The 217,138-nt window shown below is 63.4% G+C and carries 226 protein-coding genes and 9 pseudogenes (1 of these 235 running past the window's edge); 143 read left to right on the plus strand and 92 right to left on the minus strand.

What is annotated here, in order from left to right; all coding sequences use genetic code 11:
* The first annotated feature begins 144 nt into the window (after window positions 1-144).
* Window positions 145-744 (plus strand): YdeI/OmpD-associated family protein, encoded by a 600-nt coding sequence (locus ACSQ3Z_RS26475; RefSeq protein WP_436174246.1) that lies wholly within the window; start codon window positions 145-147, stop codon window positions 742-744.
* Between the two features lie 45 nt (window positions 745-789).
* On the opposite strand, the pseudogene ACSQ3Z_RS26480 reads toward ACSQ3Z_RS26475, so the two are convergent.
* Window positions 790-1,119: pseudogene (locus ACSQ3Z_RS26480) on the minus strand (alkaline phosphatase family protein); the annotation flags it as partial.
* Between ACSQ3Z_RS26480 and ACSQ3Z_RS26485 the strand changes: the two are divergent.
* Window positions 1,120-1,365, plus strand: a pseudogene (locus ACSQ3Z_RS26485) (c-type cytochrome); the annotation flags it as partial.
* Between the two features lie 7 nt (window positions 1,366-1,372).
* On the opposite strand, the gene ACSQ3Z_RS26490 reads toward ACSQ3Z_RS26485, so the two are convergent.
* The gene (locus ACSQ3Z_RS26490) at window positions 1,373-2,065 is read right to left on the minus strand and encodes a winged helix-turn-helix transcriptional regulator (RefSeq protein WP_436174247.1); all 693 of its coding nucleotides are present in this window, start codon (window positions 2,063-2,065) and stop codon (window positions 1,373-1,375) included.
* 178 nt (window positions 2,066-2,243) lie between these two features.
* Between ACSQ3Z_RS26490 and ACSQ3Z_RS26495 the strand changes: the two genes are divergently transcribed.
* The gene (locus tag ACSQ3Z_RS26495; RefSeq protein ID WP_436174248.1) at window positions 2,244-2,570 is read left to right on the plus strand and encodes a DUF1330 domain-containing protein; all 327 of its coding nucleotides are present in this window, start codon (window positions 2,244-2,246) and stop codon (window positions 2,568-2,570) included.
* 142 nt (window positions 2,571-2,712) lie between these two features.
* A complete protein-coding gene (locus tag ACSQ3Z_RS26500) occupies window positions 2,713-3,213 on the plus strand; it encodes a hypothetical protein (protein WP_436175150.1) in 501 nt (166 codons plus the stop codon).
* Between the two features lie 63 nt (window positions 3,214-3,276).
* On the opposite strand, the gene ACSQ3Z_RS26505 is transcribed toward ACSQ3Z_RS26500, so the two are convergent.
* A complete protein-coding gene (locus ACSQ3Z_RS26505; RefSeq protein WP_436174249.1) occupies window positions 3,277-3,750 on the minus strand; it encodes an Lrp/AsnC family transcriptional regulator in 474 nt (157 codons plus the stop codon).
* 100 nt (window positions 3,751-3,850) lie between these two features.
* Here ACSQ3Z_RS26505 and ACSQ3Z_RS26510 point away from each other — a divergent pair, with 100 nt between their 5' ends.
* Both ACSQ3Z_RS26510 and ACSQ3Z_RS26515 read left to right on the plus strand, forming a co-directional pair.
* Window positions 3,851-5,047: a diaminopropionate ammonia-lyase gene (locus tag ACSQ3Z_RS26510; protein WP_436174250.1), complete on the plus strand. Its 1,197-nt coding sequence runs from the start codon at window positions 3,851-3,853 to the stop codon at window positions 5,045-5,047.
* A gap of 10 nt (window positions 5,048-5,057) precedes the next feature.
* Window positions 5,058-6,212 carry a M20 aminoacylase family protein gene (locus ACSQ3Z_RS26515; protein WP_436174251.1) on the plus strand — a complete coding sequence of 385 codons (1,155 nt, stop codon included), beginning with the start codon at window positions 5,058-5,060 and terminating at the stop codon, window positions 6,210-6,212.
* Window positions 6,213-6,247: 35 nt separating this feature from the next.
* Here ACSQ3Z_RS26515 and ACSQ3Z_RS26520 read toward each other — a convergent pair whose 3' ends face one another.
* On the minus strand, window positions 6,248-6,925 hold the full coding sequence (locus tag ACSQ3Z_RS26520; RefSeq protein WP_436174252.1) for a GntR family transcriptional regulator: 678 nt from the start codon (window positions 6,923-6,925) through the stop codon (window positions 6,248-6,250).
* A 283-nt stretch (window positions 6,926-7,208) separates the two neighbouring features.
* Here ACSQ3Z_RS26520 and ACSQ3Z_RS26525 point away from each other — a divergent pair, with 283 nt between their 5' ends.
* The 12 genes and pseudogenes from ACSQ3Z_RS26525 to ACSQ3Z_RS26580 all read left to right on the plus strand — a co-directional run bounded on the left by ACSQ3Z_RS26525 (window position 7,209) and on the right by ACSQ3Z_RS26580 (window position 20,315).
* Window positions 7,209-8,903, plus strand: coding sequence for an IlvD/Edd family dehydratase (locus ACSQ3Z_RS26525; protein ID WP_436174253.1), 1,695 nt, complete (start codon window positions 7,209-7,211; stop codon window positions 8,901-8,903).
* Window positions 8,900-9,826 (plus strand): amidohydrolase family protein, encoded by a 927-nt coding sequence (locus tag ACSQ3Z_RS26530; protein ID WP_436174254.1) that lies wholly within the window; start codon window positions 8,900-8,902, stop codon window positions 9,824-9,826. Before ACSQ3Z_RS26525 ends, ACSQ3Z_RS26530 begins: the two co-directional genes overlap by 4 nt.
* On the plus strand, window positions 9,823-10,746 hold the full coding sequence (locus ACSQ3Z_RS26535) for a dihydrodipicolinate synthase family protein (protein WP_436174255.1): 924 nt from the start codon (window positions 9,823-9,825) through the stop codon (window positions 10,744-10,746). The genes ACSQ3Z_RS26530 and ACSQ3Z_RS26535 overlap by 4 nt, the downstream gene beginning before the upstream one ends.
* 116 nt (window positions 10,747-10,862) lie before the next feature.
* Window positions 10,863-11,828: a substrate-binding domain-containing protein gene (locus ACSQ3Z_RS26540; protein ID WP_436174256.1), complete on the plus strand. Its 966-nt coding sequence runs from the start codon at window positions 10,863-10,865 to the stop codon at window positions 11,826-11,828.
* A 92-nt stretch (window positions 11,829-11,920) separates the two neighbouring features.
* Window positions 11,921-13,837 (plus strand): sugar ABC transporter ATP-binding protein, encoded by a 1,917-nt coding sequence (locus ACSQ3Z_RS26545; RefSeq protein WP_436174257.1) that lies wholly within the window; start codon window positions 11,921-11,923, stop codon window positions 13,835-13,837.
* 32 nt (window positions 13,838-13,869) lie between these two features.
* On the plus strand, window positions 13,870-14,862 hold the full coding sequence (locus ACSQ3Z_RS26550; RefSeq protein WP_436174258.1) for an ABC transporter permease: 993 nt from the start codon (window positions 13,870-13,872) through the stop codon (window positions 14,860-14,862).
* Window positions 14,863-14,905: 43 nt separating this feature from the next.
* Window positions 14,906-15,898 carry a Gfo/Idh/MocA family protein gene (locus tag ACSQ3Z_RS26555; protein WP_436174259.1) on the plus strand — a complete coding sequence of 331 codons (993 nt, stop codon included), beginning with the start codon at window positions 14,906-14,908 and terminating at the stop codon, window positions 15,896-15,898.
* 68 nt (window positions 15,899-15,966) lie between these two features.
* Window positions 15,967-18,063: an EAL domain-containing protein gene (locus tag ACSQ3Z_RS26560; protein WP_436174260.1), complete on the plus strand. Its 2,097-nt coding sequence runs from the start codon at window positions 15,967-15,969 to the stop codon at window positions 18,061-18,063.
* A 188-nt stretch (window positions 18,064-18,251) separates the two neighbouring features.
* Window positions 18,252-19,121: pseudogene (locus ACSQ3Z_RS26565) on the plus strand (MBL fold metallo-hydrolase); the annotation flags it as partial.
* A gap of 2 nt (window positions 19,122-19,123) precedes the next feature.
* A complete protein-coding gene (gene bigR / locus ACSQ3Z_RS26570) occupies window positions 19,124-19,456 on the plus strand; it encodes a sulfite-sensing transcriptional repressor BigR (protein ID WP_436174261.1) in 333 nt (110 codons plus the stop codon).
* Window positions 19,453-19,860, plus strand: a complete 408-nt coding sequence (locus tag ACSQ3Z_RS26575) for a YeeE/YedE family protein (protein ID WP_436174262.1) — start codon at window positions 19,453-19,455, stop codon at window positions 19,858-19,860. The genes bigR and ACSQ3Z_RS26575 overlap by 4 nt, the downstream gene beginning before the upstream one ends.
* A complete protein-coding gene (locus tag ACSQ3Z_RS26580) occupies window positions 19,857-20,315 on the plus strand; it encodes a DUF6691 family protein (protein ID WP_436174263.1) in 459 nt (152 codons plus the stop codon). Before ACSQ3Z_RS26575 ends, ACSQ3Z_RS26580 begins: the two co-directional genes overlap by 4 nt.
* On the opposite strand, the gene ACSQ3Z_RS26585 is transcribed toward ACSQ3Z_RS26580, so the two are convergent.
* From ACSQ3Z_RS26585 to ACSQ3Z_RS26600, 4 genes are all read right to left on the minus strand, one after another.
* Window positions 20,287-20,688 (minus strand): DUF5071 domain-containing protein, encoded by a 402-nt coding sequence (locus ACSQ3Z_RS26585; RefSeq protein WP_436174264.1) that lies wholly within the window; start codon window positions 20,686-20,688, stop codon window positions 20,287-20,289. The genes ACSQ3Z_RS26580 and ACSQ3Z_RS26585 overlap by 29 nt on opposite strands.
* A gap of 40 nt (window positions 20,689-20,728) precedes the next feature.
* Entirely contained in the window at window positions 20,729-21,148 is a 420-nt protein-coding gene (locus tag ACSQ3Z_RS26590; RefSeq protein ID WP_436174265.1) for a helix-turn-helix domain-containing protein, read from the minus strand.
* Window positions 21,148-21,450 (minus strand): type II toxin-antitoxin system HigB family toxin, encoded by a 303-nt coding sequence (locus tag ACSQ3Z_RS26595; RefSeq protein WP_436174266.1) that lies wholly within the window; start codon window positions 21,448-21,450, stop codon window positions 21,148-21,150. The genes ACSQ3Z_RS26590 and ACSQ3Z_RS26595 overlap by 1 nt, the downstream gene beginning before the upstream one ends.
* Before the next feature lie 120 nt (window positions 21,451-21,570).
* Window positions 21,571-21,759, minus strand: coding sequence for a hypothetical protein (locus tag ACSQ3Z_RS26600; RefSeq protein ID WP_436174267.1), 189 nt, complete (start codon window positions 21,757-21,759; stop codon window positions 21,571-21,573).
* Window positions 21,760-22,038: 279 nt separating this feature from the next.
* Here ACSQ3Z_RS26600 and ACSQ3Z_RS26605 point away from each other — a divergent pair, with 279 nt between their 5' ends.
* On the plus strand, window positions 22,039-22,398 hold the full coding sequence (locus ACSQ3Z_RS26605; protein ID WP_436174268.1) for an SPW repeat protein: 360 nt from the start codon (window positions 22,039-22,041) through the stop codon (window positions 22,396-22,398).
* A gap of 277 nt (window positions 22,399-22,675) precedes the next feature.
* Here the strand turns inward: ACSQ3Z_RS26605 and ACSQ3Z_RS26610 are convergent, their stop codons facing one another.
* Window positions 22,676-23,461: a DUF2971 domain-containing protein gene (locus ACSQ3Z_RS26610; protein WP_436174269.1), complete on the minus strand. Its 786-nt coding sequence runs from the start codon at window positions 23,459-23,461 to the stop codon at window positions 22,676-22,678.
* 73 nt (window positions 23,462-23,534) lie between these two features.
* Window positions 23,535-24,005, minus strand: a complete 471-nt coding sequence (locus ACSQ3Z_RS26615) for an Lrp/AsnC family transcriptional regulator (RefSeq protein WP_436174270.1) — start codon at window positions 24,003-24,005, stop codon at window positions 23,535-23,537.
* Window positions 24,006-24,161: 156 nt separating this feature from the next.
* On the opposite strand from ACSQ3Z_RS26615, the gene ACSQ3Z_RS26620 reads away from it, so the two are divergent.
* Complete coding sequence (locus ACSQ3Z_RS26620; RefSeq protein ID WP_436174271.1) at window positions 24,162-24,914, plus strand: tryptophan 2,3-dioxygenase family protein; 753 nt, start codon at window positions 24,162-24,164, stop codon at window positions 24,912-24,914.
* Between the two features lie 109 nt (window positions 24,915-25,023).
* Window positions 25,024-25,437 (plus strand): DoxX family protein, encoded by a 414-nt coding sequence (locus ACSQ3Z_RS26625; protein WP_436174272.1) that lies wholly within the window; start codon window positions 25,024-25,026, stop codon window positions 25,435-25,437.
* A gap of 5 nt (window positions 25,438-25,442) precedes the next feature.
* Here the strand turns inward: ACSQ3Z_RS26625 and ACSQ3Z_RS26630 are convergent, their stop codons facing one another.
* Window positions 25,443-25,748, minus strand: coding sequence for a hypothetical protein (locus tag ACSQ3Z_RS26630; RefSeq protein ID WP_192180039.1), 306 nt, complete (start codon window positions 25,746-25,748; stop codon window positions 25,443-25,445).
* A gap of 96 nt (window positions 25,749-25,844) precedes the next feature.
* Entirely contained in the window at window positions 25,845-26,114 is a 270-nt protein-coding gene (locus tag ACSQ3Z_RS26635) for a hypothetical protein (RefSeq protein ID WP_436174273.1), read from the minus strand.
* A 505-nt stretch (window positions 26,115-26,619) separates the two neighbouring features.
* Here ACSQ3Z_RS26635 and ACSQ3Z_RS26640 point away from each other — a divergent pair.
* The 7 genes and pseudogenes from ACSQ3Z_RS26640 (at window position 26,620) to ACSQ3Z_RS26670 (ending at window position 31,584) form a co-directional block, all read left to right on the plus strand.
* Window positions 26,620-27,075, plus strand: coding sequence for a hypothetical protein (locus tag ACSQ3Z_RS26640; RefSeq protein ID WP_436174274.1), 456 nt, complete (start codon window positions 26,620-26,622; stop codon window positions 27,073-27,075).
* Window positions 27,068-27,484: a hypothetical protein gene (locus ACSQ3Z_RS26645; protein ID WP_436174275.1), complete on the plus strand. Its 417-nt coding sequence runs from the start codon at window positions 27,068-27,070 to the stop codon at window positions 27,482-27,484. The genes ACSQ3Z_RS26640 and ACSQ3Z_RS26645 overlap by 8 nt, the downstream gene beginning before the upstream one ends.
* A gap of 4 nt (window positions 27,485-27,488) precedes the next feature.
* A pseudogene (locus ACSQ3Z_RS26650) lies at window positions 27,489-28,082 on the plus strand (terminase large subunit domain-containing protein); the annotation flags it as partial.
* Between the two features lie 605 nt (window positions 28,083-28,687).
* Window positions 28,688-29,863 carry an ABC transporter substrate-binding protein gene (locus tag ACSQ3Z_RS26655; protein WP_436175151.1) on the plus strand — a complete coding sequence of 392 codons (1,176 nt, stop codon included), beginning with the start codon at window positions 28,688-28,690 and terminating at the stop codon, window positions 29,861-29,863.
* Window positions 29,864-29,891: 28 nt separating this feature from the next.
* Window positions 29,892-30,170, plus strand: coding sequence for a terminase large subunit domain-containing protein (locus ACSQ3Z_RS26660; protein ID WP_436175152.1), 279 nt, complete (start codon window positions 29,892-29,894; stop codon window positions 30,168-30,170).
* Between the two features lie 267 nt (window positions 30,171-30,437).
* Entirely contained in the window at window positions 30,438-31,196 is a 759-nt protein-coding gene (locus tag ACSQ3Z_RS26665; protein WP_436174276.1) for a terminase large subunit domain-containing protein, read from the plus strand.
* 178 nt (window positions 31,197-31,374) lie between these two features.
* Window positions 31,375-31,584 carry a hypothetical protein gene (locus tag ACSQ3Z_RS26670; RefSeq protein WP_436174277.1) on the plus strand — a complete coding sequence of 70 codons (210 nt, stop codon included), beginning with the start codon at window positions 31,375-31,377 and terminating at the stop codon, window positions 31,582-31,584.
* Between the two features lie 138 nt (window positions 31,585-31,722).
* Here the strand turns inward: ACSQ3Z_RS26670 and ACSQ3Z_RS26675 are convergent, their stop codons facing one another.
* Window positions 31,723-32,118 carry a nuclear transport factor 2 family protein gene (locus ACSQ3Z_RS26675; RefSeq protein ID WP_436174278.1) on the minus strand — a complete coding sequence of 132 codons (396 nt, stop codon included), beginning with the start codon at window positions 32,116-32,118 and terminating at the stop codon, window positions 31,723-31,725.
* A gap of 20 nt (window positions 32,119-32,138) precedes the next feature.
* Window positions 32,139-32,951: a class I SAM-dependent methyltransferase gene (locus tag ACSQ3Z_RS26680; protein WP_436174279.1), complete on the minus strand. Its 813-nt coding sequence runs from the start codon at window positions 32,949-32,951 to the stop codon at window positions 32,139-32,141.
* A 236-nt stretch (window positions 32,952-33,187) separates the two neighbouring features.
* Here ACSQ3Z_RS26680 and ACSQ3Z_RS26685 point away from each other — a divergent pair, with 236 nt between their 5' ends.
* Together ACSQ3Z_RS26685 and ACSQ3Z_RS26690 are read left to right on the plus strand one after the other, a co-directional pair.
* On the plus strand, window positions 33,188-33,766 hold the full coding sequence (locus ACSQ3Z_RS26685) for a hypothetical protein (RefSeq protein WP_436174280.1): 579 nt from the start codon (window positions 33,188-33,190) through the stop codon (window positions 33,764-33,766).
* Window positions 33,735-33,860 carry a hypothetical protein gene (locus ACSQ3Z_RS26690; RefSeq protein WP_436174281.1) on the plus strand — a complete coding sequence of 42 codons (126 nt, stop codon included), beginning with the start codon at window positions 33,735-33,737 and terminating at the stop codon, window positions 33,858-33,860. Before ACSQ3Z_RS26685 ends, ACSQ3Z_RS26690 begins: the two co-directional genes overlap by 32 nt.
* Window positions 33,861-33,962: 102 nt before the next feature.
* On the opposite strand, the gene ACSQ3Z_RS26695 is transcribed toward ACSQ3Z_RS26690, so the two are convergent.
* Together ACSQ3Z_RS26695 and ACSQ3Z_RS26700 are read right to left on the minus strand one after the other, a co-directional pair.
* On the minus strand, window positions 33,963-34,103 hold the full coding sequence (locus ACSQ3Z_RS26695; protein ID WP_436174282.1) for a hypothetical protein: 141 nt from the start codon (window positions 34,101-34,103) through the stop codon (window positions 33,963-33,965).
* Window positions 34,104-34,214: 111 nt separating this feature from the next.
* Complete coding sequence (locus ACSQ3Z_RS26700; protein WP_436175153.1) at window positions 34,215-34,832, minus strand: methyltransferase domain-containing protein; 618 nt, start codon at window positions 34,830-34,832, stop codon at window positions 34,215-34,217.
* 116 nt (window positions 34,833-34,948) lie between these two features.
* Between ACSQ3Z_RS26700 and ACSQ3Z_RS26705 the strand changes: the two genes are divergently transcribed.
* Together ACSQ3Z_RS26705 and ACSQ3Z_RS26710 are read left to right on the plus strand one after the other, a co-directional pair.
* A complete protein-coding gene (locus ACSQ3Z_RS26705; RefSeq protein WP_436174283.1) occupies window positions 34,949-36,742 on the plus strand; it encodes a portal protein in 1,794 nt (597 codons plus the stop codon).
* Window positions 36,739-37,059, plus strand: coding sequence for a hypothetical protein (locus ACSQ3Z_RS26710; RefSeq protein WP_436174284.1), 321 nt, complete (start codon window positions 36,739-36,741; stop codon window positions 37,057-37,059). Before ACSQ3Z_RS26705 ends, ACSQ3Z_RS26710 begins: the two co-directional genes overlap by 4 nt.
* A gap of 56 nt (window positions 37,060-37,115) precedes the next feature.
* Here the strand turns inward: ACSQ3Z_RS26710 and ACSQ3Z_RS26715 are convergent, their stop codons facing one another.
* From ACSQ3Z_RS26715 to ACSQ3Z_RS26725, 3 genes and pseudogenes are all read right to left on the minus strand, one after another.
* On the minus strand, window positions 37,116-37,433 hold the full coding sequence (locus ACSQ3Z_RS26715) for a glycine zipper 2TM domain-containing protein (RefSeq protein ID WP_436174285.1): 318 nt from the start codon (window positions 37,431-37,433) through the stop codon (window positions 37,116-37,118).
* Between the two features lie 202 nt (window positions 37,434-37,635).
* Entirely contained in the window at window positions 37,636-38,037 is a 402-nt protein-coding gene (locus ACSQ3Z_RS26720) for a type II toxin-antitoxin system HicB family antitoxin (protein ID WP_436174286.1), read from the minus strand.
* Window positions 38,038-38,095: 58 nt separating this feature from the next.
* Window positions 38,096-38,276, minus strand: a pseudogene (locus ACSQ3Z_RS26725) (type II toxin-antitoxin system HicA family toxin).
* A 207-nt stretch (window positions 38,277-38,483) separates the two neighbouring features.
* On the opposite strand from ACSQ3Z_RS26725, the gene ACSQ3Z_RS26730 reads away from it, so the two are divergent.
* The 6 genes from ACSQ3Z_RS26730 (at window position 38,484) to ACSQ3Z_RS26755 (ending at window position 44,898) form a co-directional block, all read left to right on the plus strand.
* On the plus strand, window positions 38,484-39,389 hold the full coding sequence (locus ACSQ3Z_RS26730; RefSeq protein ID WP_436174287.1) for a hypothetical protein: 906 nt from the start codon (window positions 38,484-38,486) through the stop codon (window positions 39,387-39,389).
* A gap of 181 nt (window positions 39,390-39,570) precedes the next feature.
* Entirely contained in the window at window positions 39,571-40,560 is a 990-nt protein-coding gene (locus ACSQ3Z_RS26735) for a Coat protein (RefSeq protein ID WP_436174288.1), read from the plus strand.
* A gap of 130 nt (window positions 40,561-40,690) precedes the next feature.
* A complete protein-coding gene (locus ACSQ3Z_RS26740; protein WP_436174289.1) occupies window positions 40,691-40,987 on the plus strand; it encodes a hypothetical protein in 297 nt (98 codons plus the stop codon).
* 377 nt (window positions 40,988-41,364) lie between these two features.
* Complete coding sequence (locus ACSQ3Z_RS26745) at window positions 41,365-41,547, plus strand: hypothetical protein (protein ID WP_436175197.1); 183 nt, start codon at window positions 41,365-41,367, stop codon at window positions 41,545-41,547.
* Between the two features lie 283 nt (window positions 41,548-41,830).
* Window positions 41,831-42,430: a hypothetical protein gene (locus ACSQ3Z_RS26750; RefSeq protein ID WP_436174290.1), complete on the plus strand. Its 600-nt coding sequence runs from the start codon at window positions 41,831-41,833 to the stop codon at window positions 42,428-42,430.
* Complete coding sequence (locus ACSQ3Z_RS26755) at window positions 42,430-44,898, plus strand: hypothetical protein (RefSeq protein WP_436174291.1); 2,469 nt, start codon at window positions 42,430-42,432, stop codon at window positions 44,896-44,898. The genes ACSQ3Z_RS26750 and ACSQ3Z_RS26755 overlap by 1 nt, the downstream gene beginning before the upstream one ends.
* Before the next feature lie 228 nt (window positions 44,899-45,126).
* Here the strand turns inward: ACSQ3Z_RS26755 and ACSQ3Z_RS26760 are convergent, their stop codons facing one another.
* Window positions 45,127-45,588 (minus strand): hypothetical protein, encoded by a 462-nt coding sequence (locus ACSQ3Z_RS26760; protein WP_436175154.1) that lies wholly within the window; start codon window positions 45,586-45,588, stop codon window positions 45,127-45,129.
* 360 nt (window positions 45,589-45,948) lie between these two features.
* On the opposite strand from ACSQ3Z_RS26760, the gene ACSQ3Z_RS26765 reads away from it, so the two are divergent.
* From ACSQ3Z_RS26765 to msrA, 18 genes and pseudogenes are all read left to right on the plus strand, one after another.
* Window positions 45,949-46,709 (plus strand): IS5 family transposase gene (locus tag ACSQ3Z_RS26765; protein ID WP_436174292.1). Its coding sequence is split into 2 segments (ribosomal slippage): window positions 45,949-46,276 and window positions 46,276-46,709, totalling 762 coding nucleotides; the frame shifts between segments, so codons are not numbered across the junction.
* Window positions 46,710-46,830: 121 nt separating this feature from the next.
* Window positions 46,831-47,289 (plus strand): annotated as a pseudogene (locus ACSQ3Z_RS26770) (transposase); the annotation flags it as partial.
* Window positions 47,290-48,347: 1,058 nt separating this feature from the next.
* Window positions 48,348-49,007 (plus strand): hypothetical protein, encoded by a 660-nt coding sequence (locus ACSQ3Z_RS26775; RefSeq protein WP_436174293.1) that lies wholly within the window; start codon window positions 48,348-48,350, stop codon window positions 49,005-49,007.
* A 2-nt stretch (window positions 49,008-49,009) separates the two neighbouring features.
* Complete coding sequence (locus ACSQ3Z_RS26780) at window positions 49,010-49,543, plus strand: hypothetical protein (RefSeq protein ID WP_436174294.1); 534 nt, start codon at window positions 49,010-49,012, stop codon at window positions 49,541-49,543.
* Window position 49,544: 1 nt separating this feature from the next.
* Window positions 49,545-51,902: a hypothetical protein gene (locus ACSQ3Z_RS26785; protein ID WP_436174295.1), complete on the plus strand. Its 2,358-nt coding sequence runs from the start codon at window positions 49,545-49,547 to the stop codon at window positions 51,900-51,902.
* A gap of 235 nt (window positions 51,903-52,137) precedes the next feature.
* The gene (locus ACSQ3Z_RS26790; RefSeq protein WP_436174296.1) at window positions 52,138-52,518 is read left to right on the plus strand and encodes a hypothetical protein; all 381 of its coding nucleotides are present in this window, start codon (window positions 52,138-52,140) and stop codon (window positions 52,516-52,518) included.
* Between the two features lie 257 nt (window positions 52,519-52,775).
* Entirely contained in the window at window positions 52,776-53,234 is a 459-nt protein-coding gene (locus ACSQ3Z_RS26795; RefSeq protein WP_436174297.1) for a hypothetical protein, read from the plus strand.
* Between the two features lie 275 nt (window positions 53,235-53,509).
* A complete protein-coding gene (locus ACSQ3Z_RS26800) occupies window positions 53,510-56,068 on the plus strand; it encodes a hypothetical protein (RefSeq protein ID WP_436174298.1) in 2,559 nt (852 codons plus the stop codon).
* Between the two features lie 38 nt (window positions 56,069-56,106).
* On the plus strand, window positions 56,107-56,286 hold the full coding sequence (locus tag ACSQ3Z_RS26805; protein WP_436174299.1) for a hypothetical protein: 180 nt from the start codon (window positions 56,107-56,109) through the stop codon (window positions 56,284-56,286).
* Window positions 56,287-56,337: 51 nt separating this feature from the next.
* Entirely contained in the window at window positions 56,338-57,852 is a 1,515-nt protein-coding gene (locus tag ACSQ3Z_RS26810; RefSeq protein WP_436174300.1) for a hypothetical protein, read from the plus strand.
* Between the two features lie 396 nt (window positions 57,853-58,248).
* The gene (locus ACSQ3Z_RS26815) at window positions 58,249-59,247 is read left to right on the plus strand and encodes a glycosyltransferase family 10 domain-containing protein (protein ID WP_436174301.1); all 999 of its coding nucleotides are present in this window, start codon (window positions 58,249-58,251) and stop codon (window positions 59,245-59,247) included.
* Between the two features lie 104 nt (window positions 59,248-59,351).
* On the plus strand, window positions 59,352-60,290 hold the full coding sequence (locus ACSQ3Z_RS26820; RefSeq protein WP_436174302.1) for a Bug family tripartite tricarboxylate transporter substrate binding protein: 939 nt from the start codon (window positions 59,352-59,354) through the stop codon (window positions 60,288-60,290).
* Window positions 60,291-60,902: 612 nt separating this feature from the next.
* A complete protein-coding gene (locus ACSQ3Z_RS26825) occupies window positions 60,903-61,601 on the plus strand; it encodes a glycoside hydrolase family 108 protein (RefSeq protein ID WP_436174303.1) in 699 nt (232 codons plus the stop codon).
* Window positions 61,598-61,801: a hypothetical protein gene (locus tag ACSQ3Z_RS26830; protein WP_436174304.1), complete on the plus strand. Its 204-nt coding sequence runs from the start codon at window positions 61,598-61,600 to the stop codon at window positions 61,799-61,801. Before ACSQ3Z_RS26825 ends, ACSQ3Z_RS26830 begins: the two co-directional genes overlap by 4 nt.
* A gap of 107 nt (window positions 61,802-61,908) precedes the next feature.
* Entirely contained in the window at window positions 61,909-62,148 is a 240-nt protein-coding gene (locus ACSQ3Z_RS26835) for an ABC transporter permease (protein ID WP_436174305.1), read from the plus strand.
* Window positions 62,133-62,336 carry a hypothetical protein gene (locus tag ACSQ3Z_RS26840; RefSeq protein ID WP_436174306.1) on the plus strand — a complete coding sequence of 68 codons (204 nt, stop codon included), beginning with the start codon at window positions 62,133-62,135 and terminating at the stop codon, window positions 62,334-62,336. Before ACSQ3Z_RS26835 ends, ACSQ3Z_RS26840 begins: the two co-directional genes overlap by 16 nt.
* On the plus strand, window positions 62,336-62,662 hold the full coding sequence (locus ACSQ3Z_RS26845; protein WP_436174307.1) for a hypothetical protein: 327 nt from the start codon (window positions 62,336-62,338) through the stop codon (window positions 62,660-62,662). The genes ACSQ3Z_RS26840 and ACSQ3Z_RS26845 overlap by 1 nt, the downstream gene beginning before the upstream one ends.
* 88 nt (window positions 62,663-62,750) lie before the next feature.
* Window positions 62,751-63,269, plus strand: a complete 519-nt coding sequence (msrA, locus tag ACSQ3Z_RS26850) for a peptide-methionine (S)-S-oxide reductase MsrA (RefSeq protein WP_436174308.1) — start codon at window positions 62,751-62,753, stop codon at window positions 63,267-63,269.
* A gap of 401 nt (window positions 63,270-63,670) precedes the next feature.
* On the opposite strand, the gene ACSQ3Z_RS26855 is transcribed toward msrA, so the two are convergent.
* Window positions 63,671-63,865: a hypothetical protein gene (locus ACSQ3Z_RS26855; RefSeq protein WP_436174309.1), complete on the minus strand. Its 195-nt coding sequence runs from the start codon at window positions 63,863-63,865 to the stop codon at window positions 63,671-63,673.
* 167 nt (window positions 63,866-64,032) lie between these two features.
* Between ACSQ3Z_RS26855 and ACSQ3Z_RS26860 the strand changes: the two genes are divergently transcribed.
* Complete coding sequence (locus tag ACSQ3Z_RS26860; protein WP_436174310.1) at window positions 64,033-64,302, plus strand: hypothetical protein; 270 nt, start codon at window positions 64,033-64,035, stop codon at window positions 64,300-64,302.
* Between the two features lie 11 nt (window positions 64,303-64,313).
* Here ACSQ3Z_RS26860 and ACSQ3Z_RS26865 read toward each other — a convergent pair whose 3' ends face one another.
* The 5 genes from ACSQ3Z_RS26865 to ACSQ3Z_RS26885 form a co-directional block, all read right to left on the minus strand.
* Window positions 64,314-64,856: a hypothetical protein gene (locus ACSQ3Z_RS26865; RefSeq protein WP_436174311.1), complete on the minus strand. Its 543-nt coding sequence runs from the start codon at window positions 64,854-64,856 to the stop codon at window positions 64,314-64,316.
* 306 nt (window positions 64,857-65,162) lie between these two features.
* A complete protein-coding gene (locus ACSQ3Z_RS26870; RefSeq protein ID WP_436174312.1) occupies window positions 65,163-65,633 on the minus strand; it encodes a GFA family protein in 471 nt (156 codons plus the stop codon).
* Between the two features lie 123 nt (window positions 65,634-65,756).
* Window positions 65,757-66,047, minus strand: coding sequence for a hypothetical protein (locus ACSQ3Z_RS26875; RefSeq protein ID WP_436175155.1), 291 nt, complete (start codon window positions 66,045-66,047; stop codon window positions 65,757-65,759).
* A 41-nt stretch (window positions 66,048-66,088) separates the two neighbouring features.
* Window positions 66,089-66,256, minus strand: a complete 168-nt coding sequence (locus tag ACSQ3Z_RS26880) for a Thivi_2564 family membrane protein (protein ID WP_436174313.1) — start codon at window positions 66,254-66,256, stop codon at window positions 66,089-66,091.
* Window positions 66,257-66,463: 207 nt separating this feature from the next.
* On the minus strand, window positions 66,464-66,784 hold the full coding sequence (locus tag ACSQ3Z_RS26885) for a hypothetical protein (protein ID WP_436174314.1): 321 nt from the start codon (window positions 66,782-66,784) through the stop codon (window positions 66,464-66,466).
* Window positions 66,785-67,094: 310 nt separating this feature from the next.
* On the opposite strand from ACSQ3Z_RS26885, the gene ACSQ3Z_RS26890 reads away from it, so the two are divergent.
* Window positions 67,095-68,321: an anion transporter gene (locus ACSQ3Z_RS26890; RefSeq protein ID WP_436174315.1), complete on the plus strand. Its 1,227-nt coding sequence runs from the start codon at window positions 67,095-67,097 to the stop codon at window positions 68,319-68,321.
* On the opposite strand, the gene ACSQ3Z_RS26895 is transcribed toward ACSQ3Z_RS26890, so the two are convergent.
* Entirely contained in the window at window positions 68,318-68,908 is a 591-nt protein-coding gene (locus ACSQ3Z_RS26895) for a TetR/AcrR family transcriptional regulator (protein WP_436174316.1), read from the minus strand. The genes ACSQ3Z_RS26890 and ACSQ3Z_RS26895 overlap by 4 nt on opposite strands.
* A 165-nt stretch (window positions 68,909-69,073) precedes the next feature.
* Here ACSQ3Z_RS26895 and ACSQ3Z_RS26900 point away from each other — a divergent pair, with 165 nt between their 5' ends.
* The 4 genes from ACSQ3Z_RS26900 to ACSQ3Z_RS26915 all read left to right on the plus strand — a co-directional run bounded on the left by ACSQ3Z_RS26900 (window position 69,074) and on the right by ACSQ3Z_RS26915 (window position 73,577).
* Entirely contained in the window at window positions 69,074-69,988 is a 915-nt protein-coding gene (locus ACSQ3Z_RS26900; protein ID WP_436174317.1) for a crotonase/enoyl-CoA hydratase family protein, read from the plus strand.
* A 144-nt stretch (window positions 69,989-70,132) separates the two neighbouring features.
* The gene (gene glyA, locus ACSQ3Z_RS26905) at window positions 70,133-71,455 is read left to right on the plus strand and encodes a serine hydroxymethyltransferase (protein WP_436174318.1); all 1,323 of its coding nucleotides are present in this window, start codon (window positions 70,133-70,135) and stop codon (window positions 71,453-71,455) included.
* Window positions 71,456-71,502: 47 nt separating this feature from the next.
* Window positions 71,503-72,624, plus strand: coding sequence for a branched-chain amino acid ABC transporter substrate-binding protein (locus ACSQ3Z_RS26910; RefSeq protein ID WP_436174319.1), 1,122 nt, complete (start codon window positions 71,503-71,505; stop codon window positions 72,622-72,624).
* Window positions 72,625-72,677: 53 nt separating this feature from the next.
* On the plus strand, window positions 72,678-73,577 hold the full coding sequence (locus ACSQ3Z_RS26915) for a LysR substrate-binding domain-containing protein (RefSeq protein ID WP_436174320.1): 900 nt from the start codon (window positions 72,678-72,680) through the stop codon (window positions 73,575-73,577).
* Between the two features lie 54 nt (window positions 73,578-73,631).
* On the opposite strand, the gene ACSQ3Z_RS26920 is transcribed toward ACSQ3Z_RS26915, so the two are convergent.
* The 5 genes from ACSQ3Z_RS26920 to ACSQ3Z_RS26940 all read right to left on the minus strand — a co-directional run bounded on the left by ACSQ3Z_RS26920 (window position 73,632) and on the right by ACSQ3Z_RS26940 (window position 77,843).
* Window positions 73,632-73,952: a cupredoxin domain-containing protein gene (locus ACSQ3Z_RS26920; protein WP_436174321.1), complete on the minus strand. Its 321-nt coding sequence runs from the start codon at window positions 73,950-73,952 to the stop codon at window positions 73,632-73,634.
* Complete coding sequence (locus tag ACSQ3Z_RS26925; protein ID WP_436174322.1) at window positions 73,949-74,473, minus strand: DUF4142 domain-containing protein; 525 nt, start codon at window positions 74,471-74,473, stop codon at window positions 73,949-73,951. Before ACSQ3Z_RS26925 ends, ACSQ3Z_RS26920 begins: the two co-directional genes overlap by 4 nt.
* A gap of 132 nt (window positions 74,474-74,605) precedes the next feature.
* Window positions 74,606-75,280 carry an RNA polymerase sigma factor gene (locus ACSQ3Z_RS26930; protein WP_436174323.1) on the minus strand — a complete coding sequence of 225 codons (675 nt, stop codon included), beginning with the start codon at window positions 75,278-75,280 and terminating at the stop codon, window positions 74,606-74,608.
* Window positions 75,281-75,379: 99 nt separating this feature from the next.
* Window positions 75,380-76,462 carry an HPP family protein gene (locus ACSQ3Z_RS26935; RefSeq protein ID WP_436174324.1) on the minus strand — a complete coding sequence of 361 codons (1,083 nt, stop codon included), beginning with the start codon at window positions 76,460-76,462 and terminating at the stop codon, window positions 75,380-75,382.
* 211 nt (window positions 76,463-76,673) lie between these two features.
* On the minus strand, window positions 76,674-77,843 hold the full coding sequence (locus ACSQ3Z_RS26940; RefSeq protein WP_436174325.1) for a cystathionine beta-lyase: 1,170 nt from the start codon (window positions 77,841-77,843) through the stop codon (window positions 76,674-76,676).
* 357 nt (window positions 77,844-78,200) lie between these two features.
* Here ACSQ3Z_RS26940 and ACSQ3Z_RS26945 point away from each other — a divergent pair, with 357 nt between their 5' ends.
* The 7 genes from ACSQ3Z_RS26945 to ACSQ3Z_RS26975 all read left to right on the plus strand — a co-directional run bounded on the left by ACSQ3Z_RS26945 (window position 78,201) and on the right by ACSQ3Z_RS26975 (window position 85,141).
* Window positions 78,201-78,836: a DUF1326 domain-containing protein gene (locus ACSQ3Z_RS26945; RefSeq protein WP_436174326.1), complete on the plus strand. Its 636-nt coding sequence runs from the start codon at window positions 78,201-78,203 to the stop codon at window positions 78,834-78,836.
* 9 nt (window positions 78,837-78,845) lie between these two features.
* Window positions 78,846-79,703, plus strand: a complete 858-nt coding sequence (locus ACSQ3Z_RS26950) for a DUF2182 domain-containing protein (protein ID WP_436174327.1) — start codon at window positions 78,846-78,848, stop codon at window positions 79,701-79,703.
* Window positions 79,704-80,092: 389 nt separating this feature from the next.
* Window positions 80,093-81,121 carry an amino acid ABC transporter substrate-binding protein gene (locus ACSQ3Z_RS26955; RefSeq protein WP_436174328.1) on the plus strand — a complete coding sequence of 343 codons (1,029 nt, stop codon included), beginning with the start codon at window positions 80,093-80,095 and terminating at the stop codon, window positions 81,119-81,121.
* Between the two features lie 64 nt (window positions 81,122-81,185).
* A complete protein-coding gene (locus tag ACSQ3Z_RS26960; protein WP_436174329.1) occupies window positions 81,186-82,373 on the plus strand; it encodes an amino acid ABC transporter permease in 1,188 nt (395 codons plus the stop codon).
* 4 nt (window positions 82,374-82,377) lie between these two features.
* Window positions 82,378-83,535, plus strand: a complete 1,158-nt coding sequence (locus ACSQ3Z_RS26965; RefSeq protein WP_436174330.1) for an amino acid ABC transporter permease — start codon at window positions 82,378-82,380, stop codon at window positions 83,533-83,535.
* 75 nt (window positions 83,536-83,610) lie between these two features.
* Complete coding sequence (locus ACSQ3Z_RS26970) at window positions 83,611-84,360, plus strand: amino acid ABC transporter ATP-binding protein (RefSeq protein WP_436175156.1); 750 nt, start codon at window positions 83,611-83,613, stop codon at window positions 84,358-84,360.
* A gap of 112 nt (window positions 84,361-84,472) precedes the next feature.
* Entirely contained in the window at window positions 84,473-85,141 is a 669-nt protein-coding gene (locus ACSQ3Z_RS26975; protein ID WP_436174331.1) for a TIGR02117 family protein, read from the plus strand.
* A gap of 36 nt (window positions 85,142-85,177) precedes the next feature.
* Here ACSQ3Z_RS26975 and ACSQ3Z_RS26980 read toward each other — a convergent pair whose 3' ends face one another.
* Window positions 85,178-86,407, minus strand: a complete 1,230-nt coding sequence (locus ACSQ3Z_RS26980) for an FAD-dependent monooxygenase (protein WP_436174332.1) — start codon at window positions 86,405-86,407, stop codon at window positions 85,178-85,180.
* 13 nt (window positions 86,408-86,420) lie between these two features.
* The gene (locus ACSQ3Z_RS26985) at window positions 86,421-86,666 is read right to left on the minus strand and encodes a zinc-finger domain-containing protein (protein ID WP_436174333.1); all 246 of its coding nucleotides are present in this window, start codon (window positions 86,664-86,666) and stop codon (window positions 86,421-86,423) included.
* 201 nt (window positions 86,667-86,867) lie between these two features.
* Between ACSQ3Z_RS26985 and ACSQ3Z_RS26990 the strand changes: the two genes are divergently transcribed.
* Both ACSQ3Z_RS26990 and ppx read left to right on the plus strand, forming a co-directional pair.
* Window positions 86,868-89,069: an RNA degradosome polyphosphate kinase gene (locus ACSQ3Z_RS26990; protein ID WP_436174334.1), complete on the plus strand. Its 2,202-nt coding sequence runs from the start codon at window positions 86,868-86,870 to the stop codon at window positions 89,067-89,069.
* Window positions 89,066-90,598: an exopolyphosphatase gene (gene ppx, locus ACSQ3Z_RS26995; protein WP_436174335.1), complete on the plus strand. Its 1,533-nt coding sequence runs from the start codon at window positions 89,066-89,068 to the stop codon at window positions 90,596-90,598. The genes ACSQ3Z_RS26990 and ppx overlap by 4 nt, the downstream gene beginning before the upstream one ends.
* Before the next feature lie 24 nt (window positions 90,599-90,622).
* Here the strand turns inward: ppx and ACSQ3Z_RS27000 are convergent, their stop codons facing one another.
* From ACSQ3Z_RS27000 to fumC, 3 genes are all read right to left on the minus strand, one after another.
* Window positions 90,623-91,045 carry a DoxX family protein gene (locus tag ACSQ3Z_RS27000; protein ID WP_436174336.1) on the minus strand — a complete coding sequence of 141 codons (423 nt, stop codon included), beginning with the start codon at window positions 91,043-91,045 and terminating at the stop codon, window positions 90,623-90,625.
* Window positions 91,046-91,189: 144 nt separating this feature from the next.
* Window positions 91,190-91,612, minus strand: a complete 423-nt coding sequence (locus tag ACSQ3Z_RS27005) for a DoxX family protein (protein WP_436174337.1) — start codon at window positions 91,610-91,612, stop codon at window positions 91,190-91,192.
* Between the two features lie 118 nt (window positions 91,613-91,730).
* Window positions 91,731-93,128, minus strand: coding sequence for a class II fumarate hydratase (gene fumC, locus ACSQ3Z_RS27010; RefSeq protein WP_436174338.1), 1,398 nt, complete (start codon window positions 93,126-93,128; stop codon window positions 91,731-91,733).
* Window positions 93,129-93,326: 198 nt separating this feature from the next.
* Between fumC and ACSQ3Z_RS27015 the strand changes: the two genes are divergently transcribed.
* Complete coding sequence (locus ACSQ3Z_RS27015; RefSeq protein WP_436174339.1) at window positions 93,327-93,719, plus strand: hypothetical protein; 393 nt, start codon at window positions 93,327-93,329, stop codon at window positions 93,717-93,719.
* An 80-nt stretch (window positions 93,720-93,799) separates the two neighbouring features.
* On the opposite strand, the gene ACSQ3Z_RS27020 is transcribed toward ACSQ3Z_RS27015, so the two are convergent.
* The 3 genes from ACSQ3Z_RS27020 to betI all read right to left on the minus strand — a co-directional run bounded on the left by ACSQ3Z_RS27020 (window position 93,800) and on the right by betI (window position 95,590).
* On the minus strand, window positions 93,800-93,997 hold the full coding sequence (locus ACSQ3Z_RS27020) for a hypothetical protein (protein WP_436174340.1): 198 nt from the start codon (window positions 93,995-93,997) through the stop codon (window positions 93,800-93,802).
* A gap of 81 nt (window positions 93,998-94,078) precedes the next feature.
* Window positions 94,079-94,852, minus strand: a complete 774-nt coding sequence (locus ACSQ3Z_RS27025) for an SDR family NAD(P)-dependent oxidoreductase (RefSeq protein WP_436174341.1) — start codon at window positions 94,850-94,852, stop codon at window positions 94,079-94,081.
* 87 nt (window positions 94,853-94,939) lie between these two features.
* Window positions 94,940-95,590 (minus strand): choline-binding transcriptional repressor BetI, encoded by a 651-nt coding sequence (betI, locus tag ACSQ3Z_RS27030; protein ID WP_436174342.1) that lies wholly within the window; start codon window positions 95,588-95,590, stop codon window positions 94,940-94,942.
* 71 nt (window positions 95,591-95,661) lie between these two features.
* Here betI and choX point away from each other — a divergent pair, with 71 nt between their 5' ends.
* Together choX and ACSQ3Z_RS27040 are read left to right on the plus strand one after the other, a co-directional pair.
* Window positions 95,662-96,600, plus strand: coding sequence for a choline ABC transporter substrate-binding protein (gene choX, locus ACSQ3Z_RS27035; protein WP_436174343.1), 939 nt, complete (start codon window positions 95,662-95,664; stop codon window positions 96,598-96,600).
* A 5-nt stretch (window positions 96,601-96,605) separates the two neighbouring features.
* Window positions 96,606-97,439 (plus strand): alpha/beta fold hydrolase, encoded by an 834-nt coding sequence (locus ACSQ3Z_RS27040; protein ID WP_436175157.1) that lies wholly within the window; start codon window positions 96,606-96,608, stop codon window positions 97,437-97,439.
* A gap of 7 nt (window positions 97,440-97,446) precedes the next feature.
* On the opposite strand, the gene ACSQ3Z_RS27045 is transcribed toward ACSQ3Z_RS27040, so the two are convergent.
* Window positions 97,447-98,226: an NIPSNAP family protein gene (locus tag ACSQ3Z_RS27045; RefSeq protein ID WP_436174344.1), complete on the minus strand. Its 780-nt coding sequence runs from the start codon at window positions 98,224-98,226 to the stop codon at window positions 97,447-97,449.
* A gap of 149 nt (window positions 98,227-98,375) precedes the next feature.
* On the opposite strand from ACSQ3Z_RS27045, the gene ACSQ3Z_RS27050 reads away from it, so the two are divergent.
* Entirely contained in the window at window positions 98,376-99,002 is a 627-nt protein-coding gene (locus ACSQ3Z_RS27050; RefSeq protein ID WP_436174345.1) for a TetR/AcrR family transcriptional regulator, read from the plus strand.
* Between the two features lie 24 nt (window positions 99,003-99,026).
* Here the strand turns inward: ACSQ3Z_RS27050 and ACSQ3Z_RS27055 are convergent, their stop codons facing one another.
* Window positions 99,027-99,620, minus strand: coding sequence for a hypothetical protein (locus ACSQ3Z_RS27055; protein ID WP_436174346.1), 594 nt, complete (start codon window positions 99,618-99,620; stop codon window positions 99,027-99,029).
* 136 nt (window positions 99,621-99,756) lie between these two features.
* Between ACSQ3Z_RS27055 and ACSQ3Z_RS27060 the strand changes: the two genes are divergently transcribed.
* The 4 genes from ACSQ3Z_RS27060 (at window position 99,757) to ACSQ3Z_RS27075 (ending at window position 102,886) form a co-directional block, all read left to right on the plus strand.
* Window positions 99,757-100,890: a metallophosphoesterase gene (locus ACSQ3Z_RS27060; RefSeq protein WP_436174347.1), complete on the plus strand. Its 1,134-nt coding sequence runs from the start codon at window positions 99,757-99,759 to the stop codon at window positions 100,888-100,890.
* Window positions 100,891-101,006: 116 nt separating this feature from the next.
* Entirely contained in the window at window positions 101,007-101,681 is a 675-nt protein-coding gene (locus ACSQ3Z_RS27065) for a glutathione S-transferase family protein (RefSeq protein WP_436174348.1), read from the plus strand.
* A gap of 105 nt (window positions 101,682-101,786) precedes the next feature.
* The gene (locus ACSQ3Z_RS27070) at window positions 101,787-102,107 is read left to right on the plus strand and encodes an ArsR/SmtB family transcription factor (RefSeq protein WP_006203028.1); all 321 of its coding nucleotides are present in this window, start codon (window positions 101,787-101,789) and stop codon (window positions 102,105-102,107) included.
* The gene (locus ACSQ3Z_RS27075; RefSeq protein WP_436174349.1) at window positions 102,104-102,886 is read left to right on the plus strand and encodes an SRPBCC domain-containing protein; all 783 of its coding nucleotides are present in this window, start codon (window positions 102,104-102,106) and stop codon (window positions 102,884-102,886) included. Before ACSQ3Z_RS27070 ends, ACSQ3Z_RS27075 begins: the two co-directional genes overlap by 4 nt.
* Before the next feature lie 99 nt (window positions 102,887-102,985).
* Here the strand turns inward: ACSQ3Z_RS27075 and ACSQ3Z_RS27080 are convergent, their stop codons facing one another.
* Complete coding sequence (locus ACSQ3Z_RS27080) at window positions 102,986-103,291, minus strand: hypothetical protein (protein ID WP_436174350.1); 306 nt, start codon at window positions 103,289-103,291, stop codon at window positions 102,986-102,988.
* Window positions 103,292-103,305: 14 nt separating this feature from the next.
* On the opposite strand from ACSQ3Z_RS27080, the gene ACSQ3Z_RS27085 reads away from it, so the two are divergent.
* The 5 genes from ACSQ3Z_RS27085 to ACSQ3Z_RS27105 all read left to right on the plus strand — a co-directional run bounded on the left by ACSQ3Z_RS27085 (window position 103,306) and on the right by ACSQ3Z_RS27105 (window position 104,874).
* Window positions 103,306-103,515: a cold-shock protein gene (locus ACSQ3Z_RS27085; protein WP_006203031.1), complete on the plus strand. Its 210-nt coding sequence runs from the start codon at window positions 103,306-103,308 to the stop codon at window positions 103,513-103,515.
* A 176-nt stretch (window positions 103,516-103,691) separates the two neighbouring features.
* Window positions 103,692-103,919: a hypothetical protein gene (locus ACSQ3Z_RS27090; protein WP_120016079.1), complete on the plus strand. Its 228-nt coding sequence runs from the start codon at window positions 103,692-103,694 to the stop codon at window positions 103,917-103,919.
* Complete coding sequence (locus ACSQ3Z_RS27095; RefSeq protein WP_436174351.1) at window positions 103,919-104,326, plus strand: hypothetical protein; 408 nt, start codon at window positions 103,919-103,921, stop codon at window positions 104,324-104,326. Before ACSQ3Z_RS27090 ends, ACSQ3Z_RS27095 begins: the two co-directional genes overlap by 1 nt.
* 1 nt (window position 104,327) lies before the next feature.
* Window positions 104,328-104,486: a hypothetical protein gene (locus ACSQ3Z_RS27100; RefSeq protein ID WP_436174352.1), complete on the plus strand. Its 159-nt coding sequence runs from the start codon at window positions 104,328-104,330 to the stop codon at window positions 104,484-104,486.
* Window positions 104,487-104,490: 4 nt separating this feature from the next.
* Window positions 104,491-104,874 (plus strand): YkgJ family cysteine cluster protein, encoded by a 384-nt coding sequence (locus ACSQ3Z_RS27105; protein WP_436174353.1) that lies wholly within the window; start codon window positions 104,491-104,493, stop codon window positions 104,872-104,874.
* Window positions 104,875-105,060: 186 nt separating this feature from the next.
* Here the strand turns inward: ACSQ3Z_RS27105 and ACSQ3Z_RS27110 are convergent, their stop codons facing one another.
* The gene (locus ACSQ3Z_RS27110) at window positions 105,061-105,279 is read right to left on the minus strand and encodes a hypothetical protein (RefSeq protein ID WP_436174354.1); all 219 of its coding nucleotides are present in this window, start codon (window positions 105,277-105,279) and stop codon (window positions 105,061-105,063) included.
* Between the two features lie 142 nt (window positions 105,280-105,421).
* On the opposite strand from ACSQ3Z_RS27110, the gene ACSQ3Z_RS27115 reads away from it, so the two are divergent.
* The 4 genes from ACSQ3Z_RS27115 to ACSQ3Z_RS27130 all read left to right on the plus strand — a co-directional run bounded on the left by ACSQ3Z_RS27115 (window position 105,422) and on the right by ACSQ3Z_RS27130 (window position 108,546).
* Window positions 105,422-106,987, plus strand: a complete 1,566-nt coding sequence (locus ACSQ3Z_RS27115; RefSeq protein WP_436174355.1) for a winged helix-turn-helix domain-containing tetratricopeptide repeat protein — start codon at window positions 105,422-105,424, stop codon at window positions 106,985-106,987.
* 108 nt (window positions 106,988-107,095) lie between these two features.
* Window positions 107,096-107,362 carry a rhodanese-like domain-containing protein gene (locus ACSQ3Z_RS27120; RefSeq protein ID WP_436174356.1) on the plus strand — a complete coding sequence of 89 codons (267 nt, stop codon included), beginning with the start codon at window positions 107,096-107,098 and terminating at the stop codon, window positions 107,360-107,362.
* A gap of 148 nt (window positions 107,363-107,510) precedes the next feature.
* Window positions 107,511-107,699, plus strand: coding sequence for a DUF1059 domain-containing protein (locus tag ACSQ3Z_RS27125; protein ID WP_436174357.1), 189 nt, complete (start codon window positions 107,511-107,513; stop codon window positions 107,697-107,699).
* A gap of 235 nt (window positions 107,700-107,934) precedes the next feature.
* Entirely contained in the window at window positions 107,935-108,546 is a 612-nt protein-coding gene (locus ACSQ3Z_RS27130; protein WP_436174358.1) for a LysE family translocator, read from the plus strand.
* 12 nt (window positions 108,547-108,558) lie between these two features.
* On the opposite strand, the gene ACSQ3Z_RS27135 is transcribed toward ACSQ3Z_RS27130, so the two are convergent.
* Both ACSQ3Z_RS27135 and ACSQ3Z_RS27140 read right to left on the minus strand, forming a co-directional pair.
* Window positions 108,559-108,945, minus strand: coding sequence for a nuclear transport factor 2 family protein (locus tag ACSQ3Z_RS27135; protein WP_436174359.1), 387 nt, complete (start codon window positions 108,943-108,945; stop codon window positions 108,559-108,561).
* 2 nt (window positions 108,946-108,947) lie between these two features.
* Entirely contained in the window at window positions 108,948-109,403 is a 456-nt protein-coding gene (locus ACSQ3Z_RS27140; RefSeq protein ID WP_436174360.1) for an OsmC family peroxiredoxin, read from the minus strand.
* 147 nt (window positions 109,404-109,550) lie between these two features.
* Between ACSQ3Z_RS27140 and ACSQ3Z_RS27145 the strand changes: the two genes are divergently transcribed.
* On the plus strand, window positions 109,551-110,159 hold the full coding sequence (locus ACSQ3Z_RS27145; RefSeq protein ID WP_436174361.1) for a TetR/AcrR family transcriptional regulator: 609 nt from the start codon (window positions 109,551-109,553) through the stop codon (window positions 110,157-110,159).
* A 307-nt stretch (window positions 110,160-110,466) separates the two neighbouring features.
* Here ACSQ3Z_RS27145 and groL (ACSQ3Z_RS27150) read toward each other — a convergent pair whose 3' ends face one another.
* From groL (ACSQ3Z_RS27150) to ACSQ3Z_RS27160, 3 genes are all read right to left on the minus strand, one after another.
* Window positions 110,467-112,122 (minus strand): chaperonin GroEL, encoded by a 1,656-nt coding sequence (gene groL / locus ACSQ3Z_RS27150; protein WP_436174362.1) that lies wholly within the window; start codon window positions 112,120-112,122, stop codon window positions 110,467-110,469.
* A gap of 62 nt (window positions 112,123-112,184) precedes the next feature.
* Complete coding sequence (gene groES, locus ACSQ3Z_RS27155) at window positions 112,185-112,481, minus strand: co-chaperone GroES (RefSeq protein ID WP_006203049.1); 297 nt, start codon at window positions 112,479-112,481, stop codon at window positions 112,185-112,187.
* 310 nt (window positions 112,482-112,791) lie between these two features.
* A complete protein-coding gene (locus ACSQ3Z_RS27160) occupies window positions 112,792-113,559 on the minus strand; it encodes an SDR family NAD(P)-dependent oxidoreductase (protein WP_436174363.1) in 768 nt (255 codons plus the stop codon).
* A gap of 105 nt (window positions 113,560-113,664) precedes the next feature.
* On the opposite strand from ACSQ3Z_RS27160, the gene ACSQ3Z_RS27165 reads away from it, so the two are divergent.
* Window positions 113,665-114,561, plus strand: a complete 897-nt coding sequence (locus ACSQ3Z_RS27165; RefSeq protein WP_436174364.1) for a LysR family transcriptional regulator — start codon at window positions 113,665-113,667, stop codon at window positions 114,559-114,561.
* 6 nt (window positions 114,562-114,567) lie between these two features.
* Here ACSQ3Z_RS27165 and ACSQ3Z_RS27170 read toward each other — a convergent pair whose 3' ends face one another.
* A complete protein-coding gene (locus ACSQ3Z_RS27170) occupies window positions 114,568-115,194 on the minus strand; it encodes a TetR family transcriptional regulator (protein ID WP_436174365.1) in 627 nt (208 codons plus the stop codon).
* A 129-nt stretch (window positions 115,195-115,323) separates the two neighbouring features.
* On the opposite strand from ACSQ3Z_RS27170, the gene ACSQ3Z_RS27175 reads away from it, so the two are divergent.
* The 3 genes from ACSQ3Z_RS27175 to ACSQ3Z_RS27185 all read left to right on the plus strand — a co-directional run bounded on the left by ACSQ3Z_RS27175 (window position 115,324) and on the right by ACSQ3Z_RS27185 (window position 118,988).
* On the plus strand, window positions 115,324-116,508 hold the full coding sequence (locus ACSQ3Z_RS27175; protein ID WP_436174366.1) for an MFS transporter: 1,185 nt from the start codon (window positions 115,324-115,326) through the stop codon (window positions 116,506-116,508).
* A 69-nt stretch (window positions 116,509-116,577) separates the two neighbouring features.
* Window positions 116,578-117,858, plus strand: coding sequence for a D-arabinono-1,4-lactone oxidase (locus ACSQ3Z_RS27180; RefSeq protein ID WP_436174367.1), 1,281 nt, complete (start codon window positions 116,578-116,580; stop codon window positions 117,856-117,858).
* Window positions 117,855-118,988: an alanine racemase gene (locus ACSQ3Z_RS27185; protein WP_436174368.1), complete on the plus strand. Its 1,134-nt coding sequence runs from the start codon at window positions 117,855-117,857 to the stop codon at window positions 118,986-118,988. The genes ACSQ3Z_RS27180 and ACSQ3Z_RS27185 overlap by 4 nt, the downstream gene beginning before the upstream one ends.
* Window positions 118,989-118,992: 4 nt before the next feature.
* Here the strand turns inward: ACSQ3Z_RS27185 and ACSQ3Z_RS27190 are convergent, their stop codons facing one another.
* Complete coding sequence (locus tag ACSQ3Z_RS27190; RefSeq protein ID WP_436174369.1) at window positions 118,993-119,787, minus strand: class I SAM-dependent methyltransferase; 795 nt, start codon at window positions 119,785-119,787, stop codon at window positions 118,993-118,995.
* Between the two features lie 74 nt (window positions 119,788-119,861).
* Between ACSQ3Z_RS27190 and ACSQ3Z_RS27195 the strand changes: the two genes are divergently transcribed.
* Both ACSQ3Z_RS27195 and ACSQ3Z_RS27200 read left to right on the plus strand, forming a co-directional pair.
* A complete protein-coding gene (locus ACSQ3Z_RS27195; RefSeq protein ID WP_436174370.1) occupies window positions 119,862-120,716 on the plus strand; it encodes a hypothetical protein in 855 nt (284 codons plus the stop codon).
* Window positions 120,717-120,781: 65 nt separating this feature from the next.
* A complete protein-coding gene (locus tag ACSQ3Z_RS27200; protein WP_436174371.1) occupies window positions 120,782-121,720 on the plus strand; it encodes a bifunctional helix-turn-helix transcriptional regulator/GNAT family N-acetyltransferase in 939 nt (312 codons plus the stop codon).
* A 90-nt stretch (window positions 121,721-121,810) separates the two neighbouring features.
* On the opposite strand, the gene ACSQ3Z_RS27205 is transcribed toward ACSQ3Z_RS27200, so the two are convergent.
* The 6 genes from ACSQ3Z_RS27205 to ACSQ3Z_RS27230 all read right to left on the minus strand — a co-directional run bounded on the left by ACSQ3Z_RS27205 (window position 121,811) and on the right by ACSQ3Z_RS27230 (window position 128,247).
* Window positions 121,811-122,644 carry an AraC family transcriptional regulator gene (locus ACSQ3Z_RS27205; protein ID WP_436174372.1) on the minus strand — a complete coding sequence of 278 codons (834 nt, stop codon included), beginning with the start codon at window positions 122,642-122,644 and terminating at the stop codon, window positions 121,811-121,813.
* Window positions 122,645-122,757: 113 nt separating this feature from the next.
* Window positions 122,758-123,777 carry a LacI family DNA-binding transcriptional regulator gene (locus ACSQ3Z_RS27210; protein WP_436174373.1) on the minus strand — a complete coding sequence of 340 codons (1,020 nt, stop codon included), beginning with the start codon at window positions 123,775-123,777 and terminating at the stop codon, window positions 122,758-122,760.
* Between the two features lie 69 nt (window positions 123,778-123,846).
* Complete coding sequence (locus ACSQ3Z_RS27215) at window positions 123,847-124,956, minus strand: ABC transporter ATP-binding protein (RefSeq protein ID WP_436174374.1); 1,110 nt, start codon at window positions 124,954-124,956, stop codon at window positions 123,847-123,849.
* Window positions 124,957-124,986: 30 nt separating this feature from the next.
* A complete protein-coding gene (locus tag ACSQ3Z_RS27220) occupies window positions 124,987-125,859 on the minus strand; it encodes a carbohydrate ABC transporter permease (RefSeq protein WP_436174375.1) in 873 nt (290 codons plus the stop codon).
* Window positions 125,852-126,778 carry a carbohydrate ABC transporter permease gene (locus tag ACSQ3Z_RS27225; protein ID WP_436174376.1) on the minus strand — a complete coding sequence of 309 codons (927 nt, stop codon included), beginning with the start codon at window positions 126,776-126,778 and terminating at the stop codon, window positions 125,852-125,854. The genes ACSQ3Z_RS27220 and ACSQ3Z_RS27225 overlap by 8 nt, the downstream gene beginning before the upstream one ends.
* A gap of 167 nt (window positions 126,779-126,945) precedes the next feature.
* A complete protein-coding gene (locus ACSQ3Z_RS27230) occupies window positions 126,946-128,247 on the minus strand; it encodes an ABC transporter substrate-binding protein (RefSeq protein ID WP_436174377.1) in 1,302 nt (433 codons plus the stop codon).
* Window positions 128,248-128,706: 459 nt separating this feature from the next.
* On the opposite strand from ACSQ3Z_RS27230, the gene ACSQ3Z_RS27235 reads away from it, so the two are divergent.
* Window positions 128,707-130,059 (plus strand): mechanosensitive ion channel family protein, encoded by a 1,353-nt coding sequence (locus ACSQ3Z_RS27235; RefSeq protein WP_436174378.1) that lies wholly within the window; start codon window positions 128,707-128,709, stop codon window positions 130,057-130,059.
* Between the two features lie 254 nt (window positions 130,060-130,313).
* Here ACSQ3Z_RS27235 and ACSQ3Z_RS27240 read toward each other — a convergent pair whose 3' ends face one another.
* From ACSQ3Z_RS27240 to ACSQ3Z_RS27260, 5 genes are all read right to left on the minus strand, one after another.
* On the minus strand, window positions 130,314-130,508 hold the full coding sequence (locus tag ACSQ3Z_RS27240; protein ID WP_436174379.1) for a hypothetical protein: 195 nt from the start codon (window positions 130,506-130,508) through the stop codon (window positions 130,314-130,316).
* Window positions 130,509-130,658: 150 nt separating this feature from the next.
* A complete protein-coding gene (locus tag ACSQ3Z_RS27245) occupies window positions 130,659-130,844 on the minus strand; it encodes a hypothetical protein (protein ID WP_436174380.1) in 186 nt (61 codons plus the stop codon).
* Between the two features lie 38 nt (window positions 130,845-130,882).
* Window positions 130,883-131,098, minus strand: a complete 216-nt coding sequence (locus ACSQ3Z_RS27250; RefSeq protein ID WP_436174381.1) for a hypothetical protein — start codon at window positions 131,096-131,098, stop codon at window positions 130,883-130,885.
* Between the two features lie 23 nt (window positions 131,099-131,121).
* Window positions 131,122-132,756: a chaperonin GroEL gene (gene groL, locus ACSQ3Z_RS27255; protein WP_436174382.1), complete on the minus strand. Its 1,635-nt coding sequence runs from the start codon at window positions 132,754-132,756 to the stop codon at window positions 131,122-131,124.
* A gap of 56 nt (window positions 132,757-132,812) precedes the next feature.
* Complete coding sequence (locus tag ACSQ3Z_RS27260; protein WP_436174383.1) at window positions 132,813-133,169, minus strand: co-chaperone GroES; 357 nt, start codon at window positions 133,167-133,169, stop codon at window positions 132,813-132,815.
* 493 nt (window positions 133,170-133,662) lie between these two features.
* On the opposite strand from ACSQ3Z_RS27260, the gene ACSQ3Z_RS27265 reads away from it, so the two are divergent.
* From ACSQ3Z_RS27265 to ACSQ3Z_RS27285, 5 genes are all read left to right on the plus strand, one after another.
* Window positions 133,663-133,923, plus strand: coding sequence for a hypothetical protein (locus tag ACSQ3Z_RS27265; RefSeq protein ID WP_436175158.1), 261 nt, complete (start codon window positions 133,663-133,665; stop codon window positions 133,921-133,923).
* Window positions 133,920-134,288 carry a hypothetical protein gene (locus ACSQ3Z_RS27270; protein WP_436174384.1) on the plus strand — a complete coding sequence of 123 codons (369 nt, stop codon included), beginning with the start codon at window positions 133,920-133,922 and terminating at the stop codon, window positions 134,286-134,288. Before ACSQ3Z_RS27265 ends, ACSQ3Z_RS27270 begins: the two co-directional genes overlap by 4 nt.
* A 90-nt stretch (window positions 134,289-134,378) precedes the next feature.
* Window positions 134,379-134,621 (plus strand): hypothetical protein, encoded by a 243-nt coding sequence (locus tag ACSQ3Z_RS27275; RefSeq protein WP_436175159.1) that lies wholly within the window; start codon window positions 134,379-134,381, stop codon window positions 134,619-134,621.
* Window positions 134,618-134,926 (plus strand): hypothetical protein, encoded by a 309-nt coding sequence (locus ACSQ3Z_RS27280; protein WP_436174385.1) that lies wholly within the window; start codon window positions 134,618-134,620, stop codon window positions 134,924-134,926. Before ACSQ3Z_RS27275 ends, ACSQ3Z_RS27280 begins: the two co-directional genes overlap by 4 nt.
* A complete protein-coding gene (locus ACSQ3Z_RS27285) occupies window positions 134,923-135,198 on the plus strand; it encodes a DUF1488 domain-containing protein (RefSeq protein ID WP_436174386.1) in 276 nt (91 codons plus the stop codon). The genes ACSQ3Z_RS27280 and ACSQ3Z_RS27285 overlap by 4 nt, the downstream gene beginning before the upstream one ends.
* A gap of 112 nt (window positions 135,199-135,310) precedes the next feature.
* On the opposite strand, the gene ACSQ3Z_RS27290 is transcribed toward ACSQ3Z_RS27285, so the two are convergent.
* On the minus strand, window positions 135,311-139,642 hold the full coding sequence (locus ACSQ3Z_RS27290) for a hypothetical protein (RefSeq protein WP_436174387.1): 4,332 nt from the start codon (window positions 139,640-139,642) through the stop codon (window positions 135,311-135,313).
* 246 nt (window positions 139,643-139,888) lie between these two features.
* Between ACSQ3Z_RS27290 and ACSQ3Z_RS27295 the strand changes: the two genes are divergently transcribed.
* The 7 genes and pseudogenes from ACSQ3Z_RS27295 to ACSQ3Z_RS27325 all read left to right on the plus strand — a co-directional run bounded on the left by ACSQ3Z_RS27295 (window position 139,889) and on the right by ACSQ3Z_RS27325 (window position 146,860).
* Window positions 139,889-141,412 (plus strand): winged helix-turn-helix domain-containing tetratricopeptide repeat protein, encoded by a 1,524-nt coding sequence (locus tag ACSQ3Z_RS27295; protein ID WP_436174388.1) that lies wholly within the window; start codon window positions 139,889-139,891, stop codon window positions 141,410-141,412.
* Between the two features lie 62 nt (window positions 141,413-141,474).
* A pseudogene (locus tag ACSQ3Z_RS27300) lies at window positions 141,475-141,699 on the plus strand (iron chelate uptake ABC transporter family permease subunit); the annotation flags it as partial.
* Between the two features lie 101 nt (window positions 141,700-141,800).
* Window positions 141,801-142,280 carry a MarR family winged helix-turn-helix transcriptional regulator gene (locus ACSQ3Z_RS27305; RefSeq protein ID WP_436175160.1) on the plus strand — a complete coding sequence of 160 codons (480 nt, stop codon included), beginning with the start codon at window positions 141,801-141,803 and terminating at the stop codon, window positions 142,278-142,280.
* Complete coding sequence (locus ACSQ3Z_RS27310) at window positions 142,277-143,455, plus strand: HlyD family secretion protein (protein WP_436174389.1); 1,179 nt, start codon at window positions 142,277-142,279, stop codon at window positions 143,453-143,455. Before ACSQ3Z_RS27305 ends, ACSQ3Z_RS27310 begins: the two co-directional genes overlap by 4 nt.
* Window positions 143,456-143,806: 351 nt before the next feature.
* The gene (locus ACSQ3Z_RS27315) at window positions 143,807-145,342 is read left to right on the plus strand and encodes a DHA2 family efflux MFS transporter permease subunit (RefSeq protein ID WP_436174390.1); all 1,536 of its coding nucleotides are present in this window, start codon (window positions 143,807-143,809) and stop codon (window positions 145,340-145,342) included.
* Window positions 145,343-145,524: 182 nt separating this feature from the next.
* Window positions 145,525-146,820 carry a PAS-domain containing protein gene (locus ACSQ3Z_RS27320; protein ID WP_436174391.1) on the plus strand — a complete coding sequence of 432 codons (1,296 nt, stop codon included), beginning with the start codon at window positions 145,525-145,527 and terminating at the stop codon, window positions 146,818-146,820.
* A complete protein-coding gene (locus tag ACSQ3Z_RS27325) occupies window positions 146,789-146,860 on the plus strand; it encodes a hypothetical protein (protein WP_436175161.1) in 72 nt (23 codons plus the stop codon). The genes ACSQ3Z_RS27320 and ACSQ3Z_RS27325 overlap by 32 nt, the downstream gene beginning before the upstream one ends.
* 84 nt (window positions 146,861-146,944) lie before the next feature.
* Here the strand turns inward: ACSQ3Z_RS27325 and ACSQ3Z_RS27330 are convergent, their stop codons facing one another.
* Both ACSQ3Z_RS27330 and ACSQ3Z_RS27335 read right to left on the minus strand, forming a co-directional pair.
* On the minus strand, window positions 146,945-147,463 hold the full coding sequence (locus ACSQ3Z_RS27330) for a CAP domain-containing protein (RefSeq protein WP_436174392.1): 519 nt from the start codon (window positions 147,461-147,463) through the stop codon (window positions 146,945-146,947).
* 73 nt (window positions 147,464-147,536) lie between these two features.
* Window positions 147,537-147,899 carry a winged helix-turn-helix transcriptional regulator gene (locus ACSQ3Z_RS27335; RefSeq protein ID WP_436174393.1) on the minus strand — a complete coding sequence of 121 codons (363 nt, stop codon included), beginning with the start codon at window positions 147,897-147,899 and terminating at the stop codon, window positions 147,537-147,539.
* Window positions 147,900-148,014: 115 nt separating this feature from the next.
* On the opposite strand from ACSQ3Z_RS27335, the gene ACSQ3Z_RS27340 reads away from it, so the two are divergent.
* Window positions 148,015-148,719: a glutathione S-transferase family protein gene (locus tag ACSQ3Z_RS27340; protein WP_436174394.1), complete on the plus strand. Its 705-nt coding sequence runs from the start codon at window positions 148,015-148,017 to the stop codon at window positions 148,717-148,719.
* Between the two features lie 113 nt (window positions 148,720-148,832).
* On the opposite strand, the gene ACSQ3Z_RS27345 is transcribed toward ACSQ3Z_RS27340, so the two are convergent.
* A complete protein-coding gene (locus ACSQ3Z_RS27345) occupies window positions 148,833-150,056 on the minus strand; it encodes a TadE/TadG family type IV pilus assembly protein (protein WP_436174395.1) in 1,224 nt (407 codons plus the stop codon).
* A gap of 286 nt (window positions 150,057-150,342) precedes the next feature.
* Here ACSQ3Z_RS27345 and ACSQ3Z_RS27350 point away from each other — a divergent pair, with 286 nt between their 5' ends.
* Window positions 150,343-151,167: a DUF2189 domain-containing protein gene (locus ACSQ3Z_RS27350; RefSeq protein ID WP_436174396.1), complete on the plus strand. Its 825-nt coding sequence runs from the start codon at window positions 150,343-150,345 to the stop codon at window positions 151,165-151,167.
* A 157-nt stretch (window positions 151,168-151,324) separates the two neighbouring features.
* Here the strand turns inward: ACSQ3Z_RS27350 and ACSQ3Z_RS27355 are convergent, their stop codons facing one another.
* From ACSQ3Z_RS27355 to ACSQ3Z_RS27365, 3 genes are all read right to left on the minus strand, one after another.
* Window positions 151,325-151,957 carry a LysE family translocator gene (locus tag ACSQ3Z_RS27355; protein ID WP_436174397.1) on the minus strand — a complete coding sequence of 211 codons (633 nt, stop codon included), beginning with the start codon at window positions 151,955-151,957 and terminating at the stop codon, window positions 151,325-151,327.
* A gap of 118 nt (window positions 151,958-152,075) precedes the next feature.
* Window positions 152,076-154,037 carry a pilus assembly protein TadG-related protein gene (locus tag ACSQ3Z_RS27360; RefSeq protein ID WP_436174398.1) on the minus strand — a complete coding sequence of 654 codons (1,962 nt, stop codon included), beginning with the start codon at window positions 154,035-154,037 and terminating at the stop codon, window positions 152,076-152,078.
* 48 nt (window positions 154,038-154,085) lie between these two features.
* Window positions 154,086-156,008: a pilus assembly protein TadG-related protein gene (locus ACSQ3Z_RS27365; RefSeq protein ID WP_436174399.1), complete on the minus strand. Its 1,923-nt coding sequence runs from the start codon at window positions 156,006-156,008 to the stop codon at window positions 154,086-154,088.
* A gap of 293 nt (window positions 156,009-156,301) precedes the next feature.
* Between ACSQ3Z_RS27365 and ACSQ3Z_RS27370 the strand changes: the two genes are divergently transcribed.
* A complete protein-coding gene (locus tag ACSQ3Z_RS27370) occupies window positions 156,302-157,162 on the plus strand; it encodes a TIGR01459 family HAD-type hydrolase (protein WP_436174400.1) in 861 nt (286 codons plus the stop codon).
* Between the two features lie 35 nt (window positions 157,163-157,197).
* On the plus strand, window positions 157,198-158,181 hold the full coding sequence (locus ACSQ3Z_RS27375; RefSeq protein WP_436174401.1) for a bifunctional riboflavin kinase/FAD synthetase: 984 nt from the start codon (window positions 157,198-157,200) through the stop codon (window positions 158,179-158,181).
* A 1-nt stretch (window position 158,182) separates the two neighbouring features.
* On the opposite strand, the pseudogene ACSQ3Z_RS27380 reads toward ACSQ3Z_RS27375, so the two are convergent.
* A pseudogene (locus tag ACSQ3Z_RS27380) lies at window positions 158,183-158,269 on the minus strand (HdeD family acid-resistance protein); the annotation flags it as partial.
* A gap of 268 nt (window positions 158,270-158,537) precedes the next feature.
* Between ACSQ3Z_RS27380 and ACSQ3Z_RS27385 the strand changes: the two are divergent.
* The gene (locus ACSQ3Z_RS27385) at window positions 158,538-158,972 is read left to right on the plus strand and encodes an FKBP-type peptidyl-prolyl cis-trans isomerase (RefSeq protein ID WP_436174402.1); all 435 of its coding nucleotides are present in this window, start codon (window positions 158,538-158,540) and stop codon (window positions 158,970-158,972) included.
* A gap of 46 nt (window positions 158,973-159,018) precedes the next feature.
* Here ACSQ3Z_RS27385 and ACSQ3Z_RS27390 read toward each other — a convergent pair whose 3' ends face one another.
* The 3 genes from ACSQ3Z_RS27390 to ACSQ3Z_RS27400 are packed head-to-tail and all read right to left on the minus strand — an operon-like array spanning window position 159,019 to window position 161,816.
* A complete protein-coding gene (locus ACSQ3Z_RS27390) occupies window positions 159,019-159,573 on the minus strand; it encodes a flavodoxin (protein WP_436175162.1) in 555 nt (184 codons plus the stop codon).
* A 53-nt stretch (window positions 159,574-159,626) separates the two neighbouring features.
* Window positions 159,627-160,616 (minus strand): aldo/keto reductase, encoded by a 990-nt coding sequence (locus ACSQ3Z_RS27395; RefSeq protein ID WP_436174403.1) that lies wholly within the window; start codon window positions 160,614-160,616, stop codon window positions 159,627-159,629.
* A gap of 36 nt (window positions 160,617-160,652) precedes the next feature.
* Window positions 160,653-161,816 carry an aldo/keto reductase gene (locus ACSQ3Z_RS27400; protein ID WP_436174404.1) on the minus strand — a complete coding sequence of 388 codons (1,164 nt, stop codon included), beginning with the start codon at window positions 161,814-161,816 and terminating at the stop codon, window positions 160,653-160,655.
* A 108-nt stretch (window positions 161,817-161,924) separates the two neighbouring features.
* On the opposite strand from ACSQ3Z_RS27400, the gene ACSQ3Z_RS27405 reads away from it, so the two are divergent.
* Window positions 161,925-162,815, plus strand: a complete 891-nt coding sequence (locus tag ACSQ3Z_RS27405) for a LysR family transcriptional regulator (protein ID WP_436174405.1) — start codon at window positions 161,925-161,927, stop codon at window positions 162,813-162,815.
* A gap of 260 nt (window positions 162,816-163,075) precedes the next feature.
* Window positions 163,076-163,873, plus strand: a pseudogene (locus tag ACSQ3Z_RS27410) (MipA/OmpV family protein).
* Between the two features lie 31 nt (window positions 163,874-163,904).
* Here the strand turns inward: ACSQ3Z_RS27410 and ACSQ3Z_RS27415 are convergent.
* A complete protein-coding gene (locus ACSQ3Z_RS27415) occupies window positions 163,905-164,063 on the minus strand; it encodes a hypothetical protein (RefSeq protein ID WP_436174406.1) in 159 nt (52 codons plus the stop codon).
* A 58-nt stretch (window positions 164,064-164,121) separates the two neighbouring features.
* Between ACSQ3Z_RS27415 and ileS the strand changes: the two genes are divergently transcribed.
* Together ileS and ACSQ3Z_RS27425 are read left to right on the plus strand one after the other, a co-directional pair.
* The gene (gene ileS / locus ACSQ3Z_RS27420) at window positions 164,122-167,097 is read left to right on the plus strand and encodes an isoleucine--tRNA ligase (protein WP_436175163.1); all 2,976 of its coding nucleotides are present in this window, start codon (window positions 164,122-164,124) and stop codon (window positions 167,095-167,097) included.
* A gap of 190 nt (window positions 167,098-167,287) precedes the next feature.
* A complete protein-coding gene (locus tag ACSQ3Z_RS27425; RefSeq protein ID WP_436174407.1) occupies window positions 167,288-167,965 on the plus strand; it encodes a hypothetical protein in 678 nt (225 codons plus the stop codon).
* Between the two features lie 31 nt (window positions 167,966-167,996).
* Here ACSQ3Z_RS27425 and ACSQ3Z_RS27430 read toward each other — a convergent pair whose 3' ends face one another.
* Window positions 167,997-168,449 carry a nucleoside deaminase gene (locus tag ACSQ3Z_RS27430; RefSeq protein WP_436174408.1) on the minus strand — a complete coding sequence of 151 codons (453 nt, stop codon included), beginning with the start codon at window positions 168,447-168,449 and terminating at the stop codon, window positions 167,997-167,999.
* Window positions 168,450-168,630: 181 nt separating this feature from the next.
* Between ACSQ3Z_RS27430 and ACSQ3Z_RS27435 the strand changes: the two genes are divergently transcribed.
* The 5 genes from ACSQ3Z_RS27435 to ACSQ3Z_RS27455 all read left to right on the plus strand — a co-directional run bounded on the left by ACSQ3Z_RS27435 (window position 168,631) and on the right by ACSQ3Z_RS27455 (window position 175,079).
* On the plus strand, window positions 168,631-170,763 hold the full coding sequence (locus tag ACSQ3Z_RS27435; protein WP_436174409.1) for a pseudouridine synthase: 2,133 nt from the start codon (window positions 168,631-168,633) through the stop codon (window positions 170,761-170,763).
* A gap of 13 nt (window positions 170,764-170,776) precedes the next feature.
* A complete protein-coding gene (gene rsmD / locus ACSQ3Z_RS27440) occupies window positions 170,777-171,331 on the plus strand; it encodes a 16S rRNA (guanine(966)-N(2))-methyltransferase RsmD (protein ID WP_436174410.1) in 555 nt (184 codons plus the stop codon).
* Between the two features lie 127 nt (window positions 171,332-171,458).
* Entirely contained in the window at window positions 171,459-172,814 is a 1,356-nt protein-coding gene (locus tag ACSQ3Z_RS27445) for a M16 family metallopeptidase (RefSeq protein ID WP_436174411.1), read from the plus strand.
* 4 nt (window positions 172,815-172,818) lie between these two features.
* Window positions 172,819-174,210 carry a M16 family metallopeptidase gene (locus ACSQ3Z_RS27450; RefSeq protein WP_436174412.1) on the plus strand — a complete coding sequence of 464 codons (1,392 nt, stop codon included), beginning with the start codon at window positions 172,819-172,821 and terminating at the stop codon, window positions 174,208-174,210.
* Window positions 174,207-175,079: a patatin-like phospholipase family protein gene (locus ACSQ3Z_RS27455; protein WP_436174413.1), complete on the plus strand. Its 873-nt coding sequence runs from the start codon at window positions 174,207-174,209 to the stop codon at window positions 175,077-175,079. The genes ACSQ3Z_RS27450 and ACSQ3Z_RS27455 overlap by 4 nt, the downstream gene beginning before the upstream one ends.
* Window positions 175,080-175,194: 115 nt before the next feature.
* Here ACSQ3Z_RS27455 and ACSQ3Z_RS27460 read toward each other — a convergent pair whose 3' ends face one another.
* Window positions 175,195-175,710, minus strand: a complete 516-nt coding sequence (locus ACSQ3Z_RS27460; protein ID WP_436174414.1) for a hypothetical protein — start codon at window positions 175,708-175,710, stop codon at window positions 175,195-175,197.
* A gap of 41 nt (window positions 175,711-175,751) precedes the next feature.
* Between ACSQ3Z_RS27460 and ACSQ3Z_RS27465 the strand changes: the two genes are divergently transcribed.
* The gene (locus ACSQ3Z_RS27465) at window positions 175,752-176,486 is read left to right on the plus strand and encodes a hypothetical protein (RefSeq protein WP_436174415.1); all 735 of its coding nucleotides are present in this window, start codon (window positions 175,752-175,754) and stop codon (window positions 176,484-176,486) included.
* Here ACSQ3Z_RS27465 and ACSQ3Z_RS27470 read toward each other — a convergent pair.
* Window positions 176,483-177,196 (minus strand): response regulator, encoded by a 714-nt coding sequence (locus ACSQ3Z_RS27470; RefSeq protein ID WP_436174416.1) that lies wholly within the window; start codon window positions 177,194-177,196, stop codon window positions 176,483-176,485. The two genes, ACSQ3Z_RS27465 and ACSQ3Z_RS27470, sit on opposite strands and share 4 nt — an antisense overlap.
* Complete coding sequence (locus ACSQ3Z_RS27475; RefSeq protein WP_436174417.1) at window positions 177,193-179,361, minus strand: hybrid sensor histidine kinase/response regulator; 2,169 nt, start codon at window positions 179,359-179,361, stop codon at window positions 177,193-177,195. Before ACSQ3Z_RS27475 ends, ACSQ3Z_RS27470 begins: the two co-directional genes overlap by 4 nt.
* Before the next feature lie 297 nt (window positions 179,362-179,658).
* Here ACSQ3Z_RS27475 and ACSQ3Z_RS27480 point away from each other — a divergent pair, with 297 nt between their 5' ends.
* Window positions 179,659-180,360: a response regulator gene (locus ACSQ3Z_RS27480; RefSeq protein WP_436174418.1), complete on the plus strand. Its 702-nt coding sequence runs from the start codon at window positions 179,659-179,661 to the stop codon at window positions 180,358-180,360.
* A 99-nt stretch (window positions 180,361-180,459) separates the two neighbouring features.
* On the opposite strand, the gene ACSQ3Z_RS27485 is transcribed toward ACSQ3Z_RS27480, so the two are convergent.
* The gene (locus tag ACSQ3Z_RS27485) at window positions 180,460-181,755 is read right to left on the minus strand and encodes an outer membrane protein (RefSeq protein ID WP_436174419.1); all 1,296 of its coding nucleotides are present in this window, start codon (window positions 181,753-181,755) and stop codon (window positions 180,460-180,462) included.
* A 615-nt stretch (window positions 181,756-182,370) separates the two neighbouring features.
* On the opposite strand from ACSQ3Z_RS27485, the gene ACSQ3Z_RS27490 reads away from it, so the two are divergent.
* Both ACSQ3Z_RS27490 and ACSQ3Z_RS27495 read left to right on the plus strand, forming a co-directional pair.
* Window positions 182,371-183,192, plus strand: a complete 822-nt coding sequence (locus ACSQ3Z_RS27490; RefSeq protein ID WP_436174420.1) for a carbohydrate ABC transporter permease — start codon at window positions 182,371-182,373, stop codon at window positions 183,190-183,192.
* A 28-nt stretch (window positions 183,193-183,220) separates the two neighbouring features.
* Entirely contained in the window at window positions 183,221-185,215 is a 1,995-nt protein-coding gene (locus ACSQ3Z_RS27495) for a glycoside hydrolase family 127 protein (RefSeq protein ID WP_436174421.1), read from the plus strand.
* 9 nt (window positions 185,216-185,224) lie between these two features.
* On the opposite strand, the gene ACSQ3Z_RS27500 is transcribed toward ACSQ3Z_RS27495, so the two are convergent.
* The 4 genes from ACSQ3Z_RS27500 to ACSQ3Z_RS27515 all read right to left on the minus strand — a co-directional run bounded on the left by ACSQ3Z_RS27500 (window position 185,225) and on the right by ACSQ3Z_RS27515 (window position 189,442).
* Entirely contained in the window at window positions 185,225-186,025 is an 801-nt protein-coding gene (locus tag ACSQ3Z_RS27500; protein WP_436174422.1) for an endonuclease/exonuclease/phosphatase family protein, read from the minus strand.
* 37 nt (window positions 186,026-186,062) lie between these two features.
* Window positions 186,063-187,523 carry a phospholipase D-like domain-containing protein gene (locus ACSQ3Z_RS27505; RefSeq protein WP_436174423.1) on the minus strand — a complete coding sequence of 487 codons (1,461 nt, stop codon included), beginning with the start codon at window positions 187,521-187,523 and terminating at the stop codon, window positions 186,063-186,065.
* A gap of 80 nt (window positions 187,524-187,603) precedes the next feature.
* On the minus strand, window positions 187,604-188,395 hold the full coding sequence (locus tag ACSQ3Z_RS27510; RefSeq protein WP_436175164.1) for a DUF1194 domain-containing protein: 792 nt from the start codon (window positions 188,393-188,395) through the stop codon (window positions 187,604-187,606).
* A 54-nt stretch (window positions 188,396-188,449) separates the two neighbouring features.
* Window positions 188,450-189,442 (minus strand): DMT family transporter, encoded by a 993-nt coding sequence (locus ACSQ3Z_RS27515; protein ID WP_436174424.1) that lies wholly within the window; start codon window positions 189,440-189,442, stop codon window positions 188,450-188,452.
* A 164-nt stretch (window positions 189,443-189,606) separates the two neighbouring features.
* Between ACSQ3Z_RS27515 and ACSQ3Z_RS27520 the strand changes: the two genes are divergently transcribed.
* Window positions 189,607-191,577 (plus strand): BTAD domain-containing putative transcriptional regulator, encoded by a 1,971-nt coding sequence (locus ACSQ3Z_RS27520; RefSeq protein WP_436174425.1) that lies wholly within the window; start codon window positions 189,607-189,609, stop codon window positions 191,575-191,577.
* A 110-nt stretch (window positions 191,578-191,687) separates the two neighbouring features.
* Here ACSQ3Z_RS27520 and efp read toward each other — a convergent pair whose 3' ends face one another.
* Window positions 191,688-192,257 (minus strand): elongation factor P, encoded by a 570-nt coding sequence (efp, locus tag ACSQ3Z_RS27525; RefSeq protein ID WP_436174426.1) that lies wholly within the window; start codon window positions 192,255-192,257, stop codon window positions 191,688-191,690.
* A gap of 158 nt (window positions 192,258-192,415) precedes the next feature.
* Here efp and epmA point away from each other — a divergent pair, with 158 nt between their 5' ends.
* The 8 genes from epmA to lpxK all read left to right on the plus strand — a co-directional run bounded on the left by epmA (window position 192,416) and on the right by lpxK (window position 199,828).
* The gene (epmA, locus tag ACSQ3Z_RS27530; RefSeq protein WP_436174427.1) at window positions 192,416-193,456 is read left to right on the plus strand and encodes an EF-P lysine aminoacylase EpmA; all 1,041 of its coding nucleotides are present in this window, start codon (window positions 192,416-192,418) and stop codon (window positions 193,454-193,456) included.
* A gap of 142 nt (window positions 193,457-193,598) precedes the next feature.
* Window positions 193,599-194,030 carry a YybH family protein gene (locus tag ACSQ3Z_RS27535; RefSeq protein WP_436174428.1) on the plus strand — a complete coding sequence of 144 codons (432 nt, stop codon included), beginning with the start codon at window positions 193,599-193,601 and terminating at the stop codon, window positions 194,028-194,030.
* A 202-nt stretch (window positions 194,031-194,232) separates the two neighbouring features.
* Window positions 194,233-195,576, plus strand: coding sequence for a TldD/PmbA family protein (locus ACSQ3Z_RS27540; RefSeq protein WP_436174429.1), 1,344 nt, complete (start codon window positions 194,233-194,235; stop codon window positions 195,574-195,576).
* Complete coding sequence (locus ACSQ3Z_RS27545; protein ID WP_436174430.1) at window positions 195,563-196,369, plus strand: 3'(2'),5'-bisphosphate nucleotidase CysQ; 807 nt, start codon at window positions 195,563-195,565, stop codon at window positions 196,367-196,369. Before ACSQ3Z_RS27540 ends, ACSQ3Z_RS27545 begins: the two co-directional genes overlap by 14 nt.
* Window positions 196,370-196,442: 73 nt before the next feature.
* The gene (locus ACSQ3Z_RS27550; protein ID WP_436174431.1) at window positions 196,443-196,688 is read left to right on the plus strand and encodes a DUF4170 domain-containing protein; all 246 of its coding nucleotides are present in this window, start codon (window positions 196,443-196,445) and stop codon (window positions 196,686-196,688) included.
* A gap of 5 nt (window positions 196,689-196,693) precedes the next feature.
* Window positions 196,694-197,485, plus strand: a complete 792-nt coding sequence (locus ACSQ3Z_RS27555; protein WP_436174432.1) for a lysophospholipid acyltransferase family protein — start codon at window positions 196,694-196,696, stop codon at window positions 197,483-197,485.
* Window positions 197,482-198,798 (plus strand): lipid IV(A) 3-deoxy-D-manno-octulosonic acid transferase, encoded by a 1,317-nt coding sequence (gene waaA, locus ACSQ3Z_RS27560; protein WP_436174433.1) that lies wholly within the window; start codon window positions 197,482-197,484, stop codon window positions 198,796-198,798. The genes ACSQ3Z_RS27555 and waaA overlap by 4 nt, the downstream gene beginning before the upstream one ends.
* Before the next feature lies 1 nt (window position 198,799).
* On the plus strand, window positions 198,800-199,828 hold the full coding sequence (gene lpxK, locus ACSQ3Z_RS27565) for a tetraacyldisaccharide 4'-kinase (protein WP_436174434.1): 1,029 nt from the start codon (window positions 198,800-198,802) through the stop codon (window positions 199,826-199,828).
* A gap of 15 nt (window positions 199,829-199,843) precedes the next feature.
* Here lpxK and ACSQ3Z_RS27570 read toward each other — a convergent pair whose 3' ends face one another.
* Window positions 199,844-200,077 carry a DUF2093 domain-containing protein gene (locus tag ACSQ3Z_RS27570; protein WP_436174435.1) on the minus strand — a complete coding sequence of 78 codons (234 nt, stop codon included), beginning with the start codon at window positions 200,075-200,077 and terminating at the stop codon, window positions 199,844-199,846.
* 406 nt (window positions 200,078-200,483) lie between these two features.
* Entirely contained in the window at window positions 200,484-201,410 is a 927-nt protein-coding gene (locus ACSQ3Z_RS27575) for a LysR substrate-binding domain-containing protein (protein ID WP_436174436.1), read from the minus strand.
* 90 nt (window positions 201,411-201,500) lie between these two features.
* On the opposite strand from ACSQ3Z_RS27575, the gene ACSQ3Z_RS27580 reads away from it, so the two are divergent.
* The gene (locus ACSQ3Z_RS27580; RefSeq protein WP_436174437.1) at window positions 201,501-202,394 is read left to right on the plus strand and encodes a DMT family transporter; all 894 of its coding nucleotides are present in this window, start codon (window positions 201,501-201,503) and stop codon (window positions 202,392-202,394) included.
* A gap of 89 nt (window positions 202,395-202,483) precedes the next feature.
* On the opposite strand, the gene ACSQ3Z_RS27585 is transcribed toward ACSQ3Z_RS27580, so the two are convergent.
* The 3 genes from ACSQ3Z_RS27585 to ACSQ3Z_RS27595 form a co-directional block, all read right to left on the minus strand.
* Window positions 202,484-202,942 (minus strand): AAA family ATPase, encoded by a 459-nt coding sequence (locus ACSQ3Z_RS27585; RefSeq protein ID WP_436174438.1) that lies wholly within the window; start codon window positions 202,940-202,942, stop codon window positions 202,484-202,486.
* A gap of 106 nt (window positions 202,943-203,048) precedes the next feature.
* Window positions 203,049-204,911 (minus strand): DNA mismatch repair endonuclease MutL, encoded by a 1,863-nt coding sequence (gene mutL, locus ACSQ3Z_RS27590; RefSeq protein ID WP_436174439.1) that lies wholly within the window; start codon window positions 204,909-204,911, stop codon window positions 203,049-203,051.
* 73 nt (window positions 204,912-204,984) lie between these two features.
* Window positions 204,985-205,887 (minus strand): LysR substrate-binding domain-containing protein, encoded by a 903-nt coding sequence (locus ACSQ3Z_RS27595; RefSeq protein WP_436174440.1) that lies wholly within the window; start codon window positions 205,885-205,887, stop codon window positions 204,985-204,987.
* A 92-nt stretch (window positions 205,888-205,979) separates the two neighbouring features.
* Between ACSQ3Z_RS27595 and ACSQ3Z_RS27600 the strand changes: the two genes are divergently transcribed.
* From ACSQ3Z_RS27600 to ACSQ3Z_RS27615, 4 genes are all read left to right on the plus strand, one after another.
* Complete coding sequence (locus ACSQ3Z_RS27600) at window positions 205,980-207,530, plus strand: trimethylamine methyltransferase family protein (protein ID WP_436174441.1); 1,551 nt, start codon at window positions 205,980-205,982, stop codon at window positions 207,528-207,530.
* 163 nt (window positions 207,531-207,693) lie between these two features.
* On the plus strand, window positions 207,694-208,173 hold the full coding sequence (locus ACSQ3Z_RS27605) for a DUF3828 domain-containing protein (protein WP_436174442.1): 480 nt from the start codon (window positions 207,694-207,696) through the stop codon (window positions 208,171-208,173).
* 34 nt (window positions 208,174-208,207) lie between these two features.
* Window positions 208,208-208,753 (plus strand): hypothetical protein, encoded by a 546-nt coding sequence (locus ACSQ3Z_RS27610; RefSeq protein WP_436174443.1) that lies wholly within the window; start codon window positions 208,208-208,210, stop codon window positions 208,751-208,753.
* 148 nt (window positions 208,754-208,901) lie between these two features.
* Window positions 208,902-209,777: an alpha/beta hydrolase gene (locus tag ACSQ3Z_RS27615; protein WP_436174444.1), complete on the plus strand. Its 876-nt coding sequence runs from the start codon at window positions 208,902-208,904 to the stop codon at window positions 209,775-209,777.
* Window positions 209,778-209,792: 15 nt separating this feature from the next.
* Here ACSQ3Z_RS27615 and queF read toward each other — a convergent pair whose 3' ends face one another.
* Entirely contained in the window at window positions 209,793-210,254 is a 462-nt protein-coding gene (gene queF / locus ACSQ3Z_RS27620) for a preQ(1) synthase (RefSeq protein WP_436174445.1), read from the minus strand.
* 60 nt (window positions 210,255-210,314) lie between these two features.
* Between queF and ACSQ3Z_RS27625 the strand changes: the two genes are divergently transcribed.
* Window positions 210,315-212,360, plus strand: coding sequence for an FAD-dependent oxidoreductase (locus ACSQ3Z_RS27625; RefSeq protein WP_436174446.1), 2,046 nt, complete (start codon window positions 210,315-210,317; stop codon window positions 212,358-212,360).
* 130 nt (window positions 212,361-212,490) lie between these two features.
* Here the strand turns inward: ACSQ3Z_RS27625 and ACSQ3Z_RS27630 are convergent, their stop codons facing one another.
* Window positions 212,491-212,898 carry a hypothetical protein gene (locus ACSQ3Z_RS27630; RefSeq protein WP_436174447.1) on the minus strand — a complete coding sequence of 136 codons (408 nt, stop codon included), beginning with the start codon at window positions 212,896-212,898 and terminating at the stop codon, window positions 212,491-212,493.
* A 114-nt stretch (window positions 212,899-213,012) separates the two neighbouring features.
* Between ACSQ3Z_RS27630 and ACSQ3Z_RS27635 the strand changes: the two genes are divergently transcribed.
* On the plus strand, window positions 213,013-213,450 hold the full coding sequence (locus ACSQ3Z_RS27635; protein ID WP_436174448.1) for a MarR family winged helix-turn-helix transcriptional regulator: 438 nt from the start codon (window positions 213,013-213,015) through the stop codon (window positions 213,448-213,450).
* A 137-nt stretch (window positions 213,451-213,587) separates the two neighbouring features.
* On the opposite strand, the gene ACSQ3Z_RS27640 is transcribed toward ACSQ3Z_RS27635, so the two are convergent.
* Complete coding sequence (locus ACSQ3Z_RS27640) at window positions 213,588-215,657, minus strand: putative bifunctional diguanylate cyclase/phosphodiesterase (RefSeq protein WP_436174449.1); 2,070 nt, start codon at window positions 215,655-215,657, stop codon at window positions 213,588-213,590.
* A 300-nt stretch (window positions 215,658-215,957) separates the two neighbouring features.
* Here ACSQ3Z_RS27640 and ACSQ3Z_RS27645 point away from each other — a divergent pair, with 300 nt between their 5' ends.
* Window positions 215,958-217,138, plus strand: partial view of a glycine C-acetyltransferase gene (locus tag ACSQ3Z_RS27645; RefSeq protein WP_436174450.1) — the 5' portion only. The gene runs 7 nt beyond the window's last position; the window shows 1,181 of its 1,188 coding nt (coding positions 1-1,181); its start codon is at window positions 215,958-215,960; the stop codon falls past the right edge of the window.

Consider the following 217,138-nt stretch of genomic DNA (forward strand, 5'->3'; position numbering starts at 1 on the left):
TGAGAACTTTCGGGCCGGAACCTGCCACGGGCGTTGGCAGAGGCGCAAGCCACCTTCGCAGGGTTTGCTATGAGGTCCTGCTGCTGCTTTATTCGAGGATGAGGAGGAACGCCATTTGACACTCGCAACAGGAAAATCCGCCTGATGGCGCCGGTCAAGGTCGATCCCGCCAAGGTACACGAATTCCCGGATCCGGAGAGCTTTTATGCCTGGCTTGGCAAGCATCACACCACCGAGACGGAAATCTGGATCAAGGTCCACAAGGTGGGTTCCGGCCTGCCGTCGATCACGCCCAAGCAGGCCATTGACGTCGTGCTGTGCTTTGGCTGGATCGACGCGGTGCGCAAGAGCCTCGACGACAGGAGTTACCTGCAGCGCTACACGCCGCGCGGCAAGAAGAGCATCTGGAGCCAGATCAATGTCGACAACGTCGCCCGCCTGATCGCGGAGGGCCGGATGACTGAGCATGGGCTGCGGGAGGTCGAGGCAGCCAAGGCCGACGGCCGCTGGGACCGCGCCTATGGAAGCGGCAAGGACATGAAAATCCCCGACGATCTGCAGGCCGCGATCGATGCCGAGCCCAAGGCTAAAGAAATGCTGGCCAAGCTCAGCGCCCAGAACCGCTTCGCGCTGGCCTTCCGCACCCACAACATGAAGACCGAAGCCGGCCGCAGGAAGAAGATCGAGACCTTCGTCGAGATGCTGAAGCGCGGCGAGACGATCTATCCGCAGGGGAAGAAATAATCGCGGGCGGCCTCGACCGAGCCCGCCCGCAACAGGAATGAGGCTCTACCGGCTGAGATCGAGCGCCGCCGTCAGGTCGCCCATCGGTGGCTGGTCGTTGTTGCGCAGCGCCTTGTCGCGGGCGACGATGCCCGGAAGCACCGGCAATTCGTAGCGCGCCGTGATGAAGCGCAGGATCGACGTCGTGTCATATTGCGTGTGGTCGACGGTGCCGATCTTCGCATAGGGCGAGATGATCATCGCCGGGATGCGGTTGCCCGGTCCCCAGCGGTCGGCCTTGGGCGGCGCGACGTGATCCCAGAAGCCGCCATTCTCGTCATAGGTGACGACAACCAGCATATGGCTTCATTGCGGGCTCTTCTCCAGATGCGAGACGTCGCCTTCTACGCCACGCGCGATACCGATCCCGGCCGCTGGTACCCCAAAAATGCCGACGGCACGATCCGGCAAAATGACGACCTGCCCAAAGCCTATTGGGCCAACCTCAACCAGGACCCGCCCTTCGGCAAAAAACCCGGCGGCAAGCCGGCGCTGACCGATCCCCAGATCGACGACATCGTCGCCTTCCTGCAGACGCTGACCGATGCCGACCAGCAGGCCGGCGCGACACCGGTCCAGTGAGCCGGCTCTACGCCGCGCGCTTGGGTTCGACCGCGAACGGGCTGAGCCCGAGCCAGGTCTGCATCTTCCTGCCGATGGCCTGGTCACCGGTCAAAACGACCTTTGCGCCGGCCTTCTCGACCGTCGTCAGCCCCATCCAGATCGCCGTCATCGTGTGCAGGTCGGTCGAGACGTAGAGATCGACCTCGAAGCCCGGATCGTACCAGCACAGATCGACCTCGCCATGCTTTTCGACGATCAGCCACCACGAGCGTTTCGAGGCCGGCAGATCCTGATACAGAAATTGTATCACCGTGCGTCCCTCGGGCAGCGGCGAGGGGTTCAGATTGCGGCGCATGTCCCACATCAGCAGCGACGGATCGAGGTTCTTCAGCGACAGCCGGGACTCGACCCATTTCTGCCCCCAGAACCCCATGGCCTCGACGACAGGACGCAAATCGCGACCGGCCTCGGTCAGCCGGTAGTCGAATATTCCTTTCTCGCCCAGGACCTCCTTGCGCTCGACGATCCCCGCCAGCTCGAGCTCCTTCAGCCGTTGCGACAGAAGGGTTGGCGACATTTTGGGAACGCCGCGGCGCAAATCGTTGAAGCGGGTCGAACCCGCCACCAGTTCGCGCATCAGCACCATCGTCCAGCGCGTGCACAACACCTCGGCTGCCATCGATAGCGGGCAGAACTGCTTGTATCCGTGCTGGGTCATGAATGGTGCCTCTCCCTCGAACCTGAGGCGAACATTAGCCCTTCGTGATTGAAGCGGCGAGTACAGAAACTGTACCGGCCCAGTACAGATCGCGGACTGGTTGGCGCGGGCCGTGCAATGCGACCCCATTGGCCGGTTGCACGGGATAGCCCTGTGCGCCGCAACCAGGAGACTATCCATGACCGCTTACGTTATCGCAGACATCAAGGTGAAGGACCCGAAATGGATGCCGGCCTATGCCGCATCGGTGCACGACCTCGTCCACAAGCATGGCGGCAGATATCTGGCGCGCAGCGGCAATGTGAAGACGCTTGAGGGCAAGCCGCTCGACACGACGCTGATTGCGCTGATGGCGTTCCCGTCTGAAGCGGCGGCGCGCGCCTTCGCCAACGATCCGGCCTACGCGCCTTTCGTCTCGGCCCGTCAGGGCGGCAGCGACAGCCGTTTCCAGCTGATCGACAACACCGACCTGGCCGGAACGATTTCGTATCTGCCGAAGGGATGATCGGCATTCGTCGCATCAAGTCCAAGCAACAACAATCACGGCGCTTGCCTGTCGCGCCGCCGTATTTTCGGCGGCCGGCCCGCTGTGCTTTTTCAGAAAGAATGGAAAGAACATGACACCAAACTTTTGCAACAGGCTTCTCATGGCAGGGGCCGTGCTCGTCGCTTGCGCCACGTTCGCACAGGCGCATCAGGAGGTCGCGGCGCCTGAATCCGGCACCAATCCGCTGGCCGACAAGGTACGGGCGGCCAACAACCGGTTTCTCGACGTCAAGGCCGCGACGGCTGAAGGCTATGCGCCCATTCCTTGCGCCAGCGGCATCACCGGCGGCGCCATGGGCGTCCACTACGTCAACGGCGGGTATCTGAAGGACGACAAGATCGACATCGCGCGTCCCGAAGCCGTGATGTACGAGCCGATGGCCGACGGCACGCTGAAACTGGTCGCGGTCGAGTACATCACCTCGAAGGGCCCGGCAGCGCTCGACGGCCAGCTGTTCAACTTCAACAGCGCCCCCAACCGCTACGGCCTTGGCGAGTTCTACGAGCTGCATGTCTGGGCCTGGAAAGGCAATCCGACCGGCACCTTCGCCGACATGAACCCGAAAGTGTCGTGCGAACACACGATGGCGCCAAGCCAATAGCTGACAGAGCTGGCGGTGAGGCTCGAACCGCCAATCTCCTCCCTCGTGGGGGAGATTGGCAACTCACCCCACCGGCACTTCCAGCCCGACCTTCACCCGGTCCATGGCGACGAAGGTGCGGAAGCGTTTGACGTTGTTGTTCTCGAAGAACAACCGCCTGGTCAGCGCCTCGTAGTCGGCCATCGTGGCGACCGTGACGACGAGGATGAAGTCGGCATCTCCCGTCACATAGTAGCATTGCTGCACCTCGGGCACGGCGATGAAGCTGCGCTTGGCGGCGTCGATCAATTCGGCCCGCTCGCTTTCCACCTCCACCTCGACGAACAGCGTGATCGGGTGGCCGAGCTTGGCCGGATCGACCAGCGCGACATTGGCGCGGATGATGCCGCTCTGCTCCATGCGCCGGATGCGCCGCTGCACGGCCGGCGCCGACAGGTTGACCGCTTCACCGATAACGCGCTGCGGCGTCGTGTTGTCCTTTTGCAGGATGGCGAGGATGGCGCGGTCGAAGGCGTCGAGGTTTTGCGAAACGGGCATCGCGACATCCAGACGAAACAAACTTGCAATCAGATGGTCGAAACAGAGCGCAATTCTCATCCGCCTTGCAATAGATTTCAGCCATTCAAGGGAAAAGACCATGGTGCTGCTCAACCGTCACCCCGAACACCGTCATCCCCTGGTCCAGGCCGATGCGGTATCGCTTGGCGTGGCCGGGGCCACTGAGGCCGAGCGGTTCCTCGGCTTGCGCGAGAACCATGCCGAAACGCCGCTGCATGCCCTGCCGGCGCTGGCGAGCGAGCTCGACGTCGGCTCGCTGCACGTCAAGGATGAAGGTTTGCGGCTCGGGCTCGGCAGTTTCAAGGCGCTGGGCGGCTCCTATGCCGTCATCCGGCTGGTGCTGGAGGAGGCTGCAAAACGGCTCGGCCGGAGCGTCGATGTCACGGAACTGGATGAAGCCGGGGTGCGCGCCATTGCCGCCGGCATGACCTTCGTCTGCGCCACGGACGGCAATCACGGCCGCTCGGTGGCGCAGGGCGCCGGCCTGGTCGGCGCCCGCTCGGTGGTCTTCGTCCATTCCGGCGTCAGTGACGAGCGCGTGGCGGCGATCGCCCGCTTTGGCGCCGAGATGGTGCAGGTCGACGGCGGCTATGACCATTCGGTGCGGGAAGCCGCCCGCGTCGCCGCCGAGCGTGGCTGGACGGTTGTCTCCGACACGTCCTGGCCCGGCTATGAGCGCATCCCCGGCCTGGTCATGCAAGGCTACACGGTGATCGTGCGCGAGGCGCTGCGGCACCTGCCCAAGCCACCCACCCATGTCTTCCTGCAGGCCGGCGTCGGCGGTTTCGCTGCGGCCATAGCAGGCCATCTCGCCATCGTGCTCGGCGAGGACAGGCCGACGGTGACGGTGGTCGAGCCCGCGCGGGCTTCCTGCATCTACGCCACCGCCGAAGCCGGGCGTCCGGTGAAGATCCCGCATGAGGAGCCGACGGTGATGGCGATGCTCGAATGCTACGAGGCCTCGCCGGTCGCCTGGCGCGTGCTGTCCAGGGTCGGCGATGCCTTCATGACGGTCGAGGAGGAAGACGCGGTAGCGGTGATGAACCGGCTGGCGCGGCCCGCGGGCGACGATCCGGCCATCGTCTCGGGCGAAAGCGGCGGCGCAGGGCTCGCCGGCCTGATCCGCGCCGCGGCGTTGTCGGACACGCGAGCAGCCCTCGGCCTCGATGCAGGCTCCCGCGTGCTCGTCATCAACACCGAGGGCGCCACCGATCCCGGCCGCTATGCCGAGCTGGTCGGCATGGCGCCAGAGGATGTCCTGCTGCAAACTGCATAGGGAGACGACGATGGCCGAGCTCGATCAGGAAAGCCTTCACCATGACATGACCGCATGGCGGCATGAATTGCACGCCCATCCCGAATTCGGCTTCGAGGAGAAGCGCACCTCCGCCTTCGTCGCGCAAAAGCTGCGCGAATTCGGCCTCGAGGTTGCCGAGGGCATCGGCGGCACCGGCGTCGTCGGCACGCTGACCAAAGGCAGCGGCAACCGCACGATCGCGCTGCGTGCCGACATGGATGCCTTGCGCATCGCCGAACAGGGCAGGATGACCTACCGCTCGCAGGCGCCTGGCACCATGCACGCCTGCGGTCATGACGGGCACACCTCGATGCTGCTCGGTGCTGCCAAACTGCTGGCCGGCGAAGGCGGCTTCGACGGCACGGTGCGCTTCATCTTCCAGCCGGCCGAGGAATGGGGCAGGGGTGCGCTCGCCATGCTGAACGACGGCCTGCTCGAGCGCTTCCCTTTCGAGGAGATCTTTGGCCTGCACAACATGCCGGGCCTCCCCGTCGGCCATTTCGAGACCCGCGCCGGACCGATCATGTCGGCCGAGGACAATTTCGAGATCGTGCTGAAAGGCGTCGGCGGCCATGCGGCGCGGCCGCATTCCGGCAGCGAGACGCTGGTCGCCGCCTGCGCTTTGGTCACAGCCCTGCAGACCATCGTCTCGCGCCGGCTGAGCCCGGCCGACATCGGCGTCGTCTCTGTCACCGAGCTGATCACCGACGGCACCCGCAACGCACTGCCGGGCCTCGCCCGCATCCTCGGCGACGCCAGGAGTTTCCGGCCGGAGGTCAGCGCGGCGATCGAGAAGCAGATGCGCAGGATCGCCGAAGGCACAGCGCTGGCGCACAATGTCTCGGCCGAGGTGACCTACACGCGCGAATTCGTGCCGCTGGTCAACGATGCGGCACTGGTCGACGAGGCCTTCGTGGCGGCCAGGAGCGTGATGGAAAACGACGCGGTCGGGGTGGCGGCGGAGCCGATGACCGGCTCGGAAGATTTCGCCCGTTTCCTCGAGCACGTGCCGGGCTGCTTCGTCTTCCTCGGCAACGGCAATTCCGCCCCGCTGCACAATCCGGCCTACGACTTCAACGACGAGGGCCTGCTGCACGGCGCCCGTTTTCATGCGGCGGTTGCGCGGCGGCGACTGCCGGGGTGATCTCCCCCCAGCGAGCGGAGGATTGGCAAAGCGTCTTATCTAGTCTCGACCCCGTCGCCGACCTTCTCGATCTCCTGCAGGTAGAAGATCTTGCTCGGCTGCAGATGGTCGACGCAGAGCTGGGCCAGCACCCAATTGTCCTTGCGCTTCATCGCCTCGATCATGAACCAGTGGTGCTGGCGCGAGACTTCGAGCTTATCGCGGTCGGCAAGCGAATTCGCCCGCACCGGCAGGCTGAGCCGCATGTAATGGTCGATTGACGACACCAGATAGTCGTTGCCGCAGGCCGAGAACATGGTCAGGTGGAAGCGGTCATTGGCTTCGTGGATGCCGCGCAGATAGTGGGCATCGACATGGGCGCTGTAGACGCGGTGGATTTCCATCAGTTCGGCGATCAATGCGTCGCTCGCCGGCAGCGGGATCATCAGCGCCGCCTGTCGCTGCAACAGCTCGCGCACTTCGTAGATCTGCCGCACCTCGTCCGGTGAAAGCCGCCGCACCATCGCGCCCTTGTTGCGCTCGCGGGTGACGACGCCGAGCTTTTCCAGCTGGTAGAGCGCCTGGCGGATGGTGTGGCGCGAGACCGGGAAGCGGGCGAGCAGGACGTCCTCGACCAGCCGCGTGCCCGGCGCCAGCTTTCCGAAGATGATGTCTTCCTCCAGCGCCTTGACGACGTCAGCTTCCTTGCCGCCATAGTCTGCCATGTTGAGCATCGTGTCGTCCTCGCGCCGTCTTGTGGGCCACTCTAGCCGCAGACCGAGCCTTCCCGCAACTGGAGTAAATGCCTCACATAATCGATAATATGGTGTGCATAAGCAAGGATGTTGCCTGATTTTGCGCACCCTGTAGAAATCGGAAGCAAGGATTATTGACAATCTTAACCGCGTGCCTATGGTGCGACGTCAGCGGTGGCCCTCGCTCCGGCGACGCGGTCCCGATGTCAGCGCAAATTGAGTCCACAGGTGTCGATTGGTCTATCGCGGCCTCAGAAAGGGAGTGACCAGCTACGGCGACGCGACCTTTTCGCTGTTTTTGCGCAAGGCCTTCATCAAGGCCGCCGGCTACTCCGACGATGCGCTGGACCGGCCGATCGTTGGCGTCGTCAACACGACCAGCGACTACAACCCCTGCCACGGCAACGCGCCGCAGCTGATCGAGGCGGTCAAGCGCGGCGTCATGCTGTCAGGCGCGCTGCCGATGGTGTTCCCGACCATCTCGATCCACGAATCCTTCGCCCACCCGACCAGCATGGTGCTGCGCAATCTGATGGCAATGGACACCGAGGAGATGATCCGGGCGCAGCCGATGGATGCGGTCGTCGTCGTCGGCGGCTGCGACAAGACGTTGCCGGCGCAGATCATGGGCGCGATCAGCGCCGACCTGCCGACGGTCGTGGTTCCGGTCGGGCCGATGGTGGTCGGCCACCACAAGGGCGAGACGCTCGGCGCCTGCACCGACTGCCGCCGGCTCTGGTCGGGGCATCGCGCCGGCGAGATCGACGCTGCCGAGATCGAGCTGGTCAACGGCCGGCTGGCCCCGTCCGTCGGCACCTGCATGGTGATGGGCACCGCCAGCACCATGGCCATCATCGCCGAGACGATTGGCCTCACCGTGCCCTTTGCCGCTTCCATTCCGGCGCCGCTGGCCGAACGGGTTCGTTCGGCCGAAGCGTCGGGGCGCGTCGCCGCCGCGCTTGCCGTCAGCGGCAGGCCGTTTCCCAGCGAACTCGTCACCCCGGCAGCGCTGCACAACGCCATGGTTGTCATGCAGGCGATCGGCGGCTCGACCAACGGCATCATCCACCTTGCCGCGATCGCCGGCCGGGCAGGGCACGCGATCGATCTCGCCGAGTTCGACCGGATCGGCCGCGAGGTGCCGGTGCTGGTCGACCTGAAGCCGTCGGGCGAGCACTACATGGAGCATTTCCACGAGGCGGGCGGCGTGCCGCGGCTGCTCGCCGAACTCACCGGCTTCCTCGATCTCAACGTTCCCGTCATCGGCGGCGGCACGCTGGCCGACAGGGTGATGAAGCGCGAGCACATGCACGACCAGCATGTCATCCGGCCGCTCGGCCGGCCGTTGAAAGCGCAAGGCGCCATGGCCGTGCTGTCGGGCAATCTCTGCCCGCGCGGCGCCGTCATCAAGCATTCGGCGGCGTCGCCGGCGCTGATGCAGCACACCGGCCGCGCCGTGGTCTTCGAATCGGTCGCCGACCTTGCCGAGCGCATCGACGATCCCGATCTCGACGTCGGGGCCGACGATGTGCTGGTGCTGCGCAATGCCGGTCCGAAGGGCGCGCCCGGCATGCCGGAGGCCGGCTACATTCCGATCCCGAAGAAGCTCGCCGCCGAAGGCGTCAAGGACATGGTCCGCCTGTCGGACGCGCGCATGAGCGGCACCGCCTTCGGCACCGTCATCCTGCATGTATCGCCGGAAGCCGCCGCCGGCGGTCCGCTCGCTCTGGTGCGCAACGGCGACCGGATCAAGCTGGATGTCGCCGGGCGGCGGATCGACGTTCTCGTCGACGACGCGGAACTGGTCAGGCGCGCCGCCGCGGCACGGCCCACCGTCGAGCGGCCCGAACGCGGCTATGCCCAGCTCTACCACGACCATGTGCTGCAGGCCGACCAGGGCTGCGACTTCGATTTCCTCGTCGCCAGGCCGGCGCACCGCGAGGAGGCCGGCGAATGAACGCAGCACGCCCCTCGATCACCGCGGAACCACGGCTCTGCCTGCCGCCCAATGCGCCGGTGCGGCGCAATGCCAACCGCCTGCCGCCCGGAACCTGCGACACGCACGCCCATGTCTTCGGGCCGGTCGCGCGCTTCCCGCTCGACCCTGGCCGCGGCTACACGCCGTCGCCGGTCACCATCATCGACTATCGCCGGGTCATGGACGCCTATGGCATCGAGCGCGCGGTGCTGGTGCATCCGAGTGTCTACGGCTTCGACAACAGCGTGCTGTTCGAAGCGCTGGAGACGATGCCCGACAGGCTGCGCGGCGTGGCGGTGATTTCGCCCAGGGCACCGCAGACCCTGTTCGCCTGGGCGCATCGGCTCGGCGTGCGCGGCCTGCGCATCAACCCGCGCAATCCGGCTGGCCTGACGATGAAGGATTTTCCAGACGTCGCCGAGCGCATCAAGCCGTTTGGCTGGCACATCCAGCTGCAGGTCGATATCGAGGATTTTTCCGATCTGGGCCACGTCGCCGCCGCTGCGGACGTGCCGGTTATCATCGACCATTTCGGCTTCCCCGACCTGGCGCGCGGCCCCGGTGGCCGCGCCTTCGCCGAACTGGTCGAACTGGCGGCCGCCGGCAAATGCATCGTCAAGATGTCGGCGCCCTATCGCGTCGCCCCGGATCGCTACGCCGCGCTCAAGCCTTTCGTCGGGCGCCTCGTCGACCGCGCACCGGCCTCGCTGATCTGGGCGCTCGACTGGCCGCACACCGAATGCTTCGAGGCGGTGCCCGACGACGACGCCATTCTCGACCTCGTCTGGGATTGGCTGCCTTCGGAGGAATTGCGCCGGCAGGTGCTCGTCGACAACCCGAGCCGGCTGTTCTTTGCCGATGGCGAGCCCGATTCAAGCAAAGCTTCCGGATCCAAAGCATGAAGACCCTGAAAGGCGTCATCGCCGCCCCGCCCACGCCGCTCAACGCCGATCTTTCGATCGACACCGACCACCTGATCGGCCATTGCCGCTGGCTGCTCGGCGATGGCGGCTGCGACGGCATCAATTTGCTCGGCACCACCGGCGAGGCGACATCGTTCTCGGTCGAGCAGCGCATCGCCGCCATGCGCGCGGTGGCGCAATCCGGTATTCCGCTGCAGCGCATGATGGTCGGCACCGGCGCCTCGGCGCTGGCCGACGCGGTGGCGCTGACCAAGGCCGCGCGGGAGCTGGGTTTCGCGGGAGCACTGCTTCTGCCGCCCTTCTATTACAAGGGCATCGATGCCGAGAGCCTGGCCAACCATGTCGGCGAGGTGATCGCCAAGGCCGGACCGTTCGGCCTGAAGATCTACCTCTACCACATCCCGCAAAACACCGGCGTGCCCTTCGTTGCCGAAGCCATTGCCCGGCTGCGCGAGCGCTATCCCGACATCGTCGTCGGCCTCAAGGATTCCTCGGGCGACATCGCCTTTTCGCGCTCTTTGGCCGTGCAGTTTCCCGGCTTCGACGTCTTTCCGAGTTCCGAGGGCAGCCTGACCGAGTGGAAGAGTTCGCGCTTCGCCGGCTGCATCTCGGCCACCACCAACGTCACCGGCGCGCTGTCGCAGATCGCCTGGTCGGATCCCGACAGCGAGAAGGGCCGCCAGGCGGCGGCCTCGGCGATGGCCATTCGCGGCATGCTCGGCGGCTTCCCGCTGATGGCGAGCGTCAAGGCGGCACTCGCCGCAATGACCGGTGTTGGCGGCTGGGAGCGGCTGATGCCGCCGCTGCGCCGCCTGTCGCCGGCCGAGCGAGCCGAGCTGTTTGCGCGGCTCGGCAAGACCGATTTTGCCGCACAGCACGCGCCGGCCACGGCTGGCTGAGACACCGAGTTTACGGAGCAGGAAGGGGAGGTCCGTCGGAGGAATTCGAAAAGCCAGCGCGCCGACCGGACCTCGGGCGCGCATCGCAGGAAAAACATCAACGGAGGAGAACGGAAATGAAAAGACGTACATTCATCGCACTCGCCGCGGCAGCGGCGGCAGCAACGACCATCAGTGTTTCGCCCGTCTTCGCGCAATCGAAGGAGATCGTCTATCTGGCCCCGGCGCTCGACGTGCCGTTCTGGCGCACCGTTGCCAAGGGCGTCGAGGCCGGCGCCAAGGAAGGCGGCTACACCTTCCAGGCGCTGGAGGCGCAGAACAACGCCCAGAAGCAGCTCACCAACGCACAGGACGCGATCACCCGCGGCGTCGCCGGCATCGTCATTTCGCCGACCGATTCCTCGACCGCACCGAGCGTCTTGAAGCTCGCCGCCGCAGCCAAGATCCCGGTCGTCATCTGCGACATCGGCACCACCGAAGGCGACTATGTCTCCTTCATCGCCTCCGACAACACGGCCGGCGCCAAGGGGGTCGGCGAGGCGGTCGCCGCGGCGGCGAAGGCCAAGGGCATGAAGGAAGCGCCCTATGGCATGATCACCATTTCGCTGGCCCGCATCAACGGCCAGAAGCGCACCGACGGCTTCCGCTCGGCGATGGAGGCGGGCGGCTACGGCAAGGAGATCGCGCTGCAGCAGATGCAGGCCTACACGGCCGACGAATCCTTCAAGTTCGCGCAGGACATGCTGACCGGCAATCCGAACCTGAAGGCGATGTTCATCGAGGCCGACACGCCGGCCATGGGTGCGCTGCGCGCCATCAAGGCCAGCAACCGCTCCGGCGACATCATCGTCGGCGCCTTTGACGGCATTCCCGAATTCGTCGATCTCCTGAAGAGCGGCGAACTGACAGCGGCCGGCATGCAGCAGCCCTGGCTGATGGGCGAGACGGCGGCCAAGTCGCTGACCGAGCACCTTGCCGGCAAGACGCCGCCGAAGGAGGTTCTGGTGCCGGTGATGATCGCCACCAGCACCAACATCGAAGAGCTGCTTCCCGAAGCCAAGAAGAACGTCTTCGGCGAGTAGCGTCGGCATGCTTCAATCGCCGCGCCGGACCGTTCGGCGCGGCTTCTTCCAGCATGATCCCCAAAAGTGGGAACCGGTTTTCGGAAAAGATCATGCTGAAACAAACAGACGAAGGCATGATGCAGGCGGCAGCAGCGAAAGAAACCCTGTTCACGGCAAGCGGCGTCGAGAAATCGTTCGGCCGCACCCGTGCGCTCGCCGGTGCCTCGATCACGTTGAGGCGCGGCGAGATCCACGCTCTGCTCGGCGCCAACGGCGCCGGCAAGTCGACGCTGTCGCGCGTCATCTGCGGCCAGATCCGGCCGGATGCCGGCGACATCGCCTTCAGGGGTAAGCCGTTCTCGATCCGCCGCGCCCGCGACGCCATCGATGCCGGCATCTCGCTGGTGATGCAGGAAACCAGTCTCGCCCCCGATTTGTCGGTGGTCGAGAACATTTTTCTCCCCGAGCTCGGCCGGCCCGGCCTGCCCAGGTTCGGCGAGATGCGACGGAAAGCCGAGGACATACTCTCCCGCCTCGGCCAGCGCGCGCAGTTGCCGCTCGACGGCGACGTGCGCGCGCTTTCCGCCGCGCAGCGCCAGTTGGTCGAGATCGCCAAGGCGCTGGCGCTGGAGTCCGACCTCATCATCTTCGACGAACCGACAGCATCGCTCAGCCCCGGCGAGGTCGAGCGGCTGTTCGACATCATGGTCAAGCTGCGCGACGAGGGCAGGGCGCTGGCTTTCGTCTCGCACCGCCTGGAGGAAGTGTTCGCCGTCACCGACAAGGTCACCGTGCTGAGGGAAGGCCGCACCGTCGCCGCCGACGTCGCCACCGCCAAGCTGACCCAGACCGAGCTGATCCGCCACATGGTCGGCAGGGAGCTCAGCCAGATCTACATGGAGCGGGCGCCGAGCGCGCATGCCGAAAAGCCGGTCGTGCTGGAAGTCGAGAACCTGAAAAGCGCACCGCTGGTCCGCGACGTCTCCCTCAGCCTGCGCCGCGGCGAGATCGTCGGTCTCGGTGGCCTGGTCGGTGCCGGACGCTCGGAGACGCTGGAAACAATCTTCGGGTTGAGGCGCCGCGACGCCGGCAGCGTGCGCCTCAACGGCAAGCCGTTTGCGCCGCGCAAGCCCGCGCAATCGATCCGCGCCGGCATCGGCTTCGTGCCGGAGGACCGCCGCCGCCAGAGCATCGTGCCGGACCTCAGCGTCAGGGAAAACCTTCTGCTCGCCCATCTCGGCGCCCATCGCGGCTTTGGTCTCGCCTATCGCCGGCGTGACGAGAAGGTGAGCGAATTGCTCGCTATGCTCGGCCTGCCGGCAGACCGGTTGCTCGACGCCAGCATGCTGAACTTTTCCGGCGGTATGCAGCAGAAGATCATCATCGCCCGCTGGCTGATGCTCGATCCCGAGGTGATCCTGCTCGACGAGCCGACCAAGGGCGTCGACATCGGCACGCGCTCCTCGATCTACGCCATGCTGCGCGCCATCGCCGACCGCGGTGTCGCGGTGCTGATCGTCTCGTCCGACTTCGACGAATTGCTCGGCATCTGCGAACGCGTCGTCGTCATCAGCGACGGCATGTCGATCGCCGACATGCCGAGTGCTGTGCTCGACGAGGAGAAGCTGACGCTGCTGGCCGCGCCGCGCACCTCGATGGAACGCAATGTCCGCTTCCTGCGCGATCTCGCCGCCACCTATCGCGGCGCCGCCTTCTGGGGGCTGATCGAGGACGACAAGCTGTTCTGCCTGAAGGTTGCCGTCGCCGACGAGCGTGCCGCACCCGGCTTCGGCGACGGGGCGGCGGTGGACTTTTCGCAGACGCGGATTCCGGCAGCACTCGCCGCCGCGAAATCGCAATTCGTCGCCGAGGCCGACGGCAGGCTGAACACCCTGATCGTCGATGTCGCGGGCTCGCGCGGCCACGCCATGGGCGCGGCCGGTCTCGTCCTGCCCCGTGACATCGATCCGCCCGACGCCGGCCGATTGGCGGCCGTCATCCAGGCTCATTACGCTGCTCATGACTGACGTCCCCCATGACTGATAAGGAACGCCCCGCAATGGCCGCGAATGAAACGATCGGCACCGCCTATGGGTCGCCGCCGCCACGGCAGGCGCTGAAATGGCTGACGGCACGGCTGGAAGTCAGGATGCTGCTGCTTGCCGTCCTGATCGCCGTGACGCTGTCGTTCGCCTCGCCCTATTTCCTCACCACCATCAATGTGCTGAACCTGCTCGACCAGTCGGTGGTCGTCGGCATCGTCGCCATCGGCATGACCTTCGTCATCCTCACCGGCGGCATCGACCTGTCCGTCGGTGCGGTGGCCGGGCTCACCGGCATCATCTTCGGCCTCGTCGTTCCCGAACTCGGCCTGCCGGTCGGCGCGCTGGTGGCGATCGTCTGCGGCGGCCTGATCGGTCTCGTCTCGGGCGTGCTGATCAGCTATTTCGGGCTCGCCGCCTTCGTCGTCACGCTCGGCATGATGTCGATCGGCCGCAGCCTCTGCTACATCTTCTCCGGCGGCATCTCGGTCTCCAACATCCCGGAGACGCTCAGCGACTTCGTCTACACCAAGGTCGCCTTCATCCCGATGAATGTCTTTGTGCTGCTCGTGCTCTACCTGCTGGCCTATCTCTATCTCGGCTACACCAAGGGCGGCCGCACCATCTATGCGATCGGCTCCAATGCCGAAGCCGCCAGAACCGCCGGCCTCAACGTCGTCGGCTACGCCATCCTGCCCTATGTCGTGTCAGGCGCGCTTTCGGCGGTGTCGGCGCTGCTGCTTGCCGGCAAGATCCTGTCGGTCGATCCGCTCGCCGGCAATCTGCTCGAGCTCGATGCGATTGCCGCCGTCGTCATCGGCGGCGCCAGCCTGTTTGGCGGCCGCGGCTCGATCATCGGCACGCTGATCGGCGTCTTCATCATGGTGATGATCCGCAACGGCCTCAATTTGATGGGCGTCTCGCCGTTCTGGCAGGGCTCGGCGATCGGCGCCATCATCATCGCCGCCGTGCTGGTGGAAAGGCTGGTGAGCCGCCGGGGCGCCCGATGACGTCGGTGCCCTCCAGCGCCGCCCGCATCCGCCAGGAGCCGGCATGACCCAGCGCATTGGCATGATCGGCGCCGGCTGGGTGACGCGCCACCACCTCGATGCATATCGCGCCCTGGCCGGCAGGGCCGCCGTGGTCGCCATCGCCGACCCGTCCGCCGAGGCGCGCAACATCCGCGCAGCCGAATATGGCATTGCCGGCATCCATGCCGACGCCGCCGACATGTTGGCGGCCGAAAAACTCGATGCCGTCGACATCGCCTCGCCGCGCGAATTCCATGCCGCGCATGTTCGGCTGGCGGCGCGAGCGGGGCTGGCGATCCTCTGCCAAAAACCGCTGGCGCCGAGCTTTGCCGAAGCGGAAGCACTGGTGGCCGAGGTCGGCGGCCGCGTCCCGTTCATGGTGCACGAGAACTGGCGCTTCCGGCCGCATTACCGACAGATCAGGCGCTGGCTGGACGAAGCCGGCATCGGCCGTCCGGTGCAGGCACTGATGAGCGTGCTGAGCAGTGGCCTGGTGCCGGATCCCGAGGGTCAGCTTCCGGCGCTGAAGCGCCAGCCGATGCTTGTTTCGCTCGACCAGATGCTGGTCAAGGAGATCCTGATACACCACATCGACACGCTGCGCTTCCTGTTCGGCGAGCTCAGCCTGCGCTCCGCCGCCGTCGGCCGGCTGAGCGATGCGGTGATCGGTGACGACCACGCGCTGCTGTCGATGGTCGCCAGCGATGGAACATCAGTGATCCTGCAAGGCAATCTCCACGCCCGCGGCTATCCCGGCGAGGTGTTCGACCGGCTGGAGATCTTCTGCGAGCGCGGCCGCATCCTGCTCGAGCGCGACCGGCTGACGCTCGACGGCGAACGGTCTGAAGCGGTGACGATCGATCTGGCGGCGAACTACGCCGCATCCTATCGCGACACGATCGCGTGCTTTATCGACGGTCTGGCGGCGGGCCGCATCCTCGAAAACAGCCCCGCCGACAATCTCGGCACGCTGCGCCTCGTCGACGAAGCCTATCGCTGGCGGCGCCCGAGCTGACCTCGTAGTAACGGATTCTTCTCTGCTTTTGTGCACATTGTCCGCGACAGGGTGGACAAAAACCGGGCATGGCAGACGACAAGACACGCAATGAGGAGTTCTGGGCGCTGGCGCTCGAGCGCGCCCATCTCGGCGTCTGGGACTGGGATCTCAAGAGTGGCGCCTGCTATTATTCGCCGATCTGGTCGAAGATGCTCGGCTATGACGAGGGCGAGCTTGCCGACGCGGCCGACCTCTGGCTGCAGTTGACGCATCCCGACGATCGCGAGCGGGCGAAGGCCAGCGGCGACCGCCACATTGCCGGCCTGACCCCCTCTATCGAGACCGAATTGCGCCTCAAGCACAAGGATGGCCACTGGGTCTGGGTGCTGGATCGCGGCGGCATTGTCGAGCGCGATGCGGGCGACCGGCCCGTCAGGCTGATGGGCGTGCAGACCGACATCACCAGGCAGAAAGAGGCGGAAGCCGCCCTCGAGCAGGTCAATGTCCGCTTCCGGTTGGCGCTCGCCGCCAGCGGCACCGGCATCTGGCACCATGATATCGGCACCCACAAGAGCTATTGGGATGCCCGCACCCGCGAGATTTTTGGCCTCATCGCCGATACCGATGAGGTGACGGCCGATCTCTGGCACACCTACCTGCATCCGGACGACAAGGATGCCACCGAGCACGCGCATCAGGTGCCTGTCGGCTCGGATACCGTCATTGCTTCGCAATACCGTATCGTCAAGCGCGACGGCGAAATCCGCCATGTGGAATCCCTGGTGCGCTTCATCGCCACCGGCTCGGCGGGCCAGATCCTCGGCACCGTGCGCGACATCACCGAGGAGAAGAAGCGCGCGCAGGAACTGGCCTATGCCGCCAACCACGATGCGCTGACCGGGCTCTCGAACCGCGCCGCCTTCGACAGGCTGCTGGCCGACCATATCGGCACGGTGCGCCGGCTGCCGCTGGCGGTGTTTTATGTCGATCTCGACTACTTCAAGGCGCTCAACGATTACGCCGGCCATGCCGCCGGCGACCTCGCGTTGAAAAGCGTTGCCGCCGGCATCGTCGGCAGCCTGCCGCCATCCGCGCATGCCGCGCGCCTGGGCGGCGACGAGTTCGCGCTGCTGGTGCCGAATTGCGCAACGAAGCAGGCCGAGCGGCTGGCCGGCGCCATTCTCGCCGCCGTCCGCGACGCCGATCTCGGCACGATGACTTCGCGCAAGCTGGCGGCCAGCGTCGGCATTGCCTTTGTCGCCGACCACAACACCAGCGTGGCCGACGCGCTGGCCTGCGCCGACGACGCCTGCTACGCGGCCAAGGCCGCCGGGCGCAACCGCTTCGCGGTGTTTTCGCCGGAGACGGCGTCGGGCTCCGGCGGCCTCAACGCGGCACGGCTCGCCGCCGACCTGGTCGACGCCATGGAGGACGGCAGGCTGAAGCTGTTCGGCCAGCAGATCCATCTGCTCGGCAAACCCTGGCAGGAGAGCCGCCATGTCGAGGTGCTGGCACGGCTGATCGGGCGCAACGGTCGGATGATCCCGCCGGGCGAATTCATCCCGGTGGCCGAGCGCTTCGGCCTCGCTTCCCGGCTCGACCGCTGGATCATCAGGACGGCGCTCTCGCTGCACGGTCCGGCAATGCGCTCGGGCGCGATTTCGCTCGGCTTCAACCTGTCGGCGCAGACGCTGAGCGACCCGCAGCTGTGGGACTTCGTCGACGCCGCCATCGAGCAGACCGGCGCGCCGCATTCGGGCATCGGCTTTGAGATCACCGAGACCGCCGCCGTCACCAATTTCGACGCCGCCGAACAGTTCGTGCGCAAGGCACGCGAGCGCCGATGCCGCGTCAGCCTCGACGATTTCGGCGCCGGCATGAGCTCGTTCGAATATCTGAGGCGCTTTCCCGTCGACGCCATCAAGATCGACGGCTCCTTCATCGAGAACATCGCCCAGAGCAGTTTTGACCGCGAGATCGTCTCGGCGATATCAGGCATTGCCAGAAGCCTCGGCTGCTCCGTGGTGGCCGAGAAGATCGAACAGCAAGCCGCGCTTGAAATCCTCGAGGGCATGGGCGTCGCCTACGGCCAGGGCTTCTTGCTGCACCGGCCGGAGCCGCTGGAGGCGATTGTTTCTCGAGCGACGGCCCCGGTGGCTTTGCCGAAGAGGCGGCGAGCGTAACCTCTTTTTGTCTGCTTTTTCGAACGTCCCATAGCGCTGGCACCGCAACGCGGGGGAGTTGGCGGCGCCTGTTGACTCCTCATCATTATACATTATATGTAATTGTATATTGAAAAAGAGGACACGCGGTCATGCAGCCAGTCAGGATCACCAATGAGCTCTCGGTCATGGGACAGCCGCCCGTCGCGCGGCCCGTTGTCTGGGGCCTGTTCGATCCGCGCAGCTCGAGCATCCAGTATGTCGTGTCCGACCCGGCGACCAGGCGCTGCGCCATCGTCGATCCGGTGCTCGATTTCGACGAAAAATCCGGCGCGACGGACACCAGCAATGCCGATGCCATCCTTGCCTATGTCGCGGACAATGGGCTGACAGTCGAATGGATCCTCGACACCCATCCCCACGCCGATCATTTCTCGGCGGCCTCCTATCTGAAGGGCAGGACGGGCGCGCCGACCGCGATTGGCGCCCACGTCGTCGATGTCCAGCGTCTCTGGAAAAATATCTACAACTGGCCCACGCTGCCGGCCGACGGTTCGCAATGGGACCGGCTGTTTGCCGACGGCGATCGCTTCAAGGTCGGCTCGATCGACGCGCATGTGCTGTTCTCGCCGGGCCACACGCTGGCCTCCATAACCTATGTGATCGGTGACGCGGCCTTCGTGCACGATACGCTGTTCATGCCGGACAGCGGCACGGCGCGGGCGGATTTTCCCGGTGGCAGCGCGAAGGTTCTGTGGGCATCGATCCAGCGGATTCTTTCGCTGCCGGATGGGACGCGCCTGTTCACCGGCCACGACTACCAGCCGGGCGGCCGCGAGCCGCGCTGGGAAAGCACGGTGGCCGAGCAGAAGCACTCGAACCCGCATATCGCCGGGATCGACGAGGCGGACTTCGTCGCGCTTCGCCAGGCCCGCGACGGCACGCTGCCGATGCCCAAGCTCATCCTGCACGCGCTGCAGGTGAACTTGCGCGGCGGGTGCCTGCCGGAACCGGAAGACAATGGCCGGCGCTATCTGAAACTCCCGCTCGATGCGCTTGCCGGCGCGGACTGGGGCTGATCATGACGATGCCAGCCAAAGCCGCGATGACTCGCGCCGACATGGAAGACAGGGCAGGGGAGGTCGCCGGCCTGCTGCGGACCCTGTCCCATCCCGCCCGGCTGATGATCGTCTGCACGCTGGTCGAAGGCGAATACTCCGTCGGCCAGCTCGAGGAAGAACTCGGCATCCACCAGCCGTCGCTGTCGCAGCAGCTCACCGTGCTGCGCGACGCCGGCATCGTCGAGACGCGGCGCGAGGCCAAGCAGGTCTTCTATCACCTGACGGAAGCCAGGGCCGCGCGCCTCGTCGAGGCTCTTTACACGATCTTCTGCGCCGAGGCGGTCACGCCATGACGCATTACTGGGCTTCGCTTCTCGGCGGCATGCTGATCGGCCTTTCGGCCGGCCTGCTGCTGCTCCTCAACGGCCGCGTCGCCGGCATCAGCGGCATTGTCGGCCGGCTGCTGCTGGCGCGCGCTTCGACGAACGCGGCCTTCGTCATCGGCCTGCTTATCGGCCCGTTGCTGTTTCTGGCCGGCTTCGGCCACTGGCCGTTGGTGACCATCACCGCCTCGCTGCCGATGATCGCCGCCGCCGGCCTGCTGGTCGGGTTCGGCTCGCGCATGGGCTCCGGCTGCACCAGCGGCCATGGCGTTGCCGGTCTCGCCCGCCTATCGCCGCGCTCCTTCGTTGCCGTGCTGACCTTCCTGTCGGCCGGAGTCGCGACCGTTACCCTGATGAGGATCGCCGGACTGTGAATCTCCAGACATTGCGTTTTCTTGCCGCGCTGGTTTCGGGCGGGGTCTTCGGTTTCGGCCTGTCGCTCTCCGGCATGCTCGATCCCGCCCGCGTAAGGGGCTTCCTCGATGTCGCGGGCGACTGGGACCCGAGCCTCGCCTTCGTGCTCGCCGGCGCCGTCGCGGTGGCGATGCTGGGCACGTTGCTGTCGCGGCGCATGAAGCGGCCGGTTTTCGACCGGGCATTCCATCTGCCGCCGGATACCGGCATCGACCGGCGGCTGGTCCTCGGCTCGGCCCTGTTCGGCATCGGCTGGGGCATCGCCGGTTTCTGCCCCGGCCCCGCACTGGCGAGCCTGACGCTCGGCCTCGCGCCGGTCTTCCTGTTCGTCACCGCCATGGTCGTCGGCATGACTGTCTACGACCGCCTCGTCGCCGACCGCAAGATCAGGCGGGCTCGCCGAAATTTCCATTGAGTATCTCGCGTGCAGCGTTACGAACGCCCTCTTTGGACGAGCCATTGGCCGCGAGGTGCTCAAGCTCATCCGTCAGGCAGTCGGCGAGGGCAGGAGAGTAGGCAACGACGCTGACGAGTATCCAGTATATCCAGATGTCGTCGCTACCACGCAGGATCTCGCGCAGATACGGCGCGAGCGGTGGACCGATGCCGGCCAGAAGCGGCTGCAACGCTTGCGCTACCGGCCAATTGATGTCCTGAAGCCATTCGAGGAGCTGCGGCAGGATCGGCTCGATTGCTGGATAGCCGAGCGCCGTCAGTGCGGCGGCCTTGTCGGTATCGAGCTTGTCGACAGGCACCAGATCCGCCAAGTTTTGTTCAGATGAGTTCACCGGGCAATCCTACCGTCGGCATCGGAGCAAACAGGTCGACTTAACGCCCTCTTGCTGCCGCGCGGGCCTTTTTCGCCTCTCCCTCACCTGCAAGGTGGTAAGGCTGGATCAGCACCTCCGCGGGGATGCGCCAGTTCTTGTGAATCCGGTGCGCCATGTCCATCGTCAGCAAGCGCTTCCTGTTCAAGATTTCCGAGGCCCGGGAAGCCGATCCGATGATCTCGGCAAGGGCCAGTTGCTTGAGCCCCGCCATTTCCATGTGGGCGCGAATGGCCGTAACCGGGTCGAGTGTCTCGATCGGGTAGTGTCTGGCCTCATAGGCCTCGATGAGATCGGCCAGCACATCGAAGCGATCGCCATCGGGAGAGCCGACCTCGGGCTCGTTCTCGAAGTATCTGGTGATCTCCGCGATCGCCCAATCATAGTCGTCTTCGGTTTTAAGAGGGCGAATGTTTTCCATCACACTGTCTCCGCATCGATCCTGTCGTACTCGGCGTGGGTGCCGACGAATTTGATCAGCACCCGCTTGTAGGTATAGCTGACATGCACGATGACCCGATACTTGTTGCCGGCGATGTCGAAGATCGCGCGGTTGTCGCTCACGAAATCCACATTCGCACCGAATTGGGCCTTGATGTCAGCGGGGGTCTTCCACTCGGCCTTGTCGACCACCTGATACCAGGCAGTCAGCGCCCCCTTCGACTGGGCATGTCTGGTCCAGAAGGTGACAAGGGTCTTTCTGCTGACGATGCACGCCTGCATATGGCAAATTCCCAATACGGGAACAAGGCATAAATTCCCAAAGCGGGAAACGGTTGCGGCTTTGGCAGGACGCTGTGGGCTTCTGCGACCCGTCCAGCGCGAGCAACACGCGCGCGGAAACTACTTCTTGCGCCGGCCGCCGGCCGCCTTCGCCATGCTCACAGACCCTTGCGCCTCGCGCATCATCCTCAGCGCTTCGTCCCTGGTCAGCCCGCATTTGCGCGCAAAATAGCTCGCCTCCTCATAGGCTTCCGCCTGGGAGACCGCCGATATGCCGGAAGCTGCCGGCTTGGATTTCTTCTTGGCCATCGCATCGCCAACGCTGAATCATTTTAGTCAGCTAATATAGTATCATTGTTTGCCAATGCAAAAGGCGGAGATTGTGATGGCTGATGGCGGGCAGCGCCATCCGGCGGGCCTTGCCGGTGGTCAGCGCCGGGCGGTTCCGGCGCCGCCCGGACCTCCGCCGGACACCGGCGCCGGCAGCCCATCCTTGAAGGCCCATTGAAGCGTAATTATATCAATGACTAAGCGTGCGGTGCACGCGAAACGTAGTGCTTTTGTCAAGCTTCATTCATGGAGGTTGTCATGGCAATGAAACTGATGGAAGGAAGAAAGGGCCAGGATTGGATCAATCTGGTCCTTGCGATCTGCCTGTTCATCTCACCCTGGATCATCGGCTTTGCCGCTGAAACCACGCCTGCGTGGAACGCCTGGGTTGCCGGCTTCGTGCTCGGCGCCCTGGCCCTCGCGACGCTTTCGGCGTTTGCCGAATGGGAAGAGTGGGCGAACCTCGTTATCGGGCTTTGGCTGATCGTTTCGCCCTGGCTGCTTGGCTTCATGGCCAGCACCAACACGATGGCGACGCATGTCGTCCTCGGCGTGCTGGTGGTTGCCGCGTCGGCCTGGGCGGTCTGGGACTTCCGCCACCCGCACGCGCATGCGTGAGCGGTGACGGCAGGCTAGGCGGGGCCCGGCGCGGGAGCGGCGGGCTCATTGGACTATCGGGGCACAGGGGGCGACCGGTGCGGCTTCACGAATTGCTGCAACCGGAAAGCTTTTCGTGCATTCTTGGGAATGGCCCCGATGCTGCGTTCCGATATCCCGGCAAAATGCTGCTCCTACTGCGGCGGGCGAGACCACGATTACGAGGACTGCCCGAAGCGCAAGGCCGACATCGAGAAGCAGGTGCCGACGCCACGGGAACCGCAGCCGGCCGATGCGCCTAGGTTCTAAATGGCACCGACGAAACTTTCACGGGGATGTCGACCTTATATTTTAGGAGCAGTTGTCTTATGCTTTGAGCCGTCAACTCTGGATCCGGCCCAGGTCCGACTGTAATGGATTCAAAACCCATCTCATCAGCTTTCTCCGGCCCGATTTTTAGATAGGGAACGAGCACTCCACGCGATGTTCTAAAAAAGACCTCATCGTCTTTCATCGGTCTAGTGACAGCTCTCCATTCTCTCTCGTCGCGAAAACCATAGTGTTTGCAGAGCGGTATACGTCGAGTGATTTCAGAAAGAGCCGCCCTGGTTAGTCTGTCGTCGTCAAAATTATTCTTGTACGTCAGAGACAATCCTTCCGTTAGGAATTTGATTTTTTCTTTTTCAACGTAAAGTACAGCACTAAGTTTGACACTATGATCAGAAAGCATTGACTTGAGTTTGGTTGTCCTGAACTGGATTGAAACATTCTGATTGGCTTGCCCGTATCCCCGCCAGAGACTTAGCTCATCCGAGCGTTGGCAAAAGCAAACCGCGTAGATATCAGGAATGCCAGACTTATCGATTTCCGCTACTGCGTTCTTGAGCGCAGTAGTCCAGCGGCTGTTGGCCCTTCCACGATTTCCTTTTAAGATTTTTCTAAGATATTCGAGGTCATGTCGAAGTTCTTCCCTGTCATTTAGAAATGAGACATTAGAGGCCCAGAATTGGCCTTTTTCAATGATCCCAAGAAGTCCAGAGAGATCGGTATAATGGCTCAATTTATTCGGATTGCTTGTAACCATTTCTACCCCCTACACTAATCCTATCAGGTTTAGTCGACACTGCAACGTTACATACCTGAAGGCCGGCCGGCCACTACCCCCTCAGCGCATGCCCCACCGCATCGGCGAACGAGATATCGCCCTTGATCTCGCGCATCGCCATCGAGGTGATCGTTCGGCGCACGCCGGGCAGGCGGCTGAGCTCTTCGCGCAGCATCCTGTCCAGCGCCATCATGTCGACGGTGACGATCTGCAGCAGATAGTCGGCCTCGCCCGTCGTGGCGTGGCAGCGGCGGATCAGCGGATGTCTTTTCACCGCCGCCTCGAAGGCGTCCGACACTTCGAAGTCGATCGACACCTGGATGAAGGCCTCGATGCCGAAGCCGATGCGCGCCGGGTCGATCTGCGTGGTGTAGCCGCGGATGATGCCGGCGTCCTCCAGCGACTTGACCCGCTTCCAGCATGGCGTCTTGCTCAAGCCCACCTCGTCGGCGAGCACGGCAAAGGAGATTCGCGCATCGCGCTCCAGCGCCGCGACGATCCTTCGGTCGAGAGCATCCAGCACAGATCGTTCTCCTGATTTCCAAAACAGGCGATTATCGTACTCCATTTCCTCTTATTCGGATAACACAAAGGAACAATGTTCGAGCCGAAAGCGTCTATCATGGCGACCTGAACCGAATGGATGCCCCGAGCCAGAGGCCGGGCAGGGGAGAACACCATGCACAAGCCCGATTATCACGCCCGTATCGAAGCGCCGGAGATGCGCGACTACGGCGTCTACCTCAAATGCGACAAGCTTCTGCAATGCCAGAAGCCGCTGGCCGAGATGGTCAACGCCGACGAATTGCAGTTCCAGATCGTGCACCAGGTCGAGGAGCTGTGGATGAAGCTCATCGCCTACACGCTGGTCGACGTCCTCGATTATCTGGAGAAACAGGAAACCCACCGCATCGTCACGCTGATGGGCAGGGTGCACCGTCTCATGCGCATGATGACGGCGCAGCTCGACCTGCTCGAGACCATGTCGCCCAAGGAGTACCAGCAGATCCGCCTGCAGCTCGGCAATGGCAGCGGCCAGGAATCGCCGGGTTTCAAGCTGCTTTTGCGCATGCCGCCGGATCTGTGGCGGGCCTTCAAGGCTTCATACCTCGATGGCCGCGGACTGACGGTCGAGGACGTCTACGATGCCCATTATGACCACGGCGACTCTTACGTCGTCGCCGAGGCGCTGATCGAGTTCGACGAGCTGTTCCAGAAATTCCGCGCCAACCATCTCTACCTCATCCACCGTTCGATCGGGCTCGGCTCGAAATCGCTGAAAGGTCGGCCGGTCGAAATGCTGGAAGGCGGCGCCCGCCACCGCTTCTTCCCCGAGCTCTGGGACATACGCTGCGACATGACCGACCGTTGGGGCCATGCCTATGGCACGGTGAGGGAGTCGATCAGCCACCCGGAGGCGAAGGCGGGGTAGGGGCAGCGTCCTTGCCACTCCCCCATCAAAACTATTTCACCCGTGATGTCGGCACCGCCGCCCTTCGCCCGTCCTAAGGACGCGAACCGCAGCAAACCCGGAGGACATCATGGAAACCGTTCAAGCGCCGTGGCAGACCGCTGCCATCCTCATTGGCCGGCTGATCTTCGCCGGCACCTTCCTGATGGCCGTGGCCTTCAAGTTCATGGATATGGGCGCGACCGCCGGCTACATCGCCAGCGTCGGCTTCCCGTTGCCGCTGTTCCTCGCCTGGTGCGCGGCGATCCTCGAAACGCTTCTGGTCATCGCCTTCCTCACCGGCGCCTTCTTCACGCCGGCCGCTCTCATTGCCGCGGCCTATGTGCTGTTCCTGGCCTTTGCCTTCCACGGGCCCTCGCACTGGACCGGCAACCAGGCCGAGTTCGGCTCCTTCATCAACCATTTCACCTTCCTCGCCGGCCTGCTGTTTGCCGCGGTGCATGGGCCGGGCAGCGTGCTGGCGTCGAAGCTCGGCAGGGTGTGAGGGCCTCACATCTGATCGTTGTAAGGTTCCTTCATCTGGCCGACCATGCGCGCCAGTTTCGAGAAGGACGGCATGTCGGCCTCCGGCTGGCACTGGTTGGCGAGTTCCAGGAGCCGGATCGGGAAATTGACGGCATCGCGGCTCGATGCCGACATGCCCCCGGAGCGTTCCTCGCCGGTTTCGCAGGCTTCCGCCTTGCGCAAGGCGATGTCGATCTCCTCGACCGACAGCAGGCCCTTGCGGACCAGCACCTGGTTGATCGACGCGACGGCCATCAGCAGGCCCTCAAGTTGCAGATTGGCGACGTTCATGGCTTTGTCTCCATTGGTCAGGGTTCAACGCGCGAAGGCCTGATCCGATCCGATGGCGGCGCGGATCGACTGCCTGCCGTCCAATGCGTATCGCGCCTACGCCTCCATCCAGCGTTGGCCATATTCGGCCCATAGCGCCTTGATCTCATGGCCGCCAAGCGGCGGCGTCGAGCGGTCGCCGTAGGAGATGGCGACGGCGCTGAGGTCGTACTGGCCGTCGGCCTGGACGATGAAGCGGATCGCCTCGCCGAGCGGCCTTGAATGGAAGATCGGATCCGCCTGGCCCCTGCCAAGGCTGCGGATGCCCGAAATGGCTGCTGGCAGATGCCGCATCCTGAAGACGGATGCCATGGCAGGTTTGTCCATGCCGCTCTCCCCGAGTCCCCGGCGGAATGATTCCACAGGCGCCGGCCAATGGCCAGACGGCCGGAAAAGCTTGTTGTGAATACCGGGTTGGCGGGCTGCGGCGACGCGGCGAAACGAGCGCAACGGAGGAAGATAGGAAAAAATACCTTGCCAGGTGACGGCAGCTATGCTAGTATCTTGTCCATGGTGCTGATTTGCGCCAACGACCCGCCGCCGAGGCGGGTTTTTGTTTTCGGCTTCCCTTCGAACGAAAGCACCTCTGGCGCCGACATTGAATGTTGGCGGGACAGCGCCCCTCTCTGTCCTGCCGGACATCTCCCCCACGAGGGGGGAGATTGGCTGTGGTCCCGGCCTTGGCCAATCGCCAACGTTGCTGGTACGAGCGCAGCGCCGAAACTGCCGATCTCCCCCCTCGTAGGGGAGATCGCCGGCAGGCCAGAGGGGGGCGCGAAGGAATGCCACCTTTCGTCTTCAAGCTGACGCCCCCATCCCTTGCGAGAACCGCATGCCACGCTACGCAACCATCATCACCGACGATGACGGCGACGAGATCGTCAGTGCCATCGGCGAATTCGAGGCCGCGCCGCAGGCACGCGTCGGCCGCTTCGAGCAAATTGCCCCGGGCGTGCTGATCGGCATGGTTCGCGGCGGTCCGGTCGATGCCGTCGGCGGCTTTGGTTTTCCGCTGGGCTCGCAAGGCGCGGGCGACAGGGGAGTCGGGGTCGCCGCGATCCAGAACGCCAAGGCCGGCCTGGCAAGAGCCGATGCCGTTGAGCCCGAGGCCGCACCGGCGGCGACATCGGCCACCGCAAAACCCGAGACGGCGAGGCCCGCGCGCAAAGCCGCAAAGGCCAAGGGGCGCCGGAAGCCCGGCAAGGCCAAGGCGGCGCGTGCAAGGCAGGCGAACACAGTGAAGCGGCAGGCGGGCAGGGCAGGGCTCGACGGGGCGACTCATGGCTGATGCCATGCCGCGTCGGCAACGCAAGCCGAAGGCGACCGCCGCCGTCTCGTCCCGTCCGAAGCGGCCGAAAAAGACACTTGGCGATGATTTCGTGGCTGCCGTGCGCGCCGATTTCAAGACCCATGGCGCCGGCGTCATCGCCGCGGTGCGGGCTGACAAGCCCGACCAGTATCTGAAGATCGTGCTGTCGGTGCTGCCCAAGGATTTGCATGTCAACATCAACGAACTGGACGCATTGAACGATGACGAGATCCGGAGCCGAATCCGCGGCCTCGAAGCCGTCCTCAAGCCTTTCCTCGACAGACCGGGCCTCGAAAGGCCAGGCCTCGAAAAGCCGGGCCGCCCTGAGCGCGGCGCGCAAGGATTATCTGGCGCTGCTGAAGGAGCTGGACCGCAGGCGCCGCGCTAACCAGCTGGCCGCCTACTGGCCCTATCCCAGGCAGGCCGAGTTCCACGCCGCGGGGGCGGCCAACCGCGAGCGCCTGTTCATGGCCGGCAACCAGCTCGGCAAGACCAGGGCCGGCGGGGCGGAATGGGCGATGCACCTCACCGGCCGCTACCCCGACTGGTGGCGGGGCAAGATTTTCGACAGGGCGGTGCGGCTGTGGGCCGCCGGCGTCACCGGCGAAGGCACGCGCGACAACCCGCAGCGCGTGCTGGTCGGCCCGCCGCAGCAGCAGGCCGTCTGGGGCACCGGCATGATCCCGGCCGATGCCATCGTCCACACCACCATGGGACGCGGCGCGCCGGGCGCTCTCGACAGCGTCGTGGTGCGCCATGGCGGCGGCGGCGATGTTCAGGCCGACGAGAGCGTGCTGTCGTTCAAGAGCTACGAGAAGGGCCGCGAGAAGTGGCAGGGCGAAACGCTCGACGGCGTCTGGTTCGACGAAGAGCCGCCGCTCGACATCTATTCCGAAGGCCTGACGCGCACCAACGCGACGGGCGGCATTACGATCGTGACCTTCACGCCGCTGCTCGGCATGTCGGATGTGGTGCTGTTGTTTTTGTCGGCGGGGGAGATGGAGATGAGATCAAGCAGCTGAGCTCAATTCATCTGCGATTGCGCTGCCCCTCATCCGCCTGCCGGCACCTTCTCCCCGTGACGGGGAGAAGGGGGCTTGCCGCAATCTTGGCGCGCCCTGTTTGCGACGCTGGTGATTGGCGAAACCGCCGATGAGAGCGTCCCCTCTCCCCGTCACTATACGGGGAGAGGATGCCGGCAGGCAGGTGAGGGGCGGCGCCGACTCTGGACATGAAAAATCTTGCCCGAACAACGCCCTACCGCCGCGTCCTGAATCAAACTCGGCGAAGGCGCCCATGATGACCCGTCACGTCACCATCATGACCATCGACGATGCCGAGCACCCGGCGAACGCGCCGCGATTGTCGCCGCCTTTCTCCCGTGAACGGGGAGAAGGGGCTTGCCAAAACCGATCCGCATATCGCCCACGCCCCCAACGTGCCATAGTGAGGACGTCGCGAACCAGCTTTGTTCGCTCCCACCTTCAGGACCGCGATCACGAACGCTGGCCAACGGAGGAAACGAACCATGAAACATGGATCAACAGACCAACACACAGTGAGGGTTGAACCTGCCGCGGGTCAGCGACCGATGAGTCGTCGAGATGCGCTCAAGGCCGCAGGTCTGGCTGGAGCCGCCGCCCTATCAACGGGCGCCGTGTCGGTCTGCGCCGTTGCGGCGTCCGCCGGCCCAATGGAAGACCTGGTCGCGGCCGCCAAAGCAGAAGGGCAGCTTACCGTCATGGGTCTGCCTCACGACTGGTGCGAATACGGCGTCGTGATAGACAGGTTCAAGGCGAGATACGGTCTGGCAATCAACGAACTCCGGCCCAGTGCCAGCTCAGCCGATCAGATTGAGGCGATCAGAGGCAAGGCCGAAGCTCAAACCCCTGACGTAGTCGACGTTGGCATGTCCTTCGCTTCATCGGCAAGGAAGGATGGCTTGTTGCAGCCGTACAAAGTGTCAACGTGGGACACAATTCCGGAAGAGGCCAAGGATGCGCACGGGTATTGGTATGGCGGCTATTACGGAGTCCTTGCGTTCGAGATCAACGCTGACCTGGTAGCCAAAATGCCGCGGGACTGGGCGGATCTTGCTGCGCCGGAGTATAGGAACTCGGTCGGCCTCGCCGGCAATATTTCTTCAAATCAAGCGATCCAGAGCGTGTACGCCGCGGGCTTGTCGGCGGCAAAGGGCAACGTCGAAGAAGCCGCTGATCAGGGTCTGAAGTTCTTCGCCAATCTCAATGAAAAGGGCAATTTCGTTCCCATCATCGGTGATGCCAACTCGCTTGCTGACGGCCGCACGCCGATCCTCGTTCGCTGGGATTACCTCGCGCTCGGCGACCGCGACCGCCTTGGAGGGACAACGAGGATCGAAGTCATCAGGCCAAAGACCGGCGTCGTTGCGGGTGCCTATGCCCGGGCGATCAGCGCCAATGCGCCGCATCCAAACGCTGCTCGGCTATGGATGGAGTATCTTTGTTCAGACGAGGCACAGCTCGCCTGGTTGAAAGGCCATTTGCCGATCCGGTTCGCGAACCTCGTGCGCAGTGGAAAGGTCCCTGCCGAATTGCAGGAGGCTCCCCAACAGCTCGACCACAAACGGTACGATGTCGCCCCGGTATTTCCGACACTCAAGGACCAGGAGAAGGCGAGAGACATCATAACCAACGGGTGGGACGATATCGTTGGTGTCAAGGTAAAGTGCTTGCCTTCCGAGGAGTACTTTGGCCCGATGTCTTTCAACAGCAGCATGGCTAAGTGAAGCGCTGGCCGCGCTTGATAGCATCGTGATGCGCTGGGGCGGCGGCGGCGATGTCCAGGCCGACGAGAGCGTGCTGTCGTTCAAGAGCTACGAAAAGGGCCGCGAGAAGTGGCAGGGCGAAACGCTCGACGGCGTCTGGTTCGACGAGGAGCCGCCGCTCGATGTCTACTCCGAAGGCCTCACCCGCACCAATGCGACGGGCGGCATTACGATCGTGACGTTTACACCGCTGCTCGGCATGTCGGATGTGGTGCTGTTGTTTTTGTCGGCGGGTGAAGTGGAGATGCGGGCGGGCAGTAACGCTTGATCCTTCTAAGTTTGCGCCGCCCCTCATCCGCCTGCCGGCACCTTCTCCCCGTATAGTGACGGGGAGAAGGGGGCTTGCCGCAATCTTGGCGCGCCCTGTTTGCGACGCTGGTGATTGGCGAAACCGCCGATGGGAGCGTCCCCTCTCCCCGTCACCGTACGGGGAGAGGATGCCGGCAGGCAGGTGAGGGGCGGCGCCGACTCTGGACATGAAAAATCCCGCCCGAACAACGCGGTGCCTTCGCTTCTGAATCACTCCGGAAAGCCCATGACCCGTCACGTCACCTTCATGACCATCGACGATGCCGAGCACTACACACCCGGCGAGCGCGCCGCGGTCGTTGCCGCCTATCCGGAGCATGAGCGCGAGGCCCGCGCAAAGGGCATTCCGGTGCTGGGTTCCGGCCGCATCTTTCCGGTGGCCGAGCAACTGATTGCCTGCGAGCCGTTCCGGCTGCCGCGCTATTGGCCGAGGCTCGGCGCGCTCGATTTCGGCTGGGACCATCCCTCGGCCGCCGTCGAGCTCGCCTGGGATACGGAGGCCGATGTCGCCTATGTCACCAAGGCAGCCCGCGCCGCGCAGCAGACGCCGGCCATGCAGGCGCTGACCCTGAAACCGTGGGGCGAATGGCTGCCCTTTGCCTGGCCGCGCGACGGCCGCCGCGAGACGCTGGAAGGCGCCGGCGTGGCGCTGGCTAAACAATATGCCGCGCACGGCCTGAACATGCTGTCGCGCCACGCCCAGTTCGCCGACGGCTCGGTGTCGGTCGAGGCCGGGCTGATGGAGATGCTGGACCGCATGCAATCCGGCCGCTTCAAGGTGTTTTCCACGCTGTTGCCCTGGTTCGAGGAGTTCCGCCTCTACCACCGCAAGGACGGCCAGGTGGTGAAACTGCGCGACGATCTGATGGCCGCGACACGTTATGGGGTGATGATGCTGCGGGAGGCGGTGGTCGATCCGGCGGAGTTCAAGACGGGGCGAAAACGGTCGGCGGGGCAGAGCGATCCGCTGGGGGCGTTTCGGTGAGCGGTGTGAAAATCGAAGTCTACAATGGGCAGAGACGCGAGCTAAGAATCCGCTGAAATTGGCTTGCTGGAAGCCTTAGGACGTGACCGTGCATGAGGGCCGTCCGCGCCGCTGGACCTTGGCAACCGCAAAAATGGAACTAGGTACTCCGCTACAGCAACTTAGCGGAGAGTGTCCGATGAGCACGCGCGAAGACCCGATCGCAAGGCATAAAGACGAGAGTGTCCGGTTGCACGAGGATACTCAATCCGTGCAGGAACATCCTGACGAGATTCGCGCCATCGATAACGACAAGTGTGTGAACCTCAGCGAGGAAATCATAGCTGACAATCTTAGGATGATCGCGAAGCTTAAAGGGGTCATGGCTCGTGTCGAGGATGACGACTAAGCCACCTTGCGACGCTGCCAGTAGCCGGTGAAATCGACTGAGGGCTTCCGCTTCATGGTGTTGCCGGCGACGCTGGTCTTGCTCGCCGTTCGTGTTGCGCGGATGCGGGCTTCGGGGCCGTCGGCAGACAGCCAGCTCCTACTCCACGATCTTCCAGTACGAGTCCTTGCGGGTCACCTTGCCGTCGCGAAACGTGTAGAAGTCACAACCCCGGACCTCCTTTTTCACGCCCTCGCGGGTGGTGCCGGTAAGAGTCCATTTCGAGATGCCGGTATTGGCAGCTGAATCCACGAAATGCTCGTCGTTGCCATAGTGGACATCGGGCAAGCCCTCAAAGCGTGTTGCCAGCGCTTCTCGTACGCTTGGTTTGCCCTCGAAACGGGAACCCCAGGGCTTGCTTCCCCTCGGCATCTCCAGGACGCAATCGTCGGAAAAGCACGCCATGATGCGATCGAGATCGTGAGCGTTGAAGGCCTCGCATAGCTCGGTCAGTGTCGATCGAATGTCTATTCGCCCGTCCCCGTCCAGTCGCATGACCATTATGCCGGAACACGTTAGCCTTCGGCTGTCGCCAAATTGGTGCTGAGCTCGAAAGCGAGTCCCGATCCATCGGCGTAGGGGTGCAGCGCGGGCGCACTTTCGCTCACGATGGCCTCCACGACGCGCTTGCGTTCCTGATCGCCCATGTCTTTGCCGACAGCACTCATGCCGACCAGCGCCATCGTGTTCAATCGCAGGAAGGGTGCGCCGTCCTGGAAGCGTATTGTGCGCGATATCGTCGTTAACCGGACTTCGTGGAAGCCGGCGTCCCGGAGCAGCGCCTCAACGGGGGCCGCGTCGCCAAAGCTGTACCGCTGATCCGCGATGGTGCCCAGGTGGCGCTCCGCCACGCGGCGCAGCTCCCGAAAGAACGGGATTTCATCGTCGGATCGCCATGTGGCTACCGCCAGCCTGCCGCCCTTCGCCAGCGCCCGCCGCATCTGCGCTGCCGCCGCGGGCTTGTCAGGAAAGAACTGCAGTCCCTGCTGGCAGACGACAATTTCGAACTGCTCTCCGTCATGGAGAGGCAGGGCGCTGGCATTGCCTTGGCGCCAGTCGATGCCCGGTGCCACGGCGCGCGCAACGGCAAGCATACCCGAACTGACGTCGATGCCGACGACGTATCCGGCGTCACCGAGCCGCTCCCTTGCAACGCGGGCCACTATTCCTGTTCCGCAAGCGATGTCGAGGACACGATCGCCTGGAGACAACGCCACCTCATCGAGAGTCATTTCGGCCCACGGCCGGAAGAGAGGGCCTGCGAGCCACCGCTCGTACATCTCCGGGAAACTTGCCTGGCTCATCGCGTCGTTGGGCAGGGGCATCATTGCCTCCAATGGATCGATCCGAGATTGGCATATTTTATGCCGACATGCCGCGCCGGAAAGTCCCGGCAAACTGCGGGTTCCAGCTCTCCCGCGCGGCATAATCCGGCACTCGGCATTATGTTTCTGTTCGTGCGCGCGTTCGACGTCCGAAGTTAGCTCACCAGCGATTGGGCCGGTCAAGGCCGCGGGGCTCCGATCCCAAGGCGAGGCGCATCCCCTATGGCTCTGGCCCTTGCATGACCGTCCGCATCATCCCCGCCACGTTGCGCGACCTCTCCTACATCGCCGCCAATCTGCGTCCCGAGGACCGGGCCGAGATCGACTGCCAGCTCGACCACTGGTCGCCGGCGATGCTGGCGCTGACGGCGCTGCAGGGCTTTGCCTATGTCGCCGAGCTCGACGGCAATCCGGAGGCCGGCTTCGGTGCCGCCGAGCAGCGCGGCGGGTTGTGGATCGCCTGGAGCTGGGGCACGCGCCGCATGCGACGCTGTGTGCCCGAGATCACGCGGTTCTTCCATGATGTGCTCGCCCGCCAGGTCGCGGCGCAGGGCGCGTGGCGGGTCGAGGCCCGGGCGGCTGCCGCCAATGATCTGGCGCTGCGCTGGCTCGGCCGGCTCGGCGCCACGCAACGCTGCGTTCTGCCGGGCTACGGCAGGAACGGCGAAGACTTTTTTCTCTACGACTGGACAAGAACCTCTCAACTCGGGGAAAGCCATGTGCCTCTTTCAAAAGCCACCGGAACTGAAGCCGCTGCCGCCGACACCCACAGTCGAGGACAAGGACGTGCAGGCGCGCGAAGCCGCCTTGCGGGCTGAGCTCGAACAGCGCCAGGGCAGCTTGAGCACGGTGAAGACCGACCTCGCGCCCGGCGATCTCACCAGCCGCCGCCGCGTGCTGCTGGGAGTGTGACGCGATGACCGCGATGAAGCGCAGTTTCAGGAAGCGCGTGCTGGCGTGGTGGTATTGGCGAAGGCATGCAAGGCTGGTGAAGCGGCGGGGGTAGGGCCTGCTTCACATCTGCCCGTCCAGCCACTCGCGCAGGGCCTTGTCTTCCTCGCTTTCGACAACAGGCGGGGTGCGCCGCCTCCAGACGTACCAGAGGGCGGCGAGCACGCCGGCGGCCCAGAGGCCGGCGAACAGGTTTCCGATCAAGTCGATCTGACGGTCCTCCCAAGCCCGCCAATATTAGCACGGCCTGATTGAGGAGGACAGGATCGACGTCGATTGTCCGGTGGCAGGTGCCTGCCGCGCCCGAAAGCCGGATCAGCTTGGTTTGCGGGCGAAGGCCCAGACCATCAGCGGGTATTCCTCGTCATTGCTGAGGTCGCGCCACAGGCCGTACGCGCGCACCGGCCCGCCAATGTGGGCCTTGGCGCAGGCCTTGTTGCCCCAGCCCTGGACCTTGACGTTCGCCTCGGGAAAACCGCCCTCGACCATCAGCTGCTTCAGCCCGGCCGGCGTCCAGCGGTTGTAGTCGTGCGGCCTGGCATGCACGCGGAACAGGAACGGTGTGGCCACCATCGCCCAGCCGCCCGGCCGGGTCATGGCATGGATGTTTTCGGCCGCCGCCAGCGGTCGCTGCACATGTTCCAGCACCTGGTCGGCGATGACGATCGAATACTGCTCGTCGGTGCGGTCCTTGCAGATGTCGAAGTCGGGGAAGTCGACCGAGGTATAGTTGGGGCAAATCGCCTTCCAGTAGCGGTTCCAGCCCGGCGAGATCTCGATCACATCGGAGGATTTGCGCCCGCCCGCCTGCAGGAACTCGGTGAACGCCTCGATCTGCCGGATGCGCAGCCAGTTGCGCGAATCATAGCCGATCAGCCGCTTCACGGCACGTTTGCTTTGGTTTGTCAGGGTACCGGCAAGGCTTGTCGTCACAGTCGTCACAATCGACCTCCTCCAATGCCCCGCCGCGCTGCCTCCTTAACATCGCAAAGCGCAAGAAATTTGACCGCTCGCGCGCAAGTGAACGACAGCGAAGAAAGATTCCCACCATGACCGATACCCGCGCCCGCGATATCCTGTCGCGCCAGGCCGAACTCGAGAGCGAACGCGCCGAATATGAGCACGTCTGGGAGGCGGTCTCCGAATTCTGCGATCCCGACGCGCCCGATGTCTGGAGTGGCCGCAGGCAATCCGGCCGGGATTCGCAAGCCGAGCGGCAGGAGCGGCGCGGCGCCCGTGTCTATGCCAACACCATCAACTCGGCCGCCAACCGGCTGGCCGCGGGGTTGGAAAGCCTGATCATCCCGCAGTCGGAAAAATGGCATGGCCTGTCGACCGCGGCGATGAACGACGAGGAGACCGACGAGGAAAAGGAATGGGCGGAAGCTTTGCGCGATTTCCTGTTCTCATTGCGCTATTCCGCCAATTCGAACTTCGTGCCGGCAACGCAGGCCTGCCTGCGCAACGTCGTACGCTACGGCCCGGCCTATCTCTATGCCGAGGAGGGCTTTGGCGGCACGCTGATCCGCTATGCCTCGATTCCCGTGGCCGAGGGTTATCTCGCGCGCAACCGCTGGGGCCAGGTCGACATTTTTCATCGCCGCTACGAGCGCACGGCAAGGCAGGCGGCGCAGCTGCTCGGTTACGAAAAACTGCCGGCGCGCATCAAGATGCTGGTCGACGATCCCGCCAAATGCGACGAAAAAATCTCGCTGATCCAGTGCATAAAACCGCGTGACGAGCGCCGCATGTACCGCAGCGGCGGCGCCTACCAGTATCTCGACGCGGCCTTTGCTTCCTATCACGTCATCGAGGACGAGGAGGCGATCGTCAGGGAAAGCGGGTTTCGCACCTTCCCGGTCTCGTGCTTCAACTGGCGCCGCTATGAGGGCGACGCCTACGGCATCTCGCCGACCATCGAGGCCTTGACGACCGTGCGCGAGGAGAATGCGGTGCGCCGCTCCGGCCTGCGCGCTTTGCAGCAGATCACCGATCCGGCGACCGCCTCGAAAGCCCGGCTCGACTATGTGCCGGTGCTCAATCCCGGCGAGAACTATCCCGGCCTGATCGACGACAATGGCCGGCCGTTGATCGCGCCGATCTCGACCGGGCAGAACCCGACATACGCTTTCAACTACGCGGCGAGCCGGGCCGAGGAAATCCGCGACATGATGTTCGTCAATTTGTTCCAGACGCTGGTGCAGAACCCGCAGATGACGGCGACCGAGGCGCTGATAAGGCAAGAAGAGAAGGGCGCGCTGCTCGGCCCCTCCGGCTCGATCATCCAGGCCGGCTTTGCCACCAATCTCGACCGTGAGCTCGGCATTCTGGAGGACAAGGGCCTCTATGACGAGGACAGCCGCTTCCTGCCGCCGGCGAGCCTTGCCGGCAAGGCGGTGCGGCCGACCTTCACCGGCCCGCTCGATGTGCTGAGGCGCTCGGCGGAAGCCCGCGACACCATCCAGGTGGTGACCACCGCCATGCAGATGGCGCAGTTCGACGCGAGCATCATGGACAATATCGACGCCGACGAAGCACTGAAGATCGTGCAGAGCGCCGGCCGCAGCCCGCAGCGCATTTTTCGCCGCAGGCAAGAGGTCGCCGGCATGCGCGATGCCAGGGCGAAAGCGCAGCAAGCCCAGGCCGGCATGGCGGCGATCGCCACGGCCGGCAAGGTCGCCAAGGACGCCGTGCCCGCGGCGGTGCAAGCGCGCGACAGCGGCCTGCTCGACAGCCTGCAAGGCATGCTGCAGGGCGGGCAGGGGGCACCGGTCGACGCAACGGGCGGTCAGGTCATGGCGGCGGCTGGTGCTGGCACCCCGGGCGGGGCAGGCGGCGCATGAACCGCAAACGCTTTGCCCATTCCACGCAGGCCGGCGGCCCGGCCAAGGCGCGAGAGGCGCTGGCCAAGGCCTATCTCAGGGTCTTTTCCGGCGAGGACGGCGAGATGGTGCTGGCCGATCTCGCGGCAGTGACCGGCTACTACCGCCGCCCGTCCTATGGCGAGTGGATGGCACGGACAAAAACGCCGAATGGCTTCGAGCTGCACAGCGCGTTGAGCAACGCGCGGGCAGAGGTGGTGCAGCACATCATGGGGTTCTTGACGCTGGACGAGGCGCAGTTGGTGGCTCTGGAGAAGGCGGCGCGGGCGGAGGGGTAGGTGAAGTTGCCAATCTCCCCCACGAGGGGGGAGATTGGCAGCTTCGAGGTCGCGCCTCAATAATCGCCGTTGTAATACCGGTCGTCGCAGGGCGCCGTGTAGATGCGGCCGTAGCGGTCCTGGTAGCGGCAGAGCTGTTCGCCGCGCCGCTGCGGCGTGGTGGCGCTGCCGACGACCGCGCCGAGCAGGGCGCCGCCGGCCGCACCGATCACCGTGCTCTCGGTGTTGCCGCCGATGGCCTGGCCGACGAGAGCGCCGCCGGCGCCGCCGAGCAGCGCACCCGTGGTGGCTCTCTGCTGCCCCTCGGTCTGCGTCTCGCAGCCTGCAAGTGCTGCAGTCATGAGCACGGCCAAAATGGCTTTCTTGATGATCATCTGGAGAACCTCCTTTGAAGCCCCGAGACTGAAGAAGGGGGCGAATGGCTGCCAAGTGCTGGCGCATTGCGGCGGAAGGTAGGCGCCGTTCCTCACGAAATGAGACATGGTTTCTCGGCTCTTGAAGATCATGGTCGCCAAACCGGAAAGACCTGAACGAACAGCACGATAACGCCTTGGTTTGAATCAGGTTGCGAGCCCACTACGCCGCTTCGGCCCGCATCGCCTTTTTTGCGGCCGCGGTCAGAAATCCGGAGCGGCTGTAGCCGTGGCGTTCCGCGTACTGATCGATCTGGTGAAGGACGTCTTCCGGAATGGTGACGTTGACGCGCACCACCTTGGTCGAGTCGGTTTTCAAGGCGACAAGTATGGCGACGCCCGTCAGATTGTCCTTGTCGGCCATCACCTCTTCGAGGGAGGACGGTTCGGGAATGGCTTCACCATCCTCGACAAGGCCGTCGACGTGAAAGGCCAAAGCCTCCTCCGCCATGCCGCGTGCATCGTCCAGGCTGGTGCCGGCCGTGACCACGCCCGGGAAATCGGGGAAGGACACGCCGAAATCGCTGTCCGCTTCCTTGTGGATCAGTCCGATATAGTGACGCATTTCTCTACCTCAGCTTCAGACCGGATTGCTTTTCTATACTCATTACAGCGCCGTGCGCCTACAGGCGCGCAAAGGACGCTGTAACACTTTGATTTTGCGCATGATCCTTTCCGAAATCGGTTCCGATTTCGGGGTCATGCGCGAACGTGCCGATCGGGATGTCGCGCTTGGGATGCGGGACCGTCACTCGGCCGGGTCGATCTGTGCTTGAACTGAGCGTGACTGCCCTTCCGAGCCATCTCGAACCAGGGGGCGCCGCAGAGCGCCGACCTCTCGCGCCAACCGCGCCTGCATTTTTGAAAGACAGTGTCTCGTCAAAGAAGCGAACGCTAGCGTTCCTTCGCGCCCCTCTCTGGCCTGCCGGCCATCTCCCCCACGAGGGGGGAGATTGGCAGTTTCGCCGCCGGCGCTCCACCACGCTTAAATCTCAACAAAGGAAACATCTCATGACAGATCTGGCAGACGCCGGGTCCGTGGCCTCGCGGCCGGCGGGCAACCCAGTACGGCCACCGGCAAGCGGGGACAACGGGTCCGCCCCGCTTACGGCCAAAAGTTGGTTTGACGGTCTTTCCGAAGGCAACCGCAAGCTCGCTGAAACCAAGGGCTGGACCAAGCCTGAAAGCCTCGATCGGGTTTTCACGTCCTATGCGGAGCTGGAGCGGCAGCAGGGTGAAAGCCTGCGCGTTCCCGCCGCCGACGCCTCGAGGGAAGACTGGGACAGGTTCCATGCCCGGCTGCCCGAGGCGATGCGTCCGCTCACCTCGTCCGAGAAGGTCGAATACAGGCGCCCGGAAGGGTTGCCCGAAAACTTCGCCTATTCGGACGAGCTCGCCAATGCCTCCAAGGCCTGGGCGGTCGAAGCGGGTGCTTCGTCAAGAACCGCGCAGGCCTATCACGACAGGTTCGTCGGCTACATGGCCGAGCAGGCCGTGCGCCAGGAGATCGCGCTTGCCCGCTCGGTCGAGGCCACCCACGACGAGCTGGTCAGGGACTGGGGGCCGACCGACAGCGACGGCTTTCGCCAGAAGCTGGAGGTCGCCAACCGGGCGATGAAGAAGCTCGGCCTGGTCGACGCCTACAAGGCGAAGGGCATCCTTCTGCCTGACGGGGCGTTGACCGATCCGCAGATCGCCAGGGCCTTCCAGGCCATCGGCGAAGCGATGTTCACCGAAGACACGATCGACGGCGGCGCGGCCTTGAGGGGAGGCAATCCCTTCAGGCGCGGCGCCGCCGGCGACCGCAACATCTCGGCGATTTCAGCCCTCGTCAAAAGCGACCCGGCCCGCGCCCGGCGGCTGGCACGCGAGGCCGGCGAGAACCCGGATCTCTGGATGCCGAACAACCCTCTCTAGTCCGTTTGGAAACTCTACTCCGGCGGCCATCTGGCGGCGTTTTCTGCGCTTCCGGTGCTCACGGACCTGAATGTCCGCTGCGCTCCGGTTCTCGAAACCCCCACCACCTGGCTCGCCGGAGCGAGTTTCGAAACGGCCTCCAAGAGTTCGCCGCCAATCAACCCCTGAAGGAAGAGAAAAAATGGCAGACGCCTATACCCGTATCGCGGACGCGATCGTTCCGTCCGTCTATGCGCAATACTCGTTCGAGGAGCATGTCCAGTCGCTCGAGATCTACCAGGCCGGGATCCTGTTTTCCGACCCGGCCATCGCCTCGAAACTGTCGATGGGCGGCCGTTCCGTCGACATGCCCGGCTGGAAGGATCTCGGCAACGACCCGTCCGAACCGGTCAATGACGATCCGGCCGATTCGATCGAGATGAAGAAGATCGGCTCGCGCCGCGAGGTCGCCGCCCGCAATGTCCGCGCCCAGGCGTGGGGCGTTCCGGACCTGACCTCGATCCTGGCCGGCGACGATCCGCAGAAGCTGATCGTCAAGCGCCAGACCGAATACTGGCAGCGCGCCAACAAGCTGACCCTGCTCGGCATCCTGAAAGGCGTCGTCGCCGACAACATCGCCAATGACGCCGGCGATCTGGTGCGCGTCACCGGCGCTTCCATCGTCGATACCGACATCATCGAGGCCGCCTATCTGATGGGCGACCGCGCCGACAAGTTCAAGACGATCTGGATGCATTCCAAGCAGATGAAGGCGCTGAAGCTCGCCGACCTCATCGACTACGTGCCGTCGTCCGAGCAAGGCGGGCCGCTGATCCCCTACTATATGGGGCTGCGCTGCGTGGTCGACGACGACATCCCGGTCGCGACCGGCGTCTACACCGCCTTCATGTTCAAGGACAAGGCGATCCTGTGGAACGAGCTGCCGGTCAACACCGAGGGCGGGCCGCTGGAGTTCGACCGCAAGCCGCGCCAGGGCCATGGCGGCGGCGTCACCGAAATGGTCGGCCGCCGGCACTTTGTTCCGCACGTGCCCGGCACCCGCTTCCTCGACGCCTCCTCGGCCGGCGAATTCGCCACCGATGCCGAACTGGCGCTGGCGGCGAACTGGGACCGCACGGCGTCGAGCGTCAAGAACATGACGTTTATTGCACTGAAGACCAGCGAGGCCTGAGCGCGCTGAGGAGAGGGGCGGGGGCTCAGCGCCCGCCCCATGACCAAAAGCGTCGAATTGTATTTGGTTGGGTAACTGTTCCTTGCTATCGAGGCGGATAGAGAACTGGAAGTTTTCGGGTAGCACGACAATGAATACTTTCAGCTGGTTGTTCCTGGTCATCATGACCGTCGGTTCACTTTCGTTGCCCTTCAACTGGTATGGAGGCAATCTGCTGGATGCGGACATAAAAGCTGGACGCGTCAAGCGTTCCTCGCTCTATGCCAACTCCAATTTCGCGAAATACGACGCCTTGAAGCGCCGTGCAGATCAAGGTGACCGTCTTGCTTGGTGGTCGCTCCTTTTGGCCGGCCTCGGGCTCGTACTGGGTATGCTGATGGTCTTGGCGATGTTCTCCAGTCCCATCTGGCGCAAGTGGGTATTCTGACAGGCCGGAGGCTGCTGCCCACAGCTGAACACCGAAGCCGTGTTCGAAGGCTGACACGATCGCTCCGGACAGCTCTATCGTGCACAAGAAAAAGGCGGACCCGGGGGACAGTGGGTCCGCCTTTGCCTGCCGACGGGCTTCGGGGGGAAGTTGGGTGCCGGCAAACATTCCGATAGCTGGATCAGCACGCTTTGGAGGCTTACTGGGCTTCGGAAAATGGAGTGTGAGCGCGTTTCGCGTTCCGCACAATTAGTCCGATAGGCCTTAGCTCGATAGGCCTAGGATCAGGTAGCGGCCTGTGTTGCGGGCTTCACAGTCAACGGCACCAATCGGTTACACAAAGGAGCGAGCATATACCTGTGGTGGCAGAGGTAATCGTGGAGATGACTTACAAATCAGTTCAGGAACTGCTCAGAGAAGCAGGAATTGTCATGAGCAAGAAAGGTGAAGTCCACCGCATAAACTTCTTTGGTGGACTGGAAGACACCGCGCTCTACACGACAAGCTTGGAGGAAGCTCTGGATAAAGGGCTGGGAATGGCGAAACCGCGACGTTCGTGAGTCGAGCGGTGTGCTGATCCGATAGGTCGATAGGGCACTACCAATTCCGACCTAGGAAACCATCGCCGTCATTCGCGCCCGGCCTCTCGGGCACGTCTTCGCGCCCCCTTGTCCTGCCGGCCCTCCAAGAAGGAGATTGGCAGCTTTGCCCGCCGGCTCCGCTTGCCCGCCCGCCCCAAAAGTCCCCAGCCGCTTCGCAGCGGCTTTTTTCATGCCCGGAGATACCATGACCCTTGCTCGACCCATTGCCTCCGATCTGGTCACCTGGACGGGGCGCTGACCCATGGCCATCACCCCGCTCGACATCGCCAACATGGCGCTCGCCGTGCTCGACGAGGCGCCGATCGACAGCCTCGATCAGGACGTCAAGGCGGCGCGCTTGCTCAATTTGCATTTCGACCTGACGCGCGAAGCCGAACTAAGCAAGCACGCCTGGGTGTTCGCCATCCTGTCGGCAAGCGTTCCCGGCGCTGACATCGGCAGCGGCGCCTGCACCTTGAATGTCGCCTATGAATTGCCGGCCGATTGCCTGCGCCCGCTGCCGCCGAGCCGCAATGGCGAGCCGGACGGCGTGCCGGTCTCATGGCGCCAGGAGGCCGGGATCATCTATTCCGATCGGCCCGGCCAGCTCGCCATCCGCTACATCGCCAACCTCACCGACCCGAACGATTGGGACGCGCTGTTCACCGAAGTGCTGGTGGCGGCCCTTGCCGTCAAGATCGCGCATCCGCTGACCCACAAGACCGGCATGATCGATATCGCCCGCGCGGCCTATGACCGGGCGCTCGACGCTGCCTTCTCGGCCAACGCCATCCAGCGCGGCGGCCGCACCTACAGCGCGTCCTGGGCGATCCAGCGCGGCGACAACAGGTATGTGCGCTGATGGCGACGCTCTTTCCGGTCCAGGACGTCTTCACCCGCGGCGAGATCTCGCCGCGCCTGCACGCGCGCGCCTCGCTCGATCTCTATCGGGCCGCACTGTCGAAGTGCGAAAACTTCGTCACCTTGCCGCATGGCGGCATCCGCAAGCGCGGCGGCAGCTATTTCGTCGGCGAGGTGAAGAATTCGGCCGTGAGGACGCGTGCCATCCCGTTCATCTTCAGCGCCGACCAGGCCTACTGCCTGGAGTTCGGCGACCTCTATATCCGCGTCTATGCCTATGGCGCCCGCGTCGGCACGGTGGAGGTGGCCTCGCCCTATCTGGAGGCCGACCTGTTCGACCTTGCCTATGTGCAGTCGGCCGACCAGATGTGGATCAGCCACAAGGATTATCCACTCAAGGTTCTCACCCGCACCGCGCACGCGACGTGGACGCTGGAGGACTATCCTTTCGAGGATGGTCCCTACGATGACATCAACGACACCAGCACGACGCTGACCCCTGCGGATTATGGCTCGCTTACGCCAGAGATGACTTCGAACACGGCGCCATCGGGCACGGTGTCAGGTTTCGGTGGCGCGGCGGATGCATGGCGAGTCTTTGATAAAGAGGTCGGCACCGGTGTAGGCAGCGGCGGGACAACGGGATCGGTCCAGTACCGGCTGCCTGGCGGCGCCCAGGCTATTGTCGAGAACTATTATTTCACAGCAATCACCGCAGGTGGTCTCGACAAGATACCTGTCTCATGGAAGCTCGAGGGGTCAAACAACGGCTCGTCATGGACAACCCTGGACAGCCAGACGGGGCAGGGCGGGTGGACTGCCGGCGAAACCCGCTACTACGAATTCTTCAACAAATCGCCGTTCGAATATCACCGGCTCAGCTGGACAGGCGTCAATGGCGCGGTCGACAGTTCCTTTGCCGAATTGACGATGAACAAGGCTGCCGTCAGCCAGACGCCATTCGATCTGACCGCATCATCGACAACCGGCATCAACAACAACACCGGGTTTCAGACCTCCGATGTCGGCCGCGCCATTCGCTTGCTGGGCTCTGATGGCCGCTGGCGTTGGGCCAAGATCATTACGCGAACCAGCACGACTGTCGTCACGATCCAGATCTACGGCTTCGCTCTGCCCGATCTCAGCCCGATCACGCGCTGGCGCCTCGGCACCTTCGTGCCGGGCAAATATGTCGAGAGCGGCTCGCTCTACGAGGAGCGGCTGGCTTTCAGCCGCAAATTCTCGGTCTATGCCTCGGCCACCGGTGACTTCGACAACTTCGCGCTTGGCGAGGAAGACGACGACGCGCTCGAGTTCATTCAGGCCGGCGGCGGCCAGGCCAACGACATCGTCTGGATCGCGGAGTCCGATGGTGCGCTGCTGATCGGGACGTTGGGCGGGGTGCGCGCACTTTCCGGCTCCGGCATCGACGAGGCACTGACGCCATCATCCTTCAAGAACCGGCGCTCGCGCACCTTCGGCTGCGCCCGCATCCGCCCGGTCGATGCCGGCCAGTCGTTCCTCTATGTCACCCGCAGCCGCAAATCGATCGCCGAGCTGGTGCAGACCTCTGCCGGCAGGTTCTCGTCCGACGACATCGGCCAGATTTCCGAGCATATCGCCAAGCAGGGCGTGGTCGAACTCGCCTTCCAGACCGACCCCGACCCGATGCTGTGGTTTCCGCTCGAGAACGGCGAGCTTGGCGGCTACACGCACCAGCCAAGCCAGGAGGTGCGCGGCATGCACCGCCACCGCTTCGGCGGCGCCTCCGCCGGCTCCGCTCCCGGTGACTCCACTTGGGCGGTGGTCGAAAGCGCCGTGGTGACGCCCGGCCAGAACGGCGTCGACGACATCTGGCTGTTCATCAAGCGCACCATCGCGGGCGTGACCAGACGCTACATCGAGATCATGACGCCGCCCTTCGAATATGGCGCGCTGGAAGACGCCTTCCAGGTCGATTGCGGGCTGACCTATTCGGGCAGCGCCGTCAATGCCGTCTCCGGGCTCGGCCATCTCAACGGCCAGTCGGTCGACGTGCTGGCGTCGGGCAAGGTCTACCGAGGCCTCACCGTGACCGCCGGCCAGGTGACGCTGCCCGGCGGCGCCACCGCAACGAAATGGCAGGTCGGGCTTGCCTGCCAGGCGCAAGCCGAAACGCTGGAGCTCGACGTCGGCGGCCGGGACGGCTCGATCGTCGGCCGCCGCAAGAAGGTGGCGAAAGTGATCCTGTCGCTGCTCGAGACCGACACCACGGGGCTCGAAGTGCAGTCGCTGATCCGCGGCCGCTGGGAGAGCGTGCGCATGCCGAGCATCGTCGCGCCGGACGGCAAGGCGACGCTTTACACCGGCAATGTCGAGGTGCCGATCGACGACAGCTGGGAGGGGCAGGGCAGGGTCAGGATCCGCCACGTCAACCCGACGCCCTGTACGATCAGGGCGTTCACGCCGGTGTTTGATGGCGAGCCGTAGGGTCAAAACTCAATCAGCAGGCGGTCGCCAATGGCCGGGATGGGTGGAAGACAGACATTGCCTTTAAGCAAAAAACTGACGGGAATTGTAAGTGGCAATGGTATGCGCCAGCGATCTCGGACTTACTCCATGATTGTTCATCTGATCGGCCCCCGCAGCTAATGAGAGCGGTAATGCACTCTGCACGCCCGCTAACTTTTTTCCGACCTGAGTTAAGGCGCCCCGTCGTCAGTCCAGCGCACCGCTTTTCAACACGCCACGTTCCTTCCACTGGCTCAGAGGAAAAATGTCCGGTGCGCCGCCCATCGCCGCATACCAGGAGTCCACCACCCATTGGGTTCCGCCGTGATCGCTTATCACCGCCGTCCAATGGGGATAGCGCCCGTCGACAAACAGGCCGCGCGAGGCCTTGTCCTCGACCTTGTGAAACCTGAGCAGTTTTCGCTCGGCAAGATAGACCAGCAGCGTATGCGTATTGGTCGATTCGTCGACACAATCCATCTGGCCCCTGATACGCGATGCACCGAATTCCGACTGCGGCAGGTCGCGGACACCGGTGGCCCGGAAAATGCGCTGGTCGAAATAGCGGACAGCCTTCGAAATGGCGGAACGTTCGGCACGGGCTGAACCCGCGCCCGCATGCAAGATAGAGCGGAAACGAACGTAGTCGCCGGACCCAAGCACAAGCATGGTGCGATAGTTGCAACCATAGCCGTGGCATATGGAGATCCGCTTGGAAGCCGTCGCGGCCCGTTCGCTCGCGACCGCCGGTCCGCCAACGGTAAGGATGACTGTCAAAAGTGTTGCTCTGGCAAAGGCTTCGAAACTTGCGTCCATCCCCGATCATAGACAAGTGCGGCAGAATGAGAACCACATTACCAGAGGCATTGCGTGAGTTATGCGGCCGGATAAGTTCGGATGGCCGCCATGGGTGGAACTCGGTCGTTCAGAGTGATTGAGTTTTGACCCTGGGGCGTGGTGACGATTTAAGGTTTAGGGATTCCCCTTTGGTTGCAAATCAGATTCAACGCTGACTTTTGGAGGTCAGCGATGGATTGTGATGCACTTCGAGACGATCAATGGGATCGGATCAAAGGATTTGTTCCGGGAGGAACGAAAGGCAAGCGGGGTCCTCGGACGAACAACCGGCTATTTTTGGATGCGCTGTTGTGGATGGCCCGTTCGGGTGGCCGCTGGCGCGACCTGCCAGAAAGGCTTGGCGACCACACTATCGTGAAGCGACGCTATTATCGCTGGATCGAGAGGGGCGTGCTCGACGACATGTTGGCGGTCCTGGCCCGCGAAGCCGATCTGGAATGGCTGATGATCGACTCGACCATCGTGCGGGCGCATCAGCATGCCGCCGGCGCCCGCAAGGAAAAGGGGGGGCGGATGCCCAAGGCCTGGGCCGGTCTCGGGGCGGGCTCAGCACCAAGATCCATGCCGCCGGCGATGCGCTCGGCAACCCGGTCCGCCTGATCGCCAGCCCCGGACAACGCAACGACATCGCCTTTGCTCATGATCTCGTCGATGGCTTCGAGGCTGGCGTCATGATCGCCGACAAGGGCTATGACGCCGACCATCTGCACGAAAAGATCGCTGGAATGGGAGCCGAAATCATCATCCCGCCGAAGCGCAACCGCAAGGTCCAGCGGCCCTACAACACTCACCTCTACAAGGAGCGCAATGTCATCGAGCGCTTCTTCAACAAGCTCAAGCAGTTCCGCCGTGTCGCAACACGCTACGACAAGCTGCTCGCCAACTTCATGGGCTTCGTCAAACTCGCCGCTATCGCTATCTGGCTCAAATAGTTAAATCGTGGGAACGGCACTTAAGAGTGTCTCTGGGAACCTCATAAGCTATTGATTCTCATAGTAGCCTGTTTCGCTCGGTATCTAATAATGGCGCTGGCGGCAGCTAAAGAATGTCGCTGATCCGAAGCGCCGCGTGGTCGCCAAGGTGGAATGGCATCCGGGGGAACTCTGTCCCCGCGTCGGCTTCATCGTCACCAACCTGACCCGGCCGGCCAAGCGCGTGGTCGCGTTCTACAACCAGCGCGGCACAGCCGAGCAGCACATCAAGGAAGGCAAGAACGCGATTCTATGGACCCGGCTGTCATGCCGGAAATTCCAGAACAATGCCGTGCAGCTTCAGCTTCATGCGCTCGCCTACAATCTCGGTAACTTCATGCGGACGCTGGCACTGCCGGAGGCGGTCAAACACTGGTCGCTGACCAGCCTCCAGGAGAAGCTCGTCAAGATCGGCGCCAGGATCGTCACGCACGGCCGATACGTCACGTTCCAGATGGCTGAGGTCGCGGTGTCTCGTGGCCTGTTCGAGGAAATTCTGCGGCTGACAGCTCAACTCCGGGCGCCACCGGCTCCAGCTTGAGGAGCAAGGTCGATGCCGCAGACAGACAACGGGAGAGGTGCGCCTTGAGGACGAGAATTGGCGCCATCAACGGCCTGGGAAGGCTTGGCTCAGGCGGATTTGGCAGCACAGCAAGGCGAATACCCTCCCGCACCGCGCTCAACCTTGCCTGGGGCGGCCGTGAGGGCTACTGTGTCGCCAGAAACCGGGTTTATCCGGGGAATGTCGGCCTCCATAAGTTTCCGAACGGGCCTCGCTTTCGGTCGGCGGCCAGGCACCAGCATGACATCCGTGCTAAGTGCCCCCAATTCGGAGGGAAAGATGCGACTATTTTTGGTGTTGATTTTGATGGCGCTGAGCGGCTGCGTATCCAATGTTTCCCCGGATAGTGATGGTATACCACGCCGCGCGTCCTGGGCTGGAAGCAATTAGCCCGCTTAATTCACGCCGATAACGGCCGTGCCGGTTGTTGTGGTCCAACGGTTGTGGGGAGCGCGTTTCGGGCATGACGATAGGCTCGCTCATGAGGTGGCGGTTGGATCTGGATGTTGGGTTTGGCGGCTTGATGTCGGCGGGTTTGTTCTGGGGCGTTTTGGCCCCGTCATCTTTGTCATGAGGCGGGGAATTTGGCCTCATTCATAAGTACCATCGCATTCATCATCGGCTGGATCTACGCGATCGGTGAGTACGGATTCTTCCTAGGGGCAGGGATAGGTTGGATACCTGCCTTTTTCAGGAAGAGAATCGTCACTACGGCCTAGGGCGCCATCGCCGACGCTGCCAATCTCCCCCAAGTGGGGGAGATGGCCGGCAGGCCAGAGCGGGGCGCTGTCCCGCCAGCTTCTCAGGCAATCGAAATCCCTCCGGCAGGTCGCCGGCACATCTGAGTTAACTCACCGCAGCGATCCTTCGCGCCCCCCTCTGCCCTGCCGGGCGCTCGTCGTTCGGAAAGCCAAGCAATTGGCTTTCCGTCCGCTTCGCGGACCACTCCTCAACCCCCACGAGGGGGGAGATTGGCAACTTCGGCGCCGCGCTCCTCTGCGCAAATCATTCTCGTTCTCCGAAAGAAGGACACTCCCATGACATCCTCCCATGCCGATGCCCTCGGCAAGGCGCGGACGGCTGCCGATTTCGCGGCTGTCATCGCCTTGCTCGACACTGACCTCAACGAAGCGCTCGCCCGCAGGCGCGAGCTGCAGCAGGCCGAGGACCGCGCGATCTTCGGCGATGGCGTCCTCAGCGAGGCACGCGCCGCGCTCGACGCCTGCAACGCGACAATCGCGCTCATCGAAAAGACCATGGGGGCGGCCGACAAGCGCCGCGCCGCCGCCGCCGAGGGCGAGGTCCGCGCCGACATCGCGGCGCTCGGCGAAGAGATCCGCGCCAAGGCCGAAGCGCTCGCCGCGCGCTGGCGCAATGTTGCCCGCCTGGTCGAACTGCTGCGCCAGGAACTGTTCGAGGCCGATGCGCTCGCCCGCGCCATCGCCACCGCCAACGGCCTGTTCGACGCCGCCGGCGTGCCCGACCTGAAGGTCAAGCTGACCACCACCCGTCGCGTCGCCATGGCCGGCGCGCGGGCGGCCGCACCCGCCCGCCTCAGCCGCCCGGCGATCCAGGCCGACAGGATGCTCTTGTCCTTCCTCAGCCCCGGCGGCGCGCTCGACCCGCGCCCGGCGCTTGGCGCGCCGGTCGGCGGCATCAAAAGCAAGTTCATCCCCTTTGCCGGCGCGCGAGGCTGACCATGTGCACACTTGCTCTTCTCGGCACCGTTCTTTCCGTCGGCGGCGCGCTGGCCGAGGGCCAGCAGCAGAAGCAGATGGCCGACCATCAGGCCAGGGCCTATGAGCAGCAGGCGCAGGCCGACGCGCAAAGTGCTGCCTTCGAACAAAGCCAGGAACGCCACAGGCAGGATCTCCTGCAGGCGCAGGCGCGCGCCCAGGCCGGCGCGTCCGGCGCCGGCATCGCCGGCTCGCCGACCGAGGTGCTGGCCGCCAATGCCAGGCAGGGCCAGCTCGACATCAAGGCGATCCAGTACGGCTCGCAGCTGCGCCAGAACAATCTGACCACGCAGGCCGCCATCGCGCGCTTTTCCGGCAGGCAGGCGGCAACCGCGAGCATCTTCAACGCCGGCAATGCCCTGGTTGGCGGCCTCTCCAAAATCCACGACCCGAGCAAAGGCCTGACCTCGAGCGCCTCGGGCAATGCCGTGTTGTTCGGCACCTCGCCCTTCCGGGCTTCCCCCATCTTCAGAGCTTCGTGGGCAGGAAACAATTAGAATGGCGACCATTCCCCTCCAGCTTGCCCAGCGCCGGCTCGATACCGGCAATGGGGTGCAATATCCCAACGGCTCGCCGGTCGGCGGCGCTATGCAGAACCTCGGCAACGAGCTTTCGGCCGTCGCCGAGCGCTACCGGCAGCAAAAGGAGCAGCAGGAAGCCTTCGACGCCGAGATCATCCGCCGGCAACTCAACAGTCAGATCGCGAAGACCGAAGACGACGCGGCGGCGAACGCGCCGGCCGACGGCAGCGGCCTGCACGACACCATGTACGGCCAGGTCGATCCGCGCACCGGCCAAGTGGTCAAATTAGGTCTTTTCGATACGCTCTTCGACAGCACCCTGCCGACAGTGCCCGAGAGCCAGCGCGCCAACTTCGTGAGGCATAAGGAAGCGATGCGGGCGGTCGGCGCGCAGCGCATGGCGCAGCGGCAGAAGGCGCAGCGCGACGACTATGAGTTGGCCGAATGGACCAAGATCGACAACATCTCCACCAGTGCCATCGCAAAAGGCGACCCGAACGATACCGCGAACTTCGAGGCGGTCCGGCAGAGCGGGTTTGACCTGATCGCCAAGATCGGCAACCCACTCGCCCGGCAGGCGGCGGAAGTCGCCTGGCGCAGCAACACGGCCAAGGCGCTGGTCCAGGCCATGATCGCCCAGGACCCTAAGCGCGCCGCAGAGATGCTGGGTGCGGTGCAGGCTGCGAACGACGGCATGTGCGAAACCGTCCGTGTGGCAATGGGCGCCGCTTCGCCGGCGAAGGAGAGCGGAACGGCCGCGAAGGGCGATCGCGTTGGCAAACTTACGCCGGATGAAAGAGTAACGCAGGCCTTTCGAGACGACATTCCGTCCGAAGACCGGCCAGCCCTGATCCAGCAGGCCCGTGCCGCCGACGCGACTCGGCAAGTCGAAACACGGGCCAGCATCGGCTTGGCCGAGCAGAATGCGCCGGCCGCTATCAGGGATACAGGAACCTATTCCGGCTCGATGCCGACCCCGGAGCAGTTCGCCTCTCTCTACGGCGCTACCGAAGGCGTCAGGCGCTTCCAGGACTTCAATCGAGCGATCGACGTCAGTCGGCAATTCTATGGCATGCGCGGCATGTCGAACGAGGCCGTGCGGGCCAAGATCAGGGATGCTGCCCCCAAGGAGGACAGCGCCAATCCGGGGGGAGACAAAGCGCATCATGACGCCATCGCCACCGCCGCGGATCTGACGTTCAGAGCCAGGCAAGGTGATCCCGGCGGCTACGTTCGGAAGACGTTCGCCAATCTTGATTCTGCCTGGAACAATCTGTCGAAGCCAGAGGACTATCAGGCGGCGATCATCGGCTCGATCGCCGCCCAGCAGCAGTTGGGCTTTGAGACCATCCAGCCGCTGCCGAATTCCGTCGCGGAAGGCATTCACAACAAGCTTAGCGATGAGAGTCTGCCGCAGCAGGCCAAGGAAGCCGAGCTGAGCAACGTGCTTCAGGCGACACCCCCAGAGCTGCGCCAAGCAATGCTTGATCATTTGCTGCTGACTGGCGTTGCCAAATCCAACGAAGGCAGGGTGAACGACGGCTCCATGCAATCGTTGGTAAGCCCTGAGAAATTGTCTGAGGCAAAGGAGTTTGTCAGGCGCGCGGTATCCGGAACGGGGCCAAAACCGGAATGGCTGACCAATTATGTTCAGACCAACCAGGAATGGTTGGGGGGATTGATTGCCGGCGATAGCCCACGCGGGAGTTTACGGCGGTTTCTCGCGCAAAAGCTCATGGGCTCTGACGGGCTCGGTGAAGACGGCATCTCCGTGGCTGATGCCACGCCGTTAGGAGCGTCATTTGCACTGGAAAAAGCCGCGAACGCGGCGCTGGACGGCAATTACGGCGAAGCATTGCTCGACGTCGCGGGAGCAATTCCCGCCGAAAGGCTGGCCGGAAAGGCCTTGGAACAAGCCGGAAAGATTGCCAAACCCTGGGTAGAAGGTCTCTCAATATTTTCGAAGAAGCCAACTGGGCTCGTCGAAGGGAGCCGGGCTCTCGTCCGAGGAGTCGACGCCGAAACTCTTCGATCGCAGCAAGCCATTGCTCGTTCTGTTTCGCCGCGAACTGCACGGCGGAGAACGCCACCCGGCGAGATACCCGAAAATGCCTTTGATACTGCGTTACTGGCCTCGTTACTTGCCAGGGGCCCCTCCACCATTAAACATGCTGGCGCAAAGGTTGGATGGGCAAAATCAAAAAACTACCGAAAAACGTTCTTTGACGCGAATCCAACGCTCATGAGAGCGACTATGTCGTTCACCATAATGTCGAGCAAGGGTTACTTGAAAAATATCCGGGCATTTTTACAGAAGAAAAGCTACATTCAATAGAGAATCTTCGAGGAGTCCGAAAGGATTTCGATATAAATCTGCATATAAGAGTCATTCGGTCAGAATGGGACGAATTTTATAAGACGCACGCAGCCGCTAATCGGCAGCAAGTGCTTGACTACGCAACTAAATTGGACAAGAAATATGGACATTTGTTTGATCCGCCGATAGGTGATTAATGAAATATTATGAAGTTAAGCCTCTGGTAGCCGGCGAGCTGAGCCGGGGCACCGTCATGGACACCAGCGTCCATCCGCCTATTGTGAGCAAGCTCCACTATCAATTCGATGGCTGGCTTGGCGATGTCCTTGTGACCTCGTTTCCCTGTTTCCTGGTGACCGAAGAAGCCAAGCGCGGGTTGCTCGCTATCGGCATCACTGGCGCCACATTCGCCGATGCGGAAGTGACCATATCCGAGGATTTTCACCTGGTGCAGCCCGACGTCGAGCTTCCCCCGTTCGTCTGGCTCAAGGTGGACGGCAGGGCAGGTCACGATGACTTCGGGATCAACCAGAAGCTGAACCTCGTGATATCGGAGCGCGCCTTCGATGTGCTTGATGAATTGCTGGGTCTCCCTTCCGCATCCATCAAACGGTTCGACGGCGGTAATAAGTAGTGCTGAGGTCGGGAAGTGCGCAGATAGCGAATCAACAAAAGAACTTACCTATTGGAACTGCCATAAATAAGGTCACGATTGGAGGCCTGCCGCTGGGGACTCCGGTAACCTCAAAGGTAGCTGAGAGAGCTTCCTTTGGGACATCACTCGAAGGGTGAGGGGTGATCGTGGTGCTGAGGCGTTGGATTGCCGCAATGAGGTGGAACCCGGCTGGACGCCCGCCTGCAGGGTCGACCGACAAATCGACTGAGCGGACGTTGGCACAGCCGACCGACAAATCAGTGATGAGATATTTTGAAGTCAAGCCCGATGTCGCTGGCGGCCTTGGCAATGGTACGGTTATGGATACTAGCGTCCATCCGCCGGTTGTGAGCAAGCTTGTTTATCGGGTAGAGGGATGGTTTGGTGACGTACTTGTGACAACCTTTCCCTGTTTCCTCGTTACCGAAGAGGCCAAGCGCGGGTTGCTCGCTATCGGCGTCTCTGGCGCCACATTCGCCGAGGTGGAAGTAACCACATCCGAGGATTTTCAAGAGTTGCAGCCCGATGTCGAACTCCCCGCATTCGCCTGGCTCAAGGTAGATGGCAGGGCAGGTCGCGACGACTTCGGTATCAACCAGAATTTGAACCTCGTCGTATCGGAGCGCGCCTTCGATGTGCTTGATGAACTGGGCCTACCTTCCGCATCCATCAAACCGTTCGACGGCGGCAAGTAGTGCTGAGGTCGGAAGCAGCGTGGATACTATAGCCTGCGTGGAGCGCTTAGTTTCAACAATGGCCCTCCTTTGACGGCCAACGGGAGCGGGCTGGATCAAGAGCGCTCGCGACGGACCGCGACAGGTAGAACCACGCTGAGCCAACGACTGCGCCGACCCAAGTGAAGTAGCCGCAACAGCGGCCCAATTCCTCGAATGTCCAAGCCTCGCTTTCGCGGGGCTTTTTTCATGGAGCAATCCTTATGGCCCGACCTGCAACTGCCGCCGTTCGCCTGTTGACCGGCGAACGCGAACCCGTGCGCCTTTGCGCCACGTCCAACATCGATGTCGATGCCGGCGGCCTTGTGATGGTCGATGGCATCCAGACCGAAGTTCTTCTTATCGGCCAGACCGACGCCTCGGAAAACGGCATCCGCACGGCCTCCGAGGGCCAATGGTACCGCGCCGCCGACGCGCGGACGGCCCGCACCATGCAGAAGGGCACGACGGTCACCGTGCAAGAAGGTTCGGCCAACGTCGGGAAGATATTCAAATTCAACACGCTTGATCCGGTAATCGGCGACGACAGCTTGACTTTCGTAGATGTCACCCCTCAGTTGCTCGACGCCGACCTTACCGCGATTGCTGCGCTAACAACCCAACCCTATGGGCGCTCGCTGCTGACTTTGGCCGCAGCGGAGGATCTCCGCAATAGAATCGATTCGGCGTCATATGTGCCCACTCGCATCGCGCTAAAGGCATTGGACACCACCAAGGATGCGACTGCTGTTCTGACCGAGAGCGGGCGCGAAGGTATCTTCGTTTGGACCACAGGTAATTTTGCAGCGCGGATCACTGCCGATACGGCGGAGGGCCTATATGTCAAGGCTGATGCCATCGCCTCGTCGGCCGGCGCGTGGGTTCGCTCTTTCTCCGGCCCGCGCAATGCGCGCTGGTTCGGCATTGTCGGCGACGGCACGACCGACGATACCGCCGCGTTGGCTGCGGCCTTTACGAACGCCGGCTCTGGAGTATCGGTGCTGATCCCGTCCGGCTACAATGTCGTGGTCGACAGCACACTCACGGTCCCCGCCGGTTGCATGCTGACTGGCGAAAAGCCCTGCACCGGCGGCAATGGCATGGCCGCCGCCTTACCGACGATGACGAAAGTCTACGTCAATTCGGCAGGCACATTGTCCATCGGTGATGGCTGCTCTGTCCGGAACCTAGCGATCTGCCGTAGGGGGCTGACTTTCAACATCACTTCGGCTCAGGTAGCCTCCGACTTCCTCGGCATCGGCGTCACCATCCGCAACGCCAGCTGCAACATCGTTTTGCAGGATCTCGTCGTTCTTGGCTTCGATACTGGCATCGCCTCGATCGCCGGGGCGACGAATGTCAGCCGCGTGCACATGCAGCGCATCCACGGCGACAACATCAACGGCATCAGCCTGACGAACTCGTTCGACGTGACCTATATCCGCGAGGTTCATTTCTGGCCGTACGTGACTGCCGCTTCGACACCGGAGGCTGGCAACGTCCATCTTGTCCGGTCTGGCGCCGGCATCCTCTCGACCGGTGTGCACGATTGGACCCGCGTCGAAAGCTGCTTCAATTTTGGGTACTTCCGTGGCTTCGAAATCAACAATGCGGGCTCGGCTATTCTATCGAATTGCGGTGCGGATCACGTTGCGGCTTCGTCCGATGGATCGATCGGATTCCTGATCGAGGGCACCTCGAACAACATCAAGGTAATCAGCTGCCAGACCGCTGCAAAGCAATTCGGGTTCTACTCTGCCATCAGCTCAGTGACAGGGTCTCCGACCTTCTTCATCGGCTGCAACACATGGGAGTTCTATACTTACGGCTTTGTCGTGAACCTTGGCGATGCGGTCATCAGCGATTGCATGACGCGCAGGACGGCCGCGCTAGCCGGGTCTGGCGGCATCCGTGTGTCCAATGCGGCGAACGTTGTCGACATCGAGAACTGTCGTCTCTATGGCGCTGATTACAGCATCGACCAGGTTGCAAATGCGATCGTGCGTCACCGGGGATGCGTGTTCTCGCCGGTCACCGGCATTATCAACAATCCGTATTTCGCAACCACCATCGCCTCAGCCGCGACAATTACGCTCAACGGGTCGGATAAGGTTTTCAAGGTCTCCGGCACGACCGACATTTCGGCTGTCTCGCCGGTCGCTGCCTACGCCGGCAAGGAGGTATCGCTCATCTTCACCGGGGCGCTGAACCTGATCAGCGGCGGCAATCTGTCAATCGCCGGAAAGTTCCCGGTGTCGGCCAACGATCAGGTGACGCTGTTCTCGGACGGCACCAACTGGTTCTTGAAGCGGGCGAGACTGGACAAGCAGATTGCAACCGTTGTCACCACAGCCGTTGCGCTGTCGAACAGTTCGACCTCGCCGCAGAACGTCTTTGCTTCTGCCAACGATGCGCTCACGCTGAAGGCGAACACCAGCTATCGCTTCAGGGGCAGGTACAAGTTCAACACCGGAGCGACATCGCATACGACGCTGCACAATTTCGGCGGGACGGCTGGTATCGCATCGATCTCTTACGACGTGTCATCAATCTCTGCCGCCGCAGGCGCTTTGGCAACACCGCAGCAGCGACGCATGGAAGTCGCTACGCAGGGCACGATCACGGCCGCCTCCACGGCGGTTACGACCGATGTATCGGTAGAGGGCATCTTACGCACAAGCACGGCTGGGACGCTCATCCCGCAAATCGCATTCAATGCTGGCCCGACCGGAATCTGTGAAACGGCGATCAACAGCTTCTTCGAGATCGAGGAATTCGGCGCCGACACCGTCGCGGCAGTGGGTGACTGGGCATAGGCCCTTGAAAACCACGGCGCGCAGTGGCAAGAGGCAGCATGCGTTCATATTTCGACAAGTCGTTGCTGGTTCTTGGCTGCGTCGCGCTGGCGATGCTGGTCGCATTCGTCGCCAGGCTGCCAGCGGCAAAGTCGGATGGCGTGACGGCTTGCATGGCCGACGCTCTGAAGAACGCACCGACCGGTATGATCCCGTCTTCTGCCTGCCCCGGTTTCTAAATGCTTCAAGACGTGTCAATCGGGTTTAGCCGCAGGGCAATAATTGCGGCAGTGCTGGCGCTGGTCGTTCTTCTCTTTCCGCACTTCAAGCAGACTTATGAGGTGATGAACGGCTGGGCCGATCAGTCGTTCTATATGCGCATCATGGATACGGTCGGGCGCGGAGATGCTCGAACGGCCCTCGACTTCGAATACATGGGACCGAGCTACATCGCTGCCATCGCGGTGCTGAAAAGACTGTTCGGACTGGATTCTATCGGGGCCTTCGTTCTGCTCAACCGGCTGTGTGTTGCATTGGCCATTGCCACGCCGACGGCATTGGCTCTCTCGCATGACTACAGGAGAAACGTTCTCGTAGCGGCCACGTTCGTCGCCTTCGTCCTTTCGACCCCGTACCTCTTCATGTCGTCAATCCCATGGTCTCATTTCGTCTATGGCCTGCCGGCGGCGATATTCCTGATTGCAATGTCGCTGAAGCAGACGTGGCGAACGGCGGCGCTTGCGGGTGTTTGCCTCGGCGTTATGGCGACAACCAGGCTTTTCGATACCTACGTGATCGCCGGCCTTCTCATTGTTGCCGCTCTGATCGATGTCGCGATCGACCGTCGCATCAAGTGGGATTTGGCTGCTGCGTTCGCCGGAGCGTTCGTTGCTGGGTACGCCGCACATTTCTTCGTACTTGGACAGTTCAATATCTATCAACAATACGCCGGGGGAATGGCCCACGAAAGCGCCGGAGAATCTGTTATCCGACTTGACGATGTGCCGATCAAGCTTGTGCAAATGTTCATCGATCCCTGCTTCTACTCGGTGTGCAGCGAGGTCGACTATCAAAAGGCGGCGCTGTTTGTTGTCCAGGATGATCCCACGCTGAGCAATTGGCGCATGCCGTTCGCATTACAGGTGCCATTCTATGTTGCGGCGGTTGTCGTCGGGCTTCTCCTGCTCATTAGGCGTCCAGCCCTCGTAGGCCGCGTCTTTACCGACCGGGCGATATTGATTGGGCTTGGATCGGCAATCGCCATTCCGATGGGCTACGCCAGCTACATCATGGGCGGTGCGGACCAACTGAAATACGGGTTCTCGCGAGAGATATTCACCGCAACCGTCTTCCTGATGGTTTGCATCCTGATCCTCACCAGACGCGACTATCTCACCAGGCGAGAGAAAAACTGGCTCGTCGGCGGCGTCTTCGCGATCTCGATCGTTGGCCTGCAGATCATGCCGTGGGCCTATGGTTTCCTGCGCCTTGAGAGCACGCACATAGCGTCGATGGATGCCGTAGAAACCTGCGACAAGGATGCGTGCGCCGTTGATGTCACCTATCGAGACGCTGCCGGCGGCGAGATCACCATCCCGTTCGACAGTCTCGCTTTCCTGCAAGCGCAATGTGCGAACGGCGGCAAGACGTTCATTAGCGAAATCGTAGACCTCGACAGTTACCGTTATCAAAAGCCGCAATGCGCTGACGGATATCAGATCGTCACCATCTCAACAACGACCGGTGTCGCGCGTCTGGCGAGAGACAAAGGAATTGGCGGCACCGTGCCGTCGGCTCCCCAGTAATCAGCAGTCACTCACCTAGCAAGTCTCCCAGCCTCCGCCGAGCGGCCTTTCTCTACCCACAACCCAAGAGGTCCCCCATGGACCGCAACTCCGCGCGCTTGCTTGCGCTCGTCGTCAAATCCAAGGCGGGGGCTCCGAAGAACCGATCCGCTGAATCCGCTGAGCTGGCCGCTGGTCGCTCGAAGTCCGCGGCCCGGCTGAAATGTTCTTGATGCCGGAGAGACGAACGGGTAACTCCGACGGCCATGGAGCCCCGGCGGACATTCCCGATGATAGACATGCCGCGAGGCTTCGCCGCGGTCGGCCATGTCGTCGCGCGCGGCCGGCGGGTGGACTTGCCGACAGCCGGGCAGCTGTCCCGGGTCCGGCGCGGCAATTTCGGCTGCGGAATCTGAGATGCCCGCCGACAATGACGCCACAGAGCCGCTGATCCTTTTTTATACGACGGTCTTCGGCAAGCCCGTCGACATCGCCTCCATCCAGTGCGACCTCCCCGGGCGCTGGACACTGGACAAGCGTCGCATTGCCGAGGCGGCGGCGGTCGTCTTCCACATCCCGGACCATCGTGAGATCGGCGATGCCTGGAAATATCCCGGCCAGTGTTGGATCGGCTGGACGATGGAAAGCCGGCAGAATTACAAGCGCTTCGCCGACCCGAACTACATGCGCCATTTCGACTTCACCATGACGCATGAGCGCCAATCGGATGTCTGGATGCCCTATCTCCCCCACGCGCGCTGGTGGGAGGAGGTTCGGGCCATGCCGGTCGCGGCCAAGACCGAAGCGGCTCCGCTCGTGCTTTTCCAATCGGCGCCGCTGAACCATAGCGGGCGCGTCGACCTGGTAAGCGAGCTTGCCCGGCACATCGGCGTCGATTCCTACGGACGGCATTTCCGCAACCGGACGATCGAAGGCCCCGATCTCGGCCTGCAGACGAAGATCGAGACCGTTGCGCGCTACAGATTTTGCCTGGCGCTGGAGAACTCGAGCGAGGCGGATTACGTCACCGAAAAGATCTTCGATGCCTTCAAGGCCGGCACGGTGCCGGTCTATCTGGGCGCCCCGAATGTCGACGAATACGTGCCGCCGAATTCCTACATCAACGCGGCCGAGTTCGGCGATGCGGCTGACCTGGCTGCTCATCTGCGCCATCTGGTCGAAACGCCCGACGCCTACGAGGCCTATTTCGCCTGGCGCTCGAAGCCGCTGCCCGACCGTCTTGTCGCGCGCCTGGAAGAGGCGGAAACATCGGCGTTCCAACGGCTGATGATGCTCGTGCATCAACAGATGGAACGCCATCCCGCGCCACAAGCGGGGCGGCCCCGGCTTCCCTTCGGCCTGCCGTCCTACGTCAGGACGCGGCTGCGCAAATGGAGGAAGAAGGTTACAGCCTGAAAGCGGCCGGAATATCGGCGAAGGTATCGCTTTGGCTGCGACTTGTCCGCTAGTGGATGGAGTCTAACACTTGGTGCCCACGTTTGACGGCGCATGAGGACACGATGAAAAGCGCAACAAATCTGGCCGCGTCCGCACGAGACTATCCGATCAAGCCGGTACGCATAATTGACCCGTTCGGAGCGGGCGGCGGGCCTGATCTGTTAGCCCGTGCCCTGGCCCCGAAGCTTTCTGAGCTGTGGGGCCAACCCGTGACAGTGGAGAATATCTCAGGTGCGGGAGCTACTGCCGGCCCTGCACAGGTCGCGAAGTCACCAGCTGACGGCTACACGCTGCTGATAAACACCAACGCTCAGGCATACGGCGCGGCGCTCTTGAAGGACCTCCCGTATGACCCGTTGAAGGATTTCATTCCGATCATTCCGCTCACGAGGCAAGCCTACGTGCTCGTCGCAGGCAAGGCGACTGGTGTCACCACCGTCGGCGGGCTCATTGCGGCGGCGAAGGCGAAGCCAGGTGAGCTCAAGTTTGGATCCACCGGTATAGGCACCGGCACACATGTTGGAGTCGAGAAATTCAATCAAGCGGCGGGAATCAAGGCGCTGCATGTGCCTCCCTCGCCGAACGATTCGAACGCCGATACGATCGCCAGCGCGATAGCGGCGCGCTTCACTTACTATTTGGTGCCAATCTCTCTTGCCCTACCGCACATTCGCGACGGCACACTCGTTGCGCTGGGCGTGAGTACCGCGCGGCGCTCAACCTTGCTCCCGGAGGTGCCGACAATCGCGGAGGCGAGCATCGCCGGATTCGACTTCCCGATCTGGTATGGAATATGGGTGCCGGCTGGCTCTCCGACCGGCGTGGTTGACCAGCTTGCGAATGACATCGGGCGCGTGCTCGCCGGGCCGGATTTGCGCGAATGGATCGCTGAACACGGGGGCGAGCCAATGAGCATGACGCAGCCCAAGTTCGTGCGCTTCGTGGAGAGCGAGAGTGAAGGCGCGGCGCGACTGATGAAAGCCGCCAGTGTCAAGCCTTAATAGCCGACCGTCTGACGAGCTGTCTGCGTAATTCGCGCAATGAAGGATATTCCCGTGCGCATGCGCCAGACTCGCATGCACTTTCGCCAAAAGGGAATTCCAAGCCGGACTCTTATGTCAGGCCGATACCACTAGAGCGCGTCGCGGCTGAAGGGATTTAGACCACGCGCTTCAAGCGTCTGCCTGCGGGCTGTCCCGCCGGTGCCTGCGCATTCCGAACAGTGGACGGTCGCACCATGGCATATGTGGCGATGCGTGCCTGCGGGACAGCAATGGCCGTTCGAGGCGCGCCATCGCGGACACTCGAAGATCCTGCCGGTGCCGCCGCAGCCCTGGCACTCACGCGCCTCGGAAGATAACAAACTCATTTCGCCCAACCCCGGCGCCGTCTCCCAAGCGCCATACCCCAAGCCTATAGTGCGACGAGCCCCACTCGCCGTTCGGCAAGCTTAGTATAAGGCAGTTAAGGCTTTTCTAAAACGCCCTTTTCCGGGGCCGGGAGATCCATCCACCGGCTGGCGCGGCGCGGCCTATCGAACAGCCCGTTTGCCAACAATTTTCGGCCACCACTGAGCGGCCATTTCTCCCCCCACAACCTCAAGAGGTTTTCCCATGGACCGCAACTTTGCGCGGGCGCTCGCGCTCGTCTTGAAATCCGAAGGCGGCTGGTCGGACAATCCGGCCGATCCGGGCGGCGCCACCATGAAAGGCGTCACGCTTGCCAATTTCCGCCGCTACGTGAAGGCGGACGCCACCAAGGCCGACCTCAGGAAGATCAGCGACGAGCAGATCGGGACCGTCTATCGCCGCTTCTACTGGGATGCCGTTGCCGGTGCCGAGCTTCCGGGCGGTCTCGACTACGCGGTGTTCGATTTTGCCGTGAACAGCGGGCCGGGCAGGGCGGCGAAATACCTGCAGGCGATCGTCGGTGCCAACCAGGACGGCAGGATCGGTCCGGCGACGCTGAGCGCCGTGAAGGCGAGGCCCGCCGGCGCGGTCATCGACGCGCTCTGCGATGCCCGGCTGGCCTTCCTGAAGCGGCTGCCGACCTGGCCGACCTTCGGCGGGGGCTGGAGCGAGCGGGTCGGCTCGGTCCGCGCGCAGGCGCTGTTGCTGTCGGCGGCCGCGCCCGCTCCAGATGATCCGCCTCCGGCACCCAAGCGGGCCGCGCCGTCCGCCGCGTCGCCGTCCGCCGCGTCGCCAGCACCCGCCGCTGCTCCGGCCGTTCCGGGCGTGGCTGCCCGGCGCAATGCGTTTTGGCGCCTGTTGTCGGTGATTTTCAAAATCATCCTTAGAGGCAAACCAGCATGATTGCCGTCATCATCCGCATGGCGCTGCGCTACGGCGCCGGCGTCCTCGTCGCACGCGGCCTGCTTGGCGCCGGCGATGCCGCCGCCCTGTCCAGCGATCCCGACATCCAGATGGCGCTCGAGACCGGCGTCGGCCTGGCGCTGAGCATTGCCGCCGAAGCCTGGTACGTGCTGGCGCGAAAATTCCACTGGTCGAAGTGAGGAGACGCGAAAATGGTCGAGATCTTCACCGAGCTCATCCGCCAGGCGCTGCCCTGGGCTATCGGCGCGTTGCTCGTCGCCGGCGCGCTTGTCGTGTGGTGGCTGTCATGACGGCGTTGCTCTCCTTCTTCCTCGGCAACCCGACGATATCTGCTCTGCTGGCGTCGGTGGTTGCGGCACTTGGCTGGGGTTTCCACCAACGCCTGGCCGGCGCCAGTGCCGAGCGCGCCCGGCAGTCGGCCAAGGAGGCTGCGGCGCGCGGCATCGCCGACCAGGTCGACAACGACATCGGTGCGCTAGGCGCCGATACGGCCCGAAAGGAGCTGAAATCATGGGCAAGGGACTGAGCCTCGCACTGCCGGTGCTTGTCGCGCTTGTCGCCGCCGGCTGCACGACCGCCTCGGGCGGCTTCTGCGCAGTCTCCTCGCCGCTGCGCCTGTCGGCCAAGGCCGTCGATGCGTTGTCGGACGAGGAGGCGAGGGCGCTGCTTTCGCACAACCGCAAGGGCCAGAAGCTCTGCGACTGGAGGCCGTGATGCACGATCTGTTCGATCTCCTCGGAATCAAGGGCCCGGTCGTCGCCGCCGGCCTCGCCGGCGGCGCGCTCAGGGCACTGTCGCGCCATCGCTACAAGCTGCGCGAGATGGTCGCCTCGCCGATCTGCGGCGCGCTGGCGGCAGCCTATCTCACGCTGCCGGTCGTATCGTATTTCAAGGCCACCGGCCTGCCGATCCCCGATCCGGCCGACGACACCACCACGCTCGCCGCCGCCTTCCTCATCGGCGTCTCGGCGATGTGGATCTCTGACATCCTCTTCGAGGTCATCGTGCGAAGGTTCAAAGCGGCGACCAGGGAGGAGTGACGATAGGTCGGCTTCCAACCCCGACATTCGCGACTGGACGAAAGCCGCGACAATGCCCACCTTAGGGGAAATCCTAAGGAGACATGCTATGGCGACTTCCACCGATCGCGCAGTCCTTGCCGGCGGCTGCTTCTGGGGCATGCAGGACCTGATACGGCGCTATCCGGGCGTCATCTCGACCCGCGTCGGCTACAGCGGCGGCGATGTGCCCAACGCCACCTACCGCAACCACGGCACCCATGCCGAGGCGATCGAGATCATTTTCGATCCCGCCCGGATCGACTTCCGGACCCTGCTCGAATTCTTCTTCCAGATCCATGATCCGACGACCAGGAACCGCCAGGGCAATGATGTCGGCATGAGCTACCGTTCGGCGATCTACTACACGAGCGACGAACAGAAGCGGATCGCCGAGGACACCATCGCCGATGTCGAGGCTTCGGGGCTGTGGCCTGGCAAGGTCGTCACCGAACTCGCTCCCGTGGGTGACTTCTGGGAGGCCGAGCCAGAGCATCAGGACTATCTGGAGAAATATCCCAGCGGCTACACCTGCCATTTCGTCAGGCCGGGCTGGAAGCTTCCGGTTCGTGAAAAGGCCGCTTCATAGGTCCGATCGGTGCCCGGCGAATTTTCCCGCCCGCGCGGGAACATTAGACGATGCTAAGAGTTCTTTTTTCGGCAGCGCGCAACGGTATGCTGCCTTATCGGGACCGGCATCCCGGTCGGCCCGCGTCTACTGCGAGAGGCGCGGGCTTGCTTTGTGTCGACAACCAGTTTCCGACCGCCGATACCACCAGGATCCCGCCCGTCGTGCTGAAAGGCACGGCGGGCTTTTTGCGTTTCAAGGGTTTCGGCAACGCTCCGCGGCGGCCGCGGACTGCTCGCCTAAAGCGCGTCGCATCCAAACGGGATTCATGCGACGCGCTTTAGGTTCTTTGTTTTATGCATGTCGTTGTCGCAAAACCGCTGCGCACCTTTGCGCGACATGCATTGGATGCGCTGTTGGCCTCAGCCTTTGGCTCGGCGGCCTTCGGTCTCGTGGCTGCCGATCCAGTGCGCGCGGATGCGGTCGCTGGTTTCGAGGTAAGCCATGTCGATCAGATAGGTCAGCAGCTTCTCGCCGTCGGCCTCGGCCTTCTGGCGCAATTCCCGCAATATTCCCTGCGCGAACTGCAGGTTTTCCATTTTGCTAGGCTGGTCCATCGGTGCCCCCAAAGTCTGCAAATGAATTCTGGCTGACTGTGCTTGCATGAAGATTGTAGCAGAACTCACGGTGAAGCTCCACTCGGTCGCAACGGCGGCTGATCAGCGAAGCTGTTGGACATTTTTCGGAAATGTCGATATTTTGCGCGACCAATCGGACCGCGACCATGCACGAAGACGAGGGTAGTACTCCCGATAAGTTGCAGGCCATGCTCGATGTGATCGCCAGAAGCGGTCACTCGAATCAGAGTGCGCAGGCCGACGTCGGCAGGCTGAAGGCGGATGCCGCTACAGCGGCCGCGGTGTTGGTCGAATTTTACGGCGACACGGCCCTGGAACGTGCCAGGCTGCTGGAGAGCCGCTCGCCCCTGTCCCATTTCGCGCGCATGGTGACCGCCGAAGTCAGCAGGCACGGCAAGGTCCCGCCCAGAAGCTAGCAAGGTTTGCGCTAGGACGATTTGCGCCTCCTAGATCCACCGCCGCCAAGGCGTTGCTGCACTTCGTCCTGGGCATTGTCCAGGAGGATCTTGCGGAGGCCCATCTTTTCCGAGCGCACCATATGGACCTCCCGGAAGCTCGATCTCCGCTCCACCGCCCTGCGGATCGCCGTATGAACCCTCAGACGGTCTCCAGCCCCGACGCTTTGCATGCATCTTTCGAGGGATGTGCCATGGGAAAATTCCTCAAGCGTCAGCCCGAAATAGTCGGAAAGATTGGCGTCACCGTAAACCCGGTCACGCTTGATGTCCCAGGTCCAGAACCCATCGATCGGTGGATATCGCAGATGAATACCGCGACCACGTTCACGTGCCGACTCCATGAAACCGCCCCGTTCGGGTTTCAAGATTCGCAACACTATGTAGCAAAAGCCGGAAGAAACAAAGGTGGCCTTTTGTACAAGGCCAGCAAGACTTCCGCCAAATTTGACCGCGTACTTGAATGGGATAGTTGACACAACCAGAGATATGAACGCGGGAGAATTTTCTTTCATTAAAAGAATATATGATCTGGTAGCGCAACCACAACTTGGTACTTCACCAGATAACCAAAACGCTTGAGTCGCAAAATAATACTAAAAGTTGTATGATCGTCCGTCAAGAATAGGTTCGAGCATTCTTCGGTTTTGCGAGGCCGACGCGGCAATGTTGCGAGTGTTGCCTGAACCGCGCCGGCCAAAGCGGGTTCCAAAAGGTCCACCGCAAGATGAGTCTTAGCTGACCATCGCCACCTCGGCAAAGCGACCGCCGGTTGCAAAATACGGCATCGGCCTGCCGTGCTCGGTTAGAGCTGCTGCACGCTAGGCCGACTTGAGCAGCTGGATGCCGCCTGACAGCGGCTCGCCGGCGTCCGGCCTGCCCGTCGGGCCGTCAACGCCGCTCTCCTCGTCGATGCGGTCATGCTCGAACTGCGGGGCGTCGGGCAGGGGCTGCAACCAGTGCTCGCGCCGGCTGATCCAGAGTTCGTAGTCCGGCTGCAGTTCGGTCGGCGCTATGTCGAGGCTGCCGATCATCACTTCGACCTCGTCCTCGCCGACCGAGGTGACGCGCCCGCCGCAGGTCGGACAAAAGCTCCTGCCGCCGTAAGTGCCGACGATCCCGGCCGTCTCGAACGCTTCGAGCGGCCACACCGCGAAAGCCGAATAGGCCGATCCGCTGGTCTTGCGGCAGTCCTTGCAATGGCAAAGGCCAACCCGCAGCGGCTCTCCGGTCACCGAGAACTGGACGCCGCCGCACAGGCAGCTGCCGCTTCGCTTGATATCGCTGGACATGCTGTTCCTCCTGCCTCTGCGCCGCAGCCAAAGTCTCGACACAAGATCGCTGCGGACCGCTGCCGGTTACAATTCACACAGGGGCACTACGGTTCCACGCCATGCACGAGGGCGAAGCGATCCTCAAGGCGATCGATTGAAGGGCGGTTCCTCACAGTGATAGACGCGGCATCGGCCGTCGCGGGTTGGAACGGCGACGGACATCGGCACGTCGGGCCAGTCGCACTCATTGCCGAACTGGCGCACATACCGGTCATAGGTGTTGGGACCCGTGGTCAGCACTGCGGCGTGATTACTCTGGATCAGGGCCTGCGTGGCCGCGCAGGTCATCGCGCGCGTGTCCGGTCGCGCATCGGCGACGCTCGTGGCACAGACTGCCATCCCGGCAAGAAAGGCGATCGACAGACTTTTCATGGCCAACACATGAACTCCCGATCCATGAATATGGATCGGTCCTAGAAAACCGCAAGATAGTTCAACAGCGAAATGATGCCGATGAGAATGACGACGATCTGTGCGATCTGCCGGGTGCGGCCATCGAGAGGCAGCCGCTGGACGAGATAGAGCACCAGAATGATCACCAGGAAGGTGATCAGAATGCCGATAAGGGCCGATGACGCCACGTCTTCTCTCCCACGCCTCTAAAGTAAATCAAAATCAAATACGTGGTGGAAAACGCCGCGGCTGTCCGGTTGGTTCCTCTCGGACAATTCAACTCGAGCCTGCGATGTGGTCGTCGGGCGCCTTGCAGTCGCTGGAAATGCGCGCTGTTCGAGAACGGCAGAGGCCGCAAAGCGATGCTTCGGGGTCTCTGATCGGCCACAGGCTGGCTACTTGCCACAGTGGTTGTCGTTCACCGTCGGCGAGATCGTCCCCGGCGACGTGCCGTTGGCGTCCGGTTGGCCGCCCTGCGGGCTGGCCGCGCAGTTCTGATCGGGGGTCGAACTCGTCCCATACGGATTGGACATGCCGTCTATGCTGTAGGTGGCGTTCGGGTCGACGGCGTTGGGAACGTTGGGGTCGACAACGATCGACTTGCCGCTACCGTCACTGACGCCTGATCCGGCCATGCCGTCGTCGGCATTCTGGGCCATCGCCGATGCACCCAGGCCAAGCACAAGCACGCAAGCTGCGAGGATCTTCATGATCATGATTTGTCTCCATTCCTTGTGAAATTCGTCGCTTGGCGACTGATGGGGGAACCGCTCCCGCTGACGAAGGTTCCCTCACAATTTTCCCCCTTGCGTGATGAAAATGGGCTCGAAAGGCGTCGTGGACGCCCGTATCGGGCCGGGATTGGCCGAGCCTGCGTCGTCCGGCGCTGGCGCGTGCAAGTTTCAAGGGCGCAAAGCGCGTCCGGCGCTTTCGCTTTGCCGGATGCTTGCTAAAGGTGGAGCGAGATGTCTGTCGGGCCGAGTCTGTCGAGGCAGGGGACTGACGAGTTGGACGGAACTTCTGCCAATGACATTGACGGGCGCGGCGGCACTTTTGATCCTGGTCCTGACCTATGCCGGCGTCGCCATAGGCCGCATCCCCGGCCTTCGCCTCGACCGGGCAGGGATCGCGCTGCTTGGCGGCGCGGCGATGATCGCCGTCGGCGCGCTCAGCATGGAGGACGCCTATCGCGCCATCAATTTCGACACCATCACGCTGCTGCTCGGCATGATGATCGTGGTGGCGCATCTGAAGGTCTCGGGTGCCTTTCGCGCTCTCGGCGGCTTCGCCATCGAGCACGCGCACGCGCCGTTCATGCTCCTGGTGATTCTGACGCTTCTGACCGGTGTGCTCTCGGCGTTCCTGGTTAATGACGCGATCTGCCTGGTGATGGCGCCGATCGTCGTCCACGTCACCCGCGTCATCAACCGCAATCCGATCCCCTATTTGATCGCCACCGCAACGGCCTCCAACTGCGGCAGCGTCGCCACCATCACCGGCAATCCACAGAACATGGTCATCGGCGCGCTGTCGGGCATTTCCTACCCGGCCTTTTCGGCTGCACTGGCGCCGGTCGCCCTGTTCGGCCTTGTCGCCGTCATCGTTATCGTACGCATAGTCTACCGGGCCGAATTCGCACGCACGGCCGAACTCAGCCCCGAAGTCTATCGTGGCCGCATGCTGCCGGGGCAGGTGCTGAAGGCGGTGATCGTCTGCATCGGCCTGGCGATCGCCTTCTTCGCCGGCGTGCCCGTTGCCAAAGCGGCACTGATCGGCGGCGCCATCCTGCTGCTCACCCGCGCCATCAAGCCGGCCCGCATCTACCGCGAGATCGACGGGCCGCTGCTGTTCATGTTCGCTGGCCTGTTCATCGTCGTTGCCGGTGCCGAAAAGACGCTGCTGACATCAGACATGATCGCCTCGGCCAAAGACCTTGGTCTGGACGACGTCTGGCGGCTCTCCGGCTTCACCGCGGTGCTCTCCAACATCATGAGCAATGTGCCGGCCGTTCTGGCACTGCGGCCGTTCATCCCGGGCCTGGAAAACCCCGAGCGCGCCTGGCTGGTGGTCGCGATGAGCTCGACGCTGGCCGGCAATTTCACGCTGCTTGGATCCGTCGCCAATCTGATTGTTGCCGAACAGGCGCGGCGCGCCGGCACGCCTCTGTCGTTCGGCGCCTTCTTCAGGGTTGGCCTGCCCCTGACGCTGCTCACGCTTGTTGCCGGCACCGCCTGGCTGGCGTTCGGGTTCTAACAGCTAGTTCCCGCTCCCGATCGCGCCCGAACGAGCGTTGCGGCCGCGTGCCCTGCCGCCTTGATATAATCGGGGTTGTGGTGGATCAGCATGCTCGAGAAGGCGCCGTCCATGAGCAGCACGATCTCGCGCGCCAGCATATGCGGCGCTGCGACGTTGTGGGCCGACAGTTCGGCGGCGAGCCATTTTTCGAACTTTGTCTTGTGCCGCGATCCGGCCTTGACCGCCGGGTGTCCGGGCATCGCGGCAAGTTCCGCTGCCGTGCGCAGGAACCCGCATCCCTTCCATTTGGGGTGGCGGGCGACGCGCGCCAGATTGGTGAAGATCGCTTCGACCTTGCGCTCAACGCCGCCTTCCGCCGCCTCGAACCAGCCGGCCATCTGCTTGATGTTCGGCTGGTCGCGGCCATCGAGATAGGCGGCGATCAGGTCGTCCTTGCTTTTGAAGTGATAGTAGAGCGTCCGCTTGGTGAGGCCTGCTTTTTCAGCGACGGCGTCGACGCTGACGCGGCCGATCCCTTCGGCATAGAAGAGCTTCGTCGCGGCATCGACGATGCGTTTGCGGGTAGGGCTCAATGCTTCGCTCATGTGTCATGTATACCGACTAGTGAATATACAAGCAATCGAAAGCCTGATCCTTTCCAGCCAGTGCGTGTCGCCCAAAAGTGTGCAGCGGTTTTGGGGACAAGGACAGAAACAACAACCTAAAGCGCGTCGCATGACGTGCCTTGGGAGCGCTGGAAAGGAAAAGACATGACCGAGCTTGTGCTCACCGAGATCCGCGACGGGATCGCCATCCTCACGCTCAATCGCCCTGAAAAGCTCAACGCCCTGAGCTATGCTTTGATCGACCGCCTGCTCGCGGTCCTCGATACCATCGAGACCGACGCCTCCGTCCAGGCGGCCATCTTCACTGGCGCAGGGGAGCGGGCCTTCTCGGCCGGTGGCGACATTTCCGAATTCTCGGCCAGCGTGGCGCGTGGCGCCGATGTCGCCCTGCGCGATTTCGTCATGCGCGGTCAGCGGCTGACGGCGCGGCTGGAGGCCTTCCGCAAGCCCATCATCGCCGCCGTCAACGGTCTTGCCTTCGGCGGCGGCTGCGAAATCACCGAAGCCGTGCCGCTCGCCGTCGCCAGCGACCGGGCCTTATTCGCCAAACCCGAGATCAGGCTTGCCATGCCACCGACCTTCGGCGGCACGCAGCGCCTGCCACGGCTCGCCGGACGCAAGCGGGCGCTCGAACTGCTTTTGACCGGCGAGACGTTTTCGCCGCAGCGTGCGCTCGAACTCGGCCTTGTCAACCAGGTGGTGCCGCACGGGGAACTGATGCCGGCCGCACTCGAACTCGCCCATCGTATTGTCAGGCACTCGCCGGCGGCGGTGGCGAGCATCCTCACCGCGGTGGCCCGCGGCCTCAACCAGAGCATTGCCGAGGGTTTGCTGGTCGAGGCCGAGCAGTTCGCGCGCATGGTGCCGACCGCCGACCTGCGCGAAGGGCTGGATGCCTGGATCGGGCGACGCAAGCCGGGCCATGACGGCTCGTGGACGCATATCACGCGGCCGGACGAGGCGAGGCGAGCCTCGTTGGCGGTGGATGAGCGTGGCGCACAGGATCAGGGCGCCGCCGCGACACGACCTTTCATGTCGGCGTGGAAGCGGCAGAAATAGTCCACCTCCGATAGGCGCTGGGCGGGTAGACCTAATTTTCCTAAGCCTAGGCGCTAGAACTACTCGCTTGCGTCAGGGCGACCGACGGCTCCACCTTAGGCTCCATTCGCAGCCGGGCTGTCGGCGGTGGCAAAGGAGGCATCGATGGTCGCTCTCGCTCGCAGGCCCTGGGTTCCATCGCATTGCGACGAATTTGCCCAGCAGCTGGCGCAGAAGACGAGCGGCCAGAAGACCGATGCCGTCATGGCGGCGATCAACAGGGGGATCGAGCTGAACCGTTCGATCCACGATGCGGACTGCATCAACCTAAACCCGGCGACCAATGTGATGAACCCGAAGGCCGAAGCCGCACTGGCTTCCGGCCTGGGATCGCGCCCGTCGCTGGGCTATCCCGGCGACAAATATGAAATGGGATTGGAGGGCGTCGAGCAGATCGAGGTGATCGCCGCCGAGCTGGCAGCCGAAGTTTTCGGCGCCAGCTATGCCGAGATCAGGGTGCCGTCTGGCGCCATCGCCAATCTCTATGCCTTCATGGTTGCGGCTCGGCCGGGCGACAGGATCATCGTCCCGTCGCCGGCGATCGGCGGCCATGTAACCCACCATATGGCCGGCTGCGCCGGGCTTTACGGGCTCGACATCCACACCGCTCCGGTTGATGCCGACAGCTACACTGTCGACGTTGGCAAATTGCGCGACATGGCCAGATCGGTAAGGCCGAAGATGATAACCATCGGCAGCAGCCTCAATCTTTTGCCGCATCCCATTCGCGAGATTCGGGCGATAGCCGACGAGATCGGCGCGCTGGTTCTCTTCGATGCGGCGCATCTGTGCGGCATGATTGCCGGGCACGCCTGGCAGCAACCCCTCCAGGAAGGCGCCCATCTGATGACGATGAGCACCTACAAGAGCCTTGGTGGACCGCCTTCGGGCCTGATCGTCACCAATGACGCCGATATCGCCGAAAAGCTCGACAGGATCGCCTTTCCCGGCATGACCGCCAATTTCGATGCCGCCAAGTCGGCCGCCCTGGCGATCACGCTTCTGGACTGGAAAGACCACGGCAGGGCCTACGCCGCGACGATGGCACGAACCGCAAGGGCGCTGGCGGATGGTCTTGCCGATCGCGGCCTGCCGGTGTTTTCGACCGGCAAGGGCTACACGACATCGCATCAGTTCGCCATCGAGGCGGCCGAGTTCGACGGTGGGCAGGCCGCGGCGAAGAAGCTCCGGCAGGCCAACATTCTGACCTGCGGCATCGGCCTGCCCATCGACACTGTCGACGGCGACATGAACGGGTTGCGCCTCGGCACGCCCGAGATCGTCCGCTGGGGCATGACCGAAGACGAGATGCCGGAACTCGCGGCCCTCATTGCCAGGGCACTGCGCGGCAATGACGCCAGCGAACAGGTCGCGGCGGATGTCACGGCATTCCGGCGCCGGTTCAACAAGCTTCATTTTGTGAACTGACGCCTGAAGCGGCGGGAAAAGCCCGCCTTTCTCTAAAAAACAGGGGAATGAAAATGCGCATGATCGTGCAGATGATGACTGCTGCCCTAGTGACTGCCGCGACGGTCGGTGCCGCGAGGGCGGATATCGTGTTCGGCGTCGCCGGTCCGATGTCGGGACCGAATGCCGCTTATGGAGAACAGTACCGCGTCGGTGTCGAAACGGCGGTCGAGCGCATCAACGCCAATGGCGGCGTCCTCGGCCAGAAGCTTTCGGTCTCGGTCGGTGACGATGTCTCCGACCCGAAACAGGGCGTTTCTGTCGCCAACAAATTCGTCGCCGACGGCGTGCACTATGTCGTCGGGCACTACAACTCGGGCGTCACCATTCCGGCTTCCGAGGTCTATGCCGAGAATGGCGTCCTGTTCGTCACGCCGACGGCCACCAACCCGATGGTGACCGAGCGCGGCCTGTGGAATGCCTTCCGCGCCTGCGGCCGCGATGACCAGCAAGGCATCATTGCCGCCAAATTCATCCTCGCCCGCTTCAAGGACAAGAAGATCGCGATCGTCGACGACAAGTCGACGGCGGGCAAGGGCCTCGCCGACGAGATGGCCAAGGCCTACAACGCCGGCGGCGGCAAGGAAGTGCTGCACGAGGAGATCAACCCCGGCGAGAAGGACTACAGCCCGCTCGTCGCCAAGATCAAGCAGTCGGGCGCCGACCTCGTCTATTACGGCGGCCAGCACACCGAGGCCGGCCTGATCGTGCGGCAGATGCACGACCAGGGCGTCACCACGATCCTGATGGGTGGCGACGGCATCTCCAACAGCGAATTTGGCGCCATCGGCGGTGACGGTGCTGTTGGAACCCTGATGACATCGTTCCCCGACCCGGCAACGTTCGAGGAAGCCAAGGATGCCGTCGCCGATCTGAAGGCCAAGAATGTGCCCACCGAGGCGGTGACCCTCTACGCTTACGCGGCAACGCAGATCCTTGCCGAGGCCATCGCCAAGGCCAAGCCCGACGATCCCAAGGCGGCGTCCGATTACCTTCATTCCGGTGCCAGCATCTCGACGGTGCTCGGTTCGATTTCCTATGACGACAAGGGGGATATCAAGCAGCCGGGGTTCGTCGTATTTGAGTGGCAGAAGGTCGACGGCAGGCTGACCCCGGTGGCCCTCAAATAGAAACACCGCGTCGGCGGCCGCACACGGCCGCCGAGGTTTTCCGGGAACGGACGATGGCCGTCAATCCGCCGCGACCTCGAATGCCGCCGCTCAACGCCTTGCGGGCCTTCGAGGCGGCCGCCCGCCACGAAAGCTTCGCCAAGGCGGCGGACGAGCTTGGCGTGACACCGGCGGCGGTGTCGCATCAGGTCAAGGCGCTGGAGGCGTGGCTGGGCTCGTCGATGTTTGTCCGCCACCCCCAGGGACTGCACCTGACCGAAGCCGGCCGTGCCGCTCTGCCGGCTTTCTCCACCGCCTTCGACGCCATGGGCCTTGCCGTCCAGGAACTACGCATCTCGGCGCCAAGGCCCCAGGTCAGCATCGCCGCATTGCCGTCGATCGCCCAGCTTTGGCTGGCACCGCGCCTGCCGGCGCTGCGCGCCGCACATCCAGCGCTGCGTCCATCCATCCATGCGCTGGAGGAGCCGCCGGATTTCAGGCGCGAGCCCTTCGACCTCGCCATCTTCCTGACCAGGCATGCCCCAGCCGGCAGCCGCGCGTTCAGGCTCTGCGACGATGTCATCTTTCCGGTCTGCGCGCCCGCATTGGCCGGGCTGCTGAAAACACCGGCCGATCTCTCATCGCAGCTTCTGCTGTGGGACACCACCTGGACCGGCGACTGGAGCCTGTGGTTCGAGGCTGCCGGGCTGAAGGGTCCGTCGATCGAGTCCGGCTCCGAGTTTTCGCTCTACAGCATGGCGCTGCAGGCGGCCATCGACGGCGGCGGCGTGCTGATGGGGCATGAAGCCCTGGTGTCGCGCGCGCTTTCTGCCGGTTCGCTGGTGGCGCCGTTCCCGGAGCGGCGCGTGCCCACCGGCCTCAGCCTGTCGATCCTTGCGCCGGACCGACCACCCGCCCAGGCCGCGCAGATGATCGACTGGCTGCTTGCGCAGGGCGCTGCAAGCCAGGGCTGATTTGATGGCAACCGGCGGCAACAAGCGATGGCATCGCCGCCGGTCTCAAACTCATCAGGGCGTCGCGTCCAGATGGCCCTTCATGTTGGGGTGGAAGCGGCAGAAATAATCGACTGCTTCCGCCTTCTTGAGGGTGATCCGCCTTTTCGATTTTGGCGGGATCATCACCTCCCAGCCGCCTTTCACCGTGGCCGTGTGGGCGAACGCATCCTTGTTCAGCCATTCGATCGTGTCGCCGACCTTCGCCTCAATGCTTGCCGGCGTGAAGACGAGCTTGTCGATCGTCACCTCGATCGTGGCCGTCAGGGCTGGGCTGGCGACGAGCGCCAGCGCCAGAGCGCCCGCGAGCGATCGTATCAGCATGCCGGCCTTCATTTCAGCATGCCGGCGACATGCTCGGCATGCTGCTGATGGCCCTGGAAAATCTTCAGCCCGGTTTCCAGCAGGCTCTTTAGTTCGGCATTCTCCGCCGAGGGGATCAGCAGGGTTTCGAGCGCCCCGTTGACCTGCTTGTGGTAGGCAACCTCGTTGGCGACATAGGCCTTGTCGAAGGCAGCCCCCTCGAGCTTGGCGACCTTGGCGCGTTCCTCTTCCGCCGCTTTGCTCAGCGCCTGGCTTGTGGCGTTGTCTTCGGGGGTGACGTTGAGCTTCTTGACCAGGTCGAGAGCCTGCACGTTCACCGCTTCATGGTCGCGCACCATGTCGTTGGCGAAATCGACGACCTCCTTGGTTTTCGACTTCTCGATCGCTTGCTTGGCCGCCTCGACGTCGATCACGCCGGCCGTGTAGGCGATGTGGGCGATCTGCGGATCGGTCGGTTTGTCGGCGGCCCCTGCGAACGGGGTTGCGGAAACCAGAAGCAGCGCGGCCAGGGCGGCAGTGTGCTTGATAGACATGGCATCTCCTTTTGCCCGGGTGCGCAATCGCATCGGACTTCGTTTTCAGTTGACGCTGATTGGATGCGGGGCAGTGGCAAACGTTCCCGCGAAACAGGCGAAAATCAGCCGGCCCAGGTCAGGCGAGCAAGCTCAGCCTTCCAGGCCGAGCCTTCTCATCACCGCCTCGGTCAGCCGCTCGCAGCGTCGGCCGGCGAAGGGGAAAGCGTCGAGCAGCACCGGGCCGATTTCGTCGTCCAGCGCCTTGCGCACCAAAGCACGCGCCCGGTGCAGCCTGGTCTTGACGGTCTCGGGTCGCACGCCGAGCAGGTTGGCGGTTTCCTCGATGCTCAGGCCCTCGATGACGCGCGCCACGAAGACGGTCCGATAGACGTCGGGCAGGCTGTCGGTCGCCCGCTCGACCAGCCCGAGGATCTGCCGCTGCGCCATCGTCCGCTCCGGATCGTCGCTTGGGTTGAGAGGAAACCGGATGATCTGCGCTTCCAGGTTTTCCGGCATCGCCACGGTGCGCCGCCTTTTGCGCAGGCGTCCGAGCGCCTCGTTGATGACGATGCGCGACAGCCAAGTGGCTAAAGAGGCGTCGCCGCGAAAGGCGCCAAGATTGGCAAAGGCGCTGACATAGGCCTCCTGGACGATGTCCTCCGCCTCGGCATCGTTGCGCACCACGCCGCGCGCGATCCGGTAGAGCTTCTGGTTATGCGTCTTGATGATGGTGCGGAACGCATCCGCCTCGCGTGCCAGCGACCGGCGCACCAATTGCATGTCGCTGGACAGGACGTCAGGCGCGGAAGCCGCGGCAGCTGGCATTGCGAATTTCCTCATCGCGCCCCGATCTCCAACGCTTGATCGGGACATTGGATGCTGCTGCCGGCAAAAGGTTCCCGGATTTTCAACGGCATCGCTATTTTATGCTGCCGCCTGCGCCTTGTCTGCCGGCTGCACCCGCGCGGCCGCCGCCAGCAGGTCGGTCTGCGTGATCAGGCCGAGAATATGCCGTTCGCCGTCGACGATGACCACGGCATGGCTGCGGCCGTCGGTGAGCAGGGGAAGCAGGCTCATCGCCGGCGTATTGGGCGAAGCCGTGCCGGCCCTCGACATCACGCCCTTCACTGTATCGGTGGCTTTCGTCAGCTCGCGCAGGCCGACAGCGCCGACCAGCCTTGCCTCGGCGTCGACCACCGGCAACGTACGGATGTTGTGGTCCAGCAGCTGCTGGCGCGCTTGATCGGCGGTGTCATTCTCATGCACCGAGACCACGTCGCGCGACATGATGTCCTCGCACAGCAAGGTCCGGTGCGTACGCACCATCGCCTGCAATTCGACCTGCCGCAGCAGCCTTTCGAGGTCGTTGCGGTCGATGTCGAAGGTCTCGTGGAGCGCGCCCAGCGCGGCGTCGATGTCCTCGGGCCGAAAGCCGACACGCTCCTGCGGCGGCGGATCGATGGTCCCATGCGCGCTTTTCGGGGCAGGGGCCGGCACATGCGGATAGCTGCGCCGCGACAGCCTGTGGAAGCCGTAGCCGAGCGCCACCAGCACGATCGAGTTCAGCGCCACCGGAACGAAAGGAAACAGGAAACCGGCGGCGGTGACCGCCGGTCCGCCGAACACGGCCGTCAGCGCGGCGGCCCCACCCGGCGGATGCAGGCAGCGCGCGAACGACATGGCGGCGATGGCCAGCGCCACCGCAATGCCGGTGGCAAGCGCCGGTTCATGGATGAAATGCGCCACGATCACGCCGACCAGCGCCGAAATGGTGTTGCCACCGATGATCGACCAGGGCTGCGCGAGCGGGCTTGCCGGCACTGCGAACAAAAGCACGGCGGAAGCGCCCATCGGCGCCACCAGCAGCGGCACATGCGGCCCGTTGCCGAGCACCAGGCCGCCGATCGCGCCGGTCAGCGCAATGCCGATCGTCGCGCCGATACAGGCAATGAGGCGTTCGCGCAGCGTCGCGCCTGCGAGGATAGGGACAAAGAGGCGAAAGGCCATGGCAAGCTCTGATTGCGACGGGGATTGCCGGCAATGCCGCCGGACGGCCGGTTTTGGAAGCCAAACAAATCCACGGAACCCACGACTGGTAGAATAGTATTGCGCAGTCGCAAGGACCGGGATCGCCGGCGGGCGCCGTCACGCGTCGTATTTCTGCAGCAACGTCAAGGTGATGCGTCGGTTTGCGGAATCAGCCCGGCAGCTCCGTCCGTCACACCGCGGCAGCCGCCTCCAGCCCGCGCATAATATCGGCCTTGAGGTCCTCGACATCCTCGAGCCCGATCTGCAGCCGGATCAGCGGCCCGTCATAGGGGCCCTTGGCGATCTTGCGGTCGCCGAGGAACACCGGCACGGCAAGGCTCTCATAGCCGCCCCAGGAATAGCCCAGGCCGAAGATCTTGAGCGCGTCGAGGAAGGCGTGCTGCTGTTTCTGGCCGCCACCTTTGAGCACCACGGAGAAGATGCCGCTCGAGCCACAGAAGTCGCGCTTCCACAGAGCGTAGTCGGGATGGCTGGGCAGCGCCGGATGCAGCACCCGCGCGACGCCTGGCTGGCCCTCCAGCCAGGCGGCGATGGCAAGCGCGCTTTTCTGGTGATGCTCCAGCCTGACCCCCATCGTGCGCAGGCCGCGCAGCACCTGGTAGACGTCGTCCGGTCCGGAACAGCAACCCAGCGTGCAGAAGCCTTCATAGAGCTGTTTCCAGCACGCCTCGTTGGCCGAGACGGTGCCGAGCAGCACGTCGGAATGGCCGGCCGGGTATTTGGTCGCCGCGTGGATCGAGATGTCGACGCCGTGGTCGAGCGGCTTGAAATACAGAGGCGTCGCCCAGGTGTTGTCCATCATGACGATGGCGCCGGCCGCCCGCGCCGCCTTGGCGATCGCCGGGATGTCCTGCACCTCGAACGTGTTGGAGGCAGGCGATTCCGTGAACACCACTTTTGTGTTGGGCTTGATCAGCGCGGCGATGCCGGCGCCGATATGCGGTTCGTAATACTCGACCTCGACGCCCAGCCGCTTCAGCATCGTGTCGGCAAAATTGCGGGTCGGGTGATAGACCGAATCGACGATCAGGAGGTGATCGCCCGCCGAGACGAAGGTGAGCAGCGGTATCGTCACGGCCGCCAATCCCGACGGCACGGCGATCGTGCCGGCCGAGCCTTCCAGCGCATCGACGGCCAGCGCCAACGCGTCGGTGGTCGGTGTGCCGCGTAGGCCATAGGTGTATTTCTGACTGCGCGCCGCCATCGAGGCGGCATCGGGATAAAGCACCGTCGAGGCATGCACGACCGGCGGATTGATGAAGCCGAAATAGTCGCGCGGGTTGTTGCCCGAATGGGCAAGCCGCGTGTTGATGCCCATTTCGCTGCCGTCCTTCGCCATTGTTCTTGCCGTCCTTGGTCTCGTGAGGAGGCGCTAGCCATAGTGCGGCGGCACTGGCGGTGCAACCGGCCGAGACCCGCCAGCCGGCAGTCTTCGAATATGCCAATTCAGGGCGGCAAAAGTGGCAAGACAGATCCCGCGCGCGATTCCTGCAGGGTGCCAGTGCCTCGCTGGTTGCTGCACCGGCCTCCGTCGATCGGCCTATTGTAGGTGACCGCGAAAGGCATATACTTGAATTCTAATATTTATCGCCGGATTGCCTCGATCAGAACTGCCGGATGTAGCCGGTTACTTTCCTGGTCCCCAATCCGGACATCGCGCTCACAGAGCATGAGCGCGGCACAGGGGAGGAATGTCTTGGCCGACGTCAAATGGATGATCAAGGCGCGCGAATTCGTCAACTGCAACTGCGCCTATGGCTGCCCCTGTCAGTTCAACGCCTTGCCTACGCATGGATCCTGCCAGGCGGTGGTCGGCGTGGAAATCGAAAGCGGCTATCACGGCGACACCAAGCTGGATGGCTTGCGCTTCGCCGGGGTTTTCCGCTGGCCTGGTGCGATCCACCACGGCAAGGGCGAGGCGGCGGTGGTCATCGACGAGCGGGCGACCGAGGCGCGGCGCAGAGCGCTGCTTCGCATTCTCAGCGGTGAGGACACCGAACCCGGCGCGACCATCTTCCAGGTCTTTTCGACCACGCTGGAGACGGTCCACGATCCGATCTTCGCGGCAATAGACTTCGAGGTCGACGTCGATGCCCGGACCGGCCAATTGCATGTGCCTGGCGTAACCAAGGGCCATGGCGAACCGATCAAGAATCCCGTCACCGGCAACGAGCATCGTGCGCGCATCGACCTCACGCACGGTTTCGAATATTCGCTCGCCGAAGTCGGGCGCGGCTGGACCAAGGCAACCGGCCCGATCAAGTTCGAGCTGGCCGATTCCCACAGCCATTTCGCCAATCTGCATCTCTCGCAAAGCGGCATCGTGCATTGACCTGATCCAATGAGCGATACGGCCCTCGAGGCGGTGCTGCGGCGCGATCGTGCGGTGGTGACGGTCGCGCTCGTCCTGGTCGTCGGGCTCGCCTGGGTCTATGTCTTGTGGCTTGCCGCCGATATGGCCATGCCTGCCGCGACTGCGCCGGCCGAGGGTGGCGACATGGCCGGCATGGACATGTCTGGCATGGATATGTCGGGCATGGATATGCGCGCCACGGTGGCACCGGGCTTCCGCGCCTGGGTGCCGGCCGACTTCGCCTTCATCTTCACCATGTGGGCCGTGATGATGGTCGGCATGATGACGCCGTCGGTAGCGCCGATGCTGCTGCTCTACGCCGGCGTCGGCCGCAAGGCTGAGGCGGATGGCCGGCCGATCGCATCGACCGCATGGTTCTTTACCGGCTACCTTCTCGTCTGGATTGCCTTCAGCGTTGCCGCGACCGGCGCACAGTGGCTGCTTGCTCGCCTTGCATTGCTCAGTCCGATGATGGAAGCCAACAGTGCGGTTTTCGGCGGCGTGATTCTCATCGCGGCCGGCCTCTATCAATGGACGCCGATGAAGGGCGTCTGCCTGCGGCAATGCCAGGCGCCGATCGCGTTCCTGAGCAGCCATGGCGGTTTCCGCTCCTATCCGCTTGGCGCGCTTCGGCTCGGCGTCGAGCACGGCGCCTATTGCCTCGGCTGCTGCTGGGCGCTGATGGCGCTCCTCTTCGTCGGCGGTGTCATGAACGTCCTGTGGATTGCCGGCATCGCAATCCTCGTCCTTCTCGAAAAGACCATGCCCACCGGGCAATTGATTCCGCGCATCTCCGGCGCGCTGATGGCGGCAATCGGTGCGTGGCTGCTCGTACGGGCGCTTTGAACAGGCGTTTCCCGTCCTCCGGTTCATCGCGTGATCGAGCCAGCGACGCAAGGTAAATCCAGACCTCGGATTTCGCTGTTGCGGCGCGGACTTGCGCGGATCGACCTTTGCCGACTTTGTTTGCGGCGCTGACTAATTTGCGGGCGGCTTTGTATGCAATTCAGGCATTTCCGGCAATTGATTTTCAAACGCATTCGGATTCGGTCATTTCCCTTGACCTCACAGGAATAATCGCCTTCGATGCAGTTCGTGAATGGGAGGCAGCGCGTCGGTTGCGACGCGGGGTTCCGGTAGTGGGCCGGAATGGGAGCTGTATTCACGCACGGGAAAAGATCAGGTTTTGCCTGAGAGACAGGGGCACCTGTAAAACAGAAAAGGGTCTGTGGGTTATGAAACACATTGCAATCGGCATTCTCGGCGCCGCCGCGCTTGGATTGACGGCATCGGCCGCTTCGGCCGGCACGCTCGACACCGTCAAGCAGAAGGGCTTCATCCAGTGCGGCGTGTCGACCGGCCTCGCCGGCTTCTCGGCGCCCGACGACAAGGGTGACTGGCAAGGCATCGACGCGGACTTTTGCCGCGCGGTCGCCGGGGCCGTCTTCGGTGACGGCACCAAGGTCAAGTTCACGCCGCTCAGCGCCAAGGAACGCTTCACCGCTCTGCAGTCGGGCGAAGTCGACATCCTGTCGCGCAACACCACCTGGACCATCAATCGCGATACGGCGCTCGGCCTGAACTTCATCGGCGTCACCTACTATGACGGCCAGGGTTTCATGATCAACGCCAAGAAGCTGCCGGGCGTGAATTCGGCGCTGCAGCTTTCGGGCGCCGCCGTCTGCGTGCAGAGCGGCACCACGACCGAGCTCAACCTTGCCGACTATTTCAAGTCGAACAAGATGGAGTACAACCCGGTCGTCTTCGAGAAGCTGGATGAGGTCAACGCCGCCTACGATGCCGGCCGTTGCGACGTCTACACCACGGACCAATCGGGCCTCTACGGCATCCGCCTGACCCTTGGCTCGCCGGCCGACCACGTCGTGCTGCCCGAGATCATCTCCAAGGAGCCGCTCGGACCGGCCGTGCGCCAGGGCGACGACCAGTGGTACCACATCGTCAAGTGGACCTATTTCGCGCTCCTGCAGGCAGAGGAACTCGGCATCACCAAGGCCAATGTCGAGGAGATGAAGGCCTCCGACAATCCCGAGATCAAGCGTGTGCTTGGTACCGAGGCTGAGTCCAAGATCGGGACCGATCTCGGCGTCTCCAACGACTGGGTCGTCAACATCGTCAAGGCGGTGGGCAATTACGGCGAAATGTTCGAGCGCAATGTCGGCTCGGGCAGCCCGCTCAAGATCGCGCGCGGCATCAACGCGCTGTGGACCAAGGGCGGCCTGCAATACGCTCCGCCGATCCGCTGATCGAAATGTGATCCGGAAGGCAGATCCTCTGCCTTCCGGTTTCTCTTTCCAGGGGACGGGTCGCATGGCATCGCAGGAAATTCTTCGCGAGGAGCCAAGTCGGGCTTCCTTCATCAATGATCCGAAAGTCCGCAGTCTTGTCTTCCAGGCTGTGGTGGTCGTCGTACTGGGTGCGCTTGTCTGGTGGATCGTCCAGAATACCATCGACAATCTGCAGCGCCTGCACATTGCATCCGGCTTCGGCTTCCTCAGGGGACGCGCCGGCTTCGACATCTCCGACAGCGCCATCGCCTATACGTCGGATTCGACCTATGGCCGGGCGATCGTCGTCGGCTTCATAAACACGCTTATCGTGGCCGCAGCAGGCATCGTCACGGCAACCATCATCGGCTTCATCGTCGGTATCGGCCGGCTATCGCGCAATTGGCTGATCCGCAAGATCTGCATGGTCTACGTTGAGGTCTTCCGCAACATCCCGCCACTGCTGGTCATCTTCTTCTGGTATTCCGGCGTGCTGGCCGTGCTGCCGGCGCCGCGTGACAGCTACAACCTGCCATTCGGTTCCTTCCTCAACCAGCGCGGCTTCTATTTCCCGCGCCCCGTGTGGGGCGATGGCTCCTGGCTGATCCTGGTTGCGCTCGTTGTCGGCATTGCCATGGCGTGGTTCGTCGCCCACAAGGCGCGTCAGCGGCAGATGGCGACCGGCCAGCAATTTCCGGTGTTCTGGACATCGCTGGCGCTGATCGTTGGCTTGCCGCTGCTCGCCTACGCGCTGAGCGGCTTTCCGCTGACATTTGATTTTCCAAAGCAATCGACCTTCAACCTGACCGGTGGCTTCCAGGTCAAGCCGGAGTTCCTGTCGCTCTATCTGGCGCTGTCCTGCTATACGGCGGCCTTCATCGCCGAGATCGTGCGCGCCGGCATTATGGGCGTCAGCAAGGGCCAGACAGAGGCGGCCGGCGCGCTGGGCGTAAGGCCAGGGTCGATCCTGCGGCTCGTCGTCGTTCCGCAAGCCATGCGCATCGTCATTCCGCCGCTGACCAGCCAGTATCTCAACCTGACCAAGAACTCCTCGCTGGCCATCGCCATCGGCTATCCGGACCTGACGGCGACTACCGGCACGGTGCTCAATCAGACCGGTCAGGCGATCGAATGCGTGCTGATCATGATGGTGGTTTACCTTGTGCTCAGTCTGGTCACCTCAGCGGTCATGAACGTGGTCAACGCCAGGATGGCGCTGGTGGAGAGGTAGGGCCATGCAGGAACACGACACCTCTTGGGTCAGGACTGAAATGACGTTGGCGCAGCCGGCGCCAGCCGGCGTGCGCGGACCCGGTGCCTGGGTGCGCAAGAACCTTATAGGTTCAGCTGGCGACGCCATCCTGACCGTCGTCGGCATCGCACTGGTGGTCATGATCCTGCCGCAGGTCATCAACTGGGCCTTCCTCAGTGCCCAGTGGACCGGACCTGACCGCACTGTCTGCGCGACGGTTGCGCAAGGCGGCATCCAGCCGGACGGCTGGTCCGGTGCCTGCTGGGCCTTCGTCAATGCCAAGTTCGGCCAGTTCATGTTCGGCCGCTATCCGATCGAAGAGCGCTGGCGGCCGATCCTGGTCGCTATCTTGTTCGTGGCGCTGCTGGTGCCGCTGCTCATCCCGCGCGTGCCGCGCAAGGGGCTGAACGCCCTTCTTTTCTTCGGCGCCTTGCCGGTCGTTGCGTTCATCCTGCTCATCGGCGGCATGTTCGGCCTGCCGCATGTCGAAACCACGCTGTGGGGCGGGTTGTTGGTGACGCTCAGCCTCTCCTTCGTCGGTATTGCCGTGTCGCTGCCGCTCGGCATCGTGCTCGCGCTTGGGCGGCGCTCGAAGATGCCGATCGTCAAGATGCTGTGTGTCGTCTTCATCGAGACGGTGCGCGGCATTCCGCTGATCACCGTGCTGTTCATGGCCAGCGTCATGCTGCCGCTGTTCCTGCCGGAGGGCGTCACCTTCGACAAGTTCCTGAGGGCGCTGATCGGCGTGTCGCTGTTTGCCGCAGCCTATATGGCCGAAGTGGTGCGCGGCGGCCTGCAGGCGATCCCGAAGGGTCAGTATGAGGGCGCCGATTCGCTCGGCCTCGGCTACTGGCAGAAGATGGGGCTGATCGTGCTGCCGCAGGCGTTGAAGCTGGTCATTCCGGGCATCGTCAACACCTTCATCGGCATGTTCAAGGACACCAGCCTGGTCTCGATCATCTCGATGTTCGACCTGCTTGGCGTGGTGAAGCAGAACTTCTCGGACGCCAACTGGGCAACGCCACAGACCGCTCGGTCCGGCCTGGTGTTTGCAGCCTTCGTGTTCTGGCTGTTCTGCTTCGGCATGTCGCGCTATTCAATGTACACGGAACGCCGGCTCGACACCGGCCACAAACGCTAAGAACAAAAAAGGGAACCTGCCATGACCACTGAAAACGCCGTCAGCGCGGAAGAAATCAAGGTCAATGCCGCCAAGATGCATATCTCGGACACCGATGTCGCCATCGACATCATCGGCATGCACAAATGGTACGGCGAATTCCATGTGCTGAAGGACATCAACCTCAAGGTGATGCGCGGCGAGCGCATCGTCATCTGCGGTCCGTCCGGCTCCGGCAAGTCGACCATGATCCGCTGCATCAACCGGCTGGAGGAACACCAGAAGGGCAAGATCATCGTCGACGGCAAGGAACTGACCAACGATCTGAAGAAGATCGACGAGGTGCGCCGCGAGGTCGGCATGGTGTTCCAGCACTTCAACCTGTTTCCGCATCTGACCATCCTGGAGAACTGCACGCTGGCGCCGATCTGGGTGCGCAAGACGCCGAAGAAGCAGGCCGAGGAAATCGCCATGCACTTCCTCAAGCGCGTGAAAATTCCCGAGCAGGCCAACAAATATCCTGGCCAGCTTTCGGGCGGCCAGCAGCAGCGCGTGGCGATCGCGCGCTCGCTGTGCATGAACCCGCGCATCATGCTGTTCGACGAGCCGACATCGGCGCTCGATCCGGAAATGATCAAGGAAGTGCTGGAGACGATGGTGGGCTTGGCCGAAGAAGGCATGACCATGCTGTGCGTCACCCACGAGATGGGCTTTGCCCGCAAGGTCGCCAACCGGGTGATCTTCATGGATCAGGGCCAGATCGTCGAGCAGAATACGCCGGCCGAATTCTTCGACCATCCGCGCCATGAGCGCACGAAGCTGTTCCTGTCGCAGATCCTGCACTGACCGGTCCGACACAGATCAAGAGAGCCCGGCCGCATCGCGGCCGGGCTTTTTTGCGTTTGGGCGGCCAGGTAGCGATCGCCTGTGTTGAAACGCGACGGGACCGCAAAGCCCGATGAGAAAACTCCCGCGCTTTCTGGCCATTTTGGTTGCCGCGGTTGTGCTTGCCGTGGCGCTCGGCACTCTGGTGCCGCGGCCACTGTGGAGAGCGGCGGCCGCCGCGCCCGCCGGCACGCGCCACATCCTGGTGCTGAACAATCCGATCCACACCGACATCGCCATTCCGGTCGACGACGATGTGCGCCAGCGCTTCCGTTTCCTGGCCGATGCCGGCATTCCGGCCGACGCTCCGGAGGTGCGCTACATCGTCTTCGGCTGGGGCGGCCGCGCCTTCTACCTGGAGACGCCGACTTGGTCCGAGCTGAAGGCGGTGCCGGTGCTCAAGGCGCTTACGCTGGACGCATCGGTGATGCATGTCGATATCGCAGGCAACATCGCGGAGCCGCATCCTGACGTCGCCGGTTTCGACATCAGCGAGGAGCGCTTTTCCGCGCTGCTCGATTACATCGCCACGAGTTTCCAGCAAGGGCCGAACGGCCCCATCGCAATCGAGAACGCCGCCTATTCCCGCTTCGATCGTTTCTATGCGGCCAACGGCCATTTCAATGCGCTGGTCGGCTGCAACACCTGGACGGCGGCAGCCTTGCGCACCGCCGGCCTGCGCACCGGCTGGTGGAACCCGCTGCCAGCCACGCTCAGCCTGTCGATGCGGCTTTACAACTGAGAGCTGAGGGTTTCGCTCGCCGGCCTGTCGCGGGTTTCACGTTTCGTCAGCCCGCCACCCATAAAGCCAGTCCAAATCCGCCGCGAGCTTCTCCGGCGCCCGCATCTTCAGGAACAGGTTGCGCGCCAACGCCACCGGACCTGCAGCATGCCAGGCAAGGCGGTTGACGGCGCCGCGACGTGCGGCCTTGGCGACACGCGGCCGTCGCAAATTTTCCCAGATTTGAAGACTTCCGGCCAGGTCGGCAGGGGAGGCGGCAATGACGTCGGCAAGTGTCGCTGCGTCTTCGATCGCCATCGCCGCGCCCTGTGCCGCGAAGGGCGTCATCGCATGCGCGGCGTCGCCGATCAGCGCGATGCCGCCCGGCGTCGTCCAGGGCTGCTTCGGGTCGACCGTATGGATCGGCCAGGCCATCCACGGGCTGGCTTCCTCGGCCAGGCGGGCAAGTGCAGGCGCGGTGCCGCGCATGGCCTCGGTGAGGATGCTGGTATCGGCATGGCCCGACCACGCCTCGGCGATGCGCTCGCCTTTGGTGAAGGCGGCGAGGTTGAAGGCAGTACCCCGGCTGACCGGATACGCGACCATGTGGAAACCGGGATGCAGGAAGGTGGTGACTGCGTTCACGACGCCGACGGCGGCAAAAGCCTTGCCGGCGGCACAGTCGGCTGGAACCGTGGTACGCCAGGCCAGCTCGCCCGAAAAACGGCTTTTGCCGGAAATTGCCCTTTGGTCAGAGAACCGCTCCCGGACCCGCGACCAGACGCCGTCGGCGCCGACCAACAGCGATCCTTCGACTTCGACGGTCTTGCCGTCGGCTTCGGCCGTCACGGCGATGCCGTGCGGTCCGGTGGCGACGCTGCTGACGCGGGCGCCGGTGACGAGATCGATCCCCGGCCGCTCCGCCACCTGCGCCGTCAGCGCGGCCTGCAGGTCGGCGCGATGAGCGACGAGATAGGGCGCGCCCCAGCGGCTCTCGGCTGCCTGCCCGAGCGGCACGCGGGCAAGTTCGCTGAGCGTCGCGGCATCCTTCAGCACGACCGCTTCCGGCCGCACCGCGTGTGGCGAGAGCCGGTCGAGCACGCCAAGCTGGCGCAGGATGCGTGTTGCGTTGGGGGAAAGCTGGATGCCGGCGCCGGTCGCTTCGAGCTGTCTGGCCTGTTCGAACAGCTTTACCGGATAGCCGCGTGCGGCAAAGGCAAGGGCTGCGGTCAGCCCGGCGATGCCAGCCCCGGCGATGACAATTTGCCGGGACCGCGTGTCACTCATGGCGGCGAGGGAATCAGGCAGCCTGGTCGATATAGAAGCAGCCGGCGGGCTGCGTTTCCGTTGCCTTCAGCTTCGGCGAATAGCGGTAGAGCGTCGAGCAATAGGGGCAGACTTTTTCAGTGTCGTCGCCCATGTCGAGGAACACATGCGGATGGTCGAAAGGCGGATTGGCGCCGGTGCACATGAATTCCCGGACCCCGATGTCGATCGCCGAATGGCCCGCATCGTTCTGGAAATGGGGAATGGAACCGCCTGCCATCGTCGTCTCCTTAACTCGGTCTCGTCTGCATCTGGATCATAACCCGCCTGTTTGCAAGGTCGATGAAATGAAACTGTCGTAAAAGCCTGTCAGAGGATAAGTTAAGCCGGTTAACCGGCTTGAGCCTTTTGCAGCCAAGCGGAATCGCTTGGCGTCGCACAAATGCGACTAAAACAACGTGGCACGGGAAGAGCAGGAACCATGAACGAACTGAAGCCGGTGCAGAGCGAATTCACCACCGTGGAAAAGGCCAGCCCCCAGGGCGGCAACCCGGACCGTTTCGTCAACCGCGAGTTCTCCTGGCTGCAGTTCAATCGGCGCGTTCTCGAGGAATCGTTGAATGCGCATCACCCGCTGCTCGAGCGGGTTCGCTTCCTGTCGATCTCGGCCGCCAATCTCGACGAGTTCTTCATGGTCCGCGTCGCCGGCCTCGCCGGCCAGGTGCGCGAGGGCATCGCGCTGAAGAGCCCGGACGGCCGCACACCGGAGCAGCAGCTCGAACAGCTGCTGCGCGAGGTCGAGCGCCTGCAGGAGGACCAGCAGAAGAGCCTTTCGGCGCTGATGCTTTTGCTCAACAAGGAAGGCATCGAAAGCATCACTCGCGACGCCCTGACCAAGGACGAGAAGACCTGGCTGGAAGAGCATTTCCAGGACCAGGTGTTTCCGGTGCTCACCCCGCTATCGATCGACCCGGCGCACCCGTTCCCGTTTATCCCCAACCTCGGCTTCTCGATGGCGCTGCAATTGCGCCACCGCAAGAATGGCGAGGAGATGAGCGCGCTGCTGCGCCTGCCGGTGGCGCTGAAGCGCTTCATCCGCCTGCCGGACCGCAAGAACCATGTCCGTTTCATTCCGCTGGAAGAGGCGGTCGGCCTCTATATCGGCAAGCTGTTCCCCGGCTACGAGGTCAAGGGCTCCGGCACGTTCCGCATCATTCGTGACAGCGATATCGAGGTTGAGGAGGAATCCGAGGATCTGGTGCGCCTGTTCGAGACCGCGCTGAAGCGCCGCCGCCGCGGCTCGGTCATCCGCATCGAGTTCGACATGCTGATGCCGCCGGCGCTGCGCGACTTCGTCGCCGGCGAGCTTGGCGTCTCGTCGAGCCGCATCAGCGTCTTGACGGGTCCGCTGGCGCTCAGCCAGATTTCCGAGATCGTCGCCGTCGCCCGCGACGACCTCAAATTCACGCCCTACAATCCGCGCTTTCCCGAGCGCATCCGCGAACATGGCGGCGACTGTTTCGCCGCCATCCGCGAGAAGGACATCGTCGTCCACCACCCTTACGAATCCTTCGACGTGGTGGTGCAGTTCCTGCGCCAGGCGATGGCCGACCCGGAAGTGGTGGCGATCAAGCAGACGCTCTACCGCACCTCGAACGACAGCCCGATCGTGCGCGCGCTGGTCGACGCGGCCGAGGCCGGCAAGTCGGTGACCGCACTTGTCGAGCTCAAGGCACGCTTCGACGAGGAAGCCAATATCCGCTGGGCCCGCGACCTGGAGCGCGCCGGCGTCCAGGTGGTGTTCGGCTTCCTCGAGCTGAAGACCCACGCCAAGATGTCGCTGGTGGTGCGGCGCGAGGACGGCAAGCTGCGCAACTATGTGCATCTCGGCACCGGCAACTACCATCCGGTCACCGCGCGCATCTACACCGACCTGTCCTTCTTCACCACCGACCCGACGATCGCCCGCGATGTCGCCCAGCTGTTCAATTTCATCACCGGCTATGCCGAGCCCGCCGAGGAGATGCGGCTGGCGATCTCGCCCTTCACGCTGCGCAAGCGCATCTTGAAACACATCTCGGACGAGGTTCAGCATGCGCTGGAGGGCCGTCCGGCCCGCATCTGGATGAAGATGAATTCGCTCGTCGACCCGATCATCATCGACGCGCTCTACGATGCCAGCCGTGCCGGCGTGGAGATCGATCTCGTCGTGCGCGGCATCTGCTGCCTGCGGCCGCAGGTGCCCGGCCTTTCCGAGAACATCAGGGTGAAGTCGATCGTCGGCCGCTTCCTCGAACACAGCCGCATCTACTGCTTCGGCAACGGCCATGGTCTGCCCTCGGACGGGGCGGTCGTCTACATCTCGTCCGCCGACCTGATGCCGCGCAATCTCGACCGCCGCGTCGAGACCATGGTGCCGATTACCAATCCAACTGTGCATGAACAGGTGCTTGGCCAGATCATGCTGGGCAACATCATGGACAACCAGCAAAGTTTCGACGTATTGGCTGACGGAACCTCCCGGCGCGTCGTGCTGGAGGAGGGCGAGGAACCGTTCAACGCGCAGGAATACTTCATGACCAATCCGAGCCTTTCCGGACGGGGTGATGCGCTGAAGTCGCACGCGCCCAAGCGCATCGCACAGTTCAAGCGCCGCAAGAAGAACGCAGCGACCAGCGGATGATTTCTACATCCCAGGGCCGGCTCCAGGATCGCCGACCGCTGTCCATCATCGACATCGGCTCGAACTCGATCCGTCTTGTCGTCTATGAAGGGCTGGCACGCTCGCCGACCTTGCTGTTCAACGAAAAGATGCTGGCCGGCCTCGGCCGCGGCATCGTTTCGACCGGCAAGCTCGACCCCGAGGCGGTCACCCGCTCGATGGAGGAATTCCGCCGCTTTCGTGCGCTCTCGAACCAGGCCGGCGCCGAGCACATGTATGTGCTGGCGACCGCCGCAGCCCGCGAGGCGGTGAACGGCCCCGACTTCATCCACCGCGCCGAGGACGTGCTGAAGACCGAGATCCGGGTGCTCTCCGGCCGCCAGGAGGCGCATTATTCGGCGCTAGGCGTCATCTGCGGCTTCCATCCGGCCAATGGCGTTGCCGGGGACCTTGGCGGCGGCAGCCTCGAACTGATCGACATCAATGGCGAGGCGATCGGCGATGGCATCACGCTGCCGCTCGGCGGCCTGCGCCTGCAGGACATGGCGAAGAACTCGCTTGCCCAGGCAGCAAAGATCGTGCGCGAGCACCTGGCACGGGCAAAGCTGCTCAAGGGCGGCCAGGGCAGGGCCTTCTATGCGGTCGGCGGCACCTGGCGAAACCTCGCCCGGCTGCACATGGAGATGACCAACTACCCGCTCGGCGTCATGCATCACTACGAGATCAGCGCCGACAGCGCCCAGAACTTCCTCAAGCAGGTGACGAAGGCCGAGATCGAGAAGGTCAGGGGCATCGAGGGCGTCTCCAAGAACCGCCGCTCGCTGCTGCCCTATGGCGCCATCGTGCTGCAAGAGATCATGGCGGCGATGCAGCCCTCGAAGATTGTCGTCTCGGCGCTCGGCGTGCGCGAGGGGTTTCTCTATTCGCTGCTGGACGAGGCCGAGAAGAAGGCCGATCCGCTGATCTCGGCGGCCGAGGAACTTGCCCGGCTGCGCTCGCGCTCGGTCACCCACGCGCATGAGCTGGTCGAATGGACCGGCAAGGCCTTCGCCGCCTTCGGCATCGATGAAACCGAGGACGAGGCGCGCTATCGCCAGGCCGCCTGCCTGCTGGCCGACATCGGCTGGCGCGCGCACCCCGAATATCGCGGCAAGCAGTCGCTCAACATCATCGCTCACGCCTCCTTCATCGGCGTCGATCATCCCGGCCGCGCCTTCCTGGCACTGGTCGGCCTGTTCCGCCACGAGGGCGTGTTCAACGAAGCGGTCCCGGAAATCCGCGGGCTGGCGACGCCACGCTATCTCGAGCGCGCCCGCGTGCTGGCAGCGATGCTGCGTGTCGTCTATTTGCTGACGGCGGCGATGCCGGGCGTCATGCCCAGGCTGAAATGGGAACCCCGCCCCAATGGCGGGCTGGCGCTGGTGTTGCCGGCATCGCTGGCCGACCTCTACGGCGAGCGGCCGGCCGGGCGCCTGGCGCAACTGGCAAGGGTCACCGGCCGCCGGCTGGTGCTGGCGGTCGAAGGCGGGCCGAGCGTATCGGTGAAATAGCCTGCTCCGGTCTAAACAATAGGCTCAGGTGGCGTCGGCGCCGATCCCGAAGCTCTTTCCGTCGATCGCCCAGGCGCCGGCGCCGGCCATCGCCAACGCCAGGAAGCCGCCAGCAATCGCAATGTCCTTCATCAGCATCTGCTGGTGCAGGAAAGCGAGCATCGGATCGTCGCCACCCTGGCCGTAGTGGCCGATGAAGCCGGCCGCGATGCAAAAAGCGGCGAGCAGCAGTGCCGCGATCCGCGTCTGCAAGCCGACGAGGATCGCGAGCCCAGCGATCAGTTCGAACAGGCCCGTGCCCCAGGCGGCGAGCGACGGCAACGGCAGGCCGAGACTGGCGAAATAGTCTGTTGTGCCGGAAATGTTGGCCAGCGCCTGGAAGCCGGATGGCACGAACAAAGCGGCGAGCAACAATCGGGACAAGAGAAGCAGCGCGTTGCGGGGCATGGTCACCTCCGTCGTCGGCGGCCGGTTGGTCGCCCGACGTCCTGATCCTAGCAGAAATCGGCAAATCGGGGCGCCTGGATCGACAACGAAAAAGCGGCGCGGAAAATTCCGCGCCGCTTCTTTCATGCGTATCCGGTAGGAGGTTCAGCCGCGCTTGGCGTCGACCGAATAGGCGCCGGCGCCCGAGGAAGCCAGCGCAATGAAGCCGCCGGCAATCGCCAGATTCTTCAGGAAGCTGATCATCTGCATCTGATCGGCCCAATTCATATGGGCGACCAGCCCGGTGGCGACGGTGAAGACCGCCAGCACCCAGGCGACGATGCGGGTCTGGAAACCGACGAGGATGGCAAGGCCGCCGAGCAGTTCGATGAGGCCGACGACAATGGCGGTTACGGTCGGCAGCGGCAGGCCGAGGCTGCCGAAATAGCCGGCGGTACCTGCGATCGCGGTCAGCTTGCCGAAACCGGACAGGAGGAAGATTGCCGCGAGCAGAACGCGGCCGAGAAGGATCGAGGCAGAGGCGTTGGAAGCAGCGCCGGAACCGGCGGCGGAAGTGTTGATGGACATGGCGGACTCTCCGGGGTTGGAATACCTCATCAGATAGTCCACACCGACTGTTCACCAAAGATGCCTATTCGGCGACAGTTCGTTCACCAGGATAACGTTTTTGTGATCGAGCGTGGCTTCAGCCCGGATGCGTCATGTCCTCCGGCCGCACCAGCCGGTCGTAATCAACCTCGCTGACCAGCCCGGTGGCCAGGGCTTCCTCGCGCAGCGTGGTGCCCTTCTTGTGCGCGGTCTTGGCGATCTTGGCGGCATTGTCGTAGCCGATGGTGGGGGCGAGCGCCGTCACCAGCATCAGCGACCGGTCGAGCGCCGCCTTGATGTTGTCCTCGCGCGCCTCGATGCCGACCACGCAATTGTCGGTGAAGGAGACCGAGGCATCGGCGAGCAACTGCACCGATTGCAGGAAATTATAGGCCATCAGCGGGTTGTAGACATTGAGCTCGAAATGGCCTTGGCTGCCGGCGAAGGTCAGTGCGGCGTTGTTGCCGAACACCTGCACGCAGACCTGCGTCAGCGCCTCGCACTGGGTCGGGTTGACCTTGCCCGGCATGATCGAGGAACCCGGCTCGTTCTCGGGCAGCGACAGTTCGCCGAGGCCCGAACGCGGGCCGGAGCCGAGGAAGCGGATGTCGTTGGCGATCTTGAATAGCGCCGCAGCCGCCGCGTTGATGGCGCCGTGCGAGAAAACCATGGAATCGTGGGCCGCCAGCGCCTCGAACTTGTTCGGCGCGGTGACGAAGCCGATGTCGGTGATATCAGCGATGCGCTCGGCCACCTTTTCGGCGAAGCCGACCGGGGCGTTGAGGCCGGTGCCGACGGCGGTGCCGCCTTGCGCCAGTTCCTGCAGGCCAGGCAGGGTCATCTCGATGCGCTTGATCGACGAAGCGACCTGCGCCGCATAGCCGGAGAATTCCTGGCCTAGGGTGAGGGGGGTCGCATCCTGGGTATGGGTACGGCCGATCTTGATGATGTGGGCGAACGCCTTGGTCTTGGCCTCCAGTGCCGCATGCAGGTGCTTCAGCGCCGGCAGCAGATCGTGCACGATGCGCTCGGCGCAGGCGATATGCATGGCCGTCGGATAGGTGTCGTTCGACGACTGGCTCATATTGACGTGGTCGTTCGGGTGCACCGGCTTCTTCGAGCCCATGACGCCGCCCAGAAGTTCGATCGCCCGGTTGGAGATCACCTCATTGGCGTTCATGTTGGACTGCGTGCCCGAGCCGGTCTGCCAGACGACCAGCGGGAAGTGGTCGTTGAGCTTGCCGTCGATGACCTCTTGCGCCGCTTCGATGATCGCCTTGCCGATCGCCGCGTCGAGCCGCTTCAAATCCATATTGGCTTCGGCCGCCGCCCGCTTGACGATGCCCAGCGCCCGGACGATCGAAGCCGGCTGCTTTTCCCAGCCGATCTTGAAATTGCCAAGCGAACGCTGCGCCTGCGCCCCCCAGTAACGGTCTGCGGCAACCTCGATGGGACCGAACGTGTCGGTTTCGGTTCTGGTCTTCTCAGCGCTCACTGGAGGTCTCCGGTTTTCGAAATTCGGCAACGGCGTATCGCGTTGCACAAATCGCTTCAAGCGGAGATTGCAGCCGGTGAGGATGCAAATCGGTTGAAGGTATGGGCGCCCAAAACCTGGAAGTTGGCACGCCTGCCGGTTTTGACTTGCGATGACTGCTTGTCGTGATAATCTTGATGCAACCCTGGGGAGAATCCTATGGCTGATCAGTTTTTCAGGGAAACACGCAGGCTCGTATTTGGCCCGCTTGTTCTGCTCGTCGCTGCGACGGCTGTCTTCTCATATTTCCTGGGCGACGCACCCAACCTGCTCTTTTTGAAATTGACCGCGGTTCCGCTTTATCTGTTGGCTGGCCGGGCCATTTCGATGCTTTGCCCGCTGCCAAACGGCAATCAATTGAATCTGGTGTTTTGGGAAAGGCAATTTCTGGATGCTCTCTTGCTTTCGTGCTGGCTGACAATAGCGATCTGGCAACCCGATAATAGCGCGGTCACAGTGGCGCGCGGGTTCTTCCTGTTCATCGCCCTCTATCTCGGTCTCATGTTTCTGCTGCGTGTGATCTTCAGAGCCAGGAAGTCACAACACGGCTGACAGGCTGGCCCGCTTTTCTCCACAAGGGGAGAGGGTGCGGCCCACGTTGGCTCGCCGAGGTGAATGCCCCAAACGGCCAGTCAGGCCAATGGCGGGCCGACTATGTCGATGCCATTCTCAGCGCAGATGCGCGTCAGGGCCTCGATCATGGCGGGCGTCGGCTTCGACAGCGGCGGCAGCTCCGGCTGTTCGGCGGCACGGCCCGCCTGGCGCAGCATCGTTTCGAAATCGGAGCCGCGCGTGACGGTGAGGGTGCGCGCGCCTTCCGGGGATTCCACCCGATACGTGTGAATTGCGTCAAAACAAGAGGATAGAGCAGTTCTGCGTTTCCGTGAAACGGTGAACCGCACCAGGGCGTTTCATCCAGCGGTGTATCCGCCATCGATGGCAAAGATACCGCCGCTGGTCCACGCGGCCTCGTCGCTGGCCAGGTACACGGCGATGCCGGCGAGATCGCTGGTCTGGCCGATGCGGCCAAGCGGATAGCTGCGTTCGACATAGGCTTTCAGCTCCGCCTGCGCTTCCGCCGGCAGGTTCACGATCGATTTGCGCCGCATGGCGGTGTCGACCGTGCCGGGCGCGATCGCATTGACGCGGATCCCGCGCGGGCCGAGCTCGAAGGCCAGAGACTTGGTCAGCGAGTTCAGCGCGCCTTTGGACAGCGAATAGAGGCTCGATGGTCGCTTCGGGATCATCTTGTTGGCGAAGTAGGACGAGATGTTGATGACGGAGGCGGCAGCAGTGAGATGCGGCAGCAGCCGCTGTGTCAGGAAGAACGCCGCCGTCACATTGAGCGCGAAAGACTGCTGGAACTGCTCCTCGCTGACGCTCTCGAACGGTACCAGGAAGGCGACGCCGGCATTGTTGACGAGGATGTCGAGCGGCCGGCCCTGTTTCACATGGGCGGCGACGGCATCGATGCCGGCTGAAGCCGAAAGATCGGCCGACAGGGTTTCGACGCCGGCGCTGCCTTTCACTTCGGAGGCCAGCGTCTGGCGCGCCGCCGCCAGCTTGCCGGCGTCGCGGCCGACGATCAGCACATCGGCGCCCTCGCGTGCAAATGCCTCCGAGATCGCCAGGCCGATCCCGTCCGAACCGCCCGTCACCACCGCCCGCTTGCCGTGAAGTCTCATGGGAATGATCCTGCCTATGCCATCGGCAGAGAGCACGCCGAACGGGCTTGGGCGGTCAACCCAAAGGCCTATCCAGCAGTATGAACTTTATCCGGCCGAGACCATCCCGACGGCCGCGGGCCGTCGCATGGCGAGCCGCCCCGCGACATAGTCCTTGACCTGACGGACCGCCTGCTCACGCGAGACGCTGCCCGGCTGCAGGCCAAGCCGCAGCCACAGCCCGTCGATCAGGGCGGTGACGCCAAGCGCGATATCGTCGGCCTCAACGGACGATGCAAGGCCGCGCAGACCGGACAACAGGTTCGAGCGCATGCGGGCATGTATGACCTTCTGGATGCGGGCGAGCTTGTCGTCGCGCGGCACCTCCGCGCAGAGCGAAAGCCAGGCGTGGCAGAGAGGCGGCAGGAACAGATGCTCCTCGAAATTGCCTTCGATAACCGCATCGAGGCGCTCCATTGGCGTGCGCGCCCGCCGAAGCCGCGCGACTACTGCGTGGCACAGGACTGCGTTCGCCTCGCGCATTGCGTGCTCGAACAACTCCTGCTTGTTGCGGAAATAGTGCAGCACGATGCCTTTGGAGGCGCCGGCTTGGGCGGCAACCTTTTCCAGCGTCGCGCCGGCTATGCCTTCGCGCTCCAGCACCGCGAAGGCCGCCTGCCGCAATTCCCTGCGCCTGATATCGCTTATTCGGCTGAGCTTCACCTGAGAATCCACCTGTTCACGATTGCAGATTGACATCCTTATCCGTTCAGATCAAGAATTGACCCATGGGACAATTATTTATCCAAACGGACAAGAGGAGACATCGCATGCATCGCATTCTGGCAACCGGGGTCTGCCTGGCCGCGCTGGCGCTGGCCGCGAATGGCGCTCGCGCCGCCGAGGCCGAGCAGTGCAGGGCTGTCCGCATGGCCGAACCCGGATGGAACGATCTGGCCTTCACCACCGGCGTCGCCAATGTCCTGTTCGGCGCGCTCGGCTACCAGCCGCAGAGTTCGGTGCTGGGCATCAACGTCATCTACGAAGGCATGAAGAACAACGATCTCGACCTGTTCCTCGGCTACTGGGACCCGGCCATGGTCACCTATTACGAACCTTACAAGAAGGACGGATCGGTCGAGGACGTGCGAGTCAATCTGGAAGGCGCCAAATACACCTTCGCTGTTCCGACATATGTCTGGGAGGCCGGCGTCAAGGATTTCGCCGACCTGCACAAGTTCGCCGACAAGTTCGGCAAGAAGATGTACGGCATCGAGCCCGGCTCGAACCAGCTGATGATGGACGCCATCGCCGATCCGTCGCTCGGCCTCGATGGCTGGCAGGTCGTCGAATCGAGCGAAGCCGGCATGCTCTCCGAGGTTGGTTACGAGATAAAGGAAAAGCAGTTCATCGTCTTCCAGGGCTGGGCCCCGCATCCGATGAACACGATGTACGACTTCAAATATCTGACCGGCGGCGACAAATTCTATGGCCCGAACCTCGGCGCAGCCACGGTGACCACACAAGTCCGCAAGGGCTATCTCGCACAGTGCCCGAATGCCGGGCAACTGTTGAAGAACCTCGCCTTCGACATCGATTTCGAGAATGTCGGCATGGGCTATCTGATCAATGACGGCATGAAGCCTGAAGAGGCGGGACTGAAGGCGATCACGCTGAACAAGGACCGTCTCGACGCCTGGCTCGCCGGCGTCACCACCTTTGACGGCAAGCCCGGGCTCGCCGCGGTGAAGGAAAAGCTCGGCCTGTGACCGCAATGGATGCCTTGTCGCAACAGGATGCGCTCAAGGAACAGGACGCCTGGGCCGGTCGCAAGCAATTCGTCGACATCGGTGGCATCGAGATCGCCTATGTCGAGATCGCCGGAACCGAGCCGGCTCTGCTGCTGGTCCATGGCTTCACCGACACCAGCCGCAGCTTCTCGCTGCTGGCGCCGCATCTGGCCGGCCGGCGCCGGGTCATGCCGGACCTGCGCGGCCACGGCGCTTCGCAAGCGGGCCGGGGCTGCAGCGTCGCCGATTTCGCCGGTGATATGGCCGGACTGATCCAGCGCTTGCGGCTCGACCGGCCGGTCGTCGTCGGCCATTCGCTCGGCGCCATGGTGGCCATGGAACTGGCCGCTCGGCACCCGGAGCTCATCGGCGGGCTGGTCGTCCTCGCCGGCACGTTGAGGCCTGGTTTCGGGCGGGATCATCCACTGGTCGCTGGTGTTGAGGCATTGCGCGATCCGATCTCACCGGCCGATCCGTTCTATGACTGGTGGCATGCCTGCCGGCCTGGCGTGCCCCAGCCCTTTCTCGCCGGCCTGGCGAAGGACGCTTCGGCGATGCCCGCCGAGCGCTGGCGCGCGGTCCTGGAGGAGATCCGTTCGGCCGATCTGACCGAAGCGGCGCGGACCGTGCGAACCCCAACGCAGATCATCGCCGGTGCCTGCGACCCGCTGTTCGGCGAGGCGCACCAGCAGGCGCTGCTGCGTGCCCTTCCTTATGCCTCCTTTGTTCAGGCGGAGGGCTGCGGCCACAATCCGCACTGGGAGGATCCGGCACTTGTTGCTTCGGCCATCAATGGAAAATTCGGGGCAGGGACCTGACGAGAGGTTACCCCAGCAGCGATTGCGCGGTTGGTGAAAGCCGCAGGGTCTGTGTCGGTCTGGCGCGGTTCGGCTCCGCTGCCTGCAGGAACGCCTGCCATGCCGGCGAAGCGGCGAGCGCTGCTTTGTGGCGGTCATGCGCCTCGGCGCTGTCGAAGCCGATGACGCCGATGAAGACGTTTTCGCCTGATCGCACCGGCAAGCGCGGAAAGCTGTTCTCGGCGTGCTCGGTGACAAAGGCGCCCAGCAATATTGCGCCGAGCGTCTTGAGCAGCGGAACGGCTCCGGCTTTGAAGTCTTCGGCAAAGCCGGCTTCGTGGCCGGGCCGCAAATGATGAATCTCAATCACAACGATTTCCTTCAAGCGACTGTCATCGCGTGGCTTTTCCTGGTCCAACCCATCATTCCGTCGCGAGCCAGACAGGTCGAAGCCGGCACCTGGCCATGCTGGTTTGAGGAGCAGCACGTCGTCGGAATCGATCATCGTGGCGTTGGCGGCGTCGCGCCATGCGGCCCATACCGGTCCGTCATAGAAGGCGGTCAGCGCGTCCTTCCGCGCAGCCATGCCGTCGAAGCCGCGCAGCCAGACGAACATGTCGGGCCGGTCAAGGTCGCGGAACTGGCCGATGATGGTCATCCCAGCCGCTTCCTGGCCCTCGATCAGATGGCTGTCGAAGATGTCGATCAGCGTATCGCGCCGGCCGGGTTTTAGCGTGTACTGCCGCAGTTCGACCACGGGCGAGGCGAGCAGGCCGGCTGTTGCAGGGGCATTCAGGGGCAGGTTCATCGCGCACTCTCCAAAACAGGATGATCGTCCTGTTTGTAAAACAGACCGGTTGTCCTGTTTTGTCAATCTGCTATCGTTTGAAAATGTCAGCAGAGATTTCCGCTCGCCCAAGATCACGGTCTAGCAAACGCACCAACGACCCCGAAGGCATGCGCAAACGCGTGCTCGATGTCGCCGAAGCGTCGTTTCAGGAGCGCGGTTATCAGGCTTCCAGCATCGGCGACCTGATGGCGGCGGCCGGCGTCACGGGCGGCGCGCTGCATCACCATTTCCCGACCAAGAAGGCACTGGCCCTTGCGGTGATCGAGGAGCGGGTCGCCGCCGCTGTCGAAGAGACCTGGATCGCGCCGGTGCAGGCGGCGGGCTCGGCCCGCGAGGGCATACGCGCCGTGTTCGAGGCGGTGGCGGCCGAACTCGAGCAGCAGGGCTTCGTGCGCGGCTGCCCGCTCAACAATCTGGCGCATGAGCTTTCGCTTGCCGATCCGGATTTCCGCGCTGCCCTTGCCGGCATCTTTGCCGCTTGGCGCGAGGCGATCGCCGACAGGATCAGGACCGATCAGCAAGCGGGCGGGGAGCAGGGCACCGATCCGCAGCGCTTCGCGGCGCTCGTGGTCGCCGCTTATTCCGGCGCCATGTCGATGGCCAAGGCAGCGCAGGATGTCGGCCCACTGCGCGATTGCCTTGAGGCGCTACAGGGGGCCGCGCCGTCGTCATCGCAGAGCCGACTGGCGGTGAAGCGACGCCGCAGGGTGCTGCTGCGGCCGGGAAAGCCCTAAAGCCGGGGGCAGAAGGGAGCCGCTCTAATTCGCCATCGGTTTGATCGTCTCGTAACCGTTCACCGATTCCGTGCTGGTGCCTTCGTCGTAGCGCCGGGCGAGGGCTGCTTGCAGATCGGGTGCATAGAGCGCAGTGAACGCATCCAGTGTCTCGCCGGCCCCATTCTTGAAGGTCTCTTTGACCGCCAGCACGCTGTATTTGCAGTCGCCCAGGCTGAACGTCTCCTTGCCCTTGACGACCAAAGTCAGTGTCTTGGTGCTCTTCGGCTGCTTGTTCGGCGATAGCTCGACGAATTCTATCGTGCTCTTTGCCCCCGTCTTCAGCGGAAACAGTTTTCGTAGATCGGAAAACGGGATTATCGCCAGCCGACCGGTATCGCTGTCGCGAAACACCTCGATCAAGCCGCCGAACAGGTACTGTGTCTGCGGCGATTCGGATTCGTATTTGTTGACGACGGAAACCATGCCGCCGGCCACTGGGCGAAACTCGCTGTTGATGCCTGGCTTTTCCAGCACGAAACCGGCCTTGGCGGATTTCGCGTCGATGCAATCGGCAGCATGGGCAACACCCGCCGGCAGCAACGCGGCCAGCATCATGATGATCGGTGCAGCTTTCATGGCGTCCTCCTCTGCTCGCGCAAGTTGAAGGGGCAAGACATGCCAGGCCTGCAGCAACATGTCGATGGATGGTTTGGACGAGAAGTGTTGCTGGAGAACTGGACGGCCGGGCGCCGGCTGTGCTGAATTTCGGCGCATGATGAATCGCCTTCCGCCCCGCCTGCTTTCCCGGCGCAACTTTTTGGCGCAGGCGCTGGGGGTTGCTGCCGCTGGTGCCCTTGCGCGTCCGGCGCTCGGCCAGACCGGGCAGCGCATCCAGCCCATCGACGCTACTTTCCTGTTCATCGCCGACGTCCATGCCTGCCGCATGGCGAGTGGCCTCAGCCCCAACTGCCAGCAGGAAGGCAAGACCGACGCCGCCTTGCTGCGCAACGTTGCTGCGCTGAACGGCATTGGTGACAAGGATTGGCCGACCGAGATCGACGGCGTCGCCACCGGCCTGCGCTCGGCCGGCAGCCGCATCGGCACGCCGCTCGGTCTCGTCGTCGGTGGCGACATCACCGACGACGGCGGCGGCCAGATCACCCAGCCCAGCGAAGGCACGCAGCTTCTGCAGTTCAGCCAGCGCTACCAGCAAGGGATCGGCCCCGACCGTGTCCACATGCCTGTCTATGTCGGGCTCGGCAATCACGACCTCGACCAGAACGGGCCGCCGCATCATGTCGACTGGTATCGCCGCGAGATGCGCGACTATGTCGAGGTCAATCACCGCCCCGGCGTGTTCTTCAAGCCGCCGGTGCCGGCCACCGAATATGATGTCGATACCGACTGCTATTCCTGGGACTGGGGCGGCCTGCATCTCGTCCAGACCCACCGTTTCGCTGGCGATACGGGCCACGGCGCCATCTCCAGCCTGCCGTGGCTGAAGCAGGATCTGGCGACCTATGCCGGTGACGGCCGCCCGGTCATCCTGTTCCAGCACTATGGCTGGGATACTTTTTCGACCGAGAAATGGGATCCGGCCAGGCGTACCTATGACAATGACGGCATCGGCGCGCCGCACTGGTGGAGCGAGGTCGACCGCCAGGCGCTGCTGTCGGCGCTGAAAGGCTACAATGTCATCGCCGTCTTCCATGGCCACCAGCACGAGGTGCCGATGATCTACCGCCGCGACGGGCTCGACCTGTTCAAGCCGAAGGCCGCCTATATGGGTGGCTTCGCGCTGGTGCGAGTGACCAGTGGCGGCATGGATGTCGTGCTGGGCGAGGCGGCCGGCGACCATGGCGAAGTGATGTTCACCAACGCCTTTTCGAAGAGCCTGAGCTTCTGAGGCGCGTTGGCGGCACGGCGGCCGTGGTCGTTTTTTCGGGATCGGCCCGGCTTCTCCCAGGCTAAACAGGCAAGGTAGGGTGCGCCTCTATTTGTGCGGGCTCCGCGGGAGAAACCATGGCTGAATTCACGCTCTTCATCGGCAACAAATGCTTTTCGTCCTGGTCGCTCCGGCCCTGGGTGGCGATGCGGCATCTGGAGATCCCGTTCGAGGAGGGTTTTGTGCGCCTGCGCACGCCGGAAACCGCCGCCAGCCTGGCCAAGGTGTCGCCGACCGGCCTGGTACCGGTCCTGAATCACAAGCCGTTGAAGGGAGGGGGCAGGATCGTCTGGGAAACCCTTGCCATCCTTGAGTATCTGGCCGACCTGTTTCCCGAAAAGAAGCTTTGGCCGGAGGACCTTGGCGCCCGCGCGCTGGCCCGCTCCGTGGCGACCGAGATGCATTCCGGCTTTCGCGAGGTTCGCTATGGCTGGCCGATGAATTTGCGCCGGCCCAAGGGCCACAAACCGCTCGACGCCGAGGGCGAGCTGCAGCGGGCGCGCATCGAGGCGATCTGGCGGCAGTGCCGCGCCGAACATGGCAAGGGCGGCCCGTTCCTGTTCGGCCACTTCACCGCGGCCGATGCCATGTACGCACCCATCGTCACCCGCTTCGACACCTATGGCGGCGAGCTGGCGCCGGATACGCGCGCTTATGTCGACGCCGTGCTGGCGACCCCCGCGATGCGGCACTGGTACGCGGAGGCGGCCAAGGAAACATGGCCGGAGCCAGGTCCTCACGAACAGGACTGACCAACAGAACATCGCCGCAGCAGGAGCACTGATCCCCATCCCGCTGCGGAGTTGTTGACGAGCACTCGCGATCGGCATAAATACGTAACCAAATGGATACGCATTATGCCGCAGGCTGATCCCGATCGTTCCGTTTTCCGCGCCATCGCCGATCCGACGCGCCGCGCCATCCTCGACCGCTTGCGGCAAGGGCCGGCGCCGGTCAACGAACTGGCCTCGGCCTTTTCGCAGAGCCGGCCGGCGATCTCCAAGCACCTCAGGATCCTGCGCGAATTGCGCGTCGTCTCCGAGCAGAAGCATGGCCGCGAGCGGCTCTACAGGCTGGAGCCGGCGGAACTGAAGGACGTCGCCGACTGGATTCTGCCCTATCGCGATTTCTGGCAGGCAAGCCTCGGCAATCTGAAATCCTATCTGGAGAACGAATGATGGCCAGCAACGACAGAGCGCGTGCGATCGCCGACGTCTCGGTGGGCACCATCCTTGCCACGGTGACGATTGCGGTGCCGCCCGAGCGTGTGTTTCGGGCGCTTACCGCCGAGGACCAGATCCCGCTCTGGTGGGGCTCGGACGCGCTTTACCGGACGACGAAACACACTGCCGACGTCAGGCCGGGTGGCGCCTGGTACTCGGAAGGCAAGGGCGCCGACGGCAATGAATTTCATGTCCAGGGCGAATATCTCGAGGTCGAGCCGCCGCATCGTCTGGTGATGACCTGGAAGGCGCCGTGGGACGGCGACAATGTCACCACCGTCACCTACACGCTTGAAGCCGTCGAGACTGGAACGCGGCTGACGCTGCGCCACGAGGGCTTTGGCGCGCGCCATGACTCCTGCCGCGATCACGGCTCCGGCTGGGAGCGTGTGCTCGGCTGGCTGGGCGCGTTCCTTGCCGGCGAGGCGGGCAGCAAGCCAGCAAGCGTGTTCCACTGCCGGCTGATCCCGCCGCGCCCGGATTTCGCCTTTACCCTGACGGACGAGGAGCGGGCGCTGATGGACCGGCATGCCGACTATCTGCGCGGCAAGCTGGAGGAGGGCACCATGATGCTGGCTGGTCCGGTCGCCGACCCGGCCGGCCCCTGGGGACTCGCCATCCTGCGCGTCGGCACCGAGGCCGAGGCAAGGGCGTTGACCGATGCCGACCCGATCGTGCGTTCGGGGCAGGGCTTTCGCTATGAGATCCTGCCGCTGATGTCAGCGATAATGTGACGTCGCACGGCAATGTGAAGGCCCAAAATACATGAACGCCCCTCGCGCCTTTTATCGCGCGGGAGGCGTCCTTTTTGTCAGCCTTTCCTGAAATTGCTCTCATGAATTGCTGACCCTATCAAAATGCGTGAGGGCCAGGATGGTTCCCACCTTCTTGCGATTTTTTTTTAGCCGGCGCTTGGGCCTTGACTTCGGATTGCGACCGACCGACGACCTTGCGGCTGCCGTCACCAGAACAAGAAATTTGACATGGCGGCAAAAGAAGTCTACTAGAAGTTTGTCGATATTTGTTTGCCCGACTTTTGTTATCCGCGCGCCAAGCGCGCCTTTGACGAACTTCCTCCCATCAAAAATCGAGACAAACGCTGTTGTGCATTCGCATGACGGTGAACGAATATTTGCCATGGAAAGGGTTCGTTATGAGCACTGGCACAGTAAAATGGTTCAACGCCACCAAGGGCTTTGGCTTTATTCAGCCTGACGACGGTTCGGCCGACGTTTTCGTCCATGTTTCGGCCGTCGAGCGTGCCGGAATGCGCACCATCGTCGAAGGCCAGAAGCTTGGCTACGAGATGGTTCGTGACAACAAGTCGGGCAAGATGTCCGCCGATCAGCTCAAGGCTGCGTAAAAACGGAATTCAGCCTTCCCGGTGACCACGGATGTACTGGCATCGGTAGATGGCGAGAGGAGGGTCAGGCGCATGCCTGACCTTTTTCGTTTCCGGCAGTTAATTGTGCGCCGCAGGTCCCTTGGTATGTGCTAAAGCACGCGCCAAGGTGGATCCCCCGAACCAGGAAGAAGAAGATGTCCCTTACTCCGAAGGCATCCGGCGACGAGGCCGAGCAGCTTTTCAGCAAGACCCGGACGCAGTCGATGTCGCTCAATCGCATCATCTCCGAACGGGATGCAGTCAGCGAGGCCCGGGAGGCCAAGACCGCGCGGCTGCGCGAACTGCGCCTGGAAAAGGAGGCCGACGACAGGGCGGCTGCCCTCGTTCTGGCCGCCATGCCGAAGCGGGCGGGCAAACGCTGATGGCCACCAAGCGCGTGCCGCCAACGCCGATCGCCGGCGACGCGACCATTGCCGACATGGTCGAACTCCTCGACAAGCCGGTCGAATTTGTCCGGCGCGTGCTGGAAAAGCTGGAACGCTGCAAGCGCGCCCATGGCGATGCCCAGGTGCGCGTCGGTGTGCGTGGCCGCGCCGAAGCCCCGAACTATCTGATCGAATATGTGCGCGAGGACAGCAAGACGCGCGAACGGGTGACTTATCAGGACGCAGCCTATAGCGGCAGCACGCATCGCGAATTGGCGCCGCATCACATCGAGGAGGCCAGGAACTGGTCGCCCGAGGAAATGAACATCACGGCGGTTTCGGCGCTGATCGGCCGCCTGCGCAATCCGCGCGCGCCGTCATCGCGTTTCTCTGACGAGGACTGACATGGCCATAAAATTTTCCGCCAAGGACCAGCCGGCAGCGCCGGCCGCCACCGCCAAGCCGGCCAAGCCGGCTGCAGCGCCGAAGACCGACGAACCGGTCGCAACCGATCTGTTCAAATCGCCAGCGGATGCGCCCCGGAAGACGGCCAAGAAGAAATAGCGTCTTGCCGCACGACACCGACCGCAATCCCGTCGCGCCGGGCCTGCTTGCCCTGGCGGCTGCCGCGGGCTTTGCCGCGGCCGAGGAAGGGACCGGTCCGGCCCTGTTCGACTGCCAGGCCTGCGGCGCCTGCTGTTCCTATTCGGCAGAATGGCCGCGCTTTTCCACCGAGGACGACGCGCAGCTCGACCGCATCCCGCAGAAATTCGTCGCGACCGACGAATCCGGCATGCGCTGCGACGGCGTGCGCTGTTCTGCTCTGTCCGGCGAGGTCGGCAAGCATACTGCTTGCGGCATCTATGACGTCCGCCCCGATGTCTGCCGCGCCTGCATGCCCGGCGGCGACGATTGCCTGATGGCGCGCAAGGCGCACGGGCTGCCGCTGTAACTGCCGATCTCCCCCCAATGCCCAATGTGGGGGCTGAGGAGTGGTACGCGTAGCGGACGGAAAGCCTTTTGCTTGGCTTTCGAATGACGATGGCCCGGCAGGCCAGAGCGCGGCGCTGTCCCGCCAGGCTATGAACCAGTATCCAAGACGCGCTAGAGCAAGTTTCGAACCCTCAAATAGAGCAGCTCACCAGGTGGGATCCCGACCTTCGAGATCATCGTCCGGGACGACCTGCGGCTGGCGACGGAGACTGGTGTAGGGGGCCACGTAGGTCATGTTGAGCGCATCAGCCACCAAACCGGATATGGCGGCAAGCGATGCGCCGATTTCGAACCTCGGGAAGCTTAGCCGTGGCAGGTTAAGGCGGCGGATGGTGATCGGGGCGGCGGTGGAGATGTCGGTCATGGTGTCCTCCTGCGACGGTGAGAATGACACCGCTTCCCACTCAGGTCCTTGGCTCGGACCTGAATAGTCCTGAACAGCCCTGAAGTTCGCCTTCAGGACCGTCTTGGGTTATCCTAGCCCCCGAGGGAAGGGTTCTTGGCAAATGGACTTGGAGTTCGGGAACTATCGCCTGAAACGCGCCGAACGGCTGCTGCTTGGGCCCAAGGGGCCGATGGTGCTTTCGGCGCGATCCTTCGACATCCTCGCCATGTTGCTGGAGAGGCCGGACGAGGTGATCGGCAAGACCGAACTCTTCGATGCGGTCTGGCCCGGCCTGGTGGTGGAGGAGAACACGCTGCAGGTCCACATTTCGGCGCTGCGAAAACTGCTGCCCGCCGAGATGATCGTAACCGTGCATGGTCGCGGCTATAAATATGCCGGCCCCAAGCCCTTCGTGGCTGCCACAGAAGCTCCGGCGCCGCCCAGACCCTCCATAGCCGTTCTTCCCTTCGACAACATGAGCGGCGACCCGGAGCAGGACATTTTCTGCGAAGGATTGGCGCTCAACATCGTCGCCAGCCTGGGGCGCTTTCACGAGTTGTTCGTCATCGACAGGTTTTCGACTCTGGCCTACCGGAACCGGCCGGTGACATCGGCTGAGGCCGCGCGTGAACTTTCGGTTCGCTACATTCTGGAGGGAAGTGTTCAGAAAGCTGGGGATCGCATCCGCGTCTCGGTCCAACTTGTCGACGGAGCCGAGAGCCGGCAGCTTTGGAGCGAGACCTATGACCGGCAACTGACGGATATCTTCTCGGTCCAGGACGAAATCACCGGGACGATCATCGGCACGCTTGCGTCCGGCTATGGCGGCAGGCTCGGCAAGGCCTGGCGTGACCGAAGCAAGTCCGCCGGACTCGAGAGTTTCGTCGCCCTGGACCATCTCCAGCGCGCCATTGATGCGTGCCGTCTCACCAAGGAAGGAGAGAGCCTTGCCAGGGAGCATCTGACCAGGGCAATCGAATGTGATCCGAGACTTGCCAAGGCCTATAGCAAAATGGCATTGAGTCACACGGTCGACGCCTGTTGCGGCTGGGCCGATGACTATGACGTCTCGATGGAGCTGGCCCGCCGATGGGCAGTGGAGGCGATTGCCTGCGACGACGGCGATTCCTGGTCCTATTGGGCTTTCGCTAACTATCATTTGTATTCATTGAATCATGGCGCGGCACTTGAGGCCTTCCGGAAGGCCCTCGAATGCAATCCCAACGACGCCGACGTGACGACCGACTACGCTCTTTGCCTGAGCTATGCAGGCAGGGCGGAAGAGGCCATCGAGCACGCACGAAAGGCCATGCGCCTCAATCCGTTTCATTATGAATGGTACACTTCCCAACTGGGCCAGATCTATTTCGATGCCCGCCAATATGACAAGGCCACCGCCACCTTCGCCAGCCTGCGCTCGCTGGATAGCGCCATCATGCGTATCTATCAGGCCGCCAGCTTCGCTGCCGCCGGGAACCTGCAGCAGGCCCAGAAATCGGTGAAACGCGCTCTCGAACTCGATGCCGGCGCCACGCTGGAAGAATGGACCGATCCGAAGCTCGCGCCCTATGGTGATGCCGCTTACCTTGAGCATTTTCGCAAGAATCTCCGCAAGGCCGGCCTGCCAGAGGGGGCCGCGCACATAACGAAAAACCCTCCATCGCCGTTCTACCCTTCGACAACATGAGCGGCGACCCGGAGCAGGACTATTTCAGTGAAGGGATTAGCGAAGACATCATCGGCGAGCTTGGGAAATTCAGGGAGTTTCTGGTCATTGCGCGGAGGCGCGATTAGCGTGCCGCTCAGCGAACTGGAAGCACTGCTCTCCGAATTCGATCTCAACCGCGAGGTCGTGGCCTACTGCAGCGGGGCCTATTGCGTCATGTCATTCGAGGCTGCGGCCCTGCTGCGTGCGCAAGGATTCAAGGTGCAGCGGCTTGAAGAAGGCCTTCGGAGTGGCGAGCTCCTGGATATCCGGTTGAAGGATCTGCCCGACAGTTGGGCTAAGGCTTTCGAGCAAGCAACAAGACGGGTTCCCGCTGCGGCCGCAGCACTTCAGTGACTAGCCCCGCCTGCTCCAGAGCTGCAAGAACATCGCCGTGGGGTGCCGGATCCCGCAGTGGCCCGGGTGGTGGGTCAGTTTGAAATCCAGTTGACAAAGATTGCCGTCACTCGCCTGCATGAGGGGTTTCTAAAAAATGGAGGCAGTGATGGCTTACACGTATCGGTGCAGGGACTTTCCTGGGATGGAGGCTTGTCCCGCGAGCTTCACGGCAGAGAGCGCGTCAGAGGTCATGAAACACGCCGAGCTTCACGCCGAAGTTGCCCACGGCGAGGACCCAAAGCAATGGTCGAAAGAGGACCGGGACCAAGTCCAGAAGCTGATCGCCGCTAGTTAGGCTCGCTTCCTGTAGGGACCGCGCATGTCGGCCCCGACGGCCAGAAGTCCGAGCATAAACGCAGCGACCTTCGCCCATGGCCCGTCGCGTCATTTCGCTGCGCAGCGGAATTTGGTCGCTATCGGGGCATAGCGGACTCTGGCCAGCCTGCCTCCGCCTTCGCTCATCGCCCCGGCTTGTGCCCCGGCCCCTTGCTGGATACCTTGCCGGCGGGCAGGGCAGCGGAGGATCAAACGTGAGCATCGAATTCCTGTTGACGTCGCTGATCGTCGTGGCCTCGCCCGGCACCGGCGTTCTCTACACCCTGAGTGCCGGCCTGTCGCGTGGCGCGCGTGCCTCGATCGTCGCCGCCTTCGGCTGCACGCTGGGCATCATCCCGCATATGGCGGCGGCCATCACCGGACTGGCGGCGCTGCTGCACACCAGCGCGTTGGCTTTCGAGACGTTGAAATATCTCGGCGTCGCTTATCTGCTTTACATGGCCTGGAACACGCTGAAAGAGAAGGGCGGCCTGAGCGTCGACCAGGACGACGCGCCGCGCTCGGCCGGCAAGGTCATCACCTCCGGCATCCTGGTCAACATCCTCAACCCGAAACTGTCGATCTTCTTCTTTGCCTTCCTGCCGCAATTCGTCAGCACCACCGAACCGCACGCGCTGTCGAAGATGCTGGAACTGTCGAGCGTCTTCATGCTGCTCACCTTCGTCGTCTTCGTCGGCTACGGCATCTTCGCCGCCTCGATCCGCAGCCACGTCGTGTCGCGGCCGAGGGTGCTGACCTGGATGCGTCGCACCTTCGCCGGCGCCTTCGTCATGCTCGGCGCCAAGCTGGCGCTGGCGGACCGGTAGCGCCCCTTGGCGCTACCCCTTGACGTAGCCCATCGCCTCGACGATCCGCCCGCCGTCTACACGCATCAGATTGACGCCGCGCAGCGAGTTGCCGTCGGCCATGAAATAGCGCCAACGGATCGTCGCTCGCTCGCCGGCGACGAAGGTCTCCTCGATCTCGAAGCGGGTGCCTGGCTGGGTGGCGATCACCGACCACAGCCCGACGCATGCCGCCTTGCCGGCATGGCGCGCGCCGTCCGGCGCCGGCACCGTGTTCTCGATCACGCAATCCTCGGCCACCAGTTCGGCAAGCGCAGTGGGATCATGCCGTTGGAACACGTCGTTGAAGCGCCGCATGATCTCGGCCGTCTGGCGGGACAAATCATTCGCGGCGATGTCCATGATAAGCTCGCGTGTCATCGTCATTCTCCTGGTTGGTCATCGACGGCGTCAACGAGCACGGCCTTGAGGGTGATATTGGCCACGCCGGCAAGCGCGCGCGAGACCAGGCAAATCGCCTTGGCGGACTGCGCAAGCCGCTCGAATTCCTCTGCCCCGAGTTCCGCCACCTCCGCCTGCGTTTCGAGTTCGATGCGGGTGATCGTCGGTCCGGCCGCGGTCGCGCCGAGATGCACTTTCGCCGTGGTGCGGATGTTCCGGGGGACGTGGCCGTGCTGGCCGAGGATGGCGGTCATGGCCATCGAGAAGCAGCCGGCATGGGCCGCCGCGATCAGTTCTTCCGGATTGGTGCCCGGACCGTTGTCGAAACGCGACGGGAAGGAGTAGGCGCCTTCGAAGACGCCGCTGCCCAGCCGAAGCCGGCCCGAACCTTCCTTCAGCGCACCTTGCCACTCGGCCGAAGCCTCACGAATCGTCATTGGGTTCCTCCATGGGTTCGATGGGTGTTGGACGGGTATCGACAGCTTCCTATCACTCCCGATATGTAGACCGATCTACATAGTATGTAGACCGATTGTCATATTGCCGGCAAGGCCTATAATGGCTCTCTCCTCACAGAGGCTGACATGGCGAACGACACCCGCACCCGCATGATCGAGGCGACGGCGCTGCTGATTGGGCAGCGCGGCTATCACGGCACCTCGCTCAACGACATATTGAGCGCCAGCGGCGCACCGCGCGGTTCGCTCTATTTCCATTTTCCGGGCGGCAAGGACCAGCTGGTCGTCGAGGTGACGCGCGACAGCGTCGCCAAGGTGACCGAAAGGTTGGGAGAGGACCTTGCCGCCGAAACGAACCCGGCTGTGGCCGTCCACCACATCTACCAGTCGGTTGCCCGCATGCTGGAGGACAATGAATTCACGCTCGGCTGCCCGATCGCGCCCGTGGTGCTGGATTCACCGGCGAACTTGCCGGAACTGGCCGAACTGTGCCGCTCGGCCTTCGAGCAGTGGATCGGCCTGCTGCGACAGGCCTTCGTCAGGGCAGGGGTGCCCGAACGCCGTGCGCATGCCTTGGCGCTGCTGGTCGAATCCTCGCTGGAAGGGCTGATGGTGATTGCGCGCGCCACCCGTGATCGCGCCCCGCTGCTGGCCGTGGCCGACGAAGTCGCGGCGCTGGTCGAGTCGGCCGTGCTGGCCGGCGAAGTGCGGCAACGCGCGGAGGTCGCCGTCTGAGGCGCGAGTCCAGGGCGTCGGTTTCCCGACCGGAATTTTGTTGGCAAATTGCCTGGGAAAGGTCAGCTGCGAAAGGTGGCTGCGGCTAAAGGCCGACATCTGTTGGGTTTTTGGCCAGGCGCGCATGGTCGCGCGCTCAGAGTCGGTTGGTGCAGCAGAACAAATCTGCCCATGAAAAAGGGCGGCATTGCTGCCGCCCTTTTCGTATCTGAAGGCTGATAGGCGCTGGATTAGAAGTCCATGCCGCCACTCAAGCCCGCTTGCGGGCTTGAGTAACTTGGATTCATGGGCGTGCTTTATGGACTTCTTAGAAGTCCATGCCGCCCATGCCGCCCATGCCGCCGCCGCCCATGCCGCCAGGCATGCCGCCGCCAGCCGACTCCTTCTTCGGAGCCTCGGCGATCATGGCTTCGGTGGTGACGAGCAGGCCGGCGACCGAGGCCGCGTCCTGCAGAGCCGTGCGCACGACCTTGACCGGATCGACGATACCCATGGCGATCATGTCGCCATATTCGCCGGTCTGGGCGTTGTAGCCGAAGGTCGCGCCCTTGTTGTCGAGGATCTTGCCGGCAACGATCGAAGCTTCCGCACCGGCGTTGGCCGCGATCTGGCGGGCCGGAGCCTGCAGCGCGCGACGCACGATGTTGATGCCGGCAGCCTGGTCGGAGTTGGCGCCGGTGGCCTTGAGGTTGGCCGAAGCGCGCAGCAGGGCCACGCCACCGCCAGCGACAATGCCTTCTTCCACGGCCGCGCGGGTCGCGTTGAGGGCGTCATCGACGCGGTCCTTCTTTTCCTTGACTTCGACTTCCGTCGCACCGCCGACGCGGATCACCGCAACGCCGCCCGCCAGCTTGGCGAGACGCTCCTGCAGCTTCTCCTTGTCGTAGTCCGAGGTGGTCTCCTCGATCTGCTGCTTGATCTGGGCAACGCGGCCCTGGATCTCGGCCTTCTTTCCGGCGCCGTCGACGATGGTGGTGTTCTCCTTGGAGATCGACACCTTCTTGGCGCGGCCGAGCATGTTGAGGCCGACGTTCTCGAGCTTGATGCCGAGGTCTTCCGAGATGACCTGGCCACCGGTCAGGATGGCGATGTCTTCCAGCATGGCCTTGCGGCGATCACCGAAGCCCGGCGCCTTGACGGCGGCGATCTTCAGGCCGCCACGCAACTTGTTGACGACCAGCGTGGCCAGGGCCTCGCCTTCGACGTCTTCCGAGATGATGAGCAGCGGCTTGGAGGTCTGCACGACGGCCTCGAGAACCGGCAGCATGGCCTGCAGGTTGGAGAGCTTCTTCTCGTGGAGCAGGATGTAGGCGTCCTCGAGATCGGCAACCATCTTGTCGGCGTTGGTGACGAAGTAGGGCGACAGGTAGCCGCGGTCGAACTGCATGCCTTCGACGACTTCGAGTTCGGTCTCGGCGGTCTTGGCTTCCTCGACCGTGATGACGCCCTCGTTGCCGACCTTCTGCATCGCTTCCGCGATCATGGCGCCGACCGACTCGTCGCCATTGGCCGAGATCGTGCCGACCTGGGCGACTTCCTCGGAGGTCTTGATCTTCTTGGCGGCCTTGCCGAGCGCCACGACGACTTCGGTCACGGCCAGATCGATACCGCGCTTCAGGTCCATCGGGTTCATGCCGGCGGCAACCGCCTTGTGGCCTTCCTGGACGATCGCCTGCGCCAGAACCGTCGCGGTCGTGGTGCCGTCGCCGGCGATGTCGTTGGTCTTCGAAGCAACTTCGCGGACCATCTGCGCGCCCATGTTCTCGAACTTGTCCTCAAGCTCGATTTCCTTGGCGACGGTGACGCCGTCCTTCGTGATGCGCGGGGCGCCGAACGACTTGTCGATGACGACGTTGCGGCCCTTGGGGCCGAGCGTGACCTTCACCGCGTCGGCGAGGATGTTGACGCCGCGCAGCATGCGCTCACGGGCGTCGCGGGAGAATTTTACTTCTTTGGCAGCCATGTTTAGCTCCTGGCAGGGGCTTTGATCGAGCCCGCAGATTTAGATGACGGTGAGGCCGATATTCAGCCGATGATGCCCATGATGTCGGATTCCTTCATGATCAGAAGGTCTTCGCCATTGAGCTTGACTTCGGTGCCCGACCACTTGCCGAACAGGATGCGGTCGCCAGCCTTGACGTCCAGGGGGACGAGCTTGCCGGCTTCGTCGCGGGCGCCGGAACCGACGGCGATGATCTCGCCTTCCTGCGGCTTTTCCTTCGCCGTATCCGGGATGATGATCCCGCCGGCGGTCTTGGATTCGGATTCAACCCGGCGAACGACCACGCGGTCATGAAGCGGGCGGAACTTCGACTTTGCCATTTTTTCTTCCTCGAATGAGAACGGTGAGAACTGTTCCTCCGTCCGGCGAAGCCGGACAAACCAAGCCCGGCAGCGCCGGACCCTTGGTTAGCACTCACCAATGGCGAGTGCTAACGTGCCGGTGAAATAGGCTGCTGGTGTGTCGGAGTCAAGGCGCGCCGAGCCACCTGGTCGCGCGAAATTTTGTTTTTCGCGATCGCCCGTTCATGGAACGCGATGATCGCCGCCGGTATCGGCCGCGAAATGCATCCGCTGCGCCGGGTGGGAGCTGTGAAACACGGCGCAGCGGGAAAGTCGAGACGCTTGGAGGCTAGATGTTCATGCCGCCCGACGCCTCGATGCGCTGGGCGTTGACCCAGCGATTGTCGTCCGACAGCAGCGAGGCGATCATCGGGCCGATATCGTCGGGCACGCCGGCGCGGCCGAGCGCGGTCATGCCGGCCACGACGCGATTGATGTCGGCGTCGTCGCGCACATGGCCGCCATTGAAGTCGGTCGCGATCGCGCCGGGTGCCACCGTGTTGGCGGTGATGCGGCGGGAGCCGAGTTCCTTGGCCAGATAGCGCGTGAACACCTCGACGCCGCCCTTCATCATCGCATAGGCGGCCGAGCCCGGGACCGAGAAGCGCGCCAGTCCGCTCGAAATATTGATGATGCGGCCGTCATCGGCGATCAGCGGCAGCAGCGCCTGGGTCAGGAAGAACACGCCCTTGAGGTGGATGTTCATCAGCGTGTCGAATTCCTCTTCGGTCGTCTCGGCGATGGTCTTGCGCAGGCCGGTACCGGCATTGTTGACGAGGAAGTCGAACTGGTCGCGCTGCCAGGTCTCGCTGAGCGTCCGCTTCAATGCCTCGACGAAGGCCGGGAAGGTCGCGACCGCGCCCGTGTCCAGTTGCAGCGCCGCGGCGCGGCCGCCCGCCGCCTCGATCTCCGCGACTGCAGTCTGGGCCTCGTCCGCGCGGGACCGGTAGGTGATCACCAGGTCGATGCCCTTGCGGGCGAGGCTGAGCGCGGTGTTGCGTCCCAGTCCACGGCTGCCGCCGGTGATCAGGGCTATCGGGCGATTGGTCTTGGTCATGGTCGTCTCCATCGATTTGCGATGACCTCTATTTATTCTCCCGCCTGGCGGATATAATCAGGCAAGGATTGCCTTCTCTATTCAGGAAAGACGAACAATCGGAACATGGACAAGCTCGACAGCATGCGCCTCTTCGCCCGCGTCGTAGAGCGGCGCAGTTTCACCGCGGCCGCCGCCGATCTCGGACTGCCGCGTTCCAGCGCCACCTCCGCGATCAAGCAGCTCGAGGAACGGCTGGGCGCGCAACTCCTGCGGCGGACCACCCGCCACGTCACGACGACACTCGACGGCGAGGCCTACTATCAGCGCTGCACCGGCATCCTGGCCGACATCGAGGATGCCGAAGGCAGCTTTGCCGCCAACGAGGTTCGCGGGCGGTTGCGCATCGACGTCAACGGCCACATGGCCCGCACCTTCATCCTGCCGGAACTGCCGGCCTTGCTCGCCCGCCATCCCGGTCTGACCGTGCACATCGGCGAGGGGGATCGCCTGGTCGACCTCGTGCGCGAAGGTGTCGACTGCGTCATCCGCGCCGGTGTGCTTCCCGACAGCGACATGATCGTGCGCCGGCTGGGCACGGCGCGCGAAATCACCGTCGCCAGCCCTGCCTATCTCGAGCGCCACGGCCTGCCGCGCTCTCTCGACGATCTTGCCGGGCATATGATGATCGGCTTCGTCTCCTCGCGCACCGGACAGGTGATGCCGCTGGAGTTCATGGTCGACGGCAAGGTCCGCGAGATCGTCCTGCCGTCGCTGGTCACCGTGGCCAATTCCGACACCAGCGCCACTCTGGTACGGCTCGGCTTCGGCCTCTACCAGGCACCGCGGCTTCGTTTTGCCGATGATCTTGCCGCCGGCCGGCTGGTCGAGCTGCTAAACGACTATCCGCCGACCGCAACGCCGATCTCGGTGCTCTATCCACGCAGCCGGCAGCTGTCGCCGCGCGTGCGGGTGTTCGTCGACTGGCTGGTCGAGATCTTGGCGCCGAAGCTGGATCCGTGAGGTCGATTAAAGAAACAACCGCAGCTGCGCGTGAATAATCGACCTGTAGTCATCGATCGTCCGCCGGCCTTCCTCCTCGTCCTGCGTCAGCGCAAGCCGCACCACCCCGCCGGCAAGCTGGAAGATCAGGAAGACCACGCGGGCGAACTGCTCACGCCGCTCCGGATCGATGAGCGGGCCGACATGCTCGCAGAACATGCTCGCCTGCTGTCTTGTCTCGGCGATGTCGAGATTCTGCAGCGCCTTGTCGGCCTGGATCGCGTTCTGCAGATCCTGAATGGCCGGGTCTTCGGCAACGCGCTCATAATAATCGTCGAGCAGGCGGTCGGCCGCTGCCGTCACGTCGTCCAGCCCACGGATTTCGGCGATGATCGCGCCGAAGCGGGTGCGGCTGACCTCGGAGAAGCGCTCATAGAGCATCGCCAGGATCGCCGATTTGTTGGGAAAATAGTGATAGACGGTGGCGATCGGCCCGCCGGCCAGCGCGCCCACTTCCTTCATCGTGACGGCGTCGATGCCCTTCTCGCCGATCAGCCGCATGGTCGTCGACAGGATCGCGTCGATGCGCTCGCGGCTGCGCTCCTGCTTGGGTTTGCGCCGCGGCTCGGTCGCCAATCGCCTTGCTTCCGTCATGCGTCGGATCTCTCGCCAGAAAGTCCAAATTCCCGGTTGACAAAAAATATGATCAAGTATCAGTTTCCAGAATTGCTGACAGATTGTCAGTTTTTTCGCCGTGCGGCAAGGACGTTGGGGGAGGCGCCTTTGGCATCGAATGCCGGACATCAGGGGAATGGCGATTGGCTGGTTGGCAATCCGACCGGCGCCGAGCTTGCCTCGGCCCTGTGGATCGGTTCGGTTGGCCTGCTCATCCTCGGCCTGCAGCCGGTGCTCCTCGGCGCCCTCTACACCGAGGGCCATGTCAGCGGCGACGAACTTGCTTTGGTCGCGACGGCGGAGATGATCGCCATTGCCGTCGGCTCAGGCGTCGTGGCGATGCTGCTTGCAGCCCGCAACATGCGCTGGAAAAGTGCTGTCCTGCTGATCCTGCTTGCGCTGGCCAATTGGTGGACGGCCTATGCCGCCTCCGCGAATACGCTGATCGCCGCACGCGCCGTGGCCGGGCTCGCAGAGGGCGGTCTGGTGGCGGTCGCCACAGAGCTCATCGCCCGCTCGCGGCGGGCCGAGCGCATCGGCGGCTATTTCGTCACCATCCAGACGCTGATGCAATGCGCGTTGGCGCTGGTGCTCGCCCTCTATGTGATTCCGGCAGCCGGGTCGGCCGGCGGCTTCATTGCGCTCGCCTTGGTTTGCCTGGCGTCCCTGGTGATCGCCTGGAAGGTGCCGGGCAACTATGCCGACCTGCCCAAGGAAGAGAACCTGGCCAATGTGCTGACGCTCCCTTCGATGACCGCGCTCCTGTCGGTCTTCTGCTACTTCATGTTCTTCGGCGCGGTCTGGGCTTTTCTGGAGCCGCTTGGCGCGCAGTACGGCATCGATGGGCGCACCGTCGGCCTGATCGTCTCGGCCAGCCTCGCGGTTCAGGTTCTGGGCGCGATGACGGCGACCGTGTTCGAGGCGCGCATCGATTATCGCCTCGCCATCGCGGCGATCGGTACTGTTGCTTTGGTCAGTTCCCTGGTTCTCGCCGGCGGACCGGGCCTGACGACATTCTGGGTCGCGGCCTTGGTCATGGGCTTCATCCTCTTGTTCGTCGTGCCCTACCAGATCCGCCTGGCGATCACCGCCGATGAGACGCGCACGGCCGTGCTGCTGGTGCCGGCCGCCCAGCTCTTCGGCCTGGCCATCGGCCCGATCGCGGCATCGCTGCTCATCGACGGCAAGGATTTCCGGCCGGTGCCGGAATTCGCCGCCGCCAGCGCGCTTGCCAGCGTCATACTGCTTGGCCTGTTCATCCTCGTGTCGCGGCGCCGCCGCGTCACAGCATGATCCCGAAAAGTGGAAACCGGTTTTCGGAAGAGATCATGGTCCAACAAAAAGCCTGAGCGGGAGGGCGCCATGTCGACCACCTGGAGCAACTGGTCCGGCCTCGTTCGCGCCGAGCCGAAGCTGATCGCCAGCCCGGCCGACACCAATGAGCTTGCCGAATTGGTGCGCGGCGCGCCCGGCCCGCTGCGTGTCGTCGGCGCCGGCCATTCCTTCACGCCTTTGGTGAAATCCGAAGGCACGATCGTCTCGCTGGAGAAGATCGAGGGGCTGGTGTCGCACGACGCGCAGAAACATCAGGCGCGCGTGCGGGCAGGGATCAGGCTCGGCCCGTTGATGCACCTGCTGCAAGGCATCGGCCAGGGCCTGCCCAACATGGGCGACATCGACCGCCAGGCGATCGGCGGCGCGCTCGGCACCGCAACCCACGGCTCCGGGCCGACGCTTGGCGCCTATCACACGCAGCTGGAGACGATGCAGATCGTCGACGGGCTGGGCAAGCTGCGCGAATACTCCAAGGCAGGGGATCAAGAGACGATCCATGCCATCGGCGTCGCGCTCGGCGCCTTCGGCATCCTGACCGAAGTGACAGTGAACAACATGCCGACCTATCGGCTGCGTCGCCGCAAATGGGTGCTGCCGATCGCCGACATGCTGCGCGACTTCGAAAAGATGATGCGCACGCATCGCTCGGCCGAGTTCTACTACATTCCGTTTTCCGGCTACGCGCAGTTCATCGCCAGTGACCTGAGCGATGCAGCGACGACGCTGCGGCCGACCGAGGGCGACGAGGCGGGGCTGCAGACGCTACGCCGGCTGCGCACCGCACTCCGCTGGCTGCCGTCGCTGCGCCGCCGGCTGATCCTGGGCGCCATCGCCAAACTGCCGGCCGAGGATTACGTGCAGGACTGGCTCAACGTCTATGCCAGCGACCGACAAACCCGCTTCAACGAGATGGAATATCATCTGCCCTTCGAGGAGGGGCCGAAGGCGCTGGCCGAAATCATCGCGCTGACCGAGACGCACTTTCCCGCAGTCTATTTCCCGATGGAGGTGCGCTCGGTGGCAGCAGACGAATTCTGGCTCTCGCCGTTCTACAAAAGGCCCACCTGCTCGATCGCCATCCACCACGATGCGGCGAACGATCCATTGCCGTTCATGCGCGCGGCCGAACCGATCTTCCGCAAATATGGCGGCAGGCCGCATTGGGGCAAGATGCACAGCCTGAAGGCGGCGGATTTGAAGAAACTCTATCCGCGCTGGGACGAGGCGATGGCGGTGCGCCGCGACATCGATCCGCAAAACCGTTTCGTGTCGCCCTATATGGCCGGCCTGTTCGGCATCGAGACATGAGCGCCTATTTCGCCGCGCTGTCGCAGGCGTTGAAGGAGGCCGGCATCTTCCAGCCCTGCCTGCTGCTCGACCGCGACAGGCTGGACCGCAATATCGCTCTGGTGAAGGAGAGACTGGACCCTGGCCTTGCCGTGCGGCTGGTCGACAAATCGCTGGCTTGCGTGCCGTTGCTGTCGCACATCGCCAGGGCGCTCGGCACGAACCGCTTCATGACCTTTCATCCGCCGGTGACGCAGGCCGTGCTCGATGCCTTTCCGGACGCCGACATGCTCTATGGCAAGCCGATGCCGGTCGGTGCGGCGAGAGCCATGCTGACGAAAGGCGGAGTGGGGTGGTCGCGCGTCTGCTGGCTGATCGATACGAAAGAGCGGCTGGCCGAATACGGCACGCTGGCGGCCCAACTCGGCATCGAACTGCGCTTCGCTTACGAGGTCGATGTCGGGCTGCACCGTGGTGGGTTCGCGAGCCCGGAAGCCTTGAAGGGGCTATCGATTCCCGAACGGCTGCATTGTCAGGGCATCATGGCTTATGAGGCGCATGCGCCCGAGATTCCCGGCCTGTTCGGCGGCCAGGACGGAGCGCTGAAAAAGGCCTCGGCACTGACCAGGGAGTTCGCCGATTGCCTTGGCGAGGACCAGCGCCGCATCCTCAACATCGGCGGTTCGAAGACGGCGCTGCTCCACAATGGCGGGGTGGCCAATGAAGTGTCGATCGGCTCCGCCTTCGTGCTGCCCAGCGATTTCGACAAGCCGGGGCTCGCCGGCTTCCAACCGGCCGCCTTCATCGCGACGCCGATCCTGAAGGCGGTCGAGCCGGTGCTGCCCGGCCCGGCAGCCCTGTCGCGGATCTTGCGGACGCTCGGCCTGTTCCCGCGCAAGGGCTGCTATCTCTATGGCGGCAAATGGATGGCCGAGCCGGTGTTTCCCGACGGCATGAAGACCAACGGCCTGATCGGCCTGTCCTCCAACCAGCAGTTCATGGGCCTGCCCGGCGATGCAATGGTCAAACCGGGCGACTACGCTTTTCTGAGGCCGACGCAGAGCGAGGCGGTGCTGCAGCATTTCGGTTCTATTGCCGTGCTTTCCGGCGGCAAGATTGTCGACCGCTGGCAGGCTTTGCCGATGGGGTGAGTATCTATCGGCGCGGCTCGCCCAGCACCAGCAGCGGGCAGCGTTCGGCCATCCCGTAGGTCCCGGTCGGGGCGAGGCGGACACGGCTGAAATGGCGGCTTGCCTCCTCAACCAGCACTGCCGCGGTGGCGAAGCTGTAGCTGGCCTGCGACGTCGCATAGACATCGATGGTGCCGATGACTGCCTTGTCCCAGCCGGTGGCCGAGACAAGCTCCTCGCGGTCGGCAAACAGCGCGTCGAACGCCTCGAGGATCGCCTTCACCTTGATGGCGCGGTCCGGGTCGCCGCCGGTGCAACTCATGGCGATCCGCCATTTGAGTTCGTGGAAGGTGGCGACGCCGCCGGCCATGGTGAGTTCCCGCACGGCCGCAAGGTCGTCCGGCGCCTCGGGGCCGGCGAACAGTCGCAGCCCGGCCCGTCCGCCGGGTTTCAGCACGCGCCCGATTTCGGCAAGCAGGTGAAGTCTCGCGGTAGATGAATCGAGCGCCGACAGGCAGCCGTCGCCAATGACGGCATCGACGCTGTTGGAGGCAATCGGCAGGTCCAGCCAGTTGCCGATCACCGCCTTGCGTGTGTCGGTGTCGCCGGGCCAGATGCCGGAGATCATGGCTGCGGATTCATCGACAGCCAGCAGCGTCTTGCCGAGCCCGGCCAGTTCCGGCGTCACGCCCAAAAGCAGCAAATCCGCCGATTGCAGTTGGAGTTCGCGCTCATAGGCCTCGACCGCCTCCGGCGGCGGCCGCAGCGGCGGGCCGAGCAACTGCCAGTGGCGGCGAATTGCATCCCAGTGGCTAGTCATGCAAAACGGCTTGTAGGCTGGTGGCGCACTGGATAGGTCCGGCTGAATGCTTGCTTCGCGCGGTTGGAGAGATCGTGGCCCGCATCGCGGTGATAACGCATGTATACGACCGGTTCCAGCACCGGCGCGGCATGCTGCAGCGTTGGGACAGCCCCTATATGCTGTTCGACATACTGGCGGAGCTGAAAAGGCGCGGCCATTCCGTTCGCATCCTGCCCGGGCCTTCGGCGCGACATGATGCCGATATCGCCGTTCTTCATGTCGACGCGACGGTGACGCCGGCCGACTATGTCGACTATGCGCGCGGCTTTCCCTTCTGCCTCAATCTCGGTGCGACCGACATCTCAAAACGCCGCATCAGCGGCGCCGTCATCGATCAGGATGACGACTGGTCCGGTCCGGTCATCGTCAAGAGCAATCTCAACCACCAGGGAACGCCCGAGCAGCAGCTCAACCGGCACTCCGTGCGCGCCGGCAAGGCAATTCCCTTTCCTAGTAGCGAGGCCTTCGAACAGTACCAGGTCCATGCTTCGCTGGCGGATGTTCCTGCGGAAGTTTTCACGCGCACCAATCTGGTCGTCGAGAAATTCATCCCCGAAGCGGAGCCGGACGGCTTCGCGGCGCGGTTCTGGATCTTCTGCGGCGAGCGCGAGCGCTGCACCCGCTACGTCTCGCCGCAAAGTCTGGTCAAGGGCGACGACACCATTCGCCGCGAGCCCGTTCCGGTCCCCGACGAATTGCGGGCGTTGCGCCAGAAGCTCGGCTTCGACTACGGCAAGTTCGACTTCGTCATGCACGAGGGCAGGGCGGTGCTGCTCGACGCCAACAAGACCCCCGGCCGGGCGAGGGCCCTGTCGAAGATCATCGCCGCCGGCACGGCGAATCTGGCCGATGGCTTCGAGGGGCTGATCCGCCAGGCCGTCAGATAGGCAGCAGCTATTTACTTGACTAAGTCAACTAAATGATCGATCCTGTCCCCGACAGGAGAAACGCCATGACCCTTCATCACCAACCCGGTAAGGAACGGATCGACGCGGTGCGGGCCTTCAATCGCTTCTACACCCGCCAGATCGGGCTGCTCGACGAAGGGCTCCTAAAAAGCGCGTTCTCGCTGACCGAAGCGCGGGTGCTCTACGAGCTGGCGCATCGCGACGGCCTGACCGCCACCGACCTTGTCCGCGACCTTGCGCTTGACCCCGGCTATCTCAGCCGGCTGCTGAAGAAGTTCGAGGAGCGCGGCCTGGTCGAGCGCGCCGCCACCGAGGCCGATGCGCGGCGCTCGTCGATCGCGCTGACGCCGGCCGGAAGGCAGGCCTTCGCGCCGCTGAATCGGGATTCGCACGATCAGGTCGCGGCCTTGCTCGATCGGCTGCCGGCATCCGACCAGGACAGACTGGTCAAGGCCATGCAGACGGTGCAGCGCCTGCTGGGCGGCGACGGTGCCGAGCCTAAAATTCCCTACATGCTGCGGCCGCTGCAGGTCGGCGATATCGGCTGGATCGTCAGACGCCAGGGCATGCTCTACGCGCAGGATTATGGCTGGGACGAGACCTACGAGGCCTTGGTCGCCGAGATCCTCGCGGCCTTCGTCAAATCCTTCGATCCGAAATGGGAGCGCGGCTGGGTCGCCGAGCGGGAAGGGGAGGTCGTCGGCTCGGTCTTTCTCGTGAGCAAGTCGGACGAGGTGGCGAAGCTGCGCCTGCTCTATGTCGAGCCGTCCGCGCGCGGCCTTGGCATCGGCAAGCGGCTGGTCGATGAGTGCATCGGCTTTGCCCGCGCCAGGGGCTACAAGACGCTGACGCTGTGGACCAACGACATCCTCGTCTCGGCGCGCCGCATCTACGAGGCGGCAGGCTTCAAGCTCGCCGAGGAAGAACGCCACCATTCCTTCGGCAAGGATCTGGTAGGCCAGAACTGGAACCTGGAATTGTAGAGTTGGTCCGGCCCTTCGCTATGGCTTCGGTCGTTCGTCGCTTCAATCGACAAATCGTTGTCGATTGATCGGCCTACGGCCGACCACTCCTTACCCCTTCACAGGGATCCAGATCTCCAGCCCGCCATTGCCGCTGCGCGGATCGAATTCGGGGCCGTAGCGCTCGAACTCCGGCGCATCCGCGATCTCGTGGCCGGAGGCCGGCAGCCATTTGTTCCAGATCGTGTTGACGGTGCGGCGGATGGTCGAGATGTGCTCGCGATGCGAAAACACGGCGTATTTCTGTGCCGGCACCCGCACGCGGGAAAAATCCTTTGGCAGGTCGGAGAAATCGGACACCTCGACGCCGGCGACATAGTCGAAATTGCCGGCGTCGTCGCCGTTGACGCAGACGCCATAGGCGACGTCGCCGATCTCGCCCGGAATGTTGCCGATATAGGGACCGAAACGCTGCCAAAGCATCGGGATCGCCGCGCTGCTCTCGCAGCTGTAGCGTTCGCCGAGGCCGGCGATGAGGAAGGGGCGGCTGGTCTCGAAGCGCGGCGGCTCGAGGCTGGCAAGCAGGGATTGGTTCATCAGGATCGGCTCCACGAGATCGAGATTGTCGAGGGTGCCTTGTGCGCGCACCAGTTCCGGCGTGGTGGCGAACTGGTCGCGGAAGGCGCGGGTGAAGGCCTCATGCGAGTTATAGCCGGCGTCGAGCGCGACCGAGAGGATGTCGGGCGCGCCGGCGGCGAGCTTGCGCGCCGCTTCGCTCAGCCGGCGCGCGCGCATGTAGCCCATCACCGAGCGGCCGGTCGCAGCGCCGAAAGCGCGCGTCACGTGGAAGCGCGACACGCCGCTGCTTTGCGCGACATCGTCGAGCGAGACCGCTTCGGGCAGATGGCTTTCGACGAACCACAGCGCCTTCTCGGTCGGGTTCATTTTTCTCCTCGCATTGGCCGGATCATGGTGCCGTTTCGAAGCGCGGCCAGTTTGATCGAAATTGCGCAGCGCGCAAAATCGCACGCGCATCTCGGCGCGATCCGCCAGGCGGTTCAGGAAACAGCCGGAGCCGCGCAAGAGTTCCTTGTGACGAGGGTCGATTTCAACCTGACGGAACGGGGTGCTGTGTGCAATCCGCCGATCCGCTCGACAAGCATCTGCGCGGCCCTGCGGCCAATCTCGTCGCAGGGCTGCGCCACCAGGGTCAGCCGCGGGTCGAAGTAGTTCGCCCACTCGAAGTCGTCGAAGCCCGCAAGCGATATGTCCTGCGGTATTCTGAGGCCCGCATTGCGGATCGCGGCCACGGCGCCGATCGTCGTCTGGTTGTTTCCGGTAATGATGCCGGTCGGCCGGTTTGCCAGCTCCAGCAGGGCAGCGGTCGAACTTTGGGCGGCTTCGAAAGTCTGGTTCGATGGTTGCACCAACGCCGGATCGAAGGCGATCCCGTGACGCTTCAGGCCGAGCCTGTAGCCTTCGATGCGCTCGGTGGTGGTGCTGAAACCGGCATGGCCGCCGATCATGCCGATCCGCCTGTGGCCGAATTCGGCCATGTGCGAAACCAGACTGGCGACGGCCTGCTTGTTCTCGACGCCGACATGGTCGAAGGCCGACGCCGTGTACCTGTCGACGAGTACGGTCGGGATGCCGCTCCTTTCCAGATAGCGCACGGTCGTGCTCTCAGGATCGCCGCACGGGGCCAGGATGATGCCGTCCACCCGTCGCTCCTGCAGCGCCTGGACGACGGCCAGCTCATGGCCGGGCTCGTCGCGCGTGTCGGCGAGGAAAACCAGCAGGCCAAGCCGGGCGCACTCGTTCTCGATGGCGCAGATGATGTCGCTGAAATAGGGATTGGTGATCGCCGATATGGCGATGCCGACATAGTTGCTGACCTTGCGTGCCAGCGAGCGCGCCAGCGCGTTCGGCTGATATCCCGTCGCAGTGATCGCCTCGTTGACGAGAGCGGTTTTCTCGGGGCTGACGAGGCGCGTTCCGTTGATGACGTGCGACACGGTGGAGGTGGACACTCCGGCGCGGCGGGCGACGTCGCTGATCGTTGCAGTCGCTCTCGCCATCCCTTTACCCTCGATGCGGCACCCGCCTGCCGGGAACCGGTCCCCAGTCGCCGGTCCGCAGCCGACTATTCATTGTTGCCGGGCATAATCAATGAGGTTTTCACCGCTGTCGCCGTTGAAGTAATGGACGTGGTCCATATCGATGGAAAACAGCCGGCTTTCCCCAAGCTTTGAACGGTCGCTGGGCGGCAGCCGCGCGATGCATCTGTGATCGCCGGCGCTGAGGTCGAGAAGAATTTCGTGGCCGAGATGCTGGACCACGTCGACATTGAACGCGATCGAATCGGCCCCAGGGGTGGCGCCGGGCTGCAGGATCCTGAAATGCTCCGGCCGCACCCCCAGCGTGACCGTTTTTCCCTGCTGGCCGGCAAGCGCCGCGCGCCGGCACTCCGGAACCTCGATCCGCAACCGGCAGGCCTGGTCCAGGAGGGCTTTGCCGTCGTAGACCAGGCGCAGGAAGTTCATGGCGGGCGATCCGATGAAGCCGGCGACGAACTGGTTGGCCGGCCGGTTGTAGACTTCGAGCGGGGCCGCCGCCTGCTGGATCTTGCCACCGTTCATGACCACGATCTTGCTGCCCATGGTCATCGCCTCGGCCTGATCGTGCGTGACATAGACGGTCGTGGTTCCGACCTCTTGATGCATCTTGGTCAGGAAACTGCGCGCCTCGATGCGCATCTTGGCATCGAGGTTGGACAAAGGTTCGTCCATGAGGAACACGCCGGGACGGCGCACCAGCGCCCGCCCGAGCGCGACGCGCTGCCGCTGGCCGCCGGACAGCGCCTTGGGCAGCCTGTCGAGCAGGTCATCGATGCGCAGCCGCTGCGCCACCTGCCGTATCTGCGTTTCGATCTCGGCTTTCGGGGTTTTCCGGATCTTCATGCCGAACGCGATGTTGTCGCGCACCGTCATGTGCGGAAACAAGGCGTAGGACTGGAACACCATGGCGATGTCGCGGTCCTTCGGCGGCAGCGTGGTCACGTCGCGCGCGCCGATGCGCAGCGTGCCGCCGGTGATCGATTCAAGACCGGCGATCATGTTCAGCGTCGTCGTCTTGCCGCAGCCGGACGGTCCCACCAGCACGGTGAATTCGCCGTCGGCAATGTCCAGGTTCAGCCCGGACAGAACCGGCACCATCGCATAGCGCTTCTCGACGTCCTTCAGGGACACTTCAGCCATTACAAAGTCCTTGTTCCACAGTCATCGAAATCAGCCCTTCACGGCGCCGGAGAGATTGCCGCCCGAGATCTGCCGGTAGGTCAGGATGAACAGGATGACGATCGGCAGTTGCGAGATGACGAGGCCCGCGGCCGGCAGGTTGAAGACGGCAAGGTAGCGGTCGCTGTTCAGCTTCAGCATGCCGACCGTCACCGGGAAATTCTCCTCGCTGTTGAGGAACACCAGCCCGAACACGAACTCCTTCCAGATGGCGATGAAGTTCAGCGTGTAGCCGACCAGGATGCCGGGAACCGACAGCGGCAGGATCACCTTCCAGAAAACCTGGAAGTCGGTCGCGCCCTCGACATAGGCGGCCTTCTCGATTTCCGGCGGGATGGTCGTCATGAAGCCGCGCAGGATCAGCACTTGCAGCGGCATTCCATAGACGCCGTGGACGATGACCAGGCCGATCTTGGTGTCCAGCAGGTGGAATGTGCGCAGCGTATCGTAGAGCGGGATCAGCACCGTCTGCTGCGGCAGCATGAGGCCGGTCAGCAACAGGCCGAAGATCCATTTGTGGCCGGGAACGTTCATGCGGCTGAGCGCAAAGGCGGGGACCAGCGCCAGCGTCACCGCCAGCGCCGACCCGGCCGTGGCATAGATCAGGCTGTTCCTCAAAAGCGTGCCGAAGCCGAGCCCGAACCAGACGTCGATATAGGGCTGGATGGTCGGCGACCTGGGCAAGGCGAACGGCCCGGCCAGGAACTCGGCGTTCGACTTGATCGACGTCATCACGATCAAAAGCAGCGGTCCGAGCCACACCGCCGCCAGCACCAGCATGAGCAGGGTCGCGGCGAGTTTGGGCAGCACCGAGGCGAGGCTGCCACGGCGCATGGCGCCGGCGTTCAAGGTCGCGTCAGACATCGAAGGCACCCTTCAGGACCTTGCCGAGCAGGACGGCTGCCAGCGACCCTGCAATCACCAGGATGACCACGCTGAGTGCCGCGCCGTAGCCGAAGCGGGAGTTCCAGAAACTCTCCATGTAGACGAGATAGCCGAGCACGTTGGTCATGCCGAAAGGGGCGCCCTTGGTCAGCACGGCGATCAGGTCGAAGGCGCGCAGCGATTCAAACAGCGTCAGCATGACGATGATCGCGGTGACGGGGCGCAGCTGGGGCAGAGCGACACTGCGGATCATGCGCCAATGTCCGGCACCCTCGATGCGCGCGGCGTCGAAGGTTTCCTTCGGAACATCGCCAAGGCCGGCGAAGTAGAAGATCATCGGCATGCCGGTGAAGGCCCAGCCCGAAATGACCGCCAGCGTGTAGAGCGCGATGCGGTAGTCGCCGAACCATTCGTGCACCAGGAAGCCGAGCCCGACCGAGCGCAGCAAGGTGTCGAAGGCGCCGAACACCGGATTGAGGATGAGCAGGAACATCAGCCCGACCGCGATCAGCGACATGGTCACCGGAAAGAAGACGATCGTGCGCAGGAGCGATGGCGCAAACACCAGCCGCGCCTTCATCACATAGGCGATCAGGAAGCCGAGCGAGACCGGAAACACCAGCGACACGACCAGCCACTTGGCGTTGTTGACCAGCGCTATGTAGAAATACTTGTCGTGGAGGAGGTAGGCGTAGTTGGCCAGGCCGATGAATTTCTTCTGCGGCGCCATGCCGTTCCATTCGAAGAAACTGAGGTAGATCGTGTAGACGATCGGGTAGCCGATGAAGCAGGCGAACACCAGCAAGGGCACGGCGACCCCGAATACGGTCACGAACACATGCCGGCGGGCGAAGCCGATGAAGGTGCCGTCATCGAAGCGGCTTGCGCTGCTGGCCATGGTTGCGCCTTTCGATTGATTGCGGAAATGGACGGGTGGCGTCCGCGTCGCGTTTCGTCGGCACGCGAGCTCCCGCCGTTGCGGCGGCGCACCGAAGCGCACCGCCGCCGGGGAGGACGCGGAAGAAGCGGAAGAAGGGCGCTGCGCCTCTCCCGCTCGGTCATCGCCTAGGATTTCTTGACGCGCGCCGCCTCGTCCTCGGTCAGCTTCATGGCGTCTTCGGGCGACATGGCGCCGGCCAGCACCCCCTGGACGCCGTCGAGGAACTTGTCCGAGATCGCCGGCGGCGTGGCATGGTCGACATGCATGAAGGTGAACGAGCCGGACTCCGCCATCGCCTTGCCGAGGCGCTGCTCCATCTCGCTCAGCCGCGACAGGTCGGAATTGACGTTCGACGGGAAAGGCTTGTCGATCTCGAGCTTCTTGCTCATCGCCGCGTCGGACACCATCCAGTCGAGGAACTCAGCCGCGGCATCCTTGTTCGGGCTGTTCGCATGGATCATGATTGTGTCCTCGGCGAACACCGACATCACCGGCTTCTTGCCCGGGAAGGCCGGCATCGGGAAGAAGTCCATCGGCACGACGCAGCATTGCGGCTGGTCGCCGCGGAAGCGGCCGAGATTGAACGAGCCCTGATACCAGTGCAGGCCGTGGCCTTGCGTCCAGGGCACCATGGCGGGCCCGAGATCGATCGAGTTGAACGACGGCTCGAACATCCCGTCCTCGGCCAGTTTCTGCATCATCGCGGTGACATCGACGGCGCGCGGGTCGGTCCACGGGATGGTGCCGTTGATCAGGCCGTCATAGACGTCCAGACCATGCTTGTTGACCAGGATCGCCGACCACATGAACTGCGAGGGCCACTTCTTCTGGTTGGCCAGCATGAAGGCGGCCAGGCCGGCTTCCTTGCCCTTCTGGGCATTGGCCATGAGTTCGTCCCATGTGGTCGGAACCTTGAGGCCGAGCTTCTCGTAGATGTCCTTGCGGTACCAGACCACCGAGGCGCACATCTCGGTCGGGACGAAATGCTTCTTGCCGTTGTAGACCGACAGCGTCACGCCGGCCGGGTTCAGTTTCTTGTCCCAGCCATATTTCTCGTAATAGGGGGTCAGATCTGCGGAGAAACCGTTGTCGACGATCTCCTTGCCGCGTCCGCCTTCCCAGGAATAGAAAAGATCCGGCGGATTGCTCGAGGACAGTTCGATGGTCTGCTTGGTCTTGTAGGTCTCGCCGTCGACGCTGGCGCCGGTGACATGAACCCGGTCGCCGTTCTTCTTGTTCCATTCGTCGATCAGCCAGTTGGCGTAGACCTCGGACGACGGCCACGGCGCCCGGTAGAAATACCTGAGTTCGGCGGGTGCTGCCCGCGCCATCTTGACCCCTGACGCAGCCGCCACGGCGGTGGCGCCAAGTGCCGCGGAAGCCTTCACGAAGGTGCGGCGAGACAGTCCGTTCTGCTTGAAGTTCATCGGTTCCTCCCGTTCGGTTTGACAATTCACAGGCAGCATCAGGCCGCCACGAAGCGCGGGCGCGACGTGTGCCGGCAAGGGCTGTTGCTGATCCTCCGAAGGCGAATACGGCTATGCGGGTCTGCAGCGCCAAATTCGTCACGGAGATTGAATTAATCCAATCGAAGCGCTTGCGCAAGCGCTTCGATGGATGATTTTACACATTTTTCGCGAGACTGGTCGGGCGGCAGCGTGCCGGCGATGACTACCAGCGTCGGGCAAGACGATGCGCTTGCCCATGCTGGCGTGGCGCTGCAGAAAGGCCTGCCAACCGCGACGCCGGCCGTCAGTGGCCTTTGCTGCGTTTTGTTCCGCCGCTGCCGCTCACAAGGCCGCCCCGAAGGTCGGCTTGACCAATCACAAGGCCGACGACATTGTGGACCGCGAAGTTGCAGTTCGTAGCCAAGTGGTCGTGTGGCAATGGATTTTCGCGACGCCATCGATAGATCGCTGGCCTGGGCCGGCGGATGGTTCGACTATGCCGCCACGCCGTGGTTTGTCTATCAGGCCGCCATTATCGTCTCGCTCTTCCTGGTGGCGAAGCTCGCGGCGCTGCGGGTCGAGCCGCTCGTCGAGAACCAGGCGCGCCAGATCAAGGGCCATCCCGGACTGCTGAGGCTCGTCATCGCGCTGTTGCGGCGCACCGACTGGATCCTGTTCACGGTTCTGCTGTTTGCCGCGCTCAACCTCTTGCGCGCCATCACCTGGCCGAGCCGCACCCATCTCCTCCTCGTCGTGTTATTGCTCTCGCTGGCGTGGCTGTTCGCGACCGTGCTGTCGCGCATCATCCGCAACCGCCTCGTCGCGCGCACGCTCGGCTGGCTGGCATGGATCTACGCGGCCCTTGTCATACTGGGCGTCGGTGACGAGGCAGCCGCTTTCCTCGACAGCCTCGCAATCCCGCTGGGCGCGGTGCGCCTTTCGGCGCTCATGGTTCTGAAGGCGGCGCTGCTGCTGGTCGCTACTGTCTGGCTTGCGGTGGTCACCGGCAATTACATCGATGAGCGCGTCCGCATCTCGGAGGAGCTGACGCCGTCGATCCGCGTCCTCGTCGGCAAGGTCGCCAAGATCGGCCTCGTGCTGGTGGCCGGCGCCGTCGCACTCTCCGCCGTCGGTCTCGACCTGACGGCGCTGACGGTGTTTTCCGGCGCCGTCGGTGTCGGTCTCGCATTCGGGCTGCAGAAGGTCGTCTCGAATTTCGTCTCCGGCGTCATCATCCTGCTCGACAAGTCGATCAAGCCGGGCGACACCATTTCGCTCGAAGGCACCTTCGGCTGGATACGCGAATTGCGGGCGCGCTTCGTCTCGGTGGTGACGCGCGACGGTCGCGAATTCCTGATCCCCAACGAGGACTTCATCACCCAGCGGGTCATCAACTGGTCGTTCAGCGACAACCTCGTGCGCCTCGACGTGAACTTCGGCGTCTCCTACGACGCCGATCCGCACAAGGTGAGCGAGCTGGCGATAGAGGCCGCCATCAGCGTCGGCCGGGTCGAGGCCGACCGGCGGCCGGTCTGCTGGCTGACCGACTTCGGCGACTCCTCGCTGAACTTCGTCCTGCGCTTCTGGATCCGCGACCCCCAGCAAGGCCTGACCAACGTGCGCGGCAAGGTGTTGCTGGCGCTGTGGGACACATTCAAGGCAAACGGCATAAGCATCCCCTATCCGCATCGCGAGATCATCATGAGAGAGGCGGGCGCGCCGCCAAGGGTGCGGGCAGGGACGTCGAGATCATCCGACGACCCGCCGGCGGGACGCAGGCATATCAAATAAGGCGGTTGCTTTCCGCAAGTTGACGCGCCCGACGCACTGTGCCGTCGGTGTCTGCGAGCTTTCGTCTTGCGGCTTCGTCGCTTCTGATCGTCAGTCGCTTCGACAGGACTTTTGCGGCTTCGACGATCGGCTCGACCGTTACGACAGGGGCGTCCGGGGTTTTCATGAACCTCATGCTTATTGTCCTTCTGGCAAAAATAAGAAGCAAGCGCGGAGCGGCTGTCCGCTCCGGCACCTTATGCACGGCGACAGAGTTACTTTCGTACGATCCAGGCCAGCAGCGCCGATTCAAAATCGGAATTGCCGGTATAGTCGCGGATCAAAAGCGCGGCGTATCCTTGCCACTGATCCTCGGGGATCCCATTTTCGATGACAGATGTCCTGAAGGCGTCGCGCAGGATATTGCAGTCGAAAGTCGAGATCACATCGTCCGAATGATCATTGTCCATGATGCAGCTCCCATTTAGGGGGCGGGAGTACGGTGGACGCTCTCAAGCGCCGGTGCCCTTGTTCTGGCCGGCGACGACGGGACTGTACGCCCCCGACAGGTGGTTAGCGAATCATTCCGGCAGATTTGCCCGTTGGCACACCGGCACAAGTCAGCGGCCGGCCTGTTCCCGCCGCTTGACGTCCTGATCGTTCAGCCGGCCGACTATCTCGTCCGCTTCGCCGGCATTGATGCCGACCATGACCTTGTGATCGGACTCGGCGGGCTGGCCGGTGAAGACGTCGAAAACGGTCCAGCTGTCCGGATGGTCCATGCGAAGCGCGTAGCGGTTTGCCATAGTCCGCGTCCTTTCGTTCTCGCCCGCCACCGACCGGTTCAGGCCCGCACAATGAAAAACACTGCCGCCAGGACAACGACTGTCCACAGCACCACGCCCAGCTTCAAAGCCAGGCCCCCGTGTGAGGAGAGACCCTCCCGCATGCTGGCAACCACGTTCTTCATGCTCCTGGATGTGGTCGGCGTCGCAGCAACGGCGACCGGCGGCTTGACCCCAAGCCTGCCGAATACCGGAAGCAGTGTCGGTTCACGCACGGGTTTCTCCTGGCTCCAAGGCCTCAGTATCCCATTCCGCCCATGCCGCCGCCGCCGGGTGAGGGCGCGGCATCCTTGGCCGGAATGTCGGTGATCATGGCTTCGGCGGTGATCAAGAGCGCGGCGATTGAGCCGGCATCCTGCAGTGCCGTGCGCACCACCTTTGCCGGGTCGACGATGCCGGCCTTGATCATGTCGACATAAACCTCGTTCTGGGCATCGAAGCCCTGATTGTGATCCTTGCTGTCGGAGAGCTTGCCGACGACGATCGAACCCTCGACGCCGGAATTCTCGGCGATCTGGCGGATCGGTGCCTCGAGGGCCCTGAGCACGATCGAAATGCCGGCCGTCACATCGGCATTGGCGCCGGTCAGGCCCTTGAGCGCCGACCTGGCGCGCAGCAGCGCCACGCCGCCGCCCGGAACGATGCCTTCTTCGACAGCCGCGCGCGTTGCGTTCAGCGCATCGTCGATGCGGTCCTTCTTTTCCTTGACTTCCGATTCGGTGGCGCCGCCGACGCGGATCACCGCAACACCGCCGGCGAGCTTGGCCAGCCGCTCCTGCAGCTTTTCCTTGTCATAGTCGGAGGTGGTTTCCTCGATCTGGCCCTTGATCTGGGCGATGCGCGCCTGGATGGTCGCCTTGGTGCCGGCGCCGTCGATGATTGTGGTGGTGTCCTTCTCGATCAGCACGCGCTTGGCGCGGCCGAGCATCTCGATGGTGACGTTGTCGAGCTTGATGCCGAGATCCTCGGAAATCATCTGGCCGGCGGTCAGCACGGCGATGTCTTCCAACATCGCCTTGCGGCGGTCGCCGAAGCCCGGCGCCTTGACGGCCGCGACCTTGAGGCCGCCGCGCAGCTTGTTGACGACCAGCGTCGCCAGCGCTTCGCCCTCGACGTCCTCCGAGATGATCAGCAGCGGCCTGCCGCTTTGCACGACGGCTTCGAGGATCGGCAGCAGCGCCTGCAGATTGCCGAGTTTCTTTTCGTGAATGAGGACGTAGGCGTCCTCCAGTTCGGCGCGCATCTTGTCGGCATTGGTGACGAAATAGGGCGAGAGGTAGCCGCGGTCGAACTGCATGCCCTCGACGACGTCGAGTTCGGTGTCGGCAGTCTTGGCTTCCTCGACGGTGATGACGCCGTCATTGCCGACCTTGTCCATCGCCTTGGCGATCATCGCGCCGACGGTGGCGTCGCCATTGGCGGCGATGGTGCCGACCTGCGCGATCTCGGCCGAGGACTTGACCTTCTTGGACCGCGCCTTGACTTCCTTGACCACGGCGGCAACGGCCTGGTCGATGCCGCGCTTGAGGTCCATCGGGTTCATGCCGGCGGCGACCAGCTTGGCGCCTTCGCGCAGGATCGAAGCGGCCAGCACCGTGGCGGTGGTGGTGCCGTCACCGGCAAGGTCGTTGGTCTTCGAGGCCACTTCGCGCACCATCTGCGCGCCCATGTTCTCGAACTTGTCGGTGAGTTCGATTTCCTTGGCCACCGTCACGCCGTCCTTGGTGATGCGCGGCGCGCCATAGGCCTTGTCGATGATGACGTTGCGGCCCTTGGGGCCGAGCGTCACCTTGACGGCGTTGTTGAGGAGTTCGACGCCGCGCAGCATGCGGTCGCGGGCATCGGTGGAGAATTTGATTTCCTTGGCAGACATGATTGTTCATCCCGTTCGAATATTGGAGTGGGCGGTTTGCCGTGAAGCCAGACTGGTCAGGCGGCGTTCTTGACGGCCACTGTCTTGTCGATGATCCCGATCTCGCTCTTGTCGATGATCCCGACCTTCTCGATGATCCCCATAATATCGGCTTCCTTCATGATCAGAAGGTCTTCGCCGTCGATCTTGACCTCGGTGCCCGACCATTTGCCGAACAGGATGAAGTCGCCGGCTTTCACATCGGGCACGATCAGCGCGCCGCTTTCGTCGTGTGCGCCCGAGCCGACGGCGATCACTTCGCCTTCCTGCGGTTTTTCTTGTGCCGTGTCGGGAATGATGATGCCGCCCTTGGATTTGGTGTCGCCTTCGGCGCGGCGAATGACGACGCGGTCGTGGAGTGGCCGGAATTTCATGGGGAGCTTCCTTCTGGGGCCGGCATAGGCGGCCGCTACCCCTGATATAGGCGCGTTGGCACTCGATAGATAGGAGTGCCAGAATTAATTCTCGCGAATGTCCAAGAAATCGAATGAAATAATTCGAGCCGCGCAGAAAATCATTCGCATCGGAGGAAAACTTTCTGCCGCCGTGATTTTCGCGGACGCTGATTTGTTATTTAAAGGACAAATAAAAGGGCGCCGCGACCTTGTTTGCAACTCAATTGAGGCGCATATGTAAAGCTCGTTGATTTGGTCGAGTTGGCTTTGTGTCAGAGCCCCGCCATTCACCACCGAATTCTCGAAAACGAGTGCATGCGCCGGTCCGGCGCACATTTCGTTCCGTTCGAACCCTGGAATGAAACCGACGCTGACCACGGATGTACTGGCAGCGTCGGGCATCGTCCTGGCGGTTCGAGTGGGAGTGATACGGAAAGGCGCAGTCGCGCGTTTCCGCGGAAAGCCGCAATTCATGACCAGCCGCACCACACCATCAGTCGTTCGCTTCAGGTCGGCGTTTTCGCTGCCCGGCTTCGATACGCCGCAACCACCCGGAGAGTATCGCGTCGATCATGACGAGGAAGCCCTCGAAGGGGCTTCCCTGATCGCATGGCGCCGCGTCGCCACCTTCATTCACCTGCCGGCGATCTCCGCCAGCGGAGCCACGCGGCAGATGGTGCCGATCGAACCGGCATCGCTTGAAGCCGCACTGGAGCAGGACCAGAGACAATGATGAGAACCACAACCCTGATGCAACGCAACGCACGCCCGGTCCGCCGCGAAGCCGCAACGCATCTGTTTGCCGTCGGACAGGCTGTCCGGCTGAAGGGCGGCTTCGGCACGTTTCCAAAGACCGCGGAAATCTACCGCATCACGGCCACGCTGCCGCCGAGGGGAGATTCGCTGCAATACCGCATCCGCAGCGACGGCGAACTTCATGAACGGGTGGCGACGCAGGACAGTCTCGAACCGGTCGACACCTCGCCCGGTGACACGATAACGCTCATCGAAAGGACCTTCGAACATGTCAAAGGGACAAAAACGCTCGAGCAAGGAGATCAGGAAGCCGAAGCAGGAAAAGGCCCTGCCCAAGCCTGAAAGCGTATTCGGCGCCCAGACCAGACTTGCCGCCAACATCAGTTCCCTGCGCGGCAAGGGCAAGACCTGACGCTACGGGCTCTGATGACGATGAAGATCCTGATCGAATTCTATCGCACCCGGGCAGCGGACGATGCGCATGCCCTGATCGGCCGCGAGACCGTGGAAGCGGCCGACCTCGACGATGCGATCGAAATTGCCAGGCTTCTGGCCAGGACCCTGAACATGCCGCAGCGGCCGGACGCCATGACGATCGCCGACACGAATGGCGCAGCGCTCTATTCGGGCGCTCTCGCCACGCAAGCGGTCAATGAGGAAAGGCCAGCATCATGAATGCCCGTAGCAACGAAACCGATCGGCGTCGCAATGCCGCCTGGGACAATGAGGCTGGCACGTCGGGATGCGACTTCGCCGACCGTCAGTATGGCCGCCGCGTCGAAGCCGATCGTTCCTGGACGGTCTATCACGTCTTCACTGGAATTCCGGCGCAGAGCGACGGCGGTGCCATGACCGGCCTCAGCCGGTCGGACGCGACGCACGGCATGTTGTCCCTCAACCTGCGCAATGCCGAGCGTCGCAGGGCGCGACTTGCCGCGCCGCCAATTGTCCCGCACGAGACAGCGGCGGGCCAGTCATGACGCTCTCCTTTCCCAACCCCAGCCGCAGCTTCGATGAAGCGCGCAACGCCGTCCGCTTCACCGGCCATGACGGCATGTTCGAAGTGCGCTTCTTCGTCGAGATCGAGGCGCTGGCAAAATCCGACAGCGCCTTGGCCGGGACAGCGGCGTCGGAAACAAAATACCTGTCAGCCTTCGACACCTTGCGATCATCCATCCACAAGGTTGCCGGTAAAGCCTATTCCCGCGACCGCCGCAGTTCCTACACCTTGACTGCCGCCGATTTCCGGTAGGCATGGCACCGTATCAGGAACGTCTTGGCAAGACCTGAATATCGCGTCCGCCTCTCCGAGGAATTGACGCCGTCGATCCGCGTCCTGATGAGCACCTGCCTACGGACCTCCGTCAGGCGGCGTCAATGCCGACCACTGCAACCTTGATTGCTCCGCTTGAATTGTGGTCCATTGACAATGCGGCCGACGCAAGGGAGCCAACCGTGGCGGCAAAGAGCATTTTCTGACCCGTTTCCGGATCGATCCAGTGTCTTGACCGATGGTTCGAAATGATCAGAACACCGTGACGCCGCGTGTCAGGCTTTAGGTAGTGCTCGGACAACTGCACACGGAGAGCCTGGTTGAGTTGTCGTAAGCTCCAATCCTTGCCGCCGTGCTTAACTTCGATGGCAAGCTCACAGTGTGCCGTGTTCGACACAACCACAATGTCAGGACGGTCGCTGTCGGCCACAACGGCTTCACGATAAGTTCTAAATCGCTTACCGGAACGAAGATCCATTTGCTCCATAAGGTAGTTTCGAACTTCGTTCTCGTCTCCTGCTCGTTGCAGCAGCGCGCGGGAGGACACGTCGTTATTGTGGAGATGAAAATTGATATCAGCGAGCACACCCAGGATGACATGGAAAAGATCATCCCCTGTCTTGACAGGTGCTAGGTGTGATCGCTCGAATTCTTTCGTATCCTCTGGGGTCCAAGCAGGTCGTTCCGAATCTTGCTCAGCCTTGGCCCGGGCTAGCTCGTGAAAGCGCTCCAGTCGCTCCGAAAAGAGCGCCTCTTTTGCGAGACGACTAACTGAGCGGTAGGCCTCTTCGCCAGGTCGGTTCAAAAGGCTTGAAAGAATAGAACCCCTCGCTCCCTCGGCATAGTCGCGCAAGTCGGGTGTATAGGTTCCTTCGTGTCGGATATCATCTTCAGGACGAACGTGCTGGTACGCGAGTCTCACCAATCCTTCCAAGGTTAGGACATCTGCGCGCCCTAGCGCGGGCAGTGCCACGCCGCGATGGTGACTATCGAATAGCCGACCGAGTATGCGCGCTGCGCGCGTAACACCCGGAGCCGGTTGGTCGAGCCCTATCCAATCCTGTAGAAGCTGGAGCCCCCAAGCGGGAGACAAGAGGAACAGTAGCCCAAGATTTCCAAGTGCGAAATCTTCCTTGTCAGTATTCTTGCATGTTTGGAAGCGGCGTTCAAAAATCAAAGATAATTTGTGGCGTTCTTCAAAGCCAATGTCGAATTTAGAGATTATTTCGGTCGCGCGTTCTAGTGATTGAGTGCTGCCAGCTTCTGCGTTGATGATCGAATCGGCGATAAGGTCTTGGATAGGTCGCGAGATTTGTACCTCATTAGAGGCATAGTGATACAAGAAATAACTGGACCCTTCACCAGTCGCTGCCCACTCTCGTTCAATCTGATCGTGGAGCACGGGAATCGTTGCCAGCGGATGGGCCGATACAAGCCTATCCATCCAGTCAGGAAAACACTCCTCGGTTAGGCAACCATGTCTAGCTGCCAGCGCTGCGTCAGTATCGGTTAAGCCTTCCGGCCAGTCCGGCGTCTCGGCTGACTCGATGCCTATTCCGCCGAACGCTAGTAGCGTCAATCTTGATGTCGTGACCATCCCGCCCGGCTTACGATCGGGTCGTACGGGTTGAACGTTTCGCCACACGGCTATCATGCCGTCCCTATAAGCCTCGGCCACTTGGCGGCTAAAGCCCTCCTCTAGAAATCGCCACTGTCTGGCTGCATCGGCACGATGTGAACGGATCCGCCCTTTCAGCCATCGAGTGAGAGCCTCCAGTCGATGGATGCCCGACTTCCAATCCTTTAGGTTCTCTCCTCGCTTTAAGATACCAGGATCGCTTTGAAGTGACCTTCCAAACTCGCGCCATGATTCTTTGTCGCGTTCCTCTCGGGCACGGAACTTTCGTTGGTCGGCCTCATGTTCCTTCCGGTATCGTTGGTCTTCGGTGCTCTCAACACGTGGCGCCGAATATCCGTTAAGATCTTGCTGCAATAGAGGATCAGACGTGGCAACCTGCCTCAATCTTTCTAGGCTAGAATCTGGTCGACCAGCGGCATCGACGACTCCGAATGCCATGCAGAAAGCTATCCGGCGATCATCGATATTCCCTCTTGTAGCCGCATCTTCGAGGAGCCAATCAAGGTCCTTTTCACCAGCGGCCCAGAAGCTCTGGGTGCCGAGGTAGATTTGCCAAGGGCGAATGATTTCTCGATCCTTCGCCCTTTCTGATTCTCTCACCTCGGCAACGTCGGTCCAAAACAAGGCTCGATTGACCCGCGGATTTGCCCTGACGAGTTCGGAAATAGTCGGCGTCTTATCGCTGCTGGACCAGTTTTCGCCGTTGCGTTCAAAAGCCATCAGCAACTTTATCAATCCCTCTGGCGGGTCTCTGTCCCTCAACATGGACAATTCAGTTCGCAGCGCGGGTCCTATTTCTTTCGCTAAAAAGCCAAACTTGGCAGATATTCTTTTGTATTCACTCTTGAATGGTGGGCGAAAGATCAGTTTGCCAATCGCTTCGGCGAGCTTTGGACGGTCGAACACGGGGGCTCGCTCGAAAAGCGATGAGATTTCGTACCGAAATCCGTCGGTTGACGCGGGTTTTGGGGGCTGGGAGTGCTCTATAAGCGCAATCAATTCCTCGACACCGATGTGGGCTGGAAACAAGATCATCGCAAATCCGGCCGCTAGTCTTGCACTCATGGACCCGGTGTCCGAAGCAGCACGTTCCGTTGCCCAGCGGATACCTTCGATATCTCGGCAGGCAACGATACCATTGAGCGCGAGGATTCGGTGGTAGTCGTGTTCCTGCTCGTTCTCGACCACTGACCTAAGTATCTCCTCACACCCAGTTATCGCTCCATCCCGGATGAGGCGAAGGAGAAGGAAGCGGAAATCCTCCCGGTCATTGATGGTCCAAGCCTTGGCGATATCGTGTGCAAGACGCTCGTCAGCGAAGAGGATGAGATTGCGGTGATCGAAACTGGCGTTTGTAACCTCGCCGGCTCGATGTTTTTCCGCGAGCGATGCCAAGATTCGTCGTCGACAATCGATGCTCAACGACCTCGGATCGCCATGTTGAAGCAAAACCATGGGCTCTCGACGTATGATCTCGTCGCAGAAGTCTTGATGCCATTGCGCCAACCAAGCTGCCGTTGCCCGCAAGGACGGTGCTATGGTCTCAACTCCATACTTTTCTACGAAGATCAGACGCCAGATTTCTGGAACCGGGCATCCATTTGTCAGCAGCCGATCCAGCCATCGCGCTGTGAGATATTCCTGCGCGCTTCGATGATGAAATCTGATTCTGCCGTAGGTTGATGGCGCGAAGAGTGCACGCATCAGCAGCGCGTCTCGTTCGGCTGCAGTCAGATCCTCCAGAACCAAAACTGGATCAATAGCGCCGCTTGTCAGACCCGGGTCGTTCTCGGACGGCGCTTTCAGACTAAAAGACTTTCCAAACGTCAATGCGGCCGCGAGACGTTCAGCGGAAAGACGCGCCCTGTCGAGCCTTATGTCAGTTAGCCGCGCATGTGTCTGATTGGTTTCGAGCAACTTGCGCTGAACGCTGAACTCAGTCATCTGCGCTACGCTTCCGAGCTGCCTATGTTCCAACCAATAGGCAACCATGTCCAAGACGTCGCCGGGGCGCTGCGCCATGTTCTCGAGCCCCGCAATGTCAATCGCTTTTGAGAATTCTGGCGCATCAACCGCGCCATGTCGCGCAGCAAGATCGGCAGCCATCTGTCTGTTGAGCGGTACCAAACGAACGACAAGCTGCTCAAAGATATTTGAAGGCTGAGATTGGTCGCTGGAGTTTCTGTCGGTGTTCCCATCATCAAATATCGGGGCTAGAAGCTTCTTCTCTTTGTCTTCTAGCCGGATTACTTCTGGACGTTTCGAGGCAGGTCGAATGTGTTCCTCGATTGCTCTTCTGTCGTCGCGGTCGTCCCAGATGAATGCCCGGCAGGAAACGTACACGTGAGCGCGATCTAGCGCCGACGCGCAGTCCTTCGCGAACCGTTTCAGGGCCGTCGCAAAACTTTTTCGATTGAGTCGCGCCTCATCGACAGAGTCGAGAAAAAACCATCCGGCATCGGTTCCCGCTTTCCACTGTTCGAAGCGAATAGCATCATCGAAGCCGAGAGCCCCTTCTAGCCCTTGGTCCACCAGCTCCTCGACGCGTACATAAAAGGCAGCTTTTCCATCGCTGCCCAGCAGCGAGGTCCGATTCCGAAATTCTTCGGTCTTTCCGCTTGAGGCTTCAGCGAGCACAACTACCCGGCGGTGGGTGAGCAGTTTCTCCCAGTCCAGCCAGCCATATGTCGTTGGACCCCAGAAACGAATGAAATCGAAGTCAGGATCGACCTCCCGATCTTTTTGAACCGGGGCAAACCAGCGATTTAGCTCAACGAATGACACGCGTGCGACTCGCAGTTACATCTGAAGGGATTTTCTATCTGTTACAGCGATCTAGGCAACGCCGCTGATCCGAAGACGCCGCTTAACTGTAACAATACACTGCGAGGCATGACACCAGCAGGCAGGCGCGCGCGGCTGACGGGGGGCACGCGCCTGCCTGGATCGCTGTCACAGCCCCATCCCACCCACCACTTGACGTCCCCTCCATCCCGCATGTCCAATACCCCCATCAGGGGGAGGCTCCCGGTGGAGATCGCCACAGTCGATCAGGTGTTTCACTTCGGCGGCTACACGCTCGACCTCGGCAAGGGCACGCTGCGCCATGCCGACGGGCCGGCGTTCCTGCGGCCGAAGGCCTATGCGCTGCTGACGCTGCTTGCCCGGCACATGGGCCGCGTCGTGCCCAAGTCGGAGATCATGGACGCGGTCTGGCCGGGCGTCTTCGTCACCGAGGATTCGCTGACGCAGTCGGTCCGCGAGATCCGCAAGGTGCTGGGCGACGACCTCGTGCGCACCGTGTCGAAGCGCGGCTACATACTGGCCGCCGAAATCGAGCCGGCGCCCGAGATCGGCTCGCAGCCGATCGTGGCGGTGCTGCGCTTTCGCAACGAGAGCGGGGCCGACGATCCGATCGTTGACGGCTTTGCCGAGGATATCATCAACGGCCTGGCGCGCTTCGGCACGGTCACGGTGCTGGCCCGCAATTCCAGCTTCTCCTTTGCCTCCTTCGCGCGCTCTGAGTGGCCGCAGATCCGCTCGCGCATCGGCGCCGACTATCTGGTCGAAGGCTCGGTGCGCCGGCAGGGTGACCAGATCCTGGCCGCCGTCAATCTGGTCGACGCGGCCAATGCCAGCCAGCTCTGGGGCGACCGCTACCAGGCGGCCGACAGCGGCTTCTTCGCCGTCCAGCAGGATATCGTCGAGGAGATCGTCGGGCGGCTGGCAAGGCGGGTTTCGAATGCCGGCCTGCAGCAGGCGTCGCGCAAACCAGTCACCAGCCTTGCCGCCTATGAACTGGTGCTGCGCGGCGTGGCCCTGCTGCGCGACCCCGCCCAGACCGACATCGAGGGCGCGAGAGCCTTCTTCGAGGCGGCCGTTGCCAAGGATCCGGCCTATGGGCTCGCACATATCTATGTCGGCCTGACCTGCGCGCTGAAGGGCGAATTCGAAGAGTCCAGCCATGCCGACCTAGTGCAGGCGCGCGACCACGTTGCCAGGGGCCTGGCGCTGTCGCCCGACCAGGCGACCGGCCATCGCATCCAGTCGCTGGTGCGCCTCTACATGCGCGAGCACGACGCCGCCGAGCATCATCTGAGGACCGCGCTCGAGCTCAATCCCTGCGATGCCGACTGCATCGAGCAGATGGGCCTTGTGCTGACCATGCGCGGGCGCCCGTTCGAGGCGCTGGGCTGGCTGGCGCGCGCCATCCGCATCGATCCGATGGTCCCGCACTGGTATCAGTTCGACCGGTCCATGGCGCTCTACATGATGGGCGACTACAAGCCGGCGGCCGAGGCGCTGGAGCTTGCGACACGGCCGACGCCTTGGATCAGGACGCGGCTGGCCGCCTGCTACGCCCAGCTCGGCGCGATGGACGAAGCGCGCCGGCAGGCCGCCCTCATCAACGAGGGCGCCCCCGGTTTCTCGCCGATCGACTATGCGACCAAGGCCATGCCGTTCGAGAGCCCGGCCGACGCCGCGCATCTGGCCGACGGCATCCGGCTGGCGATTGGCGAGCAGGCGAGTCATTCGACGACCACGACGATATAGCGCCCCTGATAGGCTCGGTGCCGCCGCAACGCCAGACGGCAAAGCCGTTGACCTTGGTGCGCATCGGCTTCATCGGCCTGATGATCCCGCATCTGTGCCGGCCATTGGCGGGTCCGTTGCACCTGCGCCTGATCGCAAGCTCCGCACTGTTCGGCGCGGTGCTGCTTTTGGCCAGCGACCTTCTCGCCCGCACGCTGCTGCCGCCGCAGGAACTGCCGATCGGCATCATCACCAGTTCGCTCGGCGCCTTTTTCGTCGTCACCATGCTGATCCGCAACCGACTGTGACGGCCACAAGCGATGGTCTCCGCTCCCGATCACGGCGTCGTGACCGTATTTGCATGGCTGCCCACGTTGAATAGTAAGCACGCTTATTATATATGCCGCTCATGGTTTCCGACGGCATCGACAGATTGGGATTTTTGATCCACGACGTGCAGCGCCTGATGCGCAAGCGCTTCGAGGCGCGCGCCAGCGGCCTCGGCCTTTCCTCGGCGCAATGGCGGCTTCTGGTCCGCGTCGCCAAGGAAGAGGGTGTCGCGCAGGCACGGCTCGCCGAGCTTCTCGAAATCGAGCCGATCAGCGTCTCGCGCCTGGTCGACCGGATGGAGGAGGGCGGCTGGATCGAACGCCGTTCCGACGCGACCGACCGCCGCGTGCGCATGATCTTCCCGACCGCCAAGGCGAGCGAGGCCTATGCCCACGTCAAGAGCCTCGCCGGCGAGGTCTATGAGGAATCGCTTGTCGGCGTTTCGCCGGAAGATCGCCGTGTCCTGATCAGGGCGCTGGATGCGATCGTGCAGAATCTTGCGGACGGCGAGACGTCGTCCCTGGAAAAAGTCAGGAATACGGAAGGCGCAGCAGCATGAACGCGGTAGCCAAGATAGATGAAAAGATCACCAAGCTGGAATTGGATGCGCCGGCGCAGCCGGCGGCAGCGCCCGTGGCAGTCGCGCCACCGGTACAGCCGGCGCCCGTCGCCCCGAAGAAGAAGCGCCGCCTCGGCCGCTCGCTGTTGATGATCGCGCTGCCCGCGGCGCTGATTGCCGGCGGCAGCTATGTCTGGGTCACCGGCGGGCGCTATCAGGAGACCGAGAACGCCAATCTGGAGCAGGCCAAGGTGTCGATCGCCTCGGATACTGCGGGCCGCATCGTGACGGTCGACATAGCCGACAACCAGCTCGTCAAGCAGGGCGACGTGCTGTTTGCCATCGATCCCGAGCCTTACCGGATCGCGCTCGCCCAGGCGGACGCGGCGGTGGCCGGCGCACGCCTCAATGTCGAGCAGTTGCGCGCCGCCTACAGTCAGTCGATGGCGCAGGAGAAGTCCGACACCAGCGAGGTCGATTTCGCGCAGTCGCAGTATGACCGTGCCGCCGATCTCGCCCAGAAGGGCATCAACGCCAAGTCGTCGCTCGATCAGGCCAAGAACGATCTCGACAAGGCCAAGCAGCAGCTGGCGGTCGCCGAACAGGGCATCATCAGCGCCAAGGCCGCCCTTGGCGGCAATCCTGACATCGAGACCGACAAGCACCCGACCGTGATGGCGGCGCTCGCCGCGCGTGACAAGGCCGCCTACGACCTGGCGCAGACCACGGTCAAGGCACCTGCCGATGGCGTCATCAGCCAGGCCGCCTCGTTCAAGGTCGGCCAGTATGTCGGCTCCGGCACGCCGCTGTTTTCGCTGGTCGAGACGGGCGACACCTGGATCGATGCCAATTTCAAGGAAACCCAGCTTACCCACATGAAGCCGGGACAGAAGGCCGAGATCGTCGTCGACACCTATCCGGGCAAGACCTTCGAGGCGACCGTAAAGGCGATCGGCGCCGGCACCGGTGCGGAGTTCTCGCTGCTGCCGGCCCAGAACGCCACCGGCAACTGGGTCAAGGTCACCCAGCGCATTCCGGTTCGCCTGGAACTGACCGACCTCGACGCCAAGATGGCGCTGCGCACCGGCATGAGCGTGACCGCCACCGTCGACACCGGTGTGGCGCGCGGGCTGCCGAAGATATTCGGCCATGCCACGGCTGGCGAGGCGCAGTAAGCGGTTTCGTGCGAGGCGGCGGAAGCTGCCTTGCGAATGTTTGTGAAAGCTCTGCCGGGACTGCCGGCATGACAAGAAAAAGACAGGAGACAGGAGACAGGCCGGCGGGAGGGATGCGAAGGACGAGGATTGCGGCGGCACTGCCGGCCAGCCCTCGACATTCGACATCGGACCCGCGGTCCACAGGGTTCCGGGCGGCTGGCGCCCGCGAAATTCGAGACGCTCTGGTCGATGTAACCCCCACATCGATGGTCGCGTCCCACCGCGATGAGGGTCTCTCCACACGGGACGGCCTCGCCGCCCGGAAACCCTGTCTAACACGTTTTTGCTACGCACTGGAAGTTCCGCATCATGAGCACCCCAGAACCCTTCAAGGAAGTGCCGCACCGCGGCCTGATCACGGTTGCGCTCATGCTGGCGACGGTCATGCAGGCGCTCGACACCACGATCGCCAACGTGGCGCTGCCAACCATGACCGGCGATCTCGGCGCTTCCCCGGACAACATCAACTGGGTGCTGACCTCCTACATCGTTGCCGCGGCGATCATGACACCGGTCACCGGCTGGCTGGCCGACCGCCTCGGCCGCAAGGAACTGTTCCTGACCGCGGTGGTCGGCTTCACCATCTTCTCCATGCTGTGCGGCCTGGCGTGGAGCCTGGAGACGATGGTGTTCTTCCGGCTGATGCAAGGCGTGTTCGGCGCCGCGATCGTGCCGCTGTCGCAGACCTTCCTGCTCGACATCAATCCGAAGGAGCGCCACGGCCAGGCGATGGCCATCTGGGGCGCCGGCATCATGCTGGGGCCGATCCTGGGCCCGACGCTCGGTGGCTGGCTGACCGAGAATTTCAACTGGCGCTGGGTCTTCTTCATCAACCTGCCGGTCGGCATCGCCGCCTTCCTCGGCATGGCCGCCTATTTGCCGGCCGTTGCCCGGCGGATACGCAGCTTCGATTTCTTCGGTTTCGCCATGATCTCGCTCGGCGTCGGCGCGCTGCAGCTGATGCTCGATCGCGGCGGCGAGGTCGACTGGTTTTCCTCGGTCGAGATCTGGATCGAGCTCGGCCTTTCGCTGACCGGCTTCTGGGTGTTCATCATTCACACGGTGACGGCGGAACATCCCTTCATCGATCCCAAGATCTTCCTCGACCGCAATTTCGTGACCGGGCTGGCGTTCATCTTCGTCATGGGTGTGCTGATCCTGGCGAGCATGTCGCTACTGCCGCCAATGCTGGCGACCATCTTCGGCTATCCGACCATGACCATCGGTGTCGTCATAGGTCCCCGCGGTATCGGCACGATGATTTCGATGCTTTTGGTCGGCCGCATCATGCACAGGATCGATGCCCGCATCCTCGTCGTCATCGGCTTCCTTTTGACCGCGCAGTCGCTCCACACCATGGCGAATTTCACGCCGCAGATGGACAACTGGCTGATCCTCAGCTCCGGCATCATCCAGGGCCTGGGAATGGGAATGGTGTTCGTGCCGCTGTCGACCGTGGCTTTCGCCACGCTGGACCCACGCTACCGCACCGATGCCACGTCGCTGTTCAGCCTGGTGCGCAATCTTGGCTCGTCGATCGGCGTGTCGGTCGTGTCGGTTCTCCTAGTGCGCAACACGCAGGTCAACCACAGCGAGCTCTCTGCCTTTATCAACCCGTTCAATCCCAATCTGTGGGCGCTCTCGCCGGCTGCGGCGAGCGGCGATCCAACGGCACTTTCGGAGGTGGACGGGTTGGTCAATATACAAGCGATGATGATCTCTTACGTCAATGACTTCAAGCTGTTGATGATGATGACGCTGCTTGCCGTCCCGTTTGTTTTCCTGCTGCGCAAGCCAAAGGCTGGCCCGGCCGCCGGCGGTGCACCCGCCGCGCATATGGACTGAGGTTTGTGGATCGGCGCGACGTAACGGTCGCGCCTGCATCCGGGACTCAAACTCGTGGCCCGGGAACAGCGGCAGGATTTTCAGATATCCACATCCGGCTGCTCCTGACTTCGAGCTGGTTCACCTACCATTAGTATATATCGATCACGATGCGGTCGCTCTTGGGTTGAAAGCGAGCCGTGTTGCTTTGCGCCGGCACCAAACCGGAGGAACTCTGTTTGGGCACGAAATCATCCAGGAAAGCCGCCGAAGCACCGGAGTCGGCCAATCTGGCCGCGCTGGCAAAGCTGACGATCGCTTCATACGAAACGCTCGAACGCGATCTTCGAACCAAGATCGCAACGCTCGAAGGGCAGGCGCTGCGATTTGAGACGGCGCTCGACAATGTTTCGCAGGGCATCTGCTTTTTCGACGCCGATGAACGGCTGATCCTGTGCAACCGCCGCTATGCGGAAATCTACCACATTGCGCCCGAGCAATTGCAGCCGGGGCTGACGCTCCGGGAAATCGTCGAACGTCGCGTCGCTGCAGGGACATCCGCGACCGGAGCCGACGCCTATCTCGCATTGGCCCGATCGGTCAATTCGGGCATGGCTCCAAAAGTCTGGACCGCCAAGCTCACCGACGGTCGGACAATTCAGGTCTGCCATCAGCCGATGCCCGACGGCAGCTGGGTGGCCACGCATGAAGACATTACGGCGCTCGCTGCCAATCGACAGATCGTCGACGAGCGCATCTCGCTGCAAACGCTGATCGACTGGGTGCCCGATTATCTCTGGGTCAAGGACACCGAAAGCCGTTTCGTCGTGGCGAATAGGGCTGTTGCGGTCGATAGCGGACGGGAAAAGACCAGTGATATGATCGGTCTGACCGATTTCGATCTGCATGCCCCGGAACTTGCGCAGAAATTTCTCGCGGTGGAGCGGAACGTGCTCAGCAGCGGCCAACCAATGATCGACAAAGAAGAGTATGTTGTCGATGTGTCGGGCGCCGGCAAGTGGCTTTCATCGACGAAGGTGCCGCTGCGCAATGCCCGCAATGACATCATCGGTCTGGTCGGCATCGCTCACGATATCACCGCCCGCAGGCAAGCGGACACCCTTCGGGAAGGGCAGGCGCATATCCTGGAAATGATAGCGATGAGCGCGCTGCTCGAAGACGTGCTCGACCGCCTGATGCGCCTCGTCGAGTCGCAGTTGACGGGGATATTCGGTTCCGTCTTGCTTCTGGACAAGGACGGCAGCCACCTGCGGCACGGCGGTGCGCCGAGCTTGGCGAAAGACTATACCAATGCAATCGACGGGATCGCTGTCGGCCCTAAGGTTGGATCATGTGGCACCGCCGTCTTTCGGCGCGAGCCAGTCATCGTCGCAGACATCATGCAGGATCCGCTTTGGGAGGATTACCGTGAGGGTCATTGCCGAAGGTGTCGAGACAGACGATCAGGTGGCCTTCCTGCGCAAGAACAATTGCGATGAAATGCAGGGCTATCATTTCAGTAAACCGATCTCGGCTTAGGGCATCGAGAAATTGCTCGACGGCAAGCGTGATGGATGACGGCCAGCGCAATCTCTGCAGATTGGCGCGACCGATCGGTCGCGGTTACCTGCCGAGCACCAGGCTCCAGTAGCGCAGGCTGGAGTCGCGGCCGTCGCGCACATAGGCAAGGCCGAAGCGGGTGAACCGCGGGTCGAGCATGTTGCGGCGATGGCCTGGCGAATGCACCCAGATGTCGAACAGTTTCTGCTGGTCGAAGCGGCCCTCGGCAATGTTTTCGGCGGCCGCACCGGCAATGCCATTGCCCCTGACGCGCGAGGAAAAGCTCTTGCCCCAGCCGGTTGCATGGCTCATGCGGCGCGCCCCGGCCATGTAACCGGCCTGCTGCAGTGCCGCCTGTTCGAGCTGTCCATCGGGAGCCAGCGGGCCGAGCCCGGCCAAAGCCCGGATGCCGGCCAGTGTGCCGGTGGCGGAAGAGGAGACGCCGGCGCCTTCGCCGGTCGGCTGCGAAACGGTGCTGCATGCCGCAAGCCCAACCAAAGCAGCTAGGCCGGCTCCCTTTAGCAGCAGGCGCCTGTTCAGTTTCGATTGGGCTTGTCGATTGTCAATTTTTGCAACGGTCATGCCTGCCTGACATAAGCGCGATCATGGCTTTTGCCGGGCAGGGCGACGAAAATCTCCGGTCGAACGGATAGTCCTAGGCGGCCGTATCGAGATTTGTTTCCGAGATTGGAGAACGGCCGGTCCGATCGTCTTCCGTATGCACCCACCAGGCGCCGAGCGCATCGATCAGCGGCACAAGCTTGCGGCCGGGCGCCGTGAGGTCGTAGTCGACGCGCAGCGGGTAGCCCGGATGCGCCGTCCGACGCACGATGCCGGCGTCCTCCAGCTTGCGCAGTTCCAGCGCCAGGATGCGGTGCGACACGGTCGGATTGTCGCGCCGGAGTTCGCTGAAGCGCTTGGTCCCGTCCTTCAGATAGTAGAGCAGCAAGGTCGGCCAGCGGCCGCTAAGCACGAGCATGGTCTCTTCGATCGGGCAGCGCGAGACGACGTCTTTCATGGGGGGCCTGTGGCGGGTTGGTTACAGAATAGTGCGTAATTTACATGGGGCGACCAGCGTTTAGGGTCAAGTTTCGCTGCGCGGCGTGATCCCCTAAACATGGAAGAGACAACAAATGGAACCTATCCTCCTTTACGGCTTCCCGGCGGGAAGCTCGATGGGGCTCGTCGCTGCCTTCGAGCGCGTCGGGCAACCCTACCGCCTGTGTCGCGTCGACATGCTGGCCGAGATGAAGAACGATGCCTACGCCAGCATCAACAGCCGTCAGGAAACGCCGGTGCTGATCACTGACGAAGGCAAAGTGGTCACCGAGACCATGGCGATTGCCGCATGGCTCGAAGCCCGCGATCGTGAACGTCGCATCAGCTTCGAGCCGCCCACGCCGGCAGCCGACCGGATGCATCAGCTCATGGCTTTCGTGAACACCGGGTTCACCGCCGCCTTCAGCCCGCTCTGGGTGGCGTTGGAAATGGCGTCGCCCGATCCGGTGCTGCAGGCGACCTTGCGCGACTTCGGCCGCAAGGCGGTGACCGAGCGCCACGACCGGCTCGAGGCCATGATCACCGATACTGACTTCCTGGTCGGCGACCGGTTGACGCTGGCCGACACCACGCTGATCGGCGTGGCGCGCTGGGCCGAGTACCACCAGGCGATCGACGGCGCCGCCTATCCAAAGCTCGCCGCCTTGCGCCGCCGCATCGAGGCCGATCCGGCCGTGCGATACGCTCAGGCCGTCGAGGATGGCGAAAAGCCCGTCGGCTCGGGTGCCTGCCTGGGGCACGTCCCCCTGGCCGAGGTGATCGAACGCTTCGCGGCCTAGAACTGTTAGCTGGGCGGCGCCAGCGCCAGGCGCCGCCCGATGGCGACAACCGCCAACAAATCGGCATCCGGGCAGCGATGAAAATCGCTACCCGCGCGGCGTGAAATACTCGCTCATTTTACGAGCTTGATGAGGCGGCCTGCATACATCTCGCGATCTCCAAGCAGGGCCGCACAGTCCGTTCTGACGGAGGAGTTTCCCGTCATCTGCACAGTCTTGCCGACGAGCCTCAGACAGTCGCCCTGGCCGCTCATATCAGAGTTGCCGGCATAGGAAATGGGCGCGTCGGGCGCGTAGACGAAACCGCTGATCACTGAATTTGCGCCGCCATTCAGCGTCAAGGCGGAGGTGTTCCCGTGGTCCTGGAAAATGGTGATACCGGCATAGGGACCGCTGGTGGGCGGGGAGAGGTTCACCGTCTCATTGGCATTCAGGTAGATCTCCGCGCCCTCCATCAGGAACAGGGTCACGCCCTGGCCGGTCAGGCTGCCGTTCCCCCCCGGCTTTATGGTGGTGCCGCGCAGGATGTAGATGCCCGGATCCAGCGTGATGTTTCCCGACAATGTCTTGTCGCAATAGGTGCCGGGCGACAGCGTGTAGGTTTTGCCGTTCGGGACGGGCAGACACAATGTGTAGGGGGGAGGGACGACTTCGGCCAGAGGATCGATGGATGCATATTGATCTTCGAGTGGCGTTCCGCAGGTGAGACTGGCGTTGGGCAGCGAAAGCCCGGAAGTGCTGCCGACGGTCGAGACGCAGCCCGCAGAAACAAGCGCGGAACCGCCTCTGTTGACGGAATCGGACGCATCCGAGTTTGACGCGATCACGCAGCTGCTCATCGAGACATTGGTCGAGCCCTGCAGGTTCACGGCGGCGGATGCATGCGGATCAAGCGCCAGCACGCACGCCTGCGCTCCGGGCTCTATCTTGACCGAGGCCGAGCGGTGCGCCTGCCAGGAGGCCGAGCCGCTGATGAAGCCAGGTCGGCTGATGTTGGACGAAAGCGAGATGTAATAGGCGCCCGAGCCTCCGCTGGCGGTTGCCGAAAAGGCTGAGACGCTGCCTGAATACTTTTCCTGGTCGACGTCGCGCAGGTTGGCCGCGAAGAATGTCAGCCCAAGCTCCTGAACTTCGCCAGCCGTCATGTCGGGAGAATACTTCGTGCCGACGGCCAGCCCAGCCGCGTCCAGCGAATTCTGCAATTGCGCGGCGTCGTCGCTCGTGCCCACCAGATCGATGGCGCTGGCCACGCCAATCATTACCGGCAGCATCGCTATGGCGGTCGCTATGGCAAAGTTGCCGCGCTCCGATAACCAGAAGGCTTTGAACGTGAACATTGCCCCATGCCAAAGTTTGTCAGGCTTACGTGGTACGCGAGGGGAATCTACGGGCCATTTAAGAAAACACTAAAAGGCCGAATGCTAAAATGCCGCTCAATGTTGACCAAAAAAAAGGCCTGCCAGCACGGTCACATGAGCCAAGGAATGTACATGACGACAGCCGCTCCAAGCCATTGACGCGGCGACAATCGCCACCAGATTTGTTACCGTGATTTCGTTCTTGAAGTGGCAGCTGCGGGCGGCCATCCAGGCGGTGGCCGCCCCGACACACGGGAGGAAGGTTATGGCCGGCTTTCATGTCATGGCGGACGCACGTGGAATGCACGTACAGCCAACGGTGCGCCGCATCACCAATGCCGATCTTCTGGATGCGCTGCGGCTCGGCGTCGACGATTTCTGGGCCAAGCCTTCGCACTACGTGTTCCTGTGCCTGATCTATCCGATCGTCGGTCTGATCCTGACGCAATGGTCGTCCGGTTCCAACGCCATCCAGCTCGTCTATCCCCTGATGTCGGGCTTCGCCCTGGTCGGGCCGTTTGCCGCCATCGGCCTCTATGAGATCAGCCGCCGGCGTGAGCTCGGCATGAACACCTCCTGGCGGCATGCGCTCGACGTGCGCCGCTCGCCGGCGCTGCCCGCGATCACGGTGATCGGCTTCATGCTGCTGGCGCTGTTCCTGCTGTGGCTATACACCGCGCAGGCGATCTACACCGGCCTGTTCGGCGACCAGCCGCCGGCCTCGATCGGCGCCTTCATCCGCGAGGTTCTCACGACCAGCAAGGGCTGGACGCTGATCCTGCTCGGCAATGCGGCCGGCTTCGTCTTTGCCGTGATCGTGCTGGCAACCACCGTGATCGCCATTCCGCTGCTGCTCGATCGCGATGTCGGCGCCGTCTCGGCCATCGAGACCTCGGCGCGCGCGGTGATGGCCAACCCGCTGCAGATGGCGCTGTGGGGCCTGATCGTCGCCGTGCTTCTGGTCGTCGGCTCGATCCCGCTGTTTGCCGGGCTCGCCGTCGTCATGCCGATCCTCGGCCATGCGACCTGGCATCTCTACCGCAGGGTGGTCGAGCCGCAGCAGATCAGGCCCGTCCGCCGGCCGATGTAGCGGGCGCTCAGCTGTAGTGTGTGTTGAGATCCAGGTCAGGCCGAGCCGAGAATGGTGGCTTCCGAGAACCGGAGCGGAGCGTACTTAAAGCACGTGAGCACCGGAAGCGCAGGAAACCGCCGCTCGCAGGCTGGCATCACCTGGATATCAACGCACCCTAGCGCTGGGCGTCGGTCGCCATCCTCAACGCCAGTGCCGTCAGTACGGTGCCCATCATCCAGCGCTGGATGACCAGCCATAGCGGCCGTCCGGCGAGGAAGGTGGCGATCGACCCTGCCGTCACTGCGATGATGGCGTTGACGGTAAGGCTGATCGAAATCTGCGTCACGCCGAGCACCAGAAGCTGCGACAGCACATGACCCTTGCCGGGATTGATGAACTGCGGCAGCAGCGACAGGTAAAGTACCGCCACTTTCGGGTTGAGCAGATTGGTCATCAGGCCCATGGCGAACAGCTTGCGCGGCCTGTCCTTGGGCAATTCGCGGACCTGGAACGGCGAGCGTCCGCCGGGCCTCACAGCCTGCCAGGCAAGCCACAGCAGATAGAGCGCGCCGGCAAGACGCAGCGCGTCATAGGCGAAGGGCACCGCAAGCAACAATGCGGTGATGCCGAAGGCGGCGGACAGCACATAAAACAGGAAACCGAGCGCCACGCCGCCGAGCGAGATCAGCCCGGCCTTCGGACCTTGCGAGAGCGAGCGCGAGATCAGGTAGATCATATTCGGCCCAGGCGTCAGCACCATGCCGAGGCAGACCAGCGCAAAGGCGAGATGATTGGCGGCGTCGGGCATCAAGGGCGTCTCCGGGTGGTGGCGGCAACACTCACCATGTGCATTCAACAATCGCAAGGGCATGATGAGAGGGAGCGGTTGCGCCAGCGCTGACATTGGCGAAAGGATCGAAGCTGCCTCAGCTCACCACGCGCAGGTTCGACAGCTCGTTGGCGATTTCCTTGAAATTGTCCGACAGCGTGGCGCCGGTCGCATTCCAGAACAACTTGGCCGGCTTGCTGGCGTCCGTCGGGTCCTTGCGGAAGCGCGAGTCGGACGAGCAGGTCTTCAGCGCTTCCATCGCCTTGACGTCGCCGGCGTCCGTCGACGACATGTCGAGCGCGACAGTCATCACCATGATGTTGGCCGCCTTGGCGTTGTTGCACAGCGTCGCCATCTGCTCGTTGAGCGCTTTGGTGTAGTTGCTCGAAGTGTAGTTGAACTGGCCAACGTCGCTCGACGTGCCGCCGAACAGCCGGGTCACCGCCGTGCCGTAATAGGCGAGGCCGGTATAGCCATAGGCGGCATAGGTCGATTTGTTGCCGGCCGGGTCGCTGTTTACCGTCGAATAGGTGTTCTCGCCGTCGGTCAGCACGATGACGACCTTGTCGTTGCCGCGCTCCGTCTCCAGCCGCCCTTCGGTGAAGGGTTCGGTGCTCGACACGGTGCGCCAGCCCCAGGCCATGCCTTCCGGCACGTTGGTGTTGCCGTTGGGTGCCATCAGGTCGATCGCCGCCTTGATCGCGGTCAGCCCTTCCGGCCTGGTGACATCGGTCAGCGGCGTGATCGGCGTCGTGGTGCAGCTGTAATTGGGGCCGGCGCCCTTCGACAGCACCGGCGCATCGATCGGCCGCGGCTGGAAATACTTGGCCATGTTGGACTGCCGCGTCTTGCCGGTCGCGCTTGCCGGGTCGTCGTTCCACCAACTGTTTGCCGCGCCATAGGTAACAGGCTTCGCCTCATCGGGATCCTGCGTCAGGTACCAATGGTTACCCGGCTCGTCCGGAGCGAACATCGGCACGAACATGGTGGCCGGGTCGCCGACGCTGGTGCCGGTGTTATTAGGGCCGCCGGAGGCCGGCTCGTCGTTGACATTGTAAGGGTAGGGCCTGTCCTCGACGCAGCCCTGCCAGCTGGCGAACGGGCCGTAGGTGTCGTTGTAATCGTATTCATCGTGGCTGCGCTTGCAGGTGTGGTTGGACCGGTACTCGTCGCAGACGACGCGCTTGCTGCCGACGATGCGCTCGTGGCTGGTCACCACCTTCATGTCGCGATAGAGCGAGAACCGGGTCAGCATCTGACCTTCTTCCTCGCCCCAGCCGGCGCCTTTCTTGTACCAGATACCGCCGATCTTCTCGGCATATTTGTCGGCGGCATTGAGCGTCGACCAGTCGAAATTCTCGTTGTGGACCGGCGACAGACCATAGGCGTCGATCCAGGACGCGTTGTCGTTGTCCGGCCCGACATTGACCGAGGCGGCGAAGGGCACGAGGCTGAACTGGACCGGCTTGTCGATCTGCTTGATCGCCGCCGCCTGCAGGGCCAGCGTATCGACAAGCTGCTTGGCGGCCTGCTTGAGCAGGTCGATGCGCTTTTGCCCCGAACCGGTGCCGGCCGTGCTCATCGAGCCGGAATTGTCGAGCACCATGGCGACTTCCAGCGTGTTCTTCAGCCGGACTTCCGAGCAGACGGAATAGTCGACATCGGTGGAGGCCTTGCCGATCAGCATCGCCGCCGCCGGCAGGAAATGGGGTTTGTACACCAGCGCCGCGCAGAGCTTCACCAGGCCGCCGCCGGTCGTGCTGCTGGGCAGCGTCACATCGAGCGTCGTGTTGGCCGGATCGACACTGCCGAGATTGGCCTTGAAGAAGTCCAGCGCATAGGCTCTCAACTGGTCGTCGGTGGCGCCTTCGGCCAGGCGGCGGGCGGTGGCGAAGTTGGCGGCGTCGAGCGCGTTCACCACCCTCTGCTTCTCGTTGGTCATTCGCGCGAAGTCGACGGCTAATGTCACGCCGCCCATCAGCGGCACCATGGCGAGCACGGTCATGAGGGCATAGTTGCCGCGCCGGTCGCGGCAGAAGTCACGCCAGAGTTCACACATCTTATGTAAGGGGCTCGCTTGCGGATTCTTCATTTGACGGCCGGTCGATCAACTGACGATGCGCATGTTTGACAGTTCGTTGCCGATTTCCTTGAAATCGTCCGACAGCGTTGCGCCGGTCGAATTCCAGAACAGCTTGGCGGCCTTGCTCGGGTCGGTCGGGTCCGTGCGGAAGCGCGAGTCCGACGAGCAGGTCTTCAAGGCCGTCATCTGTGCCGCCTCGGTCGTATTGGCCGCGTCCAGGTCAAGCGCGATCGTCATGACGATCACCCCGGCCGCTTTTGCATTGTTGCATAGCGTGGCGAAATGCTCGTTCATCGCCTTGGTGTAGTTGGCGTTCGAGTAGTCGTCCTTGGCGACCTTGTCGCTGGTGCCCAGGAACGGGCGGCCATAGGTGTAGGGGCTGTTAAACGGCTTGGTCTGATTGGGGTAGGCAAGATATCCCAAGGCCGAGTAGATCGACTTGGCGCCGGCAAGGTCGTTGCCGCCATACTTGTAGTTGGTGCCCGAGTAAGTCTGCGCTACCACTGATGTCGGCGTGTAGTAGGTGTTGGCGCCATCCGTCAGCACGATCAGGATCTTGTCGTTGCCTCTTTCGGTCTCGGGCCTGCCCCCAGTGAACGGCGCTGCGTTGGAAAGCGTTCTCCAGCCCCAGGCCATGCCTTCCGGCACGTTGGTGGCGCCGACGTCAACCATGTCGTCGATGGCCTTCTTGACGGCCGTTGCGCCGTCCGGGTCCGACACGTCGGTCAGCGGCGTGATCGCGGTTGTGCTGCAGCCTGCGTTCGGCCCCGCATTCGAGCCGTAGGCTGGGGTCACCTTGGTGCCGTAGTTAAAGTATTTCGGCATGAATTTCTGGCGTACCGCGTCGGTGCCGCTGGAGACATCAAGATGCCAGTTGTTGTTGGCCGGGCGCGCTGGATTGTTGGTGTCGGTTCTGTCGGTCTCGTCGGGCGCGAACATCGGCACGAACATGGTTGCCGGTGTCGAGGTCGAAGCAGCCGTATCCTGGATGTTGTAGGGATAGGGGCGGGATTCCACGCAGCCACCCCAGCTCGCGATAGGCGCATAGGTTATGTTGGACGTGCAGGTGCCGTTCGAGGCCGTGCATGCCGAAATGCGCTTCATCCATTTGTAGAGCGAAAAGCGCGTCAGCGGCTGATCTTTCTGCGTCGCGTCCCAGGCCGTGCCTCTGGCGTAATAGATGCTGCCAACCTTCTGGGCATATTGGGTCGAGCTGACAGCCTGGGTAAACGTCGACCAATCGAGGTTCTCCTGGTCGAGGGGCGAGACGCCTGTCGTGTCCATCCACGTCGCGCCAGCGTTTGCCGAGCCGACATTGACCGAAGCGGCGAAAGGCACCAGGCTGAACTGGACCGGTTTGGTGACCTGCTTCATCGCCTGGGCCTGGGCGGCAAGCTGGTCGACCAACTGCTTGGCGGCGCTCTTGAGAAGGTCGAACCTGACGGTGCTCGAACCGTTGCCGAGTTCCGCCATCGAGCCGGAATTGTCGAGCACAAGCGCGACTTCCAGTGAGTTCCTGAGGCGGATCTCCGATCTGGCGCTGAAGTCGATTTCGCTGGCGCCGGCGGTCTTGCCGAGCAAACTGGCCGCAGCCGGCAGGAAGTATGGCTGATATTTCAGCGCAGCCTGGAGCACCAGCGTGCCGCCACCGGTATTGTTCTTGGGCAGCGTGACGGTCAGCGTCGTATTGGCAGGCTTGACGTGGTTCAGATTGGCTTCGAAGAAGTCCTTGGCGTAGGCCTTGGCTGCGTCATCGGTCGCGCCGGAGACAATCTGCTGGGCCGTGGCTAGGCCGGCCGCGTCGAGCCCGTTCAGCGTTTCCTGGCGCTGCCGCACCAGTTCCGAATAATCGATGGCGAGCGCCACGCCGCCCATCAGCGGCACCATGGTGATAACGGTCATCAAGGCATAATTGCCGCGCCTGTCGCGCAAAAATCTGCGGATCATTGTCTTTAGCCCCCACTAATGTACGACCATAGTCGCAGTCGATCTACGACCATGGTCACAGACCGTTAAATTTCACGTTGCTCGAAAGCATCAAGGTCGCACCGCCTTTTTGACTGCGCGTTAACCCTGTGGTGCCGGATCAGCCTTCGAGGGGGTGATGCCGCGCCCTTGACCGCTAGCCCGCCGCCGATGGCAAAAGCTGGTGACAGGACGGAGCGCTTCCGCTAATGCGGGACCGGCTGCAGCGGACCGTCAGCGGCAGCTTTCGCAACGAACACGATTTGGGAAACGGCATGGCGGATTCGCCCGACATCATCGGCTCGCTCGCGGATTTGACGGCGGCCTATGCGGCCATCCTCTGCGACGTCTGGGGCGTGGTGCACAATGGCGAATGGCATTTCCCCGCGGCGGCCGCGGCGCTGGCCACGGCGCGCGCGGCGAAGCTGCCCGTCGTCCTGATCACCAATTCGCCGCGCCGCAGCGCCGACGTGGTGGCGCAGATGAACGCGATAGGTGTCCCGCAGACCGCCTATGACCGCGTCGTAACCTCGGGCGATGTCACCCGCGACCTGATCGCCGAGGGTCCCAGAAAGATCTTCCATATCGGCGCCGACCGCGATTTCACCCTCTATGACGGCCTCGACGTCGATCTTGTCGAGGAGTTCGAGGCCTCCGGCGTGGTCTGCACCGGCCTGTTCGACGACGAGGTGGAGAAGCCTGAGGACTACGCCGAGTTGCTGCGGCGGCTGCGGGCCAGGAACCTGCCCTTCATCTGCGCCAATCCCGACATCATGGTCGAGCGCGGCGAGCGCATGATCTGGTGTGCGGGTGCGCTGGCCCGCGACTATGCCCAGCTCGGCGGACGCACGCTGATCGCCGGCAAACCCTACGCGCCGGTCTATGAGGTCGCGATGCGCGAGGTCGCCCTGCTGCTCGGCCATCCGGTCGAACGCTCAAAGGTGCTGGCCATCGGCGACGGCATGATGACCGACATAAAGGGCGCGGCCGACAACGGCTTCGACGTGCTCTATGTCTCGGGCGGCATCCATGCGCGCGACTATGGCGATGCGCTGCAGCCCGATCCCGCCAGGCTCGCGGACTTCCTGGAGAAGCATGGCTATCGGCCGGTCGCGGTCATTCCGAGACTGCAATAGGGGAGTAGGATCGCCCCGATGACGGAAGCCTCAGAATGACCGAAGCCTTCGAACGCATTACCGCAACATCGCCGCTGCCGGCCCATTTGCGTGGCGGCGTGGTGGCGATCGGCAATTTCGACGGCGTCCATCGCGGCCACCAGGCGGTGCTCGACCGCGCGCTTGCCGAAGCGCGGCGTCGCGGCGCGCCGCCTCTGGTGCTGAGCTTCGAGCCGCATCCGCGAAAGGTGTTCAGGCCCGATATCCCGCTGTTCGTGCTGACGCCGCCGCCGATGAAGGCGCGTCTCCTGTCGCATCTGGGCTTCGCCGCACTGGTCGAACAGCCCTTTACGCGCGAGTTTGCTTCACTGTCGGCAGAAGCCTTCGTGACCGGTATCCTGGAAGAAAACCTCGGCATAACCCATGCCGTCACCGGCTTCGACTTCCACTTCGGCAAGGATCGCCAGGGCGGCCCCGCCTTCCTAATGGCCGCAGGCGAGCGCCATGGGTTCGGCGTTACCCTGGTCGATGCCTTTCGCGATGAAGGCGCCGAGGTGGTGTCGTCGAGCCGCATCCGCGCGCTCCTGTGCGAGGGCGAGGTGGCCGAGGCCGCCGGCCTGCTCGGCTATCGCTTCACCGTCGAGAGTGAAGTGATCGGCGGCCAGCGGCTTGGCCGGACGCTGGGCTTCCCAACCGCCAATATGAGGCTTTCGCCGGAAGCCACTCTGAAGGAAGGCATTTATGCCGTCCGCTTCCGCCGCGCCGACGGCACGCTGCATGATGGCGTCGCCAGCTTCGGGCGCCGGCCGACTATCGACGACAACGGCGCGCCGCTGCTGGAGACTTTCGTCTTCGATTTCTCCGGCGATCTGTATGGCGAGACCTGCGAGGTGTCGTTCTTCGGTTTCCTGCGCACCGAGGTGAAGTTCGACGGGCTCGACGCGCTGGTCGCGCAGATGAAGCGCGACGAGGCCGAGGCGAGGGCGCTGCTGGCCGGCGTCCGTCCACTTTCGGAGCTGGATAGCGCGATCGCTTTCTGACCTATCTCTTCAGCACCAGGCCAATGGCGATGAAAGTCCAGCCCTGGAAGATCAGATCGATCGCCAGGAACATGCCGAGCACCCACAGCCGGCGCGATGCCGGCGGACACGGCCCGGCCGGCGTACCCCCCCGTACCGCTCAAGCTCCATATCTACAGCTACCTTAACCGGGTGCAGTCCAGCCGCTGGAACGCGAGGCTGGGCGGGTCATGCCCACATAGCTCAATCTGTGGGTTTACATCGGCAGCCAAGGCCCTAGTTTTAGGGTTTCGCACCGTGCACCTTAGTGCGTGGATGATCGAAAACGGGACCGTGAACTCTGGCCGGTCCCTCAAAAACTCCCAAAGGATGACGCTATGACACAGGCCAAGAATGGCGACACCGTGCGCATCAATTATACTGGACGTCTGGCTGACGGCACTCAATTCGATTCTTCCGGCGGCGAACCGCTGCAATTCACGCTGGGTGAAGGGCAGGTGATCCCCGGCCTTGAAACACATGTCGAGGGCATGGAGGTCGGTGCGAAAAGCACCGTCACCGTTCCCGCCGAAGCCGCCTATGGCCCCCACCGCCCCGAAGCGGTCATGACCATCGACCGCGCTCGCGTGCCGGATAACATCAACGTCGATATCGGTACTCGATTGCAGGTCAGAACCCGCGAGGGGCGCCCCGTGCCGGTAACGGTCGTCGGCGTGAACGACGCCAGCGTCAAGCTCGACGGCAATCATCCGTTGGCTGGAAAGGATCTGGTGTTCGACGTTGAACTGGTCGAGATCGTCCAGGCGGCGTAGGAATTGACTCCAAAGGGACCGTCGTAGTCCCGTGACGAATAACCGACTATTTGACCTTCAGCGTGTCCAACCACTGGGTGACCCGTTCGATGGTCTGGCGCTCTTGTGGCGCCTGCATCGAAAACCCTTCCATCAGGCGCGCCTGAGGGGCGTGGCTGGCCAGAACGGCCTGGCTGTTGCCGAGTCCGAAGCCGCCATGCGTGATAAACGGAATGATGGCCTTGTCCGCAAGGTCGTGGAGCGTGAGGAAAGTGCGGATTACGGGCGGCGCGGTTTCACCCCAGATGGGGAATCCCAGAAACACCGTCGCATAAGGGGCGGTGCTCGGAAGCTGGGCTTTGAGTGGCGGTCGGTCGCCGCGATCGCGCTCCTGCCGCGCCTGCTCGACGGTTTCGAAGTAGTCGGCCGGGTAAGGTGTCGCCGGCACGATCTCGAAGAGATCGGCCGGCAGCGCCCGGCTGACCTGCCCGGCGATGACGCGAGTGTTGCCGCTCCGCGAAAAGAACGCCACCAGCGACTTGCCGTCCGAGCGGGGTGCGGCACCGGCCGGCGTGACCGAGTCCGCGCCGCTGGCCATGATCGGTAACAGCAGGGATGACATGAGGATCTTGCGCCTGGTCGGCTTTTGAGCATCGGTCACGGTGCGGATCCCAATCAGAGCCCGGTCATCTTGAGTGCGGCTTCGGGCAGGCGTTCGCCCTGGACTTTGATCTTCGCCAAGGCGTCGGCGAGTTCCTGCAGATCTTGCACGGCCAGCGTCACGGCGACCGCGCCAAGGTTCTCCTCAAGACGGTCACGCTTGGTGGTGCCCGGAATCGGCACGACCCAGGGCTTCTGGGCGAGCAGCCAAGCGAGCGCGACCTGGGCGGGCGTCACGCCTTTGCGTTCGGCCACGCTCTTCACGACATCGACCAGGGCCATGTTGGCCTTGCGCGCCTCCGGCGAGAAGCGAGGCACATTGTTGCGGAAGTCGGTCGGGTCGAACTTGGTGTTCTCGTCGATCTTGCCGGTCAGGAACCCCGCGCCCAATGGGCTGAACGGCACGAAGCCGATGCCAAGCTCATCACAGACCGGCAATACGTCCGCTTCGACGCCCCGGTAGAATAGCGAGTACTCGTTCTGCACCGCCGTGACCTGCTGGACGGCGTGTGCGCGGCGGATGGTCTGGACGCCCGCTTCAGAAAGCCCCCAATGGTTGACCTTGCCTTCGGCGATCAGGTCCTTGATGGCGCCGGCGACGTCTTCGATCGGAACGTTCGGATCGACCCTGTGCTGGTAGAACAGGTCGATGCGATCGGTTTTCAGGCGCTTGAGGCTTGCGTCCGCGACACGCTTGATATGCTCGGGCCGGCTGTTGGTACCGCCGCTGCGGGCACCGGTCTCAAGATCGATATCAAACCCGAATTTCGTGGCAATGACGACCTGATCGCGGATCGGCGCGAGCGCCTCGCCGAGTAGCTCCTCGTTGGCGAAAGGTCCATAGGCCTCGGCGGTGTCGAAGAGCGTCACGCCCCGCTCGTGCGCGAGGCGGACGAGCCCGACCATCTCCGCCTTGTTGGCTGGCGGTCCGTAAGCGGAGGTCATGCTCATGCAACCCAGGCCAAGGGCAGAGACGCGAAGGTTGCCAAGCTTTCTGATTTTCATAACGAACTCCTATGCGATCGTTGTGGGACGACCGGCTCAGCTCTTTTCCGCCGCTTCGGCGCCTGAATAGACCAGCACGGCGTCGGGCAGGCGCGCGCCCTGAACCTGGATTGCGCCGACCGCGGCATTGAGTTCCGCAAGTTCCTCCGCCGTGAACCGGACCGAAGCCGCGCCGATATTTTCGAGCAGGTGCGGCATCTGGGTTGTCCCGGGTATGGGAACAATCCACGGCTTCTGTGCCATCAACCAGGCGAGCGCGATCTGCGCGGCGGTAGCTTGCTTGCGCTTGGCCCAGTTCTTGATCAGCTCGACGAGCGCTAGATTGTGCGGCAGGTTCTCCGCCGAGAACCGGCTCTCGATCTTGCGGATATCACCGTCGGCGAACCGGGTTCTGGCGTCGAGGGCACCGGTGAGGAAGCCTACGCCAAGCGGGCTCCATGGGACGAAGCCGATGCCGAGCTCCGCGCAAAGCGGAAGCACTTCGCGTTCCGGCCCCCGCCACAGCATTGAGTATTCGCTTTGGACTGCCGTGACCGGCAGCGCGGTGTGAGCGCGGCGGAGGGTGTTCAGTCCCATCTCGGACAGCCCCCAGTGCAGGACCTTGCCCTGGTCCATGAGATCCTTGACCGCGCCGGCGACGTCCTCGATCGGCACATCAGGGTCGACCCGATGCTGGTAGAGCAGGTCAACGCGATCGGTGCGCAGGCGCTTGAGCATGCCCTCGACCGCCAGCTTAATGCGGTCCGGGCGGCTGTTCAGCCCCGGGCGCCGCTCGCCGGTCTCCAGGTCGATGTTCCAACCAAACTTCGAGGTGATCACGACGCGGTCGCGGAAAGGCGCGACTCCCTCGCCAAGGATCCGCTCGACCTCATGCGGGCCGTAGGCCTCGGCGGCGTCGAAGAAGGTGACACCTCGATCGAAGGCGGTCCGGATAATGTTGATCATCTCGGGTCGGCTCGGGATTGTCGTCTGATAGGTCCGGCTCATGTTCTGGACGCCGATGCCGAGGCTGGAGACTTCCAGCGAGCCCAGCTTCTGCCGCCCGCTCAGTGCCGCAGCGCTGTTGACTCCTGTCGCTTGAGCCGTCTCCTGGGCTGGCGCCTGGGCACCGGTGGCCAAGAGAAGAGGCGCCGCCGCGAAACTTCCCGCCGCGCTCAGAAAGCCACGCCGCCCCATGCTTAGAATGCGTTCGTTTGCCATGCCTGCTCTCCTTCTCCGTTGATGCTGCGAAGAAGATAGGGGATGCAGCATCATGCGATAACCTGCTATAATCCACATGAGCCTGTTAGCTGGACTAACAAATACACCATGCAGAACTTCAACGATCTCGCCGCATTTGCGGCCGTCGCCCGAGAGCGGAGCTTTACGCGCGCGGCAGCCAAGTTGGGGGTGTCGCCCTCGGCACTCAGCCAGACCATCCGCAACCTTGAGGAGCGGGTCGGGCTCAGGCTTCTGACCCGGACCACGCGGAGTGTGGCACCCACCGAAGCCGGTGATCGCCTTTTGCGCACCGTGGGCCCGAGGTTCGAGGAGATCGAGGCAGAACTGGCCACCTTGAACGCGCTGCGCGAGAAGCCGGCCGGAACGGTCCGCATCACCACCGGTGAGCACCCGGCGATTTCCGTACTGCAGCCCGCGCTCAAGCGGTTCTTGCCGGGCTATCCCGACGTCCAGGTTGAGATCATCGTCGACTACGGCCTGACGGATATCGTCGCCGAGGGTTATGATGCCGGCGTCCGCATGGGCGAGCAGGTCGCGAAGGACATGGTGGCTGTCCGTATCGGGCCGGACATCCGCATGGCCGTGGTCGGTTCGCCGCAATACTTCAAGCGCTTCCCAGCCCCGCAAACCCCGCAGGACCTAACCGCGCACAAATGCATCAACATGCGGCTGCCGACTTACGGGGGACTGTTCCCGTGGGGTCTCGAGAAAGACGGCCGCGAGGTGAAGGTGCGGGGTGACGGCCAACTGGTCTTCAACAATCTTGGCATGCGCCTGAGTTCAGCACTGGACGGGTTGGGGGTCGCCTACATGCCTGAGGACCAGGTGCTTCCGCACGTTGCCGAGGGGCGGCTTATCCGGGTGCTGGAGGAATGGTGCCCGTACTTCCCCGGCTATCACCTGTACTACCCAAGCCGGCGTCACACGTCGCCGGCTCTATCCCTGCTGATAGACGTCCTGCGTCACCGGAGCGGTTGATCGAGTTCGGCGCTTGTCCGGCTGCTGCCAATGCGTGCTGCGATCACGGCGCCTCGTTCAATTGGCTACAATGTCAAACAGTTCGGCCGCGATGGCTGCTGCCAATGCGTGCTGCGATCACGGCGCCTCGTTCAATTGGCTACAATGTCAAACAGTTCGGCCGCGATGTTACGGATCTTAAGTCAAATTTTACTGAACCGGCGCCATGGCTTGAGCCCTGCCGGGCGTTCTCTCCAGTGTGTTTCGCGTAAAGGGTGATGATGCGTATTGTCAGGACGATTCCGCTGCTTCTCGCCTCCGGGCTGCTCACCGTGTCCGCCGCGAATGCCGGCAAGGGGAGCTGGCTCTCCGGCGACTGGTATCTGACGCTCGGAGCCACGGGTCTGGTCGCGCCCGGATTTCGAGGGCGGCAAGAGGTACATGCTCAGCGCCCAGCCGATCATCTCGCTCGGCAAGGCCGGTCCTCAGGCGCGCTTCACCTCGCGCAACGACAACATCTCGCTGGCGCTGATCGACGACGGCAGCGTGCGGGCCGGCCTGACCGGAAAACTCCTGTTTTCCCGCGACAGCGACGATGAGCTGAAGGGCCTCGACCCGTGCGCTGGGGCGGCGAGGCCGGCGGCTTCTTCGAATTCTATCCGCTGGACTGGGTACGCGCCCGGGCCGAGCTCAGGCACGGCATCCGCGCCCACAACGGCTTTGTCGCCGACATCGCGGCGGATGCCTTTTACGACGTGACGCCCACGGTCCGCATTTCGGGCGGGCCGCGCATTTCCTTCGCCTCGGCGGACTATTTCGACGCCTACTACGGCGTCAACGCTACGGAGGCGGCGGCGTCCGGCCTCAGCGAATACCATCCCGGCGGCGGGCTGAAGGCGACCGGGCTTGGGGGCGCGGTAACCTGGAAGGTGACCGAGCCGATGACAGCCAGCCTGTTCGGCGAATATTCGCGCCTGATGGGCCCGGCGGCCGATTCCAGCCTGGTCAAGGAGCGCGGCGACCGCAACCAGTTCACGGTCGGCGTGTCGACCACCTATCGCTTCGACTTTTCGATGTAGCGATTTGAACTGCGTGCTTTATTCCTGACGCCTAATCCGCTAAAAGCCCGGCCATGACGAGCTTTTCGCGCCTTTTTGCGATTGCGATACGAATTACGAGCCCGGTGTTCCGGGTGGCCTGAGAGCCGCCGGAGCCGCCGGGAATCTTGGCGTGCGCCTCTCGCGCTTTTTCCAGATCATGATAGTTCAACGCCCGAGCTCTTTTGCCGCCGGGCAGTGCACATGGCAGACCGATGACTGACACCCCAATGACCGATACCGCTGAAACGATCGACTATTCCAAGACGCTCTACCTGCCGCAGACGGATTTCCCGATGCGCGCCGGCTTGCCCGAGAAGGAGCCGCTGCTGGTCAAGCGCTGGCAGGACATGGACCTCTACCGCAAGCTCAGGCAGGACGCCGCCGGCCGCACCAAGTACGTGCTGCACGACGGCCCACCCTACGCCAACGGCAACATCCATATCGGCCATGCGCTGAACAAGATCCTCAAGGACGTCATCACCCGCTCGTTCCAGATGCGCGGCTACGACTCGAACTACGTGCCCGGCTGGGACTGCCACGGCCTGCCGATCGAATGGAAGATCGAGGAGCAGTACCGCGCCAAGGGCAAGAACAAGGACGAGGTGCCGGTCAACGAATTCCGCAAGGAATGCCGGGAATTCGCCGCGCACTGGATCTCGGTGCAGGGCGCAGAGTTCCAGCGGCTCGGCGTCGTCGGCGATTTCAAGAACCCCTATACGACGATGGCCTTCCATGCCGAGGCGCGCATCGCCGGCGAACTGCTGAAGTTCGCCATGTCGGGCCAGCTCTACCGCGGCTCCAAGCCGGTGATGTGGAGCGTGGTCGAGCGCACGGCGCTGGCCGAGGCCGAGGTCGAGTACCAGGACTATGAGAGCGATATGATCTGGGTGAAATTCCCAGTCGCCAGCCTCGCCCGCCCGGTGTCCGGCGCTGAAGGCGAACAGGCGGCGGCATTGTCCGAATCCTCGCTGGACCTGCTCGAAGCCCATGTCGTCATCTGGACGACGACACCTTGGACCATCCCCGGCAACCGCGCCGTCAGCTATTCGCCGCGCGTCGCCTATGGGCTCTATGAAGTCACGGCGGCGGAGAACGCATTCGGCCCGCAGCCGGGCGAGAAGCTGATCTTCGCCGACGCGCTCGCCGAAGACTCGGCGGCCAAGGCCAAGATCGCCTTGAATCGCCTTCACAACGTTTCGGCCGAACAGCTTGGCAGCCTTACGCTTTCGCACCCGTTCAGGGGGCTCGATGGCGGGTATGAATACCCCGTGCCGATGATCGCCGGCGAACATGTCACCGACGATGCCGGCACCGGCTTCGTGCATACCGCACCCAGCCACGGCCGCGAGGACTTCGACGCCTGGACGGATGCGGTGGCCGAGCTGCTCAAGCGCGGCATCGACACGGCGATCCCGTTCCCCGTCGACGATGCCGGCTTCTTCACCAAGGACGCGCCGGGTTTCGGGCCGGACCGCGAGGGCGGCGCCGCGCGCGTCATCGACGACAATGGCAAGAAGGGCAACGCCAACCAGGCCGTCATCGACGAACTGATCAAGCGCAACGAGCTGTTCGCGCGCGGCCGGCTGAAGCACAGCTACCCGCATTCGTGGCGGTCGAAGAAGCCGATCATCTTCCGCAACACGCCGCAATGGTTCGTTTATATGGACAAGGAGCTCGGCGACGGCACGACGCTACGCAGCCGCGCGCTGAAGGCGATCGACGACACCCGCTTCGTGCCGGCGGCCGGCCAGAACCGCATCCGCGCCATGATCGAGGAGCGCCCGGATTGGGTGCTGTCGCGCCAGCGCGCCTGGGGTGTGCCGATCGCCGTCTTCGCCGACGAGGACGGCAATGTGCTGAAGGACGAAGCGGTCAACCAGCGCATCATGGAGGCCTTCGAGACCGAGGGCGCCGACGCCTGGTTCGCGGCCGGCGCCAAGGAGCGTTTCCTCGGCAATCATGACGCTTCTAAATGGAAGCAGGTCATGGACATCCTCGACGTCTGGTTCGATTCGGGTTCGACCCATGTCTTCACGCTCGAGGACCGCCCGGACCTGAAATGGCCGGCCGACGTTTATCTCGAAGGCTCCGACCAGCATCGCGGCTGGTTCCACTCCTCGCTGCTCGAAAGCTGCGGCACCAGGGGCAGGGCGCCCTATGACACCGTCGTCACCCATGGCTTCACCATGGATGAGGAGGGGCGAAAAATGTCGAAATCGCTCGGCAACACCGTCGTGCCGCAGGACGTGATCAAGCAGTCCGGCGCCGACATCTTGCGGCTCTGGGTGGTGACGACCGACTACTGGGAAGACCAGCGGCTCGGCAAGAACGTGCTGCAGACCAACATCGACGCCTACCGCAAGCTCAGGAACACCATCCGCTGGATGCTGGGTACGCTCGCCCATGACGATGGCGATGAGGTCGCCCTGGAGAAGATGCCGGAGTTGGAGCGGCTGATGCTGCACCGGCTGGCCGAACTGGATGATGTCGTACGCTCCGGCTACGACGCCTTCGAGTTCAAGCGTGTCACCCGCACGCTGCTCGACTTCATGGTGGTCGAACTGTCGGCCTTCTATTTCGACATCCGCAAGGACGCGCTTTACTGCGACGCGCCGTCCAGCGTGAAGCGCAAAGCCTCGGTACAGGTCGTGCGCCATTTGTTCGACTGCCTGGTCAGGTGGCTGGCGCCGATGCTGCCCTTCACCATGGAAGAGGCCTGGCTCGACCGTCACCCCGACGCCGTTTCGGTGCATCTCGACCAGTTCCCGCAAATCCCGGAAAACTGGAGGAACGAGGCGCTGGCGGAAAAGTGGCGCAAGGTGCGGCAGGTTCGCCGCGTCGTCACCGGCGCGCTTGAGATCGCGCGTGCCCAGAAGGTCATCGGCTCGTCGCTCGAGGCGGTTCCGGTCGTCACCATCGACGACGCGGCGCTCGAAGCGGCGATATCGGACGTCGACATGGCCGAGATGGCGATCACTAGCGACCTTGTTATTACGCATGGCAAGGCGACTGACGGCGCTTTCACGCTGGACGACGTCAAGGGCGTGGCCGTGGTGGTGGAGAAGGCTGAGGACCGTGGCCTGGTGAAATGCGCGCGTTCATGGCGCTACACCGCCGATGTCGGGCAGGACCGGGCATTCCCCGATGTCTCGGCGCGCGACGCGGCCGTCCTGCATGAGCTGAAAGCGCTTGGCCGTTTATAAGCCGGTGCAGAAATACCACGCCGGGCAGCGCTTTGCTGCCCGCGCGTTGCCCTTAACGACCGGTTGAGATAAACACGCGAAACTCCGGACGACAAATTGTCGCCGGATTTCCGTCGCAAGTGCTTGAGTGATGGGGACCGGACCTTTGGCCGGCGGCGATCGAGAGGCTGTCTAAGTGGGACTTTTTGGCATGACCGAGAGAACTTATGCGCGCGTTGCGCTGCTGGCGCCGCTTGTCGTATCAGGCCTCGCTCTGTCCGGCTGCATGAGCTCGCCCACCTACGGAACCGACAAGACCGCGGGCGAACAGCTTGCCGGCGACCTGTCCAGCGCCTTTTCGATCTCGCCGAAGCGGGGAGAAAAGATCGACTACAAGCCGCGTCCCGAGTTGGTGAAGCCGGCACCGGGACAGAAGGAAAACCTGCCGCCGCCGCAGGAGAGCATCGAGACGGCGAGCGCCGACTGGCCCGAATCGCCCGAGGCGCGCCGTGCCCGCCTGCGTGCCGACGCTACCGCCCACCAGGACGATCCGGCCTACCAGTCGCAGATCGTCGACGACGTGCAGACCGATCCGGTGGCGGTGAAGAAGGCGCTGGCGGATTCGGCCTCGAGCCACCCGCCGCGCTGGTCGCCGGCGGATTCGGACAAGGGCCGCGCCGCCGAGATCCAGCGCCGCATGGCCGAAGGCAAGCAGGGCGATCCCAACACCCGCAAATATCTGAGCGAGCCGCCTCTGGACTATCGCGTCGCCTCCGGCACCGCGCCACAGGGCGAACTCGGCGAGGACGAATACAAGAAGGAACGCCGCCTCAAGAAGGAGGCGCAAGGCAAGAAGAGTGGCGGCTGGTTCGACTGGATGGGCCTGTAAGCCACGAAGAAGCGTTCCGGCGCGCATCTGTTCAGGCTTCGCGCCGCTCCCGGAAAAAATCCTTGAGAATGAGGGAAGCTTCGCTTTCGCCCATGCCCGGGTAGATGTCGGGCGTGTGATGGCAGGTGGGTGAAGCGAAGAAGCGCACGCCGTTGACCACCGCGCCGCCCTTCTCGTCGGCGGCACCGAAATAGAGCCGCCGCAGCCTGGCGAAGGAAATCGCCCCGGCGCACATCGCGCAGGGCTCCAGCGTGACATAAAGATCATGGCCAGTCAGCCGCTCGCTCGCGAGCGCCTGGCAGGCCGCGCGGATTGCCAGCATCTCGGCGTGCGCAGTGGGGTCGGCAAGCTCGCGGGTGCGGTTGCCGGCTTTTGCCACGACCGTGCCGCCGCTGGCGACGACCGCGCCGACCGGCACTTCGCCACGCAGCGCGGCAGCCTCGGCCTCCTTCAGCGCCAGCGCCATGAAATCCGGCCGCTTCACGCGGTTTCCATTCCGATTATCTCCTCGCCACCTGACGGTGATCCTGTTATCTAGCGCCTAACCCCGAAAATCGGACTCAGGTTTTCGGAAACGATCATGCGCCAAATCAAAGTGCTACAGCGTCCTTTGCGCGTCCGAAAGGATGCGCCACGCTGTAGCAGCGCAAACAGGCAAAGGCCACATGGACGACAACGACAAGAAATTCCGGCCCAAAAAAGGTCCGGGCAAAAGCGGCCCGAGAGCCGCGGCACCGCGCGGCCGCGATGGCGCTGCCGGCAAGGGCGGCAAGCCGTCCTTCGGTGCCAAGAAACCTTACGCGCCGCGTGGCGACCGGCCGATGGCCGCCGAAGGCGAACGGCCGAAACGCGATTTCAAAAGCGGCGACCGGCCATTCAGCAAGGGTCCGCGTCCCGAAGGCAAGCCCTATGAGAAGCGCGAAGGCCCGCGCAAGCCCTACGCACCGCGTGGCGACCGGCCGATGGCCGCCGATGGCGAGCGGCCGAAGCGCGATTTCAAGAGCGGCGAGCGACCGTTCAGCAAAGGTCCGCGCCCCGAAGGCAAGCCCTATGAGAAGCGTGAAGGTCCGCGCAAGCCGTACGCGCCGCGTGGCGATCGGCCGATGGCTGCCGACGGCGAGCGGCCGAAGCGCGATTTCAAAAGCGGCGACCGGCCGTTCAGCAAGGGGCCACGCCCCGAAGGCAAGCCGTATGAGAAGCGCGAAGGTCCGCGCAAGCCCTACGCGCCGCGTGGCGACCGGCCTGTGGCCTCGGAGGCCGAAGGCGGCGAGCGCCGCTTCGAGCGCCCGAGTTTCGGCGATCGTCCAAAGCGCGACTTCAGTGATCGCCCAAAGCGCGACTTCGCCGATCGGCCCAAACGCGATTTCGGTGGCGATCGGCCGCGCGCACCGGGTGCCGGCTCGTCGGGTGGCGGCTTCAAGCCGCGCCCGCGTCCTGCCGAGGCGGCGGAAGAAGCCGGCGAGCGCATCGCCAAGCGGCTGGCCCGTGCCGGCCTTGCCTCGCGCCGTGACGCCGAGGAACTGATCGCTGCCGGACGCGTCAAGGTCAATGGCCGGGCTCTGACCTCGCCGGCCTTCAACGTCATGCCCGGCGATATCATCCATCTCGACGGCATGGAGATCCCGCCGATCGAGCGCACAAGACTGTTCCTGTTCCACAAGCCGGCCGGCGTCGTCACCACCAACCGCGACCCCGAGGGGCGGAAGACCGTGTTCGACGTGCTGCCGGCCGACCTGCCCAGGCTGATGACCATCGGCCGGCTCGACATCAACACGGAAGGCCTGCTGCTGCTCACCAATGATGGCGGCCTGTCGCGCGTGCTCGAATTGCCGGCCACCGGCTGGCTGCGGCGCTACCGCGTGCGCGTCCACGGCAAGGTCGAGGAAAGCGCGCTCGCCGGCTTGCGCGAAGGCATTGCCGTAGACGGCGTCTTCTATGGCGCCATCGAGGCGAGCCTCGACCGCGAGCAGGGCTCGAACGCCTGGCTGACCATCGGCTTGCGCGAAGGCAAGAACCGCGAGGTCAAAAATATCCTCGGTTCGCTCGGCCTCGACGTGACACGGCTGATCCGCATTTCCTACGGGCCGTTCCAGCTCGAGGATCTGCCGGAAGGCCATGTGCTGGAGATCAAGGGCCGCGTGCTGCGCGACCAGCTCGGCGAGCGCCTGGTCGAGGAATCCGGCGCCAATTTCGACGCCGAGATCACAAAACCGTTTTCCAACAAGCCGGTGCGGCGGACCGAGCCGCGCCATGAGGAAACCGAGCGGCCGAAATTTGCGCGCGACGGGGTCGATCGCCGGCCGATCGGCGAGGGCGGCCTGATCAAGAACCGCAAGCGCCGCGAAGGCAGCCGCGACGAGGCGCTGGGCAAGCTGTCGACAAGGCCCGAGAGAGGTTCCGGTCCGGAAAAGAGCTTTGGCGAGCGCGGTCCCAGGCCTGAGCGCAGCGATTTTGGCGACAAACCGCGTGGCGGTTTTGGCGACAAGCCTCGCGGTGCATTTGGAGGCAAGCCGGGGGGCGGCAGGAAATCCGAGCGCGAACAGCGGCCGATCGAGCCACCGGGCCAGCGCAAGGCCAATGTCTGGATGGCGCCGGGCGCGCGTCCCATCGGCAAGGGCAGGGCGGATGCCGATGCCGCCAAGGCGGCTGAGGCCAAGGCGCGCAAGGCCTCGTACAAGCCGGCCTATGGCAAACCGGCTGGCGCAAAGCCGTTCGGCAAGCCACGTGGCGAGCGTCCGGACGGCGGCAAGGGCGGTGACCGGCCGCGCGGCGGTCCCAAGGGTCCCAGGACCAGATGAGGCCCAGACCTAAATGAGAATCGTCGGTGGTGAGTTTCGCGGGCGTCCGCTGGCGACGCCGCGCGATCATGCCATCCGCCCAACCACCGACCGCACCCGCGAGGCGGTGTTCAACGTGCTGGCGCACCGCTTTGCCGAAAAGCTCGAAGGCGCGCGCGTGCTGGACCTGTTCGCCGGCACCGGGGCACTCGGCCTCGAGGCGCTGTCGCGCGGTGCGTCCTACGGCGTCTTCATCGAGGAATCAGCCGAAGGGCGTGGCCTGATCCGCACCAATGTCGAGACCTTCGGCCTGACCGGACGCACCAAGATTTTTCGACGCGATGCCACGGCTTTGGGCGAGGCGGGCACGCTTTCGGCTTTCGGCCTGGTCTTCGCCGACCCGCCCTACGGCAAGGGCCTTGGCGAGCGCGCGCTGCGCTCGGCCAAGGTAGGCGGCTGGCTTTTGCCTGGCGCGCTCTGCGTGGTCGAGGAGGTGGCCTCGGTGTCCTTCGAGCCAGGACCGGGATTTTCGGTGGTCGACGAGCGTGGCTATGGCGAGACGGTGATCCGGTTTATCGAGGTGGGGTGAGTGAGGCTCTCCCTTCTCCCACAACAAGGGGAGAAGGAAGAAGCGCCGCCTCGAAAATGACGAACAATTCACTTTGCCTCGTCTATGAACCCCGCCTATCGTCCCGCCATGACAACCGGAGCCGTCGATGACACCTCATACTGAATGGCTGCGGAGTGCGGTGCTCATCACGGCGCTGGCCGTGGCCGGCCCCGCGCTCGCCGCCGACGATGGCAAGGTCACCAACTTCCTGCTTAACAACGGCATGGAGGTGATCGTCATTCCGGATCACCGCGCCCCGATCGTCACCCATATGGTGTGGTACAAGATCGGCAGCGCCGATGAGCCGCCCGGCAAATCTGGCATCGCGCATTTCTTCGAGCATTTGATGTTCAAGGCGACGACCAACCACGGCGCCGGTGAGTTCGACCGCGCCGTCTCAACCATCGGCGGTTCCAACAACGCCTTCACCTCATACGACTACACCGCCTTCCACGAGACGGTGGCGCCGTCGGCCCTTGGCGAGATGATGAGCTTCGAGGCAGACCGTATGCGCAACCTCATCCTCACCGACGATGTCATCAAGACCGAGCGCGATGTCATCCTGGAAGAGCGCCGCTCGCGCATCGACAACAGCCCGCAGGCGGTGCTCGACGAGGAGGTCGACGCCACGCTCTGGCAGAACCAGCCCTACCGCATCCCGGTGATCGGCTGGATGCAGGAGATGGAAAAGCTGAACCGCACCGACGCCATTGGCTTCTATGACAAATACTACCGGCCCAACAACGCCGTACTGATCGTGGCCGGCGATGTCGAGCCGGACACCGTGAAGGCGCTGGCCGAGAAGACCTATGGCAAAATCGCGCAGGGCCCGGATTTACCCCCGCGCATCCGCCCGGTCGAGCCGGAGCAGAACACCAAGCGCACGGTGACGCTGACCGACGCGCGCGTTTCCGTGCCGAGCTTTTCGACGCAATGGGTGGTGCCGTCCTATCGCACCGCCAAGCCCGGCGAGGCCGAGGCGCTCGATCTGCTGGCCGAGATCCTTGGCGGCGGCAACCGCAGCCGGCTCTACCAGCAACTCGTGGTGAAGCAGGGCATCGCCGGGGAAGCCGGCGCCTGGTTCCAGGGCACCATGTTAGACGCCACCAACTTCACCGTCTACGGCTCGCCGCGCGGCGACGCCAAGCTCGGCGATGTGGAAGCGGCGGTCGACGCCGAGATCGCCCGCATCGCCAAGGACGGCGTCACGCCGGACGAGTTGGAGAAGGCCAAGGACCGCTATGTCCGCTCGGTGATCTTCGCCCGCGACAAGCAGGACGACATGGCCAACATGTATGGCTCGACGCTCGCCACCGGCGGCAATGTCAAGGATATCGAGGAATGGCCGGACCGCATTCGCAAGGTCACCGCCGACGAGGTCAAGGAAGTCGCGGCGCGCTATCTGGTGCTGGACCATTCGACGACAGGGTATCTCTTGCCGCAGCAACAGGCGGGGAATTGATTTGATGACGATGCAGCACAGCGGCCTCTTTCCTTCTCCCATAAGGGGAGAAGGGGGCGCCTGGCGGGGAGAAGGAAGAGCCCGGCACGCCCTCTCCACCCTCTTCCTCTCCATTCTCTTCCTCATCCTGCCAGCGCTCGCCGCGCGGGCGATGGACATCCAGGAGGTGACGTCGCCCAAGGGTATCACCGCCTGGCTGGTCGAGGATCATTCGGTGCCGATCGTCACCATCCGCTTCGTCTTCGACGGCGGCTCCACACAGGATCCGGCCGGCAAGGAGGGGCTTGCCAATCTGATGACCGGCCTGTTCGACGAGGGCGCCGGCGATTTCGACAGCGACGCTTTCCAGGTGAAGCTCGATGATGCCGGCGCCGAAATGGGTTTCGATGCGCAGCGCGACGGCACCTATGGCTCGATGCGCATGCTTTCCGAACAGAAGGACGCCGCCTTCGACCTGCTCACGCTCGCGATCAACAGGCCGCGCTTCGACCAGGCGCCGATCGACCGCATCCGCGCCCAGATCCTGTCCGGCATCATCGCCAATGAGCGCGACCCCAACGCCATCGCCCAGCGCAAATGGCTGCGCGCGATCTATGGCGAGCATCCCTACGCCCGGCCCGACGAGGGCACCAGGCAGAGCATCGCCACCATCACGCCCGACGATATCAGGGCTTTCTACAAGGCCAGTTTCGCTCGCGACGGCCTGCATGTCGCCGTGGTCGGCGACATCGATGCCGCGACTTTGAAAGGCAAGCTCGACCAGGTCTTCGGCGACCTGCCGCAGAAGCAGGCGCTCGCCCCAGTCGCCGACACCGCCCTACAACTCGGCCAGCAGGTGGAGGTGAATTACGACCTGCCGCAGACCTCGCTGCAGCTCGCTTTTCCCGGCGTGCAGCGCAACGCCCCGGATTTCTTCGCCGCGGTGCTGATGAACCAGATCCTCGGCGGCGGCACCTTCACCTCGCGCCTCCACGACGAGGTGCGCGAGAAGCGGGGGCTGGCCTATGGCGTCGATTCCAACCTCGTCGACCACCAGCATTCCAACGCGCTGATCGTCACTACGGCGACGCGTTCGGACCGCGCTTCCGAGACCCTCGACATCGTGCGCAAGGTGGTGAAGGAGATGGCGGAGCAGGGGCCGACCGAGGCCGAGCTGGAGGCAACCAAGAAATACATGATCGGCGCCTATGCGATCAACAATCTGGATTCCTCCAGCGCCATCGCCGCGACGCTGGTCGAGCTGCAACTGGACAAGCTCGGCATCGACTACATGCAGCGCCGCGCGGCGCTGATCAATGCGGTGACGCTCGATCAGGTCAAGGCGGCGGCGAAGAAGCTGCTGTCTGCCGAGCCGGCGATCATGATCGTCGGGCCGGCTTTGGGGGGCAAGGGATGAGCCCCACCTTCGGTGTTGCCTTTGGTGGCGGCGGCGCGCGCGGGCTGGCGCATATCCATGCCATCGAAGCACTGGACGAACTGGGCATCAAGCCGGTCGCCATCGCCGGCTCCTCGATCGGCGCCATCATGGGCGCCGGCATGGCCTCTGGCATGACCGGCAAGGACATCCACGATTATGCCCGCTCGATCCTCAGCCGCCGCGCCGAGGTGGCGACGCGCATGTGGCGCGCCCGCCCGGGCAGCCTCGCCGAGGCGATGCAGGGCGGCATCCGCGTCAGCCAGTTCAACATCGAGCGCATCCTGAAAGCCTTCCTGCCCGACGCCATCCCCGAAACCTTCGCCGAGCTGAAGATCCCGCTGCAAGTAACGGCGACCGACTATTTCGGCCACAAGCTCGCCGTGTTCGACGACGGCGACCTGCATTCGGCATTGGCCGCCTCGGCCGCCATTCCCGCCGTGTTCCGCCCGGTGACGCGCGACGGAAGGGTGCTGATCGACGGCGGCATCTACAACCCCGTGCCGTTCGATCTCATCGAAAAGGCAGCCGACATCATCATCGCCATCGACGTCGTCGGCGCGCCGAGCGAGATCGAGCGCAAGCATCCGACCACGGTCGACCTGATGTTCGGCGCCACCCAATTGATGATGCAGTCGATCATCGCCAACAAGCTGAAGCAATGCCGGCCCGACATTCTGGTCCGCCCGGCGGTGTCGAAATACCGCGTGCTCGACTTCATGAAGATCGACGCGCTGATGAGCGAAACCGTCGATATCAAGGACGAGTTGAAGCGCGAGATCGAGAAGGTGGTGGAGAGGCTGGGCAAGGCCGGCAAGACGAAGCGCACCAGGAGCGTCGGCCGCGTTTGATTTCGCCATGACGGCCAACGGCCATCGCGCATGACCCCAGGAAACTGGTTCCAGGATCATGCGCGAATTCAAGGGTTGGAGCGGCCTTTGCGCGTCCGGTCTGATGCGGGACGCTTTAACGCCTTGTCGAGGATTTGGACCGGTCATGGCCGGTCCCACCGCCGCCGCCCGCGCCGTGCTGAACGGCCGGAAGGCCGGTGATGTTCTTGCCGCCGGTCGAGAGCTGGACGCTGCCCTTTTGGACTGCCGGCAGGTTGGTGATGCCACCGCTATGCTGGACGGCAGGCAGATTGCCCAGGTTCGAGCCAGCGATGGAACTGCCGCTTGCAGCGCCGGCCGGGGCCACTAGGCAGGCCATTGCCGAGGCAGCGGCCACGTAAATCCTAAAACTGTTCATCTTGATTTCCTTCTCTTTGGGGGAGCCATCCCGCCGGGTGCGCTCCATGGGCAGGCTTTTCGCTGCCGGATGTTTCAGGCGATTGCCGAATTCGTCCGAATTGTTTCGATTGTTGCGATCCGCCTGGGACGAACGTCCGCCTGTTGTCCGCAAACGATGACGATGGTGGTGCGCGAGCCTCCCGGCGACACAAACGAAACCTTCACCCGGCAAATCGGCAAATCCAGGCAACATCGCTGCGTCATCCGTGGCGCCAGAACGAGGAGGTTCTGGCGATGCAAACCTTGCAAGCAAGCAATGGCGGATCGGATGGCGACGCGACCGCTGCCCGCACGGCGCGTCTGGCCGTCCTGGCGGGCACGCCTGGCCTGCTGCTGACGGCTTACGCGGCCGCCACGTCAACGTCACTGACCATCCGCGCCGATCTCGCGCTGACGCTGATGGACATGCTGGTGCTGGTCGTTGTCGCGGTCGTGGCCGGTGGCACGAAATCGGGCATCGGCAAGCGCCGGGCAGCCCTGGCCGAAACCCTCGCTAACGCCCTTGCTGCCCTCGGCATGTGTCTTTCCATGGCTGTCGTCGCCGGCATCGCGGTCCAGCGCATCACGGCCGGCGGCGTCGAACCGCACGGTTCCGGCGTGCTCCTCGCCATGAACCTCAATCTCGTCTATGCCGCGGTCAATTTCTGGATCCTGCGGCGCTGGAAGGCCCGCAACGCCCTTGCTGCGTCCGCGCTGGCGCGCGCGCAGATTTGCCTGTTCTCCGACAAGCTCTCGTCGAACCTGTTGATCGCCGTGTCGCTGGCAACAGCCATGGTCTGGGAAGGCACGATAATTGCCCGTTTCATCGATCCGGTTGCCGGGCTGCTGATCGCGACCGCAACCGCGCGCTGGACCATTCCCGTCGTGCGCGATACCTCGCGCAGCCTGCGCCGGGAAGTTCGCAAGCGGGTGGGACGGCGTGAGGCACTGCAACAGACGCCTGCATCTGGTCGCAAGTCGTCGGTCTAGCGCCGTCCTACCTCATCGCGGGCGGGCTCGAAGACATAGCCTTCGCCGCGCACTGTCACTAGAACCGCCGGCGCCTCGGGTTCGGCCTCGACCTTCTTGCGCAATCGCGTGATGCGGATGTCGATGCTGCGGTCGCCCGGCTCGAGGTCGCGGTTGTGCGCCAGCCTGCACAGCTGGTCGCGTGACAGGATCTGCCGGGGATGGCGCGCGAACACGCAGAGCAGGTCGAATTCCATGGGCGTGAGTTCCACGTCGGCGCCGTCCGGATCGACCATCGTACGGCCATCCATATCGAGCACGCAGCGGCCGAAACGGATGCGGTTTGCCGGCGCCCGCTCTTCCTCGCCCAGGCGCCTTATGACGCTCCTGACCCGCGCCAGAAGTTCACGCGGTTCGAAGGGTTTGGCCATATAGTCGTCGGCACCGGCGGCGAGGCCTTCGAGCCGGCGCGGCAGATCTCCGACGGCGGTCAGCATCAGGATGCCAATGCTGCTCCGTCCGGTGATTTCGCGGGCGAGGTCGTAGCCGCTTTCGCCGATGAGATTGACGTCGAGAATGACCAGGTCGGGGCCGAAGCGGTCGAGTTCGGCACGCATGCCGGCTCCATCCGCAATGGCGCGGACGTCGAAGCCGTGCACGGGCAGGTAGTCGCACAGCATCTCGCGCAAGGGCGCTTCGTCGTCGACGATGAGCAATTTCTGCCTGGTCACGGTCTGGCCTCTTCCATTGCGCTGAGGCGCTCCGTCACCAGCCTGCGAAAACTTTGCGGATCGAGCGGCTTTTCGATCACGGGCGCGCCCGTCTCGCCGATGAAGCGATCGATTTCGGGGGCCAGCGTGTCGCCGGTCACGAACAGCAGCCGGCTGGCGAGCCCGGGGCGCACCTCCTCCAAGGCACGATAGAGGCCGGGCCCATCGAGGCCGGGCATACGTATGTCGCTGATCAGCAGGTCGACCCTTTCGTGGCGCACGGCCCTCAGGGCGGCATGGGCGTCGTCCGCGATGGTCACGTCATGGCCATCGCGCCTGAGCAACTCGGCGATCATCGCGGCGATATCGGCATCGTCGTCGACCACCAGAATGCGCGCGGCCGATGGCGCTGTGGGCGCCTTGCCTGCCGTCGCCGGCGCCGAAACCGCATCGGTCTTGCCGCTCGGAAGCCGGATCCTGAAGCGTGCCCCGCCGCCCTCGGTCGAATCCAGCTCTATGCTGCCGTCATGCGCCGTCACGATGCCGTGGCAGACGGACAGGCCGACGCCGGTCCCTTCGCCGGCAGATTTGGTCGTGTAGAAAGGCTCGAAGGCGCGCGCCCGCACCGTCTCCGGCATGCCCGGACCATTGTCGGCCACCACGATCTCGACGGCGCCGTCTTGTCCGGTGGTAATGATCGTCAGCCGCCGTGGATGCGGAACCTGTAGCAGGGCCTGCTGCGCATTCACCGCCAGATTGGTGATGACCTGATGCAACTGGTCCCGGTCGCCCCAGATATTGGCAAGCCCATCCTCGAGTTCGGTGCGGATCTCGATGCCGGCCGAGCGCAGGCTGTAGGCGGCAAGTTCGAGCGAGGCGATGACGACTTCATTGATGTCGACGGCACCTCTTGTCGGCGGTTTCTTGCGCGCCATGGCTAGGAACGTCCGCACGATGCGCGAGCACCGTTCGGCCGCCGCATGGATCTTGTCGGCGCGTCCCACGGTCGCGCTGTCGGTCGAGAACTCCTTCAGCATCGAACTGTAGCCGATGACGACCGAGAGCGGATTGTTGAGCTCATGCGCCACGCCCGCCAGCAGCGAACCAAGCGCGGAGAGCTTTTCGGATTGATAGAGCGTCTCGCGCTGGCGGGCGATCTCCGCCTCGGCTTCGCGCTGGCGGGTGATGTCGGTGACGGCGGCAAGCATGGCGGGTCGGCCGCCGCGCGTGATCAGGCGCGCCGAAACCAGCGTGTCGATCCGCGTCCCTTGCATGGTGGTCATGCCGGCCTCGAATGCGTCGACGAGGCCGTCGCGCAGCAGAAGCCGCATAAGATCGTCGCGACGGGTGCGGCTTTCCCAGGTCGATATCGCTTCCGCGCCGACCTGGCCGATCTCGATGCCGAGTATCTTGCGCGCCGGTTCGTTGACGAACAAGATTTCGGGCCCGTCGATTGCCGAGATGGTAATCGGCAACGGCACGCCCTCGGCGATGGCGCGGAACTGCGCATCCCTTTCTCTCGACAGTTTCTCGGCTTCGATGCGCGCCTGTTCGGCGTACACGCGGTCGGAGATGTCGCGGCCGACCGACTGCACCTCGATCAGCCGGCCTTCGTCATCGAAGATGCCGTGATCGTTCCAGGCCAGCCATCGGTTGATATTACCCGGCATCGCATTGATCAATTCGATGCTGGCGTTCGGGGCCTCAGGGGTGAGCCGGCCGAGATACTCGACAAACCGGCGCCGCTCGTCAGGCGGAAGCACGTCGAGTTCACACCAGGATGGGCTGAGAAGCTCTTCCCGGGTCTTGCGGCATGCCCGACAATAGGCGTCGTTGACGAAGGTCAGGTAGCCGTCTGGCGACATGCGAACGACGAATTCGGTCTGCAGTTCGACGACGCTGCGGTAGCGCTGCTCGCTGGCCTCCAGCGCCTCGCGGGCAAGCTGCTGCTCGGCATCGGCGCCGCCCTGAAAGCCCGCCGGACGGGCAAGGTCACGCACCAGCGTCCTGTGCATGGCAGCGAGGAAAGCCAGCACGCCCGCCAGGATGAGCGCATAGGGCAGGAGCGGCGCTTGCCAACTGTAGGACTGGTGCAGGCCGAGACCGGCGATAAGCAACAGCAGCGGAAGGCTATACACGGCTATCGCGAGCGCATGGCGCCGGGGCAGGTTCGAGGAGGTCGGCAAGGCGAGATCTCCACTGATGCGCCGATGGCGCCGTTCCCTTATGGCCAGTGGATGGAATGGCTCCCGACCTGTCAAGCCGGCCATCCGTAGTGTCCAAGTATCGCTCATGGCGTTGCCGGGCACTTTGGCGGGGCGAGGTTTCACGACGATGCCGCCGCGCGGTCTTTCCGGAGTGCCATTGTTTCAACCTGTCGAGCCGGAACCGGACATCGCCGGCGGGGCAGGGTACGCCTTGCGGTTGACCCTACACGAATGCCCTGTACGCTCCGGTGGTCGCTCACGGCATCGGGGGAAGGCATGGCCGACATCATTGTCGTGGACGACGAGACCGACGTGGCGTTCATGATCGCCGACTATCTGCAGGCAAAGGGTTATGGCGTCCGCACCGCATCAGGGGGCGCCGAACTGCGCGCGGCGATAACGGCGGCAAAGGCCGACCTTGTTGTTCTCGACCTCAATATGCCCGGCGAGAACGGCTTCAGCCTCGCCCGCTGGCTGCGCGAGCATCATGATGCGGGCATCGTCATGCTGACCAGCGCCGATTCGGTCTTCGACAAGGTGGCGGGCCTTGAGGTCGGCGCCGACGACTACCTGGTAAAACCCTTCGCGCCGACCGAACTGGAGGCGCGCATCGCCGCGGTGCTGCGCAGGCGCCGGCCGAAAGGAGCCGATGGCGCCGATCCCTTACCGGCCGGGCATTTCGCGTTCGGCGCCTATGTCTTCGATGCAGTCGCGCGGACACTCAGCGACGCCGAGGGCCGACCCATGTCGCTGACCCCGATGGAGCTCGACCTGGTCGCGGCTTTCGCCACGCGGCCGGGCCAGGTCATTGGCCGCGACGAACTGCTCGACCTTGCGCCGCCGAGAGGCGACGAGCCCTTCGACCGCAGCATCGACAGCCGCATAACCCGGCTGCGCCGCCGGACCGAGAAGGACCCTGCCAAACCGGAACTGATCAAGACGATCCGCGGCGTGGGGTATTTGTACCCGCGGCGGTGAGGCGCCCGCGGCAGCATTCTATGTGGGAAACAAAAAGGCCCGCCGGCATTGCCGGCGGGCTCTAGCTGTTTGCCTGGAGGGCCTTGGTTGAAGGGGCTTTTAGTTGAACTTGTACTTGGCGTCGATCCGCACCGTGTGGAAGGAAGGCGTCGAGGTAAGGGTGCCGTCCGGCGCGCCGAGATCCGCCGAAAAATCCTTCTCGGCGAATTGCGAGTAGCGATATTCCAGGCCGACCGTCATGTTGCTCGATACGGCCGTTTCCACACCGCCACCCACCGAGAAGCCGCTGGAGCCCCAGTCGAGGATATCGTCGATGGGCGCCGAAGCATTCAGGTCGAAATGCTGCCAGCTGTAGCCGGCGAGCGCGTAGGCGAGCGTCGATTCGTTGACCTTCATGCCGAGGCGGCCGAGCACGTCGAAGCCGTAGTCGGTGTCGAGGTTGATCTGGCCGCCGGGGACTTCCACCTTCGACGTCATGCCGGAATAGCGTGCGTCGACCATGACGCCTGCCACCCAGCTGCCGAAATCCTGGTCGTAGCCGATGCTCGCCTCGCCGAACACGCCTTCGCCGCCGATCCCGTTCAACGACACGCCGGCCGGCGGAACGTCGAGCTGGTGCACGACCGCGCCCGCACCGAAGGCGCCGCCGGCATAGAAGCCGGTCCAGCTGTAGGCGGGCGCCTCGAAGGCCGCGCCGCCGCCGTTCTGGGCGCCAAAGCGATAGTTGGCGGCCACCTGGAACGTATGCCGCGAGGTGTCGAGATTGAGAGCGCCATCCGGCGCGCCGAACTGGGAGAGCAGATCGTCATTGGTGCCAAAGCGCGTGTAGCGATACTCGCCCTTGATCGTCCAGTTGCCGGCGACGACTGTCTCGACACCGGCGCCGACGAAATATCCGCTCTGGTCCCAATCGAGGTCAAAGCCCGCGTTGGTGTCCAGCTTGTATTTCTGCCAGGAATAGCCGCCCAGCACATAGCCCAGGGTGTTCGGCGTGAAGAGATAGCCTGCGCGCAGGCCGGCATCGAAGCCGTAGGTTTCCTGGATCGAGGCGCTGAGCCCGAATGCATCAAGCGAGGTCTCGATATTGCCGAAATGGGCGTCGATCAGCCCGCCCAGCAGGAAGCGCTGCGAAACCATATAGTCGTAGCCGACGGTCGCCTCGCCGTAGACGCCTTCGCCGCCGATGCCGTTCAGCGACAGGCCCGGGATGAAGTCGCTGCTGATCTCATGAACGTTGGCGCCGGCGCCGACGCCGAAGCCGACATAGAGCCCGCTCCAGTTGAACCCGGACGCCTCGACCGGCTGAGCGACATCGGCCGCATGCGCGGCGGACATCAAAGCCACCGTCGAAACGGCGCACAAAAGAATAGATTTCGCAGAAAAGCGCGTGAACATCGCCCGTACCCCCAATGAATAAGCCCAGCGTGTCTTAGCAGGAGGTGATTAAATTGGTGGTTGTATAAATGCCACAGCGGTTGGCAAACTGCCCAAACCATGGGCATTTTCCGGAACTGCCCCCAGGAAAAATCAGCCGCAAAGGGTCGTTGCACCCGCGCAACCACCTGCGCGCCCTTGTCGGCACTGGCGCAGTTCGGCACCAACGAATCGCTGTGTTGGATCAGCGCCTTCGACGCCCCGCGAGGTCGACACCATCACCACTTCATCCACCACCACGCGGCCAGCACCCGCGAGATCGCCACCAGGCGATCCACGCATCGCAGCGCATTGTGACTGGCGTTTCAGCCGTCACGAAGCCAGGCCGGTCGGCACCGTTTCTGCGTAGTTTCGACGTGCGCCGTTGCCGCAGAGCGCTGGCTCTTTTAGACCTCGGATAGATTTTGCCGGTATCTATCCGGAAAAAAGGAGCCGGAAAGTCATGACCGAGATCTGGCATTCACTCTTCGCCAATCTTGCCCTGGTCTCCATCCTTGTGGTCGCCTGGGACCTTGTGGCGGATTTCACCGGGCGTCTCTCGCGGCGGATCCAGTCGCTGCTTCTCGGCGTGGTCATGTGCGTAGGCTCGATTATTTCCATGGCGACGGCCCTGTCCGTCTCCGGCTTCGTCGTCGATCTGCGCGCCGCCTTCATTGCTGCAAGCCTTCGCAGGAGGCGCGCCTGCCGCCGCTGCCGCCCTGGCCGACCACCGGCTTCTCGGTCGAGAACTACGGCACGCTCAACACCTTCGGCGACGGGCTCTGGCTGCCGGCGCAAAACAGCATCTACGTCTCGGTAATGACGGTGGTGTTTTCCGTCATCGTCAGCGTGCTTGCCGGCTACGGTTTCTCACGCTTCCGCTTCCCGTTCAAGGACCTGCTCTTCGTCGTCATCCTGTCGACGATCATGATCCCGTTCCAGTCGATCCTGACGCCGATCTTCCTGGTGCTGACCAAGATCGGCCTGCACAACACGCTGACCGGTCTGGTCTGCGTCTATGTCACGCTGCAATTGCCGTTCTCGATTTTCATGATGCGCAATGCCTTCGACGCTGTGCCGCGCGAGATCGAGGAGGCGGCCCGCATGGACGGCGCCAACAACGTCACCATGCTCGTCAGGGTGATGCTGCCGCTGGTCTGGCCGGGCATCGTCACCATCGCGCTGTTCGCTTTCCTCGGCGCCTGGAACGAATTCCTGGCGGCCCTGGTGCTGATGACCGACCAGTCCAAATTCACGCTGCCGATCATGATGACCGCGCTGCAATCCGGCCGCTTCGGCGCCATCGACAGGGGCGCGGTGCAGGCGGGCGTCACCGTGATGATGGTGCCGTGCCTGATCCTCTTCTTGTTGCTGCAGCGCTTCTACATACGCGGCCTGATGGCAGGGGCCGTGAAATGACCAATCGCATTCGAACGGAGTTGAATTGATGACCGCAACGCAATCCGCCAAACAACCCGCCAGTCAAGCCGGCAAGCCGATGCTCGCCTTCCGGCCGCTGCCGGTGCCGCAGGTCGATGTGCGCGGCTTCTGGGGCGACCGCGTCAATGCCGTGGCCTCGCGCACCGCCGACATCCTCTACGAGCGCTGCGTCGCGGCGCGCATGCTGGAGCAGATCGATCCAGACCGGCCGTCGCCGGGCGTCGTCATCCCGTTCCACTCGCCATCGCCCGACGAAGTCTCCTTCACCGGCAACGAGTTCACCGGCTCGACGGTGACCACCCAGATGTTCTGGGACTCCGACTGGGGCAAGACGATCGAGACCGCGGCCTATTCGCTCTACCGCCGCCGCAATGATGCGCTTGAGGTCAAGATCGACGCCGTCATCGACATGTACGGCAAGCTGCAGCAGCCCGACGGTTATCTGTCGAGCTGGTACCAGCGCATCCAGCCGGGCCTGCGCTGGACCAATCTGCGCGACTGCCACGAACTCTATTGCGCCGGCCATCTGATCGAAGGCGCGGTCGCCTACTACCAGGCCACGGGCAAGCGCAAGCTGCTCGACATCATGTGCCGCTATGTCGACCATATCGCCGACAATTTCGGTCCCGAGCCCGGCAAGAAGAAGGGCTATTGCGGCCATGAGGAGATCGAGCTGGCGCTGGTCAAGCTTTCGCGGGTCACGGCCAAGCAGAAATACATGGCCCTGGCAAAGTACTTCATCGACCAGCGCGGCCAGCAGCCGCATTATTTCGACGAGGAGGCGCGCGCCAGGGGCGCCGATCCGAAGGCCTATCATTTCAAGACCTACGAATACAATCAGTCGCACAGACCCGTGCGCGAGCAGGACAAGGTCGTCGGCCATGCCGTGCGGGCGATGTACCTGTTTTCCGGCATGGCCGACATCGCCACCGAATATGGCGACGACACACTCAGGGTGGCGCTCGACCGTCTCTGGGACGATCTGACCACCAAGAACCTCTACGTCACCGGCGGCATCGGGCCGTCGGCGCACAATGAAGGTTTTACCGCCGACTACGACCTGCCCAACGAGACCGCCTATGCCGAGACCTGCGCCTCGGTCGGGCTGGTGTTCTGGGCCAGCCGCATGCTCGGCATGGGGCCGAACGCGCGCTATGCCGACATGATGGAGCGGGCGCTCTACAACGGCTCGATCTCCGGCCTGTCGCTCGACGGTTCGCTGTTCTTCTACGAGAACCCGCTGGCAAGCCGCGGCAAGCACAACCGCTGGAAATGGCACCGCTGCCCGTGCTGCCCGCCCAATATCGGCCGCATGGTCGCGTCGATCGGCAGCTATTTCTACGGCCTCTCGGACGATGCCTTGGCCGTCCACCTCTATGGTGACTCGACGGCCCGTTTCGAGATCAAGGGCCGACAGGTCGAGCTGGTCCAGACCAGCAACTATCCCTGGGATGGCGCGGTCTCGATCAGCGTCGAGCCGGAGGCGCCGGTCGAGTTCACCTTGCACTTGCGCATACCGTCCTGGTGCCGCAAGGCGGCGCTCAAGGTCAACGGCGCCGCTGTCGATCTGGAGAGCGTGAACAGCGACGGCTATGCCGCGATCCAGCGCGAATGGAAGCGCGGCGACCGAGTCGAGCTCGAGCTCGACATGTCGATCGCCCGGCTCTTCGCCAACCCCGAAGTGCGCCAGGACATCGGCCGCGTCGCGCTTGCCCGTGGTCCGCTGATCTACTGCGTCGAGGCAACCGACAATGCCGGCCAATTACACCGCATCACCTTGCCGCGCACGGCCGAGATCGAGGCGCATGCCGAGCCGAAGCTGCTTGGCGGTGTCGTCACGCTCTCGGCCATTGGCACGAAAGAGGCGGCGGAGAACTGGAACAGCGGCCTCTACCGCACCGATGCGCCCAGAATCGAGGAGACGAAGCTGAAGGCGGTGCCTTATTTCGCCTGGGACAACCGCGAGCCTGGCGAGATGCTGGTCTGGCTGCGGGACGGGTGAGGCGCCGCGTTACAGGTGCACGAAAGCCGTAAGCGGCAGATGATCGGAGGCGACCCGCGAAAGCGGCGTGTCATGGGCTTCCACCGACGAGATCATCCCGTGCCGGTTGGCCATGATCCGGTCGAGCGCGAGCAGCGGCAGGCTCGACGGAAAGGTGGGAACCGCCGGCGGCGACGGACCGAAAGTCGTATGCAGCGTGTTCAGCGCGGACCGATTGCCGAGCCGCCATTCGTTGAGGTCGCCGAGCAGCAGCGTCGGCTTTTCGTCCGGGCTGTTCATGATATCGAGCACGACGCGCGCCTGTTCGGAGCGTGAGCGGCGCAGCAGGCCGAGATGCGCCGCGATGACGCGCAGCGTCCGTTTCTCGTCCATGTCGATTTCGGCAACCAGCGCCCCGCGCGGCTCCAGTCCCGGCAGCTTTATCTGGTGGACATCGCGAACGGTGCCGCGTTTGAATAGGAGCACATTGCCGTGCCAGCCGTGCCCCTTGCCGTTTCCCGACACCGGCACGGGCACCAGGCCCGTCTCCATTTCGAGACGCCCAAGATCGAGAAGCCCGGCGCGGTCGCCGAAACGGTTGTCGGCCTCCTGCAGCGCCATGACATCGGGTGCGATTTCCCGGATGACGCGGACAATTCGTTCGGGGTCGAATTTTCTGTCGACGCCAACACATTTGTGGACGTTGTAGGACGCGACCAGCGCACTGGCGCCGTCCACGGGCTCACGCGGCTCGGTCCTCGTCGTCCGGGATTTTCGGCGGCGAATGGACAGGAGCATGTTCTCAGGAAGGTTGCGTCCGGTTCTCTGCATCGTGTCTGCTGCTCGTCTTCCCCAGATATAGGTCCGGCTAGAGATAAGGCGATCCCAACCACAGCACCCGGTCGAACAGGCGAACGATGAATGGCCGGGCCTTCAAGGCTTCGAACGTCACTTGTGTCGCGGATTGAATTGCCAATCCGATACGCGTTTCGATCTCGGCGGCAAAGCCTGCATCCAGAACCTCCATGTCGATCTCGAAGTTCAGCCTGAGCGACCGGGCGTCGAGGTTGGAGGAGCCTATATAGGCCCACACCCCATCGACCGACAGCAGCTTCGAATGATCGAACGCCCCCGCGTGGCGCCACACGCGGCAATAGTGCTTCAGCACCTGGTCGAACTGCGCCATCATGGCGCGGTCGACGAGGAAGAGGTTGTTCACCGCCGGCACGACGATGTCGATCTCGACGCCGCGCCTGGCCGCCGTGGTCAGCGCGCTGATCAGCTCCCGGTCCGGCAGGAAATAGGGCGACATGATACGGATCGATTTGCGGGCGACGGAAAATGCCCCCATCAGCAATTTGTGGTTCGTCTCGATGCTGGCATCCGGCCCCGACGCCACCGCCCGCACCAGCATCGGCTGATCGGGAGGCGGCAAGGGCTTGTCCACCTGCCAGGCATCGCCCTTCAGTGCCTCGTTGCCGGCGAAGCGCCAATCCTCGGCGGCAACCGAAAAGAGGTCGGCCACGACCGGTCCGGTGACCTGGAAGTGCGTATCCCCAGCGCTGGTGGAGCCCGCGAATTCGGCTGAGAATCCCTTTCGGATGTTCATGCCTCCCGTGAACGCCACCATGCCGTCGACAACCAGGATTTTCCTGTGCGTTCTCAAGTTTGCATAGGGAAGTCGCAGGCCCATGACGATGTTGCCGTTGAAGAGATCGACGGTGATGTTGGCCTCGCGCAGGAGCTTCAGGATGCTGGGGACCGAGTAGCGGACGCCAACGGCATCGATCAGCACGCGAACGCTGACGCCTCGTCGGACCGCTCCGGCCAGCGATTCGGCGAAAAGCCGCCCGACATCGTCATTGTCGAAGATGTAGGTCTCGAGCAGGATGCTGCGTTGAGCATCGTCGATCGCCCGGCACATCGCGGCATAGGCCTCGTCACCGGTCTTCAGGATCGCAATTGCGTTTCCCGACGTCAGGGCGCGCCGCGCCACCCTGTCGCCCAATGTCTTCAGGCCAGCGAAACGCTGGCCGTAGCGCTCGAAGATCAGCTCTTCACTGGCGATGTCGCGCTCGCGCTTTGCAGTTGCCGCCTCACCGGCGGGCGGCCGCTGCGCGCTGATCGTTGCACGGCGGATCCGGTTTATGCCGGCAACGGTGTAGATGATCGCGCCAAGGAATGGCGAAAGCAGCATTACGCCCACCCAGCCGGTGGCCGCGCGCACGTCTTCCTTTGTCATGATGGCATGAGCGATGCCGACGGTCGCCATCGCCACCGAAATGATCAAGATAAGCTGAGGCCAGTGACTCGCTATGGTCTGCAACATCGGCAGGACTATTGAGCGAGCGGTCGCAGAAGGCAATGCAGCGGATCAAATCCGGCTCCCGGACCGATGAGGGAGTAGACCTAGTCTTGCATATGCGGAACCACGGGTGTGATGAGTCCCCATCCACTTGTGGCGGCAAGGGGTGCGTTCATGCTTACTTCCGTCACCAGCTTCCGGCGAAGGGCCTTGATGTAGTCGTTTGGCCCCGTCGGCGACATGACGAAGGCTTGGGAGCCGCCAATGACCGATCGGGCAAAGTAGGATGCCAACGGTTGCTCCGGGTTCTCGCCTTCCGTTGGAATGGCGATTGCATTGATCGTGTATCCCTTGGTGATGGCGTTCAGCCTGCTCGGCTGAACCGGAAGCCCGTCGTTGTTCTCGCCATTGGAAGAGATGTCGATCACTTTCTTCATCGCGTTTCCAGGAAACTGATCGAGCAGGAGACTTCCGACGTCGATGGCCAAGGAAACCGATGTTCCGCCTCGGCCTCTGCGGGCATAGCCGGTATCGCCCTTCTTGCTGATCACCGCCGCCGCTGCCTTGGCATCTTCGAGCCCGCAGATCCTTGTCCACGGCAGCACAATGCGCGTTTGCCCGGGGCTCGACCATTCAAAATAGGCCACCCCGATGCAGCCAAGATAATTTCGGGCGATGGCGGCAATGATCTCGGGCGAAGTCAATGCCGCGGCATGTCCCTCGCGCTGCAGGTCGGCAATCTTCGGGTCAATCGAGGACGAGAAATCGACGGCGAACACGATCGCCACATCGACATTGGCGGCATGTGCCGGCAGCCCCCAAAACAACGATGCCGCAAGCATCGTTGCCAGTCTCAGGAATGAGGGACCGGCTTCCTCGGACACATGTTCGAACATGGTACTCTCCATTTCAACAACGGGCTGTTTTTCGAGGTGGTCAATGCGCGGCAATCAAGACGAGCGCAGCGAGGAAGGGTCTCGGTAAGGAGCATGGCGTACCTCCTCTTGACCGGGATTGGCGGCGGCGAAGGCTGGCACCGGAGCGTCGAAGGGTTGAATCGGGTTGGTCTGCAGGGGCGCACGTGCCTGCGGCGTTCGGTTCGACATTGCGACCGACAGGATCGCACCGAGAATGATCGCGCCGCCCAATGCGCCTGCTGACGAGGTCTGCTCGCCGAGGAACATCGCCGCGCCTAGCGCGCCGAAGACGCTTTCGGCACTGACGATCACGGCGGCATGGCTGGCCGAGGTGTAGCGCAGGGCGACAATCTGTATGCCGAAAGCAAATGCGGTGGAGAATATGCCGAGGACCGCCAGTTCCGGGCCGGCTGCAAATGCAGCGGCCATCGACAAATTGCCGTGCATTGCCCCGAGCGGCAGGGCGAAGGCGGCGGCTCCGAGGAATTGTGTCGCCGCGGCGGTGAATGGCCGCCCGTGGGTCTGCATATGCCGGCCAAGCTCGACCGTCCAGAGCGCATAGCAGGCAGCCGACAGGATAGCGGTGAGATCGCCAGCGCTGAAACCGGCGATCCCGCCGGACAAGAGCAGGGCGCCGACTACGGTCAACCCGGCGGCGAATGTCAGACTGGCTGTCGGACGTTCGCCGATAAGCAGCCACGCAGCCAGCGGCGTCATCACCGTTGCCGTGCTTATCAGAAAGCTTGCATTCGTGACGGTGGCGCCGAGATAGCAAAGCTGCTGAAGCATGATGGAGATGGCAAACAGCGCCCCCACTCTGGCCAGGCTGGCAAGATGACCCGCCCCGGCCGGCAGTCGCCTTTCAGTCAGGACAAAGGGCAGCACAAGCAGCCCGCCGATCAGGCAGCGCAGACCAACGGCACTCAGTGCATCGAGGTGGTCGAGCACCGTCTTTTGCGCGACATTGCCGAAGCCCCACAAGGCGGCGGCAAACAGGAGCAGCAAATTGGCTCTAAGCTTTGACATCCGCCGCCCCCTCGGGCCAAAGCCTGCCGCAGGCTCAGTCACCCCTAATTCAGCGAAGTCTAATCGACCGGCCGTCACGAGAGCGCTTGAGGCGCGGCTCTACTGTTTGCGAAGCGTTAGTTTTGAGTTAGAATTTCGTCACGAGGGAAGAAGCTGTTAAGCAAATGCAAGATGCGGATGACGTCACTGCAAGTAAAATCTCGCTTTTCGGCGGTTTCCGGATTGAAAAGGAGGCTGTCGGCCCACTCTGGCTGACCGGGAAGCGAGGCCCCGCGATCATTGCCTATCTGGCCCGCTGTCCGGGTATGTCGGCGACAAGGGAAAGGCTTGCTGACCTGCTATGGGGCGATAGCGATAGCGAGCACTCACGCAACAGCCTGCGGCAAACCCTCAGCGTCCTGCGCCGGGATTTGTCACGAGCGGGGGTGGATCTCATTCATTCCCGCAAGGAGTTGATCGGCCTCAGGCCGGATGCGGTTCGCGTCGACGTCGGGGAGTTCGAATCCGGCCTCTCAGCCCGTTCCTCGCAGGAGCTCGAAACGGTTCTGGCACTTTACACCGGGCCTTTTCTCGATGGCCTTTATCTGGGGAGCAGTGCTTTCGATGACTGGGCCGCATCGGAACGCGAAAGGCTGCTGAACCGAGCGCTTGAGTCGTTCGAAAAGCTTGCTCGTGTCGTGGACGCTGAAACGGGGCTCGTCCTGGCCGATCGAATTCTGGCCATGGAACCGACGCGCGAGGAATCCTATCGGCTGAAGATGGAACTGCTCGTTGCGTGCGGCCAACGCGACCGGGCGTTGCGAACATACGAGACTTGCAAAAGCGTGCTAAAAAAGGAGTTTGGTGTCGAAGCCAGCCCCGAGACGCGGGCGCTTTGGCAATCCCTGCTGGCTGTCGCCGATACCGCATCGGCAAATGGTGCCGCCGGTCAGCGCCTGGGGCGCCCATCGATCAGTGTCGCCGACTTCGTCAACCTGACGGGAAAGCGAGGCGACGACTTTTTTGCCAGGGGGCTCGTCCAGGACATCACCACGGCCCTCTCAGAGGTGGCCGACTATGTCGTGCTCTCTGCGCCTCCTCCCGTGGAGAAGAACGGCGCTGCCGAAGAAACCAAAACGCCGGGAATGCTCCGGGCGCGATATGTGCTCAGCGGCAGCGTCCAGAGATCCGGCAATGGACTGAGGGTGAACATCCAGCTTGTCGATGCCACCGGCGGCCACAACGTCTGGGCCCAGAAGTTCGACGGCCACGCCGAGAACGCGCTCGAATTCCAGGACAGGATCGCACAGTCTGTTGTTCTGGGAGTGATCCTCGACCTTCAACTGACCGACTGGAAAGTCCGCGACAAGAGCCCGCCTGGTCCTCCTGAAGTGCGCAGGTTGGTGAACGAGGCTCTCATGAAGTATTTTGAGATGACCCGGGACTCGCTGTTGGTCGGGATAGAGCTTGCCGAGAAGGCTGTATCGATAGGTCCCGACAACGCTCGTGCGAAGCGGACGCTGTCGATCATAATTTCCATGTGCGTGGCGTTTGGTTCGCTGCCCCGGGAGCAGGGGCAGATCGAGCGTGCGGTCGAGCTTGCGCAAGCAGCGGTACGGGCAGTGCCTGACGACGAAATTGCCCGCTGCGTCCTGTCATTCGCTCTCGAAAGTTCCGGCCGCATCGACGAGGCGATCGCCGAATGCCAACATGCGATCAGCCTCAACCCAGGCTATCCGAGCGGCCACGGCGACATTTCGATGCTCTTTGCGTTGCGCGGACAGGTCAGCGAAGCTGTGCGTGAGGCCAACGAGGCAATCCGGCTCGGAGCGCATGACGTCATCGACTTCTGGCGTCACCATGGCTTGGTTGTTGCACTGTTCGCCGGCGGAGACGATCGGCGGGCGCTCGAAGTCGCCCGCCGGGTGGTCAGGACAAAGCCGGGGTTCGTTCGCGGCGCGCTTTATTGGGCCGCGGCCGCGTCGGCAACCGGAAACAACGAGGAAGCGTCACGGGCCATCCATCATTGCCTGTCACAACTTCCACATCTCAATCTGGGCAATGTCTGCCCCGGCTTTGTGCCACGCTATGTGAAGGACCATCATCACTCGAGGTTCCTTGAAATGCTGTCGAGAGCTGGCCTTCCGAGTTCCTGATGCATGTCGCCCAAAAGTGCGCAGCGGTTTTGGGATAACGACATGCATAACCTAAAGCGCGTGGACTGAATCCGCTTCAACGCGACGCGCTTTAAGGGTGGCCTCGCGCCTCAGTCCTTGGCGCGCTCGACATACGCGCCGTCGGCCGTCATCACCACCACGCGGGTGCCGGCGCTGATGTGCGGTGGCACGGTCGTGCGCACGCCATTGGAAAGCAAGGCTGGCTTGTAGGATGAGGATGCCGTCTGGCCCTTGGTCACCGGTTCGGTCTCGACAACCTCGAAGGCCGCGCGCTGCGGCAGCACCAGCGAGATCGCGATGCCGTTGAACTGCGAGATCTGCACCGCCATGCCTTCCAGCAGGTAGGGCGCCATGTCGCCGACCACGCTTTCCGAAACCGCGACCTGGTCGTAGCTCTCGGGGTTCATGAAATGGAAGCCTTCGCCGTCGCTGTAGAGGAAGGTGTGCTCGCGCTCTTCGACATAGGCGCGCTCCACCTGCTCGGTGGTGCGATAGCGCTCCGAAACCTTCACCCCATCGCCGATGCGGCGCATGTCGAGCTGGGTCACGGGCGTGCCCTTGCCAGGGTGGATGTTTTCGGCAAAGAGGATCACATAAAGCTTGCCGTCCTTATCGACGACGTTGCCTTTGCGTAGGGAACTGGCGATGACCTTCACCACGGGGGACAATCCTATTCGAGTTCTTGGCCCGTTCGGGTTCGTTGGCCCGAAAGCGTTGCCTGATGCAAAATCGGCTGAAGCAGCCGTCCGCTGCGCCCTAGCGCATCTTGGCCGCAACCGCCAGTCTTCTCTGCAATTTCGCTCATGACCTGATCCTGATGACGCAAGCTTCGCCCTGGTGGACGCTAGATGTCCACGCCGACCGCCGGCCACGGCTGATCCAGCGCAATGCGATCGCTGCCTCCGTGCGCGACTGGTTCGCCAGGCGCGAATTCATCGAAGTCACCACCGCGGCGCTGCAGGTTTCGCCCGGCAACGAGGCGCATCTGTCGGCCTTCGCCACGCAGGCGATCGGGCCGGACGCCGTACGCTCGCCGCTCTACCTCCACACCTCGCCGGAATTCGCCTGCAAGAAGTTGTTGGCCGCAGGCGAGCAGCGCATCTTCAGCCTCGGCTCTGTCTGGCGCAACCGCGAGCGCGGGCCCTTGCACCATCCCGAATTCACCATGCTCGAATGGTACAGGGTCGGCGAGACCTATGAGAGCCTGATGGCCGACTGCGCCGCGCTGCTGGCGCTGGCGGCCGAGCGTGCTGGTGCAAAAGCCTTTCGCTTTCGCGGGCGAGAGGCCGACCCATTTGCCGAGCCGGAGCGGCTGAGCGTCGCCGACGCGTTTTCGCGCTATGCCGGCATCGACCTGCTCGCCACGGTCGCCGCGGACGGCAGCACCGACCGCGCCGCCCTGCATGACGCCCTGGTCAAGGCAGGCTTGCGCACCGCGCCCGACGACAACTGGGCCGACCTGTTCAGCCGGGTGATGGTGGAAAAGGTCGAGCCGGCGTTGGGGCAGGGGCGGGCCACCATTCTTTACGGCTATCCGATCTCGGAGGCCGCGCTCGCCCGGCCGAGCGTCGCCGACCCTCGCGTTGCCGAGCGCTTCGAGCTCTATTGCTGTGGCGTTGAACTCGCCAACGCTTTTGGTGAACTCACCGATCCGGCCGAGCAGCGGCGGCGCTTTGCCGCCGAAATGGACGAGAAGGAGCGCGTCTATGGCGAACGCTACCCGCTGGACGAGGATTTTCTCGCGGCTCTCGCCATCATGCCGCAGGCGAGCGGCTCGGCACTTGGTTTCGACCGGCTGGTCATGCTCGCCACCGGCGCGCTCAGGATCGACGACGTGATCTGGACTCCGGTCGCCTGAAGAACGCCGCAGGTTCGGCGTCGTTCTGCTAGGGCGTGAACTCATCAACGGCTGGCGGAAGCGCCAAGAAGCGAGATAGCGCGAGCGGGAACCCGACTTTTCGGATAAAGTTTTCTCTTTCCGATCACCTGAGGGCGCTAAGATGTTAGCCTCCGACCTAACGAAATTTATCGAGCAGGGTCATCTGGCTTTGGATGCCTTCGTGAAGGGCGATCCTGAACCTCTGAAGGATCTCTACTCGCGACGGGATGACGTCATTATCGCCAATCCGTTCGGCCCGCCGGCGAAGGGTTGGGAAAAGGTCGCCGCGACCATGGAACGGGCTGCCACCAATTTTCGGGGCGGCGAGGCCACCGGCTTTGAGCGCATCTCCGAGTACGCGACGGCGGATTTGGGGTACATCATCGAGGTCGAGCGGTTCCGATCCAAGGTCGGTAGTGTCGACAAGCTGGTGCCGATTGCGCTTCGGGTCACCACCATATTCCGGCGGGAGCAAGGCGCGTGGAGGATCGTCCTTCGTCATGCCGATCCGATAACCTCAGCTCGCCCACCGGCGTCCATAGTCGGAGAGTAGAAGGGTTGCCGGACCCGTCTGGGTCCTACTCGGTGAGAGCCGCAGTTTGAGACCGGAAAGGCGAGATGGGCGTGGCTGGCGCTCTGAACCGGCTGCCTTGCCTTTTGATTGCCGCGTTTCCCATTGTACAAGCCACGGCGGACCAATAGATGGTGGCCAGTGGCTTCCTCCCAGGCCGGCAGAAAAAGCAGGATTGATACGCATGACCAATACGCTCGACGCAGCGAAATTGACCGACCGCGTCGCGGCCCTGGTCGAGGCCGCCAAGCGCGCCGGCGCCGATGCCGCGGATGCGGTCGCGGTGCGCGGCCGCTCCGCTGGCGTGTCGGTGCGGCTGGGCAAGGTCGAGGCCACCGAATCGTCCGAGAGTGAGGATGTCTCGCTGCGCGTGTTCGTCGGCCAGCGGGTTGCTAGCGTGTCGGCGACCGCAGCGTCCGATCCGAAGGCGCTGGCCGAGCGCGCGGTCGCCATGGCCAAGGTGTCGCCGGAGGATCCCTATCAGGGGCTCGCCGATCCGGCCCTGCTAGCAGGCAAGCCGCGCGACCTCGATCTGTTCGACCCGACCGAGGTTTCGGCCGATGAACTGAAGGAGGCGGCGCTTGCGGCGGAAGCGGCAGCCCTTGCCGTCAAGGGCGTCACCAACTCGTCCGGCAGCAGCGCCGGCGCCGGGCTCGGCGGGCTGGTGCTCGCCACCTCGCATGGGTTCGTCGGCCAGTATGTCGCCTCGCGCTTTTCGCGCTCGGCCAGCGTCATTGCCGGCGAGGGCACAGGCATGGAGCGCGACTACGAGTACTCCTCGCACCAGCATTTTTCCGATCTCGACGCGCCCGAAGATATCGGCCGCAAGGCCGGCGAGCGCGCCGTACGCCGCATCGGCGCGCGCAAGGCGGCAACCGGGCCGGTCGATGTCGTGTTCGATCCGCGCGTCGCGCGCGGCATTGCCGGCCATCTCGGCGGCGCCATCAATGGCGCCGCCGTGGCGCGCAAGACCAGCTTCCTCCGCGACATGATGGGCAAGCAGGTGGCCTCGGCCGCGATCACCGTCAGCGACGAGCCGTTGCGGCGGCGCGGCCAGGCCTCGCGCCCCTTCGATGGTGAAGGTGTCGAGGGAAAGATGCTGCTGATGGTCGAAAAGGGCGTGCTCAACCACTGGTTCCTGTCGACCTCGGCCGCGCGTGAGCTCGGCCTGACCACCAATGGACGCGGATCGCGCAGCGGCTCCTCCGTCTCGCCATCCTCGACCAATCTCGCCATCGAGCCGGGCGAACGCACGCCGGAAGATTTGATCAAGTCGCTGAAAAGCGGCTTCTATGTCACCGAAGTGTTCGGCCAGGGCGTCGATATGATCACCGGCGAATACAGCCGCGGCGCGTCCGGCTTCTGGATCGAGAATGGCGAACTTGCCTATCCCGTCGCTGAGGTGACCATTGCCTCCAATTTGAAGACGATGTTCCTCAACATGGTCCCGGCCAGCGATCTCGATCGCAATTTCGGCACCGCGGCCCCGACGCTGATGATCGAAGGGATGACCCTTGCCGGCGCCTGATACGGTCACATCGGCCGGGGCTCGCGAGGACCTGGCCCTGCTGCGCGACGCCGCCCGCGAGGCCGGCCTCATTGCCATGCGCTATTTCGGCAACAACCCGCAGGTCTGGATGAAGGGCGGCACGTCGCCGGTCAGCGAAGCCGACCATGCAGCGGATGCCTATCTGCGCAAGACCTTGCTTGCGGCACGGCCTGACTATGGCTGGCTGTCGGAAGAAACCGCCGACGATCCGGCACGGCTTCTCGCGCGCCGCACCTTCGTCGTCGATCCCATCGACGGCACGCGGGGCTTCCTCGAAGGCCTGCGCTCCTGGTGCGTCAGCGTTGCCGTGGTCGAGGACGGCCGCACGCTTGCCGGCGTGCTCAAATGCCCGGCCATGGAAGAAACCTATTGGGCGCTGCCTGGCGAAGGCGCGTTTCTGAATGGCCGTCGCATTGCCGTGCGCCAGCCGGCGGCAAAGGTAGAGATTGGCGGGCCGAAGCCGTTGGTCGACCTGATGCCGGCGGAGTGGCAGGACCGGCTGAACCGCGTGACCTACATTCCGTCGCTCGCCTACCGCCTGGCGATGGTCGCCAATGGCCGCCTCGATGCAACCTTCGTCAAGCCGAGCGCGCATGACTGGGACATCGCCGCCGCCGATCTCATCCTGCACGAGGCGGGTGGCGCCTTGCTCGACCGGCATGGCGAGCGGCCGCGCTATGCCGGCGAGGTGATTCGCCACGGCGCGCTCGCCGCCGGCAGCGGCGCGCTGCTTGCCGTGCTTGCCGGTGTCATTGCCGGGCTGGACAGTTAACCATCATCAAAGGTTCCAAAGTCGGCGGCTTTGGTCTAGACCTCTGCAAACTCACGATATGTGAAGGACCGACATGGCCGCGGAAGACGGAAAGAAACAGCTTTTGCACCTGGTTTTCGGCGGCGAGCTGAAAAAGCTGGGCGGAACCGAATTCCGCGACCTCGATGGGCTCGACATCGTCGGCATCTACCCCGACTATCAATCCGCGCACACGGCCTGGAAGGCCAAGGCGCAAGCCAGTGTCGATAACGCCCATATGCGCTATTTCGTCGTTCACCTGCATCGGCTGCTCGACCCAGACAGCAAGGTCGTCGGTTGATTTCCATGGACCATGATGCGGCGAAAGCGCCGGCCACGGAGGCCGCGCCGGCGGGCCGTGGCGGCAGCCGAGCCACCAAAGCCTTCTGGCGCAGGGTCCGCGAACCGCTGGCGCAGTCGCGATTCGTCAAGAGCGTCATTGTCGGCCTGCTCGCGCAGTTCGTGCGCTTTGTACGCCTGACCAATCGCATGGTTGACGGATCGGCGCATGTCGCCGGGGGCGCCTATGCGCATCTGGAACCCGGCATCATCGCGCTTTGGCACGGCCAGCATCTGCTCACCCCGGCCTACTATCCCAAGGGCCGGCAGCTGGTCGCCATGGTCTCGCGCAGTGCCGATGCCGAGCTCAACGCGCTGATGCTCGAGAGATTTGGCATCGAGGCCGTGCGCGGCTCCGGCGGACGTGACAGCACCAGGCATCTCGACAAGGGTGGCGCCAGGGCGCTGATTGCCCTGAAAAAGTCGCTCACGGCCGGCAAGAACGTCGCCATGATCGCAGACATACCCCACGGCACGCCGCGCGACGCGGGGCTCGGCATCGTTCTTCTGGCGCGGCTCTCGGGCCGCCCGATCATGCCTGCGGCCATCGCCACCAGCCGCCGCAAGGTGCTGGAGAAGAGCTGGGACAAGACCACCATCAACCTGCCGTTCGGCCGTTGCGCGATCGTGCTCGGCACGCCGGTACAGGTGCCGGCCAATGCCGATGATGCCGAGATGGAGCGCAAGCGCCAGGAACTGACCGCCTCGCTCAACGCCGCCACCGCCGAGGCCTACCGCCTCGTGGACGGCCCGAAGTGAGCGAGCGCTGGGCGCGCGCCATGCTGTCGGCCTACCGCTATGCGGGCGCCGCCGCCTATCCGCTGATCGGGCCCTACGTCGCCTGGCGCACCTCCAGGGGCAAGGAAGATCGTGTCCGCCGGCGTGAGCGCTACGGCGTCGCCGGCCGTCCACGTCCGGAAGGGCCGGTGATCTGGATCCACGCGGCGAGCGTCGGCGAGACCCTCGCCGTCATTCCCCTGGTCGAGAGCATCCTCGACTACGGCGTCAACATCGTCCTGACCACCGGCACCGTCACCTCCGCGCAAGTTGCCGACGAGCGGCTTGGTGACCGCATCATCCACCAATATGTGCCGCTCGATCTCAAGCCGGCGGTCAGCCGTTTCCTCGACCATTGGCGACCGGATCTGGCGATCATCGCCGAATCGGAAATCTGGCCGATGACCATGCTCGAGCTCGGCGCGCGGCGCGTGCCGCAGGTGCTGGTCAACGGCAGGCTGTCCGACCGCTCCTTCACCTCCTGGAAGAAACGCGCCAACATCGCCGAGGCCTTGTTCGAGAACCTTGCCCATGTCGTCGCCCAGTCGGATGTCGACGGCGAGCGCTTCCGCTCGCTGGGCGCCCGGCCGGTCACCGTGTCGGGCAACCTCAAGGTCGACACCGCGCCGCCGCCGTTCGACGAACGGGCGCTGTCCTCGCTGAAGCGCCAGATCGGCGAGCGGCCGACCTGGGCGGCGATTTCGACCCATGACGGCGAGGAAGTGGTGGCGGCCGAAGTCCACGCCATGCTGCACAGGCGCCATCACGGCCTGCTGACGATTATCGTTCCGCGCCATCCCGACCGCGCCGAGGCGCTGGCCACGCAGATTTCCGGCATGGGCCTGAAGCTCGCCCGGCGCAGCAAGGGCGACAGGATCACCGCCGACACCGACATCCTGCTCGGCGACACGATCGGCGAGATGGGGCTTTACCTCAGGCTGACGGAGATCGCCTTCGTCGGCCGTTCTCTGACCTCCGAGGGCGGCCAGAACCCGCTGGAACCGGCGATGCTGGAGACGGCGGTGCTCGCCGGCCGCAACGTCCAGAATTTCCGCGAGGCGTATCAGCGGCTGCTCGACAGCGGCGGCGCGAGACTCGTGCGCGACCGCGACATGCTGGCCGGCGCGGTCAATTTCCTTCTGACCAACGAGGCGGCGCGCTATGAGATGATGGCGGCCGGTGTGGCGACCGTCGACGAGATGCGCGGCGCGCTTGCGCGCACGCTGAAGTCGCTGGAGCCCTACATCCAGCCGCTGGTCGTCAAGTCGCGCCTGAAGGGCGCCAACGGGAGGTAGCGTGACCTCCGAGGCGCCGCCCTTCTGGTGGGAAAAGCCGGACTGGCGCGTGCTGGCGCTGTCGCCGCTGTCGGCCGCCTATGCCGTTGTCGCCGGCCGCCGCATGCGCCGTGCGCCGCGCGAAAAGGTCGAGGCACCCGTGCTGTGCGTCGGCAATTTCACAGTCGGCGGTACCGGCAAGACGCCGGTGGCGATCGCGCTGGCCAGGCAGGCCAAACGCATGCAGCTCAATCCCGGTTTCCTGTCGCGCGGCCATGGCGGCTCGTTCGCGCAGCCGCATGTCGTCGATCCGCATCACGACGCTGCCAAGCATGTCGGTGACGAGCCGCTGCTTCTGGCCGAACATGCGCCGGTCGCGGTGACGCCGAACCGTGCGGCGGGCGCCAGGCTGCTCATCGAGAAGCACGGCTGTAACTTCCTCATCATGGACGACGGCTTCCAGAGCGCGCGCATCCATATCGACTTTGCGCTGGTCGTCGTCGACACGCGCTACGGTATCGGCAATGGCCGCGTCATTCCCGGCGGGCCGCTGAGGGCAAACATCGTCGACCAGCTGGTCTTCACCAGCGCGCTGCTCAAGATGGGCGAGGGCATAGCGGCCGATGCGGTGGTGCGCCAGGCAGCGCGCGCCGGCCGCCCAATCTTCGAGGCGCATACCGAGCCTCGGGGTAAGGACCGCTTTGCCGGCGGGCGCTTCCTGGCCTTCGCCGGTATCGGCCATCCCGAAAAATTCTTCGACACGCTTCGCGCCGCCAGCGGCGAGGCGGTGCTCTCGAGGGCCTTTCCGGATCATCATTTCTATGGCGAGGACGAGCTTGCCGAACTGGCGGCGACCGCACGCCGCGAAGGGCTTCGCCTCGTCACCACCGCCAAGGACGCCGCAAGGTTGCGCCACGGCACCGCGCCTGCTGGGTTCCTGGATCAGCTCGACGTGCTGGAGATCGACACCGTGTTCGAGCTCGACCACGTGCCCGAGCGCATCATCGACGAGACGCTGGATGCATGGCGGCAGCGTAAGCTGAGAGGCTGAGTTCGACTAAGAGCGTTACCGCCGGCTGCGCAGATCCGGATTCGCCTCGATCTCACGTCGCAGCGAGGCGGTAGCGTTTGCGTAAGGCTCCTGCCTGGCGACGCTCCAATATTTGAGTTCGTCGAGCGGGATGCTCTCGCCGGTCACCGCGCAGCGCACGAACGCGCCGGGGCTGGTGACCTGGAAGTCGCCATCGAGATAGCGAATCCGGGCTTCCTTGCCACCAGGGCCTTCGAAACGGTTCATCATGGGGTGGCGCCAAGGTTCATGAGGATGTCATCGCCATAAATTGCCGGCAAGGTCAAGCTTGACGCAATGCTGATGCCCTATTGTCCGACCGGATACTTAGAGCAATTCCAGGAAAAGTGTGAAACGGGTTTTCCGTCCGGAATTGCGTCAAAACGAAGAGATAGAGCGGTTCTGCGTTTCCGTTAAACGATGAACCGCTCCAGCGGGGACCGGCATGGACATTTCCTCTGCCCACCTGACATCGTTGTTGCGCGAAGTCTTGACCCGGAGGCTCTGCCGTCGGCGAAGGCAGATCCGGTGAGGACAGCGCTGGTCAAGGCATTGGTCGCACCGCCGGCACCGGCGCCCGGGCCATCGCAGCCGGTAGCGGCCGCGCTGCCGTCGGTTTTGTGCGGATGGTGCTTCGCTAACTCTCGGCTTCGATGAACGCCTCGATCTTTTCCGGCCCCAGTCCGGCCTGCGCCGCGATGCGCCGGGCAAGGTCGGCGGCGGCGGCGCGCGGGCGGCCGACAGGCCGGTCGAGCCAGTAGGAAATCGGATTGAGCGCGGCGCGGTCGTCAACCGTGACGATACGGCCCGACTTTAGCTGGTCCTGCGTTAGCGGCGGCCGCGCCAGTGCGATGCCCAGCCCATGCGCGGCGGCATCGAGCACCAGATTGTAATCCTCGAAGCGGCGGTCGTGCGGGCGCGGGCGATAGTCGACGCCTTGCGCCGCGAACCAGGCGCGCCATGTGGACGCGTCGGAATCGTTGATCAGCGGGAATTTGAGCAGCCGGGCAGGGTCGCCGCTGCCGATCTCCTTAGCAAGATCCGGCGAGGCGATCGGGAACACATGCTCCTCGAACAACTGCACCGAGACACGGCCCGGAATGCGGCCGCGCCCGCAGCGCACCGACAGATCGATGCCCTCGTCGGCGAGATCTGCCTGGCGGTTGTCGACATCGAGCACGATGCGCAGTTTGGTCGGGTGGCTCTCAAGCGCGGCCATGCGCGGCATCAGCCACAGGCCGCTGACCGAGGGGATCGAGGTCAGCCGCACCACGGCGGTGCCGCGCGGTTCGACCCAGCGGTCCGAATTGCTGGCGATCAGCGCGAAGGCCTCGGTGGTCCTGAGATGCAGACGATTGCCCTCGATCGTCAGCGACACGCCGCGCGCGCCGCGATCGAACACTTTCAGCCCCAGCCAGTCCTCCAGCTTGGCGATCTGCCGGCTGACGGCACCATGGGTGAGGTTGAGCTTTTCGGCGGCGGCTGAAAAACTCCCGGTGCGCGCCGCGGCGTCGAAGGCGCGCAAGGTCTCGAGCGGCAGCATCGGTTCTGAGCTGTGATCCATGCTCACAGGTGATCCTCGATTTGCTCGTTTGTCAACCGGCCGGCAATAGCGTTTCTGTACATCATGCAATTGAATCGCGAGGACGGTCAGATGAGCGCTTATACCGGCACGTTGAATTCGACACAGCGCATGGACACCACGGCCGTCATCGCGGTGGCCCTCACTGTGGTCGGTTGGGCCTCCGCCTTTCCGGCCATCCGCGCCGGCCTTGCCGCCTTTGACCCGCTCGAACTCGGCGCGCTGCGCTTCGCCATTGCCGCCGTGCCGGCCGCTATCTTCCTCGCCGTCAAGCGCCCGGCGCTGCCCAGGATCGACGAATTGTGGCGCTTCGGCTTCGGCGGCGCCATCTTCGTCGCGCTCTATACGGCGATGCTCAATTTCGGCGAGCTGACGGTTTCGGCTGGTGCCGCCGGCTTCATCATCAATGTCAGCCCGATCTTCACCGCCATCATGGCGATGGCGCTGCTCGGCGAGCGCTTCTCCGGCGTGGCCTGGCTCGGCACGGCGATCTCTTTCGCCGGCATCGGCATCATCGCTATGGGCGAGGGGCAGGGCCTGCATTTCAACACCGGCGCGCTGCTGGTTCTGGGCTCCGCCCTGTGCTCGGCCGTCAACACCATCGTCCAGAAGCCGCTCTTTGCCCGCCACCATCCGCTGACCATCGCCGCTTCCAACATGGTGCTCGGCGCGCTCTGCCTGGCGCCCTTCCTGCCCAACGCGTTCTCGCAGGCCGCGGTCGCCGACACTGCCGGTCTTGGTGCCGTCATCTTCCTCGGCATCGTGCCGAGCCTGATCGCCTATGCCGCCTGGGCGACAGCGCTGTCGCGTCTGCCCGCCGCCCGCGCCTCGAACTTCCTCTATCTGGTCTCGCCGGTGGCGACGTTGATCGGCTTCTTCTGGCTCGGCGAAGTGCCGACCCTGCTCGGCATCATCGGCGGCGTGCTAGCGCTCGGCGGTGTGATCGTGGTGAATTTGAAGAGGTAAATCAGAGGGTTGTAGAAGTTTGCTGTATTAGGGCTGGCGAGCAAGTGAGCTTACGAAGTCGGATATCTGACGGCTGCTACGCAAGTTGATCACCGGCACCAGTGCCCCCTCGCCAGACGCTCCTGCTCGATGAGCGGTCGACTGTCACCGTCGAAATTCCAGATGTAGCGCAGAAACGCCAAAAACTCTTTGTCCAGCCTCTCACGGCATCCGGCCGCAAGATCAGGCCGAGGCTGGTTCAATGCGCTACGCAATATGACCCGGCTCAGGCAGGTCATGCGTGGGGTGTCGAGCCAGACGACGAGATCGGCGCGGGGCAGCCTCAGATCGAAAGTCTGCCGATAATAGTTTCCCTCGCACACCCAGCCGTCACCAGAGATGGCCTCGCTGACGCGTGCACGAAAGACTTCATTTTGAGGTTTGCTCCAGCCCGGCCCCCAGAACAACCTGTCCAAATGCACGACCGGCAATTTCAACCGTTCGCCCACTTCCCTTGCCAGGGTTGATTTGCCGCTTCCAGCATTTCCGAGAATGACGATCCGTTGCACGAGGCGACCTCGGAAAGCTTGGGTTCTTCACCCTACGATGTGAGGGGAAGAGGTGGCCGCGAAGCGGCCGGAGAGGGGGCTGCGCCGGCGGGACAAGCTTGATCCGTCACCGCCTGCCGAACAGCCGCTCGATGTCGGCAAGCTTGAGCTCGATATAGGTCGGCCGGCCATGGTTGCAGGTGCCGGAGCCGGGCGTCGCCTCCATCTGGCGCAGCAGTGCATTCATCTCTTCGGGCTTCAGCAGGCGGCCGGAGCGCACCGAGCCGTGGCAGGCCATGGTCGCGGCGATCTTGTCCAGCCGGCCTTTCAGCGTCTCCACCGTGTCGTTGTCGGCGATCTCGTCGGCAAGGTCGCGCACCAGCTGCTGGACATTGGTCTCGCCGAGCATCGACGGCGTCTCGCGCACGGCGACAGCGCCCGGCCCGAATCGCTCGATGCCGAGGCCGAAGCGGGCAAGCGTTTCGGAATGCATGGCCAGCCGCTCGGCATCGTCTTCCGGCAGGTCGACGATCTCCGGCAGAAGCAGCATCTGCGACGGCACGGCGCGCGAATGCAGCGCATTCTTCAAGGCTTCATAGACCAGCCGCTCATGCGCCGCGTGCTGGTCGACGATGACGAGCGAATCCCTGGTCTGGGCGACGATATAGTTCTCATGCACCTGCGCCCGCGCCGCCCCCAGCGCCGTGCCGAGCAGCGTCTCTGCCGCTTCGTCCAGGCCGGCGCGTGCGTCGGCGCTGGCGAGCGGCCCGGCATCGAACGCAACCTGATCGTTCTCGCGGAACCCGCTATTTCCGGGTGCCCCGCCTTCCATATCGAGCGGCCGCTGCGCAGAGCGGTCGAAACCGGAAAAGCCCGAGGCGCGGTAGGCTGCATCGTAGCTCCGGTGGCCGTTGGCCGGGCCGGGATGCGAATAGCTGGCGGCGCCGGGCCGGAACGCTGCCACCATGCCGGCGGCCCCGGTGGTCGCGGCGCGGATGCCGGCATTGGCCAGCGCCTCACGGATGCCGCCGACGATCAGCCCGCGCACCAGACCTGGATCGCGGAAGCGCACATCGGCCTTGGCCGGGTGGACATTGACGTCGACGGTTCCCGGATCGAGCGTCAGGAACAGCACGGTCACCGCATGGCGGTCGCGCGGCAGCACGTCGGCGAAGGCGCCGCGAATGGCGCCGGCGATCAGCTTGTCGCGCACCGGCCGGCCGTTGACATAGGCATATTGCTGCAGCGCGTTGGCGCGGCTGAAGGACGGGATCGAGACATGGCCGGAAAGCTGCACGCCTTCCCGCTCGGCGTCGATGGCGATCGCATTGTCGGGAAAATCCGCGCCCATCACTTGCGCGACACGGGCAAGCCGGCCCTCGGAACTGTCGTCGGTTGCCGGCAGTTCCAGCGTCGAGCGGTCGGAGCCGGCCAGCGTGAAGCGCACCGACGGGAAGGCAATGGCGATGCGCTTGACCACGTCGCTGGTGGCCGAGCTTTCGGCGCGTTCGCCCTTCATGAATTTGAGCCGCGCGGGCGTGGCGAAGAACAGGTCGCGCACCTCGACCGTGGTGCCGCGATTGGCCGCCGCCGGCTTGACCGCGGACATACGGCCGCCTTCGATGCCGATCTCGGCGGCGCTGTCGCCAGCGGCCGTGCGCGAACGGATCGACAGCCGCGCCACCGAACCGATCGAGGGCAGCGCCTCGCCGCGGAAGCCGAGCGAGCGGATGTCGTGGATATTTTCTGAGAGCTTGGAGGTGCAGTGGCGGGCGATCGCCAGCGCCAGTTCCTGCTCGGGGATGCCAGAACCATCGTCGGTGACGCGGATCAGGTTCAGCCCGCCGCCGGCGGTGACGATCTCGACGCGCGAGGCGCCGGCATCGAGCGCATTCTCGACCAGTTCCTTGACCACGCTCGCCGGACGCTCGATGACTTCGCCGGCGGCGATCTGGTTGATCATCGTTTCGGAGAGCTGGCGGATGGGCATCAGAGCACTATAGGCGGATTCGTGGGGCTTGCGGGAGGGGAAAGTCACGTGATTAGGTGGACCAGCATTCACCTCAAGCCTGCGCGGCCAGCCAGTCCCTTACCTTGCGGGCGTTGTCGCTGAGCTCGCGGTTCTTCGGCCAGATGATGTGGAAGCTCGTGCCGGTCTTCATCACATGATCCGTCACCGGCACCAGCAGTCCGGATGCCAGCAGCCGCTCGACCAAGTGCCGCCATCCCAGCGCGATGCCTTGCCCCTCCATCACCGCCTGGATCACCAGCGCGTAGTCGTTGATGCGCAGGCCCCGCCCGGCATCGCTGAGGCTGGCGCCGGCCGACTGGAACCATTCGTCCCAGCTCGCAGCCTCGCGATATGGCTCCTCCAGGTGGATGAGACGGTGCGTTGCCAGTTCTGCGACGGTCCTCGGCAAGCCGAACTTCGCCACATAGCTGGCGCCGGCCACCGGGAAGATCTCCTCGTCGGCCAGCGGCAGCGAATGGTACTCCGGCCATTCCTTGGGTTCGCCGCCGCGCACGCCGAGCGGGATGCCTTCGGCGATGATGTCGAGGTCGCGGTCGGCGGTCTGGATGCGCAGATCGATGCCCGGCAATTCATCACGGAACTGCTGCAGGCGCGGCATCATCCAGAACGATCCGAAGGCGGTCGAGGCGGCAAGCGTCACATGGCCGCCCGTCGCCTGCAGGCGCAAATCTTCCGCCGACTTGCGGATGTGGGACAGGCCGAGCGAGACATCGGCATGGAAGCGCTCGCCGGCCTCGGTCAGGCTGACCTGCCGGTGGCGGCGCTGGAACAGCTTGGCGCCGAGCTGTTCCTCCAACCCGCGCACCGCGTAGGAGACGGCGGCTTGGGTCATGCCGAGCTCGCGCCCGGCGGCGGTGAAGCTCGACAGCCGCCCGGCCGCCTCGAAGACGATCAGGCTGCCGGCCGAGGGCAGGAGGTGGCGCAGGCTTCGCATAAGCAGAGCTTATACAAGCGATCAGGTTTTTCCAGCGTCACAGTCATATTTCGTCTCGCTAAGTTGACGGGCTCAGGGAGGATGGAATTGCCATGAACACACCGGCCGTTGAAGTGACCGAACCTGCCAGCCGTCGAGCGGGTGGCCGCCTGGGGCGCAAGGTGCTGCGGGGAATTCCCATGGCGTCTTTTCCGACCCTGGTCCGTAAAATTCCGGTGTATCAAATGGTTCCGGACGAGGCGGTGGAGCTGATCCATCAGGAGTCGCTCGCGATCCTCGAAGAGGTCGGCTGCGAGTTCCGTGATGACGAGGCCATTGCACTCTGGAAGGCAGCGGGCGCGGATGTCTCGGAAACTCGTGTCCGGATCGACCGTGCGCTCCTGATGGAGCTCGTCTCGAAGGTCCCGTCGGAGTTTACGCTCAATGCGAGGAATCCGCAGCGTACGGTGCGGGTTGGCGGCGACAACTCCATCTTCGTGCCGATGTATGGCGCGCCTTACGTGCGCGACCTCGACAACAACAGGCGCTACGGCACGCTCGCCGACCTCAATAATTTCCACAAGCTCGCCTACATGGCGCCGGCGCTGCATTCGTCCAGCTCGATCATCTGCGAGCCGATGGAAATTGCGGTGCCGAAGCGTCACCTCCACATCATCCATTCGGCGCTGAAGCACTCCGACAAGCCGTTCATGGGCATCGTGACGTCCAAGGATCGGGCCGAAGACACGATGGCGATGGCAGGCATCGTGTTCGGCGAGGAGTTTGTCCGCGACAATCCCGTCCTGGTGTCGATCACCAATTGCAATTCGCCGCTGGTCTGGGATGCCACCATGCTGGACGCCATGAAGGTTTATGCCCGCCACAACCAGCCGCTGATTCTGGCGCCCTTCGCGCTGTGCGGCGCCTCGACTTCGGCCTCGGCCGTCGGCGCGGTGGCGCAGGTCAATGCGGAAGCGCTTGCCGGCGTCGCGTTCACGCAGCTGCTGCGTCCGGGTTCGCCGCAGATCTACGGACAGTTCATGGTGACGGTCGACATGAAGACCGGCGCACCCATGGGTGGCACGCCGGAGGCGGCCCAGATGATGTATCTGATGGGGGCACTGGCGCGGAAATACCGGCTGCCGTGGCGCACGTCGGGCTTCCATGTCGGCTCGAAACTGAACGACGCCCAGGCGGGCTACGAGGCGAACATGCTGATGCATGCCGCCATCCTGGCCGGCGCCAACTACATCTGGCACTCCGCCGGATGGCTCGAGGCTGGCCTGACCTGCGGCTATTCAAAATTCGCGACCGACTGCGAGCAGCTTGTCGGCTGGTATAAATATGCGGGCGGGCTTCCGTTCGACGATTTCAAGGAAGCGATGGCGGCGATCCGCGAGGTGGGGCCGCAGGGCCATTTCCTGGGCACCCAGCACACGCTCGAACATTTCGAGTCCGCTTTCTTCATGCCCAGCATCATGGACTTCAATTCGTTCGAACAGTGGAAGGCTGAAGGGGCGAAGGACCACGACACGCGCGGTCGCGAGAAAGCCCGCAACATGCTGGCGGACTATGAGGAGCCGAAGCTCGACGAGGGCATCGCCGATGGTCTCAAAGATTTGATCGCCCTGCGCGAGGAGACGCTGCCGGACAGCGTTAGTTGATAAGGACGGGCGAAGACCTGACGGAACCACAAAGAGTGATCTGCCGGGACCGTAAACCTGTGCCGTCGGACGAGGCGCAGCAAGATTTATGGACCGCAAGAAAGCCAGTATGCAGGATGCGTGATATTGATAGCTTGGGGCTATCGATATCCGGAGATTTTGCATGAGACCGACAGTGCTCGTTGCCGTCCTTTCGATCGCCGCGCCCGCTGCGGCCCTGGCCGGGCCGGCATCCAATGCGGTGAAGTTCTTCTATATGCCCAAGGTCAAATTCGAGGCCGACGCCAAATACCGCGACCGTTTCACCGAGCCGGTGACCAGGCTGTTTGACCTCAACGACCAAGCGCAGAAGAACAAGCCGGACGAGGTGCCTTGCATCGACTTCGCTCCCGGTCTCGACGCACAGGACTATGACGAAAAGACCGTCTCCAAGACGCTCAAACTGTCGGAACAGGTGGATGGCGACAGCGCCGTGGTGACGGCGACGTTCAGCCTTTTCCCGGAAGGCGATGAGTCCAAGCGTGAAATGGTCTGGTCTCTGAAAAAGGTCGACGGCAAGTGGAAGGTAGCCGACATCGCTTCCAAATCCAGCGGCTGGACGCTCAGCGCGTTGGAATGCATGCCGGGTTCGACAGCGGAGTGATGCCGTGCTCCGTCGCTTTGTCCGGATATTCCCGATGATTTCGATGCTGGCTGCCGGGTTGAACGGTGGCGCTTGCGCCCAGGACCTGTTCGGCGCACCACCGCCGAACGCTTCTTCCGGCGACTCTGCCAATGCGCCCGCTGACACATCGCCCGCAAATCCGCCGGCCGCATCGGCGCCCTCGGCGCCCGTGCTGCCGGGCTCGCCAACGGCGGTGGTCAAGCCTTTCTACGAGCATGTCGGGCTGGAGCTCGATCCGGCCGAGCGCAAGAATTTCATCGACCCGGCCAAGACCGTGCTCGACAAGAGCGATGCGCTGCGCAAATCCGGGCAGGGCGAATGCCTCGATCCCAACATGGCGCTTGACAATGCGAATTACGACAAGCGGGCGATCGACAAGAGCCTGAAGACCATCGAGGCGGTCAATGGCGACGAGGCCAAGGTGGTTGTCGCCTTCGTCGTCGAAGGCAATGCGCATCGGCTGGAATGGAAACTGAAAAAGGTCGACGGCGGCTGGAAGATATCAGACCTTTTGTCGGTGACCGGCGAATGGGCGCTCAGCCAGTACCAGTGCGAATAGGGACCGACGAAGATCACCAACATCAGCGTCAACGTCCCGCGACGCGCCGTTCTGGTGGACGGCCGGTCTCCATGGCGGTGCCCCAACAATCCCGGCCGCTACCGACGTCTGCCGTTAATTTGATGCAACGCGCCGAGCAGACCGATCGATGAGACGAGGTGTTCTGCTCGCTGTGGCCTTTGCGGGAATTTGCATCGCGGCGTACGCTGTCACTTGGGAGGCTGGAAGCCATGCGGTTGCACGTGGGCCTCGGCAAAGTTTCATTCTGCCTGCCGGATTGCCTGTGGAGCGCATTGTCCTGAAGCAGGAAGGCGCGTCCGACCTTGCTGGCTGGGTTGCGGATCGGCAGGGTAGTTGCGGCACGATTGTGTTGTTGCACGGGCGAGGTTCCAACAAGGTAGCCATGTTGCCCAGGGCGAAAATGCTTTTCAAAAGCGGCTACTCAATCGTGCTGTTCGATCTGTCAGGGCATGGCGAGAGCGGCGGCGATGTCCGAGGCTTTGGTTACACGGAACGGCAGGACGCCGGCCGCATCCTCGCCTTTGCGCGGCGACGCTTCGCCGGCCGCAAGGTCGCGGCCGTCGGTTCTTCGCTTGGCGCGGCCGCTTTTGTGTTTGCCGCGCAACAGGAGCAAGCCGACGCCTATGTGCTTGAGCAACTTTACGCGACCTTGCTGGAAACCACGGCGTTGCGGGCGCCGTTGCCCATGCTGCGCGACGTGCAGGCGACCATCCTCTTGGCGCAGATGCCGCTCCGCCTTGGCTTTGGCGCAGACGAGGTCAGACCGGTCGATCGCATCGGTGCTATTGACCGGCCGATACTGCTGCTTGCCGGCAATTCAGATCCCTTTGTCGATCGCAGCCAAGTGCTGGCGTTGAAAGATGCGGCAGGCGCTGACACCGAACTGGTCTGGTTCGACCGCGCGAAGCATGTCGATCTCTTTCGCTATAGCCAACAGCAGTACCGCGATGCCGTCCTGCCCTTCCTGCAGAAGAATTTTTGCCGCACCGATCCCGTCGACTGACAGTCGGCCATGCCGTCATCCCCGCCCGCGATAGGGCGCGACACCCGTGTCGGGCAGCCAGCTGCCTTCTGGTGGAGCGCCGGTTTGCCAGAACACGTCGATCGGAATGCCGCCACGCGGATACCAATAGCCGCCAATGCGCAACCACAGGGGCTTTGTCGCGGCCACAATGCGGCGGCCGATCATGACGGTGCATTCTTCATGGAAGGCGCCATGGTTGCGAAACGAGGTCATGAACAGTTTCAGCGATTTCGATTCCACCAGGAGCGTATCGGGTGCGTAGTCGATGACGATATGGGCGAAATCCGGCTGTCCGGTGACCGGACAGAGCGAGGTGAATTCCGGGCAGACGAATCGCACGATGGCCGGCGGGCCGTCGCCGCGCGAAAACGGCACGGTCTCCAGCACCGCTGCTTCGGGGCTCTGTGGCGTCTCGACGTGCGCGCCGAGCTGGGTAAGGTCTTTGGTGATGGTCATGGGCGGTTGCCTCGTTGGATTTTGCCGCTCATTAGCACAAAATGAATCAGTAGGAAGACGATGACCAGCAACGATCCGCTTCTCCAGCCCTACCAGCTCAAGCACCTGACGCTGAAGAACCGGGTCATGTCGACAAGCCATGAGCCGGCCTATTCCGAGGACGGCATGCCGAAGGAGCGTTACCGGCTCTACCACGCCGAAAAGGCCAAGGGCGGCATGGCGCTGACCATGACCGCCGGTTCGGCGATCGTCTCGCGCGACAGCCCGGCCGCCTTCGGCAATTTGCATGTCTATGACGACAGGATCGTGCCCTGGCTCAAGGAACTGGCGGATGCCTGCCACGAGCATGACTGCAAGGTGATGATCCAGATCACGCATCTCGGCCGTCGGACCGGCTGGAACAAGGCCGACTGGCTGCCGGTGCTGTCGGCTTCGCCGGTGCGCGAGCCGGCGCATCGCGCCTTCCCCAAGACCATCGAGGACTGGGACATCGAGCGCATCGTCGCCGACTATGCGTCGGCCGCCCAGCGCTGCCAGGCCGCCGGCCTCGACGGCATCGAGTTCGAGGCCTACGGTCATCTGATCGACGGCTTCTGGTCGCCGGCCACCAACCAGCGCGATGACGAGTTCGGCGGTTCGCTCGACAACCGCTTGCGCTTCACTCGCATGGTGCTCGACGCGGTGCGGGCCGCGGTCGGCGACAAGTTCGTTGTCGGCATCCGCATGGTTGCCGACGAGGATTTTGAAAAAGGCCTGTCGAAGGACGAAGGCGTCGAGATCGCCAGGCGCCTGGCCGGCTCCGGCAAGGTCGATTTCCTCAACATCATTCGCGGCTCGATCGAAACCGATGCGGCGCTGACCAAGGTCATCCCGGTGGCCGGCATGCGCTCGTCGCCGCATCTCGACTTCGCCGGCGAGGTGAGGGCGGCGACGAAGTTCCCGACCTTCCACGCGGCGCGCATTTCCGACGTCGCCACGGCGCGCCATGCCATCGCCACCGGCAAGCTCGACATGGTCGGCATGACCCGCGCCCACATCGCAGATCCGCATATCATCAAGAAGGTGATGGAGGGCCGCGAGCACGAGATCCGCCCTTGCGTCGGCGCCACCTATTGCCTCGACCGCATCTACGAGGGCGGCGAGGCGCTGTGCATCCACAATGCCGCGACCGGCCGCGAGGCCGAGATCCCGCACATCATACCGAGGACCGAGGGGCCGAAGCGCAAGGTGGTCGTAATCGGCGCCGGCGCCGGCGGGCTGGAGGCGGCACGCGTCGCCGCTGAGCGCGGCCATAAGGTGACGGTGCTCGAAGCCTCGAGCCAAGCTGGCGGCCAGGTGCGGCTGGCGACGCAGAACCCGCGCCGCAAGGAGCTGATCGGCATTATCGACTGGCGATTGGCCGAACTCGAAAGGCTTGGCGTCGACATCCGCTACGACACCTGGGCCGAGAAGGACGACGTGCTGGCACTGTCGCCCGATGTCGTGGTGGTCGCCACCGGCGGCCTGCCGCAGAATCCGCCGCTGACGGCAGGCGACAATCTCGTCACATCGAGCTGGGACATCATGGCGGGCGCCGTCAAGCCGGCCGAAAACGTGCTGCTCTATGACGACAATGGCGGCCATCAGGGCATGGGCGCGGCCGAACTGATCGCGACCGCCGGTTCGAAGCTGGAGCTGGTTTCGCCGGAGCGCTTCTTTGCTCCGGAAATGGGCGGATTGAACCACGTTCCCTATATGCGCGCCTTCCAGGAAAAGGGCGTCACCATCACCATCAACACCAGGCTGCGCTCGGTGCGGCGCGAGGGCAACCAACTGATCGCTGAACTGGCTTCGGATTTTGCTGAAGGGTGGCGCGGCGAGCGCCGCGTCGACCAGGTGGTGGTCGAGCACGGCACCGCACCCCTCGACGACCTCTATCTAACGCTGAAGCCGCTGTCGCGGAACGGCGGCGCGGTCGACTACGAGCGGCTGGTCAGCGGTGGCGACATTTTCCCCAGGCGCAATCCCGAAGGCGGTTTCGTGCTGTTTCGCATCGGCGATGCTGTCGCCTCACGCAACATCCACGCCGCCATCTACGACGGCATTAGGTTCGGCTTACGGATCTAACAGACAGTCCGGCAAGAATGGTGGCGCGCAACCGAACCTTCGCAGGGAGAGCCACCTGCCGCGTTGGTCCGGTGCGCGCCGCGCGCGGTGCCGGCTTGGCGCCGGCGCCACGCGATCTCTGTCGTGGGGGTCAAAACATCCTGGCGGTGGCCATGCAGAGCACGGTGATGACAAGCAGCCCTCCGGCAATGCGCTCGCCTTTTGTCATCTTCGCACGCAACTGGCTTTCCGCTGCCTGGTCAGCGCCGGCAAGCTGCCTGCTGGCGGCGCCCACCAGCGCGCCCTGCACGCCAGCGGCAATCAGCGCCGTCACGATGCCCAGCGCCAGTACCTTTTCCATCGAGCCGAAAACCCCCTCGTGGAAGAAGTACCAGAGCAGTATGCCGGTCAGGAAAACGAGACCCGCCGCGCCCATTTGCGGCCGGAAGAACCGCTCCGCCCGAATGTCCGGGTCACGGCCGACAGCTATGGTGGTGCCTGCCCAGAACACGCCGGCCATGACGTGAAGGCCGAGGACGACAATGTAGATATATTGCATGACCGCATTTCCTCTTTTTGCCCCGCCGGTCGACAAAAAGTTAGATATCGAACGGTTCGATGTCAATGCATGAGTCGAGTTTCACCGATCCGTTTGATGCACTAGTGTCGAATCATGACGCCTTTTGACCGTCCGCCCGTCGGAATGAACCTCGCCCGCACCGCCAAGCTGGTGGCGCAGGCCTTTGACGCAGCGCTTGTCGAGGCCGGCGGCACGCTGCCGGTCTGGGTCACTCTACTGTCGGTCAAGTCGCGCGAACTTGCCAACCAGCGCGAGCTTGCCGGCATGATCGGCATCCAGGGTGCGACGCTGACCCACCATCTCAACGCCATGGAAGCGCAAGGGTTGCTGACGCGCCGCCGCGATCCGGAGAACCGCCGGGTTCACCAGGTGGCGCTGACCGCGGCCGGCGAAGCGCTGTTCGAGACATTGCGCACCGCAGCACTTGCCTTCGACAAGCAACTGAGAGTGGGATTGCCGGACGACAGGCTGGCAGAGTTTGCTGAGGTGTTGGCGGCTCTCAGGGCAAATGTTGCTGACGCGGCCGGCTAGCGCGTTCCGGTTGCCACCTCAGCGCCATATCCCGGGATCGAGCCAAAAGGCGTAGTGGCGCAGTTTCAGCGCGTTTGCGATCACCGGATGCCGCCATCTCGGTGCCGGCTTGTCAAGCTTGGAGCGCGGAAGCGTGCCTAAGCGAGGCTTCCCTGCAGCACCTTCAGCCGGGCCTTCTTCGGGCGGCGCGCCATCAGCCATTCGCGCGCCTTGTCCTGCGGCATCGGGAAGGCGATGGAATAGCCCTGCACCTGGTCGCAGCCGATCGCCATCAGCGAGTCGAGCTCGGCTTCGGTCTCCGCACCCTCGGCGACGATCGAAATGCCGAGGCCACGCGCCAGCTCGGTGATGGCGCGCACGATCTTGGAATTGTCGCCGTTCTCGTTGATGTTCTGGACGAAGCGGCGGTCGATCTTCAGCCGGTCGATCTCGTTCGGGTTGACGTGGCTGAGCGAGGCATAGCCGGTGCCGAAATCGTCGAGCTCGAGATGGACGCCTGCGGCGCGGATTTGCCGGAGCTTCGCCGCGATGCCCGTCTTCTCGTCGTCGAGGATGACGGATTCGACGATCTCCAGCGACAGCTTCTGCGGCGCCAGGCCGGCCTTCTCCAGCGTGTCGAACAGGAACTTGTCGAAGTCCGGCTCGCGCAGCTCGGTGCCGGAGACGTTGACGGCAAGCCGCCCGAAGGCGATGCCGGCGCGGTCCCATTCGGCCGCTTCGTTGATTGCCTTGCTGATGACGATGCGGCCGATCTCCGGCATGAAGCCACATTTCTCCGCGACCGGAATGAATTCGCCGGGCGAGATCATGCCTCGAACTGCGTGTTTCCAGCGCACCAGCGCTTCGATGCCGCTGATCGTGCCGTTAGTCAGCGACACCTGCGGCTGGAAATAAACCTCGAACGCCTTGTCGGCAATCGCCGTGCGGATATCGTGCTCGAGCTGCTTGCGGTAGTCGAGTTCGCGCCTGAGCTCCTCGGAGAAGAACGAGAAGTTGCCGCCGCCGAGCTTCTTGGCGGAGTAGAGCGCCAGATCCGCATGGACAAGCAGGTCCTCGGCATTGTCGGCGTCGACGGGATAGACGGCGATGCCGCCGCTGGCGCCCGGCAGGATGGTCGTGCCCTGGAACATGATCGGCTCGTTGATCTGCTCCAGGATGCGCATGCCCAGCATATGGATGTCCTCGGTGCTGCCGGCGCCGTTGAGGATCATCACGAACTCGTCGCCGCCGAGGCGCGCGCACAGATCCGATGCCCGGCAGGAATCGCGCATGCGCTGCGCGGTGACCACCAGCACATAGTCGCCGGCAGCGTGGCCGAGCGTGTCGTTGATCTGCTTGAACCGGTCGAGGTCGAGCTGGATCACGGCCAGCCGCTCGCGCCGGCGGTGCGCGCCCTTGATCAGCGTGTCGAAATGGTCGGTGAGAAAAGTACGGTTGTGCAGGCCGGTCAGCCCGTCATGCACGGCGATGAAGGCCATGGAGTTGCGCGCGTCGACCAGCTCACGCGTCTTGCGCAGGATTGCGTTCGACATCGGCCGGAAGATGAACAGCGCCACCAGCACGATGACGCCGATGGTGGCGAAGAACAGGGTGCGGTGGAGATCGAGCAGTTGTCCCGAGCGCTCGTTGGCATAGGTGCTGATGCGCTGGCCAAGGGCCGCATAGCCCGACAGCGTGGCATTGGCGACGGAGGCGTCGAGATTGACGCGCTCGGCGTTGCCCTTGTAGCCCTCGCCGCTGATTGCCAGCTTCGATTCGAAGGATGAGATCAGGCGTTCGCCGTTGGCGATCAGCTCGACCGAGAAATAGTCGAGGTGGAAGGGTTTGGCGAACAGCACATTCTCGATCGATTTCGGATCGAAGCGGGCCGGCGACATCGGATCGGCGCCCGTCTGGTCAAGCAGGAGGTCGTAGTTCGTCTCGAACTCGGCGGTCGCCTGCTTGAGTGCGGCGACCAGGGCCGGCTGCTTGTCGCGCGAGGCGGCGCCCGTTGCGCCGGCAAGGAAGACGATCCGCTGCGACAGGGCCTTCTGCGTGCTGACGATGTTCAGCAGTGCGTCGTTGTGCTGCTGGGCCGCCATCATCTGCTGCAGCAGGATGAAGGAGGCCATCACCATGGTGGCGATGATCAGCAGCGCCAGCCAATAGCCGCTCTTGATCAGCAGTATCAGCTTGCGCGACACGCTATGCACTGGCTGCTGCGACATTTCTAGGTGACCCCCTCCGGTCGACGGATTCCTGCCGTGAATACCTGGCGAGGAGACCATTGGCTTGAAAGGGTTAACAGGTGCGGAAACGATGACGCTGACCGAAAGGGCAGGGATGGAAAGCTGCCAAAATGGTTATCATGTTCTTTAGCGGCAGCCCTGCATTTGAGTTCATCGTCGCCTGATTGTCACAATGGATTGCCGTCGCGCTTGCGCGGCGCCACCGAAGCCGTCGCTTTTGCGATGGATTTTTCAGCCGCGCGGGGCGACAGTCCCGATCGATCTCAACAGGGACTGACCATGAGCGCGGCATTCCTTTCCCACATCGACAGCGAGCTTCAAGGCCTGAAATCGGCTGGCCTCTACAAATCCGAGCGGGTGATTGCCTCGACGCAATCAGCCGAGATCGAGGTCGGCGGCGACAAGGTGCTGAATTTCTGCGCCAACAACTATCTCGGTCTCGCCGACAGTCCCGAACTGCGCGAGGCGGCAAAGCAGGCGCTCGACCGCTATGGCTACGGCATGGCCTCGGTGCGCTTCATCTGCGGCACGCAGGAAGAGCACAAGGAGCTGGAGGCCACGATTTCCGCCTTCCTCGGCATGGACGACACCATCCTCTACGGTTCCTGCTTCGACGCCAATGGCGGCCTGTTCGAGACGCTGCTCGGCGAGGAGGATGCCATCATCTCCGATGCGCTCAACCACGCCTCGATCATCGATGGCGTGCGGCTGTCCAAGGCAAAGCGCTTCCGCTACGCCAACAACGACATGGGCGAGTTGGAGGCGCGACTGAAGGAGGCGAGGGATTCCCGTTTCCGGCTGATCGCCACCGACGGCGTGTTTTCCATGGACGGCATCATAGCCAATCTGAAGGGCGTTTGTGACCTCGCCGACAAATACGACGCCATGGTGATGGTCGACGACAGCCACGCGGTCGGCTTCGTCGGCAGGAACGGCCGCGGCTCGGCCGAACATTGCGGCGTCGAGGGCAGGGTGGACATCATCACCGGCACGCTCGGCAAGGCGCTGGGCGGCGCTTCCGGCGGCTATACGTCGGGCAAGAGGCAAGTGGTCGACTGGCTGCGCCAGCGCTCGCGGCCCTATCTATTCTCCAACACGCTGATGCCGGCGATCGCCGGTGCCTCGATCCGTGTGTTCGACATGATCCGCCACGGTGATGCGCTGCGCCGGCGCCTCTACGACAATGCCGCGCGCTTTCGCTCCGAGATGGGCAAGCTCGGTTTCACGCTGGCCGGCGCTGATCATCCGATCATTCCGGTGATGCTGGGCGATGCAGCATTGGCGCAAGAGATGGCTGCGCGCATGCTGAAGCGCGGCATCTATGTCATCGGCTTTTCGTTTCCGGTGGTGCCGAAGGGCCAGGCGCGCATCCGCACGCAGATATCGGCCGCCCATTCCAGCGCCGACATCGACCGCGCGGTGGAAGCCTTCGGCGCCGTCGGCAAGGAGCTGGGTGTCAT

Source organism: Mesorhizobium sp. LjNodule214 (genome assembly GCF_964252735.1).
Classification (GTDB): domain Bacteria; phylum Pseudomonadota; class Alphaproteobacteria; order Rhizobiales; family Rhizobiaceae; genus Mesorhizobium.

What these genes read in the sequence shown, in the direction of transcription:
- ACSQ3Z_RS26475 (WP_436174246.1), top strand. Translation starts at nt 145, where the DNA reads ATGGCGCCGGTCAAGGTCGATCCCGCCAAGGTACACGAATTCCCGGAT.
- ACSQ3Z_RS26490 (WP_436174247.1), bottom strand. Translation starts at nt 2,065, where the DNA reads ATGACCCAGCACGGATACAAGCAGTTCTGCCCGCTATCGATGGCAGCC.
- ACSQ3Z_RS26495 (WP_436174248.1), top strand. Translation starts at nt 2,244, where the DNA reads ATGACCGCTTACGTTATCGCAGACATCAAGGTGAAGGACCCGAAATGG.
- ACSQ3Z_RS26500 (WP_436175150.1), top strand. Translation starts at nt 2,713, where the DNA reads ATGGCAGGGGCCGTGCTCGTCGCTTGCGCCACGTTCGCACAGGCGCAT.
- ACSQ3Z_RS26505 (WP_436174249.1), bottom strand. Translation starts at nt 3,750, where the DNA reads ATGCCCGTTTCGCAAAACCTCGACGCCTTCGACCGCGCCATCCTCGCC.
- ACSQ3Z_RS26510 (WP_436174250.1), top strand. Translation starts at nt 3,851, where the DNA reads ATGGTGCTGCTCAACCGTCACCCCGAACACCGTCATCCCCTGGTCCAG.
- ACSQ3Z_RS26515 (WP_436174251.1), top strand. Translation starts at nt 5,058, where the DNA reads ATGGCCGAGCTCGATCAGGAAAGCCTTCACCATGACATGACCGCATGG.
- ACSQ3Z_RS26520 (WP_436174252.1), bottom strand. Translation starts at nt 6,925, where the DNA reads ATGCTCAACATGGCAGACTATGGCGGCAAGGAAGCTGACGTCGTCAAG.
- ACSQ3Z_RS26530 (WP_436174254.1), top strand. Translation starts at nt 8,900, where the DNA reads ATGAACGCAGCACGCCCCTCGATCACCGCGGAACCACGGCTCTGCCTG.
- ACSQ3Z_RS26535 (WP_436174255.1), top strand. Translation starts at nt 9,823, where the DNA reads ATGAAGACCCTGAAAGGCGTCATCGCCGCCCCGCCCACGCCGCTCAAC.
- ACSQ3Z_RS26540 (WP_436174256.1), top strand. Translation starts at nt 10,863, where the DNA reads ATGAAAAGACGTACATTCATCGCACTCGCCGCGGCAGCGGCGGCAGCA.
- ACSQ3Z_RS26545 (WP_436174257.1), top strand. Translation starts at nt 11,921, where the DNA reads ATGCTGAAACAAACAGACGAAGGCATGATGCAGGCGGCAGCAGCGAAA.
- ACSQ3Z_RS26550 (WP_436174258.1), top strand. Translation starts at nt 13,870, where the DNA reads ATGGCCGCGAATGAAACGATCGGCACCGCCTATGGGTCGCCGCCGCCA.
- ACSQ3Z_RS26555 (WP_436174259.1), top strand. Translation starts at nt 14,906, where the DNA reads ATGACCCAGCGCATTGGCATGATCGGCGCCGGCTGGGTGACGCGCCAC.
- ACSQ3Z_RS26560 (WP_436174260.1), top strand. Translation starts at nt 15,967, where the DNA reads ATGGCAGACGACAAGACACGCAATGAGGAGTTCTGGGCGCTGGCGCTC.
- bigR (WP_436174261.1), top strand. Translation starts at nt 19,124, where the DNA reads ATGACGATGCCAGCCAAAGCCGCGATGACTCGCGCCGACATGGAAGAC.
- ACSQ3Z_RS26575 (WP_436174262.1), top strand. Translation starts at nt 19,453, where the DNA reads ATGACGCATTACTGGGCTTCGCTTCTCGGCGGCATGCTGATCGGCCTT.
- ACSQ3Z_RS26590 (WP_436174265.1), bottom strand. Translation starts at nt 21,148, where the DNA reads ATGGAAAACATTCGCCCTCTTAAAACCGAAGACGACTATGATTGGGCG.
- ACSQ3Z_RS26595 (WP_436174266.1), bottom strand. Translation starts at nt 21,450, where the DNA reads ATGCAGGCGTGCATCGTCAGCAGAAAGACCCTTGTCACCTTCTGGACC.
- ACSQ3Z_RS26600 (WP_436174267.1), bottom strand. Translation starts at nt 21,759, where the DNA reads ATGGCCAAGAAGAAATCCAAGCCGGCAGCTTCCGGCATATCGGCGGTC.
- ACSQ3Z_RS26605 (WP_436174268.1), top strand. Translation starts at nt 22,039, where the DNA reads ATGGCAATGAAACTGATGGAAGGAAGAAAGGGCCAGGATTGGATCAAT.
- ACSQ3Z_RS26610 (WP_436174269.1), bottom strand. Translation starts at nt 23,461, where the DNA reads ATGGTTACAAGCAATCCGAATAAATTGAGCCATTATACCGATCTCTCT.
- ACSQ3Z_RS26620 (WP_436174271.1), top strand. Translation starts at nt 24,162, where the DNA reads ATGCACAAGCCCGATTATCACGCCCGTATCGAAGCGCCGGAGATGCGC.
- ACSQ3Z_RS26625 (WP_436174272.1), top strand. Translation starts at nt 25,024, where the DNA reads ATGGAAACCGTTCAAGCGCCGTGGCAGACCGCTGCCATCCTCATTGGC.
- ACSQ3Z_RS26630 (WP_192180039.1), bottom strand. Translation starts at nt 25,748, where the DNA reads ATGAACGTCGCCAATCTGCAACTTGAGGGCCTGCTGATGGCCGTCGCG.
- ACSQ3Z_RS26635 (WP_436174273.1), bottom strand. Translation starts at nt 26,114, where the DNA reads ATGGACAAACCTGCCATGGCATCCGTCTTCAGGATGCGGCATCTGCCA.
- ACSQ3Z_RS26640 (WP_436174274.1), top strand. Translation starts at nt 26,620, where the DNA reads ATGCCACGCTACGCAACCATCATCACCGACGATGACGGCGACGAGATC.
- ACSQ3Z_RS26645 (WP_436174275.1), top strand. Translation starts at nt 27,068, where the DNA reads ATGGCTGATGCCATGCCGCGTCGGCAACGCAAGCCGAAGGCGACCGCC.
- ACSQ3Z_RS26655 (WP_436175151.1), top strand. Translation starts at nt 28,688, where the DNA reads ATGAGTCGTCGAGATGCGCTCAAGGCCGCAGGTCTGGCTGGAGCCGCC.
- ACSQ3Z_RS26660 (WP_436175152.1), top strand. Translation starts at nt 29,892, where the DNA reads ATGCGCTGGGGCGGCGGCGGCGATGTCCAGGCCGACGAGAGCGTGCTG.
- ACSQ3Z_RS26665 (WP_436174276.1), top strand. Translation starts at nt 30,438, where the DNA reads ATGACCCGTCACGTCACCTTCATGACCATCGACGATGCCGAGCACTAC.
- ACSQ3Z_RS26670 (WP_436174277.1), top strand. Translation starts at nt 31,375, where the DNA reads ATGAGCACGCGCGAAGACCCGATCGCAAGGCATAAAGACGAGAGTGTC.
- ACSQ3Z_RS26675 (WP_436174278.1), bottom strand. Translation starts at nt 32,118, where the DNA reads ATGCGACTGGACGGGGACGGGCGAATAGACATTCGATCGACACTGACC.
- ACSQ3Z_RS26680 (WP_436174279.1), bottom strand. Translation starts at nt 32,951, where the DNA reads ATGATGCCCCTGCCCAACGACGCGATGAGCCAGGCAAGTTTCCCGGAG.
- ACSQ3Z_RS26685 (WP_436174280.1), top strand. Translation starts at nt 33,188, where the DNA reads ATGACCGTCCGCATCATCCCCGCCACGTTGCGCGACCTCTCCTACATC.
- ACSQ3Z_RS26705 (WP_436174283.1), top strand. Translation starts at nt 34,949, where the DNA reads ATGACCGATACCCGCGCCCGCGATATCCTGTCGCGCCAGGCCGAACTC.
- ACSQ3Z_RS26710 (WP_436174284.1), top strand. Translation starts at nt 36,739, where the DNA reads ATGAACCGCAAACGCTTTGCCCATTCCACGCAGGCCGGCGGCCCGGCC.
- ACSQ3Z_RS26715 (WP_436174285.1), bottom strand. Translation starts at nt 37,433, where the DNA reads ATGATCATCAAGAAAGCCATTTTGGCCGTGCTCATGACTGCAGCACTT.
- ACSQ3Z_RS26720 (WP_436174286.1), bottom strand. Translation starts at nt 38,037, where the DNA reads ATGCGTCACTATATCGGACTGATCCACAAGGAAGCGGACAGCGATTTC.
- ACSQ3Z_RS26730 (WP_436174287.1), top strand. Translation starts at nt 38,484, where the DNA reads ATGACAGATCTGGCAGACGCCGGGTCCGTGGCCTCGCGGCCGGCGGGC.
- ACSQ3Z_RS26735 (WP_436174288.1), top strand. Translation starts at nt 39,571, where the DNA reads ATGGCAGACGCCTATACCCGTATCGCGGACGCGATCGTTCCGTCCGTC.
- ACSQ3Z_RS26740 (WP_436174289.1), top strand. Translation starts at nt 40,691, where the DNA reads ATGAATACTTTCAGCTGGTTGTTCCTGGTCATCATGACCGTCGGTTCA.
- ACSQ3Z_RS26750 (WP_436174290.1), top strand. Translation starts at nt 41,831, where the DNA reads ATGGCCATCACCCCGCTCGACATCGCCAACATGGCGCTCGCCGTGCTC.
- ACSQ3Z_RS26755 (WP_436174291.1), top strand. Translation starts at nt 42,430, where the DNA reads ATGGCGACGCTCTTTCCGGTCCAGGACGTCTTCACCCGCGGCGAGATC.
- ACSQ3Z_RS26760 (WP_436175154.1), bottom strand. Translation starts at nt 45,588, where the DNA reads ATGCTTGTGCTTGGGTCCGGCGACTACGTTCGTTTCCGCTCTATCTTG.
- ACSQ3Z_RS26775 (WP_436174293.1), top strand. Translation starts at nt 48,348, where the DNA reads ATGACATCCTCCCATGCCGATGCCCTCGGCAAGGCGCGGACGGCTGCC.
- ACSQ3Z_RS26780 (WP_436174294.1), top strand. Translation starts at nt 49,010, where the DNA reads ATGTGCACACTTGCTCTTCTCGGCACCGTTCTTTCCGTCGGCGGCGCG.
- ACSQ3Z_RS26785 (WP_436174295.1), top strand. Translation starts at nt 49,545, where the DNA reads ATGGCGACCATTCCCCTCCAGCTTGCCCAGCGCCGGCTCGATACCGGC.
- ACSQ3Z_RS26790 (WP_436174296.1), top strand. Translation starts at nt 52,138, where the DNA reads ATGGACACCAGCGTCCATCCGCCTATTGTGAGCAAGCTCCACTATCAA.
- ACSQ3Z_RS26805 (WP_436174299.1), top strand. Translation starts at nt 56,107, where the DNA reads ATGCGTTCATATTTCGACAAGTCGTTGCTGGTTCTTGGCTGCGTCGCG.
- ACSQ3Z_RS26815 (WP_436174301.1), top strand. Translation starts at nt 58,249, where the DNA reads ATGCCCGCCGACAATGACGCCACAGAGCCGCTGATCCTTTTTTATACG.
- ACSQ3Z_RS26820 (WP_436174302.1), top strand. Translation starts at nt 59,352, where the DNA reads ATGAAAAGCGCAACAAATCTGGCCGCGTCCGCACGAGACTATCCGATC.
- ACSQ3Z_RS26825 (WP_436174303.1), top strand. Translation starts at nt 60,903, where the DNA reads ATGGACCGCAACTTTGCGCGGGCGCTCGCGCTCGTCTTGAAATCCGAA.
- ACSQ3Z_RS26830 (WP_436174304.1), top strand. Translation starts at nt 61,598, where the DNA reads ATGATTGCCGTCATCATCCGCATGGCGCTGCGCTACGGCGCCGGCGTC.
- ACSQ3Z_RS26835 (WP_436174305.1), top strand. Translation starts at nt 61,909, where the DNA reads ATGACGGCGTTGCTCTCCTTCTTCCTCGGCAACCCGACGATATCTGCT.
- ACSQ3Z_RS26840 (WP_436174306.1), top strand. Translation starts at nt 62,133, where the DNA reads ATGGGCAAGGGACTGAGCCTCGCACTGCCGGTGCTTGTCGCGCTTGTC.
- ACSQ3Z_RS26845 (WP_436174307.1), top strand. Translation starts at nt 62,336, where the DNA reads ATGCACGATCTGTTCGATCTCCTCGGAATCAAGGGCCCGGTCGTCGCC.
- msrA (WP_436174308.1), top strand. Translation starts at nt 62,751, where the DNA reads ATGGCGACTTCCACCGATCGCGCAGTCCTTGCCGGCGGCTGCTTCTGG.
- ACSQ3Z_RS26855 (WP_436174309.1), bottom strand. Translation starts at nt 63,865, where the DNA reads ATGGACCAGCCTAGCAAAATGGAAAACCTGCAGTTCGCGCAGGGAATA.
- ACSQ3Z_RS26860 (WP_436174310.1), top strand. Translation starts at nt 64,033, where the DNA reads ATGCACGAAGACGAGGGTAGTACTCCCGATAAGTTGCAGGCCATGCTC.
- ACSQ3Z_RS26865 (WP_436174311.1), bottom strand. Translation starts at nt 64,856, where the DNA reads ATGAAAGAAAATTCTCCCGCGTTCATATCTCTGGTTGTGTCAACTATC.
- ACSQ3Z_RS26870 (WP_436174312.1), bottom strand. Translation starts at nt 65,633, where the DNA reads ATGTCCAGCGATATCAAGCGAAGCGGCAGCTGCCTGTGCGGCGGCGTC.
- ACSQ3Z_RS26875 (WP_436175155.1), bottom strand. Translation starts at nt 66,047, where the DNA reads ATGAAAAGTCTGTCGATCGCCTTTCTTGCCGGGATGGCAGTCTGTGCC.
- ACSQ3Z_RS26885 (WP_436174314.1), bottom strand. Translation starts at nt 66,784, where the DNA reads ATGATCATGAAGATCCTCGCAGCTTGCGTGCTTGTGCTTGGCCTGGGT.
- ACSQ3Z_RS26890 (WP_436174315.1), top strand. Translation starts at nt 67,095, where the DNA reads ATGACATTGACGGGCGCGGCGGCACTTTTGATCCTGGTCCTGACCTAT.
- ACSQ3Z_RS26895 (WP_436174316.1), bottom strand. Translation starts at nt 68,908, where the DNA reads ATGAGCGAAGCATTGAGCCCTACCCGCAAACGCATCGTCGATGCCGCG.
- ACSQ3Z_RS26900 (WP_436174317.1), top strand. Translation starts at nt 69,074, where the DNA reads ATGACCGAGCTTGTGCTCACCGAGATCCGCGACGGGATCGCCATCCTC.
- glyA (WP_436174318.1), top strand. Translation starts at nt 70,133, where the DNA reads ATGGTCGCTCTCGCTCGCAGGCCCTGGGTTCCATCGCATTGCGACGAA.
- ACSQ3Z_RS26910 (WP_436174319.1), top strand. Translation starts at nt 71,503, where the DNA reads ATGAAAATGCGCATGATCGTGCAGATGATGACTGCTGCCCTAGTGACT.
- ACSQ3Z_RS26915 (WP_436174320.1), top strand. Translation starts at nt 72,678, where the DNA reads ATGGCCGTCAATCCGCCGCGACCTCGAATGCCGCCGCTCAACGCCTTG.
- ACSQ3Z_RS26920 (WP_436174321.1), bottom strand. Translation starts at nt 73,952, where the DNA reads ATGAAGGCCGGCATGCTGATACGATCGCTCGCGGGCGCTCTGGCGCTG.
- ACSQ3Z_RS26925 (WP_436174322.1), bottom strand. Translation starts at nt 74,473, where the DNA reads ATGTCTATCAAGCACACTGCCGCCCTGGCCGCGCTGCTTCTGGTTTCC.
- ACSQ3Z_RS26930 (WP_436174323.1), bottom strand. Translation starts at nt 75,280, where the DNA reads ATGCCAGCTGCCGCGGCTTCCGCGCCTGACGTCCTGTCCAGCGACATG.
- ACSQ3Z_RS26935 (WP_436174324.1), bottom strand. Translation starts at nt 76,462, where the DNA reads ATGGCCTTTCGCCTCTTTGTCCCTATCCTCGCAGGCGCGACGCTGCGC.
- ACSQ3Z_RS26940 (WP_436174325.1), bottom strand. Translation starts at nt 77,843, where the DNA reads ATGGCGAAGGACGGCAGCGAAATGGGCATCAACACGCGGCTTGCCCAT.
- ACSQ3Z_RS26950 (WP_436174327.1), top strand. Translation starts at nt 78,846, where the DNA reads ATGAGCGATACGGCCCTCGAGGCGGTGCTGCGGCGCGATCGTGCGGTG.
- ACSQ3Z_RS26955 (WP_436174328.1), top strand. Translation starts at nt 80,093, where the DNA reads ATGAAACACATTGCAATCGGCATTCTCGGCGCCGCCGCGCTTGGATTG.
- ACSQ3Z_RS26960 (WP_436174329.1), top strand. Translation starts at nt 81,186, where the DNA reads ATGGCATCGCAGGAAATTCTTCGCGAGGAGCCAAGTCGGGCTTCCTTC.
- ACSQ3Z_RS26965 (WP_436174330.1), top strand. Translation starts at nt 82,378, where the DNA reads ATGCAGGAACACGACACCTCTTGGGTCAGGACTGAAATGACGTTGGCG.
- ACSQ3Z_RS26970 (WP_436175156.1), top strand. Translation starts at nt 83,611, where the DNA reads ATGCATATCTCGGACACCGATGTCGCCATCGACATCATCGGCATGCAC.
- ACSQ3Z_RS26975 (WP_436174331.1), top strand. Translation starts at nt 84,473, where the DNA reads ATGAGAAAACTCCCGCGCTTTCTGGCCATTTTGGTTGCCGCGGTTGTG.
- ACSQ3Z_RS26980 (WP_436174332.1), bottom strand. Translation starts at nt 86,407, where the DNA reads ATGAGTGACACGCGGTCCCGGCAAATTGTCATCGCCGGGGCTGGCATC.
- ACSQ3Z_RS26985 (WP_436174333.1), bottom strand. Translation starts at nt 86,666, where the DNA reads ATGGCAGGCGGTTCCATTCCCCATTTCCAGAACGATGCGGGCCATTCG.
- ACSQ3Z_RS26990 (WP_436174334.1), top strand. Translation starts at nt 86,868, where the DNA reads ATGAACGAACTGAAGCCGGTGCAGAGCGAATTCACCACCGTGGAAAAG.
- ppx (WP_436174335.1), top strand. Translation starts at nt 89,066, where the DNA reads ATGATTTCTACATCCCAGGGCCGGCTCCAGGATCGCCGACCGCTGTCC.
- ACSQ3Z_RS27000 (WP_436174336.1), bottom strand. Translation starts at nt 91,045, where the DNA reads ATGCCCCGCAACGCGCTGCTTCTCTTGTCCCGATTGTTGCTCGCCGCT.
- ACSQ3Z_RS27005 (WP_436174337.1), bottom strand. Translation starts at nt 91,612, where the DNA reads ATGTCCATCAACACTTCCGCCGCCGGTTCCGGCGCTGCTTCCAACGCC.
- ACSQ3Z_RS27015 (WP_436174339.1), top strand. Translation starts at nt 93,327, where the DNA reads ATGGCTGATCAGTTTTTCAGGGAAACACGCAGGCTCGTATTTGGCCCG.
- ACSQ3Z_RS27025 (WP_436174341.1), bottom strand. Translation starts at nt 94,852, where the DNA reads ATGAGACTTCACGGCAAGCGGGCGGTGGTGACGGGCGGTTCGGACGGG.
- betI (WP_436174342.1), bottom strand. Translation starts at nt 95,590, where the DNA reads ATGTCAATCTGCAATCGTGAACAGGTGGATTCTCAGGTGAAGCTCAGC.
- choX (WP_436174343.1), top strand. Translation starts at nt 95,662, where the DNA reads ATGCATCGCATTCTGGCAACCGGGGTCTGCCTGGCCGCGCTGGCGCTG.
- ACSQ3Z_RS27040 (WP_436175157.1), top strand. Translation starts at nt 96,606, where the DNA reads ATGGATGCCTTGTCGCAACAGGATGCGCTCAAGGAACAGGACGCCTGG.
- ACSQ3Z_RS27045 (WP_436174344.1), bottom strand. Translation starts at nt 98,226, where the DNA reads ATGAACCTGCCCCTGAATGCCCCTGCAACAGCCGGCCTGCTCGCCTCG.
- ACSQ3Z_RS27050 (WP_436174345.1), top strand. Translation starts at nt 98,376, where the DNA reads ATGCGCAAACGCGTGCTCGATGTCGCCGAAGCGTCGTTTCAGGAGCGC.
- ACSQ3Z_RS27055 (WP_436174346.1), bottom strand. Translation starts at nt 99,620, where the DNA reads ATGAAAGCTGCACCGATCATCATGATGCTGGCCGCGTTGCTGCCGGCG.
- ACSQ3Z_RS27060 (WP_436174347.1), top strand. Translation starts at nt 99,757, where the DNA reads ATGATGAATCGCCTTCCGCCCCGCCTGCTTTCCCGGCGCAACTTTTTG.
- ACSQ3Z_RS27065 (WP_436174348.1), top strand. Translation starts at nt 101,007, where the DNA reads ATGGCTGAATTCACGCTCTTCATCGGCAACAAATGCTTTTCGTCCTGG.
- ACSQ3Z_RS27070 (WP_006203028.1), top strand. Translation starts at nt 101,787, where the DNA reads ATGCCGCAGGCTGATCCCGATCGTTCCGTTTTCCGCGCCATCGCCGAT.
- ACSQ3Z_RS27075 (WP_436174349.1), top strand. Translation starts at nt 102,104, where the DNA reads ATGATGGCCAGCAACGACAGAGCGCGTGCGATCGCCGACGTCTCGGTG.
- ACSQ3Z_RS27080 (WP_436174350.1), bottom strand. Translation starts at nt 103,291, where the DNA reads ATGGCAAATATTCGTTCACCGTCATGCGAATGCACAACAGCGTTTGTC.
- ACSQ3Z_RS27085 (WP_006203031.1), top strand. Translation starts at nt 103,306, where the DNA reads ATGAGCACTGGCACAGTAAAATGGTTCAACGCCACCAAGGGCTTTGGC.
- ACSQ3Z_RS27090 (WP_120016079.1), top strand. Translation starts at nt 103,692, where the DNA reads ATGTCCCTTACTCCGAAGGCATCCGGCGACGAGGCCGAGCAGCTTTTC.
- ACSQ3Z_RS27095 (WP_436174351.1), top strand. Translation starts at nt 103,919, where the DNA reads ATGGCCACCAAGCGCGTGCCGCCAACGCCGATCGCCGGCGACGCGACC.
- ACSQ3Z_RS27100 (WP_436174352.1), top strand. Translation starts at nt 104,328, where the DNA reads ATGGCCATAAAATTTTCCGCCAAGGACCAGCCGGCAGCGCCGGCCGCC.
- ACSQ3Z_RS27110 (WP_436174354.1), bottom strand. Translation starts at nt 105,279, where the DNA reads ATGACCGACATCTCCACCGCCGCCCCGATCACCATCCGCCGCCTTAAC.
- ACSQ3Z_RS27115 (WP_436174355.1), top strand. Translation starts at nt 105,422, where the DNA reads ATGGACTTGGAGTTCGGGAACTATCGCCTGAAACGCGCCGAACGGCTG.
- ACSQ3Z_RS27125 (WP_436174357.1), top strand. Translation starts at nt 107,511, where the DNA reads ATGGCTTACACGTATCGGTGCAGGGACTTTCCTGGGATGGAGGCTTGT.
- ACSQ3Z_RS27135 (WP_436174359.1), bottom strand. Translation starts at nt 108,945, where the DNA reads ATGACACGCGAGCTTATCATGGACATCGCCGCGAATGATTTGTCCCGC.
- ACSQ3Z_RS27140 (WP_436174360.1), bottom strand. Translation starts at nt 109,403, where the DNA reads ATGACGATTCGTGAGGCTTCGGCCGAGTGGCAAGGTGCGCTGAAGGAA.
- ACSQ3Z_RS27145 (WP_436174361.1), top strand. Translation starts at nt 109,551, where the DNA reads ATGGCGAACGACACCCGCACCCGCATGATCGAGGCGACGGCGCTGCTG.
- groL (WP_436174362.1), bottom strand. Translation starts at nt 112,122, where the DNA reads ATGGCTGCCAAAGAAGTAAAATTCTCCCGCGACGCCCGTGAGCGCATG.
- groES (WP_006203049.1), bottom strand. Translation starts at nt 112,481, where the DNA reads ATGGCAAAGTCGAAGTTCCGCCCGCTTCATGACCGCGTGGTCGTTCGC.
- ACSQ3Z_RS27160 (WP_436174363.1), bottom strand. Translation starts at nt 113,559, where the DNA reads ATGACCAAGACCAATCGCCCGATAGCCCTGATCACCGGCGGCAGCCGT.
- ACSQ3Z_RS27165 (WP_436174364.1), top strand. Translation starts at nt 113,665, where the DNA reads ATGGACAAGCTCGACAGCATGCGCCTCTTCGCCCGCGTCGTAGAGCGG.
- ACSQ3Z_RS27170 (WP_436174365.1), bottom strand. Translation starts at nt 115,194, where the DNA reads ATGACGGAAGCAAGGCGATTGGCGACCGAGCCGCGGCGCAAACCCAAG.
- ACSQ3Z_RS27180 (WP_436174367.1), top strand. Translation starts at nt 116,578, where the DNA reads ATGTCGACCACCTGGAGCAACTGGTCCGGCCTCGTTCGCGCCGAGCCG.
- ACSQ3Z_RS27185 (WP_436174368.1), top strand. Translation starts at nt 117,855, where the DNA reads ATGAGCGCCTATTTCGCCGCGCTGTCGCAGGCGTTGAAGGAGGCCGGC.
- ACSQ3Z_RS27190 (WP_436174369.1), bottom strand. Translation starts at nt 119,787, where the DNA reads ATGACTAGCCACTGGGATGCAATTCGCCGCCACTGGCAGTTGCTCGGC.
- ACSQ3Z_RS27200 (WP_436174371.1), top strand. Translation starts at nt 120,782, where the DNA reads ATGACCCTTCATCACCAACCCGGTAAGGAACGGATCGACGCGGTGCGG.
- ACSQ3Z_RS27205 (WP_436174372.1), bottom strand. Translation starts at nt 122,644, where the DNA reads ATGAACCCGACCGAGAAGGCGCTGTGGTTCGTCGAAAGCCATCTGCCC.
- ACSQ3Z_RS27210 (WP_436174373.1), bottom strand. Translation starts at nt 123,777, where the DNA reads ATGGCGAGAGCGACTGCAACGATCAGCGACGTCGCCCGCCGCGCCGGA.
- ACSQ3Z_RS27215 (WP_436174374.1), bottom strand. Translation starts at nt 124,956, where the DNA reads ATGGCTGAAGTGTCCCTGAAGGACGTCGAGAAGCGCTATGCGATGGTG.
- ACSQ3Z_RS27220 (WP_436174375.1), bottom strand. Translation starts at nt 125,859, where the DNA reads ATGTCTGACGCGACCTTGAACGCCGGCGCCATGCGCCGTGGCAGCCTC.
- ACSQ3Z_RS27225 (WP_436174376.1), bottom strand. Translation starts at nt 126,778, where the DNA reads ATGGCCAGCAGCGCAAGCCGCTTCGATGACGGCACCTTCATCGGCTTC.
- ACSQ3Z_RS27230 (WP_436174377.1), bottom strand. Translation starts at nt 128,247, where the DNA reads ATGAACTTCAAGCAGAACGGACTGTCTCGCCGCACCTTCGTGAAGGCT.
- ACSQ3Z_RS27235 (WP_436174378.1), top strand. Translation starts at nt 128,707, where the DNA reads ATGGATTTTCGCGACGCCATCGATAGATCGCTGGCCTGGGCCGGCGGA.
- ACSQ3Z_RS27240 (WP_436174379.1), bottom strand. Translation starts at nt 130,508, where the DNA reads ATGGACAATGATCATTCGGACGATGTGATCTCGACTTTCGACTGCAAT.
- ACSQ3Z_RS27245 (WP_436174380.1), bottom strand. Translation starts at nt 130,844, where the DNA reads ATGGCAAACCGCTACGCGCTTCGCATGGACCATCCGGACAGCTGGACC.
- groL (WP_436174382.1), bottom strand. Translation starts at nt 132,756, where the DNA reads ATGTCTGCCAAGGAAATCAAATTCTCCACCGATGCCCGCGACCGCATG.
- ACSQ3Z_RS27260 (WP_436174383.1), bottom strand. Translation starts at nt 133,169, where the DNA reads ATGAAATTCCGGCCACTCCACGACCGCGTCGTCATTCGCCGCGCCGAA.
- ACSQ3Z_RS27265 (WP_436175158.1), top strand. Translation starts at nt 133,663, where the DNA reads ATGACCAGCCGCACCACACCATCAGTCGTTCGCTTCAGGTCGGCGTTT.
- ACSQ3Z_RS27270 (WP_436174384.1), top strand. Translation starts at nt 133,920, where the DNA reads ATGATGAGAACCACAACCCTGATGCAACGCAACGCACGCCCGGTCCGC.
- ACSQ3Z_RS27275 (WP_436175159.1), top strand. Translation starts at nt 134,379, where the DNA reads ATGAAGATCCTGATCGAATTCTATCGCACCCGGGCAGCGGACGATGCG.
- ACSQ3Z_RS27280 (WP_436174385.1), top strand. Translation starts at nt 134,618, where the DNA reads ATGAATGCCCGTAGCAACGAAACCGATCGGCGTCGCAATGCCGCCTGG.
- ACSQ3Z_RS27285 (WP_436174386.1), top strand. Translation starts at nt 134,923, where the DNA reads ATGACGCTCTCCTTTCCCAACCCCAGCCGCAGCTTCGATGAAGCGCGC.
- ACSQ3Z_RS27305 (WP_436175160.1), top strand. Translation starts at nt 141,801, where the DNA reads ATGGTTTCCGACGGCATCGACAGATTGGGATTTTTGATCCACGACGTG.
- ACSQ3Z_RS27310 (WP_436174389.1), top strand. Translation starts at nt 142,277, where the DNA reads ATGAACGCGGTAGCCAAGATAGATGAAAAGATCACCAAGCTGGAATTG.
- ACSQ3Z_RS27315 (WP_436174390.1), top strand. Translation starts at nt 143,807, where the DNA reads ATGAGCACCCCAGAACCCTTCAAGGAAGTGCCGCACCGCGGCCTGATC.
- ACSQ3Z_RS27330 (WP_436174392.1), bottom strand. Translation starts at nt 147,463, where the DNA reads ATGACCGTTGCAAAAATTGACAATCGACAAGCCCAATCGAAACTGAAC.
- ACSQ3Z_RS27335 (WP_436174393.1), bottom strand. Translation starts at nt 147,899, where the DNA reads ATGAAAGACGTCGTCTCGCGCTGCCCGATCGAAGAGACCATGCTCGTG.
- ACSQ3Z_RS27340 (WP_436174394.1), top strand. Translation starts at nt 148,015, where the DNA reads ATGGAACCTATCCTCCTTTACGGCTTCCCGGCGGGAAGCTCGATGGGG.
- ACSQ3Z_RS27345 (WP_436174395.1), bottom strand. Translation starts at nt 150,056, where the DNA reads ATGTTCACGTTCAAAGCCTTCTGGTTATCGGAGCGCGGCAACTTTGCC.
- ACSQ3Z_RS27350 (WP_436174396.1), top strand. Translation starts at nt 150,343, where the DNA reads ATGGCCGGCTTTCATGTCATGGCGGACGCACGTGGAATGCACGTACAG.
- ACSQ3Z_RS27355 (WP_436174397.1), bottom strand. Translation starts at nt 151,957, where the DNA reads ATGCCCGACGCCGCCAATCATCTCGCCTTTGCGCTGGTCTGCCTCGGC.
- ACSQ3Z_RS27360 (WP_436174398.1), bottom strand. Translation starts at nt 154,037, where the DNA reads ATGTGTGAACTCTGGCGTGACTTCTGCCGCGACCGGCGCGGCAACTAT.
- ACSQ3Z_RS27365 (WP_436174399.1), bottom strand. Translation starts at nt 156,008, where the DNA reads ATGATCCGCAGATTTTTGCGCGACAGGCGCGGCAATTATGCCTTGATG.
- ACSQ3Z_RS27370 (WP_436174400.1), top strand. Translation starts at nt 156,302, where the DNA reads ATGGCGGATTCGCCCGACATCATCGGCTCGCTCGCGGATTTGACGGCG.
- ACSQ3Z_RS27375 (WP_436174401.1), top strand. Translation starts at nt 157,198, where the DNA reads ATGACCGAAGCCTTCGAACGCATTACCGCAACATCGCCGCTGCCGGCC.
- ACSQ3Z_RS27385 (WP_436174402.1), top strand. Translation starts at nt 158,538, where the DNA reads ATGACACAGGCCAAGAATGGCGACACCGTGCGCATCAATTATACTGGA.
- ACSQ3Z_RS27390 (WP_436175162.1), bottom strand. Translation starts at nt 159,573, where the DNA reads ATGTCATCCCTGCTGTTACCGATCATGGCCAGCGGCGCGGACTCGGTC.
- ACSQ3Z_RS27395 (WP_436174403.1), bottom strand. Translation starts at nt 160,616, where the DNA reads ATGAAAATCAGAAAGCTTGGCAACCTTCGCGTCTCTGCCCTTGGCCTG.
- ACSQ3Z_RS27400 (WP_436174404.1), bottom strand. Translation starts at nt 161,816, where the DNA reads ATGGCAAACGAACGCATTCTAAGCATGGGGCGGCGTGGCTTTCTGAGC.
- ACSQ3Z_RS27405 (WP_436174405.1), top strand. Translation starts at nt 161,925, where the DNA reads ATGCAGAACTTCAACGATCTCGCCGCATTTGCGGCCGTCGCCCGAGAG.
- ileS (WP_436175163.1), top strand. Translation starts at nt 164,122, where the DNA reads ATGACCGATACCGCTGAAACGATCGACTATTCCAAGACGCTCTACCTG.
- ACSQ3Z_RS27425 (WP_436174407.1), top strand. Translation starts at nt 167,288, where the DNA reads ATGACCGAGAGAACTTATGCGCGCGTTGCGCTGCTGGCGCCGCTTGTC.
- ACSQ3Z_RS27435 (WP_436174409.1), top strand. Translation starts at nt 168,631, where the DNA reads ATGGACGACAACGACAAGAAATTCCGGCCCAAAAAAGGTCCGGGCAAA.
- rsmD (WP_436174410.1), top strand. Translation starts at nt 170,777, where the DNA reads ATGAGAATCGTCGGTGGTGAGTTTCGCGGGCGTCCGCTGGCGACGCCG.
- ACSQ3Z_RS27445 (WP_436174411.1), top strand. Translation starts at nt 171,459, where the DNA reads ATGACACCTCATACTGAATGGCTGCGGAGTGCGGTGCTCATCACGGCG.
- ACSQ3Z_RS27450 (WP_436174412.1), top strand. Translation starts at nt 172,819, where the DNA reads ATGACGATGCAGCACAGCGGCCTCTTTCCTTCTCCCATAAGGGGAGAA.
- ACSQ3Z_RS27455 (WP_436174413.1), top strand. Translation starts at nt 174,207, where the DNA reads ATGAGCCCCACCTTCGGTGTTGCCTTTGGTGGCGGCGGCGCGCGCGGG.
- ACSQ3Z_RS27460 (WP_436174414.1), bottom strand. Translation starts at nt 175,710, where the DNA reads ATGTTGCCTGGATTTGCCGATTTGCCGGGTGAAGGTTTCGTTTGTGTC.
- ACSQ3Z_RS27465 (WP_436174415.1), top strand. Translation starts at nt 175,752, where the DNA reads ATGCAAACCTTGCAAGCAAGCAATGGCGGATCGGATGGCGACGCGACC.
- ACSQ3Z_RS27480 (WP_436174418.1), top strand. Translation starts at nt 179,659, where the DNA reads ATGGCCGACATCATTGTCGTGGACGACGAGACCGACGTGGCGTTCATG.
- ACSQ3Z_RS27485 (WP_436174419.1), bottom strand. Translation starts at nt 181,755, where the DNA reads ATGTTCACGCGCTTTTCTGCGAAATCTATTCTTTTGTGCGCCGTTTCG.
- ACSQ3Z_RS27495 (WP_436174421.1), top strand. Translation starts at nt 183,221, where the DNA reads ATGACCGCAACGCAATCCGCCAAACAACCCGCCAGTCAAGCCGGCAAG.
- ACSQ3Z_RS27500 (WP_436174422.1), bottom strand. Translation starts at nt 186,025, where the DNA reads ATGCAGAGAACCGGACGCAACCTTCCTGAGAACATGCTCCTGTCCATT.
- ACSQ3Z_RS27505 (WP_436174423.1), bottom strand. Translation starts at nt 187,523, where the DNA reads ATGTTGCAGACCATAGCGAGTCACTGGCCTCAGCTTATCTTGATCATT.
- ACSQ3Z_RS27510 (WP_436175164.1), bottom strand. Translation starts at nt 188,395, where the DNA reads ATGTTCGAACATGTGTCCGAGGAAGCCGGTCCCTCATTCCTGAGACTG.
- ACSQ3Z_RS27515 (WP_436174424.1), bottom strand. Translation starts at nt 189,442, where the DNA reads ATGTCAAAGCTTAGAGCCAATTTGCTGCTCCTGTTTGCCGCCGCCTTG.
- ACSQ3Z_RS27520 (WP_436174425.1), top strand. Translation starts at nt 189,607, where the DNA reads ATGCAAGATGCGGATGACGTCACTGCAAGTAAAATCTCGCTTTTCGGC.
- epmA (WP_436174427.1), top strand. Translation starts at nt 192,416, where the DNA reads ATGACGCAAGCTTCGCCCTGGTGGACGCTAGATGTCCACGCCGACCGC.
- ACSQ3Z_RS27535 (WP_436174428.1), top strand. Translation starts at nt 193,599, where the DNA reads ATGTTAGCCTCCGACCTAACGAAATTTATCGAGCAGGGTCATCTGGCT.
- ACSQ3Z_RS27540 (WP_436174429.1), top strand. Translation starts at nt 194,233, where the DNA reads ATGACCAATACGCTCGACGCAGCGAAATTGACCGACCGCGTCGCGGCC.
- ACSQ3Z_RS27550 (WP_436174431.1), top strand. Translation starts at nt 196,443, where the DNA reads ATGGCCGCGGAAGACGGAAAGAAACAGCTTTTGCACCTGGTTTTCGGC.
- ACSQ3Z_RS27555 (WP_436174432.1), top strand. Translation starts at nt 196,694, where the DNA reads ATGGACCATGATGCGGCGAAAGCGCCGGCCACGGAGGCCGCGCCGGCG.
- ACSQ3Z_RS27570 (WP_436174435.1), bottom strand. Translation starts at nt 200,077, where the DNA reads ATGATGAACCGTTTCGAAGGCCCTGGTGGCAAGGAAGCCCGGATTCGC.
- ACSQ3Z_RS27575 (WP_436174436.1), bottom strand. Translation starts at nt 201,410, where the DNA reads ATGGATCACAGCTCAGAACCGATGCTGCCGCTCGAGACCTTGCGCGCC.
- ACSQ3Z_RS27580 (WP_436174437.1), top strand. Translation starts at nt 201,501, where the DNA reads ATGAGCGCTTATACCGGCACGTTGAATTCGACACAGCGCATGGACACC.
- mutL (WP_436174439.1), bottom strand. Translation starts at nt 204,911, where the DNA reads ATGCCCATCCGCCAGCTCTCCGAAACGATGATCAACCAGATCGCCGCC.
- ACSQ3Z_RS27595 (WP_436174440.1), bottom strand. Translation starts at nt 205,887, where the DNA reads ATGCGAAGCCTGCGCCACCTCCTGCCCTCGGCCGGCAGCCTGATCGTC.
- ACSQ3Z_RS27600 (WP_436174441.1), top strand. Translation starts at nt 205,980, where the DNA reads ATGAACACACCGGCCGTTGAAGTGACCGAACCTGCCAGCCGTCGAGCG.
- ACSQ3Z_RS27605 (WP_436174442.1), top strand. Translation starts at nt 207,694, where the DNA reads ATGAGACCGACAGTGCTCGTTGCCGTCCTTTCGATCGCCGCGCCCGCT.
- ACSQ3Z_RS27610 (WP_436174443.1), top strand. Translation starts at nt 208,208, where the DNA reads ATGATTTCGATGCTGGCTGCCGGGTTGAACGGTGGCGCTTGCGCCCAG.
- ACSQ3Z_RS27615 (WP_436174444.1), top strand. Translation starts at nt 208,902, where the DNA reads ATGAGACGAGGTGTTCTGCTCGCTGTGGCCTTTGCGGGAATTTGCATC.
- queF (WP_436174445.1), bottom strand. Translation starts at nt 210,254, where the DNA reads ATGACCATCACCAAAGACCTTACCCAGCTCGGCGCGCACGTCGAGACG.
- ACSQ3Z_RS27625 (WP_436174446.1), top strand. Translation starts at nt 210,315, where the DNA reads ATGACCAGCAACGATCCGCTTCTCCAGCCCTACCAGCTCAAGCACCTG.
- ACSQ3Z_RS27630 (WP_436174447.1), bottom strand. Translation starts at nt 212,898, where the DNA reads ATGCAATATATCTACATTGTCGTCCTCGGCCTTCACGTCATGGCCGGC.
- ACSQ3Z_RS27635 (WP_436174448.1), top strand. Translation starts at nt 213,013, where the DNA reads ATGACGCCTTTTGACCGTCCGCCCGTCGGAATGAACCTCGCCCGCACC.
- ACSQ3Z_RS27640 (WP_436174449.1), bottom strand. Translation starts at nt 215,657, where the DNA reads ATGTCGCAGCAGCCAGTGCATAGCGTGTCGCGCAAGCTGATACTGCTG.